At 36.0% G+C, this 230,686-nt stretch carries 103 protein-coding genes and 5 pseudogenes (2 of these 108 running past the window's edge); 76 read left to right on the top strand and 32 right to left on the bottom strand.

Features of this window, described 5'->3' with window-relative positions:
- The 6 genes from LNP23_RS17595 to LNP23_RS17570 form a co-directional block, all read right to left on the bottom strand.
- Positions 1 to 1,316 carry the 5' portion of a beta-galactosidase gene (locus LNP23_RS17595; RefSeq protein WP_230002202.1) on the bottom strand. 820 nt of this gene lie to the left of the window's left edge, so only the first 1,316 of its 2,136 coding nucleotides appear in the window; the start codon lies at positions 1,314 to 1,316; its stop codon lies beyond the left edge, outside the window.
- A 447-nt stretch (positions 1,317 to 1,763) separates the two neighbouring features.
- Positions 1,764 to 3,767 carry an MGH1-like glycoside hydrolase domain-containing protein gene (locus tag LNP23_RS17590; RefSeq protein ID WP_230002201.1) on the bottom strand — a complete coding sequence of 668 codons (2,004 nt, stop codon included), beginning with the start codon at positions 3,765 to 3,767 and terminating at the stop codon, positions 1,764 to 1,766.
- A gap of 75 nt (positions 3,768 to 3,842) precedes the next feature.
- Entirely contained in the window at positions 3,843 to 5,345 is a 1,503-nt protein-coding gene (locus LNP23_RS17585; protein WP_230002200.1) for a RagB/SusD family nutrient uptake outer membrane protein, read from the bottom strand.
- 21 nt (positions 5,346 to 5,366) lie between these two features.
- Positions 5,367 to 8,504, bottom strand: coding sequence for a SusC/RagA family TonB-linked outer membrane protein (locus LNP23_RS17580; RefSeq protein ID WP_230002199.1), 3,138 nt, complete (start codon positions 8,502 to 8,504; stop codon positions 5,367 to 5,369).
- Positions 8,505 to 8,541: 37 nt separating this feature from the next.
- A complete protein-coding gene (amaB, locus tag LNP23_RS17575; RefSeq protein ID WP_230002198.1) occupies positions 8,542 to 10,095 on the bottom strand; it encodes an L-piperidine-6-carboxylate dehydrogenase in 1,554 nt (517 codons plus the stop codon).
- Between the two features lie 68 nt (positions 10,096 to 10,163).
- On the bottom strand, positions 10,164 to 10,979 hold the full coding sequence (locus LNP23_RS17570) for a DUF1338 domain-containing protein (protein WP_230002197.1): 816 nt from the start codon (positions 10,977 to 10,979) through the stop codon (positions 10,164 to 10,166).
- A gap of 187 nt (positions 10,980 to 11,166) precedes the next feature.
- On the opposite strand from LNP23_RS17570, the gene LNP23_RS17565 reads away from it, so the two are divergent.
- Positions 11,167 to 11,640: an Lrp/AsnC family transcriptional regulator gene (locus LNP23_RS17565; protein WP_047778841.1), complete on the top strand. Its 474-nt coding sequence runs from the start codon at positions 11,167 to 11,169 to the stop codon at positions 11,638 to 11,640.
- A 1,729-nt stretch (positions 11,641 to 13,369) separates the two neighbouring features.
- Here LNP23_RS17565 and LNP23_RS17560 read toward each other — a convergent pair.
- The 6 genes from LNP23_RS17560 to gndA all read right to left on the bottom strand — a co-directional run bounded on the left by LNP23_RS17560 (position 13,370) and on the right by gndA (position 24,228).
- On the bottom strand, positions 13,370 to 14,713 hold the full coding sequence (locus LNP23_RS17560; protein ID WP_230002196.1) for an amidohydrolase: 1,344 nt from the start codon (positions 14,711 to 14,713) through the stop codon (positions 13,370 to 13,372).
- Between the two features lie 76 nt (positions 14,714 to 14,789).
- Entirely contained in the window at positions 14,790 to 15,647 is an 858-nt protein-coding gene (locus LNP23_RS17555) for an AraC family transcriptional regulator (RefSeq protein WP_230002195.1), read from the bottom strand.
- Between the two features lie 271 nt (positions 15,648 to 15,918).
- Positions 15,919 to 20,058, bottom strand: a complete 4,140-nt coding sequence (locus LNP23_RS17550) for a glycosyl hydrolase family 18 protein (RefSeq protein ID WP_230002194.1) — start codon at positions 20,056 to 20,058, stop codon at positions 15,919 to 15,921.
- Positions 20,059 to 20,561: 503 nt separating this feature from the next.
- Positions 20,562 to 21,281: a 6-phosphogluconolactonase gene (pgl, locus tag LNP23_RS17545; protein WP_230002193.1), complete on the bottom strand. Its 720-nt coding sequence runs from the start codon at positions 21,279 to 21,281 to the stop codon at positions 20,562 to 20,564.
- A 1-nt stretch (position 21,282) separates the two neighbouring features.
- Complete coding sequence (zwf, locus tag LNP23_RS17540) at positions 21,283 to 22,800, bottom strand: glucose-6-phosphate dehydrogenase (RefSeq protein WP_230002192.1); 1,518 nt, start codon at positions 22,798 to 22,800, stop codon at positions 21,283 to 21,285.
- Positions 22,801 to 22,821: 21 nt separating this feature from the next.
- Positions 22,822 to 24,228, bottom strand: coding sequence for an NADP-dependent phosphogluconate dehydrogenase (gene gndA, locus LNP23_RS17535; RefSeq protein ID WP_230002191.1), 1,407 nt, complete (start codon positions 24,226 to 24,228; stop codon positions 22,822 to 22,824).
- 361 nt (positions 24,229 to 24,589) lie between these two features.
- On the opposite strand from gndA, the gene LNP23_RS17530 reads away from it, so the two are divergent.
- The 7 genes from LNP23_RS17530 to LNP23_RS17500 all read left to right on the top strand — a co-directional run bounded on the left by LNP23_RS17530 (position 24,590) and on the right by LNP23_RS17500 (position 34,771).
- The gene (locus LNP23_RS17530) at positions 24,590 to 25,156 is read left to right on the top strand and encodes an RNA polymerase sigma factor (RefSeq protein ID WP_230002190.1); all 567 of its coding nucleotides are present in this window, start codon (positions 24,590 to 24,592) and stop codon (positions 25,154 to 25,156) included.
- Between the two features lie 463 nt (positions 25,157 to 25,619).
- Complete coding sequence (locus tag LNP23_RS17525) at positions 25,620 to 26,465, top strand: FecR family protein (protein WP_230002189.1); 846 nt, start codon at positions 25,620 to 25,622, stop codon at positions 26,463 to 26,465.
- 68 nt (positions 26,466 to 26,533) lie between these two features.
- Positions 26,534 to 29,767: a TonB-dependent receptor domain-containing protein gene (locus LNP23_RS17520; protein WP_230002188.1), complete on the top strand. Its 3,234-nt coding sequence runs from the start codon at positions 26,534 to 26,536 to the stop codon at positions 29,765 to 29,767.
- Between the two features lie 499 nt (positions 29,768 to 30,266).
- Positions 30,267 to 31,571, top strand: a complete 1,305-nt coding sequence (locus LNP23_RS17515; protein ID WP_230002187.1) for a hypothetical protein — start codon at positions 30,267 to 30,269, stop codon at positions 31,569 to 31,571.
- 128 nt (positions 31,572 to 31,699) lie between these two features.
- Positions 31,700 to 32,545, top strand: coding sequence for a T9SS-dependent choice-of-anchor J family protein (locus LNP23_RS17510; RefSeq protein ID WP_230002186.1), 846 nt, complete (start codon positions 31,700 to 31,702; stop codon positions 32,543 to 32,545).
- 72 nt (positions 32,546 to 32,617) lie between these two features.
- A complete protein-coding gene (locus LNP23_RS17505) occupies positions 32,618 to 33,391 on the top strand; it encodes a hypothetical protein (protein ID WP_230002185.1) in 774 nt (257 codons plus the stop codon).
- 21 nt (positions 33,392 to 33,412) lie between these two features.
- The gene (locus LNP23_RS17500; protein WP_230002184.1) at positions 33,413 to 34,771 is read left to right on the top strand and encodes a S41 family peptidase; all 1,359 of its coding nucleotides are present in this window, start codon (positions 33,413 to 33,415) and stop codon (positions 34,769 to 34,771) included.
- A gap of 495 nt (positions 34,772 to 35,266) precedes the next feature.
- Here the strand turns inward: LNP23_RS17500 and LNP23_RS17495 are convergent, their stop codons facing one another.
- Positions 35,267 to 35,689 (bottom strand): nuclear transport factor 2 family protein, encoded by a 423-nt coding sequence (locus LNP23_RS17495; protein ID WP_230002183.1) that lies wholly within the window; start codon positions 35,687 to 35,689, stop codon positions 35,267 to 35,269.
- 24 nt (positions 35,690 to 35,713) lie between these two features.
- Positions 35,714 to 36,382: a response regulator gene (locus tag LNP23_RS17490; protein ID WP_230002182.1), complete on the bottom strand. Its 669-nt coding sequence runs from the start codon at positions 36,380 to 36,382 to the stop codon at positions 35,714 to 35,716.
- A 120-nt stretch (positions 36,383 to 36,502) separates the two neighbouring features.
- Between LNP23_RS17490 and LNP23_RS17485 the strand changes: the two genes are divergently transcribed.
- The 7 genes from LNP23_RS17485 (at position 36,503) to LNP23_RS17455 (ending at position 43,910) form a co-directional block, all read left to right on the top strand.
- On the top strand, positions 36,503 to 36,727 hold the full coding sequence (locus LNP23_RS17485) for a hypothetical protein (RefSeq protein ID WP_230002181.1): 225 nt from the start codon (positions 36,503 to 36,505) through the stop codon (positions 36,725 to 36,727).
- A 156-nt stretch (positions 36,728 to 36,883) separates the two neighbouring features.
- Positions 36,884 to 38,854: a tetratricopeptide repeat-containing sensor histidine kinase gene (locus LNP23_RS17480; protein ID WP_230002180.1), complete on the top strand. Its 1,971-nt coding sequence runs from the start codon at positions 36,884 to 36,886 to the stop codon at positions 38,852 to 38,854.
- Between the two features lie 414 nt (positions 38,855 to 39,268).
- On the top strand, positions 39,269 to 40,066 hold the full coding sequence (locus tag LNP23_RS17475) for a hypothetical protein (protein ID WP_230002179.1): 798 nt from the start codon (positions 39,269 to 39,271) through the stop codon (positions 40,064 to 40,066).
- Positions 40,067 to 40,651: 585 nt separating this feature from the next.
- The gene (locus tag LNP23_RS17470; protein WP_230002178.1) at positions 40,652 to 41,401 is read left to right on the top strand and encodes a DUF1223 domain-containing protein; all 750 of its coding nucleotides are present in this window, start codon (positions 40,652 to 40,654) and stop codon (positions 41,399 to 41,401) included.
- Positions 41,402 to 41,502: 101 nt separating this feature from the next.
- Complete coding sequence (locus tag LNP23_RS17465; RefSeq protein WP_230002177.1) at positions 41,503 to 41,925, top strand: DUF1801 domain-containing protein; 423 nt, start codon at positions 41,503 to 41,505, stop codon at positions 41,923 to 41,925.
- A 269-nt stretch (positions 41,926 to 42,194) separates the two neighbouring features.
- Positions 42,195 to 43,247, top strand: a complete 1,053-nt coding sequence (locus tag LNP23_RS17460) for an META domain-containing protein (protein WP_230002176.1) — start codon at positions 42,195 to 42,197, stop codon at positions 43,245 to 43,247.
- 183 nt (positions 43,248 to 43,430) lie between these two features.
- On the top strand, positions 43,431 to 43,910 hold the full coding sequence (locus LNP23_RS17455) for a DUF1203 domain-containing protein (RefSeq protein WP_230002175.1): 480 nt from the start codon (positions 43,431 to 43,433) through the stop codon (positions 43,908 to 43,910).
- Positions 43,911 to 43,984: 74 nt separating this feature from the next.
- Here LNP23_RS17455 and LNP23_RS17450 read toward each other — a convergent pair whose 3' ends face one another.
- On the bottom strand, positions 43,985 to 45,592 hold the full coding sequence (locus LNP23_RS17450) for a class I SAM-dependent methyltransferase (protein WP_230002174.1): 1,608 nt from the start codon (positions 45,590 to 45,592) through the stop codon (positions 43,985 to 43,987).
- 456 nt (positions 45,593 to 46,048) lie between these two features.
- Between LNP23_RS17450 and LNP23_RS17445 the strand changes: the two genes are divergently transcribed.
- From LNP23_RS17445 to LNP23_RS17415, 8 genes are all read left to right on the top strand, one after another.
- The gene (locus LNP23_RS17445; protein WP_230002173.1) at positions 46,049 to 47,005 is read left to right on the top strand and encodes a YheT family hydrolase; all 957 of its coding nucleotides are present in this window, start codon (positions 46,049 to 46,051) and stop codon (positions 47,003 to 47,005) included.
- Positions 47,006 to 47,389: 384 nt separating this feature from the next.
- Positions 47,390 to 47,623 (top strand): alkaline phosphatase family protein, encoded by a 234-nt coding sequence (locus LNP23_RS22995; RefSeq protein WP_428979165.1) that lies wholly within the window; start codon positions 47,390 to 47,392, stop codon positions 47,621 to 47,623.
- Positions 47,620 to 48,939: an alkaline phosphatase family protein gene (locus tag LNP23_RS17440; protein WP_230002172.1), complete on the top strand. Its 1,320-nt coding sequence runs from the start codon at positions 47,620 to 47,622 to the stop codon at positions 48,937 to 48,939. The genes LNP23_RS22995 and LNP23_RS17440 overlap by 4 nt, the downstream gene beginning before the upstream one ends.
- Positions 48,940 to 49,295: 356 nt before the next feature.
- A complete protein-coding gene (locus tag LNP23_RS17435) occupies positions 49,296 to 49,754 on the top strand; it encodes an RNA methyltransferase (protein ID WP_047778108.1) in 459 nt (152 codons plus the stop codon).
- Between the two features lies 1 nt (position 49,755).
- Positions 49,756 to 50,703, top strand: coding sequence for a S8/S53 family peptidase (locus tag LNP23_RS17430; protein WP_230002171.1), 948 nt, complete (start codon positions 49,756 to 49,758; stop codon positions 50,701 to 50,703).
- Between the two features lie 12 nt (positions 50,704 to 50,715).
- Positions 50,716 to 51,447 (top strand): S8 family serine peptidase, encoded by a 732-nt coding sequence (locus LNP23_RS17425; RefSeq protein ID WP_230002170.1) that lies wholly within the window; start codon positions 50,716 to 50,718, stop codon positions 51,445 to 51,447.
- Positions 51,448 to 51,767: 320 nt separating this feature from the next.
- Positions 51,768 to 52,565, top strand: coding sequence for an esterase/lipase family protein (locus tag LNP23_RS17420; RefSeq protein WP_230002169.1), 798 nt, complete (start codon positions 51,768 to 51,770; stop codon positions 52,563 to 52,565).
- Between the two features lie 11 nt (positions 52,566 to 52,576).
- Positions 52,577 to 53,551 (top strand): hypothetical protein, encoded by a 975-nt coding sequence (locus LNP23_RS17415; protein WP_230002168.1) that lies wholly within the window; start codon positions 52,577 to 52,579, stop codon positions 53,549 to 53,551.
- A gap of 170 nt (positions 53,552 to 53,721) precedes the next feature.
- On the opposite strand, the gene LNP23_RS17410 is transcribed toward LNP23_RS17415, so the two are convergent.
- Together LNP23_RS17410 and LNP23_RS17405 are read right to left on the bottom strand one after the other, a co-directional pair.
- On the bottom strand, positions 53,722 to 55,053 hold the full coding sequence (locus LNP23_RS17410) for a S41 family peptidase (RefSeq protein WP_230002167.1): 1,332 nt from the start codon (positions 55,051 to 55,053) through the stop codon (positions 53,722 to 53,724).
- A 1-nt stretch (position 55,054) separates the two neighbouring features.
- On the bottom strand, positions 55,055 to 55,495 hold the full coding sequence (locus tag LNP23_RS17405; RefSeq protein ID WP_230002166.1) for a MarR family winged helix-turn-helix transcriptional regulator: 441 nt from the start codon (positions 55,493 to 55,495) through the stop codon (positions 55,055 to 55,057).
- A gap of 419 nt (positions 55,496 to 55,914) precedes the next feature.
- On the opposite strand from LNP23_RS17405, the gene LNP23_RS17400 reads away from it, so the two are divergent.
- Positions 55,915 to 57,393 carry a serine hydrolase domain-containing protein gene (locus LNP23_RS17400; RefSeq protein WP_230002165.1) on the top strand — a complete coding sequence of 493 codons (1,479 nt, stop codon included), beginning with the start codon at positions 55,915 to 55,917 and terminating at the stop codon, positions 57,391 to 57,393.
- Between the two features lie 3,036 nt (positions 57,394 to 60,429).
- Here LNP23_RS17400 and LNP23_RS17395 read toward each other — a convergent pair.
- Together LNP23_RS17395 and LNP23_RS17390 are read right to left on the bottom strand one after the other, a co-directional pair.
- Positions 60,430 to 61,524 carry an NAD(P)/FAD-dependent oxidoreductase gene (locus tag LNP23_RS17395; protein WP_230002164.1) on the bottom strand — a complete coding sequence of 365 codons (1,095 nt, stop codon included), beginning with the start codon at positions 61,522 to 61,524 and terminating at the stop codon, positions 60,430 to 60,432.
- Between the two features lie 8 nt (positions 61,525 to 61,532).
- On the bottom strand, positions 61,533 to 64,745 hold the full coding sequence (locus LNP23_RS17390) for a LodA/GoxA family CTQ-dependent oxidase (protein ID WP_230002163.1): 3,213 nt from the start codon (positions 64,743 to 64,745) through the stop codon (positions 61,533 to 61,535).
- A gap of 1,368 nt (positions 64,746 to 66,113) precedes the next feature.
- Here LNP23_RS17390 and LNP23_RS17385 point away from each other — a divergent pair.
- The 17 genes from LNP23_RS17385 to LNP23_RS17305 are packed head-to-tail and all read left to right on the top strand — an operon-like array spanning position 66,114 to position 128,720.
- Positions 66,114 to 79,769, top strand: coding sequence for an SDR family NAD(P)-dependent oxidoreductase (locus LNP23_RS17385; protein ID WP_230002162.1), 13,656 nt, complete (start codon positions 66,114 to 66,116; stop codon positions 79,767 to 79,769).
- Between the two features lie 34 nt (positions 79,770 to 79,803).
- Positions 79,804 to 96,096, top strand: coding sequence for an SDR family NAD(P)-dependent oxidoreductase (locus LNP23_RS17380; RefSeq protein ID WP_230002161.1), 16,293 nt, complete (start codon positions 79,804 to 79,806; stop codon positions 96,094 to 96,096).
- Positions 96,097 to 96,101: 5 nt separating this feature from the next.
- The gene (locus LNP23_RS17375) at positions 96,102 to 107,030 is read left to right on the top strand and encodes an SDR family NAD(P)-dependent oxidoreductase (RefSeq protein ID WP_230002160.1); all 10,929 of its coding nucleotides are present in this window, start codon (positions 96,102 to 96,104) and stop codon (positions 107,028 to 107,030) included.
- Positions 107,031 to 114,761 (top strand): SDR family NAD(P)-dependent oxidoreductase, encoded by a 7,731-nt coding sequence (locus LNP23_RS17370; protein ID WP_230002159.1) that lies wholly within the window; start codon positions 107,031 to 107,033, stop codon positions 114,759 to 114,761.
- Between the two features lie 29 nt (positions 114,762 to 114,790).
- A complete protein-coding gene (locus LNP23_RS17365; protein ID WP_131701552.1) occupies positions 114,791 to 115,126 on the top strand; it encodes a hypothetical protein in 336 nt (111 codons plus the stop codon).
- A gap of 22 nt (positions 115,127 to 115,148) precedes the next feature.
- A complete protein-coding gene (locus LNP23_RS17360) occupies positions 115,149 to 116,951 on the top strand; it encodes a cytochrome P450 (RefSeq protein ID WP_230002158.1) in 1,803 nt (600 codons plus the stop codon).
- A 54-nt stretch (positions 116,952 to 117,005) separates the two neighbouring features.
- Entirely contained in the window at positions 117,006 to 118,316 is a 1,311-nt protein-coding gene (locus LNP23_RS17355; RefSeq protein ID WP_230002157.1) for an NAD(P)/FAD-dependent oxidoreductase, read from the top strand.
- A gap of 32 nt (positions 118,317 to 118,348) precedes the next feature.
- Positions 118,349 to 120,634, top strand: coding sequence for an ACP S-malonyltransferase (fabD, locus tag LNP23_RS17350; RefSeq protein WP_230002156.1), 2,286 nt, complete (start codon positions 118,349 to 118,351; stop codon positions 120,632 to 120,634).
- Between the two features lie 32 nt (positions 120,635 to 120,666).
- The gene (locus LNP23_RS17345) at positions 120,667 to 121,992 is read left to right on the top strand and encodes an NAD(P)/FAD-dependent oxidoreductase (RefSeq protein ID WP_230002155.1); all 1,326 of its coding nucleotides are present in this window, start codon (positions 120,667 to 120,669) and stop codon (positions 121,990 to 121,992) included.
- Between the two features lie 20 nt (positions 121,993 to 122,012).
- On the top strand, positions 122,013 to 122,246 hold the full coding sequence (locus tag LNP23_RS17340; protein ID WP_047778066.1) for a phosphopantetheine-binding protein: 234 nt from the start codon (positions 122,013 to 122,015) through the stop codon (positions 122,244 to 122,246).
- A 16-nt stretch (positions 122,247 to 122,262) separates the two neighbouring features.
- Positions 122,263 to 123,522, top strand: a complete 1,260-nt coding sequence (locus tag LNP23_RS17335) for a beta-ketoacyl synthase N-terminal-like domain-containing protein (RefSeq protein ID WP_230002154.1) — start codon at positions 122,263 to 122,265, stop codon at positions 123,520 to 123,522.
- Positions 123,523 to 123,545: 23 nt separating this feature from the next.
- Positions 123,546 to 124,793 carry a hydroxymethylglutaryl-CoA synthase family protein gene (locus tag LNP23_RS17330; protein WP_305070184.1) on the top strand — a complete coding sequence of 416 codons (1,248 nt, stop codon included), beginning with the start codon at positions 123,546 to 123,548 and terminating at the stop codon, positions 124,791 to 124,793.
- Complete coding sequence (locus LNP23_RS17325; RefSeq protein WP_230002153.1) at positions 124,784 to 125,572, top strand: enoyl-CoA hydratase/isomerase; 789 nt, start codon at positions 124,784 to 124,786, stop codon at positions 125,570 to 125,572. The genes LNP23_RS17330 and LNP23_RS17325 overlap by 10 nt, the downstream gene beginning before the upstream one ends.
- Complete coding sequence (locus LNP23_RS17320) at positions 125,560 to 126,306, top strand: polyketide synthase (RefSeq protein ID WP_230002152.1); 747 nt, start codon at positions 125,560 to 125,562, stop codon at positions 126,304 to 126,306. The genes LNP23_RS17325 and LNP23_RS17320 overlap by 13 nt, the downstream gene beginning before the upstream one ends.
- A 23-nt stretch (positions 126,307 to 126,329) precedes the next feature.
- Positions 126,330 to 127,301 (top strand): acyltransferase domain-containing protein, encoded by a 972-nt coding sequence (locus LNP23_RS17315; protein WP_255663329.1) that lies wholly within the window; start codon positions 126,330 to 126,332, stop codon positions 127,299 to 127,301.
- Positions 127,291 to 128,031 carry a 4'-phosphopantetheinyl transferase family protein gene (locus LNP23_RS17310; protein WP_230002151.1) on the top strand — a complete coding sequence of 247 codons (741 nt, stop codon included), beginning with the start codon at positions 127,291 to 127,293 and terminating at the stop codon, positions 128,029 to 128,031. The genes LNP23_RS17315 and LNP23_RS17310 overlap by 11 nt, the downstream gene beginning before the upstream one ends.
- On the top strand, positions 128,031 to 128,720 hold the full coding sequence (locus tag LNP23_RS17305; protein ID WP_230002150.1) for an MBL fold metallo-hydrolase: 690 nt from the start codon (positions 128,031 to 128,033) through the stop codon (positions 128,718 to 128,720). Before LNP23_RS17310 ends, LNP23_RS17305 begins: the two co-directional genes overlap by 1 nt.
- Before the next feature lie 161 nt (positions 128,721 to 128,881).
- On the opposite strand, the gene LNP23_RS17300 is transcribed toward LNP23_RS17305, so the two are convergent.
- The 3 genes from LNP23_RS17300 to LNP23_RS17290 form a co-directional block, all read right to left on the bottom strand.
- Complete coding sequence (locus LNP23_RS17300; protein ID WP_230002149.1) at positions 128,882 to 130,603, bottom strand: hypothetical protein; 1,722 nt, start codon at positions 130,601 to 130,603, stop codon at positions 128,882 to 128,884.
- Between the two features lie 10 nt (positions 130,604 to 130,613).
- Positions 130,614 to 134,261 (bottom strand): YobI family P-loop NTPase, encoded by a 3,648-nt coding sequence (locus tag LNP23_RS17295; RefSeq protein ID WP_230002148.1) that lies wholly within the window; start codon positions 134,259 to 134,261, stop codon positions 130,614 to 130,616.
- A gap of 196 nt (positions 134,262 to 134,457) precedes the next feature.
- Positions 134,458 to 134,652 (bottom strand): hypothetical protein, encoded by a 195-nt coding sequence (locus LNP23_RS17290; protein ID WP_230002147.1) that lies wholly within the window; start codon positions 134,650 to 134,652, stop codon positions 134,458 to 134,460.
- 230 nt (positions 134,653 to 134,882) lie between these two features.
- Here LNP23_RS17290 and LNP23_RS17285 point away from each other — a divergent pair, with 230 nt between their 5' ends.
- Positions 134,883 to 135,314: a hypothetical protein gene (locus tag LNP23_RS17285; protein WP_230002146.1), complete on the top strand. Its 432-nt coding sequence runs from the start codon at positions 134,883 to 134,885 to the stop codon at positions 135,312 to 135,314.
- A 1,156-nt stretch (positions 135,315 to 136,470) separates the two neighbouring features.
- On the opposite strand, the pseudogene LNP23_RS17280 reads toward LNP23_RS17285, so the two are convergent.
- Both LNP23_RS17280 and LNP23_RS17275 read right to left on the bottom strand, forming a co-directional pair.
- Positions 136,471 to 136,707: pseudogene (locus LNP23_RS17280) on the bottom strand (tRNA uridine-5-carboxymethylaminomethyl(34) synthesis GTPase MnmE); the annotation flags it as partial.
- A gap of 368 nt (positions 136,708 to 137,075) precedes the next feature.
- On the bottom strand, positions 137,076 to 138,971 hold the full coding sequence (locus LNP23_RS17275) for a flavin monoamine oxidase family protein (RefSeq protein WP_230002145.1): 1,896 nt from the start codon (positions 138,969 to 138,971) through the stop codon (positions 137,076 to 137,078).
- A 303-nt stretch (positions 138,972 to 139,274) separates the two neighbouring features.
- Here LNP23_RS17275 and LNP23_RS22990 point away from each other — a divergent pair.
- A pseudogene (locus tag LNP23_RS22990) lies at positions 139,275 to 139,721 on the top strand (IS6 family transposase).
- Positions 139,722 to 139,911: 190 nt separating this feature from the next.
- On the opposite strand, the gene mnmE reads toward LNP23_RS22990, so the two are convergent.
- Positions 139,912 to 141,312 carry a tRNA uridine-5-carboxymethylaminomethyl(34) synthesis GTPase MnmE gene (gene mnmE / locus LNP23_RS17270; RefSeq protein ID WP_230002144.1) on the bottom strand — a complete coding sequence of 467 codons (1,401 nt, stop codon included), beginning with the start codon at positions 141,310 to 141,312 and terminating at the stop codon, positions 139,912 to 139,914.
- A 225-nt stretch (positions 141,313 to 141,537) separates the two neighbouring features.
- On the opposite strand from mnmE, the gene LNP23_RS17265 reads away from it, so the two are divergent.
- Together LNP23_RS17265 and LNP23_RS17260 are read left to right on the top strand one after the other, a co-directional pair.
- Positions 141,538 to 142,371: a universal stress protein gene (locus tag LNP23_RS17265; RefSeq protein WP_047778051.1), complete on the top strand. Its 834-nt coding sequence runs from the start codon at positions 141,538 to 141,540 to the stop codon at positions 142,369 to 142,371.
- 69 nt (positions 142,372 to 142,440) lie between these two features.
- On the top strand, positions 142,441 to 144,213 hold the full coding sequence (locus tag LNP23_RS17260; RefSeq protein ID WP_230002143.1) for a MutS-related protein: 1,773 nt from the start codon (positions 142,441 to 142,443) through the stop codon (positions 144,211 to 144,213).
- A 186-nt stretch (positions 144,214 to 144,399) separates the two neighbouring features.
- On the opposite strand, the gene LNP23_RS17255 is transcribed toward LNP23_RS17260, so the two are convergent.
- Positions 144,400 to 145,029, bottom strand: a complete 630-nt coding sequence (locus tag LNP23_RS17255) for a DsbA family oxidoreductase (protein WP_230002142.1) — start codon at positions 145,027 to 145,029, stop codon at positions 144,400 to 144,402.
- Between the two features lie 691 nt (positions 145,030 to 145,720).
- Here LNP23_RS17255 and LNP23_RS17250 point away from each other — a divergent pair.
- The 3 genes from LNP23_RS17250 (at position 145,721) to LNP23_RS17240 (ending at position 154,757) form a co-directional block, all read left to right on the top strand.
- The gene (locus LNP23_RS17250; protein WP_230002141.1) at positions 145,721 to 148,903 is read left to right on the top strand and encodes a SusC/RagA family TonB-linked outer membrane protein; all 3,183 of its coding nucleotides are present in this window, start codon (positions 145,721 to 145,723) and stop codon (positions 148,901 to 148,903) included.
- 14 nt (positions 148,904 to 148,917) lie between these two features.
- Positions 148,918 to 150,375, top strand: coding sequence for a SusD/RagB family nutrient-binding outer membrane lipoprotein (locus LNP23_RS17245; RefSeq protein ID WP_230002140.1), 1,458 nt, complete (start codon positions 148,918 to 148,920; stop codon positions 150,373 to 150,375).
- Between the two features lie 533 nt (positions 150,376 to 150,908).
- Entirely contained in the window at positions 150,909 to 154,757 is a 3,849-nt protein-coding gene (locus tag LNP23_RS17240) for a M43 family zinc metalloprotease (protein ID WP_230002139.1), read from the top strand.
- Positions 154,758 to 155,524: 767 nt separating this feature from the next.
- Here the strand turns inward: LNP23_RS17240 and LNP23_RS17235 are convergent.
- The 3 genes from LNP23_RS17235 to lhpI form a co-directional block, all read right to left on the bottom strand.
- Positions 155,525 to 156,736: a M24 family metallopeptidase gene (locus tag LNP23_RS17235; protein ID WP_230002138.1), complete on the bottom strand. Its 1,212-nt coding sequence runs from the start codon at positions 156,734 to 156,736 to the stop codon at positions 155,525 to 155,527.
- A 58-nt stretch (positions 156,737 to 156,794) separates the two neighbouring features.
- Positions 156,795 to 157,862 carry a proline racemase family protein gene (locus LNP23_RS17230; RefSeq protein WP_230002137.1) on the bottom strand — a complete coding sequence of 356 codons (1,068 nt, stop codon included), beginning with the start codon at positions 157,860 to 157,862 and terminating at the stop codon, positions 156,795 to 156,797.
- Positions 157,863 to 158,497: 635 nt separating this feature from the next.
- Complete coding sequence (gene lhpI / locus LNP23_RS17225; RefSeq protein WP_230002136.1) at positions 158,498 to 159,460, bottom strand: bifunctional Delta(1)-pyrroline-2-carboxylate/Delta(1)-piperideine-2-carboxylate reductase; 963 nt, start codon at positions 159,458 to 159,460, stop codon at positions 158,498 to 158,500.
- Between the two features lie 152 nt (positions 159,461 to 159,612).
- Between lhpI and LNP23_RS17220 the strand changes: the two genes are divergently transcribed.
- The 7 genes from LNP23_RS17220 to LNP23_RS17190 all read left to right on the top strand — a co-directional run bounded on the left by LNP23_RS17220 (position 159,613) and on the right by LNP23_RS17190 (position 172,455).
- Entirely contained in the window at positions 159,613 to 160,905 is a 1,293-nt protein-coding gene (locus LNP23_RS17220; RefSeq protein WP_230002135.1) for a S28 family serine protease, read from the top strand.
- Positions 160,906 to 161,224: 319 nt separating this feature from the next.
- Positions 161,225 to 161,827 (top strand): RNA polymerase sigma factor, encoded by a 603-nt coding sequence (locus tag LNP23_RS17215; RefSeq protein WP_230002134.1) that lies wholly within the window; start codon positions 161,225 to 161,227, stop codon positions 161,825 to 161,827.
- Positions 161,828 to 162,260: 433 nt separating this feature from the next.
- Positions 162,261 to 163,475: a FecR family protein gene (locus LNP23_RS17210; RefSeq protein WP_230002133.1), complete on the top strand. Its 1,215-nt coding sequence runs from the start codon at positions 162,261 to 162,263 to the stop codon at positions 163,473 to 163,475.
- Between the two features lie 221 nt (positions 163,476 to 163,696).
- The gene (locus tag LNP23_RS17205; RefSeq protein WP_230002132.1) at positions 163,697 to 167,005 is read left to right on the top strand and encodes a SusC/RagA family TonB-linked outer membrane protein; all 3,309 of its coding nucleotides are present in this window, start codon (positions 163,697 to 163,699) and stop codon (positions 167,003 to 167,005) included.
- A 22-nt stretch (positions 167,006 to 167,027) separates the two neighbouring features.
- A complete protein-coding gene (locus LNP23_RS17200; RefSeq protein ID WP_230002131.1) occupies positions 167,028 to 168,722 on the top strand; it encodes a RagB/SusD family nutrient uptake outer membrane protein in 1,695 nt (564 codons plus the stop codon).
- Between the two features lie 122 nt (positions 168,723 to 168,844).
- Positions 168,845 to 170,068, top strand: a complete 1,224-nt coding sequence (locus LNP23_RS17195) for a glycoside hydrolase family 27 protein (protein WP_230002130.1) — start codon at positions 168,845 to 168,847, stop codon at positions 170,066 to 170,068.
- A 374-nt stretch (positions 170,069 to 170,442) separates the two neighbouring features.
- On the top strand, positions 170,443 to 172,455 hold the full coding sequence (locus LNP23_RS17190; RefSeq protein ID WP_230002129.1) for a hypothetical protein: 2,013 nt from the start codon (positions 170,443 to 170,445) through the stop codon (positions 172,453 to 172,455).
- 340 nt (positions 172,456 to 172,795) lie between these two features.
- Here LNP23_RS17190 and LNP23_RS17185 read toward each other — a convergent pair whose 3' ends face one another.
- Positions 172,796 to 173,398 carry a hypothetical protein gene (locus tag LNP23_RS17185; protein WP_230002128.1) on the bottom strand — a complete coding sequence of 201 codons (603 nt, stop codon included), beginning with the start codon at positions 173,396 to 173,398 and terminating at the stop codon, positions 172,796 to 172,798.
- A 1,951-nt stretch (positions 173,399 to 175,349) separates the two neighbouring features.
- Positions 175,350 to 175,781, bottom strand: coding sequence for a hypothetical protein (locus tag LNP23_RS17180; protein ID WP_230002127.1), 432 nt, complete (start codon positions 175,779 to 175,781; stop codon positions 175,350 to 175,352).
- Between the two features lie 88 nt (positions 175,782 to 175,869).
- Here LNP23_RS17180 and LNP23_RS17175 point away from each other — a divergent pair, with 88 nt between their 5' ends.
- From LNP23_RS17175 to LNP23_RS17115, 16 genes and pseudogenes are all read left to right on the top strand, one after another.
- Complete coding sequence (locus tag LNP23_RS17175; RefSeq protein ID WP_230002126.1) at positions 175,870 to 176,082, top strand: hypothetical protein; 213 nt, start codon at positions 175,870 to 175,872, stop codon at positions 176,080 to 176,082.
- Positions 176,075 to 176,341, top strand: coding sequence for a hypothetical protein (locus LNP23_RS17170; RefSeq protein WP_230002125.1), 267 nt, complete (start codon positions 176,075 to 176,077; stop codon positions 176,339 to 176,341). The genes LNP23_RS17175 and LNP23_RS17170 overlap by 8 nt, the downstream gene beginning before the upstream one ends.
- Positions 176,342 to 176,382: 41 nt before the next feature.
- Positions 176,383 to 176,529: a hypothetical protein gene (locus tag LNP23_RS17165; protein ID WP_230002124.1), complete on the top strand. Its 147-nt coding sequence runs from the start codon at positions 176,383 to 176,385 to the stop codon at positions 176,527 to 176,529.
- A 77-nt stretch (positions 176,530 to 176,606) separates the two neighbouring features.
- Positions 176,607 to 176,951 carry a hypothetical protein gene (locus LNP23_RS17160; RefSeq protein ID WP_230002123.1) on the top strand — a complete coding sequence of 115 codons (345 nt, stop codon included), beginning with the start codon at positions 176,607 to 176,609 and terminating at the stop codon, positions 176,949 to 176,951.
- A gap of 104 nt (positions 176,952 to 177,055) precedes the next feature.
- On the top strand, positions 177,056 to 177,313 hold the full coding sequence (locus tag LNP23_RS17155; RefSeq protein WP_230002122.1) for a helix-turn-helix domain-containing protein: 258 nt from the start codon (positions 177,056 to 177,058) through the stop codon (positions 177,311 to 177,313).
- A 24-nt stretch (positions 177,314 to 177,337) separates the two neighbouring features.
- Complete coding sequence (locus LNP23_RS17150; protein ID WP_230002121.1) at positions 177,338 to 177,562, top strand: hypothetical protein; 225 nt, start codon at positions 177,338 to 177,340, stop codon at positions 177,560 to 177,562.
- A gap of 11 nt (positions 177,563 to 177,573) precedes the next feature.
- Positions 177,574 to 178,623 (top strand): head maturation protease, ClpP-related, encoded by a 1,050-nt coding sequence (locus LNP23_RS17145; protein WP_230002120.1) that lies wholly within the window; start codon positions 177,574 to 177,576, stop codon positions 178,621 to 178,623.
- Between the two features lie 21 nt (positions 178,624 to 178,644).
- A complete protein-coding gene (locus LNP23_RS17140; protein WP_230002119.1) occupies positions 178,645 to 179,523 on the top strand; it encodes a hypothetical protein in 879 nt (292 codons plus the stop codon).
- Positions 179,524 to 179,527: 4 nt separating this feature from the next.
- Positions 179,528 to 181,279, top strand: a complete 1,752-nt coding sequence (locus tag LNP23_RS17135; RefSeq protein WP_230002118.1) for a tape measure protein — start codon at positions 179,528 to 179,530, stop codon at positions 181,277 to 181,279.
- Positions 181,280 to 181,282: 3 nt separating this feature from the next.
- Positions 181,283 to 181,465, top strand: a complete 183-nt coding sequence (locus LNP23_RS17130) for a hypothetical protein (protein WP_230002117.1) — start codon at positions 181,283 to 181,285, stop codon at positions 181,463 to 181,465.
- A 331-nt stretch (positions 181,466 to 181,796) separates the two neighbouring features.
- Positions 181,797 to 204,050, top strand: a pseudogene (locus tag LNP23_RS22985) (DUF4347 domain-containing protein); the annotation flags it as partial.
- A 180-nt stretch (positions 204,051 to 204,230) separates the two neighbouring features.
- Positions 204,231 to 205,499, top strand: a pseudogene (locus tag LNP23_RS22980) (hypothetical protein); the annotation flags it as partial.
- Between the two features lie 180 nt (positions 205,500 to 205,679).
- Positions 205,680 to 211,268, top strand: a pseudogene (locus LNP23_RS22975) (beta strand repeat-containing protein); the annotation flags it as partial.
- Positions 211,269 to 211,448: 180 nt separating this feature from the next.
- Positions 211,449 to 218,993 (top strand): DUF7507 domain-containing protein, encoded by a 7,545-nt coding sequence (locus LNP23_RS22970; RefSeq protein WP_428979179.1) that lies wholly within the window; start codon positions 211,449 to 211,451, stop codon positions 218,991 to 218,993.
- Positions 218,994 to 219,027: 34 nt separating this feature from the next.
- The gene (locus tag LNP23_RS17120; protein ID WP_230002115.1) at positions 219,028 to 219,960 is read left to right on the top strand and encodes a PorP/SprF family type IX secretion system membrane protein; all 933 of its coding nucleotides are present in this window, start codon (positions 219,028 to 219,030) and stop codon (positions 219,958 to 219,960) included.
- Between the two features lie 22 nt (positions 219,961 to 219,982).
- Positions 219,983 to 221,908: an OmpA family protein gene (locus LNP23_RS17115; protein WP_230002114.1), complete on the top strand. Its 1,926-nt coding sequence runs from the start codon at positions 219,983 to 219,985 to the stop codon at positions 221,906 to 221,908.
- Positions 221,909 to 222,026: 118 nt separating this feature from the next.
- Here the strand turns inward: LNP23_RS17115 and LNP23_RS17110 are convergent, their stop codons facing one another.
- Positions 222,027 to 223,127: a PepSY-associated TM helix domain-containing protein gene (locus tag LNP23_RS17110; protein WP_230002113.1), complete on the bottom strand. Its 1,101-nt coding sequence runs from the start codon at positions 223,125 to 223,127 to the stop codon at positions 222,027 to 222,029.
- A gap of 320 nt (positions 223,128 to 223,447) precedes the next feature.
- On the opposite strand from LNP23_RS17110, the gene LNP23_RS17105 reads away from it, so the two are divergent.
- From LNP23_RS17105 to LNP23_RS17085, 5 genes are all read left to right on the top strand, one after another.
- A complete protein-coding gene (locus tag LNP23_RS17105) occupies positions 223,448 to 224,074 on the top strand; it encodes a response regulator transcription factor (protein WP_230002112.1) in 627 nt (208 codons plus the stop codon).
- 287 nt (positions 224,075 to 224,361) lie between these two features.
- Positions 224,362 to 225,780 (top strand): pyridoxal phosphate-dependent decarboxylase family protein, encoded by a 1,419-nt coding sequence (locus LNP23_RS17100; RefSeq protein ID WP_230002111.1) that lies wholly within the window; start codon positions 224,362 to 224,364, stop codon positions 225,778 to 225,780.
- A gap of 8 nt (positions 225,781 to 225,788) precedes the next feature.
- On the top strand, positions 225,789 to 227,120 hold the full coding sequence (locus LNP23_RS17095) for a lysine N(6)-hydroxylase/L-ornithine N(5)-oxygenase family protein (protein WP_230002110.1): 1,332 nt from the start codon (positions 225,789 to 225,791) through the stop codon (positions 227,118 to 227,120).
- Between the two features lie 275 nt (positions 227,121 to 227,395).
- The gene (locus LNP23_RS17090; protein ID WP_230002109.1) at positions 227,396 to 227,995 is read left to right on the top strand and encodes a GNAT family N-acetyltransferase; all 600 of its coding nucleotides are present in this window, start codon (positions 227,396 to 227,398) and stop codon (positions 227,993 to 227,995) included.
- Between the two features lie 894 nt (positions 227,996 to 228,889).
- Positions 228,890 to 230,686: the 5' portion of a SusC/RagA family TonB-linked outer membrane protein gene (locus LNP23_RS17085; protein ID WP_230002108.1), read on the top strand. The gene runs 1,287 nt beyond the window's last position; 1,797 of the gene's 3,084 nt are visible here — the first part of the coding sequence; its start codon is at positions 228,890 to 228,892; its stop codon lies off the right edge, out of view.

The following is a 230,686-nucleotide window of genomic DNA, read 5'->3' as shown; positions in this document are numbered from 1 at the left end:
TACGCTTTACGCAACAATTTCATGTCTTGTATTGATTCAACAAATTCTTTACCACCTTGTGAAAGTGTAACGCCATCTGTTCCCACAATACCATCATGGTACATTTCACTGCTCCCCAGCGGATGTCTGTATCGATAAGTGCAAGTAAAAGAACAATTACCGCCAAAAGCTTGAGAAAGCCACATGTGCACGGTTCCCGGTAATAACTGCGGATTAATACCCGCCCAGTTTACCTGTCCTGGTTGCATTTCCATAACACCGGTTACACCAGTTATGGAGCGGTAATAATCGTTTGCTTCTGAAATTTTGCTTGGAGAACCCATTCTAAAACTCTGACCACCCAACGGATTTTGACCGCTTACGGGATACATGGTGTAGGTAATGAAATCCATTTTGTCGGCACTTCTTGGGTTGGCATCATAAATTACATTCGTAAAATTGGTAGTGATCCATTGTTTCGCATCAATGTATTTTCTAAGTATTTCGGCTTGTCTGTTCAGATACTCGGCTTGTGCGTCTGAGGTAAATCGTTTGAAATCCAAAACTGCGTGCGGACTTAATTTGTCTTCAAAATAGATCTCGGCATTAGGTAAAATTATTTGTTCGAAATTGGAATAACGCGTGCTCCAAAAACTACCGACCCATTCGGTATTTAATTTTTCGATGGTTTCATATTTAGCTTTTAACCAAATTTGAAAAGCTTTGCGGGCAGAAGGACTAAAATCGGCTGTGGCCAAAGGCTCATTATCGATTTGCCAACCCATAATGTTTTTGTTTTTTCCATATCGTTTTCCCAATTCAGCAACAATCTGATCGGTAAATTCGCGGTACTTTTCATTCGTTACAGATACATTAGCTCTGTTGCCATGTTCTCTGCGACGGCCATTTGCGTCGGTCAGATAGATTTCAGGATATTTGTCGCCCATCCATGCCGGAGGCGTTGGTGTCGGGGTACAAAGAATTACTTTTAAACCTTCTTTTTCGGCTATTGCCAAAGCATCATCAAGCCATTTAAAATTATATTTTCCTTGTTCAGGTTCCATATAAGTCCAGGCAAATTCGGCGAAATGGGTGAATTCAAAACCTAATTTTTTAATGTTTTTTAAGTCGCGTTCCCATTGTTCCCTCGGCCATTGTTCGGGATAATAATAAACACCAATCTGCATTAGATCAGATTTGGTGAAAAAACGCTTTGGATCTGCTTTTGCTGTTTGTGGAGTTTTCTTTTCCTGTGCAAATAAGGAAGTAGAAAAGCCACCCGACAGCAGTACTATTGATGCTATAAACTTGGTTAATCTCGAATTGTAATGCTTCATTTCGTAATTGGTTTTATCAATTTTTATAGTGTTGAATTATCATGAGGACGCAAAATTTTAAACTATATAAGTTATTTAAGAAAATATAAGCTTTGTTTTAAATGAACTTACATTACTTATATGGTTTAACTATTTATTATTGCTTCTGCACATGCTTCATTTCTTAATTGGTTTCTCAATTTTTATACTGTTGATTAGGTTTGGACGCGGATTGTGCGGATTCACTATCGTGAAGACGCGGATAAAAACGGATTTTTTTGTTTGTTGTACCTCTATTTCTTTCTTGACCTACAAGCTACTGAGTGCTATCGAGTCTTTGTTTAAATGTAAATGAATTTAAGCAAAAGAAACAAACCCATTTTAAATAAAAAAAAATCCGTTTTTATCCGCGTTTGTGCGCCAGCACACCCGCATAATCCGCGTCCCATTCTATGTGTTATTCAACCCCTAATCATTTAAAAGTAATAGTAAATAATGTGCCGCTGACCAGCTAAAATTTTCCGATTCTAAACCTTTTCCGGTAATAGGATGGTAATTTTCGCGAATCGATTTTCCTTTCTCAAAAGCACCTTCTGCATTGTGAATAAGTTTGTTTGAAAGCTGATTGGCTTCGTTTACATATCCGTATTTTCGTAAACCATCAATTCCGAAATAACTTTGATCGAGCCAGATTGGACCTCTCCAATACCCATTGTCGGGTTTGAATTTTGATTGATTTGCGGCTAAAGTTGGCAGTGGAACAAACGTATTGAAAGACGAGGGATCTAACAAGTTGTTTTTTACAGCTTTTGCCTGCTCGCTGGTTGCAGCTTCTACCCAAAGTGGTAAATAACCTTCGCAACCCATATCTTTTATAAAATTCTTGCCATCAATTGTAGTGTCGTAAAACCAACCTGAACTGGCGTCCCAAAATTGGGTCTGAATCTGATTTTTTAATTGCTGACTTTCTGTCTTCCAATTTTTCTCTTCGTCAGCCAATTTTAAAACGTTAGCCATCATAGCCAGATAGTTTTTTTCGGCATATAAAAAAGAATTTAGATCAACGCTTTCCTGATCCATTGAATACGCATTTTCACTGTTTTTTAATATCTTACTATTGTCAAAGCGAACAGCGTTATCCATACCACTTTCCCATTTTCCGGCAATTAAAGTACCGTCTGTTGAACCAAATTCGCAAAGACCATCCTGATCATGATCGCGATCTTTGTACCACCACGCATGGTATTTTTTCAACTTTGGATAAAATTCTTTTATGAAATCGACATCTTTAGTTTGTTTGTAAATTTCCCAAACTGCCCAAGCGGCAAGAGGAGATTTTGTATTTCTGTAATTGTTAGGTTCAATGGAAGTATCTCTGTAAATACAATCCGGAATAAAACCATTTGGCGACTGATAATCAAATAAAGCACGCATTTGGTTTTTGGCTAATTCCGGTGCAAAATGTGCTGCCGCTGCCGCATGTTTCCAACTGTCCCATGCCCAGAAACCATGAAACCATTCGTAATGATAACTCGGAAATATTCCTTCGTGTTTTAAGCCTTCGGCCGCAATTCGGCTGTTGTTTTGTAAAGTAAGAACCAGTTTGGCTAGGAAAACAGAATAATCGGTTCCTTTATATATTGATTTCTTTTTTGAAATTAACTGAGACAGTTGCTTCTCTTTCTCTCGTTTTGTATTTTCTAAAAGCGTATTAAATTTTATTTTTGAGAGATCTTCCTTTTCTTTTTTCCAATCGTATTGTGGGAAAATATAGGTCTGAGAAACTACAATTTCTTTAGTTTCATTTGGTTTTAAAGTAAGTTCAGCAGTTTTGGCAGCGAAACCTTCTTTTGTGATTTCGATGGTACTTTTTGCGCTAAGGAATTGAATATGTCCAATAGCATTGCTTTTTGAAGAAACGATTTTGATCGCATTCTCTTCCGCTGAAAACTGTAGATTATCTAGATATATTTTAGAATAATAAGCAGGAGTAAGCGTTATCGTTTTTGATGATCGATTTTTGATTGTTGTTTTTTGAATGGCAGATTGACCGGATGAAAATACCAGTTGTTGGATTACCTCCAGTTGATCGTTTTGAAATTGTTGTTCTAAATGACTGTTATAACTATTTTGTTGTACTAAAGCTGTTTTCCAATCGATAAGTTCTTGTTGTTTTTCATCGATAAGATGTAAAGAAATAAAAGAAGCACTTAACCAGACTCCGTTTTGTTCTGTCATTAAAAAAGGGCCTGAGAACCCACCCTGAGCTACGGCAGGCTCCAAAAAGCCGAATCCGAACCAGGCTCCTTTATCAGAAAAAGCGAGTGATTTTCGATCGGTTGCATTTTTAGGGTCTCCTTGGTAATCCAGACTGTTTTTACTGGCTTCTAAGTTGGTGTATTTATTTTGAGCAAAAGTACTCTGCATCATTAAAAAGAACAAAAAAATAGAAAATGCTTCTTTTTTGGACATGATATTTAATTTATTTGATGTTTTGAAATAATTACCCTGAAAGAGTTTTGTACTGCTTTCAGGGTAAAAATAAGTCTAATTATTTTGTATTTCCGTTAAAGGAACCGGATAAAAGTTATTTTTTGCAGCATCAAAATTGGTGCGGCCAACGGCATCAAGAGCCGCTTTGGTTTTCCCCCAACGACGTAAATCGTAAAAGCGGAAGTTTTCTAAAGGAAACTCAATAATTCTTTCATGTTCGATTTGAGTTTTTACAGCATCGTAGGTAGTACCTGTCATATTGGGCATGTCTGCACGCTCACGAACCGCGTTGATAAAAGGAATTGCTTCGGCCGGACGTTGTAACTCGTTTAGGGCTTCTGCTTTCATCAAAAGAACATTCGAATAACGCATTAAAGGAACATTAAGTCCTAAAAACTCGGTATCCATTTGTTCCTGAGTAGGAGGCAGGTATTTACGGAAAACAGGCTTGTCTAAAGTACCGAATTTTTGATCGTAAGTAGCTCCAAAAATTCTTGGATTAGCCGCATCATTAAAATAAGGATCTTTAAAGAAAATATTGCTGTAAAGACGAGTATCATAATTTCCTGTAGTCGCTATTTTGCCTTCTTTTTTAAATTCGTTCATCAACATAGTTGTTGGCAGGATTTCATCCCAACCACCCAGTTCGCTGGCCGCCATCCAGAAGTGTAAGGCTGTACGATAGAAAGCACCATTTGAAGTGTTCTCTGTAAATTGAAGTTCAAAAATAGATTCTTTAGAGTTTTTATTAGTTCCGTTAAAAAGACTTACATAATCTTTTACAAGTTCGTATCCCTGAACTTTGTTAAAAGCAGCAAGGGACTCCGTAAGATAAGTTTGTTTCTGTGCTGTTTCTTCGTAGGCTCTCGTTAAATAAGCAAAACCAAGATAACTGTTAGCTGCTCCGCTGGTTGCACGACCTGCTTTTTCTGCCGGTTGAGCCGCAGGAAGTACAGTGGCAACTGCTTTTAATTCGCCGATAATAAAATCCCATGCTTCTGCACGCTCAGAAAGTGGAATGCTAATTTGAGCTTGATCCGTGATGTACTTGTTTCTGATTTTGATTTTCTCCCAGTTCAAAATTAATTTTAAATGGTAATAAGCTCTCAAAAAACGAGCTTCTGCAATGACCTGATTTCTGTCGGCATCGCTAATAGAGGAGGAGGACATTTCACCTACTTTGGTAATAACCTGATTGGCATTACTGATCCCGCGGTAATTGTATTTCCAATAACTGGTAAACTGAGTGTTTCCGTTAGTATAAGTAAAATCAGCCAATTCTACCCAGCTTTGATAATTAAGAGCATCACTTCCTAATTTGCAGATGTCTTCTCGATAGGCTTCTACGGGCCATTTTATTTCAGAGAAGGAATATTCGTCAATGGAGGCTTCCAGAAAGGCATAGGTGGCAGAAAGACCTGCTTCGGCGTCAGCTTTATTTCTCCAGAAGGTAGAAGAGTCGAGTTGATCCGGTGATTGTTGTTCGAGGAAATCATTACTACATGCCGTTACTGCTACTAAACTTAGAACAGTAAAAAAATTAAATATCTTTTTCATGATTGTTTCTTTATAAATTTCTTAAAATACGTACTGTACACCCAAAATAAATGATCTCGTAAACGGATACACAAAACGGTCTACTCCGGTATCCAATAGCTCACGTCTGGAGAATTCAGGATCTGTACCGGAATACTTGGTGATGGTAAATAAATTTTCAGCACTGATGTAGAATCTTAATTTATCTATTTTGGCTGTCTCTAACAATTCTTGCGGTAAAGAATATCCGATTTGTAACTGACGCATGCGAACGAAATTTCCACTCTCCAGAAAACGATCTGACTCTCTGCTGTTTCCATTAGGATCTCCAAGTACGGCACGTGGTGTATTGCTGCGGTTTTCAGGTGTCCAGGAGTTAAGAGTAGAAGCCAGCATATTAGTTCCTGAACTCATAGATTCGTAAAAATAACGGTTTCCGTTGTACAATTTATTACCCCAGCCACTTCCAATTAAAGTACTAAAATCAAAGCCTTTATAACTGGCTCCCAAAGTTAAGTTAGCCTCTACTTTTGGTAAACCTGTACCGGTATATTCTTTGTCTTTTTCATTAATTATACCGTCATTGTTTAAATCTTTGAACCTAATATCTCCCGGTTTGGCATTGGGTTGAATTAAAGTACCATTATTGGTATAGCTGTTTACCTCGTCCTGAGATTGAAAAATTCCATTAGTGCGGTACAAGTAAAAGGCGCTGATCGGAGTACCCACACGTGCCTGAGTAGGGAAGTGCTCGTCATTAAATTTTAGACCTTCTCCATAAATCGCCTGATCGGCATTGGCAAGAGATTCAACATTGTTGTGTAGCGTTGAAAAATTGAAACCTACATTGTATTTGAAGGCATTACTTTGTTCACTATAATTTATTTCGAATTCAAATCCGCTGTTGCTTACTTTACCTACGTTTAGAATTGGATCATCGATACCTGCTGATGGCGCTAATCTTTTTGTAATCAACAAATCGTTGGTAACGTTGCGATAGAAATTGATCGAACCGCTAATTTTTCCGTTTTTAAGGGTATAATCAATACCGATGTTTTTGGAGTCGGTAGTCTCCCATTTTAATTTTCTGTTTTCTAATGTTGTAGCGATACTTCCCGGCCATGGGTTACCTCCGGTTCCTTGTACATAACCCGAGTTTAAATAATTTCCCGAAGTAATTAAAGAGCTTGATGCGTAGTAACCTAATGCAGCTTCATTACCCAATTGTCCCCAGCTGGCACGCAATTTTAATTTAGAAACAAAGAAATCTTCCGGAAAGAAACTTTCTTTATCAATTTTCCAACCCAAAGCAACAGATGGGAAGGCTCCCCAACGGCTGTCTTTTCCAAATTTTGAAGAACCATCATAACGCAAAGTAGCCTGTGCTAAATAACAATCTTTGTAAGAGTAGTTCAGACGGCTGTAATAAGAAAGTCTGTTGTATTGGTATTTAGATCCGTCAGCAGAATACGTTCCGCCTTTTCCGGCTCCGATGGTTTCGAATCCCGGGTCTAAGAATCCTGAAGGGCGTTCAACAGAAACAAGTTGTCCATTTTCTACCGTGTGGTCTATTGTTTTTCCTTCTACCGTAATGTCATTCCAGTTAGAAGAAGACGGGTTGATGGTTGCTCCCAAAAGAAAATCAATAGAATGAGCTCCGAATGTTTTGGCCACAGTCAATGTATTTTCAAATATCTGCTCATCCCAAAAAGCTCTTCTTTCTCTGTGTACGGTATATTTTTCCGGTGCTTGTGTGTTGGCAATAAAAGGCGGATTGTGTGCCTCAAGCTGGGTGTTTATTTCATGATAAGAGTAAGCCGTTTTAAATTTTAACCAAGGAGCCAGATTGGCTGTTATCGAGATATTAGCCGTTAAATCCTGTGATTTTACAGCTCCGCTTCTAAAATGCTCATCTGCTACCGGGTTGGTATTAAAAGGCAAACCGTCTTTGTTGGTTAAACCGTAACCATAAGTTTCATTTGGATCTAATACGGGTACTAATGGCGAGATCGCGTAAACTTCTTTTAATTGAAAGTTAGGTTGCTCATTATTAGTAGTAAGGTAAGATAATTTTGTATCAACATCAAAAATTGATTTTTTAAAACTCACTCTGGCACTTGCATTACGTTGTCCAAAATTATTGTCAATTACAATTCCTTTTTCTGTTGAATAGTTCCCATAAAGTGCAAATTTAACCACACCCTGGCGTCCTTGAACACCTATACCATAATTCTGCGCTAACCCGGAACGGAAAACCTGATCTTGCCAGTCTGTATTGTATTGTCCCGGTTTGGTAATATAGGCCGGTAAAGTTACAGGAGTATTAGCATATTTATTGTATTCATCGTACATTCTTCTGTGAACGGTCTGATAGCCTTGTGCATCTAATAAATCTAATGTTTTTGCGGTTGATGTGCCTTTCACAAAAGAAGTAAAATCAACTTTAATTCCTTCTTTTTGACCTGCTTTGGTAGTCACGATAATGACACCATTGGCAGCAACAGATCCATAAATAGCAGCTGCAGCTCCATCTTTTAGAACTTCCATTGATTCAATATTCGTTGGATTTACAGAGGCAATATCTCCCTGAAAACCGTCAATAATGTATAAAGGTTCGGTGCTTCCGAAAGTATTGATTCCACGAATTTTAACTTTTACAGTCGCTCCGGCGGTTCCGCCACTTTTTTGAACATTTACCCCTGCTACTAAACCTTGTAAAGCCTCAGCAGCATTATTGGTAGCTCTGGTTTCGATACTTTCTTTTTTTACAGAAGAAATAGCTCCGGTAACGTTTCCTTTTTTGATTGAACCGTATCCGATTACGACTACTTCGTCCAGTTTATTGTTTTCTTCCAGCAGTACAACATTTAGTTCTTTGCTGTTATTGACTGCTATTGACTGACTGGTAAACCCAATATAAGTAAAGGTTAAAGTTGGGTTTTTGATATCGGATGGAATAAGTAATGTAAATTTTCCGTTTTCATCACTATTTGCGCTCACATTGGTCGCATCTAAGGTTATATTCACTCCCGGAAGGGTAAAACCTTTATTGTCAGTTATTTTTCCTGAAACGCTTTTTTGCGCCTGATTTGCTTGTGCAAAACCGATAGCTGGCAGCCACAAGCATAGAAATAAGACAATATAGCTTATTTCCTTACTTAATAAAATTGGTTTTTTCATTTGATAGTGGTTTTGGTTAATTGTTTTTTTTGATGATTTATAGGTCGAATTTAATTCCCTGGGCCAGTGGAAGGCTGGTCGTATAGTTGATGGTATTGGTTTGGCGTCTCATATAAATTTTCCAGGCATCAGATCCTGATTCGCGACCGCCACCGGTTTCTTTTTCTCCGCCAAAAGCACCTCCGATTTCAGCTCCTGATGTTCCGATATTTACATTAGCAATACCGCAGTCAGAACCTGTTACAGATAAAAATCTTTCGGCCTCACGCAAGTTATTAGTCATAATGGCTGAGGACAATCCTTGAGCTACTCCGTTTTGAAGGTCTATGGCGTTTTCTACTTCTCCGGAATATTTTACCAGATATAAAACCGGCGCAAAGGTTTCGTGTTGTACAATTTCAAAGGAATTTTGAGCTTCGGCAATAGCAGGTTTTACATAACAACCGCTTTCGTAACCTTCTCCTGAAAGTACACCGCCTTCTATAAGAATGTTTCCGCCTTCAGCTACTACTTTTTGCAAAGCCTGAGTGTACATTTCAACAGCATGTGTGTCGATTAGTGGACCAACATGATTGTTTTCGTTAAGCGGATTTCCAATTCGTAGTTGTTTGTAGGCAGCAACTAACGCATCTTTTACTTTATCGTAAATACTTTCGTGAATGATCAATCTTCTGGTTGATGTACAACGTTGTCCCGCTGTACCAACTGCGCCAAAAACGGCACCTATAACGGTCATTTTGATATCAGCATCAGGAGTTACAATAATTGCATTGTTTCCTCCTAATTCCAGTAGTGATTTGCCTAAACGTCCCGCAACGGTCGGCGCTACGATTTTTCCCATTCGAGTAGAACCTGTAGCAGAAATTAGAGGAATACGGGTATCAGCAGTTAGTAATTCTCCAATTTTATAATCACCGTTGATCAAACAGGAAATTCCTTCCGGTAAATTATTTTCTTTAATAACCTGAGCCATGATGTTTTGACAAGCGATACCGCAGATAGGCGTTTTCTCAGAAGGTTTCCAAACGCAAACATCACCGGAGATCCAAGCCAGAGCGGTGTTCCATGCCCAAACGGCAACCGGAAAGTTAAATGCTGAAATAATTCCCACAACTCCTAACGAATGGTATTGTTCGTACATGCGGTGTCCCGGTCTTTCAGAGTGCATCGTCAATCCGTGAAGCTGACGAGATAATCCCACTGCAAAATCACAGATGTCGATCATTTCCTGTACTTCGCCATAACCTTCTTGAAGTGACTTACCCATCTCATAAGAAACCAATTTACCAAGAGCCTCTTTATTCTCACGCAATTTTTCTCCAAACTGACGCACAATCTCGCCACGTTGTGGAGCCGGAATTAATCGAAATGTTTTGAAAGCTTCTGTTGCAGCTTGCAGTACTCTTTCATAATCCTCAGGTGTTGACATTTTTACCGAAGCAATTAATTTTCCGTCTACCGGAGAATAACTTTCTAAAATGCCTCCTGATGAAAAGTTTTGCAAACCTGTCGATGTTCCTTCATTTATCGTTTTGATGCCCAGTTTTACCAGAGCCTCATTCATTCCAAATTGCGATGTTATTGATGTCATGTTTTGTATGTGCTTTTATACTTTAAAAGAAAAAGAATTGGAATTAAATCTTCTTTTAAAGCGTATTACTATTTATTGTGTTGTAATTGTACGTCTGTACTTTCAAATATCTTGTCGGCAGAAGAAGCAATAAATCCTTGGTACAGTTCACCGTTGGCCATTGGATAACGAAGCGCAAATTCGTAATAACAAGAAGGGATTTCTAAAGCGCCTTCCTCAAAATTAACGATGTGTAAATCTGCCAAGGTGCTGGATTGTTCTAATAATTGCTCCGGTGTACCTTTAATTTTTCCTCCTGAGGCATTTAATTTCCATCCGTTATCTTCTAAGAAAGCATTTAGATCTTGTAAAGTAGCAAAGCCTTTCAAGGCGTTAGTATTTATTGTAAAATGGTTCGCGCGGAATCCGTAAACATACATCCAAGCCGCATATTCAGATTCGGCCAATAGGAATTGGTAAGTGGCGTGTGAATTGGCGTTCCAAACGGTTCCGCTCAATACTAATTCCGGATGGTCAAATAGCTTTTGGTCACAACTGTCCAAAATGTTTTTTACCGTTGCCTGTAATTCAGGAGAACATTTCTCCAATTCCAATTCAGAAATGAAAATTCTTGGTGCATTTTGATCCGTAGCATGTTCGTAATGTTTAGCGAACAATTTTTTAGATTCAAAATGGTATTCTCCTTTAGCTTCGTAGCCAAGGTTTACAAAAAGCCTTTCTAATACGGTAATATTTATTCTATTATCATTGAATGTGCGGATCGCAATATGATCGTTTTTTATCTCTTCTCCTTTTTGTTCTAATAAGTCATGAATTTTTTTTGCTGATGGGGTAATTTCAGCGTATTGTTCCCATAATTTTGACAGTAATTGCGTCTTGTCCATCTGTAAAAAATTTTAAATGTTATTATTACACAAATCTATATATATAACTGTTATGTTATTATTATTACTGTACGATTATTTATAAATAAATGGATTAGCTGTTTTTTTTTGTAGATTTGACACTTATAAAAACAGTTTTAATCTTAAAGTTGTCAAAATAATAGAATCAAGTAAATCATTTGTAGCTATGTCAATCATAAAACACAACGAAAACACTGACTATTTAGATCAGGAAATTTTACGAAAGCTGGATGAAAATGGTAGAATCCCTTTTTCTGAAATAGCAAAAGATTTAAATATTTCTAATTCATTAGTGCATTTACGCGTTCGAAAAATGCAGGAATCTGGAATAATAAAAGGGTTTTCTGTTAAGTTAGATGCTAAGGGAATTGGTTTTGAAACGATAACCTACACAGGAATTGCGACCAAAGAAGCGCGTTTTGCTTATTCGATTTCTGAACAATTGGAGAAAATCCCTGAAGTAGTAGAATGCCACTGGGTTTCGGGAAAATATGCTTTGTTTATAAAAATTGTTGCTGCGAATAATGAAGAGCTTCGCAAAATTTTATACGAACAGATTCATCAAATCGAAGGAGTAGGGGGAACGGATTCTTTTATTTCGTTCGGTTCTGCATTTGAGAAAAATCTTCCTGTGAAATAAGTTGTTTTTTTAAAGTAATATGTTTTAGCTGAGAGAATTGCGAGTAGTTTTTTTGCACGCGGATTTTGCGGATTCTACGGATTTTTTTTATTTCATTGTGTTTAAATCTGGGTGAGACTTTTTTTGACAATCTTTGAACTTAATAAGGTTGGGCTAAAGCCATCATCGAGGGCTTTTTAAATCCGTTGGTTAAAACCAACGGCAATTAAAAAAATAGGTATTTGGTGTTTTTTTAAAGAATAAAATTGCCCAAATGTACTACGTGTTATTTTTATTTCATTCTGCTTAAATCTAGATGAGACTTTTTTTGACAATCTTTGAACTTAATAAGGTTGGGCTAAAGCCATAATCAAGGGCTTTTAAATCCGTTGGTTAAAACCAACGGCAATTAAAAAATATGCATTTGATGTTTTTTTTAAACAACAGAATTACCCAAATGTACTACGGGTTATTTTTATTTAAGTAGACTTGTAATTTCTTTAAACCTCTTGATTCTGAATGTTGTAGTGAGGTTGTGCTTTAATAATTAGGGATATCCATTTTTTAGCTCGTTGTGTAAATAATAAATAGGAGTTTGAATTGCCGTTGGTTTTAACCAACGGACGTTTGTGGCCAGAGTAATAGGCTTTAGCCAAAAATCTTAAGGCAAAGTTTTTGGCTAAAATCCAATTTTATTAAGTTAAGAGATTTTTTCGCGCAGATTTGGCAGATTTTGCGGATTTTTTTTATTTCATTCTGCTTAAATCTAGATGAGACTTTTTTTGACAATCTTTGAACTTAATGAGGTTGGGCTAAAGCCATCATCAAGGGCTTTTTAAATCCGTTGGTTAAAACCAACGGCAATTAAAAAAATAGGTATTTGGTATTTTTTTTAATAATAAAATTAACCAAATGTACTGCAGGTTGTTTTTACCTCAATAGACTTATAATTTCTTTAAACCTCTTGATTCTGAATGTTGTAGTGAGGTTGCGCTTTAATAATCAGGGATATCCTTTTTTTAGCTCGTTGTGTAAATAATAAATAGGAATTTGAATTGCCGTTGGTTTTAACCAACGGACGTTTGTTGCCAGAGCACTAGGCTTTAGCCAAAAATCTTAAGGTAAAGTTTTGGCTAAAACCTAATGTCATTAAATTAAGAGATTTTTTCACGCAGATTTGGCAGATTTGGCGGATTTTTTTTATTTCATTCTGCTTAAATCTGCGTGAGACTTTTTTTGATAATCTTTGAACTTAATAAGGTTGGGCTAAAGCCATAATCAAGGGCTTTTTAAATCCGTTGGTTAAAACCAACGGTAATTAAAAAAATAGGTATTTGATGTTTTTTTTAAACAATAAAATTGCCCAAATGTACTACGGGTTATTTTTATTTAAGTAGACTTGTAATTTCTTTAAATTCCCTTGACTTTGCACGTTATAGAGGTATTGTTGTTTTATAATCAGGTGTGTATGTGTTGGTTCGTGCTGTAAAGAATCACTAAGAATTTGAATTGCCGTTGGTTTTAACCAACGGTCGTTTGTAGCCAGAGTAATAGGCTTTAGCCAAAAATCTTAAGGTAAAGTTTTGGCTAAAACCTAATGTTATTAAGTTAAGAGATTTTTTCACGCAGATTTGGCAGATTTTTATTATTTCATTCTGCTTAAATCTGCGTGAGACTTTTTTTGATAATCTTTGAACTTAATGAGGTAGGGCTAAAGCCATAATTAAAGGGCTATTCAAAAAAGGCATATTTAATAGACAATATTTCCATTGTGAATAAGAGTGCGCACCGGAGACATTCGGGATACAGCCTCAGCAGAGCAGCTGGCTTCTATCAGTACTACATCTGCAGTATCACCGGCTTTTGGCCATTGTTGAATTCCTTTATCATCTAATGGTAATGGACCTGCGGTAGCGAGTTTTAGCATTCTGGATAAGCCGAATTCTGTAACTTGTCCGTACAATTGAGCTGCAAGATTGGCTTTTTGCAACACACTTCCGGTTCCAAAAGTATTCCAATGATCGATAATACTGTCGTTTCCGGTCATTACTTTTACGCCATGTTTCAGTAAAGTTGGAATAGGCATCACAAGATTACCGAAAGGAACAGTAGAAACAATGCCTATTTGAGCTGCGGCCAGTTTTTGTGCCATTTCTTCCTGTTTAGGTTTGTCCAGTTTTCCAAGAATAAAACAATGACTTACGAAAGTTTTTCCTTTCAGACTGGTATTTTCGTTGACTTTGTCTATTAGATATTCAACGGTTTTTAGTCCCGATTCGCCAGATTCATGCAAATGGATATCAATTCCTTTGTTATGGTCGAGAGCCAGTTGTACGGTGAAATCCATTGTTTTTTCGATCGCACCGTCAATCGTATAGGGATCGACTCCTCCAATAAAATCAATATCCATTTTTGCAGCTTCTTTTAGATAGGGAACAGTATCGGTATAAAAAACGCCATGTTGCGGAAAAGCTACCAATTCTGCTCCAAAACCATTTTTTTTATTCTCTAAAGCAATCTGTAGATTTTTTAAGGATTGTAACTTAGAAGTGGGCTCAATGTTCACATGGCTGCGGGCAAATGAGGTTCCGTGTGATTGTAACAGTTCGATTAGTTTTTCAGCTTTATAGGTTGAATTTTTTAGCAAATCAGGCATAATTTGCTGCTCTAATGTTATCATGCCTTTTACACCACCATTTCTCTTTTTTACTGCTTCCCAGGAATCGCCGTATAAAGTTTTATCCAAGTGAATGTGCATATCACGAAAAGCCGGAAGCATTAAAAAACCTTTGGCATCTATGGCCTCTGAGTTGGGTTTATTTGGCGAAATAGACTTGATTTTGCCATCACTGATTTCTACGCAGAAGAGTGCCGTTTTGGTGTGTACAATTTCTTCTTCTTTATATTCAAAACCTGTTTCTAATCTGACATTTTTTAGGGTGTACGATTTACCTGCTGCTATTTTTATATCAGAATTGGTTTTCAGGGAAGAGGCCGCTGCCGAATTTAGAAATCCGGAGCCAATGGCCAGTCCGGCAACACTTAATGCGGAGTTTCTTAAAAAGTCTTTGCGGGATATTCCGGAATTTTTCATAGTAGTTATAGTTTCTACAAATATAACCGCCCTAAAGAATCCGAATGTGAAGGATTTATTCCAAGGCTTGTAAAATTTATAACAAATCCCGAAAATCAGTAGGTGTTGTTCCGGTTTGGGTTTTAAAGAAATTGGAAAAATAAGCATGGTCAATAAATCCCAGTTCAAAGGCAATTTCCTTAACAGACACGGTGGTGGTTTTAAGAAGACGTTTGGCTTCCAGTACTGTTCTTTGCTGTATGAGTTGTGTTGCTGAAATCTTTAAATATTTTTTGCAAAGGATATTGAGATAATTAGCCGATATGTGAAGTTTTGCCGCGTAAAAGGACACTAGTTTTTCTTCTTTAAAAGAGACATCAATCAACTGTTGAAATTTTACGATGCGTGGCTCAGCCTCATAGTTGTTCAGATCGGTAAAAATTTTAGCGGCAGATTTACTTATAATAGAAGCAATGACGGCCGTACGGGAACTGATTAATTCTGAGAGGGAGTCTTCAGCTGCCAATTCATTTTTAATCGCATCAAATTCATAATGAAGCAGTTTAAAGGAATCCGGTTCCAGTTCAATAACAGGATGATTGTGATACTCAACGAATGAAAATCGGAAACTGGCAGAAAAACGTTCAAAAAAATGACGATCAATCATCAATTGATAGCCTGTTGTTTCCGGTTCGATATTCCAGGTATGTACCTGTCCGGGGAATAAAAGGTGAATTTGTCGGTTGCTAATTTTATACTCTTTAAAATCAATAGTATGATTGCCTTTTGCCTGATCAAAAAGAATGATGATAAAAAAATCGTGTTGATGTGGTTTATGAATATGTCTTTCGCCATGCAGTTCATTAAACAAAAGCGGCTCTTTAGAATGGAGTCGGTCTTTTCTAAACTCTTCTAAACCGAGAAGCGGAATATGTTTGTTTTTGTTTGTTAGCATCACATGGGGGTAGATTTCTTTGTAAAGTTAACTATAACCGTATGATTTTGCAAAAGGATACAATGGAGTACAAGGGTTTTGCATTTTCTTCAAAGAAGTCAAATTTAAAAAGTAGATACAAAAAAACCTGACAATAAAATTGCCAGGTTCAAAATACTCTACTTCGGATTAATACAAACTAAAGAACGCTTATAATTCCAGAGTATTTTGCAAAAAAATAGAACTAAAATGACTTAGTTTTTTATTACTTTAACATTTTGCTGCAAAATTCTTAGTTTAAGAAGTTTACTACTTTGAAAGATTTTTTGTTACCTGCTTTGTTTGTTACTACAACGATAAACAATTGTTTCGTTGAAAAACTATAATTCTGAAGCAGTATTTCGTTAGTGTTCATCCTGTTTTTGTAACTGGCTAAAGATTGTCCCAATGTATTAAACACGTCGACCTGAGCAATATCTTCCGTCTCGCTTTTAACTAGTAGAGCATTGTTTTTGAAATAAACCTCCGTATTGTTTTTTGCTTCAATTTTGTCAAGAGATAACTGTGCTGCAAAATAAGTAGCATATGCATTAGAAAATTCATAACCGGTTCCGCAGCCTGCATCCCAGTTAATCGACCAGGTCATTACCCCTCTCATATCAGGATAAGGACCACCTTTAAGTGTGTAATTTCGTCCTGTATAATTGATTCCGCTTCTTAAATAACTAAAAGCTTCAATTCCTTTTTGCGGTGTTATGTAACTTGCGGCCTGAGCTGCTCCGGTACAAGCCGGAAGGGCTATAACCACTTTGGACGGGGGTAATGGAGGGAAATAAAAGCCTGTAGTGCTTACATTAAATCCTTTCATTAACATCTCTGACATGGATACTAAGAAATCGGGTTTTCCTTGTTCATAGGCAAGGTTGTCCAGCGCGACTATTGATCCTGTATTGTATAATTGCACCATCAAAAGATCCAGCTCGTTGCGTAGATTATGAATTACCGGTAAGAAAGAACCAACTCCGTTTCCATAGGTATTATAACCTGCCTGAACGTAGTAGGCTTCGGGAGCAGCTGTCATAATGAATCCGCTGCCATAATTTGTTTTTAATTCTTTAAAAGCATCTACGACATTTTTTAATTTTGGATAAGCAGAAATCGATGAATAGGAGAAATCTTTAAGTGCTCCTGCTTCGAAATTCATTGAAGATCCTTCAAAATCAATATCAAGACCGTCAAAATGATATTGATCAACAATCGTTTTTATGCCGCTTACAAAAATGTCTTTTTGAGCGACTGTTTCTAACACTACATGACCATTTTGCCCTCCTATGGATACAAGAACCGGAATTCCTTTATCTCTTAAGAATTTGATATCGTTTTTTAATAACTGAGGATCAAAAACACCATTTGTAAAATATCTTGGCTCGTTTACCACAAGGACTGGTGTATAGCCGTCTCTGTTTCTAGTTTCAATGAAAGAATAAATGACTACATTAAATTTTTTATCCCCCATTTGATTGAAGTATAAAAACGGTGCACTTGAGTTTTCCCATCCGTGGGCATAACCAACAATTACCTTCGTCGGGAGAAGATTAAATGCAGAATTAACGATATTAATCGATTGGTTTAAGGTGTTTTCGCCTCCGGAGTTATCCTTGGCTTTTACAACTATTGCATATGTTTTGAAGGCAGTTGGAGTGAAAGTGTAATTGTAAGTACTTCCCGCGGCCTTTGTCATCGTATAAGAAACCCCATCAATACTAATAGAAGCACTTGCAACTGTACCATCTTTATCCGTAACATTTACGCTTACCGGTACAGTCTTGAATCCCGAAGCCTGATTGATAGTAGTCGATGCCGGATCAATCCAGGTGATTTCGGGTACTATATTTGGACAATTTACACCGGAACATTGTAAATAAAATGTTTTACTGTCTTCTGCAGTGATTGTATTTGACGCTATTGCCGTTGCTTTTAAGGTGTAGTTTTTATTAAAATCGGCTAAAGTTGGTGTCCAATTGGCTACATATTCGGTCCCTGTTGAAAGTGTTCCCGTAATCGTTTGTCCATTGATGTTAAATACTACAGAAGAAATAGTCACAGACGGATCTGCAAAAGTCAAATCAGCATTGGCTTTGAGTTGAACAACCGTTCCCGGTATAATTGCTACTGTTGTTGCTGTTGGACTTGTAATCGCAATTTGTGGTGTGACAGCGCTTGAATTGAAATTATAAACTTTTGATACCGTTGGAATCTCAAAGTTTGCCAAATCAGTTGGGAAATAGTCAATTCCCTTATTATCCCAAGTGTTCAGTTTTAAGGTTTGTACTTTTGAATAACCTGCTAAATCATCATTATTAAAACTGTACGCCCCTTGTGCATCTGTAGTTGCAATTATGGTTTTATAAGCATGACTGGAGTCGGTCCAGGGTAAGGTTAATTCTATTTTTGCTCCCGAGATCGGAGTTGAACCCTTTTTAACTGTACCACTAATTTTGTTTATAATGGCATCTTGGGTAAAGTCTAATGTTTTGTTGGTGTCAATTGCAGTATAAACGGTACTAGCCGGAGTATAAGTCATCCCTGCTTTAGCTGCTGTTACAGCGAAATCTAATCCTGCGACCAAGTTGGTAACGGTGTAATTGCCCGTAGCATCTGATGTAGTGGTCAGAGTCATAGTTCCGGAAGCTGCAGAAACCACCACTCCTGAAACTGCATTAGTTCCATTTTTAACAGTTCCGCTAACGGTGTAAGTAGGGCGTGCTGTTCCTTGAAGTACTATTGCGGTTTGATCCGTCGTTACATTTGTAAAATTTGTAGCTGTAAATGTATACGCCGGATGAACAGCGGTAAGGCTGTAATTTTTTCCGGAGGCTAAATTATGGAAAGTAAAATTACCAGTAGTACTAAGTGTAGTCTGCAGAATTACATTGTTTGAATCTCTTAATTCAACTGTGGCGTTGGCAATCAAAGCAGTTCCGTTTTTTACAGCACCACTAATACTTACTGTTCCGGGTAAGATAGCCCCAAACGAAGTATCTATCTGGTTTAGTAATGCATTTGAAATTGCACCTCTGGTATCCTGAGAAAGTTCCCAAATCATACCTCCGGCCAGATTTCGTGATTTAAGATATTGTACTTTAAAGTCTATAGATTGTTTGTCTTCATAACTGATAAACTGGTGTGTACGGTCGTTGTATAGATATGGAACTTTAGTAGTGTTGTCAAAGTACCTCACCCAACCGGCAGCAGCTGCGGTGGATGTTACCAGCATGGTAGTTGGATCTAAATAAGGATGTGGATTTGTAGTTGGATTTCCCACTAAATCACAGATTTCAATACTTCCCGAATTTTCACAGGTTTTACCTGAATCCCAGGTCCCTAATGGAGGTTGATGATTGGTGCATCCTGAAACGATATCTTGTGGAGCTGAAACAAATAGGCCCGGATGATTTGGATCTGTTCCATTATTGGCAACATTGTTAAACAACTTTCCATAGTAAGGCAATCCCATGATTAATTTATTGGATGGAATACCCACAACGTTTAGAAATTGATTCGTTAACTCATCTAATGATTCAGATTGCGTTGCGCCGTATAAAGGATCGTTTGTGTTTTCGCTGGCATATAAAGGAGCATTATAGCACGTTTTATCATACCAGTTTCCACCAAAATCATATCCAAAATAAGTGATATAATCGCAGTAAGTCGAAAGGTCTTCTGTCATCCCATATAGAGCTCTATTGTTAGGCCCCAGATATTGCTGAGAAACATTTTTCACATTATTCCCGGCAGCGATCGAGATTAATTTATTAGGCATTACACGACGCATTTCTTTTAATAGATAGACAAAATTTTTGTTATCATCCGGATTGTGATTTTGTGCAGGAACTGGAGCATCATTAAGCATTTCTGTTCCGTCTGTTCCTCCTTTTACTGGATATTCCCAATCAATGTCAAATCCGTCAATAAAGGGATAAGTGGTGATAAACTGTGCCATATCTGCTACCAAAGCATTTCTTGCTATAGGGTTTGCGGCAATTGGGGATAAATCCTGACCTTTGGTCCAGCCTCCAATTGAAATTAAAACCTTTAAGTGCGGATACTTTTGTTTTAACTTCATTAAGTCATAAAAGTTCCCTTTTACCGGAGCGTCCCATGGTATTCCGCCTTCCATATGTTCAAAATCAGCATAGGAGTCTAAACATCTTAATTTGGTGTTTTCGGGATGGGCGGGATCGTAGGTTGTCCCATAAAAGGAATAGTTTAAATGGGTTAATTTGCTACCGTCTATTTTTGGAATATTAAAGTCCCGAGCATAAATAGACCATTGTGCATAGTATCCAATTACTTTTTTACCATGAGCTGGTTGAGCTGCTGCCAGTAAAGGAAATAGTAATAAAAAGATTAATTTGTAGTACTGTTTCATAGGTTTAATTTTTGATTAAGAAAGTGTGAAAAACCCCAATTTGTATCAACTTGCCAAATTTAAATACAGTTTATAAATACGATAATCATAATCCAATCGGTAAGGACTGATAAACATTGAAATTATGGAAATCAATTCATGATTTTTTTACTGAAATAATTCGGATCATGCAAAAAGTGCAATAAAGCAGGTTGATAAAGGAATGAGGGCAAAATGGCAATACCTTCATTTTTTTTCAAAAATATTAAAGAGCAGTGTAACAGAAATAGTTGGTTGTATAGCTGTATGATTAAAAATTATAATTGATATAATAAATTCAATACTTATGCTATTAGAGGTTTACATTAGAACAACCGGAAAAGTTTGGATCAATATATTTTTTTCAGTAGTGAAAAAGGCATTTAATTTAGGATGCTTTAAAAACAAAAAAACAGTTACAAGAAAATCTCGTAACTGTTTAAGTGATATTTTTTTAGCCAAATCGGTTATGATTTGTCTAGTATTTAATTAGTTGTCCCTGCAGCACTTTTGTCTACCAAAAACAATAATTCTCCTGTAACAGGTTTTATTAGTTGCATCGGATAAGTAGTAGGGTTATAATCGCCATGTAACACTTCTTTTAATGCCGGAGCTTTCTTTTCTCCAAATGCCACTACGATAATCTGCTCTGCTTTGTTAATCAGAGGAGCGGTCAATGTAATGCGGTGCATGTTTTGAGATTCTAAACGGTAAGCATCTACCCATTTTGTTTGTTCATGCAAAACAGCTTCTCCAGGGAAAAGAGAGGCGGTGTGCCCGTCATCACCAAGCCCAAGTAAAATAAGGTCCAATTTTCCGTCCGGACCAGTAATATCTTTTACGGATTGCTCATAAGTAACCGCATACGCTCCAGGTGAAACACCCTCTTTGTACATCGGAAATATATTCTCCTGAGGAATTGGAACGTGGCTCAAAAGCGTATCAAAAGACATTTTTGCATTACTGCGGTCATCATCAAGTGGTACCCAACGCTCATCACCCCAAAAAATATACACTTTGCTCCAATCAATTTTTGATTTGTAATCGGGAGAAGCCAAGAGTTTATAAAGACCGGCAGGTGAAGAACCACCGGTAAGTACGGCGGTAAATTTTCCTTTTTCCTGTATGGCTTTTTGTGCTGACACTACGAAAAGAGTTGCTGCTTTAGTATTAATCTCTTCTATGGTGTTAAAAATCTGTATCATTTTAAATTTCTTCTTTTACGGTAGTTGTTGTGTTAGAAACCCAGGCATGTCCCTGACGTGCAAGTAATTCGTCTGCGGCTTCAGGTCCCCAGCTTCCGGCTTTGTAATTAGGGAAATTGGCAGGGGCATTGTTTTTCCAGAATTCCTGAATGGTGTCGATTGCATCCCAGGCCTGTTCTACCTGATCCCAACGCATAAATAGGGTAGGATCTCCTGCTAAAGCATCTGCAAGCAAGGTTTCATAAGCTTCCGGTGACATTGTAGAACATTGAAAATAGTCAAAAACCATTTCTGCAGGTCGCAAAGAAAGCGAAAGTCCCGGTTTTTTAGTCATAAACTGCAGCTTGATGTCCATAGAGGGCTGAATGTTTATGATCAATCGGTTAGGCGTCATTCCTTCATTGCCATAAGAAAAGGAGGAATGCGGTACCGGTTTGAACTGAATCACGATCGAGGACTGTTTTTCCTGCATTCTTTTTCCGGTGCGCAGGTAAAAAGGAACGCCTTGCCATCTCCAGTTATCGAGATAAATTTTCATCGCAACATAGGTTTCAGTATTAGAATCCGGTGCGACTCCTTTGTCCTTACGGTATTCTGGAACGGGATTTCCTTGTATAAATCCTGCATCGTATTGACCTCTTACGGTATAATGATCGACCTCATTTGGTTTTATACGACGGATAGAACGCAACACATCTGCTTTGCGACTTCTGATATCATCTGCATCTAAAGAAGCGGGAGCTTCCATGGCAGTCATGCACAAAATTTGAAGCAGGTGATTTTGGATCATGTCCTTTAAGGCTCCAACTCCTTCATAGAATCCGCCACGATCTTCAACTCCTACTTCTTCTGCCACAGTAATTTGGACAAAATCAATAAAATTACGGCTCCATAAGGGTTCAAACATAGAATTTCCAAAACGGAAAGCAAGGATATTTTGAACGGTTTCTTTCCCTAAATAATGATCAATACGGTAAATCTGTTCTTCCTTGAAAGTTTCAGAAAGCATCTCGTTAAGTTCAATCGCCGAAGTCTTATCGTATCCGAATGGTTTTTCGATAATAATACGATCTTGTTTGGCATTCGCAGCAAGACCTATTTTCTTGATATTACTCGAGATAGTGGTAATGAAAGAAGGGGCTATAGACAGGTAAAAAAGACGATTGGCTCGCAGACCAAAAGACTCATCGATGGCATTTAACTTGGAATCTAATTCCTGATAGGATTCTTCTTTGTCAATGTCGTGTCTGAGATAGGTAATATGCGAAATGAATTTCTGAGTATCTTCAAGGGAAAGCCCTGATTTTCTCGAAAATTTCTCTAAATTTTCCAAAACATAACTGCGAAACTCCTCATTGGTTTTTTCGGCTCTTCCCAGTGCTATAATCTGAAATTTTTCATCCATACGACCATCGAGATATAGATTTTGAAAGGCAGGGAAAAGCTTTCTTTTAGCTAAATCACCTGAGGCTCCAAAAATAACAATGATTGTTGGGTTTATATTTTTAACAGTACTCATTTTTGTTTTGCTTAAAGGTTCTTAATCATTCCATTGGGTATGAAAGATGCCCGGAGCATCAATACGTTCATAAGTATGCGCTCCAAAATAATCGCGCTGAGCCTGTATTAGGTTGGTTGGAAGATTTTCTGACCTGTAAGAATCAAAATAAGCCAATGAATTCATTAGTCCGGCAGTTGGTAAACCATTTTGCACGGCAAATTGAATAATGGTTCTGATACCTTTCTGACTTTCATTCAGTTTTGCTGCTATATTCGAATCTAAAAGTATGTTGGGTAAATCGGTATTTTGTGCGAATGCTTTTCTGAAATCTTCCAGTACTTCTGCACGAATGATACAACCACCACGCCATATTTTTGTTACGGTCTCTAAGTTTAAGTCGTAATTGTATTCTTTTGAAGCCGTTTTTAACATGGCCAGTCCTTGCGCATAGGTAATCAGGGTAGAAAAATACAAAGCTGATTTTAACGACGCAATCGCTTCCGTTGTGTCCACAGTTGTTTTTGCATTTTCCCAGATTAATTTTGTTGCTGCCTCAATTCTCTCGGGTTTGCTTTTAGACATATCACGCATAAACACTGCAGCATCAATAGTAGGGACAGGTACTTGCAGATCCATCGCATTTTGTGATGTCCATTTTCCGGTTCCTTTAGACTTTGCCCAATCCGATATTTGATTGATTAACCTTGAACCATCCGGTTCTGTTTTTTTAAGGATCTGTGCTGTTATTTCGATTAAGAATGATTTAAGATCGCTCTCGTTCCATTCTTCAAACGTTTTTTGAATAGTATCTTCATCGAGATTATAACCACGCTTCATCAGATCATAAATTTCTGAAATAAGCTGCATAATTCCGTATTCGATTCCATTATGAACCATTTTTACATAATTACCCGCTGATCCGTTCCCCAGATATTCCACGCAAGGTTCTCCATCGACTTTTGCTGCAATAGCTTCAAAAATCGGACGAAGTCTTTCGTACGCTTTTTTATCTCCTCCAGGCATCATACTAGGACCAAATCTCGCTCCTTTTTCTCCTCCCGAAATTCCCATACCAAAGAAATGAATTCCTTTTGCAGATAATTCAAGGAATCTTCGGTCTGTGTCGGTGAAGTATGTATTACCACCATCAATCAGAATGTCTCCTTCATCAAGGTGAGGTAAAAGGCTTTGGATGGCGCTATCGACAGGCTTACCGGCTGGTACCAAAAGCATAATGGCTCTTGGACGTTTGATAAGTTCCACAAAATGCTTAACGTCTGTTGTTGCTTCGAGGGTATGCTCCGCATCGGCTTCTTGCTGAAGTGAATTTACTTTTTCGGCATCTAAATCTAAGCCCGCTGCGGCGAATTTTTGGCTGGCAATGTTTAAAAGTAGGTTACGGCCCATTACGCCGAGCCCAACAATGCCAAAATCAAATGTGTTCATAATTTTTTAAATTAACTAAATTGTTAGTGTGTTGTTGTTTACAATACGACAAGGAAATACGCTGTATTGCTAATGTTCCGCTAAATTAGACAAAAAGGTTGGAATATTATAAAATAAACTCGAGCCTTTAAAGCTTTGCTGAGTAAACAGGAGATTTAAACGAAATTCAAGGAAAAGTTGGATGAAATTTATTTGTGCTCGAAAACAGCTATTTTTAATCCTACCGCTTTTTTTGTTTTGAAAAAGGAGGATTGCTTCGGAAGGGCATATTAATAAATCATTAAATGAATGGGTTATCAAAATAAGGAAAGTTAGTTTAAGGTAATTTTGTAAGGATACCTTACACCTTTAAAATTGCATTATGAATACTATTTTGATTACCAGATTGCGCGACGGAGACGATTCTTGTTTTAAAGAAATCTATGAGCTATATCACTTCAAAGTGTATTGTTTTGTTAAAAAGTATGCTGCTCAGCCTGCCGATGTAGAGGATATAACACAGAATGTCTTCATTCATATCTGGAAATACCGCACTAAAATAGATCCTTCCATTCCGTTAGACTCGATTTTGTTTAAAAGTTGCAAACAGGAAATTTCAAAATGGTATAAAAAACAGAATGAAATTTTTTCGATGGAGTATGAACAGTTGGTAAAAGATCTGGATGAAACCGATGAAGCAGAGGAGACAGTCTCTTTAAATCTGGAAAAAATAGAAATACTATTGCAGCAGATTCCGGAGAAAAGAAGAAAAATTTTTACCCTGCATAAGTTTGACGAAATGAGTTACAAGGAAATTGCCACCGAAATGGGAATGTCCCAAAGTGCTGTGGCCAACCAGATCTCCAAAACCTTACAGTATCTTAAGAAGAATTCTATAAAGAGCCATGAACTTTATTGGTTTCTTTTAATGTTCATTAACCATAATTAAACTTTGATTTTTGGACTGTATTTCGGAAATATTTAAGGCAAATTATTGATTGTGATTCTGTTGATTTTTTCTTTTAACACATAGAAACATAGATGCGGAATTTATAATTTGTGGTGATTTAAGGAAAACATAATTTTTTCGCATAGCCTTATGTGATTTGTTTTTTAGTGCAAAGTCTTTTTAGACTTTTTTGACCATATCTCTGTGTGTTAAAATGAATTGCATCCAACGCGTTGTGTTATAAAATTGCGTGACAAGTGTAAATTAAATGTAAGTTGTTTTGAGTCGTTTTTTTCTAATGAATTGTTTTTTAATCGGTTTCATTGTTTTTTGCTTTTTAAGGCATTAACAAATCGTTAAGTGTCGCGACCCCCTGTGATTTTTTGGAGTAAAAATATCTAATGTAGTTAGACAGGAGAAATTCTGGAGTTTTTCCTAAAATATTAATTTTTACTAAGATAAAATGAAATCGTACAGACTACGTGAAGAATGGGATGAGTTGCCACAAAAAGGATTATTTTCGGAAGAGGCAAAACTCAGAATGTGGACTAACATTCTCCGCGCAACAAACAATAGACGCAGACGTAATTACCAAAGAGCAATCGCAGCTTGCGCGGTGCTTTTTCTATCGATTGCCGCTTACCACACTTTTTTGGCATTCAATTTTTCCAGGAAACCCGAAATTATCACACAGACATTTCCTCAGGACATAAGACTATTGCGTCTTTCTGACGGTACCCGTGTTTGGGTAAATGAAAATACTCAGATTGAATATCCCGAACATTTTGCGGCTAATGAACGAATTGTAAAATTAAAAGGAGAAGCTTTTTTTGAAGTAGCGAGAGATACTACGAGGCCTTTTATTATCAGTTCCGGTGATATCAAAACGACGGTTTTAGGAACTTCCTTTAATGTAAAAGCGTACGGAAAAATAGCAGAGGTAAATGTGAGAACCGGAAAGGTAAAAGTAGAAAGTACTCAAAATGCTGTTTTTTTAGAACGAGGATATGCAGCACTATTTTTTCCAAAAGAGAACAGAGTTAAAAAACACAAAACTACTGAGTTGGAACCACAATGGAAAAAAGCACTGCTTGATGTTGATGGCCTAACGCTCGTTGCTGTTATCGAGAAACTTAAATCTGATCATGTCTTTAAATTGGAATACGCCAGCGAAGACCTGAAACAACTTCAAATAAAAGGAACACTTGATACCAGACAAGGTCTTTCCGAAATACTACAAACAATTGCATTTGCTCTTGAAGTTAAAATCAAACCCATCGGGGAGAATAAATTTTTAGTAAGCAAATAAGCTTTATCCGCTAAGAAAACATACGATTTCCTATAACCTAATATACCATTAAAACAAATTATTTACTTATGAGCTATTTTTTCAGGCAATTTCCGATTGCCATACAAATGCTGTTTTTTAGCCTATTCCTCAGTACAACCGCCACCTTTGCACAATCTGGAACCGTGTCGGTAGATTTTAAAAATGCTTCACCAAAAGAAATTTTTGAAAATTTAGAATCCCGAACTCCTTATCGCTTTATTTATCAAAAAGATATAGATTTTAGTAAACCATTGATCAATCTTAAAAAAGAGAATGTAACGATTGATGAAGTATTAAAAGAATTAGAGCTGCTTACTAATCTTAATTTTAGAAGAAACAATACCAATATTGCTGTCAATAAAAGGATCGCATCGACAAAAAAAGTAGGAGGTATTTCCGGAAAAATTGTCGACAAAAATGGCTTGGCTTTGCCGGGAGCCTCAGTGAAAGTCATAGAAACCGCAAATGCAATTGTTTCTGATTTTGACGGAAATTATTCTTTTGCACTGGAAGAGGGTTCTTATACCTTGGAAGTGAGTTATGTTTCCTTTCAAAACCAGAAAATTACAGATATAAAAGTGGGAGATGCAGCTGAAATAGTTTTGAATGTAGTCTTAAAAGACGATGCGGAATCATTGGATGAAGTGGTAATCACCCAAACCTATCAAAAAGCGACCGCTTCTACGGAAGGAATGCTGCTTCAGCAAAAGAAAGCCGCTCAGTTTTCTGATGGAATTTCTGCCGAACAAATTGCCAGAACACCGGATAAGGATGTCGGAAGTACCCTAAAACGTATTACAGGAGTAACCACAATTGATGATAAATATGTGGTCGTACGTTCGATGGGAGAACGTTGGAATCAAGCGGTAATGGACGGGGTTAATTTGCCAAGTACTGATCCGAATGTACAACAGTTTAATTTTGATATTATTCCCACGGCAATGGTAGAAAGTGTTGTAGTCAGTAAAAATGCAACTCCGGATATGAATGCCAATTTTGCCGGAGGGTATGTAGAAGTAAAAACAAAAGATATTCCGAAGAAAAATTTTATGTCCTTTACCGTCGGAAGTTCTTATAATAGCCGTAGTACGTTTAAAGATCGTCTGAGCAAACAAGAAGGTTCAAATGATTATATCGGGTTTGATGATGGGACCAGAGACTATCCTTCCGGTTTAGTAAATATTGCTTTGCCTACCACGGAGGCGACATCAGGGCCTTTTTTAGAGCAATCGAAAAAATTTACGGAGGATAATTTTACTACTTATAAAACCTATGCCGCTCCCGGAACTTCGTTGCAGTTTGCTTTGGGGCAGGTATATGAGTTAAAAGACAATAATAAACTTGGTTTTGTAGGTTCTGTTATTTTCAAAAACACACAAGATCAGTTGCAAATTGACCACACCGAAAGAGGTACCTATATGACCAACTCGGAGTTTACACCGGAACAGGAAGAAGGTTATTCGACTTTTAAAAGATATGGATTTAAAAACTCGGGTGCTTCCTATAATTTCAATTCAACTTTAGGCGGAATGTTGAATGCGGGTATTCAGCTAGGAAAGCATAAAATTGCCATTCGCAATACCTACATGCACATGTACGACAACCAACTGACTCAAATTACAGGTTGGAATTTCTACGCAGGAAACGTCGAAGGAATTGTAAAAGGAACTTATTTGCCTTTTACCAAAGAAACTGATTATCCGGTTTACCAGACTTTCATTCAAAATAAAATAGAAGGAAATCATCGTTTTGAGAATTTTGAGATCAATTGGTTTGGGGCTTTTGCGAGTACTTCAAAAGATACTAAAGACGCTACTTTTTTAACCAGTTACAGAAGAAAAGTGGGAAGTGATGTTCAGTTGTATCAACAAATTTATAATGCTGATCCGGATGCTTTTAAAAGATCCAATTTTACAAACAACGAGAAAGATTATAATGTAGGAATTAATTTTAATTATGCTTTTGATTTAGGAGAATCGGTCAAAAACAACGTAAAAGCAGGATATTTCGGGACTTACAAAATTGCAACCAACCAACAGGAATCATCGGCTCTGAATGTTGTCGGGCAAGGAACAGAAACAGCTATTGTTGATTTTCCTCTTTCGCAATTGCTGGACGGTTCTTATTATCGCTGGGGTGGTTATGGCTGGAACAGGATTACGACTTACGGTAATGAATATGAGGGAGATGTCAAAATTCATTCTCCTTTTTTAATGCTCGATAATAAATTTTCGCAGTACATCAGACTGGTTTGGGGATTGCGTGCCGAAAGTTATGTTTACACCCAAATCGCCAGTCAGTCAGACAATTCGGCTGGTTTTGAAACAACGCAAAAAGATGAGGATGTGTGGCAATACCTTCCTTCTGCGAATTTGACCATTAGCCCTACCAACAAAATGAATATCAGACTGGGGTACACCAAATCGGTCTTGCGACCACAGTTTGCAGAGCGAATCAATATGCCTTATTACGACCCAATACGCGATGCAAAAGTGCTGAATTATACAGGTGGAATTGTCTCTACTCTGGTTGATAATTTTGATTTTAAAGCGGAATGGTTTCCTTCTCAGGGTGAAATTCTGTCTTTTGGAGTATATCATAAAAACATCAAAAATCCAATTGAAGGAGTGACCCAGATTGGTAATGACGGAGGTTCGCGTACCATCTTTAATATGAACTCAGACAGTGCCAAACTATTTGGAGTAGAATTTGAAATTTATAAAAACCTCTCTTTTTTGGGTGAAGGGGATCTTTTGAAAAAAATCTTCCTATGTGGAAATGCCGCTTTTAATGATACAAAAGTAACCGGATATGTAAACATTGACGGTACAGGCGGACTTTATGAAGCCAATCGTCCTTTATACGGACAGGCTCCTTACAATTACAATTTAGGATTGGATTATGTAGGAGAACGTTCAGGATTCAGTATCAGACACAATGCTATTGGGGATCAGTACATTCTGGTTGGTTTTGATTATCAGGCCGAAGAGATCCGTATGCCGTATGCCGTTACCGATGCTCAGGTAAGTTATAAGTTTTTTAAAGAACGAAATTTAGAAATAAAACTAGGAATCAAGAATCTTTTTGATACCGCTATCGAGACGTATAATAATGCCAATAGTTACTCAAAAGATGTGGATTACGATTATGGTTCAAATCCAAGGGATCAGAAGGCACTTGGGGCAGGAGCAACCGATAAATACGATCCGTACATAGACCGAAAAATGTTTAAAGCCTGGAGTGGCAGAAGCTTTAATTTCTCTATGAATTATTCTTTTTAGTAACATTAGATTGTTGATTTTACGGATAAAAGACCATTAAAATTAAGAAAACGTTAAGGAAAGATTTTAGCGTGATTTTTTCCCCTTTTGAAATCTAATGTATATAAAGGAGACGATCTATTTTTAGCTATAAAGTAAATCTGTTTTGATATTAATTTCTTTGAAAAACTGCTACAAGTCAAACACTACATCTTAACAGACGTACACAATCTGCAAAAAAAATCCAGACCGAAAAAAGCGCGTCAGAATGGTACAATAGATTTTTACGTTCTCTACAACTTATAGTATGGTTTGTTTCAGATTTTGAAGAAAATGAGCCTTTCACCGGAACCCTAAAAGTGAAAGAGGAATACTCAGGGATAGTCTCCGGAGGTAAGACGGAAACCTATAAAATACATTACCAAAAAAAGGAAAGGTCAAAGGGAAGAAAATTTGCTGCTCCTCCCAAAGACCTCAAGTGTAAAATATTAGCAGCAAAGTTAATCAAAATTCAGTTATCATGAAAAAAGTTTTTTTGTTCGCGATTGCCATTCTTTTCTTCAATTCTTGTCAAAATGATGAAGCAACAAGTGCTGATTCTTCATTTGCAATGAAATCTGCAAGTGCAGATTATTCAGGTTACCCAGCTACAGTACAAACAGTAAGTGGTAACATTACAACTAACACTACTTGGACAAACGACAGAGTTTGGGAAGTTAGCGGAGTAGTTCGTGTTATTGGAGCGAAATTAACGATACAACCGGGAACTTTTATTAAAGCTAAAGTATTAGGTTCAGGAGTTGCTACAGGGGTATTGGTTATCACAAAAACAGGTCAGATTGATGCTCAGGGTACTGCTGCTTCTCCTGTTATTTTTACAAGTTTCAATTTGTTAGACGGAAACGCTGCTACTAAAGCGACTCCTGGTGACTTTGGTGGTCTTGTTCTTTTAGGAGATGCACAAGTAAATACAGGAGTTACTACTAACGTTATCGAAGGTTTAGGAGATCAACCAAACCCTTCTGATTTTTACTACGGAGGAACAAACAACGCTCACAATGCCGGAGCTTTAAACTATGTTCGTATCGAGTTCGCTGGTCGTATTTTAGATGCTACAACTGGTGTTGAGATCAATGGTTTAACTCTTGGTGGTGTTGGTAGCGGTACTGTTATCGATCACGTTCAGGTATCTTACGGAAGAGATGATTCATTCGAATTTTTCGGTGGAACTGTAAATGCAAGCCATTTAGTTTCTTTTGCTCCGGATGATGACAACTTTGATTTTGATTTTGGTTATACAGGATCAATCACTAAAGCGATCGCTATTGCAGATAAAGATTCTACACACAGTTTAAGCGGTGGAAACCCGGATTCAAATGGTATAGAATTAGACAATAATGCTACAGGTACAAGTACTGCAATCATTACAAGACCGGTTATCTCTCAATTGTCTATCATTGGTGCTAGTTCATCTACAAATGCTGCTCTTTATGAGAATGCTATTCACGTACGTAGATTAGGTCAAATCAACCTTTCGAATGTTACTGTTACAGGATACCTTACAGGAATCAGATGGGAAAGCCCTTCTTTACCTGCAAACTCTACATGGAGTCTTTTATCAGTTCACGGTTTCACAAATCCGGTATTGCCTGTTGGTACAGCTTTAGGTTTTGGTAGTACTACTTCTACTGTAAGCCCTGCTACAGCATGGGGTTTAACACAACCATTCTTTAATGATGGTACATTAAACTTCGCTGGTGCAACTGGTGCATTTAAAACGGAAGCAAACTGGACAAATACTTGGACTAAGTTTACTAACTTTTAATAGTACTGTAAATTAATAATACAATTTAACGGGGCTGTCTGAAGAGTTTTTTATTGTTTTTTTTATAAAGAGTAGGATATGGTTTGATTCCTCACTTTTTAGGCAGCCTTTGTTTTAAATAGATAAAAATGAAGAAAAAATTACTCGTATTGGTTTTTATGCTTATATCCGGAATTGCATCTGCACAGTTTGCAATTTGGGAAGATGATTTTGACGATGCCGAGGCATCAGATTGGACTTTTTTGGATGCTGATGGTGATGCCATAAATTGGATTACGCGAACTAATATTCAGATTGATGGAAATGGTGTCGTAACAGACGGGACTTTCAAAGTACTGGGAACTTATAATATTGATATGGCTTCGGGAGCGCCTCTTGGAGTGGAACAGAAAAACTGGGCCATCATGCCGGCGGTAGATTTATCCTATTATGCAGGAAACATGCAATTAATTTTAAATGCTCAAAAAGCGATTTATGACGGACCTGATAATTTATATGTTTATGTTTCTACAACAGATACTGATCTTAAATCGTTTACTCAGATTGGGGTTTTAGAATTAACAAGAGTATCCACTTTAGATGCAGAATTTAAAGATTATACACTGGACATTTCTCAATTTGCAGGAAAAACTCAAGTGTATTTCGCGTTTTTAAATGCGCCTAATTTTGTAGTAGGTTATGAAATTGATAAAGTTTCAATTACAGCAACATCATTAGGATTGAAAGACTTACAAGGAAAAAAAGAAATTGCATTAAAACAAAATCCTGTTGAGAATGATTTGCAATTAGAGTTGAACAGCACCCTAAATGAAGAAGAAATTGCACTAAAAATATACAATACAGCAGGTGTATTGGTTAAAGAATCGAAATATAATAAAACAGGAATTACTGTCGGTAACTTGTCGGGAGGCGTTTATTTTCTTGTTATTGAATACGGAGATGCAGTCGAAAAAATAAAATTTATCAAAAAATAGATTGGTATTGTAAAAAGAGAATTGATCTATACCAACACCAACAAGAATATCATTTTTAATAGTTTACAACTCATGACGAATATAGTAAAAGCAATAGTTCTCTTTTTTATTACAAGCCTTTTGATTGCCGCCTGCAGCAACGACGAATTAACACCCTTGTACGAGGAACAAAAAGCAGGAAAAGTAGTGATACGCGGTTATAATGGAGCACAGGATTCCATTCAGGTTTCCTTAAATGGTAAATTGCTGGTGGTTGATAAACGCAACGCCTTTTTGAAAAAAACAGAAAATAATTACGAATTTGTATTTTACGGTCAGAGCAGTAAAACTGTAGTGATTAGTCTTAAAAAAACAAAGCAAATTCTACATTCATATACTTTTACTACCGCAAAACCGGTAGATACAGTTTCTTTTTACACCAAAGAAAATGTTTGGATAGAAAATGTACTCGCTAATAAACCCGGAACCCTTAGCGCAGCTGGAAACACAGGCTATAAATTTATTTTCCCTTCCGTAAATCAGTATTCTAAAAGTGGTTACAACGGTACTTTGGATGCAATCTTAAGAAAAACCAACGGACAACAAATAGGCCGTATAGAAAACATAAAGAAAGACCGTTTCAGTACCTTTTTTGAGTTTCCGTTCAGTTTACCCCCAATCGTCAATGTTGAGCTAGTCAAACACGGAACAGATGAATCTTATGTACCAGGGAGAAAAGTATCTTTTTTGATGGTGATGCAAAAGAATAAATCAAAGTTAATCGTACTGGAAGAAAAAGCGGATGCAAATGGTGCTTTTTCAGGAGTAGATGGAAGTATTAATTTGACGGATTATTTTTCTTTTTAAATTTTGAATGACTTCCAATCCATGAAAAAATATCATTTTACTTTACGTTTTTTCGTCCTTGTTTTTTCTTTGATGATTTCCTGTCAAAGTGATCCCGTTCCGGTTACTTACGAAGAAGGAACTAATCAATATGTAAATGACTGGATGTATGAACAAATGAAAAAGTATTATTTATGGAACGAAAGTCTGCCTAAAAACACAGATAAGTCGCTAAATCCAAAAGAATATTTTGGGAGACTATTAAGTACGGAGGATCGATTTTCTTATGCAACAAATGTGATGTTGCCGGAAACAGCTCCTAAAAGCATTAGAATCTCCTACGGATTTGATATTTCTTTTATTGAATATGAATCACAAGTTTATGGTGTTGTTTTATATGTACTTTCCGATTCGCCTGCAGAACGATCAGGTCTTAAAAGAGGTCAATTGATAAAAGCAATAAACGGGGTTGCGGTAAACAATCAAAATTTGGAACGTTTGTATGCCGATATACTCAATTCTGAACGTATAAATTTGAAACTTACATCATATTCCTCGCAGTCCGGATTTTCAACTGCAAAAGAAATGGAGATAATTCGGGGGTTTACTTTTTCTCAGTCTGTAATTCATAAAGTTATTTCAAATAATAATCAAAAAACAGGGTACATCGCCATCGCTCATTTTGATAGCGGACTTGCAGCGACATTGTTGTCCGTCTTTAAGGAGTTTAAAAAGGAATCAGTCACCAAAGTGATCGTCGATTTGAGATATAATGGAGGTGGAGACGTCTCATCGGCAACAGCATTAAGTATTCTTTTGGCTCCAAACATTAAACCGGATGATTTGTTTATAAAATTTAAAGGAAATAAAAACGGAGGTTTTGTAAATAAGTCCTTTAAAGAAGCATTGGAAATGAACGAAACTCAAATTGGTTTTGAATCCTTAAGAACTGCACACCCATTATTAATTCAGGAGCTGTATGTGTTATGTGGAACGCATACCGCATCGGCTTCTGAAATAATTATCAATAATTTAAAGCCGTTTATGCCCGTAATTTCGATAGGCGAAAAGACCGTAGGAAAAGATGTAGCAGGTTTTGCTATAGAAGATGAAAGACCTTCTTCAGGTAACAAGGGATGGGTTTTATATCCCGTGATTTATAAGTTATTTAATGCCAACGACGAAGGCAATTATACCAAAGGAATAAACCCCGTTGTTGCGCTAGACGAACTACAGGAAATGGAAATTTTTCCCTTAGGAGATCCCAGAGAAATTTTAATCAATAGAGCTTTGAATGGGGTAGTGAACGCTAAACAAAATAAAAGCTCAGCTGTAAAAAGACTATCCTTAAAAACAATTTACAAGGATACAGATCCTTTCTTACAGATTAATTTGAAATAAAAATTTAGCGATTCTAGAGAGAAAAAGTAATCTTGTACAGCTATGGGCAAAAAAAGTTTGACACGAATTACACGAATTTGCACGAATTAAAATTTTAATCAATAAAAAGAATTAGCGTCAATTCGTGTAATTCGAGGCAAAAAAATCTGTGCGAATCTTTTTAATCTGTGGCAAAAAAGTTTGACACGAATTACACGAATTTGCACGAATTAAAATTTTAATTAATTAAAAAGAATTAGCGTCAATTCGTGTAATTCGAGACAAAAAAAATCTGTGTGAATCTTTTTAATCTGTGGCAAAAAAAATTAGTGCCAATTCGTGAAATCCGTGTTTAAAAAAGATCAGAACAACCGAATAGGTGTAAAATGTTTTGTTGTGTTTGTGTCTCGTTCTGAATAAGCCAATTTTGTGTCAACTTATTTTGGGACGGGACTTTTTTATGACAATCGTTTTTCGCTAGCATGTCTAACGGCATTATGGGAAATGAAACTAGTCTTATTTTTTTTCAAAATTTGTAGAAATTTTATCAACGATATACCAGACCCCATTTAGTTTAATCATATTGAAATAATCAGTAAATACCCTTTTTGGAGTTTCAATTTCACATTTTGCAGAAGCAACATTTTTTGTAAAATTGATATCGAGTATAGAACCTTTGGTATTTTCCATTTTTGGACGAGGTTTAAACCCGGCCAGATAGTTTTTTCTGTTAATTATGGTAATCTGATCGTCTTTGATGAATTTTAAATGGCAGGAAGCATGCATTGCCTTTCCAACTTTTAAAGTATCGCCGGTCATCCAGCCGTCAAAATAAGTTTCGATAGTTTGTTTGATCAAATCCTTTTCTTCTTTTTGGGCATGACTGTTAAAAGAAAAGAATAGGGTTAGCCCCAGGCATAAAATTCTTGTTGTTTTCATTTATAAGTGTTTAAGAATTACAAATTACAATAAACCTAATTTTTTAGCCTTGTCGATTAAGTCTTTATCTCCTCCTTTGCCTTCTAAAAGCTGGTCTTTTATATTGGCTTTGCGTTTTTCAATAGCACTCATGGATAGTGGAATGTAATTGGGCAGATTAACTGTTTTTACGCCCTCTGCCAATAATATCAAAATCTGACTATCATGATTATCCCAGTTTATATTTTTCTTTAATAATTCTCTTTGTGATTCTATTATTGTTGGGCTTTTGTAGAATTCTCCATTTAAAACTTTTTGACAGATGACCGGAAATAATTCAAAATTGATATCGCTTTTTGAGATAAATCCTTCGGGTTTTATTTCTTTAATTATTTTATCAACCGTCAAAGCTTCACTATGCATGGTAAGAAGAACGACTTTACAGAAAGGGAATTTTTTTCTGAGAAGAGAAGCCAAATCAACTCCACTGTTAATGTTTAAATCTTTATAAGGAGGGATGCTAATGTCCAGTAACGCAAAGTGTATTATACTATTCTGTTTTTCGTATAAGTTTATTTTATTATATGCCTCTTCACAATTATAACTTTTTATAAAATGCAAGTTTTTTTCTTGTAAACTACTGTATGACAGTAGGTTAATGTAACTATCGACGGTCATCGGATGATCGTCAACTATTAAAATGTTTAATCCCATAATTTGTAATCTCAATTTACATCAAATCTAGTTAAAATGTTACGGAAATCCCGTACAATTTAGAAAAAATAAAGCTTTTTTTTTACCAAATATTCATGATTAATAAAAAAATACAATTTTATGAGAATTAAATTCTACTTACTGGGACTTGTTTTTGCTTCATTATCAATGGCTTCATGTTCAAATGATGATCTTGAAAATGAGCAAGTTAAAAATTTAAAAACACAAAAAGATGCATTTGCGCGCGAATTGGACTCAAGCAGTATCAAAAGGGAGATAGCACCAACTAATTGTGACGGGGAACATTATGGCGACCCAAGTAATCCGAAACCACCAAGACACTAAAAATTTATTTGCTAATTATTAATATCATTAAGTTCCGATTTATTTCAAAATGTTATATTTGAGATTATAAACAACAATTGTATTTTGGCTATTTCGACCCGGGTTCCTTATTATTTTATTTTTCTCCTTTTTTTCTCGTGTAAGAAAAATGATACGTTGAGCTTTGAAAGTAGCCCAACGGATTTGTTTGATAAAAATTACGTTTGTAATCTCGAAAACAATAAAAAAGAGGCCTATTTAGATTATCGGGTTCTTGTCTTAAAAAAGAAAAAGAATGATTCGGCAGTAAGGGATGCTTATTTAGAAATTGCGTCAGAATATTATTATATTAATAAATCAAAAAAATCTTTAGAGGTTAGTTTGAAAGCTTTAGAATTATCAAAATTGGCTAGTGATAGTGTCAGAATGGCAAAGTCATCTTATTTTGTAGGAGATTGCTATGAAAATACACAAAAAGACAGTGCATACTACTATTATCTTAGAGCTGAAAAAATATACCATAAAATTCATGACAACGATAATGTTGCCAGAATGTTATTCAACAAAGGCTATGTTTTATTTTATGACGGTAATTATATAGAAAGTACTGTTGAAATTTCTAAAGCTTTACAATATTTAAAAAAATCCAAAGATTACGAACTGATTTACAGTTGTAATACTTTAATGGGGAATTGCCTGGAGAAACTTGTTAAGTACAATCAGGCTTTAAAATACCATCGCATGGCTTTGGAAGTAGTCGGTAAAATGAAAATTACAGACAAAGCTCATGTTAACAATTATAATGTAAGTTCTATTATTAACGTTTGTAATCTACATGATTTAGAAGGCGAATACGATAAGTCTATAAAAATGCTAACCCCATTAGTAACCGAAGACTTAAAGAAGAAATGGCCTAAATTGTATGCGAACGTTTTAAGCAATCTGGCTTATTCAAAAATGAAAAGCAAAGATTATAAGAATGTAAGTTCAATGCTTTTTGAATCCCTTAAAATAGTCGATAGTATAGGTTTAGAACCGGATATTCTATATAAAAAGATACGTATAGGAGAGTATTATTTGTCTCAAAAAGATACGGTACAATCTATTAAGATTCTGGTAGAAGCAAATCGACTGGCTGTTAAACTAAAAAGCAGTAATGAGATTCTGACCACTTTGAGATTACTTTACAAAATTGATAAAAAGAAAAACTTATACTATACAAATGAGTACATTAAATTAAGTGACAGCATTAATGCCATTCAGAAAAATGCACACGATAAGTACTCCAGAATCGAATATGAGACGTCAAGAATTGAAGACGAAAATAAGATTCTTACCAAGAGAAATTTTTACATCTTAATCACCTCCTTCGTATTAATTCTGGGACTATTAATAATTATCCTTTTTCGCTATTTGAAATATAAAAATCAGGAAATGCGATTCTTTAAAAAGGAGCAGTTGGCGAATGAAGTCATCTATCAATTATTGACCGATCAGCAGGAAAAAATTAATACAGCACGTGAAGACGAAAAGACAAAAATAGCGAAAGAATTACACGATGGCATAATGAATAAAATTTATAGTGTCAGAATGAATTTGGGCTTTTTTAATTCACAGAACAATGCAGAAATTATAGAAAAACGACGTTATTACATTATTGAATTGCAAAATATCGAAAATGAAATACGCACGGTTTCACATGGCTTAAGTCACAGCTCGTTCTTGGAGCATAGTGATTTTAATATCTTGTTAATGGCTTTGATAGAAAATCAAAAGGAAATTACGGAAACCAAGTTCAATTATTTGGATAATGATGGGATCGAATGGAGAAGTATTCAGATTATTTACAAAATAAATTTGTACCGAATTATTCAGGAGGCTATTTTAAATGTCAATAAATATGCTAACGCAAAAAGTTGTGAAGTAAAAATCAGTAAAAAGAAAAATAATATTCTGAAACTGACTATTACAGATGATGGTGTTGGATTTGATGTTCGAAGTAGAAAAGCAGGCATTGGATTAAGTAATATGAGAGACCGAGTAAATTCTTTGAATGGGAAGTTTACCGTAATTTCAAAAACAAATGAAGGAACCAGAATCGAAGTTACGATCAACCTTCATACGCAAGGGCGACAGGGCTTATTCTAATTTTTAAATCCTGTTTAGTAAAATCCGGATGGAGCAAAGTCTGGTAAAACTCAATATTTTTACCTCAATGATTGAAGTGGTTTGGTATAATTCTTCCAAATCAAAAATTCCTATTTCCTTTTCTTTTAGTGTTGTTTCGGTATGGAAGCTCCATGTATTGTGATATTAGTTGTTTTATTTAGGAGTGTTGTTGCAAGTTTCTGAAGACCGTAATTATTAAGTCAAAAGCCCGTAATTTTTAGCCCTATATCTCTGTTATCTTAGTGTTAAATTGGTTGACTGAAATAATTAGAATAAACATTTGAAACTGAGGTTGATGGAATCAGGAGGGAATGAAATAGTAATAGGTTTCTTATTTTTTTTATCCTGTTTGCCATTTTTCAGTGAGATAATTTAATAATAAACAGAGACGCAATGCAACAAATCAATCAGATTACTACTAGAGAAAATTGGCATAGAGAGATAAGCAAGATTGCTTCTTATGAAGGAAGTGTTTCTGAAGTTTCTACGATAGATTGTATGATAATAAACGCTTCAGATCTTTCTTATTTTTATGAGTTAACAGCTGGAAATACGATAGCAGAATACACTGTGTTAATCGGTTTGTACAATATACTGCTTCAACATTATTTTGAGGATTGTAACAGGATAGCGGCAAATATAGACTTGGATTTTAAGACGGTATCGGTAGGTTACGAATTTGACAGTATTGCTCAAAAATCAATAAAAGAATTTCTCCAGGAAGTCAGAGAAGAAGTGCAGACGGTTTATAAATGTATTAGCTATTCCGAAGATGATTCCTTTTTTGCTGCTGATGTACGTAATGTGCCTTTTCATTTTAATTATGGAGCAGAGGAGACAGAAGGGGATTTAAATTATGGATTCTCATTTCAAATAGAAAAACTGGAGAATAAAGATTATGAAATTTTAGTTAGTCATTCTCCAAAATTTATAGACAGTGCCATTGTTTCTGATTTTTTAATGAATTTTAAAAATTGGTTAAAAAATTTAAAAGAGAATATTGATGCTCCGATTTCTAAAATTCCACTGCTTTCAGACAGAGAAAGAAAGTGGCTTACTTATAATTTTAATGCAGTGAATTTTAATAGTGAAATTGCTGGCTCTTTAGGCGAGACCATTGTTGAAAGAAAAATTAATATGATTCCAATGGAGATTGATGTTATTCATACACAAACTAGTTTCTTGTTTTGATTTTTCTTTTTGAGTAGCGTATTGTCAAAAATAATGCAATAAAAAGTTGAACACGAATTACACGAATTTTCACGAATTAATTGTTGAGATTCTTTGCGGGGAATTTTGCCACTGATTAAAGGATTTAAGCTACTTTGCAATTCGCAAATAACTTAGTGAAAATTCGTGTAATTCGGTATCAAGACATATTGTTTTGGAGGAACACGATCTCGCAAAGACGCCAAGCCGCTAAGTTTTTTTCCTATTTTTAAGCTGGACCTTTCTGTTTTCTACTTTCTCGCTTTGGATTTCTAAAAATAGTATAGAGTCTCAAAGTTTTTTCTGTTTTTTCATTAAAACTTTGCGATTTTGCGACTCTGCGAGATTTTTACTTCCCCACAACTTTCGAACTTGATCCGTAATTCGTGGCAAAAAAAAGACTAAACCTGTATTATTACTATGTGTAATAGCATTTTACTAAGTAGCAAGTTAATTGCTTATATTCGTGTTGAATATAAGAAGTGTGAAATATTTAGTATTAATGCAATCTGGCTGACAATTAGATTTTCATACTATAAGTACATTTGACTTATAAAATTGTACGTTATGAAAAAGATTTTTTATTTGTTTTTGGCGATAGCACTATTGATTTCGATGGGATTTTCTACGTTTAAAGAAAAAAAGGCAGAGGAGTCTAAGTCATTTGTTGTCTTAGAATTGTTTACCTCTCAGGGCTGCAGTAGCTGTCCGCCCGCCGACAGATTACTAGGGAAATATGCTGTGGCAAATAATCCCGATATGATGCTGTTGTCATTTCATGTAGATTATTGGAACTATATTGGATGGAAAGATCCGTTTAGCAAAAAAGAATTTTCAGAGAGACAAAGACAATACGCAGCAACATTAAATTCCTCAGTTTATACGCCGCAGTTGATCATCAACGGAAGTGAATCGGTTGTAGGCAGTCAGGAGAGTAGTATCACAAGCCTTGTTAAAAAAGCACGGGAACAGAAACCTTTGGCTGAATTGAATATTACAGCCGAAAAAAATCTTACGAATATACAGGTTCAATACGACTGTAAAGTGCTTTTGGTGAAATATAAAATTTGTTTTGCTTTAGTAAAAAAAGAGGAGTCCACTGCAATAAAAAGAGGAGAGAATTCAGGTTTGACACTCACCAATTACAATATAGTAACTGATTTTAAAACCGTTCCTTCTGATTCGAAATCAGGTAGCATAAATTTTGTTTTGAATGGCAATGCAGCTGCTTCCGAATACCAGATTATTGCGTTTGTTCAGGATGCGAAATCATTGAAGATACTTACTGCTGCAAAAACAGAAATTTTAATCCAATAATTTGGAGAGTAGGTATTAAATAATTTACAAGCTGATCCCACGTTTTGCAGATTGTATTAACTTGGAAGGAATAGTAAGAAACAACTAATTGTATATTTTATATGAACGTAGAAGAGCAAATCAAAGAATATATTGCCAGTCTGCCGGAACCAAAACGAAGTGAAGTACAAGAGTTACACCGGGCCACACTGGAGGTATTACCGGGATGTCGACTATGGTTTTTTGATGGTAAAAACAGTGAGAATAAAGTTGTAGCTAACCCTAATATCGGATATGGATTTTTCGTTATGGAATATGCTGATGGAAAAACTAAAGAGTGGTTTCAAATTGGGATCAGCGGAAATAAAACCGGAATTTCGGTGTACATTTTAGGCATTAAAGACAAAACCTATCTGGCAAAAACCTTTGGAGAAAAACTAGGCAAAGCAAGTGTGACGGGGTACTGCATTAAGTTCAAAACGCTGAAAGATATCGATCTTACTATTCTTCAGTCGGCTATACGATACGGAAGTCAGAACAGTTGATTTTGACGTGTCATTGGTGTCATCATTGCCAACTGTTTTTGGGTTGATGGGTAGCGAAAAATTTATTTTGCCCTGTATTCTGATAGTCAATCAATAAACGGGTTTGTTTACTTTTTATGAAAATTTTTTTAAGCTTATTTTTTGTAATGGCACGATTAATGCAAAGAAGCCATCGATATGCTTTTTAAAAGCAGATCGAGTTTAATCCCAATTATAGGTGGCAACAATATTTTTACACCTATAATTGAATATTTTATAATCAAATACTTATGAGTATTACAAAATTTGAAACGATGAAAAGATTTAAGAAGATGTACGTTTTTATGATGCTATTGCTAGTATCAGCATTTACCTATGGGCAGGAAACAATCAAGATGACTGTCAAAGAAAACAAAGTGCCTTGTCAGGGTGTAGCTCCGATGGAATGTTTAGAAGTGAAATATGATAATGGAAAGGATTGGGAGCTTTTTTATGATCATATCGAAGGCTTTAATTTCGAAAAGGGTAACCGATACGAAATTATAGTAATCAGAACAAAAAGACAAGGAATTGTGCCGGCAGATGCTTCTTCTTATCTTTATAAATTAAAAAGTATTGTTTCGACAAAACCGGTAACAAAGGCTAATGGGATTTACAATACCAAGATGATATTAACGCGTTTGAATGGTAAAACAATCAATTCAAAGAGTGTATATATGACCATTGACCCAACTACCGAGACGATTAGCGGGAAAAGCGGATGCAATAACTTTAATGCAAAATACAAAAAACTGAATTCTAAAAACGGGATTCAAATTAGTGCAGGGGCAGGAACTTTAATGGCTTGTAACGATGCTGCAATGAAAGTAGAGAGAGATTTTCTTGACGCTATAAAAGATAAAAAATACAAAATCGTTAAGAAGAAAAATGTTGTTCAGTTTAAGAACTCAAAAAATAAAACGATAATGGAATTTTCTATTCCTACTCAAAATGATCTTTGGAGTTATATTGGTAAAAATGACTGGAAACTAATTAGCCTTGAAAATGTTGGGCAAGATTATGGAAGAGCTTCAATTAAATTTAATATTGCCGAAAAGAAAGTAAATGGAAATAGCGGTTGTAATAATTTTTTCGGAAGTTATACTGCTAGCGGTGATAACTCTATTCAGTTTAGCAATATTGCATCTACCAGAATGGCTTGCCTAAATGAAGAAGCGAATAAAACAGAACAAAAAATACTGTCTTTTTTAAATGACAAAAAATTACGTTTTGACGTAGCTGATCAAACACTTAATTTCTATCTTGATAACAAGTTAGTAATGATGTTTGGTGTAGCAAAGTAAATAGATTCAAACCTAGAAATAACAATAAAACCCGGCAATTGTCGGGTTTTGTTGTTTATACTGGTGAAGTGTCAATGTATTCTTCGATGCGACAAGATTATTAGTTTATGAATTAGCAACTTTCGGATTTTGTGAGCAATAAAAGCAAACTAAATTTGGAGTAAACTTGTAAATTGAAACAAAATGAAAAATTTTAAAATTATACCTCTAACGACAGAATATGCAAATAAAATCAAGCAAACTTATAAAGATGATTTCGGTAACCAAGTATACGAAGAAGTAGCAACTGGGAAGGGCCCTTGCCGAATTTCATTACAACCATTTGATGTCGGGAATGATAGAAGATTGGTTTTGAAACACAGTCCGTTTCAGATTGACAATATTTTCAATCAGCCCGGCCCCATATTTATTCAAAAAGAGGAAGTAGAACCGTATGCTGATATTTATAATTTTCCTCCCGCTATAAAAGCAGATAAAGAAAATTTTCCATTGACATTAATAGGTTACAACAAAGGGCAAAAAATGATATATGCCAAGCTGGTTGGAAACGCCGATGTAGATGATTTAATTGCTGAAATTTTTGAAAGTAAAAAAGAAATTGAGTTTCTTCACGCCAGAAATTCAGAAGCTTGTTGTTTTATTTGCAAAATTGAACGATTATAAAATCAGTTGTAGTTGCAAACGATAATAGTATTGAAATGCCCCTAATACAAGCTTCTATTGTCTGATCAATAACATTAGTTTCCCTTTAGTAAATTGATACTCACTGTAGCGATATCAGCATCCGGAAAACGGCTAAAAATGGATTGATCCGGAAATAATCCTGCTTCAGCGGCAACGGCATTGAAGATATCGATTTCAACAATATATTGGTCGGAAAAACCATGAGTAGCATCATAAGCTGTTGCGGGCGTTTTTCCTAAATTTTGAGCGGTAAGTTTTGGATCTATGGTATGCAATTCAATCAAAAGCAGACCAAATTTACGAACGTAAGGCGACCATTTCTGTAAATGTTCCAACAGATTGTCTTCTATGTGGTTGTTGCTGATTCTTTTTCCATGATAAGCAAAAGCACCGGTAGATTTACTGATTCTGTCTGATTTAATGTGTTTCGGCTCTTCCCAAATTCGATTGTGATCCAAGAAAGTCCTCACGTTTAGCAATTCTTTCAGGTCGATATTGTAATGTTCTTTCAAGTCTTCGGCTAGCAAATCGGGACGCCCAATGTCTCCCCAAATGACCTTTGCCCAAATATCTGCTTTGATGAGATTGGCTCTGGTTACTTTCAGTGCCGCTTGGTTATAATCGGCACCAACCAGAAATAACGGATACTCATCAAGCATTTTCCCTCTTAAAGTTTGTCTGTCAATGACTTCAAAAATATGCTGTAAAAAAGCACCATTACCACAGCCCATATCCAGTATTCCTTTAGGTTGTTCTTCAATTGGCAGGTTAAAAAGCTTAACCAGAATCTCGTCTACAACTTTAAAATAAGTATCGTGAGCACCGCCGCTTCCCCATACATTCATTTCACGGTCAACATGTATTTCATTTTCACCCTCTGTTACCATTCTTAAAACGGTCGCGTCGCCAAAAATCAGTTCTTCAATTTTCGCAAAGGTCGGCAGATAAGAAACGGTAACCCCATAGGCACTGGCTCTTTTAGCATAAAACAAACCCACTTCGGTAAATTGATAATTGCCATTTTTCTCTAGGAACCATCCAAGATGCACAAAAAAGTCTAATATTTTTTTAAATTTTTCAGGAGATTTATGAAATTCCTCCGGCTTGAAGGAAGTCTCCATAAAATATTTATGAAACATGCCGCTCATTGCCAAACGGACAATGGTTGGTCCAATCAGATATCCTTCTATGTGTTTTAAGATTTGGTCTTGAATACTGTTTACAAGCGGATCTTCGCCCTGTTCAATCTCATAGTTTTGTTTGTATTTTTCAAAGATAATATTAAGTTTTTCAAACGGTTCATCCTCAAAGACACGCGGATGAAACTGGATCGAAAATTTTAGTAAATCAACCACATCTTCATACAGGTAAAACATCGAAAAGGCTGTTTCTGTCTTTTCATTTGTCAGGATCGTAATTTCCTGAGTGCTGTTATTCACTTCATAATCCAAAAAACCTTGGGAAGCCAAAATCCTCAAACCAACATTCAGATAGCCTTCATTTGCTTTAAAAACAGTTGTAAGCTGTACCAACTGTAGTTGCTTTTTGTCTAGGATAAAATCTAAAACTCCATTGTTTTTCAATGCTATTGCAACAGGGGCAACAGCCAGGCCGTCAAGATGTCTGAATATAGAACTACGGAGTTGTGATTTATCGGTCATAGTAAATGAATGAAGGTTTACTCAAAAATAGTGATTTTTTTGACTGAGGACATGGATTGTCGTAATTGATCCGACCAAATTTTTGTTTTTATTAAATTATAAAGTTGGATGTTTTGTTATGTAATTCATCTCTAGGTAATTAAAATGTATTGAGTTTAAAAACTATTTTATTGAATCGTCTATTTTGTGTTTTTTTGAATAGCTGTTGGTTTTAACCAACGGATTTAAAAGATATCGATGCAAGGCTTTAGCCAAAATTTTGCGGTTAAGGTTTTGGTTAAAGCCTATACAATCAATAATATCCGACCGTTGATTAAAACCGTGGACTATTCAAATGCTGATTGATTAATTTTAATAGAAAATATTTGAGTTTTAGTGAAATAAAAACGACAGTATCAAATGACATGTTGATTGATTTCTTAAATTTGTATCAAGCACCATAAAAACTTCTTTAGTATGCCAATTATTGAACAATCAGAATATAGTTTGCCTTTTATAATGTACCGTAACAGGCACATTTCTACTATTTATGCTGCTCTGTTTAAAAAATTTGATGTTCCGGGCTACACAAGAGAAAAACAGGAGTTAAATGACGGCGATTTCATCAATATTGATTTTATTCTAAAGGATTCTAAAAAAGCAGTTATTTTATGTCATGGTTTAGAAGGAGATTCGCGAAGAACGTACAATAACAGCTGTGCAGCTTATTTTCAGGAGAAAGATTTCTCCGTTTTCGCCTGGAACAATCGCACTTGCGGGGGTGAAATGAATCGGCTTCCGAGACTGTATCATCACGGTGCTGTGGATGATCTGGATGAAGTAGTACAGTTTGTTTTACGAAAAGGCTTTGAAGAGGTATATTTAATCGGATACTCAATGGGAGGGGTGCAGCTTTTGAATTATTTGGGCTGGATAAAAATGGATGAACGCATAAAAGCGGCAGTCTCCATTTCAGTTCCAACGCATATCGCAACTAGTGCAGCAGAACTCAAAAAAGGATTTAACAGAGTTTACTTAAAGAATTTTACAATAGATATTAAACGAAAGCTAAAGCACAAAGCAGCACAATTTCCGGATTTTATAAACCGTGATCAGATCGATAAAATTTCATCTTTTGACGAAGTTGATCATTATTTTACAGCACCGCTGCATGGTTTTGCAAGTCGGGACGATTATTACCAGCGTGTTTCTCCGGAATTTTCGCTTAAAAATATTACCACTCCGGTTCTCATTATTAATTCGCTTGACGATCCTTTTTTAGGAGAAAGATGTTATCCGAGAACAATAGCGGGTGACAGTGCTTATGTGTATCTGGAAACGCCAAAATATGGTGGACATTGCGCTTTTCCACTGCGTAATTCGATGTATTCCTATGCAGAGAAAAGAGCGTATGAGTTTTTTGAATCCTTTTAAGGCTTCATAGTTTTTTAAAGCTGGGATCAAGTCCAAAGGTTGTGGGTATGTAATAATCTCGCAAAGTCGCGAAGTCGCAAAGTTTCTTTTCCTCTTTTCTTCTTTTTTATCTTTAATCCTTTGCTCCTGAAAATTGCTTCTAGCAATCAGCAAAACAAATAAAACTTGGCGACTTCGCGACTTTGCGAGAGCCATTCCCAACCTCAAAGAATGAATTTTCATAAAAACCTAAAACTTTTGGACTGGATTCTGAATAGGAGCACAGTATTTATTGGTTTTTTTAACAGTTGTAAAATACGCTTCATAAACACGTAAAACTACGTGTACAACTTTGATTTTAATTATTTTAATTTACAGTTAAGTTGTAATGTAAAACAGTTAAAAATGGAAAACGAAAACCAATTTGACGGTCTGGATACTTTTGACCACATTGTCGTTCTGATGCTCGAAAATCGTTCTTTCGACAATCTTTTAGGCTTCCTCTATAAAATGATGAAGTACCAGCGAATAAGTCGTTTGAAGGGCTTTACAACCCCACAGTTGACTATGCGAACCCTATTCCTCCAAGAGTTACCAATAATTCAGGAGAGACGAGTATTTCCCCTTCACGCGCTATGAACTATTCGGTGCCTTATCCCGATCCGGGTGAAGAATATCCGCATGTAAATACACAACTTTTTAATACGATTGACCCGCTTTGCAATGTTGGTTTGCCGGAGTATAAAATGACACCACCTTACAACCTGCCTACTCCTGTACCCACACCCGGGGGGATGATCGGATTTGTTAACGATTATGAGAGTAATCTTAGAGCTACTTATGGTATTGATGACCCAAGTTACGAACAGTATGAGGTAATCATGCAGTGTTTTCAGCCGGACCAAATTCCGGCAATGGCTACTTTGGCTAAGGAATTTGCAGTTTTTGATCATTGGTATTGTGCGGTGCCCAGTCAAACCTATTGCAATCGGGCGTTTTGGCACGCAGCCAGTTCGGGGGGCAAAGTGGTTAATCCGCTTGAGGAAGACGGAACCGGTTTTCCCGGGATTGATGGCGATTTCAGCGATATGGATTCGTGGATAAAAGAGGTTTGGCCTCTTCCCACCATTTTTGACCGTATGAATGACAAGGATGTTTCATGGAAAGTTTATTCGCCTATTGCGCCTCTGAGCCTCACCAATATTGTCAATGGATTTGGAGACGGAAAAGACAAAACACACGGACATCTTGATTTTTTCTTTGATTTGAAATTTGGAAGTCTTCCGCAATATTCGTTCGTGGAGCCTCAATTTCTTGACAAACACAATGATCAACATCCGTCTGCAGTGAATCACAAATTAGCTACGGGAACTGTAAAATTAGGAGATGAACTGATTCGCGAAGTGTATAATGCCATCAAAAATAGTCCAAAGCGAGATAAAATACTTTTTATCATCACTCATGATGAACATGGTGGCTGTTTTGACCATGTATATCCGCCTGCAACAGTACCACCTGTTCCCGGTATGAAAGGACAGTGTGATTTCACTTTTGACCGTCTGGGCATTCGAGTTCCTATGATAATGGTATCCTCGTATATCCAACCAAATACGATTATCAACGGACAGTTTGAGCACACCTCATTCATAAAAACTGCTTGTCAGAAATGGGGACTGGATGCGTTAACCGACAGAGATAAAGATCCAAGTGTTTTGCCATTTACGGAGGTTTTTTCCAATCAAAAAAGAACAGATTGGCCCGATATTCCATCTCACATAAGTCTGGAAGAATTACTTCCTGAGCCCGATACAAGCAAAGATCCGTTAAACGGTTTACAAAAAGCAATGTTAACGAGTCTGCTGCATATTGAAAAGGTTAGAGCACTCGGCAATACTCAAAAAGAAGATATACAAACAATTGGTGATATGATGGAGTTTATTAAAAGGTTTTCATGATGTCAGGTGGATAGATTGACTTTGCTGTTATTTTATAATGCAATAAGTATTTTTCCTTTATTTACCGAGAATTTAAGAAGGAAGAGGGGTATAGAAATTTTAGATTTACGGCTTTTTATTTAGGCTAATATTTAGCAATTATTCATTTCTGGTTTACATCTTGTCAATCATAATTGACTCGGCCTTACCTGCAAAAAAAAGTTTCTAAACGAAAAGCCGCATCATTAACTTTCATTGGATTTATTTTCGCTAATAGATATCTCCTAAAATTGCAATACAGAATTACCAATACCGGATCTTCGTTTCAACTTAATAAAAAATTGATTTATCTACTTACAGTTTGTATTTTTGCCCTTATGAATGATAACTTTATAAATGAATATTTTGGGATAGGGATACAAAATGGTAAAACTCCTGAAAATTTAGGTGTTTTGTGGCGATCTGCTCAAAACTTAGGTGCTACTTTTATATTTACTATTGGGAATCGATATGCCAAACAAGCCTGCGACACTCACGATGCGGTAAAAGCAATTCCTTATTTTCATTATGATACTTTTGAAGCTTTTTTTGAAAATCTACCAAAAGGAGCGCGATTGGTTGGTGTTGAATTAGATGAAAATGCCTGCGATTTAGAAACCTTCGAACATCCAAGACGTTGTGTTTATTTATTAGGAGCTGAAGATCATGGCTTATCCAAAAAAGTAATGGATAAATGCCATTATTTAGTGAAATTTAAATCCGAAAAAAGTTTAAATGTGGCCGTGGCAGGAACTATTATTATGTACGACAGAAACTTGTCTAAACCGCGATCTTAAAATGAAATCACTTTATATCTTATCATTATTTATAGTAATCCTAATAGGATGTAAATCAACGAAGCATTCAAAAGTTACTACTCTAAAACCAGATACAGAAAAACAACTCGATATTCCAGATCAAAAAACATGGTATAAAAAGGATTTTCAAAAGGATAATATACCTGGAATTTCTTTGGATAAATGGTATGCACAAAATAAAAAGAAGCCAAAAAATAATAACATTATTGTTGCAGTTATTGATACCCAAATTGATTTAAAACATGAAGATTTACAAGGTGTAATCTGGACAAATGCAAAAGAGATTCCAGATAATGGTATCGATGATGATAACAACGGGTATATAGACGATTGCAACGGCTGGAGTTTTACAGGTACCAAAAGTGGAGGTTACGTGGTATGGAACCGATATGAATATGTACGTATAGTCAATGAATGGGAAACATTATTTAAGGATAAAAAAGAAACCCAAATCGAAACTAAAGATTTGTACAAGTTTAAAGTATACCAAAGAGCGTTAAAAACATTTGAGGAAAAAAATAAGTATTATAAAAACTGGCACAAGTCTTTAATACATGGTGTAGCAATTTATCCCTTGGTAAAAGATACTTTAAAACATTTTTTTCCTAAAGAGGATTATACTTATCAGCAATTGGACAGCATGTATAATAAATACAAAATTAATAATAAAAAATACCGCCAGAGACGAGATGATAATGACAAAGATCTTGGCGCACTTGTGTTTTTTATGATGAGTAATCTTGAAGTTAATCAAAAAACTTTTGATGATGTAAAAGATCAAGAAGTTCAATTAGATTCTGTAGTTAATAAAAATTTAAATTTAGCATACAATGAACGACTTCCTATTGGGGACAATCCAACGGTTTTAGAAAAAGGATACGGTAATAATAAGATCAGCAATACTATAAAGGGTGTAAGAACTATTTAGGATCATAATACGATGGTATCCGGTATTATTGCAGCAAATAGGAGTAATGCTATTGGCATAAAAGGAATTGCTGATGTGAAAATTATGCCTTTAAACATTTCCCCATCTGGTGATGAACATGACAAAGATATTACCATGGCAATCCGGTATGCTGTAGATAATGGAGCTAAAATAATTAACATGTCTTTTGGCAAGGAGTTTTCTATGCATAAAGATTGGGTAATAGATGCTTTTAAATATGCCCAGGATCATAATGTTCTTCTTGTGCATAGTTCTGGGAATGATAGCCAAAATTTAGATAATTTCCTTAACTACCCCAATGACCTTAATAATGATGATACCGTGGAGATCTATGACAATTTTATTAATGTAGGCTCAACGACTCAACAATTAGGGGATAAATTTGTATCTGATTTTTCAAATTATGGTAAGCAGAATGTAGACTTATTTGCACCTGGCGATGAAATTTACACCACCGGAGCAGGAAACATCTATAAATTTGAATCAGGGACTTCATTTGCAGCCCCGATGGTTTGTGGAACCGCTGCATTGATTTGGTCCTATTACCCTAAACTTACTGTAAAAGAGGTTAAACAAATTATTTTAGATTCAGGTACGGCATATGATATAAATGTTATTGTTCCGGGAACAAACGACAAAAAAGCACCATTCTCTGAGCTATCAAAAACAGGAAAAGTTCTAAATGTGTATAACGCGATGGAATTAGCTAAAAAAAGTAAGTAAATAAAGTAAATTTTGAATTAGATTTTTGAGCAAACTCTCGAGTTATTTAGCAGTAAATAAGAATTTTTAAAATAAAGAAAAGGGTATTTATACTTGTGCAGTATATGTAATTTATTTTTTACTTTTAAATATTTCCAAGCTATAAAATATATTCACTATAAATTCTCAGATAGTTGTTAAAACTCTATTGTTTTTATATTAATACTACAGGTTGAAAAACGCGTTTTTGAATATTTTTTTTTAATTTTCAATACTTTTCTAAACTTATATGAAATGAATTGAAAATCAGTAGCTTTTACTAATAACTTTAAAATTAGAAAATGTCAAATCATACTATTAGTATTGGAATTCAAAAACACGGATTAAATTCGCAAGGTTTTTTCAGTTATAGTGAGCCTAAAAATCTAATTGTGTTTATTCATGGTTTTGGTGGCACTTCTATAGGAACATGGAATAATTTCCCAACTTATATTACTTCAGAAGAAGAGTTTGCAAAATCTGATATTATTTTTTACGGATACGATACTTTTAAAGGACAAGCCGGTGATCATTCCGGAGAACTTTTCAAATTTTTAAATCTTGTCGAAAATCCAGTAGCCAACCATATTTTGCCCATTGCACAAGGATTGCCTGAAAGAAACTATAATGGGATTATTTTAGTGGCTCATTCTCTCGGAGCAATTTTGACAAGACAAGCTTTAATATTTGCGATCAATGAGAATAAGACATGGGCTGATAAAGTTACTTTAGCATTGTTTGCACCGGCTCATCATGGAGCAAACATTATTAACTTGGCAATGCAAGCTTTACCTGGTTTAACCGGATTACTTGGGATTTTTGCTAAACTAAGATATCCAATTCTTAATGATTTAGATAATACTGAGGAAGGTATTATACATTACATAAAGGAACGGACTCACGAATTTCAAAATCAAAATAAAGGCGATTGTACTAAAGCAAAATTAGTTGTCTATGCTAAGGGAGATAAAGTAGTCAGAAATATTCCTTATCTAAATGATATAGCTCCGATTGTTTTAGCAGAGACAAGTCATGTCTCTGTTTGTAAACCCAAAAGTGGTTTTATAGAACCATTGGACTTGCTTAAGTCTATCATCTAAACTAAGGATTTATGGAAAATACAGACAGAAATTACGATTCTTTAAAGGCCGAATTTTATGAAAAGAAGATGCCGTCGCAAGGATTTGAATTGATAAATCAGTTAATTCTAGAAAATAGAAAGATTGACTTATATGCTTTACTGGATGATCATAAAAAAAGAAGTTATTACGGACTTGAACTTCAACAACGATTTTGGACGGATGAGTTAATAGGGTATTATAACTTTTTATTAATTGCCGTATTCGCTGGATTTATACCTCGAAAATTCAATAATGACCTAAGACAAGAAATTAATAAAATAATGTCTTATGAAGCTGTAGTGGAGTACTACAGAATAAACTATCCTTATAAATTAGCTGGATATACTTGCGAATTTTCGTTAAATGAAATGGAATATAATGGAGAAACAAACGAGGAAAGTTTGCGAATTTTTAATGAATATATCAGTTTAAACAGATTCTTAAAAAATGATGATGATGTTGACGTTTTTTTGGCAATGCTAGATTACGTTAGTTATGGTGAATACGATATTTCGGATGTTATTAAAAGTTTAAAATCATTCGAAAAATTAAGTCAAATAATTACATCAAAGGATAAATCCGCTTTAGCACAAGGCGTTTGGGGTTTTATTAAATATACCTCTTTTATAAGTCAGTTAAGGACATTAATGGAAAGCGCTGACGACTTTCCTATTCTTCAATCTGCCATTTGGTTGTATCATGAATATTATTTTAACCGATTACAAATGAAAATGAAGTCTTTCTTTGATATTGCGTTCTTTAATCTTGAAAAAACGATGAACAACGAATTGCTTTTTAAAGAAATGGTCGAAGGGCTATACAATCAAAATGTACCTGAAGATTTTAATTATAAAGAATTAATGGAATTTTCAATAAAAGAAATAAGTGACGCTAAAGATGACATTAGTTATATTTTAAATGAAAATTGGAGTTTAGCGATGGAAGACTATTTTAAAGAATCTTAAAGATTATTGTTTCGTTGTTCAATATTTGTTGCATGAAGTTATCGCAAATTTTAGACAATGCTATAGTGTTATCTTGTGCAATTTTTGATATAAATAATACTACTAACAATAAACGTCTTATAAAATTAAGAGGCTTATTATTAGTACTTATAGCATTAAGGTCACCGACATTATTCTTTTAAATACATTCGCTCATGTCCATCTTGGTAAATTCTTTTAATTCCAGAGATGGAATTTTTTTCTAAAATTATTTTTATACGAAATTCATCTATCCCATTTATCAGAAACAGATTTTGTTCTAAAGGGGTAAGCAAAAAGCTAACCGTATTATTCCATTTATAATACAAATTGGAATTCTCATAGACCAGTTCACTTTTCCCATATTTTCCTTGATATGATTTTAGAATTTCGGAATCTATAATCGCTGGTTTTTGTCTGTTTTTAACAACCGGAATAATCCAATCAATAGGGTGCAATGAATCTTTATTTTTTGATGATAATTTTTGTAAGGCTAAAAGATGAGCTACATTCACAGCATCTTCACTTTTACATAGTACATCCGGAGTGACGCCGCGACCCTCAAAATCTGTTTTTGTAATAGGGTCTGTTACTTCTCCAAAAGGTATGTTTACAGAAAAGCCGTTCGTGATTATTTTTCGATCAATCGGATGGGCGCCACCAGCTGTCTGCTCCCCAACAATAGTGACACGTTTTAGGTTTTGAAGAGAATAACTCATCCATTCAGCAGCGGAAAAAGTTACGCCACTTGTCAAAATATAAATGTCAATTTCATCTAATCGTTTGCCGGGAACAGAAGGCAACAACCACATTTCTCGATCTATTTTTTTTCTCCCACTTTCGTAATAATAATATTTATAGAGCGGTAAATCTTTATTGTAAAACAAATAACTGCTGATAAATTGCCCCATCTCCATTGCTCCACCATTATTTTTACGCAAATCTATAATTAAAGCATCAGTGTTGCTTAAAAACTGTAACGCGGTTGTTGCAACTTCACTTGCTTCGACCGGATCGTGAAAATAGGTAAATTCCAGATAGCCCACATTTCCTTCCAATATTCGTGTTTGTTGAAAACCAAAATTCTTTTTTTTCGCCTCTGTTAGTTCTTGAGCTTTAATTTTTTTTCGTAAAAGATCATCTTTGCTTTTCAATTGATCATTTATCCATTGTGGATCATAAATTACATTAAAATGCAAATCTTTGCTAATATCTACAATATCTGTTGTGAGCATGGAGGCAAATTCTTTTGGATCAGAACTTTTATTATACTTGCCTTTTTTATAGTTTTCACTCAACTTTGTTTTTATATTTTGTACCGCGTTGGGGCGTATATAAAATTCTATAAGCTTTTTGTTTAGCGAGTCTAAAATATCTTTTTTTTCTAATTCAGTAAGATTGACTTCTGTTCTTGTCGCTATTGTTTTTTGCGAATAAAAAGAAGTTGTTAAAGCTAATAGCAATAAAGTGATGATACGTTTCATTTTAGCTGGTTTTACAATTGGAGATTATTTTATTGAGGATTTTGTCAAGGAATTCAATTTCATTAGTAGTTAATCCATTTAGAGCAGTTTCTCTATTATTTGTTATTACAGGTGATAATAGCTCTATGGTATTTTGTCCTTTTTCAGTTATTTTGAGATTAAATTTCCTTCTGTCAAATTCATTTATTTCCCTTTTTAGATAGTGTTTTTTCACCATTAATTCAATTATTCTTGTAATGGAAGCATTGTCTTTAAAAATAAGATTAGCGATTTCTTTTTGAGAATAATCAGAGTTTTTATTGAGGATTATTAGCACTAAACATTGATCAACAGTTATATCGGTTACAATTTTGCTGATGTTTTTTTGCGAAATTTTTCTGTATTCTTTTATGGCTTGTTCCAGCGAATAAAGTACTGTTCCTGTTGGGGTATTGTTTTTCATCTTTATTTTATTTGATACAAATATAATTGATATATCAATTAAATAAACATAATTTTAAAATTTATTTTGCATTTGATTTTTTGGGGAGTTAGAAAAGCAGTATTTTAAAGGAATATTTGGGTTGATTTTATGTTCTAAATTCAGTTCAACACACTGCTGGCCAATGAAGTATTTTTTAATTGTCAATGACTCTTCTCCGCGAAGGTCTATCATGACAGACGCCGTGTATGCCCTCGGCCAGTGTCTTAGCGTACATTAGTGCAAGAATTTCGCGTGACAAGATTAATCCATTTTGGTATGATTTGGAAAAGTTTTCTACAAAACAACTGGGATATAGATCCGGAAAAACGATTGTAGTAATAATATTTTATTATTTTCGTTTAAAATCAATCAATCAATCAATCAATCAATCAATCAAAATGAAAAAACAAATATTTCTTTACTTTACAGCTTTACTTTTTACAAGTACTATTTCAGGACAAGAGATAAAAGATTTCTTTTCAACGCTTGCTAAAAATGATCTTTTTTACGGCAGTGTTTTAGTTTCCAAATCAGGAGAAAATACTTTTTCAAATTTTTATGGATATTCCAATATCGATAAGAAAGAAAAGATCAATGAAAAATCGCAATTTCCAATTGCATCGGTATCAAAAACGTTTACTGCGGTAGCAATTCTGCAGCTTAAACAAAAAGGTAAATTGAAGATTGATGATCCAGTACAAAAATATCTTCTGAACTTTCCTTATCCAAATGTTAGTATCAGGCATCTGATAAGCAATACTTCCGGATTAGGGCAAGAATATCATCTATTTGATAAGGCAATAAAAGAAAATCCGGAAAGAATTTTTTCTAATGAAGACATTATACCGGCATTAATTGATAATAAAGTACCACTTTCGTTTGCTCCAGGAGACAAATGGGAATATAATAATGTTAATTTCTGTCTTGCGGCATTAATAGTAGAAAAAATAGCCGGAATTAGTTTTGGAGATTATATGCTAAAAAATGTTTTCATTCCTGCTAAAATGAAAGATTCATTTCTTCCAAAAAATAGAAAGCTTAAAGAACCAAATCAAGTAGAATTGTACACTTATCCAAACTTTTATTCTACGGACGTAGTGAATGTTCAAACCTTAAAAGAAACTTTTTTAATCTATGAGAAAAGCAATTTTTATGGAGGTGGAAGTATTGTAAGTACCGCTCTGGATTTGCATAAGTACCAAAAAGCATTATTTAGTTACCAGCTTTTAGGCAAGAAAGAATTAGAAGAAGCACTGACGCCGACAAAACTTAATAATGGAAAAATTGCTTCTTATCGTTTGGGCGAAAAAGAGATAGCCTATGGTTTGGGATGGCAAATCTACACTACTGATACTAATGAAAAAATAGTTTTTCATGATGGACTCATTACTGGACTTACTTCAATTTTGATGCATAACATTACTAAAAATAACACGGTCATTTTGCTGTCTAATACAGCAAATCCGGTTTTTGTGACAGCCAATGAAGTTTTGAAATTAATAGATAAGAAACCTTATAAAATGCCATTGCAGAATCTCTCGAGAGTCTACGGCAGTTTGCTTGAAAGTGGAAAAAAAGAAAAAGCAAATGAATTAATTGGAGAATATTTAAAAAATCCAGACACTTACGAAGCAACAGAGAGAGATTTTAATAGATTGGGATATCAATTTCTTAGACTTCAAAAAACAGACAATTCTTTGCTAACATTCGCTTCAGCGGCATTAATTTTTCCAAATAGCTCAAATATATATGATAGCTATGGGGAGGCATTGCTCCAAAGCGGTAAAAAAGATGATGCGATTAAGATGTATCAAAAATCGGTTGAATTAAATCCGGATAATGAAAATGGTAAAAAAGTATTAAAAGAATTACTGTAAGCAACGAATATAGAAGTTTAGTGGTAATTAACTTTCAAGTACTTAATATAGTAACTAATTACCCACAAGTGTATTGTATACCTCGGTCTGAATGGAAAATGAGTGGTGATTTGTTAATGCTTGGTCAGTTGGTTTAAGCCCAATGTCATTAAGCTAAGAAAATTTTTCACGCAGATTCTGCGGGTTTTTCTATTTGATTCCGCTAAAATCTGCGTGAGACTTTCTTTAACAATTCTTAACTTAATGACATTGGGTTTAAGCGATATTAAAGATACTGGTATTGCTTGTTGTTACAGAACAAGACAGCGCTCCGATGCAGAAAATAACAATCTAGTGCTTGCTGCTATCGAGGTAGAAATAAGGTACAATTCAGAACAAATTATGTCCTCCTTTGCAGTTTTATAAATTTAAATTTAAGCCGTGCCTTACCTAAGAGAATATTGGTGGCTTTGCGCAAAATATTCCTTTCCATTTTAGGTAGGATCTCCAAATAAAGCATATTTTTTTTTTTGGCATAGGCTTTGTGTTTTTTCTGACGCAATCAAACACACACTCACACGATATGAAAAAAAATAAAACAAGAAGCAGGGAAATTACAAAGGATTATATGTCCAATAAGTCGATGCAGCGCAAAGAAAAGGTTATAAATGTAATGGTGTTTAGTATCATTTTTTTTATTGCTGTTTTACTACTAACTCAAATTGTATAGAGCGTATTTAAGCCTTGGTGTATCAAAATGATAAGGTTTTATCATTTTGATACTACTTTTACATAGCCATTAATTAGTATCCATTCTAATTGTTGTTATTAACGTCTTATGTTTTATTATTTAGAACATAATCGTAATAGTCAGGAGACTTTTGAGAGCCTAACGTTTTTATAACAGATAAAAAAATTGCGCAAAGTCAGAGACATTTGCTAGCTTTTTATTAGAACTCTTCAGGGAGCGTGGGAATTTATCACATTGCACGCCATTTATCGAAACCGTTGTTACCAGAAGGTACTACTTCTAATTGAAATTGAACCAGCATTTTTTATATAATATCGAAACAAAATAAGAAATAGTATAATATAAAGCACAAGGATATAATAATATTCGCGTGAGGCGAGTAATGTTATCGCAACCATCAACATGATTACATTAAATAGACAAATTCTTAGAAAGTGCCATGGCATTACACGTTGCATGCCATTTGAATAATCGTTGATAATTTTAAAATCATCTAAAATGAATAGTATTGTAAAGTTTAAAATACTTAAGTAGACGCTTTTAAATCCGATTATGATGAAGAATTCAGCTAACGCAATATTTAAGATGTAAAATCCAATTTGCGCAAAAAATAATGTTTCGCTTTTGGAAAAATTTATACTTGTATAATTATTAGAAATATGCCGAATTGGAAGAATAGCAAGAAGTAGAAAACTACCTAGTTTTTTATGTAGTACCTCTGCATATATATAAGTTAAGAGATAATATACTATCAAAACTGAGGATAGTCTAATAGGTAGAATGCCTAAAACATTTTCTTTTGTAATCCATTCTGACACTCCATTGTTAATAAGATTGTGGAAACCATTAAAGATTGAAAAAAAACCAAAAAACAGTCCCAATGCTAAAATTAGGGATATAAACAAGTATTTTAGATATGCAAAATTTATCTCTCTAAATCTCCAAGTATCGCTATTGTTTTTTATAAATGCATTATTGAATAATAAGAAAATAGTTATAGTTAGAGCTAGCGAAAAGTAAACGCCTTTGTTATAATTATCAACGTCTGTTAAGTCAAAAACTAGCCAATCGAAAATGTAAAGACCTTTTTCAATATAATATTCATGCAACATTAGCATAAGCTCAAAAACATATTTGAAAATTAAGAAACTAAGAACAAAAGAAATTAATCGGATTGTTAAGTACTTTATACTGGCGAAAAAGTTATCAATTCTTTCATTGTCAATGTTAAACCCTCGAAGTTGACGATATAATTCTTTTGAATTGGACGAAATTGTAAAGAACGCAAAAGCGAAAGGGCCAATTAGATAATAAAACCAGTATGGCCACGCGATTTTGACAATAGAGTTTTCAGCGTGTACAGCAACATTATTAACGAATTTGAAGTCAAATAGAATATATACGAACGATATGAAGCATCCTAATTTTAGTAATGTAAAAAGTGTTTTAATGCTAAATAGGTAAACTAATCGTTCGAGAAATGTGCCATAGTTTCGAATATGAAATTCTGAATAAACTTCGATAAAACAGACTGTGAAGGAAAGAAGTACAATAAAGGTAGTTAAGGTCATATGAATCTGGTTAGGCACTTTCTTGTAACTTATTTATTGGAGCTATACAATTGCTTCAAGAGAACCAAATTTAATCAGCTTCATACAATAAGTTAGTATTTATTTCTGGCGAATATAGAAAATATCTTTACTAATTTATAAATATTGTTAAGATAAATTATACTAATTATTTAGACAGTATAATTTTAAATTAAACAACATTTTTCCAAAGTGGGGCGCAGGTAGAGACATTAGGGAAACGGTAAATTAAGTATTTATAAAAAAGTTTAAAAAAGAGTTGATTCAAAATCTAGTATATAAAAAAAACGTTCTGCGAAGAGTTCTTGTGAAAAGCGAGGAAACGTCTCTGACTTTGTGCTTTTAAAAAAAGTTTTAAAAACCTTAAACCTCTAAAAGTCTCCGACTGTAAGCAAATTTTGTAAATGTTATATCAAAAAAAAATGATTTTGAACCTACTAACATAACGTCTTATGTTTTATTATCTGGGACATAACCGTAAATTGCAAGAGACTTTTGAGGACCTAACGTTTTTATAACAGATAAAAAAAATGCACAAAGTTAGAGATCTTCGCCTTTTTCACAAGAACTCTTCGAAGAACGAGACAAAACCTTAACAAAAATAACAACGGACCTAATAATTTTACGCTTTTAGAATTCTTTACTCACTTGATCCAGGTCGTACTTTTTATAAAACTGCAGTTTGCATTAATATAAACCTCATTCTAACGGTAACCATTACAATCGTCTCTCCCAAAAAGCAGCTGTTTTCCACCTGGTTTCCGCTTGGTAAAAAATACTTTTGTGGTTTAGGTAATGGTGCCAAATACGCTCCGTTTGTTCGGTATGTATTTTTTGTAGTGTTTCAGTAAATCCATACTTTAATACTAAATTTTGCAATTGCATGGCACTGGCCATTGCATTGTACATGCCTTGCGAAGATAAGGGGTCAAAACTTAATGCTGCATCACCTAAAGCTACCCATTGTTGCCCTGCTACTTGTTCTAATTTAGTAGAATTAGCGGCAACTGTACCTTTAAAAACAATAGCATTTTCATGTTCGTTTAGTAAAGATAAAATAACAGGATTTTCTTTTGCCAATTCCAAAAATGAGGTAGTAGTTTTAAGTTCGTTTTTAACCACTAAATCAGCATCGGTATGAAAAGCCACCACCCGTTTGTCATTAGGAACAACAGCACTATACCACCATCCGTTTTCACTAGCTGAAATGGTACTCATGGTATTTGTTCTGCTATTAGGTAAAGTAACCCAACAAGCAACCAATTTATCTTCCACTTGTCGTTTAATGCCCAAGCTCTTTGCAAAATGTGATTGACGCCCACTGGCATCAATAACAAAAGAGGCTGAAATTGTAGAAGTTGATAAAGAGGTATCACCAGCTCTTAGTTGCACTTGCCAATGAGAATCTTCATAAGAACTACTATGCAGTTTGGAACCCCACAAGCAATGAACTCCACGAGCTTCTGCAACTTTTCTTAAATAGGATTCAAAAGCTTGTCGATCCAAATTTTTAACAAAACCATCAGGATTTCTTAAATCATCCAGAAGATATACTTGATTACTTCCCCAATAGGACTGCATGCCTACGTTTTTTTGATACAAAGTGTCTACTTGGTTTTCCAAACCCTCCAATAAATTCAATTGTTTTAAAATGCGTTGCGAAGCAGGAGCTAAGGATTCTCCAATCCGTTCAGTAGGTTCATGAAGCTTATCAACTAATGTTACCTGATAAGTATCTATTAAAGAAATGGCGGCAATGCAACCTGCAATGCCACCACCTATAATTAATATATCTGTTTTTTCTGTCGCCAAACCTAGTGTTATTTTGGAATAAAACGTTGGAAACGAACTGATTGTTCAGGTACACCCACCTCTTTTCGAGGTTGTCTGGAATGAGGAACGGTTCTTGTTTTGGTTAATTTATGAGCTTTAGAAGCTAATAAATCAACTAGTTTTTGAACTTCACTTGTTAAAGCTTCATCCTGAACCAATTCATCTTGAATCAATTGTACCAGTTGCTCGCGCGTGCTTTCAATTACAATTTGTTCAGTAAACAAACCTTCGTTAGACAAATGCTCTAAAGTAATATGCAATAAAGATTCTTCTTTCTTATCCAAGTGTTTGTTGTCATTTAAGATTTTTCTCAATCGGACTTCTGTCTCTTGCAACAACAGTTGGTTTTGTTCCTCATTTGGAACTACACCAATTTGCATTTCCGGTGGAAAATTAGCGTTATCAGGTACACCCGGACGCGGTTGCACAATCGCCAACTTGTCAAAATATTTCACCATAGCATTAATCTGATTGGTTTGTGTTGGATCTTCACCATCTAATGGCAAATCATCTAACCAAAAATAACGATATGCAAAAGCCTCTCTACGGGTTTCTTCTGCTAAGTGTGTATCTAAAGTTTCTTTGTAGCGTTCTTCACTCAAAATATTATTAGGAACTCTGGCAGGCCAAAATGTTGGTAGATAAGGATCGTATGCAGTAGTATAACCATCTCTGCAACTTGCCGTATCAGTTTGCCAGGGAATAGCCATCCATCTCGTTACACCTCCAGGTACTTGACCACCTAATAATGGACCAGCAGGTAAAGTCAACACATCACTATTCATAGTAGAACCATAATAATGATAATCGGTTTTTGGTGTTTTAGGAGCGTGTTTCAATCGGAAAGGAGCCATATACATACCAGAAGTTCGCATAGGCCAAGTCATTTCACAACCCGGATGAAAAGCATCTGCCAAACAGAAATCCATAGCTGCTTTAGTTAACATATCGGGTTGTTCAGCAATAGGATAATCATCAATTTTTTTAACAGGTGGAATATAAGGACAGCCTGTTGTATCTACAAAATCAGCATCAAAATCACCTTCAACCCATTGATCTAAAAACTCCAATTGCAAATGCGATAAGGTTGAATGTTGACGTACAGAACCTTGTGTAGGAATGGCAACTGCATCACCATATAACCAAGGCCATAGCTGTGGAGCTTGCGCACCGGATTGATCAAACCTACGGAAATTATTGGAAATAGTACGACGCATTTCTAAGTTGGCAGAAGTAGGGTCATTTAGTTTTTTTACCCATGCTGCACTGGTATAATTAAATTGGCCTCCCCATCCAAAGGCAGCTGCAAATCCTGCATTTACCCATTGTAAATTGGTCATTCTTTCAAAAATAGGTAAGATGTCTTTAGAGAAAGAAGGTCTTGCAGGCCTTACTAACATTTCCGATTCTACAGCAACACTGCGCATTAAATCCCACATAGTACGAACCGATTTTTGCATAGGAGCATAATCAGGTGGAGCGCAAATCACCCAAGCAGGATCTACAGCAAGATCTACTCCTTCGTATTCTACTGTGGCTGTAACAGGACCATCTGACATATCATCATACCAACCTTCATTATTGGCAAAGGTAATAGCTCGATCACCATTAATGTTTTTCGATTTACCATGACCGCCCAGCATCACTAGGCGCCCTTTTTCATCTGTGTGCATTTCTCCTAAATAAACCGATTTTCCCATGAATTTTCCGGTGAATTCTTTCCCTTCAGTAATATTAGGTTTTGAAATACTTTCACTACCACAATCAATCAATAACTGACGACGGTCTTTTACATCAATATTTCTTAGTAAAGAAGGTGGAACATTGGGATCGGAGGCATCTGGAATGTCTAAGGCAATTTGGAATTGATACCAAGATGATTTTTGATTGGCCAAATGCGAATGCCAAGTAATTTTAGCATTATCCATCGTCAATTCTTTGATAGCTTTTCCAGCCGCATTGAAGCCATAAATTCGGAACTGAGCAGCCTGACGTTTTATCGCTCCTGTTTTATCACGATAAGCATACACATCCTCTTTTGCTTCCGGTTCGTCTACTAAAGGCCCTATGAAATACTCCTCTTCACTATTTCCCACGCGCATCACACCAATAGGAGGATAGATACCAGCTCTAACAATACAAGTACTATCCTCGTCTGTATTGCCTCTAAAATGTGGATTTATAATATTGGGCTCTTGTAGTTGTTGTCCATTGGCTTGATGCCTGGCTTCAGCACTAGCAGCATAAACAGTTTTTCGAGCGTCTGCAATACTGCCCAATGGTTTATGAGCCTCTAAAGTTCTCCAAATATTGAATGAAAGATTACTTCCAAATTCAGACTGACCAATTGCTGTTACATCTTGTTGGGGTAAATGTAACTTAGCAATACAGATGTACGGACTTTCCTCAGTACTCCAAACTACCTGTGCATCATTAAGAGGCATGGTTGCTTCGTTGGTACGCAATTGGATTTCAAATCTAAAAGTAGCATCTCCATTGCGTAAACGTTTTTCTAAATCCAATCGTAAATAATTATCATCATCAAAGGGTGCGCCTTTATAGGTGTCATCCGGAACCAAACGATATTTAACAATTTGATTTTCCCCTAGTTGAAAAGGCAAAATAGCCCAGTAACCGGCACTTAAAACACTAGCCTCTTCTTTTTGCATAGCTTGCAAAATACTGGCCAATTCAGGATGCTTGTTGATATAAGTATCGTAATCCCTATCAATAGCACCAGCGGTTGTAAACGCACACATTTGCTGCGCATCACTAGCAAAAAAGCGATCGATATTCTGAAAAATGAAATCGGCAGTAGGGCCTTCTCCAAAAAGTTTTGGTCCTTCCACTCCAAACAACTTCAAGCCCACTCCAATAGTGGTGTGTAAGTCAGGTGAAGTAGTGCCTGTATCACTGGAGAAACGAACAGCACAGTCATAACGAGAGCCGGTAAAAATGCCTATTTTGAATTCTTCAGGGATATCCTCATTGATCACGAACTGCCCATAAGTGATACCATGTTGTTTTCTGAAAACAGCACGTTCCGCTGGATTTTGCCCTTTTTCAATTCGGGTTTTTTGACCCATTTCTACAAACATCTCTTTAAGACGCTGTGTTACTATTTCAGTACTACCACTGCTGTCCCAACATTTTACGTTGTTTGCAGTAGGTTTTTCAACGATTCGTTTTTTGTTGTCCATATTTAGTAATTGTTTGTTTGTTACGCTAAGTAGGTAAATCGCATATATTAGGGGGTACTATGACAACCCTAACAGCTCAATAGTTAGCCACTATGGGTTGTACATCTTGACAAATCTAAAATTTATCCTGCAAATGAGTATAGGTAGTTTTACTTGTTCTTCCGAAATTTCTTTAATTTTTGGACCTACTTTTTATTGCTTGCCAATTATGGAATTGAAATATAATTTTTAGATTTAGTAAGTAATGAGAATGTACTATCCGAAACAATTTGCCTTCGATCTTAAAAGGGTTTTGAACGCGATAGCATAGAATTGATATCCTGCTTAAATGGAATTGATTATCCTCTTGAAAGAGTGGAACTTCACTTTTCAATTTTAAATCTCGCCGCTATGAAAAAGAATAAAGTACCCTTCGAAACAAGGTTTTGGGCTGGGTTCGTGGCAGGAAATCCATCTGAGGCATTTGATGCCATATTTGACTTTGCACATCTCGATTATTATAAACAGAATTTAACTGAATCGGTTCTCTACTGCTATAAGAGGAAAGCCTATAGTGAAATCCTATAATTTTCACTGTTTCCTAGGCCTAACAAGACTCGAACCTTAGTAATTATATCAATCGATATTTAGAATACAATAGGAATAGTAAAATCACAAAATACGATCTGACTTTTCCGTTGATTTTATTTTATTTAAAAATTGGAACTATCATAAAAGCCCGTAATTTTTATATCAAAAGCCCGTAATTTTTAAGTAGATGTTGTTGTTATTTTCGCGTAAAATCGATTATGCCTAAACGTTAAAAATTAATGTTTTTAAGGGAAATTTAGACTTTGTAGAAAATAGTTTAGAATAGAAATGAAGAGTCTTACATGATCTTTCAAAATGGTTACTAAATTAAGGTTGTACAATAGAAAGCTGGTTGTGCCCGAAAAATATAAATGTTGAGTTTATAGGTAAGAATAAAGTGTTATATAACATTGATTTGGTTATAAGGTATAGAAAGATAAGGGCATTAAAAAGAGAGGGAGTTCTTAGGGAGTACCAGAAACAAAATAGTCTGCCTTGTGTCGTTACTAATGCAAATGAACCAAATTATTTTAATAGTCTCATCAATAAAAATTCAATAGCTCAATATATAGTTTAAGTGCTATTTATTTGTTAAAGAAACTGATTAATGAATTTGATGGTTACGTAATATTAAGCTATAAAGAATATAGAATTGAAAATTAGTTTTGTGAAATGTAGAACCAAATCAAGTGGGATTTGACGCCCAGTATATGAGATTAAAAGCTTAAATGTTTATAGTGTCTTTAATAATCAATGTGAATTTACTTCTATAATAAAAAAAGGCAAAATCATCCAAAAATGAATACTTACTGTTTAAAAAGAGATTACTCTCTAAATATCCCTCAGATGTTATATGGGAGAATGTCTGAGAATTGGCTTTTAAAAGAATTAGGGGATATTCATTGGGAAATGATATCAAAAGGGTTGGGAGCTCCTTCTGATGCTATCTTTGATAGTAATGGTGAACGTCTTTATGCCAGTTTTGTTAGAATACAATGGAGTTGCCAAAACGATATAGGATTAAAAAGATTTGTAGAGAACGATGAAACGATAATCGAGTCCTGTTTAGAGCAGTTTAAAACTAAAATGTTTTTAAGCAATGGAACTGTAAAAAACAGAACAAGTGATAGCACTTTGCAAACCTCAATGATCTCAATTTTTTCAGCGAGAAAGAATGACGATAATCAAAATTTAGTCAAAGGGACACCTGTTCAAAAAGACGATTCCAAAGTACCATTATTAAAAATAATACCTAAATACGTTAAAGCTTTTTTTAATGTAAAGAATCACATAGCTTCTTTACCTACTGCCGAGGAAGAAACGTCTAACAAGCATTATTTTTATGATTCAGAGTTTACTATACTGGCAGAACCGCTGTTTACCAGAACTTATGAAGTAGAACCTTACGACGATATTAACGGCGTAGGGCTGTTATATTTTGCTTCTTACCCAAATATTAGTGATAAATGTGAACGCCATTTTTTTGAAGAGCATATTCTTGTAGATGGAGAAAAAATAAACTGGGCAATTCATGCTATTTGTACTGCGAGAGATATTCATTATTATGGAAATGCTAATCCTAATGAAAAATTAATATATCATCTTGATCAAGCCCTTTTGGTAGATGATTTAACCATACGATTAACATCGTCATTGTACAGGGAAAAAGACGGTCAAATTATTGCCAAGATTTTTACGGTAAAGAAGCTAAATCAAAAAGTAAGTATAGCAAGTGAAATTGTAGAAAGGGTAAAGAAAGAAAACGAAATTTTACAGAATGATAAAAAAAATGCGTCTGTTAAAAATGAAGTAACAGAAACTCCCAAGAAAGTTCACGAAGAAATCGCTGATAGCAATATAAAAATAGCGTCCGAAGAACTTTCGGATATTATTATCGGCTTTTTTAATTCGGTTTATGAAAGTAGTGAAGTCGATTTAAATACAGACTTACGCAAATTAGGTGTAGAATCAATCATTTATACCGAACTATCAGAGTATCTTAATCTGGAGTGTGGATTAAAAACAAATCCAAGTCGATTCTTCGGATTGTATACAGTCAAACAAATTGTATCGTATTGCTTAGGGAAATCTGTAAGTGAAGATCAGAAGATAGAAGAAAAAAATGAAAACCATAGTTCTGATATAGCTATAATAAGTACTTGTTGCAGATTGCCTAATGCCGATACTCCCGAGTTATTTTGGAAGAATCTTAAAGATGGCATTTCATCAATAACAACTACACCGGAAGGTAGATGGATTTGGCCTGAAGGAATTGAGAATAAATATGAAGGAATAAATTATGGAGGCTATTTAAGCGACATAGACAGTTTTGATTCTTTATTTTTTGAAATTTCTCCCAGAGAAGCTCAATTAATGGACCCGCAACAGCGAATGCTTTTACAATTAACTTGGGAGTTGTTCGAAAATGCAAAACAAAAACCAAGTCATTATAAGAAGAGTAATACCGGCGTGTTTATTGGGGTAAGTGGTAGTGATTATGAACGTGTAGTGACAGAAAATGACGCAACACAAGAAGGAATTGTTACCGGTAATGCAATTGCTCTTTTAGCGAATCGTATTTCTTATTTTTATGATTTTGAAGGGCCAAGCATGAGTATTGATACAGCTTGTTCTTCATCTTTAGTAGCTATAGCTGAGGCAGTAAAAGCGTTGAAACAAAAACAATGCGATCAAGCAGTTGTGGGAGGAATTCATTTGATGTGCCATCCGACAAAAAGTATAGCGTACAGTAATGCAAATATGCTTAGTAAAGATGGAAAATGTCACACTTTTGATATACAAGCAAACGGTTATGTAAGGGGAGAAGGTGCTGTTGTAATGCTTTTAAAACCTTTAGATAAAGCTCAGGAAGATGGGGATGAAATCTTAGGAATAATTAAAAGTACAGAAGTTAATCATGGAGGTTATTCAGGAGGAATTACGGTACCTAATCCGTTTCAACAACAAAAATTAATAACTAATGCTTACAAGCAAGCTGCTGTTCCGATAGAAACGGTTAGTTATATAGAAGCACATGGAACAGGAACAAAACTGGGAGATCCTATTGAAATTAAAGCACTTAAAGATGCTTTTGAACAAATGCAGCATACTGATTCAGTAACAAAGTGGTGTAGTTTAGGGTCTGTTAAAACCAATATTGGACATCTGGAAGCTGCTTCAGGAATTGCTGGATTATTAAAAGTGCTGTTGTCAATGCAAAACCAATATTTGCCTGCGACATTAAATTTTGAAACATTAAATCCACATATCGAATTAGAAAACAGTCCTTTTAGAATTCAAACTGAGGGACAAGTATGGAAATCATCTACTAACGTGCCCCTTAGAGCAGGAGTTAGTAGTTTTGGGATAGGAGGAACTAATGCGCATGTAGTAATCGAAGCATATGATCAGAATCCGAGATTAGATATGGACAAATACATTCAGCTACCGATGCAGGTGTTTGTATTATCAGCTTTAAACCAAGAAAGTTTAGAAAGATATGCTCATGAAATGTATAACTGGATCCAAAAGCAAGAAGTAATCCAATTAGCTTCTTTTGCCTATACATTACAAACAGCCAAAGAAGAATTTGCAGAGCGATTAGCATTTACATATAAAGATTATAATGACTTAATAAATAAGTTAGAAAGCTTCCTTTCGAAAGAAAAGAAAGAATCAGCATTGTACTATATAGAAAATATAAAACAATGCAAAGAGGTTCATAAAGAGGAATCCATAGCAGAGCAGTATATAATCGAACAAAATTTTGAGGCACTAGCGATGTTTTGGAGTAAAGGAGGAATTGTAAAATGGGAACAATTATATGATAAGCTTCAAATTTCAAAGATCGCATTGCCAATATATCCATTTGCTAAGAAAAGATTTTGGATAGGAAAAAAAATTGAAAGAAAAGAAAACCAAACCATTTCAATTATACATCAAGCAGAGCTTACAAAAGAAACGATTATATCTCCCCAAGAAAACGTAGTAGCCTCCATGGAATCAAAGAAGATTTTTACTGCAGCTAAAATTAAGCTTGTGCCTTTAAACCAAATACCTGCTGTTGCGAAGGAAGTTGTTTCCGTATCTCCTTATCTGGGAGAGAATTTAGAATTACTATTATCTCAAATATTAGGAGATTTATTGTATCTGGAACAGGAAGAAATTAAGGAAGATCAGACGTTTGCAGAGTTAGGTTTAGATTCTATTTTAAGTGTTGAATTTATAAAAAAGATAAATAAAGCTTTAGGGATTTCCGTAAGTACGGCAAAGCTGTATAGTCATCCTTCGGTAAAAGAGTTAGCAAATGCATTTAAGATACTAGTCCAACCAACTATTCCGAATAAAAAAGAAGACATTGTTAAAATTAAGTTGCAACCAATCGAAACTTTTGGTGATCCGCAAATTACTATTGAGAATGAAACGGAAGTACTATCGACTGAAACTCTAATGGAGAGGTATGAAAAAAAGCTAAATGAACTTCTATGTGATTTATTATATGTGACCCCGGAAGAATTAGGACCCGACCAGACTTTTGTAGAACTGGGATTAGATTCTATTTTAGGAGTTGAATTCACGAAAAAAATCAGAAAACAATGGAATATTGATTTTGCAACAGCACAATTGTATAGCCATCCAACTGTAAAAGAATTAGCAGTATACTTACAGGTAATAGACAGCAGTGACGAGGTTTTAATCACTCGCGAGAACAAAACATCTTTATCAAGTAAAGAAAGCGATAAAAATTACGCAGTACAAGATAATTATAGCGCTCAACATCCTACTATTCAAAAGGAGTTGTTGCTATTGGTATCAGAGTTATTGTATTTGGAAGAATCTGAAATAGACGACACACAAACTTTTGTAACATTAGGTTTAGATTCTATTTTGGGAGTAGAATTGGTGAAGAAAATCAATAAAAAATGGCAGCTTTCAATTCCTGCATCACAAATTTATAGCTATCCTAATGTAGAAGAATTAAGTAATTATATAATATCAAGTCTTGAATTAACAGCAACTAACGAAACAAAAGAGTCTTTTGTAGAAAGCATTGAACAGGAAATTATAAATGTATTTGAAGAAGAGGAGCTAAAAAATATTCTGGCAGAACTTTTATACTTAGAGAAAGAAGAAGTTTCGGGTACAGATACTTTTGTATCATTAGGTTTAGATTCTATTTTGGGTGTAGAATTTGTCAAGAAAATAAACAAAGAGTTTGGTACACAATGCCCGACATCCTTACTCTACAGTTACCCAACTTTATCTGAGTTGTATGCCTATTTGGGTTCGAATTATAGAATTAAAAGCAACAGACAAGAAGAAGGAAATGGTAGTATTAATTCTTTTTTTAAGCCAGTTGCTATCATTGGAAATATAGAAAAGGATAGTGAATCTGATATTGAATATCACTTAAGTATCGCAAATACACCATGTTTAAGAGATCATAAAGTATTCAATGAATACATTTTACCAACAGATGCTTATGTTGAATTATTATATAGTTTTTTTAGAGAGCAATTAGGTAAAAAATGCTTGACGTTAAAACAATTCCGCATCTCGGAAGTTTTAATTGCCAAAAAAGGAGAAATCGTTCCTATTGTACTGAATTTAAAAAAAGTTAGCGAAGGAATAATTCGCTTTATAATTAGTAACAAAGAATCACAGAAGGTTTATGTTAGGGGAACTATTGTAGAAGAAGTTGGTTTAATCGATGATTTCCTTTATACACCTAAAACATCAGGAACTAAGCTAGACCTCGAAGCACTAACAGATTGGACTAAAGATATTTTGTCTGATAGTTATTTTCAAGTAAGAAAGTCTCTGGAAATTGAAGGAGAATTTGCTAATGGTATCGTTGCAGTTACAAAACCACAGAATCGGGCTATTAGTTATGTGTCTCAGTGGTTAGATGGAGCACTATTATTTGCCATACAGTATGCAGCAATACAACAACGTCAAGGAAAAATAGATGGAGTCATGTATTTGCCTTACCGTATAGAAGCGATCAATATTCACGCAGCGGCACAGTCTGATGTAAATTATGATTGTCGTATGATTTGCCACGAAGCAGAGGATGATAAATTTCTTTTTTCGATAGAAATAGCTTCGGATTATGGTAAATTGATCACAATTAAAAACTTAGAAGTTGTAAAAATTGATCAGAAGCAATTAGCAGTACAACAAGAAAGAAAAGTAAGCGCAGAAGTACAGGTAGAGGATATTGTAAATTCTAAGAAACCTATAGCATCTGATGTGGCTATTATCGGAATGTCATGCCGTTTTCCGGGAGCAGAAAATGTAGTAGCGTTTTGGGAAAATTTAAAGGAAGGTGTCGATTCTATTTCTGAAATAGATTTAGAACAATGGCAAGACATCGATTGGTATAATAAAGACCCCAAGCAGCAGAAAAAATCGTATAGTAAGTGGGCTGGTTTTATAAAAGACAAAGATAAATTTGACCCTTTGTTTTTTGGAATATCACCTCGTGAGGCAGAAGTAATGGATCCTCAGCATCGTTTATTTTTACAAGAATGTTGGAGAACAATAGAAGACGCTGGTTATACATCAAAGGCAATTGATAAACAAAACATAGGAGTTTTTGTAGGGGCGAGTTCAGGTGATTATCAACAGCTATTGGCACAAAATCAAGCTGACAAAGAGGGCTTTGCTTTTATGGGAAATTCCCAAGCTATATTGGCGGGAAGAATTGCTTTTTTACTGAACCTAAAAGGACCAGCTTTAACGCTGGATACGGCATGTTCATCTTCGTTAGTCGCTATTGATAGAGCGTATCAAAGTATCGTATCCGGAGAATCAGATATGGCTTTGGCAGGAGGCGTAAAATTAATGTGTACACCGTTATTGCACATTTGGACAAGTCAAGTAGGAATGGCTTCTAAGGATGGAAAATGTAAAACCTTCGATAATAAAGGCGATGGTATTGTTTCATCAGAAGGGGTGGGCGTACTATTCCTAAAAAGATTAGATGCCGCTATAAAAGACGGAGATCAAATACATGCTGTAATTAAAGCTAGTGGTATCAATCAAGATGGTAAAACCAATGGTATTACTGCGCCTAATGGGGCAGCACAAGCTTTACTCCAACAGCGCATTTATAACCAATATAATATCGATCCGGCAACCATTAAATATGTAGAGACTCACGGTACCGGAACTAAGTTGGGAGACCCTATAGAGATTGAAGCACTAAAAACGAGTTTCGGTACTAAATCAGCAGTAGATAATAGCTGTGCACTAGGATCGGTAAAAACAAATATTGGTCATGCTGCTGAAGCTGCAGGGGTTTCGGGAGTCATTAAGACCATACTCATGCTTAAGAACAAGTACCTTGCACCTAGCTTGCATTTTGAGCAGCTCAATGATGAAATATCTTTGGAAAAGTCCCCATTTTATATTAATACTACGCTCAAACCCTGGCAACTTAACAACGAAAATCTTAGACGTGCAGTTGTAAGTAGTTTTGGATTTAGCGGAACCAATGCCCATTTGGTTTTGGAAGAATATCCGGAATTACAAGCAGATGCAATGGCAGATGACGGTACGGAACAATTAATACTACTTTCTGCTAAGACAGAATATAGTCTTAAAACGCAAGTGCAGCAAATGTTGGATTACCTTAAAGAGTCTAAAGAATCTTTAAGAGCAATTGCGTACACGCTACAATTGGGAAGAGATGCTATGCAAGAACGATTAGCCGTCGTAGGAAACTCTAAAGAAGAAGTCATACAACATCTTTCTAAATTTCTTGATACATCTAATCATGCAGTATTAAGAGGAACAGTTGAAAAGCGAAAAAAGAGTACAACATCTATTAGTTCAGAGGAATTAGATACTGCTATCCTCAAAAAGAACTACAGAATTCTTGCGGAAACATGGATTTCAGGGATAGAGATAGATTGGGCACTATTATATGATAAAGAACAGATAAGAAAAGTTCAATTGCCAACATATGCCTTCGAAAAAGACAGATATTGGATAGAACCCGTAAAATCAAATATAATAACGGAATCGGCTTTAGAACCTGTTCAGAATCAATTGCATCCATTAGTACATCGCAATGTTGTCACATCGGATGGGCACATGTATGTAAGCACGTATTCAGGACAAGAAACGGTTTATAAGGACCATGTAGTGAATGGTAACAAAGTTCTGGCAGGAGTTGCTTATATAGAACAAGCTAGTATTGCTTTAGCGGAAGCTACTTTGAAACGAATATGGGGACTGAAAGACATTTTTTGGCAACAACCTCTTTTGGCAAATACTCAAAAAGATGTATTTACCAGAATATATTCAGACTCGAAAAATCATAACTATGAGATTTATACTAAAGAAAACGGAAGTATTTTAATTCATGGTAAAGGAACTGCTATTTTGGAAGAGCCATTACAACCCGAAAAAATAGAGGTAAGAAGGTTGTTGAGTTTAAGTCAAAAAAAGATTTCAAGAGAAGAATTCTATGCTTTTCTGAAAACAGAAGGTTTTGATTTAGGAGTAAGTTTTAGGGGAGTACAAGAGCAGTATTCAACCCCGGAATTTTCTATTTCGAGAATACAGTTGCCTTTACAAGAAGGTTACAAGATGCAACCGGGTGCTTTGGATAGTGCACTGCAAAATGCATTAGGTTGGATTATGATCGAGGGAGTACTAAGTCAGGCACTCCCGTTTAGTATGAAAACATGTTATCGATTTGTGGATCAATTGCCGGAAACATTTTGGTCGTATGCTCGCAAAAGTAAATCAAACCAAATAACGGATAAAGTTCAAGAATATGATATAGATATTTTAGACGAGCAAGGTAATGTTTTAGTGCAATTTCAACAATGTGTATTTCTTCCTGTAAAAGACAAAAGAAAAAAAGAGTCTGGTAATGCACTGGATATCCAAGAAGTTGTATGGCAAAAAGTGGCCTGTCTCAAAAATCAGGATTCGGTTCATAGCCATACAATTGTATATATGATTGGAGGTAATCCAATTTTGGAGGATGCCATCAGAAATTCTTATGAAGCAGAAATTCAATCGATAACTATTGAAAATGAGATTTCGACTTATATCCAAATTTTTGAAGATGTAAAACAAAGACTTCATACAAAAGAAAGAATACAATTAATTGTTCTAGGATCAAACGAAGAATATGAACAGTTTGGATTCCTTTCGGGAATGCTGAAAACACTAACATTAGAACATCCTAATTTAGAAGGGAAAGTAATTGCTATTGAAGATTTTTCAATTCATAATATCCATGAGATACTTGAAATATTAAATAAAGAACAATTTAGTAAAGCAGTTGAAGTACGATATACAGCTCTTGAAAGACTCGAAAAAAGAAACGCAGAATTTACGATTCATAAACAGCAAGATGACTTAGTTAAAACATCAGGAGTATATGTATTAGTAGGCGGTACCGGAGCGATAGGGCGTACCGTTTGCGACTCTATTCTTGAAACTTTTGACACTAAAGTGATTCTGTTAGGAAGAAGTGAACAACCTAACAAAAGAGTGCCTGAAGGGGCATATTATTATCAATGTGATAGTACGGATGCATCCTCTGTTTCCAGCGTTTTTAAAGAAATTAGGATGCAATTTGGTACAATCAATGGTATATTTTATCTCGTTGGTAGTACTGCTGATGGTTTTGCAAAAAATAAAACAGCAACAGAGGTTACAAAAGTTTTAAAAGCAAAGATAGAGGGTATCAAGAATATTGATAGAGAAACGAAAGAGGATTCTTTAGATTTCATGGTTTTGTTCTCTTCTCTAGCCGCTATTCATGGCAATATAGGGCAGATAGATTACGCAGCAGCGAATACTTTTCTTGATGATTATGCAAGATATAGAGAAAATCAGCGTAGCAAAGGAAATCGCTACGGGATAACTAAAAGTATCAATTGGCCTTTTTGGAAAAATGGCGGAATGCAAATTAATGCCCAGACAGAAACATTTTTACTAAAAAAGTGGGGAATGCAGGCGATGCCAAATGAAGAAGGTATAAAAGCATTGAAACAAATTTTGAACTCAGATTGTGTTCAAGCTTCAGTTATCTATAAAGTTTCGTCAGAAAAGGTTCCGGTGAAGGTAGAAAATACGACCAATTCTTATAGTATTTCGACCAAAACGTTGCTGGAAAAATTAACGCAACTAGCAGCTACATTGGTTAAAATGAATCCACAGAAAATAATTTCGCATATAGAACTTGGAGATTATGGATTTGATTCGATTTTATATACACAGTTCTGCAATGAAATTAATGAGCTTTTTGGATTGGATATAACTCCAACATTGTTTTTTAATTACCCAACGTTAGAGGAATTAGCAGCACATTTAGAATCGAATTATGCCCTTTCGGTAGAGGAGGATCAAGCTCTTAATGATGAAAAGGAGAACATAGCGATTGCTACAGTTCGAGAAGAGACGGAAAAAGCAAGTTTTGATACCGATTCAAATAAAGTTGCGCGTAGAAAAGAAGTAGCCATAGTTGGTATGAGTGGGCGTTTTCCAGGTGCGGCAAATGTAGATGAGCTTTGGGAGCATTTAAAAAATAAAGAAGATTTAATTACAGAAGTTCCTGAAAGCAGATGGGATTGGAGAAAGTATTATGGAGATCCACAACAGGAAGAAAATACTACTTTATGTAAGTGGGGAGGTTTTCTGGACGGTATAGATGAATTTGATCCTTTGTTTTTTAATATTTCGCCCGTAGAAGCAGAATTGATGGATCCTCAGCAACGATTAGTATTGCAAGAAGTATATCATGCTTTAGAAGATGCGGCAATTTCAATCAATACAATTAAAGGAACAGACACAGGGGTTTTTATTGGAGTATCAAGTTCAGATTATTCAACTTTACTAAAAGAGCAGACAAATCAAGTTGGTATGGCACAATTTGCAACCGGTTCTGCGCATTCCGTTTTAGTAAATAGAATATCATACATTTTTGATTTGCATGGTCCAAGTGAGCCTATCGATACAGCATGTTCCAGTTCTTTGATAGCAATTCACAGAGCAGCAGAACATATAAGAAATGGTCATGGTACATTGGCAATTGCGGGAGGTGTAAATGCTATTTTATCACCTGAGTTAACATTGTCATTTAGTCAAGCAGGCATGCTAAGCAAAGATGGTCGTTGTAAAACATTTGATCAGGCTGCAAATGGTTATGTAAGAGGAGAAGGCGTTGGAATTTTAATATTAAAAGATTTAGATCAAGCCATTAAAGATAAAAATCCTATTTATGGAATTTTAAAAGGAAGCGCGGAAAATCATGGAGGGAAAGCTAATACTTTAACGTCTCCCAATCCAAAAGCCCAACAAAGTTTACTAATAAAAGCATATAAAACAGCAGGAATAGATCCTGGATTAGTAAGTTATATTGAAGCTCACGGAACAGGAACACCACTAGGCGACCCGATTGAAACGGAAGGTTTAAAGTTAGCTTTTGAAACATTATACAAAGACTCTGAGTCTTCTTATGGACAAGAAGCTCATTGTGCTATTGGTAGTATCAAAACAAATATTGGACATCTGGAAGCCGCCGCAGGAGTAGCGGGAGCAATCAAGGTTTTGATGGCAATGAAAAACAATAAAATCCCTGGAAATCCATTATTGCATCAACCGAATAATTACTTGAAGTTAGAGAATACTCCTTTTTATCTTCAAAAAGATACAACAGATTGGAAGGTGAAGGAAGGGCAACATAAAATTGCCGGTGTAAGTAGTTTTGGTTTTGGAGGTGCAAATGCGCATATAATTATTGAAGAATATATAGAAGATCAGTTAACAAATCATTCTTCAGAAGCATTACCTGTTTTTGTATTATCAGCCAAAGATTCTGATGGTTTAAATCGTCTGGTTAAATCGATGATTGAGTATTTATCATGTAGTAATGACACTGGTTTTCAGGATGTATTGTATACGCTGCAGTCCGGAAGAGAAGTGCTGGAATGTCGATTGGCATTTGTTGTAAATAATCGAAAAGAATGTATCAATCGATTAAATGAATTTGTTGAAACTAATTATGTATCAACCGATATGTATATTGGTAATAATGAAGATACTATGCATAGTCCTGATAAAGAAGATTTTCAGGATATTATGAACAATTTGATTAGAGATAAAGAGGCAGATACAATTGCCAGATTATGGAGTCAGGGTGTAGAAATGGATTGGGAACTTTTATATGGAAATAAAACACCTCAAAAAAATCATTTGCCTACCTATCCTTTTAAGAAAGATCGCTATTGGTTTGTTTCTACAAAAAACACTAAAGAAACGGTAGCAAAGACTTATCAAAAGGCGCATCCATTAGTACAAACAATTGTAAATGATTCAACTTACGAAAGTGTTTTTTCCGGTCTGGAACCCATTTTTGCTTCACATAAAGTAAATGGAATAAATGTCTTACCGGGTGCAGCGCAAATAGAATGGATTCGCGAAGTAGGAAATCAGTACAAGAAACAAGCTGTGACCAGGATTACTGATGTAGTCTTTAGAGAACCTATTCAAGAAAATGACAACGAACGAGTTGAGGTTGTTGTTGTATTAGAAGAAACTGAAAAAGGGTTGAGTTATGATTTTAGAAAGAAATCAGATCCAACATCTATTTACAGTAATGGTAGTATTCAATACGATTCACTGCCAGCAATAAAATCAGTAGCGATAGATAATATAGCCTTGCGATTGCCTAATAGTTTAAGTCAGGAAGAGTACTATAAACTGCTAAAGGATAAAGGAATCACTTACGGAAAGCATTTTCAGGGTATCCAGGATATTATGTATTCAGATACGGAAGTCCTGACACAGATTTATTTGACAGAAACGCAAAAGAACTATATGCTTTCACCGTTTTTACTGGATAGTGCAGTACAAACCGTGATGGGGCTTAGTTTTGGGTTTGATAAAAAGAATGCAACAAAACTTCCTTTTCGCGTCAAAGAGGTCAGGATTTATAAAGAATTACCACAACAATTTTGGTCATATGCTAAAAAAATAGAGCCAAAAAACGGAGAAGCACTCCCAACTTATAATGTAGATTTAATAGATGAAGATGGTGAAATCTTAGTTCAATTTGAAGGTTTTGTTGCTTTAGATATAAAGACAGCACCTACACAAGAACCCTATTCGATAGACGATTTGATGTATGTGTCTGAATGGAAAAGAGAAACATTATCGAAACAGGAAGAGAGCCATAACGGAAATGCCTTAATTATTTCTTATAAAAATAAAAGAAGTAAAATGGTAAATGAATTGAGAGAATATTTAATCCATAAAAACGTAGCCATTTTTAATTCTGATGAATTGTCTGTAATACCAGAAAAAATTACAGCTGTATATATTGTTCATGATGCACCTGAGGAAAACACCTCTACAACATTAGAAAGATTTTGGGAGAGAAATGAATTAGAAGTCTTTAAACAGCTCAAAAAACTATTGTCTTCTCCTTACATACATAAAGAATTAAACATTACTGTTTTATCAGATCGTACACAAAAAGTATTGATCAGTGATAAAGTACAGTATCAAGGCAGTGGGATTTTGGGATTAATGAGTTCATTAGCCAAAGAACAGAGCAATTGGAATGTTCGTATTATCGATGTAGATACATCAGATAAAATAACAGCTCAGGATATTATGAGGTTATTAAGAATACCGTATGACGCTAATGGAGAAATAATAGCGTATCGTCATCAAAATACCTATACAAGAAATCTATATCCTTTAGAAGCACAAACGATTACAACCAAATTTAAAAAAGGAGGCGTGTATGTAATTCTGGGCGGTGCAGGTGGTATCGGAAAAGTTACTTCGGCCTATTTGGTTAAAAAATACCAAGCCCAAATAATTTGGTTAGGACGTAGCCCCGAAAACCAAACCATCCTAAAAGCACAAGAAGAAATAGCAGAATGGGGGCCAAAACCGGTTTATATCCAATGTAATGCAATTTTAGAAAAAGAAGTAAAATCGGCTTATCATAAAATTAAGCAAACCTATCAAAATATTAATGGTGTATTTCACTCCGCATTGGTACTTAGGGATTGTTTAATTCACCAAATGGACGAAAGTACTTTTGTCGAAGTTTTTGAATCCAAAGCAACCGCCAGCCATTATTTGATAGATGTATTTGCCAAAGAATCATTAGACTTTATATGTTTTTATTCCTCAATGCAATCTCAGGTAAATGCTTTGGGACAAGCAAATTATGCTGCTGCCTGTATGTATAAAGATAGTTTTGCTTATACGGTTCAACAAAAATACAATATTCCGGTACAGATCATTAACTGGGGCTATTGGGGATCTGTAGGTGTAGTAGCCTCAGATGGATACAGAAATAAGATGAAACAATTAGGCATTGGCAGCATAGAAGCAGAGGAAGGAATGGCAATTTTAGAAGAAGTCATTGCGCAAGAATACCAACAAGTTATTGCTGCAAAATTTTTATAAAAGCCTAAGATCACACTAATCGAAACAAATAATTATGATTAAGATTAATAAAAATAAAAAAGTGACTTTGGTGCAGGAAAGTACACTTTTAACGCCTCAAATTCCAAATTTAACTTTATATAAAAAGGATCTGGTTGCCGAGAATGATTTTAAAGAAGATTGTGCTCTGGCCGTATTGCAAATAGTAATGCGAATGGGAATTGAATCCTTGCGTGCAAATACAATTGAAGAATGGCGAAAAGAATTAAATATCATTCCTCAGTATGATTCTCTATTTCAAACGATTATTAAAGAACTCGAGAAAATATCCTATATCCAAATTACGAATCAAAGCGTAATTGTACCAATAGATATTGAAGAAAGAGCGGCCTCCTTTTCTCTGCACAATAAGTTATTAAAAGCAAAAAAAGAGGCAAATAGTCATCATAGTTATTACGCATTATTGAATCAAACGATTGGTGCTTTTGAGGAAATTTTGATTGGAAAGACGAAAGCTACTGATGTATTGTTTCCAGAAGGAAATTCCAGATTGGTAAGCGCGATCTATAATGGCGATTACAGATCTAATTATTTCAATTCAATAGTGGCATCAATTGTAGAAAATACAGTCAGAAACTATGAAGGAACTAATCAAAAAATAAACATCTTAGAAGTAGGAGGAGGCACAGGAGGAACAACGGTGCGTATTCTGGAAAAGTTAAAAAAATATGGCAATCAGGTAAAATATACTTTTACAGATGTTTCTCAAAGTTTTTTAATTGAAGCAGTAGAAAAATTTGAAGACATCATACCTTATTTTGAAACTAAGAGATTTGATATTACCCAATCTGCAGCAATGCAGGATATCGCAATGGGCAAATATGATATTGTGATAGGAGCCAATGTTGTTCATGCTACCGCTAATATTGCTGAAACACTTAAGAATATAAAACCAATTCTTAAGAAAGACGGGATTCTGATTATGAATGAGTTGAACGCATTGGAAATGTTTACGACATTAACATTCGGTTTGCTTTTTGACTGGTGGAATCATGAAGATAAAGAATTACGAATTTCAGGTAGTCCGGCATTAACTTTCGATAAATGGAAACAAGTATTATCTGAAGTTGGTTTTGTTGATTGTGATGTATATCCCAAACAAGAAGATATTCCACAACAAATAATAATTGCCAGGAGTAATGGCAGAGTATTAATTGATAAACAACAACCGGAAGAATTCTCTAAAACGGCAACAGAAGAAATAGTAAAAGAGGTTATACCAAGCTCCTTAAATACGGCAATAGATTTAAATGATTTTCAACAGAAATTAATTGCTATTGCAGCAGGCACTATCAAACTTCCGGTAACCGCTTTTAAGAAAGAAAAGCCATTTTCAGATTATGGTTTTGATTCCATTTTAGGGCTTACACTGATCAAAAACATTAATAAAACCCTCGAGATAACGCTGGATGTTACGGCTATATTCAATTATCCAACTATTCCGCTATTGGCTCTGCATATACTAGATATACGCCCCGAGTTACTGGATGAAAAAAAGAAAATAGCAGCACAAGTACTTGAACCAATTACTGAAAAAGAGGTCGAAGAACCAAGTTTCTCGAAAATTGACAGTAAGCAAGAAAAGGATAAAATTGCTATCATCGGAATGAGTGGGCAATTTGGGAAAGCAAATGATCTTGAGGAGTTTTGGGAAGTTCTAAAAAATGGAAAAAGTCTTGTAGAAGAAGTTCCTGAAGATAGATGGGATGTTGGATTACATTTTGACGAAAATCCAAAAGCCAAACAGAAGACCTATAGCAAATGGGGAAGTTTTTTAAGAGACATAGATAAGTTTGACCCGGAATTTTTTAAGATATCCGGTAAAGAAGCAGAAAACATGGATCCGCAACAGCGCCTATTTTTGCAACATTGTTGGAAAGCGTTGGAAGACGCAGCAATTGATCCAAATACTTTGCACGATTCTAAGTGTGGTGTCTATGTTGGTGCAACAGATGGAGATTATTACAAAACCTATTTAGAAGAAGCAAATGAAGCTTCTGCATTTTGGGGAATTTCGGGTTCTATATTGGCAGCGCGTATTTCATATTTTCTTAATTTGAAAGGAGCTGCTGTAGCAATAGACACAGCATGTTCCAGTTCATTGGTAGCAATGGATATGGGATGTAAAAGTTTATTGACAAAAGAAACAGATCTTATTATAACCGGAGGAATTTCATTATCTGTAACGCCAGAGTTTTACAAACTAAGCAGTATGGCAGGAATGTTATCTCCCGATGGTCAGTGTTATACTTTTGATGAAAGAGCAAATGGATTTGTACCCGGTGAAGGTGTAGGTGTACTTATTATGAAACGATTGGAAGATGCTGTAAGAGATGGTGATCCCATTTATGCTGTAGTACAAGGAATTCTTACCAATCAGGATGGAGCAACCAACGGAATTACGGCTCCAAGTGTGCTATCTCAACAAGACATTCAAAAGGAAGTTTTTAATAGATATGAAATTAATCCTGAGACAATTACTTATGTAGAAGCTCATGGAACAGGAACAAAACTGGGCGATCCTATAGAATTGCAAGCTCTTAAAACATCTTTCAGGGCGCATACATCCAAAGTAAATTATTGCGGGATTGGTAGTGTAAAAACAAATCTGGGACATACACTCAGAGCGGCAGGAATGGCAGGTATTATTAAAGTATTGTTGGCCATGAAAAACAAGCAATTGCCTCCATCAATTAATTATGAAAACCTTAACCAACACATTCAATTAAAAGATAGCCCTTTCATTATTCAGGAGAAATTAACTTCTTGGGATAGCAAAACACCCAAACGAGCTTCGGTAAGTAGTTTTGGAATTAGTGGCACAAATGCATTTGTTGTTTTAGAAGAGTATGTACAAAAAAATAGCCTTTCAGGAGCAAGTGATGAACCCATACTAATAGTTTTATCTGCACTAAATGAAGAAAGTTTAAAGAAAAAAGTAACGCAACTGGTTCATTTTATTAAAAAAGAAGAGAACTTAAACCTTCATGATATAGCCTATACATTACAGATAGGCAGAAAAGTAATGGAGTGCCGTAAAGCTTTTGTTGTAAGTAATATAGAAGAATTAACAGATCAATTGCAACAGTTTGCTCAAGAGGAAACGGTTAGTTCTTACAGAAAGGATAATGAAGTTAATGAAGCTGAAATTCAACGAGCCATTCATAAGAAGCAATATACTGAACTGGCAAAATACTGGGAACAAGGAAATACTATAGATTGGTTGCGTTTGTACACTGTACAGCAACCTAGAAAGATTCATTTACCTACCTATATTTTTGCAAAAGAGTCCTATTGGATAACTCCTAAAACAGAAATAGTATCATCTAATGTAAAAACATTACATCCATTAGTACATGAAAATATATCAGATTTTGAATCACAAAAATTTTCATCTTGTTTAACAGGAAGAGAATCGATCCTATCAGATCATATAGTGCAAGGAAAAAAGGTACTTCCGGGAGTTGCCTATGTAGAGATGGCAAGGGAAGCATTACAACGAAGTGGATTAAATGTAGTACCTGGTTTCTCGGATATAAAATGGTTGCAACCCATAGAGATAAATAAAGAGTCAGTCCGGATTGAAACTGAAGTTTATGCAAATGCAGAAGGCACTTTTATCGAAATAAGGAGTATAAAAAATGAGAAAGCCACCATTCATTTTCAAGCCAGTTTAGAAGAAAATCAAAAAACAACAGCACTTGGTTATAGAGATATATCGGCTATAAAAGAGCAAAGTAGTACATCATATACAAGTGATCAATGTTATCAAATTTTTGGAACAAAAGGAATTAATTATGGAGATAGTTTACAACTCATAAATTCTGTTCATGTTCTAAAAGAAGAAGTACTTACAAGTATTTCAGTTTTTGATAAAAGTGAATTTAAACTTCCAGTCGAAAAATTAGATAATGCACTTCAGACAGCTGCATTATTATGGTTGCAAGATTCTGATGCGCTGGCGTTACCTTATTCTATTGAAAAAATTTCATGGTATAATTTAGAAGAGGAAATTAAGTACTGCTATGCCTATTATTCGGATAAGGAAAATAAGAAAAGTTTTGAAGTAGAACTATTAAGTGCATCAGGAGAAATTGTTATAGCACTATCAGGATATAAAATGATGCCTATCTTAAAAATTAAGCCTAATACAGCACAAACCTATTTATATGAATCGATATGGCAGCCAAAGATAAGCACACGTAACAGAGCAGATCTTTCTATTTTATCTACCGAGTTTATAGTTGTAGGTGATTTTCCTAAAGTCGAATTAGCGGGCACTATAACAAGAATTACGGATCGTGAAGAAAGCATCTTATTTTCTGTTGTTTTTGATAAAGTTAAGCAAGCTATGACGTCCAGAACTCCGGTACGTTTTGTCATTATTTATGATGATAAGACCGAACATGAGGTACAGTTTTTATCAGGATTATTAAGAACCGCTGCAATTGAAAACCCTAAGATTTTATGGAAATGTATAGGTATTGATTTAGATAAAAACAGCAATGCAGAACAACTATCGAAAATTATTACGGAGGAATTAAATGAAAGAGAAACAATAGTCCGATACCAGGATTTAAAACGAGAAGTAAAAGCAATCGTACCAATTGCACCACCACTAACCGAGTCAAATGAAAATATCAAGTTCATTCCAGGCGGAGTTTATATCATTACAGGTGGTATGGGTGGCATTGGAAAAATGCTGATAGAATACCTTTTTGATACCTATAATGATATTAAAATTATGGCTTGCGGGAGGTCTGTTTTAAATTCAAATAATCAGGAATATGTAAAATCGTTCGAGAACCTGACCTATTACCGTTGCGACATTACGGATAAGTTAGCCACTCAACAATTAATTGATGAGGTACAAAACCAATACGGTAAACTAAACGCAATTATTCATGCAGCAGGTAGCATTAATGACAATTTTATTCAGCAAAAAAATAGTGGTGAAGCATTAGAAGTTTTAGAAGTAAAAACGAAAGGGATACGTAATCTTCATGAAACTACACAGCATATTTCGTTAGATTTCATGATGGTATTTTCATCATTAGCTGCTGTTTTAGGAAATTCAGGACAAGCAGATTATGCTGCAGCAAATGAATATTTAAGAGATTTTGCAAAATTCAGAAATAAAGAAGTAGCACAACAAAGAGCTTTTGGTAAAACAATAAGTATAGCATGGCCATTATGGGATAGTAGTGGAATGCAAATAAATGATGAAAGCAAGAAATCGCTGGAAAAGAAACTGAACATCGTTCCTCTACCGCAAGAGGAAGGAATATATTGGTTAGAAAAATTATTGGGCAGCACCGCAGAATCAGTAGTCTTGCATTATGGAAAAGCACCTTTACCCGAAATATTTTTATCGGATTTAAAAGAAGTACCGGAAAGTAGTGTAGCTATAAAAAATGAAAATGTAACGGAAGAATTAACGGAAGAAAGTTTAAAAGAAGTTACCTACGAATATCTCGTTGGGATTTTAGCCGAAGAACTGCGTTTTCCGGTTAGTAAATTTAAAATTACAGATACTTTTGAAAAATACGGTTTAGATTCTATAATGATGACGAGTCTCACTAGTCGTTTAGAAGAAACGTTTCCGAACATTCCGAAGACCTTATTTTTTGAGTTCTTAACCATAGAAGAATTGGTTATGTACTTTGTTGAGGAATATTCAAATGAGTTAAATGCCATAGACAGCAGTAAAAAAATACCGGTTGACATAAAAGAACAAATTAGTATTCCATCAGAAATAAAGGCGACTTTTAAAAAAGCAGTACCGCATAAGTTTGTGCAACTTTCAGAAACGAGACAAGACGATACAATAAAGCGTACCGATGTGGCTATTGTAGGATTAAGTGGTAGATATCCACAAGCAGATTCTATAGAAGAATTCTGGGAAAATCTTAAAATAGGGAAAGATTGCATCACAGAGATTCCTGAAGACAGATGGAATATGGAGGGATTTTTTGATACCGAAAAAGGAAAATCAGGACGTAGCTATAGTAAGTGGGGAGGTTTTGTAAATGATATGGATAAGTTTGATCCATTATTTTTTAATATAACACCTTTAGAGGCTGAGCAAATAGATCCGCAAGAACGTTTGTTTTTGCAAATAGCTTGGGAAACAGTAGAAGATGCAGGATATACTAATGAAACTTTAAAAAGGAATCCTTATACAGGAGAACAAGACGGAAAAGTAGGGGTATATGTTGGAGTTATGTACCAAGAGTACCAGTTATACGGAGTAGAAGAAACAGTAAAAGGAAACCCAACAACACTTAGAGGAAGTTCAAGTAGTATAGCCAATAGAGTTTCGTACGTTTTTGATCTTCATGGACCTAGTTTGTCTCTGGACACGATGTGTTCTTCGTCAAGTACAGCTATTCATTTAGCATGCAAAGCCATACAAGAAGGAGAAATCAGTATGGCTATTGCAGGAGGAGTAAACTTGAGTGTACATCCTAATAAATATTTGATGCTTAGCGATGGCGGTTTTGCCAGTAGCAAAGGAAAATGTGAGAGTTTTGGACAAGGTGGAGATGGTTATGTTCCCGGAGAAGGTGTTGGTGCTATTTTGTTAAAATCTCTTGAGCAAGCCGAAAAAGATGGAGATCATATTTATGGAGTAATTAAAGGATCTGCATTAAATCATGGAGGAAGAACGACAGGATATACGGTTCCAAATCCTAAGGCGCAAACAGCAGTAATTAGGGAAGCTATTAAAAAAGCGAATATCAAACCGGAGTCTATTTCTTATATCGAAGCACATGGTACAGGAACTAGTTTAGGAGACCCGATAGAAATTGTAGGGCTAAAAAATGCATTAGAAAGAACAACTGCAAATAAATGCCGTATAGGTTCTGTAAAATCTAATATTGGACATTGCGAATCGGCAGCAGGTATTTCTGGAATTACTAAAGTATTGTTGCAACTTAAATACAAACAGTTGGTTCCATCCATTCATTCGTCTCTATTAAACCCTAATATACAGTTTGATCAAACTGCCTTTTTAGTTCAGCAAGAATTAGAACCTTGGTCCGATCAAGACGAAACATTGTTAACTGCAGGTATTAGCAGTTTTGGTGCAGGAGGAAGCAATGCACATATCCTCATACAAGAGTATCCGAAAACGGAGAGAACTACTGATTTTGGTAAAGAACCGGTCATAATAGTTTTGTCGGCTAAAAACAAAAATAGATTAAAAGCTTATGCCGGTCGATTATTAAGTTATATAGAAAAAACTCCGGAAGCTTTACAAAATATAGCTTATACTTTGCAGATTGGTAGAGAAGCTATGTCAGAACGATTGGCAATAGTGACCGGTTCTAAAGAAGAGCTGGTGCAACAATTAGAGAATTTTGTTAAAAATGATGTGCGTTTAGCAGAAGATATTTTTACGGCTAATAGTAAAGATGAAAGCAATGATTTTCTCCTAAAAGGTAAAGCTGGCGCCGCATATATTAAAGAAGCTATTCAAGAAAAAGAAATAGCATCTATAGCGCAACTATGGACAAAAGGAGTTGAAATAAAATGGGAATTACTGAATTCGGGTAATAGTCCTTTACAAAGAATAAGTGTGCCTACCTATCCTTTTGCTAAAGAAAGGTATTGGGTACAAACAACAAATACTGCTGTAAAAAACGAATCAGTTTCTAAACTGCATCAATTACTTCATACGAATGAATCAGATTTTGAAGCTCAGAAATTTGCGAGTGTTTTTAAAGGAACTGAATGGTTTTTAGAAGATCATCTTGTTCAAAACGAAAAAGTAATTGCAGGTGTAGCCTATCTGGAAATGGCCAGGGAAGCGATAGAAAGAAGTACACATCAAAAAGTAACACAATTTCAGGACGTAACATGGTTGCATCCTATAAAAGTATTAGAACAACCCAAAAAAGTTGTTATTAGACTGGAACCTTCCGGTGAGCAGATTAGATATGTGGTATATTCTAAAGACCAAGAAGAAGAATATATTCATGGTCAGGGAATTGTAACTACAAGGGCTCAAGAAGAACCTAAACCCTATGATTTGATAACGATCAAATCCCGTACTAATCAGACAGCTTCTGAGTCAGAATGTTATAAAATGTTTAGCGCCCTTGGATTTGGATATGGAGAAAGGTTTCAAGGTATAAAAGAGTTATACTATAATGATACAGAAGCACTAGCCAAAATTACATTGCCACAACATGGGGACATGACCTTAGATCCCGGAGTATTAGATAGTACGCTTCAGGCATGTTTAGCCTGGCTACTGTTAAAAGATGAAGGTAAAATGCCATTGTCTATCCCATTTAGCGTAGGTAAAGTAACGGTTTATAAAGAGATTACATTTCCGGTATGGTCATATGCAAGGTTTAGCCCGAATGCTAACCCAAAAGCAACTATACCTAAATGTGATATGGATTTATTAAACGACAAAGGTGAGGTTGTGGTAAGTTTTAAAGATTTTGTCATTTTACCATACGATGGAGGATTTCTAAATAAAAATTCAAGAAAAGAATCCGTAGCGACAGAAATTTATGATTACCAATGGGAAGCAACTGAACTGGAAAAAACGTATGCGCATACTACAGATTACAATGATGTGATTTTAGCTGGGGCTACTCAAAATTTGGTACAACAATTTAGCCGGGAATTTGATGGAAATGTATATAGTGTAGACGAAGAAATAGAAGAATCCTATTTTCTGAAAATACTGGAGCTTCTCAGAAACAGAATGTCACAAAAACAACGGGGGCAATTTTCGGTGCTTATAAATGAGACAGATTATGATAAGTATGGATTTATTATCGGCATGTTGAAATCGGCTTCAAAAGAAAATCCAAGAGTTAAAACTAAATTTATTTCTATAGCATCTATGAATGTTAAGACAGGAAATGAATTAGTGCAAATTTTGAAAAACGAAAATCTTGATGAACAGGCAGAAGTACGTTATCTAAACGGAACCAGAGCAGTAAAGAGCGCTAGCTTAGTATCTCAAAATCAAATTTCTGATCTTAGGATTAAAGAAGGAGGTGTTTATTTGATTACTGGTGGTGCAGGAGGAATCGGAAGTGTTTTTGCAGAACATATTGCCAAAACCCAAGGAACGCAACTTATACTTACAGGTAGAAGAACTAATAATGATACAATCCGGAAGTATACAGAAAGCTTACCAAATGCGCAATATTACGCATGTGATGTTACTAAGTACGAAGACGTAGAAAACGTAATACAAACTATTTTAACAGATTACAAAAAAATAGATGGGATTATTCACTGTGCAGGTATAGGTCTGGCCAGTACAATTATAGAGAAAACAGAAACAGAAATCTATAAGGTATTGCCACCAAAAATTGCAGGAGTAAAAAATTTAGACAAGGCATTACAAAATGAAACAATAGATTTTATGATGTATTGCTCCTCTATTTCGTCAGTATTAGGTGATATAGGGTTGTCAGACTATGCTGCCGCTAATGCCTATATGGACCATTTTGCAAAAAAACGAAATCGTTTAGTTAAAGACGGTAAACGTAAAGGAACTACAATTTCTGTGAATTGGGGATTATGGGAAACTGGCGGAATGCAGGCAAATGCTGAGAGTATAGAATTTTTATCCAAACAATGGGGCATGTTTCCTTTACCGGAAGCAGAAGGAGCAAAAGCATTGGATAAAGTACTGCAACTGGCAAATGAACAAACAATTATTGTTTATGGTTCTAAAAATAAACTGGACAAAACCTTTGGAGTTAAAGCGAACAGTGTAGTCGCTATAGATAAAAAAGAGACCTCAGGAGAATCGGCAGTAGACTTAAGTACAATTGCTTATGAGAAAATAGTCGAAATATTTAAGAAAGAACTAAAATTAAAAGAAGAGCACATTCAAACTGAATTGCCTTTTGAAGAATATGGAATCGATTCTATGTTAGTGGTAAAGCTAACCAATAGATTGAGCGATATTTTTGATAATGTTTCGGTATCCTTACTGTTTGAATATCAGACAATAGATCAGCTTGTATCCTATTTTGTTAAAGAACATTCAGATACTTTACAAACATTAAATACGGCAAAAGGTACTCATGAAGTTCCTGTTCAGATGGATAAAGTAATTAGAGATGAAGCGTTTTCTATACTTGAAGCAAAGGAATACAAGCGCTTTATGCAACCTAAATTAGTTCCGGTTATTAAAAAGGAAGAAATAAAAAGTGAGGATATAGCCATAATCGGATTGAGTGGAATCTATCCCGGAGCAAATGATATTGCTGAGTTTTGGGAGAATCTTAAAGCTGGTAAAGACAGTATTACAGAGATACCGGAAGAACGATGGAATATTGAGGAGTTTTATAATGAACAGAAAGGAAAAAAAGGAACAAGTTATAGCAAATGGGGTGGTTTTATTAATGATATAGATAAGTTCGACCCCTTGTTTTTTAATATTTCGCCACGCGAAGCTTCAATGATGGATCCGCAAGAACGGTTGTTTTTGCAAACGGCTTGGCATGCGATTGAAGATGCAGGTTATACCAAAAAGAAATTACAAAATATAGGAAAAAAATCGGCTACAGATACAGGTGGTAATGTAGGTGTTTTTGTTGGAGTTATGTATGAAGAATATCAATTGTTCGGAATAGAAGAAAGACTAAAAGGTAATTTTATTGCTCCAACCGGAAATGCCAGTAGTATAGCCAATAGAGTTTCTTATTTTTTAGACCTTCATGGGCCGAGTATGGCAGTAGCAACGATGTGTTCTTCATCGCTAATTGCGATTCAGATGGCTTGCGAAAATATACATTTAGGGAACTGTGAAGGAGCTATAGCCGGAGGTGTTAATTTAAGTATACATCCCGGGAAATATTTAATGTTGAGTGATTTACATCTGGTTTCAGAAAAAGGGAAATGTGAAACTTTTGGAGAAGGAGGAGATGGTTATGTGCCTTCAGAAGGAGTTGGCGCAATCATGTTAAAATCATTGGCAAAAGCAAAACAAGACGGAGATCAAATTTATGGAGTCATTAAAGGTGGTGCTATAAACCACGGCGGAAAAGTAAACGGATATACCGTACCTAACCCTAATGCTCAGGCAGCGGTAATTCTGCAAGCAATGGATAGGGCAGGAGTTTCGCCTGAAGCCTATAGTTATATTGAGGCCCATGGTACAGGAACCAAATTAGGAGACCCTATTGAGATTGCCGGACTCAAAAAAGCATTTACAGGTACAACAAATCAATTTTGCAAAATAGGTTCTGTAAAATCGAATATTGGACATAGTGAGGCAGCAGCAGGGATATCCGGGGTTACCAAGGTGCTTTTGCAACTTAGGAATAAACAACTCGTTCCGTCATTACATTCTAAGAAATTAAATACCAATATCGATTTTGAAAATAGCCCTTTTCAAGTACAGCAAGAATTAGAAGACTGGATTACGTTAGATGGCAGACCAAGACTAGCCGGAATAAGCAGTTTTGGAGCGGGAGGCACCAATGTACATCTTGTGATTGAAGAATATAAAAAAGATTCGCAGAATTTTCTCGACTCACAAGAACCTGTTATCATTCCACTATCGGCTAAAAACAGTGTTCAATTAAAAGAACATGTTCAAAAAATAAGTCAATTTCTGGAAGAGAATATTAAGGTCCTGACGATTAATGATGTCGCTTATACCTTGCAAATCGGTAGAGAAGCCATGGAGAGCAGAGTAGCTTTTATTGTTGCAAATACAGAACAATTAGTTACAAAACTAAAGCAATATTTAGAAGATCCTGCAACAGGAATAGTGGGCGAAATAGAGGCAAATAAGTTGATGGCTTATTCAAAAATAAGCAATGCAGTTGAAGAAGCTTTAATACAAAAAGATCAAACAGCTTTAGCCACTTTATGGGCTCAGGGAGAACGCATTGATTGGAATCAATTATACGATAAAATGCCGACTGTTATTAGTCTTCCTAATTATCCATTTGCCAAAGATTATTGTTGGTTTAAGCCAAAAGATGCGACTGAGGTTACAGCAATAAAAAAGGAACATCCGCTGGTACATCAACAAGCCAATAAAGCAGATAGTTCTCGATTTATAAGTAAATATTCCGGTACCGAACAATTTCTGTCAGAACATATACTGCATACAGAAAAAATCTTACCGGGTGTAGCGTATCTGGAGATAGCAAGAGTGTCGGGCGGACGCTATACAGACCAAAAAATAGCTCAATTAAGAGATGTATTCTGGATGTCACCGCTACAAGTTAATGGACACTCCAAATCAATAGTTACAGAATTACAAACAGTAAATAAAGAAATTACGTTTACAGTTAAAGATCAGGAACAAGAAAATATCATCTTAAGCCAAGGTAAGATTAGTTCCGTATTTACAGAGGAAATAGAGAAATTGGATATACGATTAATTGGTAATCGATTAGGAGATGTTCTGGATAAAGAGGCCTATTATAGTCTATTCAAAGAACTCGGATTTCATTATGGAACGAGTTTTCAAGGGATAGAATATATCCGATATTCCGGAAACGAAGCCTTAGCCAAAATTAGCATCAATCAAGATCTTTCAGACAATTACTGGACTGTTCAAGCAATGGATAGTGCCTTGCAAACTTGTTTAGGAATTCATCTTAAAGGAAATACAAGAGAATTACCATTATCAATCCCATTTAGCGTTAAAGAGGTAAATATTTACAAAGAATTACCTTCAGAGTTTTGGTCTTATGTAACGATAAGAGAACAAAGTGAAGAAAAAAATACACCGATACACTATGATGTAAAATTAATAGATGGTAGTGGTGAAGTGATCATGAGTTTTATCGATTTTGTAACGCTACCTTTTGTTAGCCAAGAACAAGCTGCATCGAATAAAATAGAGGGGTATACGCAATTATATTCTTATGACTGGAAATCAAAACCAATCACAGAGAAGGTAATAAGCAATGCGAACAGAAATTATGAAGTTATTTTGGCCGGTGCAACATCAGAAATGGCCGAACGATTAACAGATGAGTTAGAAATCGAGGTAACAAGCATACAAAGTCAGAACGAAGAAGAGTTCTTTAGAATTATTCTAGATCGTGTTAAACAGCATTTAGTCAATAAAAAAGAACAGCATTTCTTAATACTATTTGAAGAGCAAGAAGCTTTGTCCTATAGTTTTGTTTCGGGAATATTGAAATCGGCAAACAAAGAAAACCCAATAATCTCAGGAAAAACAATAGCTGTAGACCAAATTTCTGTAGCGAATATAGACCTTCTTTGCAAGATTATAAACGAAGAAAGAACCACGGAAGAGGCTGAAGTTCAGTATATAAACAACAATCGGGAAGTCAGAGAAATAGGAATCTATAACAAAGTATCCGATCAGAATGCAATTGTTATTAAACCCAATGGGGTCTATATCATAACAGGAGGAGCTGGAGGATTGGGGATGATTTTTGCAAACTATTTGAATCAATTCAAAAATACGAAGCTCTTTTTAATCGGAAGGAGCGAATTATCTCCCGAAAAGAAAAGTGAGATCAGGCTATTAAACAAGGCAAAGTATATCCGTTGTGATGTTACCGACCGAGCAGCTATTTCAGTAGTGATCAATGAAATTCTTAGGGAAGAAGGACAAATTAATGGAATTATTCATAATGCAGGAATAGGAACAGCCAGTCAGATAATAAAAAAGACTCCTGAAGAAATACATAAAGTATTGGCGCCAAAAATTGATGCAACCAGAATTCTGGATGAACTAACGCAACAATTATCGTTAGATTTTATGATGTATATATCTTCTATTTCTGCCATTATGGGAGATATAGGATTAGCGGACTATGCCTCTGCCAATGCTTATATGGATGCTTATGCAGTACACAGAAATCAATTGGTAAAAGAAGGAAAACGCTCAGGAAAATCTATTACGATTAATTGGGGATTATGGCAAGAGGGTGGACTGCAAATAAATGAAGAAAGCCGGAAATATTTAGAGCATTATTGGGCAATGCTGCCGTTGCCTACAGCCGAGGGACTCAAGGCATTATCTTATATATTTAAAGAAGCACCTTCGCAAGTAATGGTTGTATATGAGAAAGCATCTAAGCTTTTAGAAAAGAAAGCGCATAAAAAGACAGCACCCGTTGCGAATACTTTTGGTATTACAAAGGAGGTTTGTGTAAGATATTTCAGAAATCTGATCGGCGAAGAGTTGCAAATAGAACCGGAAAGAATTGGTTTAACAACACCATTTGAAACGTATGGAATGGATTCTATTCGTATCGTGAAACTGACGAATAAATTAAATGAAGATTTTGAAGACGTCTCAAATACCTTGTTTTTTGAGAACCCGACTCTAGATGATTTAGCCCTATACTTCATGAAGAATTATTCTGATTCGATGCTGAAACTCACAGAAAATCAGGAAGAAAATCAAGTAATTGCAGAAGATAAAATAGAAGCTTTTTACACTAATAAAGAAGAAAAAGAGCAACAAGAAACTAATTATAACCCTATTGAGGAACCAATTGCAATTATTGGTGTAGCAGGAAAATACCCCGGAGCCAATACGTTGGAAGAATTTTGGGAGAACTTAAAAACAGGTAGAGATAGTATTACGGAAATTCCGGAAGACAGGTGGAATACCGAATTATTTTTTGATCGAGAAAAAGGCAAAGAAGGAAAGACGTATAGTAAGTGGGGTGGTTTTGTAGAAGATGTAGACAAATTTGATCCTATTTTTTTTAATATATCACCCAAAGAAGCTGAGTTAATGGATCCGCAAGAACGTTTATTTTTGCAAACGGCCTGGAATACAGTAGAAGATGCAGGATATACTCCGGAAGACCTGAATCAAAAAGTAGGTGTTTTTGTTGGTGTAATGTATAGTGAGTATGCTATGTTTGGTATAGATACGATGCACGAGGGGCAGTTTGCGACACCAAAAGGAATTCATAGCAGTATTGCTAACAGGGTTTCTTATGTGATGAATTTTGAGGGACCAAGTATGGCTATCGACACCATGTGTTCTTCTTCCGTCACCGCTATACATTTAGCTTGTGAGAGTCTCCGAAAAGGCGAATGCACAACCGCAATTGCTGGTGGAGTTAATCTTAATTTGCATCCGTACAAATATCTCTCGCTCAGTAGTGCAGGTTTTGTATCCAGCGAAGGAAAATGCGCTGCTTTTGGCGAAGGAGCTGACGGGTATGTTCCAGGTGAAGGTGTTGGAGCGGTACTTTTAAAACCGCTATCGGAAGCGATAAAAGATAAGGATCAAATCTATGGAGTAATCCGATCGACAACGATTAATCATGGCGGAAGATCTAATGGGTTTCATGTGCCTAATCCTAATGCGCAAGCCAAAGTTATTCAAAAAGCAATTCAAAAAGCAGGAATACAATCCTCGTCGTTACAGTATATAGAAGCTCATGGTACAGGTACAAGTTTAGGAGACCCGATAGAAATAGCAGGCTTGACTCAGGCTTTAAACTTAGACCATAATGTCACTTGCAAAATAGGATCTGTAAAATCGAATATTGGGCATTGCGAGTCCGCAGCCGGAATTTCGGGATTAACAAAAATTTTACTTCAATTTAAGTATAAACAAATTGCCCCTTCGATTCATAGCAATATCCTGAATAAGAATATTCAATTTAACGAAAGTCCATTTGAAGTTCAGCAAGAATTAACAGATTGGATCATTACAGATACAGAAAAAAGAAGAGCAGGTTTAAGCAGCTTTGGAGCTGGAGGAAGTAACGCACATGTTATACTCGAAGAATACCAAAGAAATGATGATAGAGATAGAGCTGAGACGGCGTCGGTACTCATTGTTTTATCGGCTAAGAATACAGAACGTTTAAAACAGAAAGCAGAAGAGCTTATTAAATTTCTGGACGAAGTGGAAACTATTTCTTTAACTGATTTAGCCTATACACTACAAGTAGGAAGAGTTGCTATGGAAACCAGATTAAGTATAGAAGTTACCTCTGTAAAATCACTCAGGAAGGAACTTCATAACTACCTGCAAGATCAATTTTCGGGGCATCAAAAAAGCTTGAAAAGTTATGAGTTAAATACAACAGACAATATAAGCATTTTGTATAAAAGAGCTTTAGAGAATAAGGATCTGAATGAACTGGCAAAATTATGGATTCAAGGAGAATATATTGCCTGGGAAAAGTTATATGACGACAATACACAGCCTAAGCGAATAAGTCTCCCAACCTATCCATTTGTAAAGAAGAGGTATTGGATACCGGAAATCTCTGAGAAATTTGAGAAAAGAGAAAAGGTATCAAAAGTAATACATCCATTATTTCAAAATTAAGCAGCATGAAATTCAAGATTATATATACAGGAAAAGAATCATTCTTTCAATATTTTAAAGTCAACGGAAAGAAAACATTACCATTATCAGCTTATATCGAAATGATAAGAGTAGCAGGGAGTAAAGTAAATAATGGAGAAATTAATGCCATACGAAACTTTAAATGGAATCAGCCTATAGTAATAGAAAATGAACCACTAGTACTTCATATTGAATTTAAGGAACAAAATGAAGGATTTTCGTTTGAATTCTATCAGGATAATGATGATTTTCATAAAACAATATATGCACAAGGAGATTTATTAAAGGTATCTGAAAAAACACCTGCAAAGATTGAGTTAGAGCACTTAATAGGCATAACACCAGAGTTATACAAAGAAGCGTTCTATAAAAAATTAGGGAAGAATTTAGCAGAATATACAAATGAATTGCAGAGTATTCATTCTGTATTTCAAATTCAAAATCAAGTTTGGTCCAGAGTTATTCCTAAAAAGGAAGAAGAGCCGTATGTGTTGCCCTTAAATATAGTAGAAAGCGCTTTTCAGACCTTAAATGGACAAAAGGAGAATATTTCAAGGATAGAAAGCATTGAGGCAATGTATATGTATGGCGATATTACGAATACGCATTGGTGCCAGGCAATTAAAGAAGAAAGTAAAGAGGATTCTTTTACGGTTAATTTACTTAGCGCTGAAGGGGAGATTCTTTTTGTATTTGAAGGAGTGAAATTGCTTCCGGGTGATAGTGCTTTAGAATTGCAATATTTTGAAGAAAAATGGGAAGAGACTAAAGAGATAACTCAGGAAAAAAATCCTTTTCAGAAAAAGAAAATTTTATGTTTGGGTGATGATACGGATTTGCTTTTTGACTTTAAAAAGGCCTTAACAAAACAAAATGCAGAAGTTATTCATGTTTCAGCTATGGATGATATCGATGAATCTTTTGATTACGTCTTTATATTTCCAAACCGTTCTTTGGTAGCCCAGGACAGTGAAAATGGATCTTATGGAAAAGAAGAAGAGTTTGTTTTTACCTGTTTAAAAAAACTAGTAGAATTAAAAAATAATAATTTTCAGATTCACATTATTCTAAACCAAACACAGCAGGTTTTCTCTACCGATACAGTTCAGGAAAAAGGAGCCGGAATCTTCGGTTTAGTTGGGACAGTAGCAGCAGAAATGCCTACTTGGAATTTTAGAGTAGTTGATATCAATGAGAATGAACCCATAGATTTTGAAGAATTAGCTACTAAAATAGTACAAACGAGTGAGACTTTAGTGGCTTATAGAAACGGAAGTTTTTATAAAAAATTATTAAGTCCAATAGCCACATTACCAACAGTATCTTATTCTAACAGAATTAGAAAAAATGGAACTTATGTAATTCTTGGAGGAGCTGGTGGTTTAGGTAAAATCACTACAGAGTACCTGATTAATAAATATAATGCCAAAGTATATTGGTTAGGAAGAAGAGCATCAGACCAAACAGTAGAAGCTGGTATAGAGCAGTTTTCAGGCTATGAAAGGAAACCCGTTTATATACAATGCGATGCAAATAAAGTAGAAGATATAAGAGCGGCTTTTGAGCAAATAAAATCTGGTGGAGAAGTTATAAATGGTGTCATTCATTCAGCTTTAGTGTTAGAAGATAAACCATTTTATGCGATGAGTTTTTCTGACTTTACCAAAGCCTTTGCTCCAAAATCAACAGCAGTTCAAAATTTAGTTCAGGTATGCGGGAATGAGTTGTTGGATTTTATGTGTTTCTATTCCTCTATTCAAGGGTTTTTTAATGGTCCCGGACAAGCCAATTATGCAGCAGGTTGTACTTATAAAAATACCTTAGCAAAAGTAGTTGAGCAAAAATATAAGATACCTGCATATACAATTAATTGGGGGTATTGGGGGCATATTGGTGTGGCTTCAGACTCCAAATATGCAGATCGAATGGATCAAATGGGGATAGGGAGCATTGAAGCAAAAGAGGGAATGGCCGCCTTAGAGAAAATTCTGGATGGCGAACTAAAGGAAATATATGCAGTTAAGTTTTCTAAAAAACCGATTGCAAAAAGTTTAGCCTCGAGAATAAAAAAAGCCTGTTCAGTAAATAAAATTACCGAAGAGAAAACCCTGATAAATCAATTTGAGTTAGAGACTGCAGATACAGAAGAACATCAAAATATTGTATTAGACAAAGTACAAAAAATAGCAGCGTCTTTAATCAAGCTTCCTCAGGAAGAGTTTGATTTAGACGAACCATTCGCGGCAATGGGTTATGATTCTATTCTGAGTAATCAACTTAGTGACTACATAAATAAAGAACTGAGTATCGATATTCAACCAACGGATTTATTTAATTATCCTAGTATTCGATCTTTAGTACAATATATTATCGAAAATAAAGAGGGTTGGAAACATAAGATTATAAAAGACAAGAATGTAAATATACCAGTCCTTAAAGAGGAAGAGAATATAAAATATCTACCACAAGAGGAACAAAAAGATACAGACGATATAGCAATTGTTGGTATGAGTGGAGCTTATGCAGGAACATCAAATCTGGAAGAATATTGGGAAGCTCTAAAAGGAGGAGAAAATTTGATAAGAGAAACTCCAATAGAAAGATGGGATAGCACACTTCATTACAGCCCTATTAAAGGTGAAGAAGATAAAACCTATAGTAAATGGGGTGGTTTTATGGATAATATAGACAAGTTTGATGCTGGGTTTTTTAAAATATCAGGCATAGAAGCTGAAAATATGGATCCGCAACAGCGCTTGTTCTTAGAACATTGTTGGCATGCATTAGAAGACGCAAATTTAACTCAAGACCATTTAGACGGTAAGCAAGTGGGAGTTTATGCTGGAGTAGGTAATAGCGATTATATTCAGAATCCTAAAAACAAGCACGTGTCTGTTTTTTGGGGTATGGATAATTCAATTCTTGCAGCCAGAATTTCTTATTATCTAAACCTAAGAGGACCTGCCTTAGCAATTGATTCAGCGTGTTCGTCATCATTAGTAGCATTAGAAGCAGCTTGTAGAAACCTGCAATCCGGCCATATTGATATGGGGATTTGTGGAGGCGTAAGTCTCGCAGCCACGCCACTATTTCATAAAATGGCAAGTAAAGCTTCAATGTTAAGCGAGAATGGGCAGTGTTTTACATTTGATCATAGAGCAAATGGATTTGTACCGGGTGAAGGTGTAGGCATAGTGGTAGTTAAACGCTTAAAAGACGCGCTAAGAGATGGAGATAGTATTCATGCAGTGATTAAGGGAATTCTAACGAATCAAGATGGAGCAACCAACGGCATTTTGGCACCAAGTGCACCATCACAAGAAGCTTTAGAAAAACAAGTGTATGAAAAATTTCAGATAAATCCGGAAACGATAAGTTATGTAGAAGCACATGGTACAGGAACTAAATTAGGAGATCCCATAGAGGTTGAAGCTCTTACTAAAGCTTTTAGATCCAAAACACAAAAAAGGAATTACTGTGGTATTGGGAGCGTAAAGACCAATATTGGGCATACACTCCATGCAGCAGGATTAGCAGGATTGCAAAAAGTGATTTTGTCAATGCAACATAAACAAATTCCGCCTTCTTTGAATTATCAAAGAAATAATGAATTTATCGATTTTGAGAACAGTCCTTTTTATGTAAATACAGCCCTTAAATCTTGGGATAACTACATAGGTGGTAAAAGAAGAGCGGCTATTAGCAGTTTTGGATTTAGTGGCACTAATGCACACGCAATTATTGAAGAATACATTCCTGCCGTTTCAGAAAAAGAACAAGAAATTAATGGCAAAGTAATCCTTGTACTATCTGCAAAAGACAGAAATAGTCTGGAGAGATATTGTAAAAAAGTAGTATTGTTTGTTCAAGATAACTCCAATGTATCATTAAATTCTTTAGCATTTACATTTCAGGTTGGACGTACAGCAATGGAAGAGCGCTTTGCATGTGTTGCGCAGGATCATGATGAATTAATTATGAAGTTGAAAAACTTTTTAAATCCAGAGGGTGAGAAATCCGGAGCCTTAAATTATTATACAAATAATATAAGAGTTCAGGAGAATACGACTATAAAAGGTATTTCTGGGAAAGCATTTGTAGAAAGTGCAATTAAACACGCTGAATTAGAAACTGTAGCTGAATTATGGACACAAGGAGTAAGAATTGATTGGGAGTTATTTTACAATCAAAAAATAAAGAAAATTAAAATCCCATCATATCCATTCGAGAGAGATCGTTACTGGATTGAAGAAATAGAAAAACAGACAGAAAAAACTTCAAAAATACATCCCTTACTTCATCAAAATAGTTCGACTATTAAGGAACAGAAATTTGAAAGTAATTTTAGTGGTGATGAGTATTTTATAAAAGAGCACATCGTTAACGGTTCTGGTTTATTTCCCGGAGCTGCCTATATAGAAATGGCACTGCAAGCCGGAAAAATCAGTGCGAATGATATGATAAATGAGTTATATGATATTACGTGGCAAGAACCTTTAAGAAATAAAGATAAAGGGATGGAGCTTAATACGGTGATCTCAGAAATTACAAGTTCAGAATATCAATATCAAATATATTCAATTCATAAAGAGAAAAAAAGCATACATAGCTCAGGTAAACTGCGAAAACAATCTGCTAATACTACACCTTCAAAGCAATTAGATGTAGCTGAAATAATAGCCGGTTTGCCACAAATTAAAAGCAAAAAAGAAGTTTACGAACATTTTAGTGATCTGGGATTTGATTATGGAAGAAACTTTCAAGGAATTGAAAATATCAGCTATTCTCAGGATAAAGCAGTTGTTGAATTGACATTCAAAAAACAGGATCAATTTGTTTTAGAACCGGGCCTATTAGATAGTATATTTCAATGTACAATAGGGCTTTCATTAGAAGGAAAAACAAATACAGTTTATGTTCCATATAGCATACAGAGGGTTAGTATCTATAAAGAAGTACCTCTTAAAGCTTGGTGTTTAGTGGAGCAGGTTGCAACAAAATCCAGCACATCCGGTATTCGAAAATACAATATGATTTTAGTGAATAGCGTGGGAGAAATTATCTTAAAGTTAGACGAATTTACGCTATTGCCATTAGAAAATATTCTTGCAGATAAAAAGGAAAGTGAAGAAGATAAGAAAGAAGGAATTCGATATTTTAATGCGGTATGGAAAAATGTTGCCCCGCAAATAAGTAAGCGTAAAGAAAATAAACAATTGGTTTATTTGGCAGGATTTGAGCGTACAATAAAAGAAAAAATAAAGAACAATAGTCCGGAGGTTAGGTTACTGGAAGATAGTGAAGATCCAACGGATGGGTTTCAGGTTATCTTTAAGAAACTCAAACAAATTGTAGAAGTAAAGGAAGAAGTTGAGCTTACTATCGTCATAGAAAACAATAGCTATAAGCAATACGGCCATTTGGCAGCATTACTTCAATCTGCTCAATTAGAGTATTCAAAAATATTGGGAAAAGTAATAGTTCTGGATAATGAATCTAAAAAGAGTATAGAAGAGATTCTTGAAATTGTAGCATCAGAAAGTAAGTTAGAAGCCCCGGAGGTTCGGTATATAAACGGACAGCGAGAAGAAAGAATTCTAGAGGTTTTAACGCCGCAAAAACAAACTCCGGAGATAAAAATCAAGGAGGGAGGAGTGTATTGGATAACTGGAGGAATGGGTGGTTTAGGACAAATATTCTTGGAGCATATTTTAAAAACTAAGGATACGAAAGTAATTCTTACCGGCAGAAGTAGTAGTAACGATGCTTATAATAAAATTGTAAACTCCTATTCTAATGTGCTATATAATTCTTGTGATATCGCTGATAAAGAAGCTGTAACACTACAGTTTCAAAAAATAAAACAACAATTTGGTACTATAGATGGAATTATACATAGTGCGGGAATTATTAAAGATAGTTTGATAATTCATAAAAGTGCAGAAGAGGCAGAGGAAGTGTTAAAACCTAAAATCGATGGGATCCTATTTTTAGATGAAGTTACTAAAAATGAAAAGTTAGATTTTTTTGTAAGTTTTTCTGCTGTAGCGGCAGTAAAGGGAAATCAGGGGCAAAGTGATTACGCTTCTGCCAATGCTTTTATGGACAATTTTATGACTGATAGAAGAACAAAATACGAGCAAAAGACAAGATTTGGTAAAAGTATAAGTATCAATTGGCCGCTATGGGAAAATGGAGGAATGAAAATGTCCGAAGAACAAAAACAATATATAAAAAATCAGACAGGTATGCTACCAATGCCTAATGAGGTAGGTACAAATAGTTTTGATTTTATATTATCTGGTGAACAGAGCCAGGTAATACCGGTATATGGTTTATTAGAAAGAATTGAAATACAAAAACAGGGTAATAAGGAGGTTGTAAAGGAAGTTAATGAGAAGAAAATCAAAGAATACAAGCAAGAGGAGTTAAAAGTATTTATTACATCTTATCTAATAGATCTTTTATCAACAGAATTTAAGTTGCCCAAAGAGCGATTTGAAGCCCATAAATATTTTGAAGATTTCGGAATAGATTCCATTAGTATCACGAAGTTAACAAACACATTTGATGCGGTTTTTAATGATATTCCAAGAACCTTATTTTTTGAATACCAATCACTTCAAGAATTGATTGGTTATTTTCTGGAAAATCAACAAGAAGCGATACAAGAATTGTTGTTAAAAAATGAAGATCCAGTATCTCCTGAAGAAGCACATAATGAAACATTTGTAAGTGAAGGTATTGAAGAGAGAAATCAAGATTCAGACCAATCTGTAATAGAAGATAATCCAAAATCTCAAGATGACTTTTCAGCGGTCAGAAATGCGGACAATGAAGAAAAAATAGCGATTATAGGTTTAGCAGGAAAGTATCCTGGTGCAAATAATGTACAAGAGTTTTGGGAAAATCTAAAACAAGGAAAAGACAGTATTACCGAAATACCAAGTGATCGATGGGATATGACCAGTTTTTATGATGAAGAAAAAGGTAAATCAGGTACAAGTTATAGTAAATGGGGAGGTTTTATAGAAGACGTAAACAAGTTTGACCCGTTATTTTTTAAGATATCCCCTCGTGAAGCTGAAATAATGGAGCCTCAAGAACGATTGTTTTTACAAACGGCATGGGAAACTATAGAAGATGCTGGTTATACTAGAGAACAATTAGGACGGTCCACCCAAACAAATGAAATGACTGGCAATGTAGGTGTTTTTGTGGGAGTTATGTATGAAGAATATCAATTATATGGTATAGAAGAACAGCATAAAGGCAATCAGATTCATCTTGTGGGTAACCCAAGTAGTATAGCAAATCGAGTTTCCTATTTCTTTAATTTTCATGGGCCAAGTATGGCTTTAGATACGATGTGCTCGTCCTCAATAACTGCAGTAGAACTTGCATGCCAAAGCATTATGAATGGTGATTGTAAGGCAGCAATTGCAGGGGGAGTAAACGTAAGCATTCATCCTAATAAATATTTGCTTTTAAGTAAAGCAGGATTTGCATCAAGTACAGGGCGTTGTAAAAGTTTTGGAGAAGGAGGAGACGGATATGTTCCGTCTGAAGGAGTTGGAGCTGTCTTGCTAAAGAAATTATCAGATGCGGAACGTGATGGAGATCACATTTATGGAGTTATCAGAGGAGCATCTTTAAATCATGGAGGGAAAACGAATGGATATACAGTACCGAATCCTAAAGCTCAAACTTCGGTAATTAAAAGAGCCATGGAAAAAGCAAACCTCAAAGCAGATCAAATCTCCTATATCGAAGCACATGGTACAGGAACAAGTTTGGGAGATCCGATAGAAGTTGCGAGTCTGAAAAAAGCATTTCAGGTAGAAGAGGAAGATTATATCTGTAAGATAGGCTCTGTAAAATCTAATATAGGACACTGTGAATCTGCAGCGGGAATATCTGGAATAACAAAAGTGCTGTTGCAATTGAAGAATCAGCAATTAGTGCCCTCTATTCATGCCGAGAAACAAAACCCTAATATTAATTTTAATGATACTCCATTTAGAGTACAAAAAACATTAGAACCATGGAACACGGACGGAAAAGCAAGAATAGCAGGTATTAGTAGTTTTGGTGCAGGTGGTAGTAATGCTCATTTGATTATTGAAGAATATAATAAGCAAGAGAAGCAACAAAATTATGACCAACCAATACCCATATGGGTCCTATCTGCAAAATCAGAAAAACAGCTCAGGGAATATGCAGAGAAGTTATTGCATTTTATAAAAAATCAAGAAAAACTTTTGCCGGAAGAAGTGGCATATACCTTACAAGTAGGAAGAGAAGCAATGTCACACCGACTCGCTTTTTATGCTACAACTACAGAGGAAGCTACAGCTCAGTTAAACGCCTATCTAGACGGAGTTTTATTAGATTATTATTGCAGGATTACAGACCCGGAAGCTTCAACAATGGAAGATGTAACAGCTACAGAAATCAAAAGTTTATGGAAAAATAGAGATGCAAGAATATTAGAATTATGGTCTTTGGGAAGAAATATAGAGTGGTCTGCCTACTACAATAAAAAGCAATTACCGCAAAAGGTAAGTTTGCCTACCTATCCTTTTGAAAAAAAATATTGTTGGTTCTCTAAAACTGATAAAACAAATGAAAATGGAGTAACATTAAATGGAGTGGATGATTTACATCCGATGCTTCATATAAACAAATCTGATTTGGACGGAATTAAATTTCATAGTGATTTTTCAGGAAATGAAACCTTCTTAAAAGACCATTTAGTAAATTCTGAAAAACTATTTCCGGGAGTTGCTTATATAGAACTGGCCAGAAAAGCTTTAGAAGAAGTAACACATCAAGAGGTATTACAGCTCAAAGAGATTACTTGGTTGAAACCGTTAAAAGTGGAGGATAAAAGTACAGAAGTAATCACTCTTGTAACAAAAGATAAAAACGAGATTTTAGTTCAAATATCGAGTAAAGAAGAAGGAAAAAGTATAACGCATGTGGAGATAAAATTAGGCAGAGAAGATTTAAAACAAGGCTCGCGATATGATATTTCGGTTTTAAAAGAGCGTATGCAAGGCGAGAAAGAAGGCGAAGCATGTTATGAAGCTTTTAAAACGGTAGGCTTAGAATATGGTGATAGTTTTCAAGGGATCAAAAAAATGTATTTCAATGAAAATGAATCATTAGTTAGTATTGATTTACCGGCATGGGAAGGAGTTATCTTAAATCCGGGTGTTATAGATGCAGCATTACAAGCAACCATAGGGGTAGATTTTAATAACAAACAAGGAGGCTTACAATTGCCATACAGTCTTCAGGCGGTAGACATCTATTCTAAAGATTTATCAAGAGCTTCTTGGTGTTATGTACAAAAAAATAAAGAAAAAAGTAGAGTACACAAATATTCCATGCAAATACTGGATCAAGATGGGAATGTATTGATCGGAATGAGAGATTTTGTATCGATTCCATTAAGTCCAGAAACAAAAACAACTCAAGAAAATAAAGAGGAGTCTATTGGAATTTATTATGAATCGATATGGGAGGAAATATCTTTTGAAAAATCGGCGATAGTTCCGCATAAAAAGAATGCTTTTATAGGAGCCAAAAACGAATATACGGCAGCATTAGAAAAAGAAATACAAACCAATGGCGGAAGTGTAAATTGGTATAAAAATGCAACTGATGTTCCGCAAGACATTAAATCTGTTTATTTCCTGCAAGGGATATGGGATGCCGATGATAAAAATGAGGTGCTTGAGCAGATTGATAAAATAGAAGTAAACGTCTTCAAGAATATTAAGGCATTACAAAAAAGAAGTGCTGAAAAGCTAGAGGTTGTATTTGTAACTAAGCAAACACAAAAAGTAACCTTTTCTGATATTGTTACAGAAAAAGGTGCCGGTATTCTTGGATTAGTTGGTTCTTTAGTAAAGGAAGAAATGAATTGGAGTTTTAAAAGTGTAGATGTTTCGCATCCTAATGATATGATGCGCATTCTTGATACACCCTATTCTAAAATGGGAGAATCCTTAGCAATCAGAAATCTCGATTTATATCAAAATATACTCATACCAGTAGAAGATAAGATAGAAAAACAATATTCTAAACTTAGAAAAGGCGGCGTATATGTGATTTTAGGAGGAGCCGGTGGTTTGGGAAAAGTAACCACTTCATACCTGGTAAAAGAGTACCAAGCCAAAGTGTATTGGTTAGGAAGAAGAGAACAAGATGCAGCTATTACAGCAGCAATTGAAGAAATAGGGCAATATGGAGTATACCCAACTTATATTCAATGCGATGCAGACAATAGGTTAAGTATGCAATCGGCCTATACGCAAATCAAACTTACATCCGATGAAATCAATGGAATTTTTCACTCCGCTATTGTACTTAATGATAAGATAGTAGCCAATATGAGTGAAGAAGATTTTACAAAATCATTCTATCCAAAATCAGTTGGAAGTCAATATTTTATAGAAGCTTTTAGTCAGGAAGAACTGGACTTTATTTGTTTTTATTCTTCAGCTCAAAGTTTCTTCAGAGCTGCCGGTCAATCTAATTACTCGGCAGGATGCACTTATAAAGATAGTTTAGCAAAACAAGTACAGCAAAAATCAGGAATTCCAACCTATGTAATCCATTGGGGATATTGGGGGAATACAGGTATTGTTTCTTCTAAAGACTATGAACAACGCATGCAACAAATGGGGATAGGAAGTATTACTGAAGAGGAGGGAATGCAATCGTTAGAAAAAGTTTTTGCACAAAAAAAAGGCCAACTTTTCGTAATGAAATTTTTAAATGATGCTGTAATTAAGAGAATGAACATTTTTCAATTAAAAAAGAGAAAAATTCTACCTCCAAAAGAGGCGACAATAGAACTTAAAAGGATAAAAATAACTTCTCCAAAACAAATCTTAAATTAAATGACTACCATAAAAAATAATGCCATAGAGATGCAAAGAATATGTCATAACTCATTACTCAGTATTTTGATAAATATGGGGTTTAGAAGTGGCATAGCTAATGATATAGATCTGTTAAAAATAGAATTAAAAATTGTTGACAAACATACCCGTTTGCTGGAAGAATGTATTCGTAGTTTAAAAAGCTGTGATTATCTTCAGGAAAATGAAGCGGTATTTACCCTTACTACAAGAGCTCAGGAGGAATTAAAAGATTTTGACAGACAAGTAACATTGCAAAATATCTTTGCAGAAATGCCGGAGATGGCAGGTCATGCTAAATTATTACAAGGATGTTTAGATGGGTTACAGTCTATATTTCAAGGAAAAATAAATGCAACAGATGTAATGTTTCCAGATGGAAGTATGGAGCTTGTTTCTGGAGTTTATAAGGGCAATGAACAAGCAGATTATTTCAATGATATATTGTGCCAGGTAGTAGAAAATATTGTAGCAGATAATATCGAAAACTTAGGAGAAGGAGAAAAGTTTACCATTCTGGAAGTTGGAGCAGGTACAGGAGGAACAAGTAACTTATTGTTTCAGGTATTAAGTGCATACAAAGACAAGATAAGCTATGTATATACAGATTTGTCTAAAAGTTTTCTGTTTCATGCAGAGAAGCATTACAAGGCAATTGCACCTTATTTAGAAACGAAACTTTTTAATATCGAAAGGTCACCGGAAAATCAGGAGCTAGCCTTGGGAAGTTTTGATATGGTAATTGGGGCAAATGTAGTACATGCAACAAAAAATATTAGAAAGAGTCTTCAAAATATCAAAGGAGTACTCAAGAGAAACGGAGTGTTGGTATTAAACGAAATAGCACAAAACGATATATATGCTACCCTCACATTTGGATTACTCGATGGCTGGTGGTTGTATGAAGATGCAGAAGTTAGGTTGGGAGGAAGTCCCGGTCTATCTCCAAAAGGATGGCAAAAAGTATTAACCGATACAGGATTTGTCAATACAATGAGCTACCCGGAAGACGAAGAATTGTTTCAGCAAATTATAATATCTCAAAGTGATGGAGAAATTATTTTGGCTGACGAAGATGCTAAAGTCGAGCAAAGTTTAAAAGATACTAAACCCGATAAGAAAGAAATAGTATCTCAAAAAGCGGTGGGGATCGCACAAGCTGTAGACAGTAAGGAGATCGCAAATTTTATAAAGAATAAATTAGCCTTAGTGCTAAAAATGGAGATTTCGGAGTTTGACGAGATAACACCAATGTCGGATTATGGAGTAGATTCAATTATAGGTTTAGAATTAATAAAGGAAATAAATGAGACATTAACAAATGCAATTCCAACTACGATTTTATTTGATTATCCTACCATAAAAGAATTCGCTAAATATTTGGCAGAAGAACATAGTTCGGCTTTTACGATACAGCCAACAGTATCAGAAAACGAAATTAAACCAGAAAAGGAAGTTCTAAGCCAACAATTAGAAACGGTAAAAAAGGAAGAGACACCATTTTCTGTCAATAAAGAAAAAGGCCAAGCACAGCGATTATGGCTGGAAAAACCTGCTACAATAGATGATATTAGTATTGTGAATTTTGATTTACCTGCAATACAACAAGAGGAGGTTTTGGTTGAGATTTCTCATTTTTCGCTCAATTTTGGGGATTTACTTTGTGTGAAAGGATTATATCCTACAATGCCTCCATATCCTTTTTCTCCAGGTTTTGAGGCTTCGGGAATTATTATAGAAAGAGGAGATAAAGTAATCAATTTCAGCATTGGAGATAGAGTAATAGTAATGACAGATGGCAGCTACGGATTGCATAGTACACATTGTGTTGCTAATGAATTACAATTGCTACCTATACCGGAAAATCAATCCTTTGAAGAAGCATGTGCTATTCCTACGGTAGCAATGACAATGGTTGAAGCTTTTAGAAGAGTACACGTTAAAAAAGGAGATTATATTTTGGTTCAAACCGCCACTGGTGGTATTGGGCATATTGCTATACAATTAGCCAAGCATTTAGAATTAAAGGTTATTGCTACAGCGGGGAGTACTCATAAAATTGAGTATTTAAGGGAAATAGGCGTAACGCATGCGATTAATTATCGAGAACAAGATTTTGAAGAAGCCGTAAATAGAATAACGAATGGGCAAGGAGTTACAGTCGTTGTAAATACCCTTTCGGGCGAAAATATTCAAAAAGGAATCAACTGTTTAGGAAAAAGAGGGCAATATATTGAGTTATCAATGACGGCTTTAAAATCGGCAAATCATATTGATTTGAGTAAATTTTCAAACAATCAAACCTTTATAGCCGTTGATCTAAGAAAACTGATAGGCGAAGATCGGGAATACATTGAAGGTTTATGGGCAGAATGTAAACAATATATAGAAAAAGGGATTTTAAAATCAGTGATCAGTACAGAAGTTCCTTTTGAAGACTATAAAAAAGCCTATAAAATACTTGAGGACAGAGATAATATTGGGAAAGTGATTGTCAAAGCCAATTCAGTAAGAACGACGCAGACAGAAATTCCATCAAGTAGTTTTAAAGAAATTAAACAATCCAGTCAAAACACCAAAGCATTGGATATTGCCATAGTAGGAATGAGTGGGCAATATGGTAGTGCAAAGGATTTAAATGATTTTTGGCAAAAAATAAAAGGAGGAGAAAGTCTGATCGAAGAAGTGCCAAATGAGCGATGGAATATTGACGAACACTTCTCTGCAGATCAAGAAGTAGCGAATAAAACCTATAGTAAATGGGGAAGTTTTTTAAGAGACATAGATAAATTTGATCCCTTGTTTTTTAGAATATCAGGTAAAGAAGCCGAAGGAATGGATCCGCAACAACGGTTGTTTTTAGAACATTGCTGGAAAGCTTTTGAAGATGCCGCTATTGTAACAGATAAGCTAAATGGAGCAAAATGCGGAATATATGTCGGAGCCGGGCAAGGAGATTATGTACAGACAACTAATCTGGAAAATGCAGCAATTTATTGGGGAAACAGCAGCGCAATCTTAGCTTCAAGAATATCCTATTTTCTTAATCTTAAAGGACCAGCAATTGCTATAGATACAGCATGTTCATCATCGTTGGTAGCAATAGAGATGGCCTGTAAAAGTTTGTATTATAAAGAAGTTGATATAGCACTAAGCGGTGGAGTATTTATTAATACAACACCCAGATTTTACAAATTGTCAAGTAAGGCAGGTATGCTAAGTAAAGACGGTCAATGTTATGCTTTTGATCATCGTGCCAACGGATTTGTACCAGGAGAAGGAGTAGGCGTTTTAGTACTCAAAAGATTAGAAGATGCAAAAAGAGATGGTGATTATATTCATGGTATAATCAAGGGAGTAGAAACCAATCAGGATGGAACTACTAATGGAATTTTGGCACCAAGTATGAAATCTCAGGAAGAGTTAGAAAATGAAGTATATCAAAAATATGATATTCATCCGGAGAGTATCACTTATGTAGAGGCACATGGCACAGGAACTGCTCTTGGCGATCCTATAGAATTTGAAGGATTAACACGTGCTTTTAAAAAGCAAACCACTAATACAAATTATTGCGGATTAGGGAGTGTAAAAACGAATATAGGGCATACAGTTTATGCCGCAGGAGTAGCAGGAGTACAAAAAGTACTATTGGCATTACAGGAAAAAATAATACCTCCAACCATAAATTATGAAGCAAAAAATAGTTTAATCAATTTAGAAAATAGCCCTTTTTATATAACAGATAAGATACAAGATTGGACTTCTTCTGCAGGAACACCAAGGAGGGCAGCTGTAAGTAGTTTTGGATTTAGCGGAACAAATGCGCATTTAGTTGTAGAAGAGTATGAAAACAAACATCAAAAAAATAGTTCCAGTAAAGAGTTTGTTATACCAATATCTGCAAAAAGCGAGAAAGCGCTAGAACGTCAAATAATAAATCTGATTGATTACCTGGAACAAAAACCGGGGATTTCTATTTCTGATGTAGCTTATACATGGCAAGTAGGACGCCAACCAATGGAATTTCGTAGCGTATTTATAGCAGATTCTATAGCAGATTTTGTAAGTAAGTTAAAAAATAATAAAGGCTTAGTGAGCTCCAATGCAATTTCTGCAAAAGAAAAAGAGCAATTCAAAACTTTTTTGTCAAACGGCGCAGGAGAAGCCTATATAAAGTATGCAACAGAACATAATGAATACCAGTCTTTAGCAAATTTATGGGCAATGGGAGTAACTGTCGATTGGAATAAATTATACAGAAATAATAAAGAGCGGCCTCAAAGAATAAGTTTACCTACATATGCTTTTGAAAAAGAAAGATATTGGTTAAAATCTAATACGATAATCGAATCGAATTCTGCAGTACAGAAGCTACATCCGTTGCTACACCAAAGGATAAACGTTGCTGAAGGAAATCAAAAATTTAATAGTATTTATTTAGGAGAGGAACATTTTTTCAGAGATCATATTTTTAGGAATGAAAAAATATTGCCGGGAGTAGCCTATCTGGAGATAGCCAAAACGGCTGGAGAAAAGTGTATAGAAAAAAGCATTACGCAATTCAAAAATGTGTTATGGCTTCAACCTATATGGCATCGAGATAAGACGATAGAAATTGAAACAGAAATTATAAAACAAGGAGATAGCCTTCAGTATGTTATATATAGTACTATAGCAACAGCAGGAGTTTCAGGTCAGGAAAAGCAAATTCATGGGCAAGGAGAGTTAACTTCAACCGAAACCTCGGCACCTGTAAAACACGATATAGAAAAGATTAAAAAATCCCTTAGCAAGAATATTTCGAGAGATACTTTTTATGAAAAATACCAAGAAATAGGATTAGAACTAGGAGCTTCTTTTCGAGGAGTACAACACTTGTGGTTCAGTTCTTCGGAAGCAATTTCTAAGATTGAACTTCCAAAAGGAGAAGGATATGCTTTGACTCCTGGAATAATGGATAGTGCTTTACAAACTTGTATAGGAATTAATCTGGAGAAAGAAGTAACAGGTTTATTATTCCCTTTTAGCGTAGAGCAAATAGACATTTGCCAGCCATTGGAAGAGAATATATGGTCTTATGTACGAAAAAGTAAGAACAACAAATCAGACGAAGTCATTAATTATGATGTAGATATTTGCAATCAGAATGGAGAAGTATTAATTGCATTTCAGAATGTATTATTTCTACCGGAAAGAAAAACTGCACCTCAAACAATACCTACTGAAGAAATACAACTTTATAAAGCTGTTTGGAAAGAAACCCCGATAAGCAGTAAAAGGAATGTTGAAGTAAAGCGAAAAATAATAATCTGCGAAGCAGTACCGGAAATGGTACCACATTTTAATGAATTTTTGAATGCGGATATAGAAATGATTGAGGCTGCGTCTCCCGAAGTTTATTTTGAGAAGACTATAGCAATAATCAAGCAAGTAATAACAAGCAAAGAAAATGTCGAAGTTATCCTTGTATACCCGATTAATAAGCAGTTAGAAATAGAGTTTTTAAGTGCTTTATTAAAAACAGCATCATTAGAAAACTCAAAAATCATGACAAAAATGATTGGAGTAGCTATTGCGTTTACTGCATCAAATAGTGATGCCCTTTATAAAATAATTGGAAATGAACTGGAAACAACTGATCAGGAAATTAAATACGCTAAAGGAAACAGAAACTCTAAACAACTGGAATTAGTCAGACTTTCAAATTCTAAAGAAAAAACAGCTATTAAAAGCAATGGACTTTATGTGATTACTGGCGGAATGGGAAGCTTGGGACGCATTTTTGCAACATATATCACCAATAAAAAAGCTAAAGTCATTCTTTTAGGACGCAAAAAGCTAAATAAAAGTCAAACAGATTTTGTTGAGAGTTTACCTAATGCTACCTATATGATTTGCGATATAATAAACAGACAAAAAGTACAAAATGCAGTTTCTAAAATTAAAAAAGAGTATGGTCAGATAAACGGAATCATTCACACAGCTGGAATTACAAGAGATAGTTTAATCCAATTAAAAACAGAAGAAGAAGCAAAAAGTGTTTTTGCTCCAAAAATGGAAGGGGTAAAAAACTTAGACGAAGTATGTAAAAATGAACCGTTAGATTTTATGATGTTATTCTCTTCTATTGTTAGCGAACTAGGCAATATTGGGCAGTCAGATTATACTGCGGCCAATGCCTATCTTAATAATTATGCACTATACAGGGAACAAGAACGATTACTAGGCAATAGAAAAGGTAAAACGTATAGTATTGGATGGGGGTTCTGGCAAGATGGAGGTATGAGATTGCAAGAGGAGCAAATAGGGTATTTGGATACACAATGGGGAATGAAGCCAATGCCAACTGATTCAGGATTAGAGCTGTTTGAAACCATTTTAGCTACAGCTTCACAAAACCTATTAGTGGCTTATGGAGATTCAAAAAGAATGAGTACCATCATTACAAACCGATTGGTCGAAAAGAAAAAGGTGGAGAATTTGGTAGAACAAAACAGTAAAAATATTAAAGAAAAGCTTCTGGATAAGTTGCACCTATTGATTGCAGATTTGTTAAAATTAGATAAAGATAGAATAGATCGAGACAAAGACTTGGCGGTATATGGAGTAGATTCAATTTTATTAACAGAATTAAATTCGGAGTTGAATGCCTATTATGAAATTGCATTATTGCCATCAGTATTCTACAATAATACGACCATAGAAAGTTTAGCTGAGCATCTATTAGAAGAATACAATTTAGAGGTTCATACTAAACATCAAGATAGTAAGGAAGACTTTTTAGAAGAAGATTCGGCTAATAAAAACAATTTGTCTAATGCAAAAACTAAGGAGCATAGTTTAAGTCAGCTGGATGTTAGTAAATTACAAAGTACTATAGAAGGATCCTCTTATTTAATTCAGTTTCATAAGATAGCACCCGAGAAGACTTCTATTTTTATCATACCGGGCGTACCGGGAATTGCCTATGGATATTATGAAGTAGCAGAGCAGTTCTCTACCTACGGGAATTGTTACGGAATCACAATGCAGGGTATTTTCGATAATAAAAAACCACTGGACAGTATAGCAAAAATGGCTGCTCACAATGTAGCGGAGATTGCCAAAATAACCCCGCCAAATTCAGAGATACATCTTGTTACTCATAGTTTTGGTGGATTAATTAGTTATGAAATGGTCAAACAGTTGCAGCTATTAGATATAGAAGTGAAACAAATATTCATGTTAGATTGTTTTCCTAATACATTATCGAGTAACGAGATGGAGAAAACGGTTTTGTTTCTTAATCTATTCCCGGAAATATTTGATAAAGTAGAAATAGAAGCATTAAAAAGTAAAGTATACAGTATACTACAAGAAAAAAATGCTGATAGAAAAGAATTGCTATACAACTTCATTACAACAAATGGTGTGACTGTAAATCAAAACATGTTCGACAAATTATGGGATGTTTTTGATGTATCTATGAGTTGCAGCTACGAAATGGATATTCAGCACCAAGTTCCTATTACTCTGGCCAAAGTAAAAGATAAAGTAATTACAAATGAAGTATACGATTTAGGGTGGAGCCAATATTTTGAAGAGGTAGAAGTAATTGAGGTAGAAGGAGATCACTTTTCTATAATACGAGAACCTTATTGTTCTAAATGGGTTAAAGAAATAACATTTTATAAAGAAAAAAACGAACAGGTATCCTTAACCAGATAGCATAAAATAACATAAAAAAAAACGTAACAATGCTAGTATCTATAACTAAAATTAAAAGCACATCACTATTAAAATCAATGTCTCTATTCTCTGTAGAATACAGACTGAAAAAACAAATGAAAGAAGTAAAGTGTTTAAAATATAGAAGTCTAAAGCTTTTCAGGATAGTCTACACAATGACATTATGGAGAGACCATGAACATATGTTAGAATTCAGAAACAATGGAGAACATAGAAATGTGATGAAAGATATAGGTAAAATAGCAGTATATGGCGCCTATGTTTCCTATGAAACAGAAAAAAGTCCTTCATGGAAATCTGCTATAAAGGTGTTAAACGAAAAAGGAAAGAAAGTAAACTATTAACCGATTTATTAAATTATAGAATATGGAAATTGAAAAACAATTTTATCCAATTAGGCTAATAAACATTAGTGAATTAAAGGATAATAAAATGATTGGTGTTAATAAAGAAAATGTAGAACTTGTAGTGGTTAATAATCACGACGGGATTAAAATATTTCAAGGACTATGTCCACACGAAAAAGAACTTCTAAGTTTCGGAGAAATTGACGAAGAGCTAAACATTGTATGTCCAGCACATCAATGGAAATTTAATTCCCTGTCAGGAGAAAATAAATGTAATCCAAAAGGCAGCCTAAAAACGTTCTATTATGAAATCGTTAATGGGGATATTTTTATTGATAAAAACGAACTTTTAGATCATAAAAGGGAGATGGAAAATGCGCCTGCGCAAAGACAAATTCGTATAAAAACATTAAAAGATTTGCCGGGTCCAAAAGCAATACCTGTTTTCGGAAACTCATTAAGCTTTCTTTCCAAAATGACAAAAGTGCATTTACAATACGAAGAATGGGCAAAGCAATATGGGTCTTTTTATAAGATTAATGTTAATGGAGAAGACGGAGTAGTAATTTCGGAAGCGTCTTTTATCAAGGAAATTCTAAATCAGCGGCCTTATAAATACAGACGTTTCAAAAATATCAGACCAGTATTAGAAGAGATGGATGTTCATAACCTTTTCTCAACAGAAGGAGATGAGTGGAAAAGAAGTAGAAAATACGTAACCCAGGCATTATCAAATAAAGTACTCCGATCGTTTTATCCATCGATAAAAGAAACTACTGAAGATCTCTATAATCACTGGGAGAGAACATTAGAAAAAACTTCAGAGATAGATGTGCACAAAGACATTTTTAATTACTCCTTTGATATTATATCTTATTTAGCATTTGGACAGAAAATAGGAACTGTCGGAAATGAAGAAAGTAAGATTCAGAACAATTACAAAAGAGTAATGAACATGATTCAATTTCGAATTGTGGTTCCTTTTCAATATTGGAAATTTTTTAAACTACCTAAAGATCATAAGTTAGATAATGATCTAAAAGAAATAAAGGAAGGTATTTGGAAGTATATAAATGAAGCAAAAGAAAGGATCAGATTAAATCCGGAATTAAAAGAAAACCCAACAAACTATATTGAGGCATTACTACAAGCAACAGATGATCAAGGCGTATACCTGACAGATGAAGAGATTTATCCGAGCATATTTGGTACGCTCGTAGCAGGAGAAGATACTACTGCTAATACCATATTATGGGTACTTCATTACATCACAGATTATCCGGAAGTCCAGAAAAAAATGAGGGAAGAAATAACACTTGTTTTAGGAGATGAGAAGTTTTTGCAAGTAATGGATGATTCCAATGAGTTGGAATATGTAAATGCAGTTATTTATGAGGTGATGAGGTTAAAACCAGTAATTCCTGTTATAGCCTTAACTACAAATGAAGACTGTATTATTGGAGAATATGAAATACAAAAAGATACAGACGTGTTTCTGTTATCGCACTACAGAGATCAGGAAAGTTGCCCTTTTTTAAAGAGAGAAGCATTTGACCCGGAGCGTTGGGTAGAAAGTAAGAGTATAACATTTCATACCAATCAAAGTAATCTTATTCCTTTTGGACTTGGAAAAAGGATATGTCCGGGAAAATCATTGGCAATGGTAGAAATGAAAACCATTTTGTGTATGATTTTAAAAAATTATGAAATAAGTAAATCAGACAAAGAAAATAAGGTAGAAGACCATTTTAATACAACGCTGGGACCGAGTAAATTCAGTATAAAAATAGGGCGTATAAATGCGCCGGTTGCGGTGGTATAAAAGCGAATCATTTGAATTATAAACTAAAGCCTTAGATTTTTTAAAAACTATAAAATGGATAATAAAACGGCAATTATATTAGGAGGAGGTATTTCTGGATTATTGGTTTCAAAAGTACTCAGCAAAAAGTATGAAAAAGTAATCATCATCGAAAAAGACAAACTGGAAGATAAACCAGAAGTACGGCAAGGACAATCTCATGCAGGACAGTTTCATGTGTTGCTGCTTAGAGGCTTGAATACCTTAGAGCACTATTTTAAGGGGATTACAGGAGAGCTAAAAGATAGTGGCGCGGTAGAGTTAGATCTGGGAAATGGTGCCTACTGGTATTCTTATGGAGGAGTAAAAAAAAACAAGATTACAGGTATAAACACCTTATTATCTAGCAGAAAAATAATTGACTATACACTTCGAAAAAGGGTAGAGAAAATACCTAATGTTCAAATAGTAGATAAAACCAAATATATTGATCTTATTGAAGAAAACGGAACAATTAAAGGCGTGAAAGTTAAAGGGATAGATACTGACGAATATGAAATAAAATCAGATTTGGTTATTGATGCAACCGGAAGAGGTTCCTTAACGCCTAAGTGGTTAGAGAATAACAATTTCTCAAAAGTAGAAGAGGAGAGAACCGTCGTTAATATTACCTACAAAACAGCAATATACAACAGCCCCAAAGGAGGACTTCAGGACGGAAAGATGCTGATGTACTCGCCAACATCTCCCGAAAAAATAGGAGTAGTGATACAACCTATTGAAAATAATCAAAACTTGGTTTGTGTAGCGGGGTGGCATAAAGAAGATCCTCCGACTGATGAAGATTTACTTGAATTCCTTAAACAATTACCGGATGAAAGATTTTATAAGGTATTATCTGCATGCAATAAAGAGAGCGATTTTGTAACCTACAAGGTTCCTTATTGTTTAAGGAGGTATTTTGAAAAATTAGCTGATTTCCCTAAAGGATTCCTTCCGATAGGTGATGTGTTTTGTAATTTGAATCCGGCACACGGACAAGGTATAACCTCAGCTTGTTTGCAAGTAGAAATTTTAGAGAAGCTAATACAGAAACATGATCCGGCAAATATGTCTGCAATCTATTTTAAAAAAATAGTTAAGGTTTTAGATGAGTGTTGGAGTGCCTCAGCCTATGAAAATTTCAGATACGAGGAAACTATAGGTATAAAACCTAAAGCACTAAACCTTGTTAATAAATATATGGTAGCAATTCATAAAGCAGCCAATAAGGATGCATCAGTATATGCTGAGCTGGTAAAGGTTTCTGTTATGATAAAACCTGCAATGAATTTATTTTCTCCTCCTTTTATGTGGAAAGTATTCGCGGCTAATATGCGTAAATAGTTTTTTTATTAATTAAAACCAAGGAAGAACCAATGAAAGCAATAATGTTTCCAGGACAAGGAGCCCAATACAAAGGAATGGGGAAGGACCTTTTTGAGAAGTATAAAGACAAAATGGAAATAGCCTCAAATATCCTCGGATATGACCTAGAAGAATTATGTCTCAAAGATCCAAAAAAAGAACTTAACAAAACAGAATTTACCCAACCTGCTTTGTTTGTTGTTAACGCATTAAAGTACGAGGAACAATTTGCTTCAACCCAAGCAAATTATTTTATCGGTCATAGTTTAGGCGAATATAATGCTTTATTGGCAGCAGGAGCATTTGATTTTGAAACAGGAGTACGAATTGTACAAAAGAGAGGAGCTTTGATGGGAGAAGCTTCCGGGGGAGCTATGGCAGCTGTTTTAGGATTAGATGAAATTGCTTTAAAAGAAAAACTGGAAGAAGGAGGACATCATGCTATAGATATTGCTAATTTCAATACGCCAGCACAAGTAGTAGTATCTGGTCCTGAAGCTGCAATCAATCAGTTGGTAAAAGATTTTGATCAACAAAATATAAAAATTATTCAATTGCTGGTTACGGCACCATTTCACTCCAGATATATGCAAAGCGCAGTAGAAGAGTTTAATAATTTTATTCATAAACTAGAATTCAATAAGCTCAAAGTTCCGGTAGTTTCTAATGTTACGGCTAGAAGTTATAACCAGCATCAAATTAAAGATTTACTGAGTAAGCAAATAGCAAGTTCGGTGCAATGGGTAGATTCTATCCGTTATCTGATGGGGAAGAATGTTAAAGAATATGAAGAAGTAGGAGGAGATAGATTAACCAAAATGGTTGAGCAAATTCAGAACAATTGTACGCCCATCTATGAAGAAATAAAGATAGGAAAGGGAATCTTTAATAGCGAAAAGCAAGTAGAGAAAGAAACAATAGAAGCAACAGAAACAACCATCAACCATAGAATAAATACATTAGGAAGTAGCACATTTTGTAAAAGATACGACACTTCTTATGCCTATGTAGCAGGAGGTCTCCATATGGGAATAGCTTCTGTAGAGATGGTAAAAAAAATGGCGAATTCTCAGATGTTAGGTTTTTTGGGAACCAAAGGGCGCACCATAAAAGAAATTAATAATGATATAGAAAAGCTTCAGGAACAAGTAACAAAAGAAAGACCTTTTGGAGTTAATTTATATCACAATATTCTTGAACCAAATAAAGAAATTGAATTAGTTAATAAGTTGTTAGATAATGGGATTACAATAATTGAAGCAGGTGGATTTAGCCAAATCACCCTGGCATTGGCCTATTTTAGGACGGTTGGATTAGTAAGGAAAAAGGATCAGAGTATAAAATGTAAAAACCAAATCATAGCCAAAATATCGCGACCAGAAGTAGCAGAAGGTTTTATGAAACCAGTTCCTGAAAGACTTATTAAAAGGTTGTTGGACAAAGAATGGATAACACAAGATCAAGCAGAAATGGCAAGAGAAATTCCTTTAAGTGGTGATATCTGTATTGAAGCAGACCCGGGAGGCGTTACGCATAGAAGTGCTGCATTTGTTTTGTTTCCTTCTATAAAAAGTTTACGCAACCAAATACAACAGCAATATGAGTATAAAGAACCCATACATCTGGGAATTTCCGGAGGAATAGGAACACCGGAAGCGGCTGTTAGTGCTTTTGTCATGGAAGCCGATTTTGTACTTACAGGTTCAATTAATCAGTGTACTGTAGAATCTTGTTTAAGTCCTATAGCCAAAGAGTTATTGCAAAATAGTGATGTACAAGATACAGCCTACATCCCGGACGAAGAACTATTTGAGATCGGTATACAAGCTCAGGTATTAAAGAAGGGTGTTCTCTTCGCAACACGTGCCAAAAAACTTTACGAGTTGTACCAACGATATGATAGTTTAGAGGCAATACCTGATGATGTAAGGGAGCAATTAGAGCTTAAATACTTCAAGAAAACTTTGCCTGAAGTATGGAAAACGATCAAGCAAGAGTTTATACAAAGAGGTGAAATATCACAAATAGAGAGTATCGAAGAAAGACCTAAGAAAAAGATGGCTACCCTATTTAAGTATTATCTAAGGCTGGCAAGTCAATATGCATTGGATGGAATTACAGAGGAACAAGGTAATTTTCAAATACAAAGCGGAGCAGCTTTAGGAGCATTTAATCAATGGGTAAAAGGAACTCCATTAGAAGTATGGCAAAATAGACATGTAGATGAAATTGGCATAAAAATTATGGAAGCTGCAGAAAAACTAATGAAGAATAAATTCACGTTGGCCGAAGTATAATTACGAAGTAAAAACAGTAAAATAGTAAGAGTATGAATATGAATACCAAAAGAGAACATGCAGTAGTAATCGGAGGGAGTATGGCTGGTTTAGTTACAGCAAGAGTACTAAGCAAACATTTTAGAAATGTAACCATTATAGAAAAAGATAAAGTAAATGATAAACCAGAGACGAGAAAAGGACAACCTCAAACCAGGCACATTCATTTGGTATTAGCCCAGGCAATGAATATACTCTTGGGTTATTTTCCATCACTAAAAAAAGAATTAATAGAAGCCGGGGCATTAGAACTGGATGTATGTAATGATTATAATTGGTATTCTTACGGAGGATATAAGAAAAAAGGAGTTACAGGAATTACAGCCCTTACTATGACAAGGGAACTTCTGGAATATCATGTAAAAAAGCATGTTTTGAGCATCGGGAATATTACGATTCTAGATGAAACCAAAGCGTTAGAAATGAAAATGAAAGATGAAAATGTCTACGCCTTAGTATTAGAAAAAGCAGGAGAAAAACAGCTTATAAATACCGATTTTGTAGTAGACGCATCAGGAAGAGGAACCAGAGCTTATAAATGGTTAGAGCAGCATGGATATGCGACACCGGAAGAAACTAAGATCAAGATTGATATAATGTACGTAACAATATTATTGGAGCGTAAAGAAATACCTCAAGGAAAAAAAGCAGAAGTAATTAGCTACACTCCGGATGCACCAAACGAAAAATTAGGAGCTGTACTTATGCCTATTGAAGAGAATAGATGGGTACTTACGCTAATAGGAATGAGAGGAGTTGAACCACCCCAAAATGATGAGGAATTATTAAAATTCTTAAAAGGACTTCCTATTTCAGGATTATATGATACTGTATCAGAAGCTAAGAGACTTACAGATTTTCTAGTATTTAAATGCCCACATAGTATAAGAAGACATTATGAAAAACTAAAAAAATTCCCGGGGTCTTATGTTGTTTTAGGAGATGCAGTTTCAAACTTCAACCCTATGTATGCGCAAGGAATGGCATCCTCTATATGCCAGGCCAAAGTTTTAGATGAAGTACTGACAATTATTCCAGCAAATGATAAAGTATTTAAGCCTCATATAAAAAAAGTAAATGCCGTAATAGAAGATTTTTGGACTGCGGGCTCTTATGAAGATTTTAAATATCCTGAAACAGAAGGAGAAAAACCTGTTGGACTAAAAATGGTTAATGGATACATGAAAGCTTTGCAAAAAGCAGCCAATAAAGACACAGAATTATTTAAAGAAATATTAGAAGTAGCGGGATATCTTAAATCAGGAAAAACACTATTTAGACCCAAAATTATGTGGAAAGTATTTAAAACAAATTTATAATTAAAATAAAAAACAAGAATATGAAAAATCAAATAATAGAGCAAATCAGAGAAAATTTACTTGAGATTATTCCAGAACTGGAAGGAAAAATAATATCTAATGATGAGAAACTATCAGATATTGGAGCAAATTCTATCGATAGAGCAGAATTAATCGCATTAACATTAGAACAATTAGAGAAAGAAATTCCTAGAATAGAATTAGCAGGAGCACAAACCATAAATGAATTAGCAGAATTGATTGCTGAAAAATAAAAACACCTGCGTTGCTATGAGTACAGATCAAATACATAAAGCTTGTGTAACAGGAATGGGAGTCGTTACCCCAGTAGGAATAGGAATTCCCGCTTTTACAGAGGCTTTAAAAAACGGAAAATCGAATTTTGCTATAAAGGAGTATGTTATAGAAGATAGAACCTTTAAATACGTATATGGGAAAGTAGAAGATTTTGATCTAAAAAAAAACATATCAGATAGTGAGTTTGAGGAGCATTGGAAACTAAAAGTTAAACGTTTACGGGATATTTCATTAAGTACTGCTTATGGAACATTTTGTGCTCTGGAAGCTTGGCATCAAGCCAAGCTTCCGTCAACGATAGATAAAAGTAAAATAGCTATAGTTGTAGCAGGCAGCAATACACAACAGCAGCATTGTCAGGATATCAGAGAAACGTACAAAAATAAAATGCAATTCATGAAACCTTCCTATGGATTCAATTTTTTGGATAGTGATATGATAGGTGTAGCATCAGAATTATTTGAGATTACAGGAGAAGGATTTACAGTTGGAGCAGCCAGTGCCAGTGGAAACATGGGAATCATTCAAGCTTGCAGACTTATAGAAACTCAAGCATATGATGTCGTTATGGTAATTGCTCCTATGATGGATTTATCCGTTTATGAATACCAAGGATTTTCTGCTTTGGGAGCTATGCAGCCAGTAGCATCAGAGACAGCGGAAATTCCCCTGTACAAACCTTTTGATATCAATCATTCAGGATTTGTATACGGACAAAATGCTGGAGCAATTATTTTAGAATCAAAGCAGCATGCGCAGCAAAGAAAAGCAAAAGTGTTTGGAACGATATCTGGCTATGGAGTTACACTAGATGCCAATAGAAACCCGAATCCTTCAGTAGATGGAGAACAAAAGGCTATAGCTAAAGCGATGCAAAAAGCAGGTATTTTGGCAGAACAAATTGATTACATTAATGCGCATGGTACAGGGGCAAAACTGGGAGATCATACAGAGATTGAAGCTTTGATTAATCTGGAACTCAGAAACAAACCGATAAACAGCACAAAATCACTAATTGGTCATGGTATCACAGCAGCAGGAACTGTAGAAGCTATTGCGAGTCTGATACAAATGAATGGAAATTTTGTGCACGAAAATCTTAATTTAGAAACACCGATAGATTACCCTATGGACTGGATACAAAGTTATAGAGAGGCCCATTCAATACAATACGCATTAAGTAATAGTTTTGGTTTTGGAGGTATCAATACAGCTATTATTCTAGAAGCATAACCAAAATAGAATCAGAAAAAAATATGAGAGCAGGAATAGAAGCTATAAATATATATTGCGGATCAGCAGTCATAGACGTTGCTGAATTAGCAAAACATCGACAATTAAACACCGAGCGATTTGAGAATTTGTTAATGAAAGAGAAAACAGTGCCAATGCCTTATGAAGATCCGATCTCTAATGGGGTTAATGCAGCAAAACCCTTATTGGATGCATTGACTGATGAAGAAATAGAAAGCATAGATATGTTGATCACTTGTTCAGAATCAGGTATTGATTTTGGAAAGTCGATGAGTACGTACATACATGATTATTTAAAATTGAGTCGAAATTGCAGGTTGTTCGAACTCAAAAATGCCTGTTATTCCGGAACGGCAGGTCTTCAGATGGCTATTAATTTTATCCTTTCGGGGACTGCTGTGGGTAGAAAAGTTTTAGTCATCGCTACAGATATTATGAGGATGAGTACAGTAGAAGGAGGAGCTATGGAAATGTCTTTTGTAGAGCCTTCATCCGGATCCGGAGCTGTAGCCATGCTGATTAGTGATCAACCAAAAATATTTGAAATAGACAAAGGAGCCAGCGGTTATTACGGTTATGAGGTTATGGATACTTGCAGACCCGTTGCAGACAAAGAAGCGGGAGACTCAGATTTATCTTTATTATCTTATCTGGATTGCTGCGAAAACAGCTTTAAAGAATACCAAAAGAGAGTTGATGATACAGATTATCAGGATAGTTTCCAATACTTAGTCTTTCATACACCATTTGGAGGAATGGTAAAAGGTGCACACCGAACCAATATGCGAAAATTCAAAAAGGCAAAACCGGATCAGATCGAAGAAGATTTCCAAGGGCGTGTAGCTCCTTCTTTAGAATATTGTCAGAGAGTTGGAAACATTATGGGAGCAACAACTTATTTGGCATTAGTAAGCATGATTGAAAAAGGAAATTTTGAAACCCCAAAAAGAGTTGGCATATTTTCATATGGATCAGGATGCTGTTCCGAGTTTTTTAGTGGAGTGATACATCCTCAAAGTCAAATGTTAATTTCACCTTTGGCTATAGAAGAACATTTAGACGAACGAGTGGTATTATCTATGGAAGAATACGAAAGTACTTTTGCTGTTAACTCACAAATCAAATTCGGAACCAGAGATTACAAAATAGACACCACATTATATCCGGAACCCTTCAGTAAAGTAAAAGGAAAAAAGAAACTGATCTTTTCAGAAATTAAAAATTATCACAGAATTTACGAATGGGTATGATAGAGGTCAATAATAATTACAGTACCATTCTGGTAAGGCAACAACGAGAGGTTCTCCATATTCAGCTCAATAGACCCGAACAGCATAATAGTATTAATGCCTTGATGGCAAATGAACTTTTGGAGGTTTTGAAAGAGGTTAAACAAAACACAAAAGTAAAAATCATAGTATTATCCGGTAATGAAAATCAATTCTGTACAGGAATGGATTTTGAAGCGGTGGCAAATCAGCAGAAGGAAGCTTTAATGAATCAACAACCGGATCAATATTACAATGTTTTGAAAGCGATTAGCGAAATTGATAAGGTGGTAATAGCAAAAGTTGAAGGGAAAGTAAATGCAGGAGGAATAGGATTAGTTGCAGCTAGTGATATAGTACTGGCAAATAGTCAGGCAACTTTTGGTCTATCTGAAGCCTTATTTGGATTGTTACCCGCTTGTGTAATGCCTTTTTTGATGCAAAGAACTGGTCCGCAGAAAGCCAAATGGCTCACATTAATTACACTTGGAATATCGGCAGAACGAGCTTATGAAATAGGTCTGGTAGATGAAGTGACAGATGAAATTGATAATCTGCTAAGGAAAAATATACTAAGGCTTAGTCGATTAGAAACGAATACAATTCAGGAAATTAAATCTTATACGGCAAAACTCTGGATTATAAAGGAGGATACCAAAACAATAGCAGTTAATAAATTACAGAGACTAATGGAGTCTGAAACGGTACAGAAGAATATAAAGAACTTTATTGAGAAAGGAGAATATCCATGGGAGAGGTAGTAAACATTACAGAAATCACAGAAGAAATTGTACAAATTACGATGCAAGATAAAGTGTCAAGAAATACATTTTCTAAAGAACTAATGCAAGGGTTAAAACAGGCTTTTGCAATTGTAAACCAAAATAAAGCGTATAAAGTAGTAATTCTAATAGGTTACGACAGCTATTTTTCTTGCGGAGGAACCCCGGACGAGTTACAACAAATATATGACGGAAAGTTGAAATTTACGGAATTAGATTTTTTTACAGCACCAATTGATTGCGAGATTCCTGTAATTGCTGCCATGCAAGGACACGCAATTGGAGGAGGACTTGTTTTCGGATGTTATGCAGATTTTCAAATTTTAGGAAAGGAAAATATATATACTGCAAATTTCATGAAATACGGATTCACTCCGGGTATGGGAGCAACTTACATGGTGCCACTGCGTTTTGGTTCCTCTTTAGGCAGCGAAATGCTTTTTACAGCCGAAAGTTATAGGGGAGGAGAATTGCAGGAACGAGGAGTCTCTTTACACGTAGTTCCAAAAAAAGAAGTTCGTACAGAGGCAATAGCATTAGCAAAGAAATTAGCTGAGAAGCCAAGACTTTCATTAGTGACGCTAAAAAAACATATGACATCAAAAATCAAGAAGAGTTTAAAGGATATATTTGAGCAAGAATTAGAAATGCATAAAATAACTTTTCATCAACCACAAGTTAAAGAAAATATAAAAGCTTTGTTCGAGAGGTAAACATTAGTAATCTTACACAAGATATGAAAAAGTATAAAGTTGTCTTTTTATTTTCTGGCCAGGGTAGTCAGTATCGTAATATGGGAAAAAGTCTATTCATGAACCATGCTGTTTTTAGATCAAGCATGGAGGAAAGTGATCTGATTTTTCAGAAGTATTTGAATAGATCTCTTGTGCATGAACTATATGGTAAAGATGACTCAGATTTTGATGAGCTGCTAATCACCCATCCTGCTATCGTGGCAATTGAGATTGCTATGATAGAGGTAATGAAGTCTTACAATATTTTTCCGGATTATGTTTTCGGCCAAAGTCTTGGTGAGTTTGCTGCTGGTGTCGCCAGTGGTATTTGGTCTGTATCAACAGCTATAAAAGCTGCTATGGAACAGGCCAAATCTTTAACAAGGAGTAATCTGGAAGGAGGTATGCTTACTGTTATAAACGCAGAGACACATCATCAACTTAAAATATATGAACAATACAACTTGTACCTGGCCATAGATAATTTTAAGGGAAGTTATACGGTCTCCGGGACAACAGCAAATTTGGATCAATATCAAAAAATCTTAAAGGAAGAAGAGATAATACACAAACGTATTGCGGTAACTGTTCCTTTTCATTCTCCTCTCCTTAAGGAAGGTTTACATGATTTTTCGTATTATATGCAACAAGGGATTGATTTGGTTCCACCTAAGACACATTATTTGTCTGGCGTGACATCAGATCTTTTAAAAGAAATTGATGCCGAGTATTATAGTCAAGTGGTAAGTTCTTATTCCAGCCATAGTAAAACAATTGACTTTTTGGAACAACTCGGACCGTGTTTCTATATCGACCTGGGACCTTCGGGAACTAGTGCTACTTTTACTAAATATTCCATACTAAAAACATCTGAGTCCAGCATACAGCCTATTTTATCCCCTTTTGGAAATGAGCTTAAGCAATTAGAAAAAGTAAAAAGTTTAATTTCTAATCACTCTTCCTATGTTATATGAAGGTATTATAAGATTGGTAAGAGAAAACTCGGAACATATAGCGGGATATACCATTGTAAAAAAAGAATTAACCGATTTAAATGGATATTTAGAAGTTTTACATCCGGATGAGATTACCTATTTAAATGCTCTAAAATTCAATAGACGAAAATCTAGTTATTTGTTAGGTCGCATTAGTGCGAAGAGTGCTTTAGGCAAAATTATTCCGACAAAGACCGTTATGAGTTCTTTTAAAGTAGGTTTCGGTGTTTTTCAATTCCCGGTCATAGAGCAACTGTCTTGTTCTGGTTTTCAGGTATCTATTACGCACTGTGATGCTATTGGTATTTCCATAGCTTACCCGGAAGCTCATCCTATAGGGGTGGATATTGAAAAAATTAATCCGGAAAAAGTTGATTCTATGATCAATATGTTTACTCAGCAAGAAATAACTTTAACAAATTCGTATCTGAATGATAAAGCTTCAGCCTATACATTGCTTTGGACTGTAAAAGAAAGCCTGTCTAAAATCTTAAAGACAGGAATGATGATTGATTTCAACTATTTGGAATTAGATTCCCTTGATTACAAAAATGGATTATACAGTGCAAGTTTTAAGAATTTTAGGCAATACAAATCATTTTCTATAGTTCTGGACTCTTATATTGTCTCCATTACTTGTCCCAAACGTACCGATATAGATTTAACTAATTTTGCTAAACATTTAACGCATCTAAATTTACAGTCCTGATGATTTATGTGCAACTTTTTGAGGTTACTAATGGTGTTTTTAAGAATCAATGCTATCTGGTACATAATCAATACGAAGGTGTTTTGATTGATCCGGCTTGGGATTACGAGCTGATCACTAATTATATAGAAGAAAATGGAATTTTATTAAAGGGTGTATTGCTTACTCATGGCCACTTAGATCATATAGATCTGGCAGGAAAATTTTCTAAAGAAAAAAATGTTTCTGTGTGGAGCTCCGATATAGATGCAATTACTTTTCGATTAACATATTCTAAATTGCAATCGGTTTCTCACTTGAAAAGCTTTAAAATAGGGACTATCGAAATAACTCCAATTCTTACTCCTGGGCATACTTCAGGCAGTGTCTGTTATTTAATTGATAATCATGTGTTTTCTGGAGATACTGTTTTTATTGAAGGTGTTGGAGTTTGTTCTGAAGATGGTGCGGCATCTCTATATGATTCCGTTCAATTCTTGAAAAATTATCTGCCTGAGCACTCCCAGTTTTGGCCTGGTCATTCATATGGTGAAGCACCGGGAAAATCAATTTCTTATCTAATGATATACAATATTTACTTTCAGTTCATTTCGAAAAAATCTTTCATTGCTTTTCGGACTCGAAAAAATCAGCATAAAATATTGGAGTGGACTTTTAATAAGAAAATAGATGATCGCTTCTCTAGATGATATTACATAAAATGCCTTATTGTAGTGTTTTAGCCATTGTTGTTTTGTGATGTTTTGTGGAACCTATTTTCCGATACAGAAAGTGTTCCACCGCATATTTAGTATGTTATTTTAATAGTAGTAACATGTTTAGTAAAATAAACGCTTATTTTATTAATTTTTTATGTTGATTCAACTTCGTTATCCTCTGTAATTATTTCTTTGAATTTTTCAATAAATAAACTTTGAGAAAATTCATCTATAGGGAATCTAAAGCTAATAGGAGAAAATTGTTTCATCAGATTTCTATTAATTGATTCTTCAACTTCTTCTAAAGTTCTACCATCAGGTTTTAGTACTATACTCATCTCTTTTTGATGATTTTCAATAAAATTTTTAAAATTATTATTGGTCTTAGTAAAATAATTTGAACCAAAAACAATTGTATCTATATCAATGATTGTTAGGTTTTTAGTGAAATTATGATTATACTTCTCTTTTAGTTTCTCTTTAACTGATTTTAAATACCATTGATTTAAAATATAATTAACTCCTGGAATTTCCAATATTCTATCATTAACTAATAAAATAGGATATATTGTAAAATTCTTTTTAGTGTTTACATAATTATCATAATCAAAATTATTTTCAACTATTTGCAAAATAGAATTTATTAACTGTCCAATACCAATAGGTTTTCCATTATTTTCAAAGAATTTATCTTTAAAAATATTTAATATTTTATCAATATCCCCCGAACTCTTTATGTCTTTTCTTATCAGAACATCTTTGTTTTCAAAAATAAAAATAGTTTTACCGTCTCTAAGATAATAATCTGGTTCATAAGGCTTATTTATATTCTGATATTTTTTAAAATAGTGAGGTCTGTTAAATACTTTATCTAAAATGGTTTTCATCAAAAATTCCTCTGAAAATTTTGTATTGAAAAACTCAAAAAACGTTCTATCCTTATTCGATAAACCATGATTCTTATTAAATGATTCTTTTAAAATAAATCGAACACTTTTATAAAATTTATCTACAACAAAAAAGTGATCAATTACAGAGTATATTTCATCATCTATTTTATAAAGAGGATAATTCTTTAAAACTGTAAAATCATCATCAATATCAATTTCATTTGAAATTAAAGTGTCTAAAAATAATTTAGATTCATCATCATCATCAACATTAAATTTATAACTATTTTTTGTTTTTAATATCAGTAATTGAGAAAATAAATATTTAACGTGCTTTCTTAATTTATCAATAGATTTTACTTTAAAGTAGGAACAAACATCATCTGTTAAATATTGATAATCAGAATCAGAATTAAGGAATTCTATCAATATTTCAAATCTCTCTATAGCACAATACACTAATTTACCAAATTCAAATGTACTATCTTTAAAAACTCCTAAATCAGAGGTAGAGAATGACATAGCAATCATCATTTGAGCAAGTGATTCTCGATTTTCTTCGTTTTCTGATGTTGTTAATTTTTGTTTGCTATTTACTTCTTTATTAATTACTAAAAACGATTTAAACAAATTAATTTCATCTGAATCAATATTTTTTGGATTATTATTGTCATCGATTAATACTTCTTTATTTGAAAATATTATCTCAGCTAATTTTAAACTCGACTCTCTTGATACTAATTGAGGCTTACCTTTAATATTATTTTTATGACAATAATGAATTACGCGATTAATAGTATCTCTTCTAATATCTAAATTAGAAGCAAAATTATCAAAATTAGGTTGTGGGTATGTATTTGCGAAACCAATTATACTTAAAAGAGTTTCTTTTGTAACTAATTTTAGATATTCAATAACTTCAATCTGTTTCTCCTCAGGATAAACATGTTCAAATTCAAGGCGTAATGTATTTGTGAATTTCATTGAAATTTATTTAGTAATTAGCAATAGCTCTTATTTTAGTATCATCTTTTGTGTAAATTCCAAAACTATTTATTAAACCTTTTGATTTCAATTTAGTTAATAATTCTCTATTAAAAACATTATCATTGAATATTGGTTTGTGCTTTTTTACAAATAATTCACTATAATAATATCCAATACCTTTTACCAACGAAATAATATTTTCATTACTAAGTTCAGTAAAATATAAAATTATCAATTTAATTCTGTTTTCAGCAGAATCTAAACTTTTTATGATGTTTTCAATTGTACTGAATTCAAATGCAATTTTTGTAGATTTACTAATGATAATTTCTCCAACTTTCTTTGCAATATTTTCATCCTCAATAATTGTTTGTTCATTCAATTTAGGAATGTACTTAAATCTATTGTCAACAGTAATATTTTCGGATTGAAGTATCATCAAAATATCATCTACATCTGTTTCAAAATAGTCCACTTTTTCAATGAATTTATTATAATCTCTCTCGATTAATGTTATATGATTATTTGGAAAATGTTCCCTTAATAAATCGTAATTTGATTTAGTTGTATTAAGAATTCTGTTAACTAAGTTAACTACTTTATCTTCATCCAAATTCTCAAATTCTAATTTGTTGTATCTGTAACGACTACTACTAATTAATTTTTTATAGATTTCATACGAAATTTCATTACAGAGTAACATACTTTTTTCAAAAATTTTATTTGATTCGTCTAATGCTTCATTTGATAATTCTTCATTAACATCTTCAAACTCCAAAAACTTAATTAGATTTTCATTTATTGTATTTTCAGATGCTGTATAATAATCAATTACGTTATTCCATTTAGGAATTAATTTATTGTTTATCAGTAGTTGTGTTTTTATTTCTAATTCGGTGATATTCTTTAATTCAGATATTTTAGTTTCAACTTTTTGAATTATTTTTATTTTAGATTTACCACTTAGATTCTTAGCATTTAGCAGTTTAGTCAAACTACTTTGATCTTCAAATTTATTATCTTCTAGTTTTAAATATACATCATCAACATAAGTAGTAATTTTAGAATTAATATAGTCAATAAGTGGTATACAATCTGATTTTAAAATTGTAGAATAATTTGAGTGATTGAATTCTTCTTCTGCATTTTCCTTTCCAAATAATAAGAACATCTGTAGAAGATTATTTTGGTTTATTCTATAATGATTATTGTTATACACATAATTAAACAGTTTTCTCGTTTCATCATTAGGATTGTCCAACTTCTCAAATTCAACACCCAATTCTTTTAGAAGTTTTGTTATTTTATTAAAATAATCTAATTCTTCACCATTTTTGATTAACGATAGAAACTCGGAATTTTCTTCTATTTGATGTGTTAGGTAAATAGGATCGTTATTATACAAAATTCTTTCTGTTTTTGAAAATCGTATAATAAGCTCTAAATATTTATTTAACTTATCGTCAGTATAATTACATTCTAAAAATATATAATTCCAAAATGTAGTCCAGTTTTCTACCAATTTTTCAATAAAAATTTCAAGTGGTCTCTCTTCGTTTATAATGTATTCATCTATAAATTGTATTGACTTTTCTTTTTCGTTACTTAACAAACGAATAATAGAATCATATTTATCTGAGTATTTACTATAATTGTTTCCTAAATAATCTAATAAATCAAAGTTTAATATTGTTTCTCTCTCAAAATATCTTTCGTCTATTTTCTCTACTAAATTTTCAATTTTAGCACTTAGTTTATAATTAAAATCTGTTGGATATCCGCCCTTAACATTTCTTTCAAAGGTGTAATCTTCTTTTGTTATTGATACTTCGTGGAATAAAGAGATATAATCATTATAGTTTTCGTTGATATAACCATTTAAGATAAAATTTCTCAATAAAGAATTATTTGAAAAATTGTTTAGGTATTCGTCAATATCAACTTCATTGAATATTTGTTTTAAATTCCAATTTTTAATTTTGATTTTCTTTGATTTCAACTTTTCAATTTCGATTTTTAGTAAATCAACTTTATTATTATGTTTAGATTCTATCAGTTCAACTCTTTCTTCATAACAGTAATCAGAATTAACTTGATTTTCAATTTTAGAAAAATCAAAAGTGTGATTGTGTTTGTTTTCTCTATTATGGTAGCTATTATATTCTGTGTTCAATAATGTTTGAGTTCTAATAATTGTATCAAAATTTTCTAATACATCATTTATATCTATTGTTCTATAATTAGGCAAAGTTAATAGTATGGCTTTTAGATATATACTTTTTAATTCTTCAATATCAGTAATTATATGTCCTTCTATATCTTTTATTTGATAATTTTTTAGTGTAATTTCGGTATCTATTTTACTGATAAATTTCTTTATATAATTGCTCTTATTGTTGATTAATTCAAATAGTTTTCCCTCTTTTTTATTGAGTTTAGTGAAGTCTTTCGGATCAATATTCTTATAAGTTATCATAGCAAATAACTCATCATTTTTTTTAATGAATTCAGGTTTTAGCGTTTTTCTATAGATGACAAATTCGTGGAAAATATTTGTTAGTAAACGCATATCAATATCATCAATGAATGTAGTCACATCAGAAATAAATTCTTTGGTAAATATATTTTCATCTAATCCAGCTTCTTTAATCAATGTTCTTAATTGTTCATCAGCATTTGATGAATTAATAAACGGAATAACAGGAATTATGTATTCAAAGAATTTTACTCTTTCCTTTTTATCATCAAATAAATCATCTCCAACAGCATAAACAAAATTGATCTCTCTGTTTATGAGTTTTGAATTATTTAAGAGTATATTGATTTCTCTAAGTTTTGTGAATATATCCGTACTATCAAATCTATCTAAATCTTCTATTAGTACAACATCATATTTCGTTCGTTCAAAGAAGTATAAGATTTCTTCTAAATGTTCATTAAATACGGATTTATTTACATTGTCTCCTAACTCTAATTCTCCTTTTATGTTTACTTTATTAATTTTAGAGTTACTAAATAATTTGATAATCAATTTAGAAAATAAACCTAAGCCGATGAATGCTATTAAGAATATGATTAAAGCAAACCAATCAAAGCTATCTTTACTATTCCAATTATTTGGATTGATTTTATCTAAATAACTGTACTTCAACAGTAAAGTTGAACTTGTAACCCACAGAATAAAACCAATTGAAATACTCCATATCTTCCAATCTGGAATATTGATAATTCTTTTAAAACGAGATTCAGGGATTTCCTCAGGTTTAACATGATAAAATATTTGTTGCAAAATACTAACTTCTAACAACCTTTCTAATTCTTCTTTCTGTGCCTTTTTTTCAGATGGAGTTAATGTATCATCACTTTTTTTCTTATTAAAAGAAGCTAATGATATATTTAAGAATTTGTATTGAGGATTTAACTCTTTAAACGTTCCAATTATTGTACTTTTCCCCGAACCATAGCCACCAGTCAAAGCAATATTGTTAATGCCTTTTGTATCTATGGTTTCATTTAGTTTATCCAAATAAGGTTGAATCTTTTCAACATCTTCCTTTTTTGTTAAAATCTTTGGAGCAAGTGAACTAATTAAAGTATTGTTTTTTTTAATTTCTGTTTTTTTTGAGACAAATAAACTTTGTAGAGGTATCTGCATACTGTATTTTATTTGCTAAAATAGTAAATAAAAGATGTTTAAATTAATTTTATCTATTTGATTTTTTTAAAGTTATGAGATCATATTTTTACTATATTAACTATTTTTTATCTAAGATAGTTAACATAAAAAAAGGTCCTCTTTTGAAATTAAGACCTTTTATAAAGCGTAAAATATGATTTATTTTCGATGTTTTTTATTTCTTTATAGTTTTATGTAGAGTAAATGCAATCATTCCTTTGTTTAAATTTGGTTGTGTTCTATAAATAATTATTTCAAATCCTTTTTCAATAGATTTTGATGTAAATGTCCCTAAATAATCATTAGTTTTTGTTTCATCAATATTATAACTATTATCATTGCTAATGTCATTGCTAATGTCATTTACCATATATTGAGCTCTATTTAGAATATCATTCCAACTAAATATACTGAGGTTTTCTCCTTTAAATTTGACATTAACATCAAAAGTATGAATTGAATTTTTTTTGTATAAGTTATAATTCCTTATTTCATATCTTTTGATTTGAATTTATAACCATTTTCTTTTGTAATGAAGTTTATTGCTTGTTGTTTAGGCATATTGAATATACTTTTAATTAAAAAAGAGGATTTAATACAATGACTAATGTGGATATTGGAAAGTTATTTTCACTACATCCAAATATAGTAGGACTTTGTAGAAAGAGTTTACTTAATAAAGGATATCTGGTAAAGGATACTGAAGATAAAAGAATTCACTACTTAACCGATAAATTAAGTGGTATTGAACTTCCAATAATTAATGGTAAAAAAGATAGTAGAGAATGTATAGTTCCTTTTGAAATATATAATAATCCTAATTTAAAAACAGGTTCAAAATTATTGTGGGGAGAATATAATACAATGAGTAAAACTGAAAATGGATATTATTCAAAAAGAGAAACAAACTCGAAAAGGATGAATGTAAGTGATGGAAGTATCACGAATTGGACTAAAGAGTTATTTGCTAACGAATTTTTAGAAGTATATGAAGTGAAATCGGGATATATTACAAAAAACAAAAAATTATAAGAACCGCTGAGTTTAAAAGAGAAAAGATACCTACTGATATTTTTGAACTTGTTGAATATATTGATAAAAAAGATAAAGAGAAGGAGAATAAGAAGAAGGATGATAGTGATGAAATTCAATTAGATATATTAGGTTCAATTTAACTACATAGACAATCTTAAAATTATTTTAAAAAAAATTAATGATATATCTATGTCAACTCACAATTTGAAAATAAATTACGAAAGAAATATAAGAGAAATTCTTATTGATTTAGCACATCAAAGAAAAAACATTACTTATGATAAGTTATGTAAAAGATCTGGTTTTGGAGATAATATTTATATAAATGAAAAATTGAATTTTCTAAAAGAAGACCGTGTTTAACAATTATTGTATTTTTATCTAGTAGAGAAGAATCTTCTCCAAAGTTCTATGAGATTGCTGAAAAAGCGAAAATTAAAGATATAAGTATTGACAACAAAACTTTCTTTATTAATGAAATAGAAAAAGTATATTCCACATGGGAAAACACTATAATTACTTTAGAAATAATGATGTTTAATAAGAATTAATCTTTGAAAATTACTTTTACTAAATCTGATTTCAAAAAGAAAAATCTATTTTTCAGACACACATATTTCAAATTATTAATTCTTATTAATCTTCGTAAAGTAACCTCTGAAATTTCAAAAAATATAACTGCTTCTTTGATTGATAAGTAATGTTTAGAATTTAAACTCTCTTTAGATACAATTGGTTTTGTTTTAGGAATTACAATCGTATTTTCCTTTTGAAACTTCCTCCAGTTTCTCTTAAAACATAATATTGAACAGTAGATTCCTTTATTACTTTTTGCTATGAATTCAATATTACAGACGACACAATTTCTTTTGATTGTTAGATGACTCATTATTACTTATTGTCTGTGATACTTTACGATTTCCTTATGTTCATTAGGTAAAACACAGTAGGAAAGTAACTATTCAATGTAGTAGTGACTTTACAGACTATGGTATCATAAACTTCATAAAAAATTACTGATTTTAAAAATTAGTAGTACGATTAGTAACTCGATTATATTAAATAAGGGTAAACAAAGTTATCTATAAGTATATGGAAATCCCTTTGTTTACGACACTTGAAATGTAGAAATATGATGTTTTGAAATCGCTAGTTATTTCCCGATACAAAAATTAGCAAAAATATTCCCCAACAACTCATCATTAGATACCTGATCCGTAATAAGTCCAAATTGGTACAAAGCTTCTCGGATATCAAGCGTCATAAGATCGCTCGAAAGATTCGTTTCGAGACCAAATTTTACTTTTTGTATTTCATCTAATGCTTTTAGTAAAGAATCGTAATGTCTTGTATTGGTAACGATTGTTTCATTATTTCTAAGTGCCCCGTTCCGGAGCAAATTGACCACCAAGTTTTGTGGTTAATTAACGATTAAAAACTATTCATTTTTTCATGTTGTTAGAACCATACATTCGTTAAAAATATACGGATTATGGCAAACAAAATAACAGACATGAGTAAAATTAGAAAAGTAATTAAATTCTATTGAAATGGAAGAAAGAGTAAGGAGTCTGTCGCATCTGATAATAACTTTTATCTTTAGAATTTTAAATCCATTAAAAAATGTATACTTAAAGGTCATTGTTGTTCAAAATCCATAATTCTGCAAGCAGTATATTTTAAATTAAGATTTGCAGTATGAAAAAAAGCGACGCAGAATACCTTCCACGTCGTTCCATTCATTTCTATATAATTGATTTAGATACCTTCCACCATCAAACGAGTGTCTGGTAAATTTTTCAATGGCTGTATTTTAACCTCTGGTTTTGCCATTCTCGAAATTGCATTTAATGCGGCTGCAATAGCGCCTTCTTGCCAACCAGGAAGGGAGGAAATTTGATCACCAACAATAAAAAAGTTAGCATTGCTCGCATTTTTTGTTTTCGGATCTATAATTCCAGATCCTTGTGCAATAGCGTTAAATTGTTTCGTTGAATAGTTCGCATCTCCAACGGATTGCCAATATGCCCAGCCCCCCTTAATATTTGGCATATTTTGCCAAGCTATAGCAACGCCTTCTCCCAAGCCTTCGGCAAATTTCTTACCGAATTTACTGGCATCATTTCGTGCTTTGGTAAGTCGCTCATCAACGGGTAATTTTCCCCAATCGTGTGCTATTTTATCAAAATTATAAGCGCCTGTGAGCACGCCTTTTTCGTCTTGATATGCCGTAGATGGATACCAAATTTGTTGAATTTCATTGTCTGTCCAAGAGATTCCTCCAAAAATAGGTACAACTCCTACTTCAGATTTTTCAACTCCCATTGTCTTGAGATTTATTGGGCTTCCTTGCCATAAATATCGATTTGCTTGCCAGCCCACTTTGGAGGTACAGGCTAAAAAACGCGGAACGTATCCGTCTTTTCGCGGTTTATAACCTGGAGCTTGTGTTGGTTCAAATTGTGCCACAAAAACGGCTTCTAATGCATCTTTAAATTCAGGTTCAAGTCCCGATTTTAGGAGATCAGAATCTAGAATGTTTTTCAAAAAAGGCATCGCAAGGTTGCAAACACAATAATCAGCTTCGTAATAGATTGGTTCTTCTGTTCCAACTTGTCCAACCGAAATGATGTACTTTTCTTTAGTTGGGTCCCATTTTATTTTTTTTACAGGACTATTCAAAAGAATATTTCCTCCCAAAGCTGCCACTTGTTGAGCAAAAGCGTGTTGCACCTGATCCATTCCTCCAACGGGTTGAAATAAAGTAGGTTGCCAAAGAAAATCTATAGGTTGATAGAATTTTGTGCCTTCCCAAAATTTTGATTCGAGCAATTTATCAAAACTCAAAACATCGGCTACAATTCCAGCCGCAACACCAGGTAAAACTTCATATCCAGCGCGTGTTTTTCCATCCTCGAAGCCAGGTGATCCAGCCGTTGCGCTATAGGTTCCATCTACATCAAGCTCTCCGAAACTGATCATCAAACTTTGTAATTCTTCAACGCGTGTTTTAAGATTACTTTCATTAATTCCTACTTTTGAATTACGAAGTAATTCTTCCGCATTTTTGTATACCATGTGCGCCAACCAACCTCTTGTATTATGATCCAAATGACGATAAACCATAGGTTTACCTCCAAAACTTTCGTTCTTTTGAACCAAATTAGATTCAGAGTTCATCACATATATTTCAACGTCTACCGAAAAACGTTTTAAGTAAGAAAGGAGTCGTTTGTGACTGCTTGGAATACGACCAGGGCCTGCATTAAGGTAAGGTTCTGAGTCTCCCACCGGGCGTTTAAATCGAACAACTTGCGGTTCTCCTGGTTTCGAATCGAACAAATCACTGTTTGCATCTTCGATGAGTGTATCCCCTGTGCGTAAGCTCATGCAGCGTCCTCCCGTTTTATGAGATGCTTCCAGAATGGTTACTTTTGCACCTGATTCTTGAGCGAGTAGTTCATACGCGGTGGTAAGTCCGCCAACACCAGACCCGATGATTATAACCTCCTTTCCTTCTAGTTGATTTGGACTAAGTTTAATCGCTTGATTGGTAATCGTGTCTTGCATTTTTGTTGCTTTAACCAATGCGGCGAATGCAATTGATCTCGGATTGTTTTTTAAAAATTCCTGACGACTTTTGTACTGTCCCATTTTATATAAATTTTATGTTAAAAAATAAAAAATTTGATTTCTATGGTATTCGTATTTTCTTTGGGATAATCTCGAAAATGCTTTCTAGCTCTAGATTTTATTTTCCGAAATAAAATTAATGATTGAAAATAAAAAAAATGAAAAAGATGTCATTAGTGAAGGTTTTTCTGTCGTGAATGGATGTTTTTTTGTTGTGAATAAAATTGATTTATTCCAATAAAATAAATTACTTAAGGTTATTGTATGAATGCGGCTTTATAAAGAAGATTAAAATATAAAAAAGTAAAGGGAGCTAGCTGGAGAATGAACGAAACTTATATAAAAATTAAAGGTATTTGGTGCTATTTATATAGGGCAGTCGATAAATTGGATAACACAGTAGATTTTCTTCTTAATAAAAGAAGGCAAAGAATGAGTGCCCAGTGATTTCTAACTAGGGAAATAAATAATAACTGCAGACCCAGGTTAATAAATATAGATAAAAGCAGCTCGAACACTAGTGCTATAAGAGTTTACAATAAACGCTCTTTTTCGAATATCAAGATTCGGCAATGTAAATATCTCAACAATATAGTTGAACAAGATCATCGCTTTATTAAGTGGAGAATACAAAATAGTTTGGGTTTCAAAAGTTTTGAATCTGCCAAAAGAACCTTAGGTGGAATTGAAGTTATACATATGTTGAGAAAGAATCAGATGCTTAGGCCAGGCACAAATATGTTTAAATCATTCTGTAGATTGGCTGCATAATTTTGGGGTTCCTGATTTCTTTCGGATTCACATGACAGATACGATAGAACCAAATATTTTCGTGGTACAAAAAGGAACAAACTATCTGCAAATAAAATTATATAAACAGAAAGAAGAATCCCCGTTAAAATACCGTTTTATAGTATTTTAACTGGGATTCTTTGTTTTATTTTGTGATGTTTTGTGAAACCTACTTCCCAATACAAAAATTAGCAAAAATATTCCCCAACAACTCATCATTAGAAACCTGACCGGTAATAAGTCCAAATTGGTACAAAGCTTCGCGAATGTCAAGTGCCATAAGGTCACTCGAAAGATTCGTTTCAAGACCAAATTTCACTTTTTGTATTTCATCTAATGCTTTTAGTAAAGAATCGTAATGTCTTGTATTGGTTACGATTGTTTCGTTATTTCTAAGCGCTCCGGTATTTACAAAAGAAAGCAATTCATCTTTTAAATCATCCACACCAATTTTCTCTTTTGCGGAGATTAGTAAAAGTTTGGCGTTTAAGTTTTCGAGTTTATCGGTGATGTTTGAAACCTCATCAGTAGATAAAATATCTTTTTTATTAACAACAATCAGCAATGGTTTTAAAGGATATTTATTCTTGATTTGTTCAATTTCCGAAACAAACTCCGAACTTGAAACCTGAAACTTTAAACCATCAAACAAATAAATCACAACCTGTGCCTGCTCAATTTTTTCAAAGGTTTTTTTGATTCCGATGCTTTCCACAACATCCTTTGTCTCGCGGATTCCCGCTGTGTCTATGAATCTAAATCCGATTCCGCCAATTACTAATTCGTCTTCGATGGTATCACGTGTAGTTCCGGCAATGTCAGAAACAATGGCACGTTCTTCGTTTAATAAGGCATTTAGTAAAGTCGACTTTCCAACGTTTGGTTCTCCAACGATCGCTACCGGAATCCCATTTTTGATGACATTTCCAACAGCGAATGAATCAATTAAACGTTTTAAAACAAACTCAATTCGGTTCAATAATTCATGAAACTGACTTCTGTCTGCAAATTCTACATCTTCTTCTGCAAAATCCAATTCCAATTCAATTAGGGAGGCGAAGTTTAATAGTTCCTCACGCAATTTGGCTATTTCATTGCTAAAACCACCACGCATTTGTTGCATGGCAATTTGGTGTGAAGCTTCATTATCGGATGATATCAAATCGGCAACAGCTTCTGCTTGTGATAAATCCAGTTTTCCGTTTAAGAAGGCTCTAAGGGTAAATTCACCCGCATCGGCCATTCTGCAGCCTTTTCTTAATAACAACTGAATAATTTGCTGCTGAATATAAGTAGACCCGTGACAGGAGATTTCTATAGTGTTTTCACCGGTATACGAGTTCGGTCCTTTAAAAACAGAAACCAAAACTTCGTCAAGCGTTTTCGACTCGTCGACGATATGACCTAAATGTAAGGTATGTGTTTTTTGTTTGGTTAAATCCTTGTTTTTGATGGATTTAAAGACGCTGTCTCCGATCGTTATAGCATCGGAACCTGAAATTCGAATTATGGCAATTGCTCCGGCTCCTGAAGGAGTAGCCAATGCAACTATAGAATCTTGATTTATCATGCTGCAAAGGTATAAAAAAAGCCTCAAAAATCACGAACCGGAGCTCGTTGTATGGTGTGTATTTACGGCTTACTTTTATTGTTTGTACTTTGATGTGTTAAAATTAATTGTACCTAACAGGTTATTTATCAGTTTTTGCAGAATGTTAAATTACTGATAATTGTCAGGTTAATTTCTTTTTAGAATGATTAAATTTGAGAAAACAACTTCTAAATCTCAAACAAAATGAAAAAGATATTATTCCCCACAGATTTTTCTGAGGCCGCAACAAATGCTTTTGTTCATGCCTTAGAGTTTGCTAAGATTGTAAATGCCGAGCTTATTTTGTTGCATACCTTTGAGATCCCGGTTTACGACAGTCAATTTTTTCCGGAAAATTATGCCGCAATTTATAGTTCGGTAGAATTAGCCAAATTTGAAATGTTTAAAAATGAAATTCCAAAGCTAAGAGCTATAGCTGAAGAACGAAAATTAGGGAACATCGTAATAAAACACCGTTTAATGGATGGTGACTTACTGTATAACCTCAAAAATGCCGTCGAAGAAGATAAAGTTGATTTTGTAATTATGGGAACATCAGGAGCTTCCGACTGGACGAAATTTTTCCTCGGTTCCAATACCAGTTCCGTAATTTCAGGAGTTGAAGTTCCGGTTTTATGCGTGCCGGTTGATGCTAAGTTCAAAAAAATTAAAGTAATTGGCTTTACAACCCGTTATCGTGAAAAAGACAAAAAAGAGTTGAAAAAAGTACTCGAAATCGCGAAGAAAACGGATGCTAAAGTCAAAAGTTTATACGTGAGAACTTCAAGTTCAGATGTACCTGAAGCAACAGTTAAAGAGTGGGAGAAAGAGTTTGCAAATGAAAATGTAGAGTTTTTAGTTTTGCCAAGTGATGAAGTAAAGGAGACAATTCTTGATTTTGTGCTTTACAAAGAAGTGGACATTCTTTCTATGATCACACACAAACGTTCTTTTTTTGAAAGTCTTTTTGACTCCAGTTTCACTAAAAAATTATCCAAACAAGTGCCTGTGCCCGTTTTGGTTATGCACGAAGATTAAATTACTATAAATTCAGAACGTTTATTTTGTTATGGAAAACCTATATTTGTGTTCCATCAAATAAACAAAATGAATTCATATCAAAATAAAGTCGTTCAGTATACGGAACTTTTAAAAAAAATCAATAAAAGATACAACAGCATTAGTATTTCACGTCTTTTAAGCGTTTTTCTTTGTCTATTTTTATTGTTTTATTATATCAAGACAAACGAGATTAGCTACGTTGCTTTTGCTTTTCTGTCTTTTATTGGTTTTATTTTTTTGATGAGAGTCCACTCAAAGTTATCTTTCGAAAAGCAGCTTGCAACCGCGATACTGAAGATTAATGAAAACGAAATTTCCTTTTTGAAAAGAGAAAAATTGCCTTTTGAAAACGGAATTGAATTTAATGACTTTCACCACCCTTATGCATACGATCTGGATATCTTTGGAGAACATTCTTTGTTTCAAAGTTTAAACAGAACAGCCACTTTTGTTGGAAAAAAAACGCTTGCGAATCAGTTATTGGAGGTACTCCCCAATACAACCATTTTAGAGAATCAGGAAGCAATAAATGAATTAAAAAGCAAGTTGGATTGGAGACAGGACTTTCTGGCTTTAGCGACAATAAGTGCAGATTCTAAAAATGCTTATGATTCTATAATGCATTGGAGTTCTTCTAAAATCAACAAGCTGCCTAAAGTTATTATAGCACTTTCTATAATACTGCCAACCTTGTTTTTTGGTTTTTTAATCGCCTATATTATTACTTCGAAAATGATATTGCTGAGTTATCTGACTTATATTTTTATTGCAAACACGATAGTTTTAGGACAATGTTTTAAAAGAATTCAATCTGAAATTGCAAAAGCGGACAACGTTGATAAAATCATCAAACAATATAGTTTATTACTGATTAAGATTGAAACGGAGACTTTTCAATCCAAAAAATTAATCGATCTGCAACAACAGCTTGTATTTAGAAATGCAACAGCCAGTACACATGTAAAAGAGTTGTCGGAGTTGTTCTCGAGAATGGACAGTATTAATAATTTTGTCACGGCAATTGTATTTAATGGGACATTTTTGTTTAATGTGCATGTTTTAAAATCGCTTTTAAAATGGAAAGAGAATTACGCGACAGAGCTTGGAAAGTGGGTTTCAATAATTGGAGAATTTGAAGCTTTGAACAGCCTGGCTAATTTAGCCTACAACAACCCTGATTTTGTTTTCCCTGAAATAAATTCCGAATATAAAATTGGATTTAAAGATTTGGCGCATCCATTGTTGAATCCGGTAAGCAGAGTAGGGAATGATACTCATTTTTATCCCGAGTCGTTTGTGATTTTAACAGGGTCAAACATGTCCGGAAAAAGTACTTTTTTAAGAAGTCTGGGCGTCAACATGGTTTTAGGAGGAATCGGTTCTGTGGTTTGTGCCTCAGAAGCTAATATGCATCCGTTACCTGTTTTAGTTTCCATGCGATTATCGGATTCTTTGTCCGATAGTGAATCCTATTTCTTTGCCGAAATAAAACGTTTGAAGCAAATTATGGATGCTCTGGAAGAAAAACCGGCTTTTGTTTTGCTCGATGAAATCCTAAGAGGAACCAATTCCGATGACAAACGCAACGGTACAATTGAAGTCGTAAAAAAGATAATTGCTAAAAAAGCGATTGGCGCCATTGCAACACACGATATAGAAGTGTGCCTGACAACAAATGATTATCCTGAAATTTTAATTAACCAATGTTTCGAAGTCGAAATCAAAAATGAAGAACTGCATTTTGATTACAAACTCCGTAATGGAATTTGTAAAAACAAAAGCGCCACTTTTCTAATGCAGAAAATGGGAGTTATTTGAGATTTTAGAGTGTAGATTTTAGATTTTTTGCTGGGCGTGTTATTTCTGCGAAATGATATTGCGTGCTAATTTAGCGCTCTATAAGTTTGCATCTTTTTGTTTTATTATTCTAGTCAAAAAAATAGACATTAAACAAATAATCAAAAATCAGCAATCAAGAATCTAAAATCTGCAATCTAAAATCTCTTATTTCTGTAGTTCTTTTATCGTTTGTACAAAGGCTTCAACCGGTTGTGCTCCCGACACGGCATATTTTCGATCAAAAGCAAAGAAGGGAACGCCTTGTACGCCAACTTGTTTCGCTTCGATAATATCGGTATGTACGTCGTTTAGAAACAATTTGTCGTTTTTCAGTACCTCTAAAACTTCGTCTGACGGTAGACCTGCACTTACAGCTAATTCCAGTAAGGTAGGATCGTCATTTAGATCTCTTCCTTCTGTGAAATATGCTTTAAAGAAGATTTCCTCCATTTCGCCAGCCAGATTTTTAGTTTTGGCCAAATGAATAATGCGATGAGCAGGTAATGAATTTGAAACAATAGCCTTTTCAAAATGATAGTCTAAGCCAACGCTTTTGGCACGCTCAGTGACGTCTTTGTGCATGGCTATAGATTGCTCAACCGAAATCCCTTTATGCTCCGCCAGGAATGTAAAAACGTCTTGCCCTGATTGTAGTGGAATGCTTGGATCAAGTTGAAAACTCTTCCATTCAATTTCAAATTCTTCATCTGGAAATTCAGCCAAAGCAGTTTCCAATTGTCTTTTTCCTATATAACAAAACGGACACATGATGTCCGACCAGATTTCTATTTTCATAGTAACAAAAATAGAGAAATATTTTTTAGAAGTGAAATTTGGGAATGTGAAAATTAGAAAATGTGATAATTGGATAATGTGAAAATGAGATAATTTGAAATGGAGGATGTAAAATGTAAAAATGTAAAAATGTAAAAATGTAAAAATGTAAAAATGTAAAACTGAGAAATGTAATAGATGAAAATGTAATAGGTGAGATGTGAAATAGTGTACCGAATCATTTTTTGTCAGATATATTCCATTTATCGGATGCAACATGGTTTTATGTTTTAGTTTTTTCTCTTATTCTAAAGATTTGACTATTACAGAAAGAAGTGTTTGATTGGAGATTACCTTTCGTACTTTTAAATTTCGGATTCAGTATTTCGGATTCAGTATTTCGGATTCAGTATTTCGGATTCAGTTTTTCAAATCCAGTTTTTCAGATTTAGTATTTCATTATCACATTCCCACATTCTCACATTCTCACATTATCTCATTATCTCATTCTCACATTCTCACATTCCAATAAACACTAACAATCACCCTATTTCACAATGGTAAGATAATACTTCTAAAATTGTAAAATTTACACTTATCGGGTAATATAAGCCGCTTTTGCGATAATATATTATCATAAAAATTAGCTAAAAAGCAAAACATTTGCCAATACTAATTATAAAACCATAATATGAAATTTAAAATTAATTTTATGAAAGTTACAATGCTCTTCTTTGTGCTTGTAGCTCAACTTACGTTCGCGCAGGAGCGGGTTGTGTCGGGAATTGTCTCAGATAATACAGGAATGCCATTACCGGGTGTCGGCGTATTAGTGAAAGGAACAAAAACAGGAACTCAGACTGATTTTGACGGTAGATACTCAATAAAAGCAGAAGGGAATGCTGTTATTATATTCAGTTATATTGGGATGCAGTCGCAAGAAGTTGTGGCAACTGATAAAAATTTAAACGTAAAAATGTCTTCGGGATCGATGCAATTACAGGAAATTGTAGTGACGGCATTGGGTATTAAAAGAGAGAAAAAATCTTTAGGTTATGCTACTCAGGAAGTAAGCGGTGAAGAACTTACGAAAGTGAATACGGGTAACGTTTCTAATAATATTTCGGGAAAAATTGCCGGAGTAGAGATCAGAAGAAACAATAACATTGGAGGATCAACCAATGTAGTGATTCGTGGTACGACTTCTTTAACACAAAGCAATCAGGCATTGTGGGTTGTGGATGGAATTATACTGAATAACGACAATACCAACACAAACGATCAAATATCGGGCGGTAACAAAGGTGGATACGATTACGGAAATGCCGCTTCGGATATTAATCCCGATGATATTGAAAACATGAACGTTTTAAAAGGTGCTGCTGCAACAGCATTGTACGGATCAAGAGCATCAAATGGGGTTATTATTGTAACGCTTAAAAAAGGAAGTAAATCTAAAGGAGGTTTAGGAATAAACTTTAGTTCAGGTGTAAATATTGGAGTTGTGGACAAAAAGACATTGCCAAAATATCAAAACCAATACGGAAGTGGTTATGGTGATTTTTACGGCACGACCGATTTAGGAAGTGGAACTCATCCTTACACTGCAACTGATGATGCGTCTTGGGGGCCAAGATTTGATCCGTCATTATTGGTGTACAATTGGAATTCGTTTTACCCTGAGTTACCAACTTATGGAAAAGCGACACCTTGGACAGCAGTAAAAAACAACCCAAATAGCTTTTATCAAAATAGCGTGACCTTTATTAATAGTATTGCTGTTTCGGGAGCGAATGAAGGTGGGGATTTTAGATTTGGTTACAGCAACTACAATCAAAATCAAGGGATTTTACCAAATAGTGAAAACAGAAAAGACAATTTCAACTTTTCCGGAAGTTATAAAATTAGCGACAGAACTAAAGTTTCAGCCACAGCAAATTATTTGAAATCATATGCTAAAGGAATGAATGAAACTGGTTATGGAGATGGTGGAAATAACTATTTAAGCAGTGTGAGACAATGGTATTCGACCAGTGTTGATTTTAAAGATCTTGAAGATGCCTACAATTTAACTGGAAGAAATACAACGTGGAATGTTGGTTCACCGGAGAATTTAAATGTACAATTTCATGATAACCCTTATTTTCAAAGATATCAGAACTACAATTCATTAGTGAGAGACCGCTTCTTTGGAAATGTAGTCATCAAAACTGATATCACCAATTGGTTCGATATTATGGGAAGAGGTGCAGTAGATTATTACCACCAATTGCAGGAAGAACGTGTGGCTGTTGGTTCGAAAAGAACGCCAAACGGACTAGGGGAGTATTCCAGATATGACAAAACGTTCAGAGAAATCAATTTAGATTTAATAATGAACTTTAAAGCCAGAATCGTTGACGGAATTAATTTCACGGGTATGTTGGGTGCTAACTCAAGACGTTCGATCAATACTTCCATTTTTGCAGTAACAAACGGAGGATTGGTAGTTCCTGGGATTTATGCCTTGGACAATTCAGTTGATGCGATTAATAGCCCGGATGAAATGATGGAAACGAAAGGAACAAACAGTGTTTATTCAACCGCTAATTTCAATTTCTATGACACTTACTTTTTAGAAGGTACGTATAGAGTAGATCAATCTTCGACTTTACCAAAAGACAATAGTGTTTATACTTATCCGTCGGTAACGGCAACGTACATTTTTAGCAATCACCTCAAAACAGACTGGTTGTCTTTTGGAAAATTGCGTTTGAATTATGCTGAAACAGGTAATGATGCTCCTTTTGGAGTAACAACTGCCGTGTATCCTAAAAACAACAATTTTGGAGGAGCATCCCGTTTTTCTACAGACAATAACAAAAGTAATTCGGATTTAAAAAGTGAATTAACAAAAGGGGTTGAAGCTGGTATTGAACTTAAGTTTTTCAAAAACAGAGTAGGACTTGACTTTTCGTACTACAAAACGAATACGACAAACCAGATTCTTTCTATTGAAACACCAACTCAAACAGGTTATACCAGAGCATGGATTAATGCAGGTGATGTGCAAAACAAAGGATTTGAAGTGTCTTTGAATGCGACTCCAATAAAAACAGACAACTTCACATGGCAAACTACAGTAAACTGGTCTACTAATAAGAATGAAGTAATTTCTTTGGGAGGACCTGACAGGATTTCGTTAGGAGGATTCCAGGGAGTAAGTTATGTAGCTGAAGTAGGCAAGCCAGTTGGACAGTTGGTAGGTTCCGGATATACGTATTTGGACGGACAGAAAATCATTCGTTCAAACGGAAGATATTTGCAATCAGCAGGAGTAGTTATTGGTAATGTGAATCCGGATTGGATTGGAGGTTTTAATAACGTTTTGACTTATAAAAATATCGCTTTCAACTTTTTAATTGATGTTAAAAAAGGAGGAGATGTATATTCTCTGGATCAACAATACGGACATACAACAGGTATTTACGAAAGCACAGTAAGCAATAACCATTTAGGAGTTCCACAGCGTGAACCGGTTGCTAATGGTGGTGGAATTTTATTAGAAGGAGTAAAAGCAGATGGAACTCCAAACAATGTAGTAGCAAGTATAACAGGTACTGACGGATACTATTTTTATAACTCAATGCCACAGCAGGAATACGTATACGATGCTTCTTATGTGAAACTTCGTGAGGTTGGAATAAGCTATAAATTTCCAAAAAAATTACTAAAAAGCACCTTCATTAACAATATGGTTTTTGCTTTGAATGGAAGTAATCTTTGGATTATCAGTAAAAACTTGCCGTATGCAGATCCGGAAGCAGGGATGTCTTCAGGTAACTTGCAAGGATTCCAGACTGGTGTATTGCCAACTACAAAAGAGTACAGTTTTACATTGAAAGTTCAATTCTAAAAAAAGATAACGATATGAGAATTATAAAAACAATATTTTTTGCAGGAGCTGTTTTACTTTCAATAGTTTCATGTGATAACTTAGACGATTTAAACGTTGATCAAAAAGCCTACACCAAAGTGGTACCTGCTGCTTTGATGACGAATGCGCAGGTAAATTATGCCTATTTTTTAACTAACGCTTCTGTGAATTCTAATAATTTCAGAGCCTACGCACAGCACTGGTCTACGTCAACTTATACAGATGAAGCCAACTACAATCAGGCAAAAAGAAATTTAGGAAGTTCACACGCGATATTGCTGTACAGAGATGTATTGCAGGATTTGGCGAATGCTCAAATTCAAATTAGAGAAGCGCAGGCTTTAGGACCAATTGAAGAAGCAGTTAAAAAAAATAACATTGCCATACTAGACGTACAAATTGTAATGGCTTACCAAACACTTGTTGATTTGTTTGGAAATGTTGCCTATTCAGAAGCGCTTAATGTAAAAGCATTTCCTTATCCTAAATATGATGATGCTAAAACTGTATACCTGGATTTAGCAGCTCGTTTAGATGTTGCCATAGCAAATATGGATGCTGCTAATGGAAGTTTCGGCGCTGCTGATTTGGTATTTAAAGGTAACGTTGGTCAATGGAAGACTTTAGCCAATAGCGTAAAACTTAAAATGGGATTGCATCTTGCTGATGTAGAACCGGCAAAAGCAAAAGCTATGGTAGAAAGTGCTTACAGTTCAGGAGTAATGAGTAATGAAACTCAAACAGCCTTGTTTCAGTATTATTCTACGAATACAGATATGAATCCGCTTTATGATAGTTTGGTGAATGAAAGTCAAATCATTATCTCCGCTTTTTTTGCAGATGAATTAAATGCAAAATCAGATCCAAGACGTGATTTCTTTTTTAACCCGGATTCAAAAATAGCCGGAGAATACAAAGGTGCTCCTTATGCACAGCAAGTTAATTATTCCAATTTTACAAACACGGGTAAAAGATTAAAGTTAAAAACCAATCCGGGTGTATTGTTTGATTACACAGAAACTTGTTTTTTATTAGCCGATGCTGCTAGCAGAGGTTTTAATGTTGGAGGAACTGCCGAAGAATATTATACTAAAGGCATAGAAGCAAGTATGAAATTTTGGGGAGTTGCCAGTACCGATATGCAAACGTATCTGGCCAGACCTGACGTTGCATTTGCAACAGCAACCGGTACAGACAAACAAAAAATCGCCTACCAACTTTGGATTGCTTATTACAACCGTGGTTTTGAAGCCTGGACAGAATACAGACGTTTAGATTTTCCAATACTAACGGCTCCCGTATCGGCTGTGGCTGAAGCGGAAGGCAAGGTTCCGGTAAGAAATATTTATTCCACTTCAGACAAAACGCTTAACAAAGCAAATTACGAAGCGGCATCAGCTGCTATAGGTGGAGATTTAATGACCACCAAAATTTTCTGGGACAAATTTTAATTTTTGAGTTAGTTTTATTTGTTTTTTGAAGCCGTCTCCCATTGTGGAGACGGTTTTTTTTTATGGGGGGCTTCGGCTTCGCTCAGCCTGACAGTTTGGGTTAAAGTCTCAGTTTTCAGTCTCAGTTAGTAAAACTGAAGAGTTAGTAAGACGTTTCGACTTCGGTCAGCCTGACAATTGGGGGTTTCCGTCTTAGTTATTTTTGTGTCACCCTGAGCGGAGTCGAAGGCTGGTTTATTTAGAGGGGGCTTCGGCTTCGCTCAGCCTGATAGTTTTGGGTTTTTGTCTTGGTCGTTTTTATGTCACCCTGAGCGAAGTCGAAGGCTGGTTTATTAAGGGTATTTGTGATGATTATGTTGTTTTTTGGTAAAAATAATAGATGTATTGATAGAAATTTTAGATTATTTTTTCATAGTACGTTTTTTTAAAGTTAATAAGTTGTTAATTATGTATTAATTCTTACTAAAATAGTATCAAAATAAAATTACGTCTAGGACTAAATTTGGTCATTACTAATTAAAACCCAAATAAGAATGAAATTTAAATTACTATTGTTCTTTCTGATTTTCAGTTTGTTGAAAGTTGGAGCTCAAGGTTTACCTTGTCGGACGACCGAAGAAAATGCTAAAATGTACCGGAATAATCCAAGTGCACTTCAAGAGAAAAAAGATTTTGATGCTTTTACCAAAAAGTTTGCTTTACAGCAAAAATCTAAAACTTCAAAAGCAGCGGTTACTACTTATACCATACCAGTGGTATTCCATATTTATGGAGACGTTCAAAGTGGAAAAACCGTTACTTATGAAAAAATTGTAAATCATTTGGCACAACTAAATGATGATTTTAATGGAAGAAATGCCGATTATCAAACGGTAGAATCGTTCTTCCAAGCCCGAAGAGGAACTTTGAATATCGAATTCAAGTTAGCAAAAAAAGACCCTAACGGTGGTTGTACAACAGGAGTTGTTTTTCACGCAGCAAAAAACGGTTATGGAAACGGTGGTGGTTATGACGACCAAATCGCTGCTGATGCCTGGGACAACACTAAATATATGAACATTTACATTCAAAATGATTTGTATAATGATGGTGCTCTAAATAACTCAGGAGTTGCCTGGTACCCGGATTCGGGTATGACGGCCAATAATACAGCCCGTGTTGTTTTTAATGGGGCTTATTTGTATGATAACTCCACCAACAAAGAATTCTCTGCAACCTTAACGCACGAATTTGGTCATTTTCTGAATCTGATTCACACTTTTGACGGTGGTTGTTCGGGAACAGACGAAGTAGATGATACACCGGCAGAAGACGGAAATCATACTTTAGCCTGTACTCCGGGTACAAATTGCGGTGGAGGCAAAGTAAACTTCGAAAATTACATGGGATACAACGGAGCTCAAGGCTGTTATAAAATGTACACGCAAGGACAGATCAGCAGAATGCTTGCTGCTTTAGAACATGCTTCACGTAAATCTTTATGGCAACCTCAAAACCTGATTGATACAGGTGTAAATGTAACAGGAAGTGCATTAGTGGCTTCTGCGACTTCCTTTAAAGAAGCAATTGTAAATGATGGTTCTTTTACAACTTCGTCTGCAGTAACTTTGAGCGGTGCAAAAACCTTCGCGATTAGTTCAGGGACAATGACGGCGGGAACACATTTCACACATACTTTCCCAGCCGGAATAACTCCGGTGCTTACTGTAAATTCAAACAATCAGGTAACGGTTACCTTAACAGGAAAAGCAACAAATCACGCATTGGCAAATAACACTTCAGGTGGTATTACTTTTTTACCGGCTGCTTTTGTTGGTGGAACTACTAATTTGTCTTGTACTTCTTTGTTCTTTAATTTCAGATTTTCAGATCCGTACGGTGTCTTTTTTGTAGACATGCCAGATGTAACGGTTTCGGTCTCATTAGGCTGGAAGTATTTCGAAATAGCGAAAGGTGATGATCCTGCATTTGGAGGTTGGAGATTTGCTGCTAATGCTTTAAAAATTGAAACATATGATAAGAAATTAGTCTGCGAAACAGGTTCCAGAAACATCTCTTTACTAGGAGCAAATACTGCCGTTGGCCCAACAAGTAATATGACGGCTCCAGGTGCATACCCGAATCAACTTGATTTGAGAACTGCCGCTTATACTGCTTGGGATGGAAAATCTGGTTATGTAGGTTTTGACTATTTAATGGATGGTCTAACGTGTTACGGATGGTTTAAAGTTACTGTTACAGCTAACGGAGACGGTTATACCATTTCTGAATATGCTTATAACACACAACCGAATACGCCAATTTATACTGGTATGACGGCTAAAACAGCTGTAGTTTTATCAGAAGGTACTTTATATGAATCGGAAGTAAATGATGGTGCTATAAGTACAAGTACTGTGATTTCGTTATCAACCAATAACGGAACATTTACAAAAAGCAGCGGAACATTTACAGCTGGAACACATTATACTATAACTGGAGTACCAGCTGGATTAACAGCAGTATTGACACTTCAGAGTAATTCTAAAACGGCACTTACTTTTACAGGAAAAGCTACTGCACACCTTCCTGCTAATGATGCGGCTGTGGTAGTTACTTTTAAGGATGCTGCAATTACCGGAGGAATTGTGACTTTAGACAACGCTGCAAAAACAATAAACCTGAAATTTGATGCTCCTTATGGCGTATTTTATGTAAACAATCCGGATTATGTAGCATCAGCTGCAGCGACATGGGATTATTTTAATTTAGGTATAGGGGACAATACGGAGTATGGTGCATGGCAATTTGCAGCAGCAGCTTTAAAAATTGAAACTTATGGAAAAAGATTAGTTGGAGAAACTGGGACAAGAAATATTTCTTTTATAGCAGAAGGAACTACTATTGGAGCTTCCAGTAATTTTGTTACTCCGGGAAGTGCTTATCCGGATCAATTAGATTTGAGAACTGCAACGTATACAAATTGGGATAATAAAACAGGATATGTTGGTTTTGAGTATAAAAGCAGAGGACGTACTTGTTATGGATGGCTTCATATAAAAGTAGAAGCTGGTGGAGTAGGATATACTGTTCTGGATCATGCCTACAATACAAAACCTGGTGAATCTATACAAGCAGGAACACAAACGGGAGTTACCGTTTTGGCTCCGTCAAATTTAACAGCAACAGTCAATGCTACAAATTTAGAAGCACAACTTAGTTGGACAAACAATGCTACAAATGCTACCAATGTTGTAGTAGAAAGAGCAGGTTCAGATGATGTTTATGCTGAAATTGCAACTTTAGCCAGTACAGTAATTACTTATACCAATACAGGTTTAACAGTTGGTAGTACTTATAAATACAGAGTTAGAGCAAAAGCGGCAGCGGTTTATTCTCCTTATTCAAATGTGGTATCGGCTACGATTCCAAATACGGCATTCTGTGCTGCTCAAGCAGCAAACGGGTATGAATACATCAATACAGTAGCAGTTGGAACTTTTACGAATACTACCGGAAAAGATGCGGCAGGTTATGCAGATCATACTTCAAAAGTGATTACGCTAACGACAAATGCAAGCATGAATGTTAGTTTGACTCCTGGATTCTCCAGTACTTCTTATACAGAATATTGGGGTGTTTGGATCGATTACAACAAAAACAATCAGTTTGAAGCTTCTGAAAAAGTGATAAACAACCTTTCTGCAAAAACCACAGTAACAGGAAGTTTTACTCCGGTTGCCTTTACAGGTACTACTCGTATGCGTGTTGTAATGAAATACAATTCAAATCCAACCACTGCTTGCGGAAACATTGGAGATGGTGAGGTAGAAGATTATACGGTTACATCAGGAACAATTGTGGTTCCTAACCCAGGAACTTTACCAGTACCAACAAATCTTACCAATTCAGGTGTTTACTCATCAGGCTTCTACGCTTCTTGGGATACAAAACCGGAGGCGGCATCTTATGAAGTACAATTAAATAGCACAACAGGCTGGACTTCAGCAGGAAGTTCTGCTACTTATTATTTGTGGATTCCAAAACAAGGTACTCAAACGGTTTATGAATTCAGAGTTCGTTCTATAAACGGAGCAGCATTTAGTGATTGGAGTCCTTCTCACACGATTGACCTGCAAACCGCCAGTTCAGGGCCACAGCAAATGGATACAACCAGATCATTTACATTGTATCCAAACCCGGCCTCTGATGTAGTGAATTTTAATTTTAACAATATTGATGTTACTAAAGTTAAAATAACGATTTACAACAGCACCGGTAACTTGATTGATATAGTACGAAATACTACTTCTTATTCTGTTAATACGCTAAGAAAAGGGGTTTACATTGTAGTAGCAACAGACGGAAACTTTATCGAAAAGAAAAAGTTATTAGTTGAGTAGTTATATTGGTTAGTTAATAATAAAAGGGTTGTTTCATATTTTGAGACAACCCTTTTTTCTTGTAGAATGGAAAGTTTTTTTTGTTTCAGGTTTCAGGTTTCAAGTTTCAGGTTTCAGGTTGCAAGTTTTGTTTCAAGTTTCAGGTTTCAAGTTAAATGTGAAAGGTAAACTGATACTGAAAACGGAGACCTTAACCCAAAATGTCAGGCTGAGCGAAGTCGAAGCCCTTCTCAACAAACCAGCCTTCGACTCCGCTCAGGGTGACACAAAAATAACTAAGACTGAAACCCCCAATTGCCAGGCTGACCGAAGTCGAAACGTCTTACGAACTCTTCAGTTTTACTAACTGAGACCGAGACTGAAAACGGAGACTTTAACCCAAAATGTCAGGCTGAGCGAAGTCGAAGCCCTTCTCAACAAACCAGCCTTCGACTCCGCTCAGGGTGACACAAAAATAACTAAGACTGAAACCCCAATTGTAGGGCTGACCGAAGTCGAAACGTCTTACTAACTCTTCAGTTTTACTAACTGAGACCGAGACTGAAAACGGAGACCTTAACCCAAAATGTCAGGCTGAGCGAAGTCGAAGCCCTTCTCAACAAACCAGCCTTCGACTCCGCTCAAGGTGACAAAAAAAAACTAAGACTGAAACCCCCAATTGCCAGGCTGACCGAAGTCGAAGTGTCTTACGAACTCTTCAGCTTTACTAACTGAGACTGAGACTGAGACTGAAACTTGAAACCTGAAACCTGAAACAATCCCTCCCCTTAAACCCCAAACGGATTATCAATAGATTCCATCGGAGTCGTAAACCACTTAGGACCGCTTGCTGTCATGTAAAAATGATCTTCATGGCGAATACCAAATTGACCGGGAATACAGATCATAGGTTCGTTACTAACGACCATGCCTTCTTGCAAAAGGGTTTGATTTCCTCGAACTAAATACGGGTATTCATGGATGTCCAATCCCGTACCGTGGCCTACACGATGGGGTAAACCCGGGATTTGGTAATCACCGCTTAGTCCTGCTTGGGCCAATACTTTTCGAGCAGCATCGTCTACAGCGCCACAAGTAGCACCAATTTGTGCGGCATCAAAAGCTGCTTTTTGAGTTGCTTTTTCTAAGTTCCATATTTTTATGTGGGCTTCGGTTGGAGTCCCGTATACGTAGGTTCGTGTGATGTCGGAAAGATATCCTTCTAAGCGACAACCCGTATCAATTAGAACAATATCATTATCTTTTAAATTCTGTGGAGCAGTAACGCCATGCGGATATTGCGAATCCTCTCCAAAAAGAACGATACAGAAATACGAACCTGAGGCTATTCCGGCTTTGATATGAGCTTTATTGACAAAATCTACAACAGTAGCCGCTTCAATTCCCGGATACAAAATACGTGCAGTTGCTTTTTGAACGACCATTGTAATATCTTTTGCCTGTTGAATTATAGCAATTTCGGCCGCTGATTTGTGCATGCGGCAACCGGCTGTTATAGGTTGCGCATTTATAAAATTATAGTCTGGATTTGCTTTGATAATACTGTCAACTTGAAAATAAGCAGCTGATTCATCTAAAGCGATTGTTCCGTTAGAGACGTTTTTCTTTTGTAAAATAGCACCAAACAGCAGGCAAGGATTTTCATGCTCTTCCCAGAAATTTAAATGGCCTTCCACTTGCATAAAGGTTTTAAAAGTACCTTCTTCAAATTTTGGAACGATGTATTCGATGCTTTCATCTTCAAAAAGTAAAGCACCAACCATTCGTTCAGAAGGGTTCCATTTGGTTCCGGTATAATAGTACAAGTTGGTTCCGGCATGTAAATAAAGTACTTTGCAGTTTTGTTCTTTCATTAGAAGAACGGCTTTTTTAAGACGTAATTGATATTCAGCGATCGCAATCGGCTGAACATTTGTGGTCATGTTTTGTATTTTGTCTAGTTCGATACTTGCGGTTGAACCGCCAACTCCAATTGTCATTTGTCTGTCTTTTTTTAAGTTAGTTATAAAGTGGTGTACTTCTATATTGTTTTTAATATTAGCGTAAAATAAACCCGTTTTTCATTGGATCATTTGGATCAATGATAAAAGTATTTGTTCCCGTAATGTAGGCCGTTCCTTCTACTTGAGGAATTACGGCTTTGAATTTACTGAAGTCCAATTCGTCAACAAGTGAACCCTTAAAAATACTATTTGTTATGCTTTCAATACTAATTTCCTGTCCTTTTTTGATCTGATTTCTTGCCTTTTCTATAGCAATTCTTCCCGAAACACCCGAGCCCGTTGGTGAACGATCTACTTCACCTTCAGCAAAAACGCAGACATTTCGACTATGGTTTTGCGCTTCCAAAGAGGTGTCTATAAAAATGGTACCGTATAAAAAACTTAAATCATCTTCAAACGGATGTAGTATTTCGTTGTCCTGTGCCATTACCGCATGTTTGATAGCCCTTCCGGTCTGAATAATCATGCGATTGTCTTCGGGTGTCAGAGTAAGATTTATATTTTTGTTTTTTCGAAGATCCACATAAGCGTAAAAGGCTCCTCCATAAGCCAGATCATAAGTAACTTCGCCAATAGTAGGTACAGAAACAACGCGGTCTAAACCTACTACAAAACTCGGCACACAATGAAAGTGAACTCCGGTCAGTTCACCGTCTTTTATTGTGGCATAGGAGTGAATTCTGCCACAAGGAGCATCGATTTTTAATTCATTTTCGCCTTCTTTTAAAGTGATCCAATTCATTTTTACAGCCAGGGTTGTGACCGCAATTATGGCATGTCCGCACATCGTACTGTACCCTTCGTTGTGCATAAAAAGGATTCCGAAATCAGCTTCGTCATCGTTGGGAGGGAGGAGGATGCAACCGTACATATCGGCATGACCTCTGGGTTCAAACATTAAGGCAGTACGTAAATAATCATAATGTTCTTTGATATACCTGCGATATTCTAAAACAGAATTTCCTTTTAATTCAGGGAAACCATCGATAATCACACGAAGCGGTTCTCCACCCGTATGCATGTCTATGGTTTTAATGGCGAGACAATTTTCTGGTATAGTATAAGTGTTGTTTTTTAAAATAGTTTGATAGGTTTTTTTCATTGTGGCTGTTTATTTGTCTTTAATAGCGTTTTATATTATTTGCTTGTAGTGTGTGTCGTTTTTGGGTCTAGTTTTTTTGTCATGAATTTTACGGATTGGGATGAATTATTTTTTTGCCACAGATTAAAAAGATTCGCACAGATTATCTTGTTATTTTGATAGTCTGGTTCTATCTAACTCTTTTCGATGTTGGTGTAAAAAGTTGTTATTGTTTCAATTTTTCTTTTTCTCACGCAGATTTAGCAGATTTTTTATCGTTGCATTAAAAAAAAATCCGCCAAATCTGCTAAATCTGCGTGCTATTTTATTTTAATGCGTTGAATTCCTGATAAAAATGCGCCGCTGCAACTAGATCTTCTAACGCATGCCCAACAGATTTGCTTCGCCTGTTCGCTATCGCTCGGGTAGCAGATTCATTATAATTTTATTTAAAAAAAATCCGCCAAATCCGCTGAACCCGCCAAATCCTCGTGCTATTTTGCATTACTGTATTTCTCATAAAAATGAGCAGCCGCCACCAGATCTTCCAGCGCATGCCCAACAGATTTGCTTCGCCTGTTCGCTATCGCTCGGGTAGCAGGTTCTTTATGATTAACATTTAAAAAAAAATCCGTCAAATCCGTCAAATCCGCGTCCTATTTTAGATTACTGTATTTCTCATAAAAATGCGCAGCCGCCACCAGATCTTCTAACGCATGTCCAACAGATTTAAAGAAAGTAATTTCGCGGTCGGTAGTTCTGCCTTTTTTGCTGCCGGAACACAATTCGAATAAATCAGCTTTAATGTCGCTCACTTTAATAACATTAGTCTGTAACGGAATTACAATATCTCCGCTTTCTTTTAATCCACCCTGATAAGTGTCAATAAAAATGGAGGTCCTTGAAATGGCAGTATCATCTGCCTCGCGCATATCTTTTTTATAAGCTCCCACTAAATCCAAATGTTGTCCTTCTTGCAACCATTCTCCAAAAACCAAAGGGGTCTTTGACAAAGTAGCGCAGGAAATAATAGCTGCTTTTGGAATGGTATTTTCAATAGAATCAACCATTTCACAGGTAAAAGGATATTCTTTTAAGGAGTCACAAACGAGTTTTGCCTTAGCAGGATTTCTTCCCCAAACATAGACTTTTGTTATAGGTCGGACACTCGCATGTGCCCGAATCAAATTGGTTGCCAAAGCGCCTGTTCCAATCATAAATAAAGTGCTGGCATCTGTTCGTGAAAGATAACTGCTGGCTAATGCAGAAACTGCTGCTGTCCGGGCTGCCGTTAAAGCTTTTGCTTCCAATATGGCTTTCACATGGCCTAAATGAGCATCCAGATAAACATAAATTCCCTGAATGGATGGTAAATTGTGATTACCGTTATTTGGACTTACCGTTACAATTTTTACACCCAGATCATTTCCCGGATGAAAAGCGGGCATTAATAATAAGGTAGAATCTACTTTTTCTTCCGGATTTGGAAAGTCATGGTGGTGCCGCATCGGAACTTCGATTTCGGTATTAGAAAAACCTTTTTGCAAGACTTCTACCAAGGTTTTATAGTCGCAATTTTCAGCTATAAAGGAGTCGGATATAAAGGGAATTGTAGTCATTTGGATCAGTTTTAGATTAAAATTAAAACTTTATTTCAGGATAACTATATTTTATCCGGAATCAGATAAAATATTACAATTAAGGGATAATATAGTATTGGTTCTGATTTAACAATGACAGTAATTTTAAAAATTGAATTAAATAGTATAAAATGAATAAAAAACTGTACATCGCTTTATTGCTCTTTATCGGCTTGAGTGCTTCGATTGGTTCGGCTCAAACGGTAGTAAAACCTGTGGCGGATCTTCAACAAAAATTAACGGAGTTGTTTCCTAAAGCTGTCATTACGCCAATAGAAAATCTGGAAGGATATACAGCGTCCTATCAATTGATCTTAGATGAACCACTAGATCACAAACATCCCGAAAAAGGGACTTTTCAGCACTATATTTATCTGTCCCATGTTGGTTTTGACAGGCCAATGGTTATAGAAACACACGGATACAATACCGGAAATATAAAAAGTGAAGTAAGTAGTTTATTGCAGGCCAATCAGGTTGCGGTAGAGTATCGTTTTTACGGAAAATCAAGACCTGAGCCAATTCCGTGGGAATATTTGACCAATGATCAGGCCATTGCAGATTATCACGGAATAGTAACACAATTAAAAAAACTATATACCGGAAAATGGATTTCAACCGGCATTAGTAAAGGAGGAGAGACGGCTCTAATTTACAAATCAAAATACCCGAAAGATGTTGATGTTGCGATGCCGTATGTGGCTCCTTTAATTAATACTTGTGAAGATCCCAGAACTGTAACACATGTAAAAGTGGTAGGAACACCGGAATGCAGAGCAAAAGTTACGGCTTTACAGAGAGCAGTTTTGCAAAACAGAGCCGAAGTAATGGCTGTTTTTTCAGAATACACAACAGCTAAAAAAATGCAATACACTAAGGTGCCGATGGAAGAGGCTTTGGAATATGCCGTTTTAGAATTTCCATTTTCTTTTTGGCAATGGGGTGGGAAATGTGATGAAATACCCGCCGCAAATGCTACCCCAAAAGAACTGTTTGATTATTTGAATAAAATCGTAGGTGTGGGAACTTACAATGATAAAATGTATTTCAATTACCTGCCTTCGTACTATCAGCATTTAAGCGAGTTAGGGTATTATGGATTTGACTTTTCTCCCGTTGCAGATTTACTTAAAACTGTAAAGAGTACTTCCAACGATCGATTTGCTCCGAAAGACGTTGTTATAAAATACAATCCCGATTATATTAAAAAAGTGCGTAAGTATGTTGAAAATAAAGGAGACCATATTTTATACGTCTATGGTGGCTACGATACCTGGTTTTCTTGTTCCCCAACGCCAAAACCAAATGTAGACGCCTTAAAGATGGTACTGCCCGAGGGAAGTCATGCCACCCGGGTGAAAGATTTTTCTTCAGCAGATCAAGCACTTATTAAGAGCACCTTGGACAAATGGTTGAACAAATAAAACTCTTTAATGCAGCAGAACGATTCAATTTTTTGTAATGCATCCTTAATAATATAGTGTAGCAGTTACTGAGCCTTTTCAATTTTTTATAAAGCAGTTTTGCGTCTGGCAGCTGACTTAATTTTCAATTTTAGCAGGGAATGTTTCGTGTCATTAATCTTCCATAATTGCTATGGTTCAGGACTTGCTACGCTTTTTTTAGAAATATTTTTCTAGAGATTAGTTAACAGAAAACTAAGTAGCATAGTACAATTTAGAGGTAATATAATATAGGTTTAGTAGGCTGATTGCTTGTATTTTTAAAATAAAAAAATAAATTTTGATCCAAAATAACGACATAGATCTGGTTGAAGATTTTAGAAATGGCAAGGAAAAAGCAATTCGTAAGTTGTATCTGCTTTTTTACCGACCGCTGTGTTATTTTAATAAGACTTTGATTAAATATTCGCAGGAAGCGGAAGATATTTCTACAGAAACATTTTTAAAACTGCTTCAAAAAAAGCATGATTTTGACAACTTATCAGATATAAAATCGTTCCTTTTTGTGACCTCAAGGAATGCGTGTTACGATTTTTTAAGAAAAGAGAAGCGCCATAAAAAAGCACATGAAGAAATTAGCTTTTTAACCGAATCTGCAGAGCAGTTTGGAGAAGGCGAGATGATAACAGCCAAAGTACTCCAAACCATTTATTGCGAAATGGAAAATCTGCCCCAACAATGCCAGGAAGTTTTCAAATCTATTTTTATTGAAGGCAAAAGCACCGCTCAAATTGCAGGTGAAATGAAAATAAGCCCACAAACGGTTTTAAATCAAAAATCAAGAGCATTGTACAAAATCCGTTTAGCATTGCATCAGGAGAATATACTTTCTACAGTGGTATTGGTTAATATGCTTTCGGTGTTATTTTACAAACAAAGATAGTATTGCTCTTTCGCATTCGCATTAAGTAAACGGTATCCTTATCGTGTTTTATCCCTCCAAGTCAATCTGAAGAGCCTCACAACTCCTACCTCATTTTTGTCCCTCTGAGCAAAGCCGAAGAGCTTCATAATCCATAAACGTGATCCTCACCCCACTTGTGTGTCTCTGAGCGAAGCCGAAGAGCCTCACAAACCCCTACCTCATTTTTGTCCCTCTGAGCAAAGTCGAAGAGCCGCACAAATTCCTACCTCATTTTTGTCCCTCTGAGCGAAGTCGAAGAGCTACCTGCCTTAAATATAATCTTTTTTATAATAGTTTTTGTTGTTGTAAATCAGTCGATTATAAAATAATTCAAAAATAACTCCATTTTCCTGTAGTTAAAAAAACATTTGATACGTGTTGTTCTATACAACATAAAATCAAAGTTAAGATTATGTCAAATTTGCCATTTCAAATAGATGAATTAATATTAAAATTCCTCAATAAAACCATTACGCCTAACGAACATTTTGTTTTAAAAGAATGGATTAACAGCTCCCCAATCAACAAAGAAATCTTTGAGAATCTTACCAATAAAGAATGGGTAGCTACCGAACTAGATAAAATGTATGAATTTGAAAAAGACTCAGGTTGGGAAACCATTGCAGCTTCCTTAAAACACGCTAAAAGAATAGCCGGAAAAAAGAAGAGAAAGTGGTTTCAGATGGTGGCTGCTGTTGTGTTGTTTGCGTTAAGCATAGGGTTCTGGTTTTATAAAACTCCTGATAAAGTAATTCCGGATCAGAATTTATCTCAAAAAGAACGTTTCGGTGCAGAAATTATGCCTCCAGAAATCAATCAGGCGATTTTAACCCTGTCAAATGGTAAAAAGATCATCGTGCAAAATGACCCCAAGAAAGAGCTGATTATCCATGCAACAGCACTAACACTAAAAACGAATGACAGCAATATCATTGCTAAAGATCGTATTAATTCAAAAAAAGAGGTTTTAGCCCAAAATACTTTAGCTGTACCTAAGGGAAGTAAGCCCTTACAATTACTATTAGCTGATGGTACAATGACCTGGATAAATGCAGGGTCCTCTTTAACATTTCCATCTGAATTTATTGGTAAAGAACGAAAAGTAAGCATGACCGGAGAAGTTTTCTTTAAAGTAGCAAAGAACAAACACATGCCTTTTAAAGTAAATGCAAACGGAACGGAAACGGAAGCATTGGGAACTCAATTTAATATCAATGCTTACGCGGACCAATCCAATACCAAAATCACACTGGTTGAAGGAAGTATCAGAGTAGAAAAAAGAGTCTCTAAACTCTTGATCGGAAGTCTGATCGTTAAACCCAATCAGCAGGTGATTGCTGAAAAGGAACTGACTTTAATTAAGGAGGCCAATATAGAAGAAACAACTGCCTGGAGAGACGGACAGTTTTATTTTGAAGGAGCAGATATTAAAGTCGTTATGAATCAAATTTCGAAATGGTATGATCTTGACGTAGCCTATAAAGGAACTATTAATTCTTCGTTTGTTATGAAAATCTCCAAAGATGTACCACTGTCCGAATTGCTGAAAATAATGGAAATGACAGATTTAGTCCGCTTTAAATTGGAAGGAAAAAAAATTATAGTAATGTCTTATACAAAACCATAGAGAGGCTTTCGAGAGTCTTACTAAGGTTCACCGGAAATTAAAATGATTTTATAAAAAAAGCCGGAAAGTGTTCGAGCACTTCCGGCGATATAAGAGGTTGTTTTAATCATACAAGTTCCACAAGTAGTAATTATTAACCAATAACCAAAGTTATGAATTTAAATCCAATTTTGAAGACTTCGCCTACCAAGCGAAAGTCAAAATTTAAAACATCACTAAAGATGAAAATTACCGGCATTTTATTGCTAGCAGTTACCATGCAGGTTTGCGCAACAGGAATGGCTCAAAAAGTAAGTCTGACATTTAAGAATGATAAGTTGTTGACGGTCTTTAGAGAGATAGAGAAACAGACTAATTACAGTTTTGTTTATGGGAAAGAGCAACTGATGAAAGCGCAAAACATTACGATTTCTATTCAGAATGAAAAATTAGAAACCGCCTTAGAGCTGATTTTCAAAAACCAACCCATGACTTATATGTTAGAAGGGAATCATGTGATCCTGAAAAAACGAAGTGATTTCGCAAATCTTTCAGAAATAATTCAACCCATACAATTGCAGATTAGCGGAAAAGTAACCGATGAAAATGGTTTGCCGCTTGCCGGAGCAAACGTACTTTTAAAAGGAACCAAAAAAACGGTTTTGACGCAGGATGACGGAAGTTTCGAAATTCAGATTCCAAGTTATAAAAGCACTTTGATCGTTTCCTTTACGGGCTTTATTTCAAGGGAAATAATACTTTCAGAAGGAGAGAATGCGATTACCGTTCAATTAAAAGAAGAAAACAAAACACTCGATGAAGTGGTAGTTGTTGGATATGGCTCACAAAAGAAAGGAAGTTTAACCGGTGCTGTTTCTTCTATAAACGGAGCCGCTTTGGTAAAAAGTTCTACTCCAAACGTTTCCAATACCTTAGTAGGAAGGGTTGCCGGAGTTATTGCGAACAACCGTTCCGGAAGACCCGGAGATGACAATGCAACCATTCTGATTAGAGGAATCAATTCTTTTGGAGGAGGAACAGGACCTTTAGTCGTGATTGACGGCATACCCGATCGAGATTTAAGCAGAATGAATCCCGCAGACATAGAAACGGTTACGGTTTTAAAAGATGCTTCAGCCGCTATTTATGGAGTGAGATCTGCCAATGGTGTAATTCTGGTGACCACTAAAAGAGGGAAACTAGGAAAACCAACGATTCAATACGACGGATCTTACGGAATACAGCAATTAACCAGAATGACCGAGCGTGTTAATTCGTGGCAGTATATGACCTATTATAACGAATTAAATGTAAACAAAGGAAATGCTGCACCCTACGCACAAGCAGATATTGATAAATACAAAGCAGGAAATGTTCCCAATTATACCAGTACAGACTGGATGAAAGCGGTCTTTAGACAAAATGCCCCACAATCGACTCAATCGCTATCCGTTAGTGGTGGGACCGAGGATGTGAAATACTATTTATCAGGCCAATATCTGAATCAGGAAAGTAATTTCAGAAACAGCGATGAATTGTTTAAACAATACAATCTGAGATCTAATATAGATGTAAAAATAAGCAACAACCTAAAAGTCAATTTTGATCTTGCCGGACGCAGAGAAACCAGAGTGTATCCTTCGGCATCGGTAGGTAGTATTCTTCATGAAACGGTTAGTATGTATCCGTTTATTCCGGATTATTATGCAAACGGACTTCCTTCTGCGGGTATTGCAAATGGCAGAAATCCCGTTATTATGACTTCTTCAGCTGCGGGATATGATAAAATTCAAAACCTGATCCTGAATCCAAAAATTGGATTTGAATTGAAAATGCCATACGTAACCAAAGGATTTTCTGTCAGTGGTTATGCCGCTTTTGATTATGCTTTGCGTAGCGAAAAGAGATTTACAAAACCCTGGGATGCGTACTCGTATGATAAAACTACCGATACTTACAACAATCAAAAAGCAAGTACTGCTATTTCGAGTGTAACACAAGACGAATTCCTGTCTAATGAAAATACGTATTTTTTTAAAGCAGCTTACGACAGACAGTTCGACAAACATGAAGTAAATGCTTTTTTAGGGTACGAGCAAACTACCAATATAAATAAGAGAACCACGGCTTACAGACGAGATTTATTAAGTGATCAATTGGATCAGATTTTCACAGGAAGTACTGTAGCGCAAGATGCCAATGGATTTGAATACCAGGACGGAAGAGAAAGTTATTTAGGCAGAGTGGCCTATAATTATGACGGTAAATATTTTGCAGAAGTTTCGGCTCGTTATAACGGATCATTCAATTTTCCTACCGAAAATCGCTGGGGAATGTTTCCCGCATTATCCTTAGGCTGGAAAATATCCAATGAAGATTTTTTCAAGGATAATATTAAAATAGTAGATCAGTTTAAAATTAGAGCTTCATGGGGAAAAATGGGTAACGATGCCATCGCACAATATTTGTTTATGACCCGATATCAATTGAATACGATTCAGGAGTATAATGTATATTTTGGAGATTATACGCAGGCGACTAATTTATACCTTTCATCAACACCAAATCCTAATATTACCTGGGAAAATCAAGACACAAAAGATATTGGTTTTGATGCTTCTTTTCTGGACAATAAATTAAAAGTAGGGTTTGATTATTTCCACTATGTAAGAAGTGATATTTTGGCAGCTCGTAGTGCTTCGGTTCCGCAGTACACAGGGTTAGTACTCCCGCCGGAAAACATTGGAAAATCACAAAATCATGGTGTAGACATAGCGGTTAGTTATGCTGGTGGTACGACAGATTTCAAATACAATGTAGGGCTTAATTTTACCTATGCCAAAAGCAAAGTCATTTTTCGTGATGAGTCCCCAAATATTCCCGAATGGCAAAGATCTACCGGAGAAGCAATCGATTCGTGGTTAGTGTATAAGACAAACGGAATCTATCGCAGTCAGGCAGATGTAGATGCATCTCCACACTTAGAAGGAGCAGCCCCCGGTGATCTTTGGCTAAAAGACATCGATAATGATGGTAGTATCACAAGCAACGATAAGGTAAGAATCCCCGAATCTGCTACACCAAAAATCGTGTACGGTATTCCAATGGGATGTCAGTACAAAGGATTTGGTTTGGATATTCTTTGGACGGGTCAAACCATGGCAAAGCAAATGATACTTCCTCAGGCGCAAGGTTCTATAATTGCCCCGCCAACCTGGTTGTATGATGGCAGATATACAGCCGAAAATCCAAATGCCCCATATCCGCGAGCATTCAACAGTACAGATAGCAGAAATAATGTTCCTGCCGATTTTTGGTTGAAAGATGCTTCATTTCTTCGTCTAAAATCTCTTGAAGTATCCTATGTATTACCAAAAAACATACTGAATAAACTAGGTGTTACAAACTTCAGATTTTATGTAGGAGGCTCTAATCTGTTCTCTATTGATAAAATGAAAAAATACAATGTTGATCCGGAAACGAATAATACCACGGGGATTAATTATCCTCAGGTACGAATTTACAGATTTGGATTGAATATCGGATTATAATAAAATAGCTAAAGAAAGAAGTATGAAAAATTTTAAAATAAGAAGTATAAAAAATAAAATAGTACTGGCTGTTTTTCTGATGGTCAGTGGACTGTTCTGGTCTTGTAGTGACGATATTTTGGACAAAGTTCCTTTAGATTCCTATACAGATGCGTCGGTATGGAATGATTTAAAGCTGACAGAAGCCTTTGTGAATAATTTGTACAATGTACTCCCAACTACACAACACAACTGGGATACCGCTACAAACCGCACTTGGGCACTGTCTGCTTCTTGTGATGAAGCGTATAATAAATTCAATGATTATAATTCGTCAATTATCAATTCGGGTGCACTGACACCGGATAATATGAATGAATTTGATATCTGGGCTCCAACCTATGCCATCATTCAAAATTGCAATATTCTGCTTTCTAAAATTGATCATGTTCCGGGTGATGCCCAATGGAGAAATCGTTTAAAAGGAGAAGGTACTTTTCTAAGAGCCTATGCGTATTTTAAATTAATCCGTGATTATGGCGGAGTGCCTTTAGTCAAAGAACCTTTTGATCTGAACAGTAATTTTAATGTAGATCGCAGTTCTTATGATGCATGTGCTGCCTTTATTTCGGATGAATTGGATAAAGCCGCTACCATGTTGCCTTTAGATCAGAGTGGTGCCAATTTAGGAAGAATCACCAAAGCAGCGGCCTTAGCATTGAAATCCAGAACACTATTGTATGCCGCAAGTCCGCAATGGAATCCGTCGAATGATTTGACAAAATGGAAGAAAGCGTCTGATGCTGCTAAAGCCGTAATCGATCTGAATGCATTTCAATTGTACACCGGAAATTATGCTGATTTATTCACTACCGCTAATTCGGAAATAATTGCCGTTCGTTTATCGAGTAAGGTTCCGCAATGGAGTGCTTTTAACGGGGTTGAAATGTTTAATTCGCCAAGTGGTTTTCATGGCTGGGCATCCTTTGCTCCAAGTCAGAATCTAATAGATGCTTTTGGAACGGCCGATGGTAAAGATATCACAGACCCGACATCAGGATACGATCCTCAAAAGCCATACAAAAACAGAGATCCGCGTTTTTATAAAGATATTGTTTATGATGGACGTTCCTATGGTAATCCTGCCTTTTGTCAGGACCGTTACAAAGCAGGACATTCAAACATGGCAGAGTTTTATGAAGGAGGTTTAGATTCTCCTCAAGGCTGGGATACCTGGAACAATAGTGCGACACGCTATACGTTCCGTAAATATTGTGATACTACTTTTAATTACAATACAGAAACCCAAACCAACAAGCCTTACATCATTTCGCGTCTGGCAGAGATTTATCTGAACTATGCCGAAGCACAATTTAAAACAGGCAATGATGCCACTGCGCTGCAATACTTGAATCTGATTAGAAAGCGCGCAGGAATAAACAATGATCTGCCGGCATTATCAGGAACAGCATTGGAGAATAAAATTTACAACGAAAGACAAATCGAATTGTGTTTTGAAGGGCACCGTTATTACGATGTACGTCGCTGGAAAATTGCCGAGGTAACAGAAAACAAACCATTAATGGGGGTAATTATCACCAAGAATACTAATGGTACAAAAACGTATACCTACACTAAAGTACAAGACAGGGTTTTTAAACCACAACATTATTTATTGCCAATTCCAAGAACAGAAATGAACAGGACAAGTCTTGTTCAGAATCCGGGATATAATTAAGGGTTTTGATTAGTTGAACGATATTATGAATCATAAGCATAATATCAATTTTGGTGCAAACCCACTTTTTAGAAATAAATAGCTGGGTTTGTTTTTTAGATTATTTATAAAAAAAACAAAAAATGAAAAATTTTAAAACAATAAAATGGGCTCTTATCAGTATGGCTTTTTACGGTACACAACTTTCTGCACAAAAGGTCGAAGATTTAGTACCCACACCACCAATGGGTTGGAACAGCTGGAACACTTTTCATACCAATATCGATGAAAAAATGGTAATGGAAACCGCAGACGCTCTTGTTTCCTCGGGCATGCGTGATGCAGGATACGTCTATTTGGTTTTAGACGATGGCTGGATGGCAATGGAAAGAGACCGTGAGGGAAATTTGGTTCCCGATCCTAAAAAGTTTCCACGCGGAATGAAGTTTGTTGCCGATTATGTACACTCCAAAGGATTAAAATTCGGAATGTACAATTGTGCCGGAACCCTAACCTGTCAAAAATACCCGGGAACACGCGGGTATGAGTATCAGGATGCAAGAAATTATGCCTCTTGGGACATTGATTTTTTAAAGTACGATTGGTGTAATACAGCCGGTATAAATGCCAAAGAAGCCTATACAACTATGAGTGATGCATTGCAAAAAACAGGAAAACCAATTTTGTTTAGTATCTGCGAATGGGGTGTAAATAAACCGTGGGAATGGGGAAAAGGAGTAGGGCAGTTGTGGAGAACAACAGAAGATATTTATCAGATTTTTGATTCGGTACACGACGAAGGAACCTGGAATTCTTTGAGTGTAATGCACATCGCCGATTTACAGTCCAATCTTCGTAAATACTCAGGACCGGGTCATTGGAACGATCCTGATATGCTGGAAGTAGGCAACGGAATGACTTATAATGAAGACAAAGCACATTTCGCTCTTTGGAGTATAATGGCGTCCCCGTTAATCGCCGGAAATGATGTTAGAAAAATGACAAAAGAAACCATAGAAATACTAACCAACAAGGAGATTTTAGCAGTCAATCAAGACCCGCTTGGGATTCAGGGATTCCGTTATCTGGACAAGGATGGATTGCAGGTTTGGTTTAAACCGCTTAAAAACGGAGATTGGGCAGTCTGTTTTGTAAATCGCAATACACTGGCCAAAACCATTAGTTTTGACTGGAGCAAAGAAAAAATTGTAGACGAGATCTATGCTCATTCATTAGATAAAAACAGCACCTACAACCTCTTGGATCTTTGGAGCAAGAAAAATGCCGGAACGACAGCCAAAGAACTAAAAGCGACAATAGAACCACATGGCGTATTGATGTACCGATTAAGTAAAAGCGCTCTTTAAGTTGTACAGCATGTTGCTTATAAATGTTAACAGCTATTGATATAACGTAAATACTATTTAACACATAGAGACATAGATTTAGGATTGACAATTTTTTAAGCTTAACAAGCTATGTCTCTATGTGTTAAAAATAACTATGCGCAACAGTTTGATATCGTATTCAGATAAATGAGACTTAACACATAGAGACATAGATTTAGGATTGACAATTTAAAGTCAATCAATAAAAACAAATTTTTGTAAGATACCTTATGTGTTTTATTTTAAGTGAAACGTCTTTTTTTAGGCTCAGCGAACTATGTCTCTATGTGTTAAAAACAATTATACGCAACAGTTTGATAGAGCAATAGAATCACAAATTTAAAATCAATTGAATGAAGAAGTTATGTATTGGCAGCAGAGCGATTTTTTTTGCTGTTATTTTAGTTTTAGTAACCTGTAAAACGTTTTCACAAGAAAACAGTCGGTGGGAAATTGAGCAAAACGGATCAATTACATGGAAGATAAAAGATAATATTCCACACAAAGATCACATAGAAATGAGTGGTAGAAAAATCTCCGCTGTGCTTCGTTACGGAGTAGGAGCAGACGGTTCTTTTCATAGTACCCGTAGTTTAGTTTGGCCTATGTTACGAACGATTCCAAACAACACGCATGCCAGTTTTACCCGCCAGTTTGCTCAGGATGCGATGCGGTTTGTTTTGGTAAACTATAAGCCGATTGTCAATGAAAAGGTAGTTTTGGTAACAATAGATGGAACTTTACTCGCAAAAAGTAAAGTCGATAATACCTTAGAACTAACCCGACAGTATTTTCCGTCAACCTCTTTGCCTGTTTTCTGCGAAAATTACACGATCAAAAATACAGCTGATAAAAGCTGTGTAGTAGAAATTCCGAAAATTAATTTTGAGTATAAGTCAGAGGAGGATAAAGGAACAGAAGGCAGTTATACCGTAATAACCCGAGTTGCTAATGAAGGAACTTTTGTGTTACAGCCCGGCGAAACGATTGATTTCTCTGTTTTTTACTGTGCTACTAAAAAGAACGAATCCATACCGGAATTGAATATGGAAACAGAGAAAAAGAATCGTTTGGAACTGGTTCGTCAATTAAGAACTAAATTGGTACTAGAAACTCCTGATCCGATACTGAATACCGAATTTGAGTTTGCAAAACTAAGAGCCGCCGAGAGTATTTTTGAAACAAAAGGAGGACCCATGCACAGTCCCGGAGGAGAATCGTATTATGCGGCAATCTGGGCCAACGATCAGGCAGAATACATTGGTCCTTTTTTTGCGTATTTAGGTTATGATTACGCTAATAAAGCCTCTTTGAATGCGTATTTGCTTTTTGCGAAATACATCAACAAAGAATATAAGCCCATACCAAGTTCGATTGTAGCAGAAGGAACTGATATCTGGGACGGTGCAGGCGATCGTGGTGATGCCGCCATGATTGCTTATGGCGCAGCACGTTACGCACTGGCAAGAGGGAATGTTAGCGAAGCAGAACAAGTATGGCCTTTAATTGAGTGGTGTTTAGAATATTGTAGGTTAAAGCTAAATTCAGAGGGAGTAGTCGATTCGGATTCTGATGAGCTCGAAGGACGATTTCCGGCAGGGAAAGCGAATCTTAATACTTCATCTTTGTATTATGACGCCTTAAATTCAGCAGTTTATCTGGGTAGAAGTTTGAAGAAAAATCCAAAACAACTGGATTTGTATAAACTCCAATCGCAGAACTTAAAAGCGGCTATCGAAAAGTATTTTGGTGCTGAGGTGGATGGATTTCTAACCTATAAATATTACAAAGAAAATGATGTTTTGCGTGCCTGGATCTGCACACCTCTGACGATGGGTATTTACGATCGTCAAAAAGGAACGATTGCCGCCTTGTTTTCTTCTAAATTATGGACTCCCGATGGACTCGCCAGTGCAGCCGGTGACAAAACCTTCTGGGACCGCTCGACTTTATATGCTTTAAGAGGAGTTTTAGCCGCAGGAGAAACCGATAAAGCATTGGATTTTTTGCATTACTATTCCGAACGCCGTTTGTTGGGCGATCATGTTCCTTATCCGGTAGAGGCATATCCTGAAGGAGATCAACGTCATCTTTCGGCAGAAAGCGGTTTATATTGCAGGGTTTTTACGGAAGGATTATTTGGTATTCGTCCTGTGGGGTTAAATAGTTTTACTTTTACGCCCCGTCTTCCTAAATCATGGCCGGGTATGAGCTTGCGAAACATAAATGCTTTTGAACAGAATTTTGATATTACAGTTAAACGAACCAATAACGGACTAAAAGTAACCGTTTCGAATCAGAATAAAATATGGTTTGAAAAACAAATCAAGGAAGGAAATTTAATTCAGGTGACATTCGATAAATAATAACAAATAAAGAAACCTTTGATGTTTAATCAAGGGACACAAATACAGCTCTAAAATGAATTTTTATAACTTAAATGGTTTAAAAGAGATCTGTATAATCCATTAAATTCTATCTAACTCTTTTAAGTTATTAAAAAAGAAGTTGTTTAGATTCCTCGTTTTCGCGACCACCTTCATCATTTTGCGACGAATTTCACCACTTGGTACAAATTATTTTTTTGCCACTGATTAAAAGGATTTACACAGATTTTATAAATCATTTTAATCCATTGATCAGTGGCATTTTTCTTGCTCATAGAGGTGTCAAGTTAGCAATTCTTTTTGCAGTAAAGACAGAACTCTAAAACTTGTAATTAACGCCAGCTGTAACAAAACCTTTGATTCCAAATCCTAATTCAGCAAATCCGCTTAATTTTTCTCCAACACGCAAGCCAATTGGATTAACCTGCCAACCCAAATCGATAGAATTGTTTTTAATTACGTTCTGATTTGTTTCTGTTATTTTTTCGTTCGTAAGATAAGCACCGATGCTTGCTGAACCATAGAGGTCTACTAGCGGTATCCTTAAATAAGTGTAATTTGCAGTAGGCAAAATCAATATGTAGTCAACAGCTCTCTTTACTGTCTTTGAAGTTTTTTCTGTTATCATTTTAGAGCTGTAATTCTGGTAACCAAGATCAAGTCCAACTCTACTTCTATCCGTAATTTGATACCTGTAACCGGCTTCTATCATACCAAAAGAGGATTCGGACTCTATCTTTGTTTTTTCTCCTGTAAAGCCATCAATAATGGCTGTTGGTAAAATATTTGAAAAGGAATCAATTGCACCAAGAGTAAAACCATCACTATAAGCCACATGTACTTCATTATTGTCAAAATCCTGTGCTTTGATTGATCCTGTTATTATACAGAATAACATTGTTATAACAATACTTGTTTTCATTTAAGATATTATTTTAAGGTTAATTGTCGAAAAAACAAAGATGAACACGAGGTACTAAAAATCAAAAATCAATTTATAATGACTTGTTTTTGATTTATTTATGATAAAAAAGAGTAGCGAATTTCTAAACGACTTGCCAAAAAAATTATGAAGCTCTTTTGTTGCACAATACCAAATTGGCGGAGCACACTTTTACATTTTCTCCTCATTTATTTATAGTGCTAAATTTATAAATGTTGGTCTGGGAGAGAATTCTGAAAATTGCGGCAGGATTTTTTAGGATAGGTTAAACAGAATGAAAAAAAAAGTAAACAAAATAAAACTTTCAGAAGTATTATAAGGCAGGTTTACTTCAAGAAACCTTTGTTTTGTCGGAATTAACCAATGATTGAGTAGTTGTTGAATTTATTAATGACTATTTTTTTTATGTATTTGTTTGATTTTGTTTAATAAATGTTGCTCTGTTAACTTTTTTTTAATTAATTTTAACTAGCTCATACATAAGGCGCTAAGCGCAAATCAATTTTTTTTGTTGCTGCCAATCACAGCAATTTTCAACAAACGTTATCTGCCCCAAATGATGGCTGTTTGCTATAGAGTAAGATTTTTTAAGCCTACCAATTAATTGATTAATTCTCTACTGTTTTTAAGTAGAGACATTTTTATACTTAACGCTTATGAGAAGAAAAGTACTTAACGCACCCTTTTTTTTGTGCTCTCTGGTTTCTTTATTTTTTAGTTATTCAGAACTAAGTGCAAACACGGATCAACTCAACAGCAGTACTAAAGCTGTATTTGAGTCTTCTTTTAAAAACGAAAATGAAACTGTTTATATCGATTTATCGAGACAGGATTTCTTGTTGGGTAGAAAATCAATTCAAAGGCGTTTAATTGATTCCGAAAGTTGATAATCGAAACGGCAGGCTGTAAGAATTAGCTGATTCTATGCTATAACGTCGCTAAAATAGGGAGTAGTCCGGAGAATATTATTTTTTTCAAATGTAAAGTAGACGACAATTCTACTTTTTTATAGAATTTAATTTTGAAGTGTAAAATGTTCGCTTTCAAAAATAATATAGTAATACCATAATAGCTTTTATTTTTTGAAGTTGTTTTCTGTTTTGGTTAGGATTAGTTAGCTGATAAATAGAAATCTAAGTGTAATTTAATTTTTTTTAGTGCTGTTCATTGCAGCATTTTTTTACAAATGTTATTTGACTTTTTAACGGTCATTAACAAAGAAATGAGATTCATTTTAGGAATAAACTGAATTTCAATTTTTAGTATTTAGATAAAATTAATTTGTTCCCTTCCATTTTATACCAAATGGGGGATTTTTATATGTAACGCTTATGAGAAGAAAAGTACTTAACTCGCTATTTTTTTTGTGCTCCTTTTATGGGCTATTAAACAATAGTTCTAAGTACATACAATATAAAAAAGGTCGAAAACACCAATGAAATCAATACTTCACAGCAAAAAAGGTCGAAATTAGTTAAAAACAAAATTTCCATTTAAATACCAATAAATGCCAATTAAATGCCTGTTAAATACAAACTAATTACCGACTAGTATAAGTAAGTACCAAAACAAGTGTAATAACGGCGTAAAATGCCCGTTTAATTGATGTTTAAGCATATTTACACTAAAAATTAAGTCTCTATAAAGGGGCTTTTTTTATGAAATAAAGTGTATTATTCAAAAGTTGAAATTTTGCTTTTTTTATATTGGATGGACAGTTGGGTGGACATTTGGGTGGACAAAGTTTATAATTTATAAACAAGTTTATATATGCCTAATTATACTTTAAGCCCTGTTTATGTATAAAAACAACAAACTCACGGTACTTAATAACATTAGAAAAGCCGTGAAAGCCCCGTATTTACTATGTTTTGGCGGGTTATAGATAAAAAAAAACGCTTTTTTAAGTGCTATTAATGCTTTTTTGATTCTATTCTTTGTCTTTTAATAGCTCTATTTCTGATTTTAATTTTTGAACCTCTTGATTAAGGTTTTCAATTTTGTCTTTTTGCAAGTCAATTATATATTTTTGGTTCTCTAGCGTGGTACGTGCGTTTTCTAAATCCTTTTTTAGGGGTTCTAATTTATTATCATTTAAATGCTCTTTAAACGTGCTTTTTTCACTGTTTAAATGCTCGTTTTTTTCTTCTTTAATCATTTTGCCTTTTCCAGTTAAAAGCCACTCAGCAGATAGCTCTGGATAATTCTCCAATATTTTGGATAGAAATAAATCAGACGCTCCCGAATCCTGATGCGATTTATCAATAAAACCTTTTTTTAATTCAGTTTTTTTTAAAAATTCACTCGGTTTAATTCGTTGATTTTCAATAAAATATATTATTCTTTTTCGTGAAGTATCCAAAATATAGGTAATTTTAAATTAATTTGGGATAAATATCCAATATTTTGGATATATTTGCATTATAAATGTTTCAATAATAAGCAAATATATGGAAGAAAAAGAAATAGAGGCAATTAAAACGGCAATTAAATCGAAAATTGAAACTGGGGATTATATTACATTAAGTAAGGTTTTAGGTATAAAAAGAAGTACGGGAGTTTCAAGATATATGCGAAATAATAAATCGGCTGTTTTATGTATGCAAAATATAATCTTAGAAAAAGAAAAAATGATTGATAAACTAAAAAAAAAATATGCGTAGATATAATCCTTATGTTTTTTATAAAGGAAAGTTAGCCATTAAAGATAGTTCCCTCTATTGGTTCAAAAATGCTAAAGGTAAATTAACTCATACTAAAGAAATTATAAGCCAAAAAATTGCTAATGGTGAAATAATTAGAGTTAAAAATACTGGCGGACGATTAAGATACGGGCTTTTAGACTATGACCACTTAAGATATTCTCTTAAAGAAGAACTAATAAGAGCATACGGACTACCACCAAAAATAATTAACGAATAATGATAAAAACTTCTCAGGGTAATAATTAAAAAATCAACATTATGAAAAATCCAATTACAACAAAAAAAGTGCATACCGTAAGTGATGAGTTAACCAGTATGCAAACTGCTACAACGGTATATTTATTTGGGATTGCTATTTGCACATTAACAAACAATAGAAAGGTAAATATTAGCGTAGGACAATAAAAAAAGGTGGCTTTTACTAGAAGCCACCCTTAGAAACTTTAAAAACGAATTTTTAAAATCTTTAGAACGACAAACTTATGAAAACGAATCAAGAAAACCAAGTAGCAGTATTGAACCAATTGGCATTAGTAAACAATTCTCAAAAATTAGGAAATCAACAACCCGATTTAAATGCTTTAAGTGGTATTACAGCATCGCACGCAATAGTAACTAATGTAGAGTTTTTGAATGGTAAAAGCACAGCGATAGTAACACTATTCAATTGTAGTGAATTTGATTTTGAAGAGGTTAATAGGGGTATTGGAATAACATTAAGCAACCATTTAGGGCTTGCATCAAAACAAGCTACACTTTACAAGTTAAACAAAGGAAATTTACAAGAAACCGCAATATTTAAAAAGCAATATTATAACAACAACTAATGATTTTAAAACAAACTTCTGACATCTTTTTTTAATTCCTTGACCACAGCCCAGCCACCTTTTTAAAGGTGGTTTTGGTGTTTTTATAAGTAAATGATAAAACTATGTGTACAAAAAAAATAAGGGTAGTCCAGTTATTTAAACGTGGTTTAAGTCAGAGACAAATAGCAATAAAATTGGGGTTAAATGAAATGATTGTTGAATTATGGTTAAAACCAATTAAAGCAAGTAAAGAAGAGAATAAAACGAATATCGGAATTTTAGAGGACAAGTTAAAAACCTTGCTAGAAAACAAAACGGCAACCGCACGAGAAATTAAGGATATAACAGCCGCAATCAAACAATTAGAAAGTCGATTTTAATTAGCAATAAAAAGAGTAACAAAAATGGATAGAGAATTACGACTTGAAGAACTACAAATGATTTTAGAGTATTGCACGGCAAAAAACAAAAGCGTTTTTTCAATTGGCGAAAGGATTTGCATAAACCAAGAGCGTGGAATACTCATGAACGATGATGTAATAATTAACAGACCGTTTGAATATTCTAAAAAAATGCAATCAAAGATAGATTTTACTTTATCTAAAATAGAAAATCAAAAATTAATTTAAAAATAGAATTTATGAATGAAATTTTAATGTACGGAGAAATAGGTTTTGATATAACTGATTCGCAATTTATCAAAGAACTTGACCAGTTCAAAGGTCAAGAGGTTAAAATTCGAGCCAACTCCCCAGGGGGAGAAGTCTTTCAAGGATGGGCTATGTATAACGCCATTAAAGAACACGGTCAATGCGATATGCAAATTGATGGTTTAGCGGCTTCAATGATGACTGTTATAATGTTGGCTTGTCGCAAAATATCAGCTTCAAGAAACGCAATGATTATGATACATAATCCGAGTTCTGGTGGTGGTGGGGATAGCAAAAGGTTAAAAAAAGATGCGGAACTATTAGACAAAGTCAAAAATCTAATTGTTACTAGCTATTCAGAACGTACAGGTATAAGCGAGAATGAAATATCTGTAATGTTAGATGCAGAAACGTGGTTAACGGCTGAGGAAGCTTTAGAAAAAGGGTTTATTGATGAAATTACGGATGAAGTATTGCAAAGTACAGAACCCAATAATTTAAAGAATAAAAAACCAAAGGCGGTTTATATGAGTTTTAAAAAAGAAGCTCCAAAAAAACAATCCTTAACCGCTATTTTAGGTTTACAGGCAAACGCTGAAGCCGAAACTGTTTTAAAAGCAATAAGTGCTTTAAAAAACACAAACACATCACTTGAAGCCGAAAACAAAAGGATTAAGGCGCAAATCAAGCAGGAACAAAAAGAAGAGGCAAAAAAAATAACTGCGATTGCTATAGAAAAAGGTGTTATCAATAAAAACTTAGAGCGTATTCAATTAATGGCTTTTGATGCTGATTTTAAAAAGGCAAAAGAAGATTTATTAAACGCAATAAGCGAGGTTGACGGCTCTAGTGTTCAAATGGAAAACCATAGGTTAATTAGAAGTGTGATTTTAGGTTCTAAAACTGCTACCGATGAAGTTAAAACCGCAAAGCCTAAAAGTGAATGGACTTTACAGGACTACCGAAAAAATGCCCCAAAGGAACTTGAGAACGACCGAGACCTTTATAACAAATTAGTAAAACAAGAGTATAAACATTAATTTTTTTAAATATTTTACATTATGAATACATTGAATAAACAAGTTTGGATTAGCCAAATTATGGAGAATTTTTATCCCGAAGCATCATTTTTAAATTATGCTAAGGATATGACAGAATTTGTCGAAAACGACAAAATAAACTTAGCTGATTGTGGTTTTGACCCTGATGTTTACATTAATAATACAACATATCCAATTCCAATCGTTCAGAGAACCGACACGCCTCTTTCTCTTGAATTGGATTTGTACGAAACGGAAAACACGCTTGTTAGAAGTCCAGAGGCTGTTGAATTGGCTTATGACAAGCTAGAGAGTGTAATTTACGGACATCGAAATACTTTAAGAGCTAAATCGGGTCAAAAAGCAGCTCACGCCTATGCTCCGAACTCAAACACAGAAAACACGCCTATTCTTGTAACCACTGGAGCAGATAACGGCGAAGGTTATAAAAGGCTAGCCCCTGAGGACATACTAAAATTAAAAAAGAAGTATGATTTACTAGATATACCTTTCGAAAAAAGATATTTAGTATTAGACCCAAATCATGTTGAAGATTTGATTCTTTACGACTTGAAAGCGTTTAAAGATATTACCGACTTTGTGAATGGGCAACCAAATAGATTCGCTGGCTTTAATATTTTGCAATACACTAAAACGCCTAGGTACAATTTTTTAACAAAAGAAAAAATTCCTTTTGGAGCTGTTGAAGATGCTAACACAACATTCGGTTCGTTTTCTTTTAGTTCTGAGGAGGTAATGAAAGCGGATGGTAGCGTAAATATGTTTGAAAGAATTAACGACCCCGAACTTAGAGCCACTATAGTAGGTTTTGACAAAAGATTTTTGGCATTGCCAATTAGAAATAAAGCACTAGGGGCTATTATATCATCAAAAATTTAGAATTATGAATGCGTATGAATTTATTATACAAATGAAAAACATGGCATCTTCGCCGCTACGACAAATAGCGGCGAGTGTTGGCATGACTAATAATCGAGTTGAAGGATTAAACAGTACTTTTAGAAGTACAGAAAGTTCTTCAAATTCTTTTTTCTCTTCTATGGGTTCGGGCTTTAAAACAGTAATTGGTTTAGTTGGTGCGTTAGGTATTTCCCTTGGTGTTGTTGCAGGAATCAAGGCGGTTTTTAATATGGGGGTCGAAATGGAGCAAACAAATACCAAGTTTGAAGTTTTGCTCGGTTCCGTCGGTAAGGCTCGGGATATGCTCGGGCAATTAAACTCATATGCTGATGCAACGCCTTATAGTAATGAGGGAATTATTAAAGGTGCTGAAACAATGCTTGGTTTTGGTATTGCCCAGGAGAAAGTAATGGGTAATATGAAAATGTTAGGAGATGTTGCAATGGGTAATGAGGCACGCTTAGATTCATTATCCTTGTCATTTTCTCAAGTTATGGCAACTGGGCATTTGATGGGACAAGATATGAATCAAATGATTGGTCAAGGTTTTAATCCACTTCAAATAATATCCGAAAACACGGGTATTTCAATGGGTAAACTAAAGGATAAAATGGAACAGGGAGCTATATCTTCGGGGATGGTTTCGGAAGCCTTTAGACTTGCTACTGCTGAAGGTGGAAGGTATCACGATATGGCTAAAAAAATGGCTGAAAGTGCGGGCGGTAAATGGACAACAATGACGGGGACATTTAAAAATCAAATAAGTCGAATAGGTATGGCTTTTGCCGAATGGATAAAACCACTATTTGACGTGGGTACGGCTGTAGCTGAAAATATTATTCCTTTTGGGCATGCTGTAGCAAGTGTTGTTAAGTGGATTATTGAGGCAAAACCGTTATTGTTTTTCTTTGGAGCTTTGGTTACCACATTGGGAGTTTCATTTGTTGCAGCTAATGCAGGCTTTTGGATATTCTCAGCTCAATTTGCTTTATTTGAGGCACGGCTTTGGTTAGCAACTACAGCGCAAACAGCTTTCAATTTTGCAATGAATATGAACCCTATTGGTTTGGTTGTAATTGCTATCACCGCACTAGTTGCTATTGTTTGGGCGTGTTGGAATCGTTTTGAAGGATTTCGTGGCGTGATAATGGGAACTTGGGAAGTGCTGAAAGGCTTTGGAACTGCAATTAAAGATTATGTAATTAATCGAATACACGATCTATTATCAGGTATTACTGGAATGGGTAGCGCACTACTTGCTTTCTTTAAAGGAGATTTTAAAAACGCTTTTGAAATTGGTAAAAAAGCCGTGGGCGATTTGATGGGTGTTGACTCTAAGAAAAAACTCTTTGACGATGGTTTGAAAGCGGCTAGAACATTTTCTAAAGGATACAATGATGGTGTTAATATGAAAGCTAAAGAAGTCGGAATACAAACAAAGGGTTCGAAAACTCCAACACCTGACTATTTAAAGCAAGATAAATCAAAAGTTTTTGCTGATCTGATGAATGATACTGGAAAAGGAAAAAAAGGAAAAGGAAAGGGAGAAAAAGGCGATAACATTGTTTCGGGAGGTTCTAAAATGACAACCATTAATGTAACCATCCATAAGCTACAGGATGACACAAAAATATTTGTTGAAAATACCGAAAAAGGAATTGAAAGATTAGGCGAAACGGTGCAAGAAATATTATTAAGAGCTGTAAATAGTGTAAACCAAATGCAAACCAGTTAATATATGGAGAGTAAACAAGAGCGTTTAAATAGGAGAAATAAAGCAATACGAACTAGTTTTGAGAAGAAAACGAAAGCGCAAAAAAAATGGACGATTGAAGCCGTAATTGAGAGTGTTGCAAAAGAGTTTTATTTGTCTGTTAGAACTATTAATGCGGTTATATCGTATGAGGGGATTTACAAATAAAAATTTGTATATTTGCATTGTCAGGCTTGCGGGTCGGGCAATGCTCAATAGAATACCATTATGCTGCTCTATTGTTCGATAGCATAAAAAAAAGCCCCGATTGGGGCTTTTTTTATTTATTCTCTACTCATTGACTCAATTCACGAAAAAGTGTTTAATACGTTTGGATTTAATACAGACTCGAAAGATGTGTTTAAACATCTTGTTAATGATTGAATAGTTTGGCTCATCATCGCTTAAAAAAAGCTCTAATTATGGCTTTAATTACCTTTTAAATGATGTTCAAAAGTTTCTTTATTTGTCTCAAAAATGGAAATTTTGTTTTGTTAAAATGGAAATTTCGATTTTTCGATTATACTTTGTTTCTTTATTTTTTAATTATTCGGAAATAAGTGCAAAAAATGTTAAATTCAATACTGGTATTTTACCGGGTTTTGAGTCTTCTTTTAGGAATGAAGATGAAAAAAGCTATATCGATAAATCAGTACAAGATTTGTCGCTATATGATATTTCAAAAAATAATACCGCCTCAACGGTTTACAACTTAGTAACACACGGAAAGAGTGGGGCTCTTTATATAGAAAACAAATGGAGAAGCAAAGAGGAAATAGCGCTTTGGATGCTTCAAAACATTGATCTTTCTAAAATTAATCACATAAATATTTATGGTTGTGAATTTGCTAAAGGCAGAGAGGGCAAGGCAGCAGTTCGTTTTCTGGAGCACGCATTGGGGATTACAGTTGCAGCTTCTAACAACATTACAGGTAAAAATGGGGATTGGAATTTAGAGGTAGGAAAACCTGTTCAAGCTCTTAGTTTTAAAGAATACAAACACAATTTGCAGTATGCTCCGGGCAATGATTTTGATGGTGATGGAGTCATAAATTCGGTTGATTTAGATGATGATAATGACGGAATTTTAGATGCTTTAGAAGCTCCAAGTTGTTATTATAATGTTTTTGAAGCTTTGGTGATGGCTAAAGTTTCTACAGGATTAACTTCTTCTACAGTAAACAGTATAGCCGTAACTCCGACAGCAGATATTCCAACACTTCGCGATGGAGTTTCGACCACATTGGCGGCTTCAGATCATGTGATAGCAGCAGGACAAACCAGCGCTACAACTTCAGTTATTTATACGATTGAATATCCCGTGCCCGTAAATCTGGCAACGGTAAATGTAATTGGAGCAACAGCAAGTTGGGGAACCGGCTCTTTTGCTGTTTTAGAAGGTTCTACAAATGGTACAACCTACACTATGATTTCAGCGCCATTAGCCACAAGTGCAGGTACTACTAAAACCTGGACCGTACAGGCCGCGAATCAAAATGATTTTTACAGATATTACAGAATCAGGGTTTCTACAGTAGGGTCAACTACGCCCACTTTTACCAATTTTGAAGTTACAGCTACCCAAGGTCCGGCTTTTTATAGCGCTTCGGCAAATCCAAAACCAACCTGTAGTGTCGATACGGATGGTGATGGTGTAACCAACAATTTTGATTTAGACAGTGATGGAGACGGATGTCCGGATGCGAGAGAATCCAGAGTTACGGGAGTGCTGTTAAGCGGTACTTTTATAAACATAGGCGGAACGGTGACGGCTGCAAATGCAGTAGCACAAGGGCCTTATGGAACAAATGGTTTAGCCAGTTCATTAGAAAATAATGACACTTCTTCGGCAGTTTTAAACTTTTATACAGTCTATAATCCATACGCGTTGAGCAATGTTTATAAAGGTTGTCTTGACAGTGATGCTGATGGTGTTCCTGATTTAGCAGACTTAGATGATGATAATGACGGTGTCTTAGACGCCACAGAAGCGCCAGGTTGTTACCTTAGTGCTTCGGAAGCTTTGGTTATAGCAAAAATTGGTACCGGAATGTTTTCCTCTACGGTAAATAGTGTGACGGTAACCCCGGGGGATGATATTCCAACTTTGCGTGATGGAACTTCTACATCAGTAGCGGCTTCAGATCATGTGATAGCTGCTGGACAAGCCAATTCTACAAGTTCAGTAATTTATACGATTGAATATCCAGTACCGGTAAACTTAGCTACCGTAAATGTAATTGGAGCAACAGCAAGCTGGGGAACCGGTTCTTTTGCCGTTTTAGAAGGTTCCGTAAATGGAATGGTGTATACTACCATTTCGGCACCGGTGGCTACAAGTGCTGGCACCACTAAAACCTGGACCGTACAAGCTGCGAACCAAAACGATTTTTACAGATATTACAGAATCAGAGTGTCTACTGTAGGGACAACTACGCCTACTTTTACGAATTTTGAAGTTACAGCAACTCAGGGTCCTGCAGCTTTTAACGCTTCAGCAAATCCAAAAACAACCTGTAGTGTCGATACGGACAATGATGGTAAAACTAATAATTTAGACCTTGACAGCGATGGAGACGGTTGTCCGGATGCTAAAGAGGCGAGTGTAACCGGAACATTGTTAAGTGGTACTCTTGTAAATACATCAGGTAACGTAACTGCCGCAAATGCGGTAGCACAAGGACCGTATGGAGCTAATGGTTTAGCCAATTCTTTAGAAAATAATGATACATCTTTTGGAACTACAAGTTATGTAGTAACCTATGGTCTATATGCAACAACTCCGGGATTAAATTTATGTCTTGACAGTGATAATGATGGTGTTGGTGATCTGACAGATATAGATGATGATAACGATGGAATACTTGATACTGTTGAACAAGGAAGTTGTGTTTCTTTGCTGAGCGGTGTCGTTGATGGTACTTTTGAGGCTGCAGCTGGTGTTGCATGGAATGAAAATACCAATACTGCCAGTTTAAATTCAACTCTCGGACCAACAGGTTGGGCTTCTTCAGGAAGTTGCGATACCTGGACGGGTAGTTTTTCATTAAATGGTTCCGGATTTTGGGGAGGCGCCTTGAATGGTACAGCCGCTACACCGGACGGAAATATTTTCGCAGCTATTTATAATGGCTTTACCAATGAAGCAATGGGTACCACTATTCCCGCTTCTAAGGGAATCCAGATTGGACAATCCTATAAGTTTGAATTTTATCAAATATTTGGAGGTACAAACGGAGTAACAACAGTTGGTCAGCTGGCACAATTAAGATTTACCGTTGATGGTGTTGCCTATCTTTCTGATATGATGACCTATAACGGGAATAATGTGAAACAATGGGCAAAATCCTCTATCACTTTTGTGGCTACAACCACTGCTCCTGTACTTCTTATTGACGTATTTCCTACAGGTGCCGGAGATGGTAATTACATCGGAATTGATGGCATTACTTTATACAAAGCCAATACACAGGGATGTGGAGATGTTGAAGCCGATCTTGATGGTGACGGTATCCCGAATAGATTAGATTTAGACAGTGACGGCGACGGTTGTCCGGATGCTAAAGAATCAGGAGTTACAGGTACTTTATTAAGTGGTAATGTAGTAAATACATCGGGTACAGTAAGCACACCAAATGCGGTTGCACAAGGTCCTTATGGGGTAAATGGTTTGGCAAGTTCTATAGAGAGCGACGATACTTTTTCAGCTTCCACTAACTACGGTTCTACGTATAATTTATATGCATGGAACACCTTTTACAACTCTTGTATAGATACTGATAATGACGGAGTAAATGATTTAGCAGATATAGATGATGATAATGATGGAATACTAGATGCCATAGAAGCGCCAAGTTGTTACTATACGGCTTCTGAAGCTTCAGTCTTAGCTAAAGTATCTACAGGACTAAATGGTACGACCGTTAATAGCTCAGTTGTAAACGCAGGCGACGATATTCCGACGATGCGGGATGGTACTTCAACCAATTTGGCTGCCTCTAATCATGTTGTAGGAGCGGGACAAACGAGTACTACAAGCTCAGTAATTTATACCTTAGAATATCCCGGTTTTGTAAATTTGGCTACTGTAAATGTAATAGGAGCTACAGCAAGTTGGGGAACAGGATCTTTTGCCGTATTGGAAGGTTCTGTCAATGGTGTAACCTATACGACCATTTCGGCTCCGCTTGCCACAAGTACAGGAACCACAAAAACATGGACAGTTCAGGCCGCCAATCAAAATGATTTTTACAAATTTTATAGAATCAGGGTATCTACAGTAGGGAGTACTACGCCAACTTTTACCAATTATGAAATTACAGCTACTCAAGGACCTGCAGTTTATGCAGCTTCTATTAATCCGAAACCATCCTGTAGTGTCGATACTGATGGTGATGGAGTAACCAACAACAAAGACCTTGACAGTGATGGTGACGGTTGTCCGGATGCTAAAGAATCAGGGGTTACCGGAACTTTACTAAGTGGCAGCCTTGTTAATACATCAGGTACTGTAACCGCTGCAAATGCCGTAGCACAAGGACCTTATGGAACAAATGGTTTGGCAAATCCTTTAGAAAACAATGATACTTCTTTTGCAGTTACAAGTTATGCATCTACCTATAATGTTTACAGTATTTTTAAAGCTTTAAATGCTTGTGCTGATAGTGATGGTGATGGAGTTGGCGATTTAGTGGATATCGACGATGATAATGATGGTATTTTGGATACTGTTGAAGCACCAAGCTGTTATTATACTGCTTTTGAGGCTGCTAAAATAATAAATGTTACGACAAACCTAACCATTGGAAGCGGTACCCCGATAACCAATACGTATGATGGAATTGACAATACTTCCAGCGATTTTTATTTTAACCCGGGTCAAAATGCGATTGGATTATCTATATATGAAATTACACCTACAGTCCCTGTAGCGATAACTGCCATTCGTTTTTCAATGTATAATTTAGGTTTCACTGATGGTGGTGCCGGTAATACAGTAAAACTGCAAGGTTACAATGGTACTTCATGGGTAGACTTGAATGCTGCAGCAGTGCGATCAACCGTTAATGCAACAGAAACCTTTACCAATACCCTTCAGACCGGAGTTAAGTTTGCTAAGTATAGAATAACAGGAGCTGCAGGCACGGCTTACTATGCCAGAGTATTAGAAATGTATCTGGATTTGGATGCTTCTTATAGCGCGTCTCAAAACCCAAAAACAACTTGCACTGTAGATACCGATGGTGATGGAATAACTAATAATTTAGATTTAGACAGTGATGGTGATGGATGTCCGGATGCTAAAGAATCAGGAGTGACAGGTACTTTATTAAGTGGTAATGTTGTAAATACTTCCGGCACGGTAAGTACTCCAAATGCTGTGGCACAAGGGCCATATGGAGTTAATGGTTTGGCGAATCCATTAGAAAATAATGATACGGCAGGAGCGGTAACGAGTTATACTTCAACCTATAATTTGTATGCCATTTATAAAGCTTTAAATGCTTGTGCAGATAGTGATAATGATGGAGTGAGTGATCTGGCAGACATAGATGATGATAATGATGGTATTCTGGACGCTGTAGAAGCACCAACCTGTTATTATACAGCAGCTGAAGCTTTAGTGTTGTCTAAAGTATCAACAGGACTTGCAACTACTACAGTTAATAGTGTAGTGGTTAATCCAGGAGACGACATTGCAACAATGCGTGATGGTACTGCTACAACTGTGGCAGCCTCTAATCATGTGGTTCCGGCTGCACTGGTATATACGACAAGTTCCGTAATTTATAACATTGAATATCCCGTACCGGTAAATTTAGCGACAGTAAATGTAATAGGAGCTACGGCAAGTTGGGGAACAGGATTTTTCGCCGTATTGGAAGGTTCAACAAATGGTGTTACCTATACCACCATTTCTGCACCGGTTGCCACAAGTACGGGAACAACCAAAACCTGGACGGTACAAGCTGCCAATCAGAACGATTTTTATAAATATTACAGAATTAGAGTATCTACAGTAGGGACTACAACTCCAACTTTTACCAATTACGAACTTACTTCAACCCAAGGACCTGCGGTTTATGTGCCTTCGTCTAATCCAAAACCAATCTGCGGTGTGGATACGGATGTCGACGGGATAACCAATAATTTAGATTTAGACAGCGATGGTGACGGTTGCCCGGATGCCAAAGAATCGAGTGTTACAGGTACTTTATTAAGTGGTAGTCTTGTAAATACTTCCGGTACTGTGAGTGCAGCAAATGCTGTAGCTCAGGGACCTTACGGAACCAATGGTTTGGCGAATCCTTTAGAAAATAATGATACAGCTACAGCTGTAACAAGCTATACTTCAACCTATAATGCCTATGCTATTTTTAAAACATTAAATGCTTGTGCAGATAGTGATAGTGATGGAGTATCAGATTTAGCAGATATCGATGATGATAATGATGGTATTCTAGATGCTACAGAAGCACCAAACTGTTATTACACAGCAGCGGAGGCTTTGGTTCTATCTAAAGTATCAACCGGACTAACAACGACGACCGTTAATAGTGTAGTGGTCAACTCAGGTGATGATATTCCAACCCTGCGTGATGGAACCTCTACAACCGTGGCAGCCTCTAATCATGTTGTTCCCGCAGCACTTGTTTATACGACAAATTCGGTAATTTATAATATAGAATATTTGGTACCCGTAAACTTGGCTACAGTAAATGTAATTGGAGCTACAGCAAGTTGGGGAACGGGATATTTCGCAGTATTGGAAGGTTCTACAAATGGTGTAACCTATACTACTATTTCGGCGCCGGTAGCCACAAGTACAGGAACAACAAAAACCTGGACAGTGCAAGCTGCGAATCAAAATGATTTTTATAGATATTATAGAATTAGAGTATCTACAGTAGGAACAACTACACCAACTTTTACCAATTTTGAAATTACAGCAACTCAAGGAACAGCAGTTTATGGAGCTTCGGCAAATCCAAAACCAACTTGTAGTGTGGACACTGACGGCGACGGTATAACCAATAATTTAGATTTAGACAGTGACGGAGACGGCTGTCCGGATGCTAAAGAAGCCACAGTTACAGGTACTTTACTAAGCGGTAGTCTTGTGAATACTTCAGGTACCGTGACCGCTGCAAATGCAGTTGCTCAAGGACCATATGGAGCGAATGGTTTGGCAAATCCACTAGAAAATAACGATACAGCAGCAGCTGTAACAAGTTATACATCAACTTATAACCAGTATGCAGTAAGTGCAATCTTAAATGCTTGTTTAGATACTGACGGTGACGGAGTGGGAGATTTAGTTGATATCGATGATGATAATGATGGTATTTTGGATACCGTTGAAGCGCCAGCTTGTTATTATACTTCAGCTGAGGCTTCTAAAATTATAAATGTTACTTCAAATCTGACTATTGGAAGTAATACACCAATAACAAATACGTATGATGGAGTTGATAGTACAGCCAGTGATTTTTACTTTAATCCGGGTCAAAATGCGGTTGGATTATCGATCTACGAAATTACTCCTACAACTCCTGTAGCGATAACAGCTATTCGTTTTTCAATGTATAATTTAGGCTTTACTGATGGTGGCGTCGGTAATACAGTAAAATTACAAGGTTATAATGGTACTTCATGGGTAGACTTGAATGCAGCAGCGGTGCGATCTGTTGTTAATGCAACAGAAACCTTTACCAATACACTTCAGACCGGAGTTAAATTTGCTAAATTTAGAATAACAGGAGCAACAGGGACGGCTTATTATGCCAGAGTGTTAGAAATGTATCTGGATTCCGATGCAACTTATAATGCTTCACAAAATCCTAAACCAACCTGTAGTGTTGATACCGATGCAGATGGTATAACAAATAATCTAGACTTAGACAGTGATGGTGACGGTTGCCCAGATGCTAAAGAAGCGACAGTTACAGGTACCTTATTAAGTGGTAATCTGGTAAACACTTCAGGTACGGTAAATGCTCCAAATGCAATAGCGCAAGGACCTTACGGAGTCAATGGTTTAGCCAATGCATTAGAAAATAATGATACCGTTGCTGGCACTACAAGTTATGCATCGACCTATAGCCCAAATGCAGTAAGTACTGTTTTAAATGGATGTTTAGATAGTGATGGTGATGGTGTTGGAGATTTAGTTGATATTGATGATGATAATGATGGTATTACGGATATACTGGAACAAAATTGTTTGTTTGCAAGCTCTACATTAGCTCCTTCAAGTACATTTGCTTACGCTGTAACAAGGTATCCAAATTATGATGGAACAGCTACCGGAGAGGCAAGTGGATTTAAACCTTTAAATGCAACAGGAGCTGTAGCCCTTGCAAGTTATACAAGTACGAGTAATGATTTAAGTATTACAACTCCGGATGCACCAACGTCGTACATAAACGGTGTCGTAGTTGTTGAGTTCGTGCACACGATTAAGATTGAAGAAAGAGGATTTTATAAATTTTCAAATTTAGATGCTGCTGATCATTTTGCTATTATAAAACGTAAAAACGGAGTTGAAACTGTAGTTTATTCGAAATATCGAGCATATGCTGCACCGTTACCACCAACAATACTGGCTCAAGATGTATATTTTGATGTAGGAGATGAATTGGTACTACGTTGGGGAGAAGAACATGGAAATAGCTGGTGGCTTAATAATTTGAATGTAGAAAAAAGATTATGTTCCAACTTAGATACAGATGGAGATGGTGTTCCGGATAGTTTAGATTTAGACAGTGACGGTGATGGCTGTCCAGATGCCAAAGAAGCTGGAGTTACAGGGACTTTACTAAGTGGAAGTCTGATAAACACTTCAGGAACTGTAAGCGCTCCAAATGCTGTGGCACAGGGACCTTATGGAGTCAATGGTCTTGCAAATCCTTTAGAAAATAATGATACTTTCATAGCCACTACAAGTTATCCATCCACCTATAGTACGTATGCAATCTATAAAGCTTTAAATATTTGTGCAGATAGTGATGCAGATGGAATTAATGATTTAGTAGATATCGATGATGATAATGATGGTATTATTGATGCCGTTGAAGCACCAAGCTGTTACTATACTGCTGTTGAGGCTTCTAAAATTACAAATGTTACTTCAAATTTAACAATTGGAAGTAACACCCCAATAACGAATACATATGATGGGATAGATAGTACAGCCAGTGATTTTTATTTTAGTCCTGGTCAAAGTGCGATTGGATTATCAATTTACGAAATTACGCCTACAGTGCCTGTAGCCTTAGCAGCTATTCGTTTTTCAATGTATAATTTAGGTTTCACCGATGGTGGTGCCGGAAATACAGTAAAATTACAAGGTTATAATGGTACTTCGTGGGTAGACTTGAATGCCGCAGCGGTGCGATCTGTTGTTAATGCAACAGAAACCTTCACCAATACCCTGCAACCAGGAGTTAAGTTTGCCAAATATAGAATTACAGGAGCAGCAGGAACAGTTTATTATGCCAGAGTACTGGAAATGTATCTGGATTTGGGTGCTACCTATAGCGCTTCACAAAACCCAAAATCAATCTGTAATGTCGACAGCGATGCTGATGGTATAGCTAATAATCTGGACTTAGACAGCGACGGTGACGGCTGTCCCGATGCCAAAGAATCAGGAGTGACAGGTACTTTATTGAGTGGTAGTTTGGTAAATACTTCGGGGACAGTTACTGCTGCAAATGCCGTGGCACAAGGACCTTATGGTGCTAATGGTTTAGCTAATCCTTTAGAAAATAATGATACTGCCGCAGCAACGACCAGTTATGCATCAACTTATAATGCTTATGCAATCTATAAAGCTTTAAACGCTTGTGCAGATAGTGATAGTGATGGAATCAATGATTTAGTAGATATCGATGACGATAATGATGGTATTATTGATGCCGTTGAAGCATCAAGTTGTTATTATACGACAGTGGAGGCTTCTAAAGTAGCAAATGTGACTTCAAACTTAACAATTGGAAGTAACACCCCAATAACGAATACGTACGATGGAATTGATAGTACAGCGAGTGATTTTTATTTTAATCCGGGTCAAAATGCGATTGGATTATCGATATACGAAATTACACCTACGCTACCTGTAGCCATAACCGCTATTCGTTTTTCTATGTATAATTTAGGCTTTACCGATGGTGGTGCCGGTAATACAGTAAAATTACAAGGATACAATGGTACTTCATGGGTAGATTTGAATACAGCAGCAGTGCGATCTGTTGTTAATGCAACAGAAACCTTTACTAATACCCTGCAGCCGGGAGTTAAGTTTACTAAGTATAGAATCACAGGAGCAACAGGAACAGCTTACTATGCCAGAGTGCTGGAAATGTATGTGGACTTAGATGCGACATATAGCGCTTCGCAAAATCCAAAACCTATCTGCAGTGTAGATACCGATGGTGACGGTATAACCAATAATTTAGACCTGGACAGTGATGGTGACGGTTGTCCGGATGCCAAAGAAGCAACAGTTACTGGTACTTTATTAAACGGTAACTTAGTAAATACTTCCGGTACAGTAAGTGCTCCAAATGCAGTAGCGCAAGGACCTTATGGAACAAATGGTTTAGCCAATCCATTAGAAAATAATGATACAGCAGCAGGGACAACCAGCTATACATCAACTTATGCTCCAAATGCAGTGAGTGCTATTTTAAATGGCTGTTTGGATAGTGATGGTGATGGAGTAGGTGATTTAGTTGATATTGACGATGATAATGATGGAATATTAGATACAGTCGAATCCGCTATTTGTAAAGTTGCCGATAATTGCGGCGGTTTGCATGGTAATGATTCTTGGATTGTTTGGGATAGTGGAATAGGAACTGCTACTTGGTCCGGACATATGACCTATGGCAGCAAAACCGTGACCGTTACCTTGAAGAGTAATAATGCAACTGCAATGAGTAGTACTACTCAAGCAACATGGGATAATGCCAGTACTGGACTTAATTCTTTTTGCCCAGCCAATTTTACAGGATCTGTCGTTACGCCGATCATAAGCACTGCGGGTAGCTGGACTTTAACATTTTCAGAGCCGATTCCTACACCGAGATTTCATATATGGTCGTACGGTGGTGGTGGTGGCCAAGCCCCATTGGCTTTTACGGGCACTTATTCATTAACAAAAATCCAACAGGGTACAGGTTTAAATTTTACCGCAAACAACGCTCTGCATCAGTTAGATGGTGTAACGACTTATGCACAAGGAACAACAGAATTGGGAGACACACTATCGTCTATTACCTTTTCAACCACCCAAGCCGAATTCTGGTGGTCTGTTAATGTTTCTGCAGATATTACAGCCGGTGCCGCAGAGTGTGGCGACATAGATACTGATGGAGACGGTATTGTAAATCGATTGGATTTAGACAGTGATGGTGACGGCTGTCCGGATGCCAAAGAAGCGACAGTCACAGGTACTTTATTAAGCGGTAGCCTTGTGAATACTTCTGGTACGGTAACTGCTCCAAATGCAATTGCTCAAGGACCTTATGGAACCAATGGTTTAGCCAATCCATTAGAAAATAATGATACAGCAGCGGCTACAACAAGTTACACTTCGACCTATAGTCAATATGCAGTGAACAGTACTCTGAATGCCTGTATCGATAGTGATGGTGACGGAGTAGGAGATTTAGTGGATATCGATGATGATAATGATGGTATACTGGATACGACAGAATGTCTTCAAAGCAGTGTTAGTGCCGTACCTTCAACGGTATTGATTAATACAACCAACGAAGATACTTTTGGAATAAGAACCGGACTAATAACTGAATTTACAAATTATATGCCTGCGGGTTCTACTGTTTCTAACTTTCTTACTTTAGAAAATGCAACAGTACCGGCAAATTATTATAGTGGTTATGATATGGTCGTTATTGAATCTACCAGTAACACCATTAATGCAGCACACTGGACAGCACTTACAGATGCTATTGTCAATAAAAAAAGTAAATCATTTGCCTTTTTTGTTGATGGTTGTTGTAATGCTGCCAACATGACCGGTCTTGTAACCATGCTTAATACCGTTTATGGTACAAGTTATTCTGTAGGGCCATCTATTTCTCCGCAGGATTTACCACTAAACACAAATGCGGATTATTTTAGTATAATGAACCCAATATGGCCGGTTCCTCATGGAGCGGTATTCCAGCTTATAAATGGAGTAGCAGATAAGGATGTATTAAATTATGGTCAAGGATTCCCTACTTCTGCCTTTATAATTATGAGACAGATTCCGGGGGCATCAAGTAAAGGGAATTTTGTTTTTGTTTCCGATGATGCAACACCGACACAATCAGGATATTATCCGCAAAATCAAGGAAGAATTGCAACCGCTTTAAACACGGTATTACATAGTGATAGCTCTTGTAACCTTGATACCGATGGTGATGGTATTCCGAATCGATTAGATTTGGATAGTGATGGCGATGGTTGCCCTGATGCTAAAGAATCGGGTGTTACAGGAACTTTATTAAGCGGAAGTCTTGTCAATACTTCAGGTACTGTGAGTGCTCCAAATGCTGTGGCACAAGGACCTTATGGAGCCAATGGTTTAGCAAATCCTTTGGAGAGTAACGATACTCAATCAGCGACTACAAGTTATGCATCGACCTATTCTAATTATGCACTTTCTACTGGTGTGAATGCTTGTATAGATACAGATAATGATGGAGTGCCGGATTTAGTTGATATTGATGATGATAATGATAGTATTTTAGATGTTATAGAAGCACCGAGTTGTTATTACACAGCCGCTGAAGCTTCGGTTATAGCAAATGTATCTACAGGATTAGTATCCACTACTGTAAACAGTGGACCAATACTTCCCGGAAATGACATTCCAACAATGCGCGATGGTGTTTCTACGACCGTGGCAGCCTCTAATCATGTTGTACCGGCGGGATTAGTTTATACAACCAGTACCGTAATTTATAACATTCAATATCCAGTACCAGTTAATCTCGCCACGTTAAATGTGGTTGGAGCTACAGCAAGCTGGGGTACAGGATTCTTTGCCGTATTGGAAGGCTCAACAAATGGTACAACTTATACAACCATTTCAGCACCGGTGGCTACAAGCGCAGGAACAACCAAAACATGGACGGTTCAGGCAGCTAATCAAAATGACTTTTATAAATATTACAGAATCAGAGTATCTACAGTAGGAACCACAACACCAACGTTTACCAATTATGAGGTAACTTCAACTCAGGGTCCTGCTGTTTATGTAGCTGCATCAAACCCAAAAGCTACTTGTAGTGTGGATACTGATGGTGATGGTGTAACGAATAATTTAGATTTAGACAGTGACGGCGACGGTTGTCCGGATGCCAAAGAATCAGGCGCGACAGGAACATTATTAAGTGGTAATCTTGTAAATACTTCAGGTACGGTAAGCGCTCCAAATGCAGTAGCACAAGGACCTTATGGAGCCAATGGACTCGCCAATCCATTAGAAAATAATGATACTGCTGCGGCAACTACAAGTTATTTATCTACTTATAATAATTATGCTATCTATAAAACGTTAAATGCCTGTTCAGACAGTGATAATGACGGAATATCAGATTTAGTAGATATAGACGATGACAATGATGGAATCTTAGATGCCGTTGAAGCACCAAGCTGTTATTATACAGCAGCCGAAGCTTTGGTTTTATCTAAGGTATCAACAGGATTAAATACTACAACAGTTAATAGTGTAGCAGTTAATTCAGGCGATGATATTCCGACAATGCGTGATGGTGTTTCTACGACTGTAGCAGCCTCTAATCATGTTATTCCGGCAGGATTGGTTTATACGACCAGTTCTGTAATTTACAATATAGAGTATCCGGTACCGGTAAACTTAGCGACATTAAATGTAGTGGGAGCTACCGCAAGTTGGGGAACAGGGTATTCTGCAGTGCTAGAAGGTTCTACAAATGCGAGTACATATACTACGATCTCAGCACCACTTGCCATAAGTGCAGGAGCAACCAAAACCTGGACAGTGCAAGCTGCCAATCAAAATGATTTTTATAAATATTACAGAATAAGAATTTCTACGGTTGGAACAACTACACCAACTTATACCAATTATGAAATTACAGCAACTCAGGGAATTGCTGTTTATGGGGCTTCAGCCAATCCAAAACCAATTTGTAGCGTAGATACCGATGGTGATGGTATAACCAATAATTTAGATTTAGACAGTGATGGTGACGGCTGTCCGGATGCCAAAGAATCGAGTGTTACCGGTACATTATTAAGCGGTAGTCTTGTAAACACTTCCGGGACTGTAACTGCTCCAAACGCAGTAGCGCAAGGACCTTATGGCGCCAATGGTTTGGCCAATGGACTGGAGAATAATGATACTACGAAAGCAGTAACAAGTTATACATCAACGTATACTAGATATGCTACAGTATCAGGCTTGAATTTATGTACCGATACAGACGGTGATGGAATTGGAGACCTGGTAGATATTGATGACGATAATGACGGTATTTTAGATACCGCAGAAACGGTTATTGGTGCCTGTGCTCAATTTGGTACAAGATATTACGCTACTGTTCCGGGATTTGATAATAGTTTAGGTAGTACGGCATTGGCAAGCTATTTTAGTGGAACTGATATTTATGGTCAACCAACGTTTCCAAGTCAATATACTACTAACGCAAATAATCCAAGTGGTGGAAATGCCGGTACTTACAATGTGATAGTTGCTACGTCAGGTATTACGCAAGCTTTATACGATGATTCCGCAGGTACAGCAGCGAATGGGGATCTTGAAATGATAGTAGACGAGTTCTATTTAGACTTACGTACACAAAATAATGTACAGTTTAATGTAACGTCCGGAGGAGCTGTAGATTATACATGGCTTTCAGTTTTTCCAAATGGAGATCCTTCTGAAGTTCCTTTAACAACACAAATTACAACAAGTACAGGTGCAGCAAGTACATTTACACCTGCTTTTACCAATGCAACAGGAAGAGTTTTAGTTAGAGTTTATCATTTTGATAATGGCGCTGCAAACAATTATGTTGCGCAATGGCAGTCTGCTCAAACCACAGTAAGAACTATTTCGTCAGCTAATGTTAGTTCCGGTTGTATTTTGGATATCGATACTGACGGGGACGGAATTGCAAATCGATTAGACTTAGACAGTGATGGTGATGGTTGTCCGGATGCCAAAGAATCCGGAGTTACAGGGACATTATTAAGCGGAAATCTTGTAAATACTTCCGGTACTGTAAGTGCTCCAAATGCAGTAGCACAAGGACCTTATGGTAACAACGGTTTAGCCAATCCATTAGAAAACAATGATACGGTTACAGCAACCACAAGTTATCCTTCAACCTATACACTATATGGATTAAACAAAGCTTTAAACGTTTGTGCTGATACAGATGGTGATGGAATCAATGATTTAGTGGATATTGATGATGATAATGATGGCGTTTTAGATGCAGTAGAAGCACCTAGTTGTTATTATACAGCCGCTGAAGGATTGGTTATAGCAAAAGTTTCGACCGGTTTAGCCTCTACGACAGTAAATAGCATAACGGTAACACCAGGAAATGATATTCTAACTTTACATGATGGGACTTCTACAAATGTAGCAGCATCCAATCATATTGTCGCAGCGGCACAAACGAGTACCACCAGTTCAATAATCTACACGATAGAGTATCCGGCATTTGTAAATTTAGCTTCAGTTAATGTAATTGGAGCAACGGCAAGCTGGGGTACAGGATCTTTCGCTGTATTAGAAGGTTCAATTAATGGTGTAGCTTATACGACTATTTCGGCTCCGGTGGCAACCAGTGCAGGAACAACCAAAACATGGGCAGTACAAGCAGCAAACCAAAACGATTTTTATAAATACTATAGAATTAGAGTATCTACAGTAGGATCGACTACGCCAACCTTTACAAATTATGAGATTACAGCGACTCAGGGATCTGCAACTTATATTGCTTCATCAAATCCAAAAGCTACTTGTACCGTTGACACAGACGGTGATGGAAAAACCAATAATGTAGATTTGGATAGTGATGGTGATGGTTGTAGTGATCATTTCGAATCCGGTGTTAGTATGAATCGTACTTCTAATTTTACATACGGAAGTTCACAACCGGACACGAATTTAAATGGATTTAATGATACACTTGAGTCTCTTGCAAGCCCTGGAATATACACAGGAACTTATACTTATGTTAATGCAACAATAATAAGTCCGGATTCCGATGGTGATGGTGTCGCAGATTCTTGTGATTGTTTTGATAACACCAGAACTGACACCGATGGCGATGGAGTTCCGGATTATGCTGATGTTGATGACGATAATGACGGAATTTCCGATATAGTAGAAGGTACCGTAGATACTGATGGTGATGGAATCATCAACAGTTTAGATTTGGATAGTGATAATGACGGTATTCCTGATGCAATAGAAGCTTCCGGAAATCTTGCAAGCTACACAAGTCTTGTTAGTTGTCGTTTCCCTGACGGAAATGTTATTGATGCAGGTGGCTGTGAAACAGGACAGTCTACAGGCGGATTAATAACACCAATAAATACAGATGGTGATGCTTTGCCGGATTATTTAGACCTTAACAGTGATAACGATAGCTGTAGTGATGCTCAGGAAGCAGGAATCAATATAGTAACTTTTACAGTTAGCGTTGACGCCTATTCACCAGTGAATGACGGCAGTGGAACTGGACTAACAAATGCAGGTTGCTTTAAACCTATTAATACTGATTGGATCAATAGTGCTATTGCTAAAGCATGTTGTGAAATAATTGAAACCAGTTTGACAATAGCGGCAAACAGTCCAACAAATTGTACTCCGGGCAATGATGGAAGTTTGGTAATTAGTAATGGAGGACTTTTACCTGGAAAAATTTATCAGGTTAGCTATGTGAAAAATGGAGCTGCTCCGGTAGTAGCCAATATGACATCAAATAGCAGCAGTCAATTAACGATTCAAAGTTTAATGCCGGGAAGTTATACGGATGTTATAGTTTCTCTCACAACAGACAGTGGCTGTTTTGGTGAAGTGCCTGGTGAACCATTTATAATTCAGACTTATCAAAGTAATTTAGCAGTTACTAATCTTGCTACTAATATTGGTTGTCAAGGTCAATCTACAGGTGCCATAAATGCAACTGTTAACGGAGGAACTGGTCCATTTACGTATAGTTGGAATACAGGACAAACAACAGAAGACCTAACAGGAATTCCTGCAGGAAGTTATACCTTGACAGTAACAGATGCTAAAGGATGTAAATTTGTGACTAGTCCAATAGTGATTACTCAGCCATCTAGTACTTTAACTGCTAATTTAACGAAGCAAAATGCAACTACGGGTCAAGGCTGTAGCAACGGTAGTGCGACTGTAACCGTTTCGGGCGGTACAGCGCCATATACCTATCTATGGAGTAATGGAGGTACAACAGCAACCATTACAGGACTTCTCAACGGAACTTACAGCGTAACGGTAACCGATACGAACGGCTGTACGTTCACAGAGAGTGTCGTAGTGGATTGTGTGAATACCTGTGACGCTGTAGTAACAGTTGGAACCGTTACCAATGTATTGTGTACCGGAACACCTACAGGAGCTATTACAGTAAATGCAAGTTCGGCTTTACGTCCTGGAGCAGTCTTTACTTTCACTTGGAGTGATGGAACCATTACCACAGGTACCAGCAGTACGATAAGCAATAAAGCAGCCGGTACTTATACCGTAGGGGTAACTATAAATGGTACTGTATGTGATGCTGTAGAAGAAAGTATTACCATCACCGAACCGGCAAGCATGTTAAGTGCCAGCGCTACGGCTACCGATGAGAACGGTCCAACCACTAGCGATGGAACAGTAAGTGTAACAGCCAGTGGTGGAGTAGGGCCTTATACCTATCTATGGAATACCGGAGCAACTACCGCTCAGGTAACCGGACTGGATATGGGAACTTATACGGTAACAGTAACCGATACTAATGGTTGTACTGCTACAGCGAGCGCAACAGTGAACAGTGGAACTTGTCTAATGTTAGCTGCAACGGCTACCAGCACAGGGGTGAACTGTTTTGGTACGAGTACCGGAACAGTGAGCGTGAGTGTAAGTGGAGGTTCAGGCAACTTTACTTACCTATGGAATAATGGAGCTACTACAGCCACAGTAAACAATTTACCAGCAGGTAATTATAGTGTAACGGTAACTGATACGACTACTTTATGTACTACAACAAGTAGTACAGAAGTTCAAAGTCCATTAGCGTTGACGCTGCAAGCTGGAGCCACACAAGTATTATGTAACGGACAAAATAATGGATCTGTTGATATCACCGTAAGTGGTGGTACAGCGCCATATACTTATGTGTGGAGTACTACTAACGGAACTGGTTTAATAGCTGCGAATGAAGATCAGGTTAATCTGGGAGCTGGTACTTATAATGTTACCGCTACAGACAGCAAAGGTTGTACAGTAACGGAATCAATTACAATCACCCAACCGGTACAACTTACCCTAAGTGAAAATACCGGCGCTCATCAAGAGGCGTCTTGTACAGGAAGCGCCACAGGAAGTTTTACTGTTGTAGCCACAGGTGGAACTACACCTTATCTATACAGTATCGATAATTTTGCAACCAGTAATGCAACAGGAGTATTTAGCGGACTAGAATCAGGTAGTTATACCGTTTCGGTACGAGATGCAGGAGACTGTCAAACCAGTGTTGCCATACTAATTAGTGAGCCATCAAGTAGCTTAACAGCTAATCTAACTAAACAAAACGCTACTACAGCCCAAGGTTGTGCAGATGGTAAAGCTTCAGTAACAGCTACAGGTGGTACATTGCCATACAGCTATTTATGGAATACAGGAGCTACTACAGCAAGCATCACCGGATTAACAGCTGGCGCTTATAGTGTAACGGTTACCGATGGTAATGGTTGTACTTTCAATGAGAGTGTGGTAGTGGATTGTGTGAATAATTGCGACGCCGCAGTAACAGTTGGTACAGTAACCAATGTATTGTGCGTAGGCGCTGCTACAGGAGCCATTACAGTAAACGCTACTTCAGTATTACATCCTGGAGTAGTCTTTACTTTCACCTGGAGTGATGGAACAATAACCACTGGTACCAGCAGTACAATAAATAATAAAGCGGCCGGTACTTATACTGTAGCCGTAACGATAAACGGCACTGTATGTGATGCCGTAGAAGAAAGTATTACCATTACCGAGCCAGCTAGTTTGTTAAGTGCCAGTGCAACCGCAACAGATGAGTTAGGTCCAACAACCAGCGATGGAACAGTAAGTGTGACAGCCAGTGGAGGAGTAAGTCCATATACGTATCTATGGAATACGGGAGCGACTACCGCTCAGGTAACTGGACTTGATATGGGTACTTACACCGTAACGGTAACTGATGCTAATGGTTGTACTGCTACAGCCAGTGCTACGGTTAATGCCGGTACTTGTCTGATGTTAGCAGCTACCAGTGGTAGTACAGCAGTAAGTTGTTTTGGTACCAATACCGGAACAGTTCATGTAAGTGTAACAGGAGGTTCAGGCAGTTTTAGCTACCTATGGAATACTCCGGGAAATAATACTACCGCTACAGTGAGTGGTGTACCGGCAGGTACCTACCAAGTAACGGTGAAAGATAATACCACTTTATGTACGACAACAAGCAATGTAACTGTTCAAAGTCCACTAGCCTTATCATTAGGTTATGGATCTACAGCAGTATTATGCTCAGGTCAGACTAATGGTTCTATTGACATCACTGTAGGTGGTGGAACTGCGCCATATACCTATGCCTGGAGTACAACTAATGGTAGCGCCGTAGTAGCCACTCAGGAAGATCAGGTTGCTTTAGGCGGCGGTACTTACGATGTTGTGGTTACCGATGCGAATGGTTGTACATTAAACCAATCGATAGTAGTAAGTGAGCCGGCAACGCTAACACTTACCGAAAATACAGGAGCTCATCAACAAGTGTTGTGTTCAGCAGGTGCTACAGGAGGCTTCACTGTTATAGCCTCAGGAGGTAATGCGCCTTATCTGTACAGTATTGATAACTTTGCTACAAGTAATTCAACAGGAGTATTCAGTTCATTAGCAGCAGGATCTTATACGGTAAAAGTAAAAGATGCCAACGACTGTCAAGGTGCAAATCTAACCATAGTAATCACAGAACCTTCTACAGGTCTGATGGTTAATTTAACCAAACAAAACGCTACCACAGCTCAAAGCTGTAGCAATGGTAGCGCTACAGTAACCGCCACAGGTGGTACAGCGCCATACACCTATCTATGGAGTAATGGAGGCACAACAGCAACCATCACAGGACTTCTCAACGGAACTTACAGTGTTACAGTAACCGATGCTAACGGTTGTACATTCACAGAGAGTGTAGTAGTGGATTGTGTGAATACTTGTGACGCAGTAGTAACAGTTGGAACCGTTACCAATGTATTGTGTACCGGAACAGCTACAGGAGCTATTACAGTGAATGCAAGTTCAGCTTTACGTCCTGGAGCAGTCTTTACTTTCACTTGGAGTGATGGAACGATAACCACAGGTACCAGCAGTACGATTAGCAATAAAGCAGCAGGTACTTATACCGTAGGGGTAACTATAAATGGTACCGTATGTGATGCCGTAGAAGAAAGTATTACCATCACAGAACCGGCAAGTATGTTAAGCGCCAGCGCTACTGCTACCGACGAAAATGGTCCAACAACCAGCGATGGAACAGTAAGTGTAACAGCCAATGGTGGAGTAGGTCCTTATACCTATCTATGGAATACCGGAGCAACTACTGCTCAGGTAACCGGACTGGATATGGGTACTTATACGGTAACAGTAACCGATACCAATGGTTGTACCGCTACAGCGAGCGCAACAGTGAACAGTGGTACTTGTCTAATGTTAGCTGCGACGGCTACCAGCACAGGGGTGAACTGCTTTGGTACGAGTACAGGAACAGTAAGCGTGAGTGTAAGCGGAGGTTCAGGCAACTTTACCTACCTATGGAATACTGGAGCTACTACAGCTGCAGTAAACAATTTACCAGCAGGTAACTATAGTGTAACGGTAACTGATACCACTACTTTATGTACTACAACAAGTAGCACAGAAGTTCAAAGTCCATTAGCGTTGACGCTGCAAGCTGGTCCAACACAAGTATTATGTAACGGACAAAACAATGGATCAATTGACATCACCGTTAGTGGTGGTACAGCGCCATATACATATGTGTGGAGTACTACTAACGGAACTGGTTTAATAGCTGCGAATGAAGATCAGGTTAATTTAGGCGCAGGAACTTATAACGTTACCGCTACAGACAGCAAAGGTTGTACAGTAACCGAATCAATTACAATCACTCAACCGGTACAACTTACCCTAAGTGAAAATACAGGTGCTCATCAAGAGGCGTCTTGTACAGGAAGCGCCACAGGAAGTTTTACTGTTGTAGCCACAGGAGGTACTACACCTTATTTATACAGTATCGATAATTTTGCAACCAGTAATGCAACAGGAGTATTTAGCGGATTAGAATCAGGTAGTTATACCGTTTCGGTACGAGATGCTGGAGACTGTCAAACTAGTGTTGCCATACTAATTAGTGAGCCATCGAGCGCTTTAACAGCTAATCTAACTAAACAAAATGCTACTACAGCACAAGGTTGTGCAGATGGTAAAGCTTCAGTAACCGCTACAGGTGGTACATTACCCTACAGCTATTTATGGAATACAGGAGCTACTACAGCAAGCATCACAGGATTAACAGCAGGCGCTTACAGTGTAACAGTTACCGATGGTAATGGTTGTACTTTCAATGAGAGTGTGGTAGTGGATTGTGTGAACAATTGCGATGCCACAGTAACAGTTGGTACAGTAACCAATGTATTGTGTGTAGGTGCTGCTACAGGATCCATTACAGTAAATGCAACTTCAGTATTACATCCTGGAGCAGTCTTTACTTTCACTTGGAGTGATGGAACAGTGACCACTGGTAGCAGCAGTACAATAAATAATAAAGCGGCCGGTACTTATACCGTAGCCGTAACTATAAACGGCACCGTGTGTGATGCTGTAGAAGAAAGTATTACCATCACCGAGCCAGCTAGCTTGTTAAGCGCCAGTGCAACCGCAACAGATGAGTTAGGTCCAACAACCAGCGATGGAACAGTAAGTGTGACAGCCAGTGGAGGAGTAAGTCCATATACGTATCTATGGAATACGGGAGCGACTACCGCTCAGGTAACTGGACTTGATATGGGTACTTATAATGTAACGGTAACTGATGCTAATGGTTGTACTGCTACAGCCAGTGCTACGGTTAATGCCGGTACTTGTCTGATGTTAGCTGCTACCAGTGGTAGTACAGCAGTAAGTTGTTTTGGTACCAGTACCGGAACAGTTCATGTAAGTGTAACAGGAGGTTCAGGCAGTTTTAGCTACCTATGGAATACTCCGGGAAATAATACTACCGCTACAGTGAGTGGTGTACCGGCAGGTACCTACCAAGTAACGGTGAAAGATAATACCACTTTATGTACGGCAACAAGTAGTGTTACCGTTCAAAGTCCACTAGTTTTATCATTAGGTTATGGATCTACAGCAGTATTATGCTCAGGTCAGACTAATGGTTCTATTGACATCACTGTAGGTGGTGGAACTGCGCCATATACCTATGCTTGGAGTACCACTAATGGTAGTACTGTCATAGCCACAAATGAAGATCAGGTTGCTTTAAAAGGAGGTACTTACGATGTTGTGGTTACCGATGCTAACGGTTGTACATTAAACCAATCGATAGTAGTAAGCGAACCGGCAACGCTAACACTTGTAGAGAACACAGGAGCTCATCAACAAGTGTTGTGTTCAGCAGGTGCTACAGGAGGTTTCACGGTTACAGCCTCAGGAGGTAATGCTCCTTATCTGTACAGCATTGATAACTTTGCTACAAGTAATTCAACAGGAGTATTCAGTTCATTAACAGCAGGATCTTATACAGTAAAAGTAAAAGATGCCAACGACTGTCAAGGTGCAAATCTAACCATAGTAATCACAGAACCTTCTACAGGTCTGATGGTTAATCTAACCAAACAAAACGCTACAACAGCACAAAGCTGTAGTAACGGTAGCGCGACAGTAACCGCCACAGGTGGTACAGCGCCATATACGTATCTATGGAGCAATGGAGGTACAACAGCAACCATTACAGGACTTACCAATGGAGCTTACAGTGTAACGGTAACCGATACTAACGGTTGTACATTCACAGAGAGCGTCGTAGTGGATTGTGTGAATACTTGTGACGCAGTAGTAACAGTTGGAACCGTTACCAATGTATTGTGTACCGGAACATCTACAGGAGCGATTACAGTAAATGCAAGTTCGGCTTTACGTCCTGGAGCAGTCTTTACTTTCACTTGGAGTGATGGAACGATAACCACAGGTACCAGCAGTACGATAAGCAATAAAGCAGCCGGTACTTATACCGTAGGGGTAACTATAAATGGCACCGTATGTGATGCCGTAGAAGAAAGTATTACCATCACCGAACCGGCAAGTATGTTAAGCGCCAGCGCTACAGCTACTGACGAGAACGGTCCAACCACCAGCGATGGAACAGTAAGCGTAACAGCCAATGGTGGAGTAGGTCCATATACGTATCTATGGAATACCGGAGCGACTACCGCTCAGGTAACCGGACTGGATATGGGTACTTATACAGTAACAGTAACCGATACTAATGGTTGTACCGCTACAGCGAGCGCAACAGTAAACAGTGGAACTTGTCTGATGTTAGCCGCTACAGCTACCAGCACAGCAGTGAACTGTTTTGGTACAAGTACCGGAACAGTTCATGTAAGTGTAACAGGAGGTTCAGGCAGTTTTAGCTACCTATGGAATACTCCGGGAAATAATACTACCGCTACAGTGAGTGGTGTACCGGCAGGTACCTACCAAGTAACGGTGAAAGATAATACCACTTTATGTACGGCAACAAGTAGTGTTACCGTTCAAAGTCCACTAGTTTTATCATTAGGTTATGGATCTACAGCAGTATTATGCTCAGGTCAGACTAATGGTTCTATTGACATCACTGTAGGTGGTGGAACTGCGCCATATACCTATGCTTGGAGTACCACTAATGGTAGTACTGTCATAGCCACAAATGAAGATCAGGTTGCTTTAAAAGGAGGTACTTACGATGTTGTGGTTACCGATGCTAACGGTTGTACATTAAACCAATCGATAGTAGTAAGCGAACCGGCAACGCTAACACTTGTAGAGAACACAGGAGCTCATCAACAAGTGTTGTGTTCAGCAGGTGCTACAGGAGGTTTCACGGTTACAGCCTCAGGAGGTAATGCTCCTTATCTGTACAGCATTGATAACTTTGCTACAAGTAATTCAACAGGAGTATTCAGTTCATTAACAGCAGGATCTTATACAGTAAAAGTAAAAGATGCCAACGACTGTCAAGGTGCAAATCTAACCATAGTAATCACAGAACCTTCTACAGGTCTGATGGTTAATCTAACCAAACAAAACGCTACAACAGCACAAAGCTGTAGTAACGGTAGCGCGACAGTAACCGCCACAGGTGGTACAGCGCCATATACGTATCTATGGAGCAATGGAGGTACAACAGCAACCATTACAGGACTTACCAATGGAGCTTACAGTGTAACGGTAACCGATACTAACGGTTGTACATTCACAGAGAGCGTCGTAGTGGATTGTGTGAATACTTGTGACGCAGTAGTAACAGTTGGAACCGTTACCAATGTATTGTGTACCGGAACATCTACAGGAGCGATTACAGTAAATGCAAGTTCGGCTTTACGTCCTGGAGCAGTCTTTACTTTCACTTGGAGTGATGGAACGATAACCACAGGTACCAGCAGTACGATAAGCAATAAAGCAGCCGGTACTTATACCGTAGGGGTAACTATAAATGGCACCGTATGTGATGCCGTAGAAGAAAGTATTACCATCACCGAACCGGCAAGTATGTTAAGCGCCAGCGCTACAGCTACTGACGAGAACGGTCCAACCACCAGCGATGGAACAGTAAGTGTAACAGCCAATGGTGGAGTAGGTCCTTATACTTATCTATGGAATACCGGAGCAACTACCGCTCAGGTTACCGGACTGGATATGGGAACTTACACTGTAATAGTAACCGATACCAATGGTTGTACCGCTACAGCGAGCGCAACAGTAAACAGTGGAACTTGTTTGATGTTAGCTGCTACAGCTACCAGCACAGCAGTGAACTGCTTTGGTACGAGTACCGGAACAGTGAGCGTGAGCGTAACAGGTGGTTCAGGTAACTTTACCTATCTATGGAATAATGGAGCTACTACAGCTACAGTAAACAATTTACCAGCAGGTAATTATAGTGTAACGGTAACTGATACCACTACTTTATGTACTACAACAAGTAGCGCAGAAGTTCAAAGCCCATTAGCGTTGACGCTGCAAGCTGGAGCCACACAAGTATTATGTAACGGACAAAACAATGGATCAATTGATATCACCGTTAGTGGTGGTACAGCGCCATATACTTATGTGTGGAGTACTACTAACGGAACTGGTTTAATAGCTGTGAATGAAGATCAGGTTAATCTGGGAGCTGGTACTTATAGTGTTACCGCTACAGACATTAAAGGTTGTACAGTAACCGAATCGATTACAATCACCCAACCGGTACAACTTACCCTAAGTGAAAATACCGGTGCTCATCAAGAGGCGTCTTGTACAGGAAGTGCCACAGGAGGCTTTACTGTAGTTGCCACAGGAGGTACTACACCTTATCTATACAGTATCGATAATTTTGCAACCAGTAACGCAACAGGAATCTTTAGCGGATTAACTGCTGGAGGCTATGTTATAGCGGTACGAGATGCGGGAGATTGTCAAACTAGTATACCAATTTCAGTTACAGAACCTTCAAACAATCTAACGACGAACTTAAGCAAACAAAATGCTACTGTAGCTAATAGTTGTGGTAATGGTAGTGCGACAGTTACCGCTTCAGGTGGTACAGCACCATATACTTATCTATGGAGTAACGCTTCTACTACACAATCAATTACCGGATTAACTGCAGGAGCTTATAGTGTAACCGTTACTGATGTTAACGGTTGTACTTATACTCAAAGTATAGTGGTGGATTGCACAAGCAACGGTTGTGATGCAGTAATACAACTTGGAACTGTCACTAATGTACTTTGTGCCGGAACGTCTACAGGTTCTGCAACAGTGAGTGCTAATTCAGCTTCACGACCAGGGGCAGTCTTTACTTTCACCTGGAGTGATGGAACAGTGACCACTGGTACCACAAGTACAATAAATAATAAAGCGGCCGGTACTTATACCGTAGCCGTGACCATAAACGGCACTGTATGTGATGCAGTTGAAGAAAGTATTACGATCACCGAACCGGCAAATCTATTAAGCGCGAGCGCTACAGCCACAGACGAACAAAATGCGGCTGCTAATAATGGAAGCGTTAGAGTAACCGCTTTAGGTGGTAAAGCGCCTTATACCTATCTATGGAATACGGGAGCTACAACTGCTCAGGTAACAGGACTAGATGCTGGTACTTACAATGTAACAGTAACCGATGCTAATGGTTGTACCACTACAGCAAGCGCCAAAGTAAACGATGGTACCTGTCTGATGTTGTCAGCGATGAGCAGCAGTACAGCAGTGAGTTGTAATAACAGCAGTACAGGAAGTGTGAGTGCAAGTGTAACAGGAGGTTCAGGTAACTTCGGATACTTATGGAACACTGGAGCCACTACCGCTACAGTAAGTAATTTAACAGCGGGTACTTATAGTGTTACTGTAACAGATAATACCACTTTATGCACTACAACAAGTAGTGTTACCGTTCAAAGTCCACTAGCCTTATCATTAGGTTATGGTTCTACAGCGGTATTGTGTAATGCACAAAATAATGGATCAATCGATATTACCGTAAGCGGTGGCGCAACGCCATATACTTATGCTTGGAGTACAACTAATGGTAGCGCCGTAGTAGTCACTCAGGAAGATCAGGTTGCTTTAGGCGGTGGTACTTACGATGTTGTGGTTACCGATGCGAATGGTTGTACCTTAAACCAATCGATAGTGGTAAGCGAACCAGCAACGCTAACAATTGTAGAGAATACTGGAGCTCATCAACAAGTGTTGTGTTCAGCAGGTGCTACAGGAAGCTTCACTGTTACAGCCTCAGGAGGTAATGCGCCTTATTTGTACAGCATAGATAATTTTGCAACAAGCAATACAACAGGAGTTTTCAGTTCATTATCAGCAGGATCTTATACTGTAAAAGTAAAAGACGCTAATGATTGTCAAGGTAGTTTGTCTATTCTAATATCAGAACCAGCTACTGCTTTAACAGCTAATTTAAGCAAACAAAACGCGACGACTGCACAAAGTTGTAGTAACGGTAGCGCTACAGTTAACGCTACAGGTGGTACAGCTCCATATACCTATCTATGGAGTAATGGAGGTACAACAGCAACCATCACAGGACTTACCAATGGCGCTTACAGCGTAACGGTAACAGATACTAACGGTTGTACATTCACAGAGAGTGTCGTGGTGGATTGTGTGAATACTTGTGATGCAGTAGTAACAGTTGGAACCGTTACCAATGTATTGTGTACCGGAACAGCTACAGGAGCTATTACGGTAAATGCAAGTTCAGCTTTACGTCCTGGAGCAGTCTTTACTTTCACTTGGAGTGATGGAACGATAACCACAGGTACCAGCAGTACAATAAGCAATAAAGCAGCCGGTACTTATACTGTAGGAGTAACTATAAACGGCACCGTATGTGATGCCGTAGAAGAAAGCATTACGATCACCGAACCGGCAAGTATGTTAAGTGCCAGCGCTACGGCTACCGATGAGAACGGTCCAGCCACTAGTGATGGAACAGTAAGTGTAACAGCCAGTGGAGGAGTAGGTCCTTATACCTATCTATGGAATACCGGAGCGACTACCGCTCAGGTAACCGGACTGGATATGGGAACTTATACGGTAACAGTAACCGATACTAATGGTTGTACCGCTACAGCGAGCGCAACAGTAAACAGTGGAACTTGTTTGATGTTAGCTGCAACAGCTACCAGCACAGGGGTGACTTGTTTTGGTACCAGTACAGGAACAGTAAGCGTGAGTGTAAGCGGAGGTTCAGGCAACTTTACTTATCTATGGAATAATGGAGCGACTACAGCTACAGTAAATAATTTGGCAGCAGGTAATTATAGTGTAACGGTAACTGATACCACTACTTTATGTACTACCACAAGTAGCGCAGAAGTTCAAAGTCCATTAGCGTTGACGCTGCAAGCTGGAGCCACACAAGTATTATGTAACGGACAAAATAATGGATCAATTGATATCACCGTTAGTGGTGGTACAGCGCCATACACTTATGCTTGGAGTACTACTAACGGAACTGGTTTAGTAGCTGCGAATGAAGATCAGGTTAATCTGGGAGCTGGTACTTATAATGTTACCGCTACAGACAGCAAAGGTTGTACAGTAACAGAATCGATTACAATCACCCAACCGGTACAACTTACCCTAAGTGAAAATACCGGCGCTCATCAAGAGGCGTCTTGTACAGGAAGCGCCACAGGAGGTTTTACTGTTGTAGCCACAGGTGGAACTACACCTTATCTATACAGTATAGATAATTTCGCTACAAGCAATTCAACAGGAATCTTTAGTGGATTAACTGCTGGTGGCTATGTTGTAGTGGTACGAGATGCTGGAGATTGTCAAACTAGTATACCAATTTCGGTTACGGAGCCTTCAAATAATCTAACTGCGAACTTAAGCAAACAAAATGCTACTGTAGCTAATAGTTGTGGTAATGGTAGTGCGACAGTTACCGCTTCAGGTGGTACAGCGCCATATACTTATTTATGGAGTAATGCTGCTACTACACAATCAATTACCGGATTAACTGCAGGTGCTTATAGTGTAACAGTAACAGATGCTAACGGTTGTACTTTCAATGAGAGTATAGTGGTGGATTGCACAAGTAACGGTTGTGATGCAGTAGTGCAACTTGGAACTGTCACTAATGTACTTTGTGCCGGAACGTCTACAGGTTCTGCAACAGTGAGTGCTAATTCAGTTTCACGACCAGGCGCAGTCTTTACTTTCACTTGGAGTGATGGAACAGTGGCCACTGGTACCACAAGTACAATAAATAATAAAGCGGCCGGTACTTATACCGTAGCCGTAACGATAAACGGCACTGTATGTGATGCCGTTGAAGAAAGTATTACGATCACCGAACCGGCAAATCTATTAAGCGCGAGCGCTACAGCAACAGACGAACAAAATGCGGCTGCTAATAATGGAAGCGTTAGAGTAACCGCTTTAGGTGGTAAAGCGCCTTATACGTACCTATGGAATACCGGAGCTACAACAGCTCAGGTAACAGGACTAGATGCTGGTACTTATAATGTAACAGTAACCGATGCCAATGGTTGTACCACTACAGCAACCGCCAAAGTAAATGATGGTACCTGTCTGATGTTGTCAGCGATGAGCAGCAGTACAGCAGTGAGCTGTTTTGGAAGTAGTACAGGAAGTGTGAGTGTAAGTGTAACAGGTGGTTCAGGTAACTTTGGATACTTATGGAACACTGGAGCCACTACCGCTACAGTAAGTAATTTAACAGCAGGTGCTTATAGTGTTACTGTAACAGATAATACCACTTTATGCACTACAATAAGTAGTGTTACCGTTCAAAGTCCACTAGCCTTATCATTAGGTTATGGTTCTACAGGGGTATTGTGTAATGGGCAAAATAATGGATCAATCGATATTACCGTAAGCGGTGGTGCAACGCCATATGCTTATGCTTGGAGTACAACTAATGGTAGCGCCGTAGTAGCCACTCAGGAAGATCAGGTTGCCTTAGGCGGCGGTACTTACGATGTTGTGGTTACCGATGCGAATGGTTGTACATTAAACCAATCGATAGTAGTAAGCGAACCGGCAACGCTAACACTTGCCGAAAATACAGGAGCTCATCAACAGGTGTTGTGTTCAGCAGGTGCTACAGGAGGTTTCACTGTTACAGCCTCAGGAGGTAATGCTCCTTATTTGTACAGTATCGATAACTTCGCGACAAGTAATTCAACAGGAGTATTCAGTTCATTAGCAGCGGGTTCTTATACTGTAAAAGTAAAAGATGCCAACGACTGTCAAGGTAGTTTGTCTATTCTAATATCAGAACCAGCTACTGCTTTAACAGCTAATTTAAGCAAACAAAACGCGACGACTGCACAAAATTGTAGTAACGGTAGCGCTACAGTTACCGCCACAGGTGGCACAGCGCCATACACCTATCTATGGAGTAATGGAGGTACAACAGCAACCATCACAGGACTTCTCAACGGAACATATAGTGTAACAGTAACCGATACTAACGGCTGTACATTCACAGAGAGTGTAGTAGTGGATTGTGTGAATACTTGTGACGCAGTAGTAACAGTTGGAACCATTACCAATGTATTGTGTACCGGAACAGCTACAGGAGCTATTACAGTAAATGCAAGTTCGGCTTTACGTCCAGGAGCAGTCTTTACTTTCACTTGGAGTGATGGAACCATTACAACAGGTACCAGCAGTACGATAAGCAATAAAGTAGCAGGTACTTATACTGTAGGAGTAACTATAAACGGTACTGTATGTGATGCCGTAGAAGAAAGCATTACCATCACCGAACCGGCAAGCATGTTAAGTGCCAGCGCTACAGCTACCGATGAGAACGGTCCAACCACTAGCGATGGAACAGTAAGTGTAACAGCCAGTGGTGGAGTAGGACCTTATACTTATCTATGGAATACCGGAGCGACTACCGCTCAGGTAACTGGACTGGATATGGGAACTTATACGGTAACGGTAACCGATACTAATGGTTGTACCGCTACAGCGAGCGCAACAGTGAACAGTGGAACTTGTTTGATGTTAGCTGCAACAGCTACCAGCACTGGGGTGAACTGTTTTGGTACCAGTACCGGAACAGTAAGCGTGAGTGTAAGCGGAGGTTCAGGTAACTTTACCTACCTATGGAATACTGGAGCTACTACAGCTACAGTAAATAATTTACCAGCAGGTAACTATAGTGTAACGGTAACCGATACCACTACTTTATGTACTACAACAAGTAGCGCAGAAGTTCAAAGTCCATTAGCGTTGACGCTGCAATCTGGAGCCACACAAGTATTATGTAACGGACAAAATAATGGATCTGTTGATATCACCGTTAGTGGTGGTACAGCGCCATACACTTATGCGTGGAGTAGTACTAACGGCAGTGGTTTAATAGCTGCGAATGAAGATCAGGTTAATTTAGGCGCAGGAACTTATAATGTTACCGCTACAGACAGCAAAGGTTGTACAGTAACCGAATCAATTACAATCACCCAACCGGTACAACTTACCCTAAGTGAAAATACCGGCGCTCATCAACAAGCGTCTTGTACAGGAAGCGCCACAGGAGGCTTTACTGTTGTAGCCACAGGAGGTACTACACCTTATCTGTACAGTATCGATAATTTTGCAACCAGTAATGCAACAGGAGTATTTAGCGGATTAGAATCAGGTAGTTATACCGTTTCGGTACGAGATGCTGGAGACTGTCAAACCAGTGTTGCCATACTAATTAGTGAGCCATCGAGCGCTTTAACAGCTAATCTAACCAAACAAAACGCTACTACAGCACAAGGTTGTGCAGATGGTAAAGCTTCAGTAACCGCTACAGGTGGTACATTACCCTACAGCTATTTATGGAATACAGGAGCTACTACAGCAAGCATCACAGGATTAACAGCAGGCGCTTATAGTGTAACGGTTACCGATGGTAATGGTTGTACATTCAATGAGAGTGTGGTAGTGGATTGTGTGAACAATTGCGATGCCACAGTAACAGTTGGTACAGTAACCAATGTATTGTGTGTTGGCGCTGCTACAGGATCCATTACAGTAAATGCAACTTCAGTATTACATCCTGGAGCAGTCTTTACTTTCACTTGGAGTGATGGAACAGTGACCACTGGTAGCAGTAGTACAATAAATAATAAAGCGGCCGGTACTTATACCGTAGCCGTAACTATAAACGGCACCGTGTGTGATGCTGTAGAAGAAAGTATTACCATCACCGAGCCAGCTAGCTTGTTAAGCGCCAGTGCAACTGCAACAGATGAGTTAGGTCCAACAACCAGCGATGGAACGGTAAGTGTAACAGCCAGTGGAGGAGTAAGTCCATATACGTATCTATGGAATACCGGAGCTACAACAGCTCAGGTAACCGGACTTGATATGGGTACTTACACCGTAACGGTAACCGATGCTAATGGTTGTACTGCTACAGCCAGTGCTACGGTTAATGCCGGTACTTGTCTGATGTTAGCTGCTACCAGTGGTAGTACAGCAGTAAGTTGTTTTGGTACCAACACCGGAACAGTTCATGTAAGTGTAACAGGAGGTTCAGGTAACTTTGGTTACTTATGGAACACTGGAGCCACTACCGCTACGGTAAGTAATTTAACAGCGGGTACTTATAGTGTTACTGTAACCGATAATACAACTTTATGTACGACAACAAGCAATGTAACTGTTCAAAGTCCACTAGCCTTATCATTAGGTTATGGGGCTACAGCGGTATTGTGTAATGGACAAAATAATGGATCAATCGATATTACCGTAAGCGGTGGTACTATGCCATATGTTTATGCATGGACTACTGCAGATGGAAGCGGTTTGACACCAACTCAGGAAGATCAGGTTGCTTTAGGCGGTGGTACATATAATGTTGTTGTTACCGATGCGAATGGTTGTACAATTAATCAATCGATAGTAGTAAGCGAACCGGCAAGTTTGATCCTCACTGAAAATACAGCAGCTCATCAACAGGTGTTGTGTTCAGGCGGAGCCACAGGAAGCTTCACGGTTACAACCACAGGAGGTAATGCACCTTATCTATACAGCATAGATAATTTTGCAACAAGCAATACAACAGGAGTTTTCAGTTCATTAACAGCAGGTTCTTATACGGTAAAAGTAAAAGACGGTAATGACTGTCAAGGAGCAAATCTAACCATAGTTATCACAGAACCAGCTACTGCTTTAACGGCTAATCTAAGCAAACAAAATGCTACGACTGCTAACAGTTGCAGTAATGGTACCGCTACAGTTACCGCCACAGGAGGTACAGCACCATATACCTATCTATGGAGTAATGGAGGTACGACAGCAACAATTACAGGATTAACGAACAATACTTACAGTGTTACGGTAACCGATACTAACGGCTGTACGTTCACAGAAAGTGTAGTAGTAGATTGTGTGGATACTTGTGATGCAGTAGTACAGTTTGGAACTGTAACCAATGTATTGTGTGCAGGAACTGCTACAGGTTCGGCTACTGTGAGTGCCAGCTCGGCTTTACGTCCGGGAGCAGTCTTTACTTTCACTTGGAGTGATGGAACCATTACAACAGGTACCAGCAGTACGATAAGCAATAAAGCTGCAGGAACGTATACAGTAAGTGTGACTATAAACGGAACGGCGTGTGATGCTGTACAAGAAAGCATTACGATAACCGAACCAGTGACCATGTTGAGTGCAAATGCTACTGCTACCGACGAGAATGGCCCAACAACCAATGATGGAACAGTAAGTGTAACAGCTAATGGCGGAGTAGGTCCTTATACCTATCTATGGAATACCGGAGCGACTACCGCTCAGGTAACCGGACTCGATCAGGGTACTTATAATGTAACGGTAACCGATGCCAATGGTTGTACAGCCACAGCTAGTGCAACGGTAAATAACGGTACTTGTCTAATGTTGACCGCTACAGCGAGCAGTACAGCAGTGAGTTGTTTTGGCACCAGTACCGGAACAGTAAGCGTGAGTGTAAGCGGAGGTTCAGGCAACTTTACTTACCTATGGAATAATGGAGCTACTACAGCCACAGTAAACAATTTACCAGCAGGTAATTATAGTGTAACGGTAACCGATACCACAACTTTATGTACTACAACGAGCAGTGCAGAAGTTCAAAGCCCACTAGCGATATCATTAGGTTATGGCACTACAGCAGTATCGTGTAATGGACAAAATAATGGATCTATTGATATTACTGTAAGTGGTGGTACAACGCCATATGCTTATGCGTGGACTACTTCAGACGGAAGTGGCTTAGCACCAACTCAGGAAGATCAGGTTAATTTAAGTGCAGGTACTTATAACGTTACGGTTATAGATGCAAACGGATGTATATTCAATCAATCGATAGTTGTAAGCGAACCAGCAAGTTTGATCCTTACCGAAAATACAGGAGCGCATCAACAAGTGTCTTGTACAGGAGGAGCTGCCGGAAGTTTCACTGTCACAGCAACAGGCGGAACTACACCATATTTGTACAGTATCGATAATTTTGCAACCAGCAATACAACAGGAATCTTTAGCGGATTAACTGCGGGATCATATATTGTAAAAGTAAAAGATGCAAGTGGTTGTCAAGGTGGCAGTTTGTCTATTGTAATCCTTGAACCATCAAGTAGTCTGATAGTTAATTTAAGTAAACAAAATGCTACTACAGATCAAGGTTGTAATAATGGTACAGCTTTGGTTACAGCTACAGGTGGTACAGTTCCTTATAGTTACTTATGGAGTAACGGTGGTACAACACCAACTATTACAGGATTGGCAGCAGGAATCTATAACGTGACCGTAACAGATAAAAACGGTTGTACTTTCACAGAAAGTGTTGTAGTGGATTGTGTGAACAATTGCGATGCGATCGTTCAGCTTGGAGCTGTTACTAATGTACTGTGTGTAGGTAGTGCTACAGGTTCTGCAACTGTGAGCGCCAGTTCAGCTTCACGACCAGGCGCAGTATTTACTTTCACCTGGAGTGATGGAACAGTTACAACAGGTACAAGCAGTACATTAAGTAATAAACCGGCAGGAACCTATACCGTTGCTGTAACCATAAACGGCACTGTATGTGATGCCGTTGAAGAAAGTATTACGATCACTGAACCGGCGAGTATGTTAAGTGCAACTGCAACAGCTACTGATGAGCGCGGTCCAACTACTAATGATGGAACGGCAACAGTAACCGTATTAGGAGGCAAAGCGCCTTATACCTATCTATGGAATATAGGTGCGACTACAGCTCAGGTAACAGGATTAGATGCGGGTACGTACAATGTAACCGTAACCGATGCTAACGGTTGTACCACTACAGCAAGTGCTACAGTAAACAACGGTACCTGTCTGATGTTAGCAGCGATGACCAGCAGCACGGCAGTAAGTTGTTTCGGAAGCAGTACAGGAAGTGTGAGTGTAAGTGTAACAGGAGGTTCTGGTAGTTTCAGCTACTCATGGAATACCCCGGCAAATAACACTACAGCCACAGTAAACAATGTACCAGCCGGAACTTATCAGGTAACAGTAACCGATACGACGACTTTATGTACGACGACCAGTAGTGTAACGGTTCAAAGTCCACTAGGTTTATCATTAGGTTACGGAGCTACGGCAGTATTATGCCATGGACAACATAACGGATCAATTGATATCACCGTTGGCGGAGGGAATACACCATATACTTATGCATGGAGTACTGTTAACGGTAGTGGTTTGGTAGCAACTCAGGAAGATCAGTTCAACTTAAGTGCAGGTACCTATAATGTTAGCGTTACAGACAGTAAAGGATGTACAACAAGTGAATCTATTGTAATCAGCGAACCAACAGAAATTGTTCTGACAGAAGCCGCTACAGGACACACGAATGTGACTTGTACAACCACTTCAAATGGAAGTTTCAAAGTTACCGCAACAGGAGGTATCGGTGGTTATATTTATAGTATTGACAATTTTGCAACAAGTAATACTACAGGTATCTTTAGCGGATTGACAGCAGGTGATTACACCGTACAAGTATCGGATAATGGAGGTTGTACCAATACAGTACCTCTTAAAATAACAATATCCGAATCTTGTATAAAAGCGGTTAAAACGGCTACAGTAGTGGACAATGGAAATGGCATAACCGGATTGGGAGATACTGTAAATTATACGATCACAGTGAAAAATACGGGTAATATAAATCTAAACAGTATTACCCTGGTTGACAGTTTAACTGATGGAAATGGAGCAACATTAACATTAGCTACAGGACCAACATTCCAAAGTGCTGATCAAGGATCGACTTTAGGTAATTTATTGGTAGGAGAAACAGCAACCTATCTGGCCAGTTACGTGATCACACAAAGTGATGTAGACAGCAACGCGATAAGCAATACGGTACTGGTAAGTGGTAAAGATCCTGTAGGAACTCCGGTTACCGATATTACCGATAACGGAAATGATACCGACGGTAACACGACCGATGATCCGACAAAAATAAACTTCACAGCAATTCCGGTAATCAAAGCAGTTAAAACAGCTACAGTAGTTGATAATGGTGACGGCATAACAGGAGCCGGAGATACCATAAATTATACGATTACAGTTAAAAATATTGGTGCTGTACTGGTTCAAAGTTTGATTTTGGATGATCAACTAACAGATGGAAACGGAAATGCTTTGACACTAACAACAGGACCAACATTCCAAAGTGCGAATCAAGGATCAGCTGAAGGAACTTTAAAAGTGGGAGAAACAGCAACTTATAGAGCAAATTATCTGATTACAGTTCAAAATATAGCCAATGGAAGTATAAATAATAGTGTAATAGCAAATGGTGTTGATACTAAAAACGTAAAAGTCTCTGATAAATCCGATAACGGAAATGACACCGACGGTAATACAGTAGATGATCCAACAGTTATTGTTCTAAGGGAACTTAAACCAACTATAAGTTTATCGAAAACAGGTACATTTAATGATGAAAATAAAGATGGTTTTGCCTCAGTAGGAGAAACAATATCTTACGCTTTCGAAATTGTAAATACCGGACAAGTCGATTTGTTTGATATTGATCTTAAAGATGATCTGCCGGGTATTGTTCTAAGTGGCAGTCATATTGATGAATTGTTGGTAGGACAAAGAAGTGTTGGAGTACTTACAGCAATTTATGCAATTACTGCGACTGATATTAGACAAGGATTTGTAATGAATCAGGCGATCACTATAGGAGCTGATGGCAAAGGTAATTTGGTCTCCGATTTTTCAGATGATCCAAATGATCCGACTAATAAAGATTTAAATAATGATGGAAATCCTGATGACCCTACAATAGTTAATCTGGTAAGAGTGAAATTAATCATTCCGGATATCATAACTCCTGGTGGAGACGGCCACAATGACAAATGGATAATTCCAGGTCTTGAACTGTATCCTAATAATACGGTAGAAATTTATAACCGATGGGGTATAAAAGTATTTGGAGCAGATGGATACGGATCCAGAGGAGCATTGTTTGAAGGTTATTCAGATGGACGTGTGACAATCGACAGAAATAAAAAACTACCAACCGGTACCTATTATTATGTACTGCATTATGTAGATGAGTTTGGAGAATCGCACGATATGGCAGGACCATTATATGTTATGCCTGACTAAAAGCCTGATTTATTTAATATAAAAATCTAACTAAATGAAAATTACCAAATCATATATAGGGATAATGATGTTGTTGAGTTTATTCACAACAGTAGGCAGTAGAGCACAGCAAGACTCTCAGTATACGCAATATATGTACAATACAATGACCATAAATTCGGCGTATACCGGAACCAGAGACATGTTAAGTATATTAGCGTTGTACCGCAATCAATGGGTAGGATTAGATGGCGCACCTGAGACTTTGAATTTTTCAATTCATAGCCCTGTTGGGGATAGAGTAGGTCTTGGGTTTTCGATTGTCAGTGACAAGATCTTTATATCAGACGAAACAAATGCGAATGGAGCTTTTAGCTATCAAATTCCTGTCGCCGATGGAAAGACACTTTCGTTGGGAGTAAATGCCGGTTTTAATTTATTGAGTGTTGATTTTTCAAGGGCCAATACAGGGGCATTAGACCCGACGGATCCGAATATTCAATACAATATAGAAAATAGATTTTCGCCACAAATTGGAGTAGGAGCTTTTTATTACACCGATAAATTTTATGCCGGATTAAGTTCTCCAAATCTATTAGAGACGAAACACTACAATTCCAACATAAACAGTACAGCCAATGAACGTACCCATATGTATTTTATAACAGGTTATGTTTTTGATTTGAATTATTTCCTGAAATTAAAACCGGCATTATTGGTAAAAGCCGTTAGCGGTGCTCCATTATCAGTTGATGTTTCTGCGAATTTTTTATTCAATGAAAAACTAACATTAGGAGCAGCCTACCGCTGGGATGCGGCGGTGAGTGCCCTGGCAGGATTTCAAATCTCAGATAAATTTATGGTCGGTTATGCCTATGATTGGGAAACTACAGAACTGAGTCGTTACAATAGCGGATCTCACGAGATTTTCATTCGATTTGAACTTTTCAATCTGAGAAAAAAAATACTATCACCACGTTTCTTTTAATTTAACTTAAAGCAAATCAAATATGAAAAAATATTTATATCTTATTTCGAGCCTGTTTTTAGTGACATTTTTTGGATACGGTCAGAATCAAATCTCAGAAAAAGGGAATAAAGAATACGATCAATACTCCTTTATCAATGCGCGCGAGTATTATTTAAGAGTAGCGAACAAAGGAAATGCCTCACCCGAATTATTACAAAAACTGGGAGATTCCTATTATTACATATCAGATTATGAAAGTGCGTCAAAATGGTATGGTCTCTATTTAAAGTCAGAAAATAATGCCCCTCCTGAGTATTTGTATCGTTACGCTTTATCTTTAAAATCAATAAAAGCTTATACGGAATCAGACGTAATGATGGATAAATTCTATAAAATCAAAGGAAACGATTTTAGAGCCGCGGAGTTTAATGCTAAAAGAGATTATCTGAAAGAAATTGGTTTGCAGTCCGGAAGGTTTACGATGGAAAAGGTTGATTTCAATGATAAATACTCCGATTTTGCACCCTCTTTTTATGGAGACACCCTTGTTTTCGCCTCCAATAGAGTGTATCGTACCTTTGAAAAAAACGTTCATACTTGGAACGATCAACCTTTTTCAGATTTATATCGGGTAGATAAAGACAAAAAGGAAAAAGTACATTTTTTCTCTAAAGAAATTAATTCTAAATACCATGAATCAACCGCTGCTTTTACTAAAGACGGCAATACGATTTATTTTACAAGAAACAACTATCTGAATAAAGTTTATGCCGAAGATGACAATGGTTTAAACCGATTAAAATTATACCGTGGACATAAAAAGAATAAAAAATGGGTTATTGAAGAATTACCCTTTAACTCCAATCAATATTCGGTAGCACACCCTTCACTTAGTACTGACGATAAAACGCTTTATTTTGCATCTGATATGCCAGGCGGTTACGGACAATCTGATTTGTACAAAGTAGCGATCACAGGAGACACTTTTGGAAAGATAATAAACCTGGGAAAAGAAATTAATTCAGAAGGAAGAGATACCTTTCCGTTTATGGCTCCGGATAATAAATTATTCTTTGCCTCAGACGGTCATGAGGGACTTGGAGGGTTAGATGTTTTTGTTTCTCAAATGAACGCAGACGGAAGCTTTGATCCCATCTTTAATCTCGGAGAACCGATAAACGGTCAACTGGACGATTTTACTTTTATTATCAACAAAGCAGGAGAGGGTTACGTGGCTTCCAATCGGGAGAACTCTCAGAATGATGAGATTTATAGTTTAAAACAAATTAAACCACTTATTCTTAAATGTACCCAATATTTAAATGGAGTAGTATTAGACAGTAAAACTCAAATGATAATTGCAGGAGCCCATATGAAATTACTAACAGAAAACGGAGAAATAATAGCAGAAACCACTAGCGGATTAGACGGTAGCTACACTTTTCCAGACCTGTTAGACTGTAATAAAATTTATTTAGTGCGTTCAGAAAAAATATATTATACCCCCGTAGAATTGGTATTGACTACAGGTACGGTTCCTGAAGGGATCATAAATCAAAATATATTGATGCAAAAAGGTGATTTTGTGACCGGTACTGACTTAGGACAAGTACTAAAATTAGACCCGATTTATTTTAACTTAGACAAATGGAATATTCGAAAAGATGCAGAAATAGAACTGCAAAAAGTAATCGATGCCCTGCAGAAATTTCCTGATTTAAAAATTGATGTCCGTTCGCATACCGATAGCCGTGCACCTTATAAATACAATTTAAGTTTGTCTAACAAACGCAATAAAGCAACCATACAATATATTGTCAAAAAAGGAAACATTGACCCAAGCAGATTATCAGGCCGCGGTTATGGTGAAAGTGAACCCGTTAACGATTGCAAAGACGGAGTTAAATGCTCAGAAAAAGAACACCAGCTGAATCGAAGAAGTGAGTTTATTATTTTGCAGAAGTAGATGGCCTTATGTTTCAGGTTTCAAGTTTCACGTTTCGTATGCGAAAGCAAACCGCGACTGTGATTAAAACTTGAAACATGAAACTTGAAACATGAAACTTGAAACTCGAGACTGAGAACTACTTCTTCCTTCCTAACCAGATAATTAAACCCGAAATAGGCAGTGTCAGGGCGAAAAGGGTTACCAGAAAAGCAATTATTTTAGTTGGATACCCATAAATACTTCCTGTATGAATCGGGTATATAAGACGTCTTACCCGGTCTCCATTGCTAAAAGATTCATAAGGTCTGGTTTCGATATTTTTACTGGTGTATTTATCAAAATAGACCGCACTGGATTGATTTGGAATACTGATATCCGCATATTCTTTTAGTACCAATATACTGTTTATGGTGTCTGACGGCATTCTGATTTGAATATTTCCTTTATATGGAAAAATACTGTCGGTCTTTCTGTATAGATTTTGATAAAAGCTGGTCTGATCCAGTTTTGGGTCTATTTTTGTCGGGTTTTCTACTTTCGGAGAAGCCTTTTTTATAGCACCGTCAGCCAGAAAATACATCCCACTTTCGAACCATTTAAAAGACCATGTCAGACCCGTCAAAGAAATGATTAGTAAGACCAGAAAACTATAAAAACCAAAGGTAGAGTGAAAGTCCCAGTTGACTCTTTTAAATGACGCACTCCATTTAACCGTTAATCGTTGTTTTAGATTTTTCATTTTTTTAGGCCACCAAAGTATAAGACCTGAGATCAGCATAAAAACGAAAATCAGACAAGAAATACCCGTGATCATTTCTCCAACATCATCAAGAAGTAATTGTCGGTGCAGCGATAAAACAATGGAGTAAAACCGGTTTTTTTGTAATACCGTTCCAAGCACTTTTCCTGTATAAGGATCCATAGAGAATATTTGTGCTTCTTTATCTTTATTTTTTCCAACAATTACAATGGTCCGCATAGGATCATTATAGGTACTAATACGGCTTATTTTTTTTACTGAATAATCTTTTTCTAAAACCGCAGTACAATAATCCAAGGTTTTTTTGGTGGAACCAATAGTGCTGACGGTATAAAATTCGGGATTTAGGAACTGATCAATTTCCTTTTCAAAAACGAGTAAACTTCCTGTAAGAGCAACAATAAATACGATAAGCCCTGATCCAAGACCCAACCAAAGGTGTAACCAACCGATACTTTTTTTAATTTTTTTATTCATGTGTTTTCAATGGTGAAGATGTAATGCAGCGATGTAATCTTTCAATCACAAGTGGTAACATCTTAATTTGATTCGTACTGTTTTGCGCGCAAATTTAGTATTTATTTAGATTAGTTATAGGCAGTGTAAAGTAGAAAGACCATCTTTTAAGTTACTCTTTATGATCCTGTAAGTTAAAAATGACTTTCTTATTCTAAGACAGAAGTCTTATTTTGTACTCAGTTTCTTTCTTTTAGTAGTATAACTGCAAATAATTTAATACAGTAGTATGGAATTATTTTCTTATTTTTGTTTAGACCAATTCTAGATAAACACAACTAATGAAAAATTTTCTTATTGCTGATTCCGAAAACCTACATATAATCGGACTGAAATATACACTAAAGAAATTTGTTAAAAAGGCAAGTTTAACGTTGGTAAATTCTAAAGATCAGTTACTTAGTCATTTGGAGCGGAATAAAGTAGAGTGTCTGATTATAGATCCCAATAATATTTTTTTATTCTATGAAGATGATTTTAGACAGCTGCGTGCCAACTTTCCGGATTGTAAGATTATAATTTTATCCTACTTTAAGAATAAACAAAACGTAAATACTTTTCTACAAGAAAGAATTGATGGATTTATTTCCAAAGATTGTCAGGAACAAACCATTTTTGATGCACTTTATAAGATTGAAAACGGAGAGCGTTACCTATGTCCAAAAACATTGAATTCACTTATTGATGTACTCGTTGTACCCCCTTCAGATGTAAACGAGAAACTTACTTTTAGAGAGCATGAAATCTTACAACAGATTGCTAAAGGCAGTGATGGAAAAAGTATAGCATCGCTCTTTTTTATAAGCATACACACCTTTAGAACACATCGGAAAAATATTATGAAAAAAACAGGGAGACATACCACCCCAGAGTTGATTTTATATGCTATTGATAATAAAATGATATAATTTTCATTCAAATTTAATAACTTTTATTAGTTATTTCCTACTACAGGTATGGTAGACCAAGTACCCCTTTTGGGGAGTTTTATTTACTCTCGGTGTAGTATTGACTTTGTTTTTTATGGGCTATACTTTTGCTAAAAACTATTCTTTAGAATGAATCTAAATAAAATAAACCAATGGAAGCAAGAGAGCAAATAAGAACAATTCAGTTAAAAAATGTATTAGAAAAAAGCTACAATAAACATATTTTTTCTAATAATGAAAAATCCATTTCTCTTTATAAAAAGAGTATGAAAAAGGCAATTAAATTAATTGCTAAACATTTGGAGAGCAGAGACACGCCTTTTACGGGTACAAGTATTGCTACAATTAAAGAGAAGATTGATGCAATTGCACTTGAAGATAATTACCAAGGGAAAAGTTTAGAATATGTTTTAGACGAACTTAAAGATATTTATCTTAATGATTGTATTCATTTTCATGATCCAAAATATATTGCACACTTAAATTGCCCGATTCTGACACCTACACTGGTTGCAGAAGCATTTATATCTTCTTTAAATTCGTCAATGGACACTTGGGATCAAAGTACCGGTGGTACTTTTATCGAATTGAAACTGGTAGAATGGACCATTGAAAAATTAGGTTATCCTGAGCGAGCTGATGGAATTTTTACAAGTGGAGGGTCACAGTCAAATTTGATGGGATTACTTTTGGCGAGAGATCATTATGTAAAAAAGCATTACAATATGGATCCTAAAATGGATGGACTTCCCGCTGATGCTTCAAAGTTTAAAGTGTTGTGCTCTGAGGTAAGTCATTTTAGCTTAAAAAAGAATTTGAGTTTATTGGGATTAGGTCAGAATGCTGTGGTTCCTGTAGCGGTTGACACTGATTTTAGAATGAATATCCAGGCACTTAAAAAAGTAATTCAACAACAGAAAGACCTTGGGAATATACCAATAGCAATTGTTGGTACTGCGGGAACTACAGATTTTGGCTCAATTGATCCTTTAACTGAAATTGCTGCAATTTCTAAAGAAAACAAATTATGGTTTCACGTTGACGCTGCTTATGGCGGAGGACTATTGATTAGTGAAAAATATAAAAACAAACTGGCAGGAATCGGACTTTCAGATTCTGTTACGATAGATTACCACAAGACTTTTTATCAGCCGGTAAGTTCAAGTGGTTTTTTCATGAGAGACAAATCGTATGTGGATTACATAAAATACCATGCAGATTACCTGAACTCTAAAGAACAGGAAGACGAAGGGATTCCAAACATGGTTAAAAAATCAATACAGACGACCCGCAGATTTGATGCGTTGAAACTTTGGTTTACCTTAAGAATAATTGGAACGGAAGGATTGAGTACCTACATGGAAAAGGCGATCGACAATGCCCTTTTTACCGCAAACTTATTGAGAAACAGAGAGGATTTTGAAATAATTCACCAGCCCGAAATTAGCACCGTTGTATTTCGTTATACCCCTTGGAAAAATGAGGAAGGATCGTTCTGTGGTCTAAACAGCTACATCCGTAAAGCTATTTTCAATGAAGGAAAAGCCATTATAACAAGTACAAAAGTTTACAACGAAGTATTCTTAAAATTCACCTTATTAAACCCGCTTACAACTCCTGCCGATATTGAAGAAATTATTGGTTTAATCGTTTCTCACGGTCAGGAATATACATTGATAAATTAATACCCCTTATGGAAAATAAAATATACGACTTTATAGCTGTTGGTGTTGGACCTTTTAATCTGAGCCTGGCTTGTCTGACTGCTCCAATTGAGAATCTTGATGGTTTGTTTTTTGACAAGAATGAATCTTTTAACTGGCATCCTGGAATGCTTTTGCAGGACACAACGCTACAGATTCCTTTTTTGGCCGATCTAGTAACGCTTGCTGATCCAACAAGTCAGTTTAGTTTCTTAAATTATATAAAAGAGCAAGGAAAAATGTACTCGTTCTATATTCGAGAAAACTTTTTACTGTTAAGAAACGAATACAATCAGTACTGTCAATGGGCGATTAAAAAACTGCCGAATGTATTTTTTAATACAGAAGTTTCAATGATCGAATATGATGAAAACTTGGGGGTTTATATTGTAAAAACCGTTTGCACTAAAACGGCTGCAGTTACTTTTTATAAAACAAAAAAACTTGTTTTCGGAACAGGGACCGCACCACATATTCCTAAATCTTGCGAAGCTCTTAAGGGCAAAGCAATTCATTCATCGGCCTATATTCAAAGTAAAGAAGCGTTGCAAAAGCAAAAGTCGATTACCGTTTTAGGAAGCGGACAAAGTGCTGCCGAAGTATTTAATGATTTATTGCAGGAAATTGATGTTTACGGATATCAATTGAACTGGATTACACGTTCGTCTCGTTTCTTCCCGATGGATTACAGTAAACTTACTTTAGAAATGACTTCTCCTGAATATGTGGATTATTTCTATAGCCTGCCGGCAGAAAAAAGAGATTACCTGCTGAAAGATCAAAAGCTGCTTTACAAAGGAATCAACAAAGATTTAATTGAAACGATTTTTGATACGATTTACGCCAAAAAAGTGATTGCTGAAATTGATGTCAATTTAAGAACAAATGCGGCCTGTGTAAAAGCAGATTACAACGATGATAAAGCATCTTTTGAACTCGAATTACATCAGGTCGAACAGGATAGAAAATACCGTCATACTACAAATGCATTAGTTCTGGCAACAGGATACGGGTATAAAATGCCTCGTTTTATTGAAGGAATTACATCAAGAATCCAATGGGATGATAAAGGACGTTTTGATGCCAACAGAAATTACAGCATTGACAAAAACGGAGGAGAAATCTTTGTTCAAAATGCAGAATTGCACACACACGGGTTTGTGACGCCGGATTTAGGAATGGTTTGTTACCGCAACTCGTATATCATTAAAGAAATGACGGGTGTTGAACACTATGCCGTAGAAACCAAAATTGCTTTTCAGGAATTTGGAGTTCCTGCTTCCGAGACCATCAAATCGAATGCCTTCGAAGAAATTTTATAATTAATTCAAGTTGCTGGTCAATTATTCTTTTGTAATCTCTTACTATTTGAATAGACTCCAGCTTTAACTTAATGTGATTAGGTTAAGATGTTTTTCATGCAGATTTTGCGGGTTAAGCGGATTTTTTTTATTTCAATCCGCTAAAATCTGCGTGAGACTTTTTTTGACAATCCTACTAACTTGTTCGATTTTAGAGATAAGAGCACTAGCAACTTGAATTAATTACAAAATACGATAGCACCTTATAAAAAAATAATAGCTTAATTCAGCAACAGATGATTAATAGTAAAATAACTTATACCGAAAATAAAACCATAACCGATATCGTTTTTGTCAAAACAATTCCCGGTACAGGTGTATTCGAACTCCGTCCATTGGATTTAGAGACCGATATGCCACTATTGCATGACTGGGTAAACCGCGATTATGCAGTTTATTGGGGAATGAATGGATTTTCTTTAGAACAAGTGTACGATTCCTATCGGGAGATTCTTCAAAAAACCGCTGTCTATATGGGCGTTTTTAATGGCGTTACTTCCTTTTTATTAGAATGTTACAATCCGGAGGAGGATAGCATTGGAGAATATTATGATGTAAAAGAAGGAGACAAAGGAATGCATATTTTAGTAGCGCCTTTTGAGAAACCAATTAACAGTTTTACATGGTCGGTTTTTACGGTGATTCTTGATTTTATTTTTTGCGACGCCAATAACCAACGTGTCGTTGTAGAACCGGATGCAAGGAATCATAAAATTCATTTATTAAACAGAAAAGCAGGATTTGTATTCGAAACCCTACTTGAACTGCCACATAAAAAAGCACATCTTGAATTTTGTACCCGTGAAGATTATTATAAGGCTTTGCAGGCTGTTTAGGTCTTAGTTTTCAGTCTCAGTCTCAGTCTCAGTCTCAGTCTCAGTCTCAGTTTTCAGTTTTCAATCTACATTTTACATTTTTGATGTACTTATTGTCTATCTGAGTGGGGTCTAAAAGTTTTACGAGGGCTTCGACTTCGCTCAGCCTGACAGTTTTGGTTTTCGGTTTTTAGTTTGCAGTCGCAGTTTACAGTCGCAGTTTATAATTGTGACTGTAAACTGCGACTGTTTTGTTTTATGGTTTAACTGTGAAACGATCAACGCAAAAACCTGTATGGTAACAAAAATCTTGCAGAGGCGCCAAGTTTTTTTGGAAATACTTTTTAAATACTTAAAGTTCATGTGGGGAAGTAAAAATCTCGCAGAGTCGCAAAATCGCAAAGTATTAATGAAAAAACAGAAAAAAAACTTAGCGGCTTGGCGTCTTTGCGAGATCGTCAAAGCGAGAAGTTGGAAAATTAGGTATTTAAAAAGCTGTGGCGAAAAAGTATAAGATCTGCTACTGCTAACAAAAGAAATCTAAAAATTATTCCACAACTTTTGAACTTGATTCGAAATTACATAACTACAAGATATTTGTTCCTCCACAACAATATGTCTTGATCCCTTATATGGTTTAAATACATTTTCACTTAATCTTTTACTTTTACACCCGATCGTGTAAACTGTGAAATGTAAGTTGAGGCGGAAAACTGCGACTGCCACTGAAAACTATAATTACCATAAACCTTGCGGTTAAAAAAACAACCACAAAGTTTGCAACGATAACATTAAATTGACAATAGCATAAAAACTTGTTAAGAATTTCTTAAAATCAAAAAGTTAACCAATAGTAAAATATTTACAACATTTGCACTGTAAAAATTTACTAATAGTAACTATTTGATTAACCAAATGAAAAACTTAAAAACGTTAATGATTGTATTAATGATGTTCTCAACATCATTAATTGTTGCTCAGACAATCCCTTTTAAAGGAAAAGTGATTGATGAACTTGGTCTGCCATTACCCAGCGCCTCTGTTCTGATTAAAGGAACCACTACTGTTGTAAACACAGATTTGGATGGTAATTTTGAAGTGAAACTACAAAAAAGTAGTGAAATCCTGGAAATCTCTTTTTTAGGATATGTACCGGTTAATTTTATTACTGCGGGTAAAACTTCGGCAGTAATTACTTTAAATCCTGATTCTCAAAAATTAGACGAAGTGGTCATTACTGCTTTAGGAATCAAAAAGGAAAAGAAAAGATTAAGTTATTCTGTTCAGGAGGTTGAAGGAGATTTAACTAAAGGAAGGGATGCGAATGTAATGAAATCACTTTCGGGAAAAGTTTCAGGTTTGGTTGTGGCTTCTTCTTCTGAATTTTTTACCAGTCCTAAAATGTATTTGAGAGGTAAAAGTCCGTTGGTTGTAGTCGATGGTGTACCGTTGGGAACAGACACTTGGAATATTAGTCCGGACGATATTGAAAGCATCAATGTCTTGAAAGGATCAAATGCAGCAGCACTTTATGGTTCTGTAGGTGGAAATGGTGCTATTCAGATAACCACTAAAAGAGGTGCAAGCAATAAAAAAGGATTTGTGGTCGAATTCAATCACAACTCAATGATCCAGGGCGGTTACAACGCGGTTCCTAAAACACAAAACGCTTATGGACCGGGTTCTTATGGAAATTATGCTTTTGTTGACGGTAAAGGAGGAGGAATCAATGATGCCGATTACGATCAATGGGGACCAAAATTCGACGGACAGTTAATTACACAATACGATAGTCCGCGTGATGCAAACGGAAAACTAATTGCAACTCCTTGGACGGCAAGAGGCGCTAACAACTTTGATAATTTTATGGAAGATGGTTTGCTGTCTACCAGCAATTTATCATTGTCTTCTAATTTTGATAAAGGAAATATTCGTTTTTCATTATCAAAAACCTATCAGGAGGGAATCAATCCTAATACGAAATTGAATATTTACAATTTCAATTTAAGCGGAAGATACAATTTGAGTGATAAAACCTGGGTAGATGCCAGCTCAAACTTTAATTTTCAAACCTCACCGAATAATCCAAATGTACAATACGGACCTAATAGCTATATCTACAATATGCTGATTTGGGGTGGAGCTGATTATGATGTCCGAGATTTAAGAGACTACTGGCAAAAAGGAAAAGAAGGCATTCAACAAAAAAACTTCGAATATACCCGCTACAACAACCCTTACTTTATGGCTTACGAATGGCTGAGAGGGTACTACAAGAATGATTACTCAGGTCAAATAAGTATAAACCACAAATTCAACGACAGTTTCTCTGCTTTGATCAGAACCAATATGGTGGTGAGTAATTTGTTTCAAAATGAAAAATTTCCTTATTCCATGTCTACTTATGGAAGAGAAAAAGCAGAAGGAGATTACAAAGAACAGTACGATTACAGGTTTAAAAGCTACTCTGATTTTATGTTGAATTACAATAAAACGATTAAAGATTTTGAGGTAAAAGCAACTGTTGGAGCTAATATTAATATTGATAAATACAGAAATTCCGTTGCATCCACCAACTATTTAAAAATACCGGGATTGTATACTTTAAGCAACACCCAAACCCCAATGCAGCCAACGAGTTACAACAGCCATTTTGAAACCAACAGTTGGTACGGCTCAATGGATTTGTCTTATAAATCGTTTTTATTCCTT

It is taken from the genome of Flavobacterium cupriresistens (assembly GCF_020911925.1).
GTDB lineage: Bacteria > Bacteroidota > Bacteroidia > Flavobacteriales > Flavobacteriaceae > Flavobacterium > Flavobacterium cupriresistens.
This window is presented reverse-complemented; position numbering and strand designations above follow the sequence as displayed.

Coding starts and splice junctions, on each gene's coding strand:
- LNP23_RS17590 (WP_230002201.1), bottom strand. CDS start 3,767: ATGTCCAAAAAAGAAGCATTTTCTATTTTTTTGTTCTTTTTAATGATG.
- LNP23_RS17585 (WP_230002200.1), bottom strand. CDS start 5,345: ATGAAAAAGATATTTAATTTTTTTACTGTTCTAAGTTTAGTAGCAGTA.
- LNP23_RS17580 (WP_230002199.1), bottom strand. CDS start 8,504: ATGAAAAAACCAATTTTATTAAGTAAGGAAATAAGCTATATTGTCTTA.
- amaB (WP_230002198.1), bottom strand. CDS start 10,095: ATGACATCAATAACATCGCAATTTGGAATGAATGAGGCTCTGGTAAAA.
- LNP23_RS17570 (WP_230002197.1), bottom strand. CDS start 10,979: ATGGACAAGACGCAATTACTGTCAAAATTATGGGAACAATACGCTGAA.
- LNP23_RS17565 (WP_047778841.1), top strand. CDS start 11,167: ATGTCAATCATAAAACACAACGAAAACACTGACTATTTAGATCAGGAA.
- LNP23_RS17560 (WP_230002196.1), bottom strand. CDS start 14,713: ATGAAAAATTCCGGAATATCCCGCAAAGACTTTTTAAGAAACTCCGCA.
- LNP23_RS17555 (WP_230002195.1), bottom strand. CDS start 15,647: ATGCTAACAAACAAAAACAAACATATTCCGCTTCTCGGTTTAGAAGAG.
- LNP23_RS17550 (WP_230002194.1), bottom strand. CDS start 20,058: ATGAAACAGTACTACAAATTAATCTTTTTATTACTATTTCCTTTACTG.
- pgl (WP_230002193.1), bottom strand. CDS start 21,281: ATGATACAGATTTTTAACACCATAGAAGAGATTAATACTAAAGCAGCA.
- zwf (WP_230002192.1), bottom strand. CDS start 22,800: ATGAGTACTGTTAAAAATATAAACCCAACAATCATTGTTATTTTTGGA.
- gndA (WP_230002191.1), bottom strand. CDS start 24,228: ATGAACACATTTGATTTTGGCATTGTTGGGCTCGGCGTAATGGGCCGT.
- LNP23_RS17530 (WP_230002190.1), top strand. CDS start 24,590: ATGAATACTATTTTGATTACCAGATTGCGCGACGGAGACGATTCTTGT.
- LNP23_RS17525 (WP_230002189.1), top strand. CDS start 25,620: ATGAAATCGTACAGACTACGTGAAGAATGGGATGAGTTGCCACAAAAA.
- LNP23_RS17520 (WP_230002188.1), top strand. CDS start 26,534: ATGAGCTATTTTTTCAGGCAATTTCCGATTGCCATACAAATGCTGTTT.
- LNP23_RS17515 (WP_230002187.1), top strand. CDS start 30,267: ATGAAAAAAGTTTTTTTGTTCGCGATTGCCATTCTTTTCTTCAATTCT.
- LNP23_RS17510 (WP_230002186.1), top strand. CDS start 31,700: ATGAAGAAAAAATTACTCGTATTGGTTTTTATGCTTATATCCGGAATT.
- LNP23_RS17505 (WP_230002185.1), top strand. CDS start 32,618: ATGACGAATATAGTAAAAGCAATAGTTCTCTTTTTTATTACAAGCCTT.
- LNP23_RS17500 (WP_230002184.1), top strand. CDS start 33,413: ATGAAAAAATATCATTTTACTTTACGTTTTTTCGTCCTTGTTTTTTCT.
- LNP23_RS17495 (WP_230002183.1), bottom strand. CDS start 35,689: ATGAAAACAACAAGAATTTTATGCCTGGGGCTAACCCTATTCTTTTCT.
- LNP23_RS17490 (WP_230002182.1), bottom strand. CDS start 36,382: ATGGGATTAAACATTTTAATAGTTGACGATCATCCGATGACCGTCGAT.
- LNP23_RS17485 (WP_230002181.1), top strand. CDS start 36,503: ATGAGAATTAAATTCTACTTACTGGGACTTGTTTTTGCTTCATTATCA.
- LNP23_RS17475 (WP_230002179.1), top strand. CDS start 39,269: ATGCAACAAATCAATCAGATTACTACTAGAGAAAATTGGCATAGAGAG.
- LNP23_RS17470 (WP_230002178.1), top strand. CDS start 40,652: ATGAAAAAGATTTTTTATTTGTTTTTGGCGATAGCACTATTGATTTCG.
- LNP23_RS17465 (WP_230002177.1), top strand. CDS start 41,503: ATGAACGTAGAAGAGCAAATCAAAGAATATATTGCCAGTCTGCCGGAA.
- LNP23_RS17460 (WP_230002176.1), top strand. CDS start 42,195: ATGAGTATTACAAAATTTGAAACGATGAAAAGATTTAAGAAGATGTAC.
- LNP23_RS17455 (WP_230002175.1), top strand. CDS start 43,431: ATGAAAAATTTTAAAATTATACCTCTAACGACAGAATATGCAAATAAA.
- LNP23_RS17450 (WP_230002174.1), bottom strand. CDS start 45,592: ATGACCGATAAATCACAACTCCGTAGTTCTATATTCAGACATCTTGAC.
- LNP23_RS17445 (WP_230002173.1), top strand. CDS start 46,049: ATGCCAATTATTGAACAATCAGAATATAGTTTGCCTTTTATAATGTAC.
- LNP23_RS22995 (WP_428979165.1), top strand. CDS start 47,390: ATGGAAAACGAAAACCAATTTGACGGTCTGGATACTTTTGACCACATT.
- LNP23_RS17440 (WP_230002172.1), top strand. CDS start 47,620: ATGAACTATTCGGTGCCTTATCCCGATCCGGGTGAAGAATATCCGCAT.
- LNP23_RS17435 (WP_047778108.1), top strand. CDS start 49,296: ATGAATGATAACTTTATAAATGAATATTTTGGGATAGGGATACAAAAT.
- LNP23_RS17430 (WP_230002171.1), top strand. CDS start 49,756: ATGAAATCACTTTATATCTTATCATTATTTATAGTAATCCTAATAGGA.
- LNP23_RS17425 (WP_230002170.1), top strand. CDS start 50,716: ATGGTATCCGGTATTATTGCAGCAAATAGGAGTAATGCTATTGGCATA.
- LNP23_RS17420 (WP_230002169.1), top strand. CDS start 51,768: ATGTCAAATCATACTATTAGTATTGGAATTCAAAAACACGGATTAAAT.
- LNP23_RS17415 (WP_230002168.1), top strand. CDS start 52,577: ATGGAAAATACAGACAGAAATTACGATTCTTTAAAGGCCGAATTTTAT.
- LNP23_RS17410 (WP_230002167.1), bottom strand. CDS start 55,053: ATGAAACGTATCATCACTTTATTGCTATTAGCTTTAACAACTTCTTTT.
- LNP23_RS17405 (WP_230002166.1), bottom strand. CDS start 55,495: ATGAAAAACAATACCCCAACAGGAACAGTACTTTATTCGCTGGAACAA.
- LNP23_RS17400 (WP_230002165.1), top strand. CDS start 55,915: ATGAAAAAACAAATATTTCTTTACTTTACAGCTTTACTTTTTACAAGT.
- LNP23_RS17390 (WP_230002163.1), bottom strand. CDS start 64,745: ATGGACAACAAAAAACGAATCGTTGAAAAACCTACTGCAAACAACGTA.
- LNP23_RS17385 (WP_230002162.1), top strand. CDS start 66,114: ATGAATACTTACTGTTTAAAAAGAGATTACTCTCTAAATATCCCTCAG.
- LNP23_RS17380 (WP_230002161.1), top strand. CDS start 79,804: ATGATTAAGATTAATAAAAATAAAAAAGTGACTTTGGTGCAGGAAAGT.
- LNP23_RS17375 (WP_230002160.1), top strand. CDS start 96,102: ATGAAATTCAAGATTATATATACAGGAAAAGAATCATTCTTTCAATAT.
- LNP23_RS17370 (WP_230002159.1), top strand. CDS start 107,031: ATGACTACCATAAAAAATAATGCCATAGAGATGCAAAGAATATGTCAT.
- LNP23_RS17365 (WP_131701552.1), top strand. CDS start 114,791: ATGCTAGTATCTATAACTAAAATTAAAAGCACATCACTATTAAAATCA.
- LNP23_RS17360 (WP_230002158.1), top strand. CDS start 115,149: ATGGAAATTGAAAAACAATTTTATCCAATTAGGCTAATAAACATTAGT.
- LNP23_RS17355 (WP_230002157.1), top strand. CDS start 117,006: ATGGATAATAAAACGGCAATTATATTAGGAGGAGGTATTTCTGGATTA.
- fabD (WP_230002156.1), top strand. CDS start 118,349: ATGAAAGCAATAATGTTTCCAGGACAAGGAGCCCAATACAAAGGAATG.
- LNP23_RS17345 (WP_230002155.1), top strand. CDS start 120,667: ATGAATATGAATACCAAAAGAGAACATGCAGTAGTAATCGGAGGGAGT.
- LNP23_RS17340 (WP_047778066.1), top strand. CDS start 122,013: ATGAAAAATCAAATAATAGAGCAAATCAGAGAAAATTTACTTGAGATT.
- LNP23_RS17335 (WP_230002154.1), top strand. CDS start 122,263: ATGAGTACAGATCAAATACATAAAGCTTGTGTAACAGGAATGGGAGTC.
- LNP23_RS17330 (WP_305070184.1), top strand. CDS start 123,546: ATGAGAGCAGGAATAGAAGCTATAAATATATATTGCGGATCAGCAGTC.
- LNP23_RS17325 (WP_230002153.1), top strand. CDS start 124,784: ATGGGTATGATAGAGGTCAATAATAATTACAGTACCATTCTGGTAAGG.
- LNP23_RS17320 (WP_230002152.1), top strand. CDS start 125,560: ATGGGAGAGGTAGTAAACATTACAGAAATCACAGAAGAAATTGTACAA.
- LNP23_RS17315 (WP_255663329.1), top strand. CDS start 126,330: ATGAAAAAGTATAAAGTTGTCTTTTTATTTTCTGGCCAGGGTAGTCAG.
- LNP23_RS17310 (WP_230002151.1), top strand. CDS start 127,291: ATGTTATATGAAGGTATTATAAGATTGGTAAGAGAAAACTCGGAACAT.
- LNP23_RS17305 (WP_230002150.1), top strand. CDS start 128,031: ATGATTTATGTGCAACTTTTTGAGGTTACTAATGGTGTTTTTAAGAAT.
- LNP23_RS17300 (WP_230002149.1), bottom strand. CDS start 130,603: ATGAAATTCACAAATACATTACGCCTTGAATTTGAACATGTTTATCCT.
- LNP23_RS17295 (WP_230002148.1), bottom strand. CDS start 134,261: ATGCAGATACCTCTACAAAGTTTATTTGTCTCAAAAAAAACAGAAATT.
- LNP23_RS17290 (WP_230002147.1), bottom strand. CDS start 134,652: ATGGTAAATGACATTAGCAATGACATTAGCAATGATAATAGTTATAAT.
- LNP23_RS17285 (WP_230002146.1), top strand. CDS start 134,883: ATGACTAATGTGGATATTGGAAAGTTATTTTCACTACATCCAAATATA.
- LNP23_RS17275 (WP_230002145.1), bottom strand. CDS start 138,971: ATGGGACAGTACAAAAGTCGTCAGGAATTTTTAAAAAACAATCCGAGA.
- mnmE (WP_230002144.1), bottom strand. CDS start 141,312: ATGATAAATCAAGATTCTATAGTTGCATTGGCTACTCCTTCAGGAGCC.
- LNP23_RS17265 (WP_047778051.1), top strand. CDS start 141,538: ATGAAAAAGATATTATTCCCCACAGATTTTTCTGAGGCCGCAACAAAT.
- LNP23_RS17260 (WP_230002143.1), top strand. CDS start 142,441: ATGAATTCATATCAAAATAAAGTCGTTCAGTATACGGAACTTTTAAAA.
- LNP23_RS17255 (WP_230002142.1), bottom strand. CDS start 145,029: ATGAAAATAGAAATCTGGTCGGACATCATGTGTCCGTTTTGTTATATA.
- LNP23_RS17250 (WP_230002141.1), top strand. CDS start 145,721: ATGAAAGTTACAATGCTCTTCTTTGTGCTTGTAGCTCAACTTACGTTC.
- LNP23_RS17245 (WP_230002140.1), top strand. CDS start 148,918: ATGAGAATTATAAAAACAATATTTTTTGCAGGAGCTGTTTTACTTTCA.
- LNP23_RS17240 (WP_230002139.1), top strand. CDS start 150,909: ATGAAATTTAAATTACTATTGTTCTTTCTGATTTTCAGTTTGTTGAAA.
- LNP23_RS17235 (WP_230002138.1), bottom strand. CDS start 156,736: ATGACAATTGGAGTTGGCGGTTCAACCGCAAGTATCGAACTAGACAAA.
- LNP23_RS17230 (WP_230002137.1), bottom strand. CDS start 157,862: ATGAAAAAAACCTATCAAACTATTTTAAAAAACAACACTTATACTATA.
- lhpI (WP_230002136.1), bottom strand. CDS start 159,460: ATGACTACAATTCCCTTTATATCCGACTCCTTTATAGCTGAAAATTGC.
- LNP23_RS17220 (WP_230002135.1), top strand. CDS start 159,613: ATGAATAAAAAACTGTACATCGCTTTATTGCTCTTTATCGGCTTGAGT.
- LNP23_RS17210 (WP_230002133.1), top strand. CDS start 162,261: ATGTCAAATTTGCCATTTCAAATAGATGAATTAATATTAAAATTCCTC.
- LNP23_RS17205 (WP_230002132.1), top strand. CDS start 163,697: ATGAAAATTACCGGCATTTTATTGCTAGCAGTTACCATGCAGGTTTGC.
- LNP23_RS17200 (WP_230002131.1), top strand. CDS start 167,028: ATGAAAAATTTTAAAATAAGAAGTATAAAAAATAAAATAGTACTGGCT.
- LNP23_RS17195 (WP_230002130.1), top strand. CDS start 168,845: ATGAAAAATTTTAAAACAATAAAATGGGCTCTTATCAGTATGGCTTTT.
- LNP23_RS17190 (WP_230002129.1), top strand. CDS start 170,443: ATGAAGAAGTTATGTATTGGCAGCAGAGCGATTTTTTTTGCTGTTATT.
- LNP23_RS17185 (WP_230002128.1), bottom strand. CDS start 173,398: ATGAAAACAAGTATTGTTATAACAATGTTATTCTGTATAATAACAGGA.
- LNP23_RS17175 (WP_230002126.1), top strand. CDS start 175,870: ATGGAAGAAAAAGAAATAGAGGCAATTAAAACGGCAATTAAATCGAAA.
- LNP23_RS17170 (WP_230002125.1), top strand. CDS start 176,075: ATGCGTAGATATAATCCTTATGTTTTTTATAAAGGAAAGTTAGCCATT.
- LNP23_RS17165 (WP_230002124.1), top strand. CDS start 176,383: ATGAAAAATCCAATTACAACAAAAAAAGTGCATACCGTAAGTGATGAG.
- LNP23_RS17160 (WP_230002123.1), top strand. CDS start 176,607: ATGAAAACGAATCAAGAAAACCAAGTAGCAGTATTGAACCAATTGGCA.
- LNP23_RS17155 (WP_230002122.1), top strand. CDS start 177,056: ATGTGTACAAAAAAAATAAGGGTAGTCCAGTTATTTAAACGTGGTTTA.
- LNP23_RS17150 (WP_230002121.1), top strand. CDS start 177,338: ATGGATAGAGAATTACGACTTGAAGAACTACAAATGATTTTAGAGTAT.
- LNP23_RS17145 (WP_230002120.1), top strand. CDS start 177,574: ATGAATGAAATTTTAATGTACGGAGAAATAGGTTTTGATATAACTGAT.
- LNP23_RS17140 (WP_230002119.1), top strand. CDS start 178,645: ATGAATACATTGAATAAACAAGTTTGGATTAGCCAAATTATGGAGAAT.
- LNP23_RS17135 (WP_230002118.1), top strand. CDS start 179,528: ATGAATGCGTATGAATTTATTATACAAATGAAAAACATGGCATCTTCG.
- LNP23_RS17130 (WP_230002117.1), top strand. CDS start 181,283: ATGGAGAGTAAACAAGAGCGTTTAAATAGGAGAAATAAAGCAATACGA.
- LNP23_RS17120 (WP_230002115.1), top strand. CDS start 219,028: ATGAAAATTACCAAATCATATATAGGGATAATGATGTTGTTGAGTTTA.
- LNP23_RS17115 (WP_230002114.1), top strand. CDS start 219,983: ATGAAAAAATATTTATATCTTATTTCGAGCCTGTTTTTAGTGACATTT.
- LNP23_RS17110 (WP_230002113.1), bottom strand. CDS start 223,127: ATGAATAAAAAAATTAAAAAAAGTATCGGTTGGTTACACCTTTGGTTG.
- LNP23_RS17105 (WP_230002112.1), top strand. CDS start 223,448: ATGAAAAATTTTCTTATTGCTGATTCCGAAAACCTACATATAATCGGA.
- LNP23_RS17100 (WP_230002111.1), top strand. CDS start 224,362: ATGAAAAAGGCAATTAAATTAATTGCTAAACATTTGGAGAGCAGAGAC.
- LNP23_RS17095 (WP_230002110.1), top strand. CDS start 225,789: ATGGAAAATAAAATATACGACTTTATAGCTGTTGGTGTTGGACCTTTT.
- LNP23_RS17090 (WP_230002109.1), top strand. CDS start 227,396: ATGATTAATAGTAAAATAACTTATACCGAAAATAAAACCATAACCGAT.